The organism is Anaerotignum sp. (assembly GCF_040307045.1).
GTDB lineage: Bacteria > Bacillota > Clostridia > Lachnospirales > Anaerotignaceae > Chakrabartyella.
This window is the reverse complement of record NZ_JAWRKF010000017.1, coordinates 1-230,686: the sequence shown is the minus strand read 5'-3', so window position 1 is coordinate 230,686 and position 230,686 is coordinate 1. Positions and strand designations below refer to the sequence as shown.

The 230,686-nt window shown below is 37.8% G+C and carries 171 protein-coding genes, 1 rRNA gene, 1 pseudogene, 2 riboswitches and 2 other annotated features (1 of these 177 cut by a window edge); of the genes and pseudogenes, 100 read left to right on the top strand and 73 right to left on the bottom strand.

The features are described from left to right. Positions 1–638: the 3' portion of an FprA family A-type flavoprotein gene (locus tag ABVZ64_RS09805; protein ID WP_352400837.1), read on the top strand. Its footprint begins 67 nt before the window's first position; 638 of the gene's 705 nt are visible here — the last part of the coding sequence; its start codon lies off the left edge, out of view; the stop codon is at positions 636–638. A gap of 399 nt (positions 639–1,037) precedes the next feature. On the opposite strand, the gene ABVZ64_RS09800 is transcribed toward ABVZ64_RS09805, so the two are convergent. Then, positions 1,038–1,376 (bottom strand): Crp/Fnr family transcriptional regulator, encoded by a 339-nt coding sequence (locus ABVZ64_RS09800; RefSeq protein ID WP_352400836.1) that lies wholly within the window; start codon positions 1,374–1,376, stop codon positions 1,038–1,040. A 798-nt stretch (positions 1,377–2,174) separates the two neighbouring features. Here ABVZ64_RS09800 and rsmH point away from each other — a divergent pair. The 5 genes and pseudogenes from rsmH (at position 2,175) to bsh (ending at position 7,441) form a co-directional block, all read left to right on the top strand. After that, positions 2,175–3,224, top strand: coding sequence for a 16S rRNA (cytosine(1402)-N(4))-methyltransferase RsmH (rsmH, locus tag ABVZ64_RS09795; RefSeq protein WP_352400835.1), 1,050 nt, complete (start codon positions 2,175–2,177; stop codon positions 3,222–3,224). Between the two features lie 208 nt (positions 3,225–3,432). Then, positions 3,433–4,209 carry a MerR family transcriptional regulator gene (locus ABVZ64_RS09790; protein WP_352400834.1) on the top strand — a complete coding sequence of 259 codons (777 nt, stop codon included), beginning with the start codon at positions 3,433–3,435 and terminating at the stop codon, positions 4,207–4,209. A gap of 56 nt (positions 4,210–4,265) precedes the next feature. Further along, positions 4,266–5,000 (top strand): ABC transporter ATP-binding protein, encoded by a 735-nt coding sequence (locus ABVZ64_RS09785; RefSeq protein WP_352400833.1) that lies wholly within the window; start codon positions 4,266–4,268, stop codon positions 4,998–5,000. Beyond that, positions 4,987–5,730 carry an ABC transporter permease gene (locus ABVZ64_RS09780; RefSeq protein WP_352400832.1) on the top strand — a complete coding sequence of 248 codons (744 nt, stop codon included), beginning with the start codon at positions 4,987–4,989 and terminating at the stop codon, positions 5,728–5,730. The genes ABVZ64_RS09785 and ABVZ64_RS09780 overlap by 14 nt, the downstream gene beginning before the upstream one ends. A 721-nt stretch (positions 5,731–6,451) precedes the next feature. Then, positions 6,452–7,441 (top strand): annotated as a pseudogene (bsh, locus tag ABVZ64_RS09775) (choloylglycine hydrolase). 997 nt (positions 7,442–8,438) lie between these two features. On the opposite strand, the gene ABVZ64_RS09770 reads toward bsh, so the two are convergent. After that, positions 8,439–8,597, bottom strand: a complete 159-nt coding sequence (locus tag ABVZ64_RS09770; RefSeq protein WP_352400831.1) for a hypothetical protein — start codon at positions 8,595–8,597, stop codon at positions 8,439–8,441. A 117-nt stretch (positions 8,598–8,714) separates the two neighbouring features. Here ABVZ64_RS09770 and ABVZ64_RS09765 point away from each other — a divergent pair, with 117 nt between their 5' ends. Further along, positions 8,715–10,046 carry a diguanylate cyclase domain-containing protein gene (locus ABVZ64_RS09765; protein ID WP_352400830.1) on the top strand — a complete coding sequence of 444 codons (1,332 nt, stop codon included), beginning with the start codon at positions 8,715–8,717 and terminating at the stop codon, positions 10,044–10,046. A gap of 726 nt (positions 10,047–10,772) precedes the next feature. Here the strand turns inward: ABVZ64_RS09765 and ABVZ64_RS09760 are convergent. Beyond that, a complete protein-coding gene (locus ABVZ64_RS09760; protein ID WP_352400829.1) occupies positions 10,773–11,402 on the bottom strand; it encodes a TetR/AcrR family transcriptional regulator in 630 nt (209 codons plus the stop codon). Between the two features lie 224 nt (positions 11,403–11,626). Between ABVZ64_RS09760 and ABVZ64_RS09755 the strand changes: the two genes are divergently transcribed. Next, entirely contained in the window at positions 11,627–18,370 is a 6,744-nt protein-coding gene (locus tag ABVZ64_RS09755) for a GLUG motif-containing protein (protein WP_352400828.1), read from the top strand. Between the two features lie 808 nt (positions 18,371–19,178). On the opposite strand, the gene ABVZ64_RS09750 is transcribed toward ABVZ64_RS09755, so the two are convergent. Both ABVZ64_RS09750 and ABVZ64_RS09745 read right to left on the bottom strand, forming a co-directional pair. Continuing rightward, entirely contained in the window at positions 19,179–20,450 is a 1,272-nt protein-coding gene (locus ABVZ64_RS09750) for a sensor histidine kinase (protein ID WP_352400827.1), read from the bottom strand. 21 nt (positions 20,451–20,471) lie between these two features. Continuing rightward, positions 20,472–21,197, bottom strand: a complete 726-nt coding sequence (locus ABVZ64_RS09745; protein ID WP_352400826.1) for a LytR/AlgR family response regulator transcription factor — start codon at positions 21,195–21,197, stop codon at positions 20,472–20,474. A 598-nt stretch (positions 21,198–21,795) separates the two neighbouring features. Here ABVZ64_RS09745 and ABVZ64_RS09740 point away from each other — a divergent pair. From ABVZ64_RS09740 to ABVZ64_RS09710, 7 genes are all read left to right on the top strand, one after another. Next, entirely contained in the window at positions 21,796–23,664 is a 1,869-nt protein-coding gene (locus tag ABVZ64_RS09740) for an SH3 domain-containing protein (RefSeq protein WP_352400825.1), read from the top strand. Between the two features lie 344 nt (positions 23,665–24,008). Next, the gene (locus tag ABVZ64_RS09735) at positions 24,009–24,422 is read left to right on the top strand and encodes a hypothetical protein (RefSeq protein WP_352400824.1); all 414 of its coding nucleotides are present in this window, start codon (positions 24,009–24,011) and stop codon (positions 24,420–24,422) included. Between the two features lie 49 nt (positions 24,423–24,471). Further along, entirely contained in the window at positions 24,472–24,897 is a 426-nt protein-coding gene (locus ABVZ64_RS09730) for an LptM family lipoprotein (protein ID WP_352400823.1), read from the top strand. A 98-nt stretch (positions 24,898–24,995) separates the two neighbouring features. Next, the gene (locus ABVZ64_RS09725; RefSeq protein WP_352400822.1) at positions 24,996–25,556 is read left to right on the top strand and encodes a LemA family protein; all 561 of its coding nucleotides are present in this window, start codon (positions 24,996–24,998) and stop codon (positions 25,554–25,556) included. Positions 25,557–25,564: 8 nt separating this feature from the next. Continuing rightward, positions 25,565–27,250, top strand: a complete 1,686-nt coding sequence (locus ABVZ64_RS09720; protein ID WP_352400821.1) for a DUF2207 family protein — start codon at positions 25,565–25,567, stop codon at positions 27,248–27,250. 21 nt (positions 27,251–27,271) lie between these two features. After that, complete coding sequence (locus ABVZ64_RS09715) at positions 27,272–28,183, top strand: DUF4428 domain-containing protein (RefSeq protein ID WP_352400820.1); 912 nt, start codon at positions 27,272–27,274, stop codon at positions 28,181–28,183. 440 nt (positions 28,184–28,623) lie between these two features. Next, on the top strand, positions 28,624–28,800 hold the full coding sequence (locus ABVZ64_RS09710) for a hypothetical protein (protein ID WP_352400819.1): 177 nt from the start codon (positions 28,624–28,626) through the stop codon (positions 28,798–28,800). A 648-nt stretch (positions 28,801–29,448) separates the two neighbouring features. On the opposite strand, the gene ABVZ64_RS09705 is transcribed toward ABVZ64_RS09710, so the two are convergent. Continuing rightward, positions 29,449–30,201 (bottom strand): FadR/GntR family transcriptional regulator, encoded by a 753-nt coding sequence (locus ABVZ64_RS09705; protein WP_352400818.1) that lies wholly within the window; start codon positions 30,199–30,201, stop codon positions 29,449–29,451. Between the two features lie 697 nt (positions 30,202–30,898). Between ABVZ64_RS09705 and ABVZ64_RS09700 the strand changes: the two genes are divergently transcribed. The 3 genes from ABVZ64_RS09700 (at position 30,899) to ABVZ64_RS09690 (ending at position 34,648) form a co-directional block, all read left to right on the top strand. Continuing rightward, entirely contained in the window at positions 30,899–32,311 is a 1,413-nt protein-coding gene (locus ABVZ64_RS09700; RefSeq protein ID WP_352400817.1) for a sodium:solute symporter family protein, read from the top strand. A 33-nt stretch (positions 32,312–32,344) separates the two neighbouring features. Further along, positions 32,345–33,418, top strand: a complete 1,074-nt coding sequence (locus ABVZ64_RS09695; RefSeq protein WP_352400816.1) for an NAD/NADP octopine/nopaline dehydrogenase family protein — start codon at positions 32,345–32,347, stop codon at positions 33,416–33,418. 150 nt (positions 33,419–33,568) lie between these two features. Continuing rightward, complete coding sequence (locus ABVZ64_RS09690) at positions 33,569–34,648, top strand: NAD/NADP-dependent octopine/nopaline dehydrogenase family protein (RefSeq protein ID WP_352400815.1); 1,080 nt, start codon at positions 33,569–33,571, stop codon at positions 34,646–34,648. A 368-nt stretch (positions 34,649–35,016) separates the two neighbouring features. Here ABVZ64_RS09690 and ABVZ64_RS09685 read toward each other — a convergent pair whose 3' ends face one another. From ABVZ64_RS09685 to ABVZ64_RS09665, 5 genes are all read right to left on the bottom strand, one after another. After that, positions 35,017–36,318 carry a TRAP transporter large permease gene (locus ABVZ64_RS09685; protein WP_352400814.1) on the bottom strand — a complete coding sequence of 434 codons (1,302 nt, stop codon included), beginning with the start codon at positions 36,316–36,318 and terminating at the stop codon, positions 35,017–35,019. Continuing rightward, positions 36,315–36,869: a TRAP transporter small permease gene (locus ABVZ64_RS09680; RefSeq protein WP_352400813.1), complete on the bottom strand. Its 555-nt coding sequence runs from the start codon at positions 36,867–36,869 to the stop codon at positions 36,315–36,317. Before ABVZ64_RS09680 ends, ABVZ64_RS09685 begins: the two co-directional genes overlap by 4 nt. Before the next feature lie 44 nt (positions 36,870–36,913). Continuing rightward, positions 36,914–37,957, bottom strand: a complete 1,044-nt coding sequence (gene dctP, locus ABVZ64_RS09675; RefSeq protein WP_352400812.1) for a TRAP transporter substrate-binding protein DctP — start codon at positions 37,955–37,957, stop codon at positions 36,914–36,916. Between the two features lie 1,006 nt (positions 37,958–38,963). Next, on the bottom strand, positions 38,964–40,064 hold the full coding sequence (locus ABVZ64_RS09670) for a thioester domain-containing protein (protein WP_352400811.1): 1,101 nt from the start codon (positions 40,062–40,064) through the stop codon (positions 38,964–38,966). A 142-nt stretch (positions 40,065–40,206) separates the two neighbouring features. Beyond that, the gene (locus ABVZ64_RS09665) at positions 40,207–40,494 is read right to left on the bottom strand and encodes an alpha-helical endospore appendage domain-containing protein (RefSeq protein ID WP_352400810.1); all 288 of its coding nucleotides are present in this window, start codon (positions 40,492–40,494) and stop codon (positions 40,207–40,209) included. Between the two features lie 604 nt (positions 40,495–41,098). Between ABVZ64_RS09665 and ABVZ64_RS09660 the strand changes: the two genes are divergently transcribed. The 3 genes from ABVZ64_RS09660 to ABVZ64_RS09650 all read left to right on the top strand — a co-directional run bounded on the left by ABVZ64_RS09660 (position 41,099) and on the right by ABVZ64_RS09650 (position 44,447). Continuing rightward, positions 41,099–41,746 (top strand): peroxiredoxin, encoded by a 648-nt coding sequence (locus ABVZ64_RS09660; protein WP_352400809.1) that lies wholly within the window; start codon positions 41,099–41,101, stop codon positions 41,744–41,746. A gap of 419 nt (positions 41,747–42,165) precedes the next feature. Continuing rightward, positions 42,166–42,909 carry an MJ1433 family protein gene (locus tag ABVZ64_RS09655; RefSeq protein WP_352400808.1) on the top strand — a complete coding sequence of 248 codons (744 nt, stop codon included), beginning with the start codon at positions 42,166–42,168 and terminating at the stop codon, positions 42,907–42,909. A gap of 719 nt (positions 42,910–43,628) precedes the next feature. Next, positions 43,629–44,447 carry a transporter substrate-binding domain-containing protein gene (locus ABVZ64_RS09650; protein WP_352400807.1) on the top strand — a complete coding sequence of 273 codons (819 nt, stop codon included), beginning with the start codon at positions 43,629–43,631 and terminating at the stop codon, positions 44,445–44,447. Between the two features lie 545 nt (positions 44,448–44,992). Here the strand turns inward: ABVZ64_RS09650 and ABVZ64_RS09645 are convergent. Continuing rightward, positions 44,993–46,939, bottom strand: coding sequence for a thioredoxin domain-containing protein (locus ABVZ64_RS09645; protein WP_352400806.1), 1,947 nt, complete (start codon positions 46,937–46,939; stop codon positions 44,993–44,995). 362 nt (positions 46,940–47,301) lie between these two features. Between ABVZ64_RS09645 and ABVZ64_RS09640 the strand changes: the two genes are divergently transcribed. The 10 genes from ABVZ64_RS09640 to ABVZ64_RS09595 all read left to right on the top strand — a co-directional run bounded on the left by ABVZ64_RS09640 (position 47,302) and on the right by ABVZ64_RS09595 (position 61,704). Further along, positions 47,302–48,936 (top strand): SpoIID/LytB domain-containing protein, encoded by a 1,635-nt coding sequence (locus ABVZ64_RS09640; protein WP_352400805.1) that lies wholly within the window; start codon positions 47,302–47,304, stop codon positions 48,934–48,936. Between the two features lie 2 nt (positions 48,937–48,938). Then, complete coding sequence (locus ABVZ64_RS09635) at positions 48,939–49,211, top strand: hypothetical protein (protein WP_352400804.1); 273 nt, start codon at positions 48,939–48,941, stop codon at positions 49,209–49,211. Between the two features lie 149 nt (positions 49,212–49,360). After that, on the top strand, positions 49,361–50,392 hold the full coding sequence (gene queA / locus ABVZ64_RS09630) for a tRNA preQ1(34) S-adenosylmethionine ribosyltransferase-isomerase QueA (protein WP_352400803.1): 1,032 nt from the start codon (positions 49,361–49,363) through the stop codon (positions 50,390–50,392). Between the two features lie 15 nt (positions 50,393–50,407). Further along, positions 50,408–51,733, top strand: coding sequence for an AAA family ATPase (locus ABVZ64_RS09625; protein ID WP_352400802.1), 1,326 nt, complete (start codon positions 50,408–50,410; stop codon positions 51,731–51,733). Between the two features lie 124 nt (positions 51,734–51,857). Further along, positions 51,858–52,166 carry a PadR family transcriptional regulator gene (locus ABVZ64_RS09620; protein ID WP_352400801.1) on the top strand — a complete coding sequence of 103 codons (309 nt, stop codon included), beginning with the start codon at positions 51,858–51,860 and terminating at the stop codon, positions 52,164–52,166. After that, positions 52,166–53,365: a DUF2812 domain-containing protein gene (locus ABVZ64_RS09615; RefSeq protein ID WP_352400800.1), complete on the top strand. Its 1,200-nt coding sequence runs from the start codon at positions 52,166–52,168 to the stop codon at positions 53,363–53,365. Before ABVZ64_RS09620 ends, ABVZ64_RS09615 begins: the two co-directional genes overlap by 1 nt. Positions 53,366–53,572: 207 nt before the next feature. Further along, positions 53,573–53,790, top strand: a binding site (T-box leader). Between the two features lie 51 nt (positions 53,791–53,841). Beyond that, a complete protein-coding gene (gene pheS / locus ABVZ64_RS09610) occupies positions 53,842–54,861 on the top strand; it encodes a phenylalanine--tRNA ligase subunit alpha (RefSeq protein ID WP_352400799.1) in 1,020 nt (339 codons plus the stop codon). A 43-nt stretch (positions 54,862–54,904) separates the two neighbouring features. Further along, positions 54,905–57,304: a phenylalanine--tRNA ligase subunit beta gene (gene pheT, locus ABVZ64_RS09605; protein ID WP_352400798.1), complete on the top strand. Its 2,400-nt coding sequence runs from the start codon at positions 54,905–54,907 to the stop codon at positions 57,302–57,304. A gap of 318 nt (positions 57,305–57,622) precedes the next feature. Further along, complete coding sequence (locus ABVZ64_RS09600) at positions 57,623–58,630, top strand: FUSC family protein (protein WP_352400797.1); 1,008 nt, start codon at positions 57,623–57,625, stop codon at positions 58,628–58,630. A gap of 863 nt (positions 58,631–59,493) precedes the next feature. Then, on the top strand, positions 59,494–61,704 hold the full coding sequence (locus ABVZ64_RS09595) for a methyl-accepting chemotaxis protein (RefSeq protein ID WP_352400796.1): 2,211 nt from the start codon (positions 59,494–59,496) through the stop codon (positions 61,702–61,704). Positions 61,705–61,852: 148 nt separating this feature from the next. Here ABVZ64_RS09595 and ABVZ64_RS09590 read toward each other — a convergent pair whose 3' ends face one another. Further along, complete coding sequence (locus ABVZ64_RS09590; protein WP_352400795.1) at positions 61,853–62,878, bottom strand: YeiH family protein; 1,026 nt, start codon at positions 62,876–62,878, stop codon at positions 61,853–61,855. Positions 62,879–63,050: 172 nt separating this feature from the next. Between ABVZ64_RS09590 and ABVZ64_RS09585 the strand changes: the two genes are divergently transcribed. After that, the gene (locus ABVZ64_RS09585) at positions 63,051–63,926 is read left to right on the top strand and encodes a LysR family transcriptional regulator (protein WP_352400794.1); all 876 of its coding nucleotides are present in this window, start codon (positions 63,051–63,053) and stop codon (positions 63,924–63,926) included. A 63-nt stretch (positions 63,927–63,989) separates the two neighbouring features. On the opposite strand, the gene ABVZ64_RS09580 is transcribed toward ABVZ64_RS09585, so the two are convergent. Continuing rightward, complete coding sequence (locus ABVZ64_RS09580) at positions 63,990–64,655, bottom strand: YoaK family protein (RefSeq protein WP_352400793.1); 666 nt, start codon at positions 64,653–64,655, stop codon at positions 63,990–63,992. Between the two features lie 13 nt (positions 64,656–64,668). Further along, positions 64,669–66,201 carry a YifB family Mg chelatase-like AAA ATPase gene (locus tag ABVZ64_RS09575; RefSeq protein ID WP_352400792.1) on the bottom strand — a complete coding sequence of 511 codons (1,533 nt, stop codon included), beginning with the start codon at positions 66,199–66,201 and terminating at the stop codon, positions 64,669–64,671. Positions 66,202–66,398: 197 nt separating this feature from the next. Here ABVZ64_RS09575 and dprA point away from each other — a divergent pair, with 197 nt between their 5' ends. The 12 genes from dprA to ABVZ64_RS09515 all read left to right on the top strand — a co-directional run bounded on the left by dprA (position 66,399) and on the right by ABVZ64_RS09515 (position 82,808). Next, on the top strand, positions 66,399–67,493 hold the full coding sequence (gene dprA, locus ABVZ64_RS09570; RefSeq protein WP_352400791.1) for a DNA-processing protein DprA: 1,095 nt from the start codon (positions 66,399–66,401) through the stop codon (positions 67,491–67,493). 25 nt (positions 67,494–67,518) lie between these two features. Further along, entirely contained in the window at positions 67,519–69,654 is a 2,136-nt protein-coding gene (gene topA / locus ABVZ64_RS09565) for a type I DNA topoisomerase (protein WP_352400872.1), read from the top strand. Positions 69,655–69,842: 188 nt separating this feature from the next. Then, complete coding sequence (gene rpsB / locus ABVZ64_RS09560; protein WP_352400790.1) at positions 69,843–70,568, top strand: 30S ribosomal protein S2; 726 nt, start codon at positions 69,843–69,845, stop codon at positions 70,566–70,568. Between the two features lie 91 nt (positions 70,569–70,659). Further along, on the top strand, positions 70,660–71,592 hold the full coding sequence (gene tsf / locus ABVZ64_RS09555) for a translation elongation factor Ts (RefSeq protein WP_352400789.1): 933 nt from the start codon (positions 70,660–70,662) through the stop codon (positions 71,590–71,592). A 289-nt stretch (positions 71,593–71,881) separates the two neighbouring features. After that, positions 71,882–72,589 (top strand): UMP kinase, encoded by a 708-nt coding sequence (gene pyrH, locus ABVZ64_RS09550; RefSeq protein WP_352400788.1) that lies wholly within the window; start codon positions 71,882–71,884, stop codon positions 72,587–72,589. Positions 72,590–72,614: 25 nt separating this feature from the next. Next, positions 72,615–73,172: a ribosome recycling factor gene (gene frr / locus ABVZ64_RS09545; protein ID WP_352400787.1), complete on the top strand. Its 558-nt coding sequence runs from the start codon at positions 72,615–72,617 to the stop codon at positions 73,170–73,172. A gap of 57 nt (positions 73,173–73,229) precedes the next feature. Beyond that, positions 73,230–73,970 (top strand): undecaprenyl pyrophosphate synthase, encoded by a 741-nt coding sequence (uppS, locus tag ABVZ64_RS09540; RefSeq protein WP_352400786.1) that lies wholly within the window; start codon positions 73,230–73,232, stop codon positions 73,968–73,970. A 17-nt stretch (positions 73,971–73,987) separates the two neighbouring features. Next, on the top strand, positions 73,988–74,806 hold the full coding sequence (locus ABVZ64_RS09535) for a phosphatidate cytidylyltransferase (protein ID WP_352400785.1): 819 nt from the start codon (positions 73,988–73,990) through the stop codon (positions 74,804–74,806). A 13-nt stretch (positions 74,807–74,819) separates the two neighbouring features. Next, entirely contained in the window at positions 74,820–75,965 is a 1,146-nt protein-coding gene (locus ABVZ64_RS09530) for a 1-deoxy-D-xylulose-5-phosphate reductoisomerase (protein WP_352400784.1), read from the top strand. A 21-nt stretch (positions 75,966–75,986) separates the two neighbouring features. Next, positions 75,987–77,057 carry an RIP metalloprotease RseP gene (rseP, locus tag ABVZ64_RS09525; RefSeq protein ID WP_352400783.1) on the top strand — a complete coding sequence of 357 codons (1,071 nt, stop codon included), beginning with the start codon at positions 75,987–75,989 and terminating at the stop codon, positions 77,055–77,057. A gap of 342 nt (positions 77,058–77,399) precedes the next feature. Next, the gene (ispG, locus tag ABVZ64_RS09520; protein WP_352400782.1) at positions 77,400–78,449 is read left to right on the top strand and encodes a flavodoxin-dependent (E)-4-hydroxy-3-methylbut-2-enyl-diphosphate synthase; all 1,050 of its coding nucleotides are present in this window, start codon (positions 77,400–77,402) and stop codon (positions 78,447–78,449) included. 27 nt (positions 78,450–78,476) lie between these two features. Continuing rightward, positions 78,477–82,808 carry a PolC-type DNA polymerase III gene (locus ABVZ64_RS09515; protein WP_352400781.1) on the top strand — a complete coding sequence of 1,444 codons (4,332 nt, stop codon included), beginning with the start codon at positions 78,477–78,479 and terminating at the stop codon, positions 82,806–82,808. A 207-nt stretch (positions 82,809–83,015) separates the two neighbouring features. Here the strand turns inward: ABVZ64_RS09515 and ABVZ64_RS09510 are convergent, their stop codons facing one another. Beyond that, the gene (locus tag ABVZ64_RS09510; protein ID WP_352400780.1) at positions 83,016–85,337 is read right to left on the bottom strand and encodes a putative bifunctional diguanylate cyclase/phosphodiesterase; all 2,322 of its coding nucleotides are present in this window, start codon (positions 85,335–85,337) and stop codon (positions 83,016–83,018) included. Positions 85,338–85,636: 299 nt separating this feature from the next. Beyond that, positions 85,637–87,340, bottom strand: coding sequence for a methyl-accepting chemotaxis protein (locus tag ABVZ64_RS09505; RefSeq protein ID WP_352400779.1), 1,704 nt, complete (start codon positions 87,338–87,340; stop codon positions 85,637–85,639). 665 nt (positions 87,341–88,005) lie between these two features. Here ABVZ64_RS09505 and ABVZ64_RS09500 point away from each other — a divergent pair. From ABVZ64_RS09500 to hcp (ABVZ64_RS09485), 4 genes are all read left to right on the top strand, one after another. Next, positions 88,006–90,579, top strand: a complete 2,574-nt coding sequence (locus tag ABVZ64_RS09500; RefSeq protein WP_352400778.1) for an HD domain-containing phosphohydrolase — start codon at positions 88,006–88,008, stop codon at positions 90,577–90,579. Positions 90,580–91,073: 494 nt separating this feature from the next. Further along, positions 91,074–92,705, top strand: coding sequence for a hydroxylamine reductase (gene hcp / locus ABVZ64_RS09495; RefSeq protein ID WP_352400777.1), 1,632 nt, complete (start codon positions 91,074–91,076; stop codon positions 92,703–92,705). Between the two features lie 796 nt (positions 92,706–93,501). Next, positions 93,502–94,176, top strand: a complete 675-nt coding sequence (locus ABVZ64_RS09490) for a Crp/Fnr family transcriptional regulator (protein WP_352400776.1) — start codon at positions 93,502–93,504, stop codon at positions 94,174–94,176. A gap of 112 nt (positions 94,177–94,288) precedes the next feature. Beyond that, positions 94,289–95,929 (top strand): hydroxylamine reductase, encoded by a 1,641-nt coding sequence (gene hcp / locus ABVZ64_RS09485; RefSeq protein WP_352400775.1) that lies wholly within the window; start codon positions 94,289–94,291, stop codon positions 95,927–95,929. 317 nt (positions 95,930–96,246) lie between these two features. On the opposite strand, the gene ABVZ64_RS09480 is transcribed toward hcp (ABVZ64_RS09485), so the two are convergent. The 6 genes from ABVZ64_RS09480 to ABVZ64_RS09455 form a co-directional block, all read right to left on the bottom strand. After that, entirely contained in the window at positions 96,247–96,777 is a 531-nt protein-coding gene (locus ABVZ64_RS09480) for a hypothetical protein (protein WP_352400774.1), read from the bottom strand. Then, positions 96,774–97,628 (bottom strand): metal ABC transporter permease, encoded by an 855-nt coding sequence (locus ABVZ64_RS09475; RefSeq protein ID WP_352400773.1) that lies wholly within the window; start codon positions 97,626–97,628, stop codon positions 96,774–96,776. Before ABVZ64_RS09475 ends, ABVZ64_RS09480 begins: the two co-directional genes overlap by 4 nt. Further along, on the bottom strand, positions 97,625–98,335 hold the full coding sequence (locus ABVZ64_RS09470; RefSeq protein WP_352400772.1) for a metal ABC transporter ATP-binding protein: 711 nt from the start codon (positions 98,333–98,335) through the stop codon (positions 97,625–97,627). The genes ABVZ64_RS09475 and ABVZ64_RS09470 overlap by 4 nt, the downstream gene beginning before the upstream one ends. A gap of 12 nt (positions 98,336–98,347) precedes the next feature. Then, complete coding sequence (locus ABVZ64_RS09465) at positions 98,348–99,403, bottom strand: metal ABC transporter substrate-binding protein (RefSeq protein ID WP_352400771.1); 1,056 nt, start codon at positions 99,401–99,403, stop codon at positions 98,348–98,350. A 111-nt stretch (positions 99,404–99,514) separates the two neighbouring features. Continuing rightward, positions 99,515–99,808 carry a hypothetical protein gene (locus ABVZ64_RS09460; protein ID WP_352400770.1) on the bottom strand — a complete coding sequence of 98 codons (294 nt, stop codon included), beginning with the start codon at positions 99,806–99,808 and terminating at the stop codon, positions 99,515–99,517. Between the two features lie 30 nt (positions 99,809–99,838). Then, a complete protein-coding gene (locus ABVZ64_RS09455) occupies positions 99,839–100,228 on the bottom strand; it encodes a Fur family transcriptional regulator (RefSeq protein ID WP_352400769.1) in 390 nt (129 codons plus the stop codon). A gap of 663 nt (positions 100,229–100,891) precedes the next feature. Between ABVZ64_RS09455 and ABVZ64_RS09450 the strand changes: the two genes are divergently transcribed. Both ABVZ64_RS09450 and ABVZ64_RS09445 read left to right on the top strand, forming a co-directional pair. Further along, on the top strand, positions 100,892–102,532 hold the full coding sequence (locus ABVZ64_RS09450) for a methyl-accepting chemotaxis protein (protein WP_502892593.1): 1,641 nt from the start codon (positions 100,892–100,894) through the stop codon (positions 102,530–102,532). Between the two features lie 63 nt (positions 102,533–102,595). Beyond that, positions 102,596–104,329 (top strand): GGDEF domain-containing protein, encoded by a 1,734-nt coding sequence (locus tag ABVZ64_RS09445; RefSeq protein WP_352400768.1) that lies wholly within the window; start codon positions 102,596–102,598, stop codon positions 104,327–104,329. Between the two features lie 185 nt (positions 104,330–104,514). Here ABVZ64_RS09445 and ABVZ64_RS09440 read toward each other — a convergent pair whose 3' ends face one another. The 4 genes from ABVZ64_RS09440 to ABVZ64_RS09425 are packed head-to-tail and all read right to left on the bottom strand — an operon-like array spanning position 104,515 to position 109,548. Continuing rightward, on the bottom strand, positions 104,515–105,756 hold the full coding sequence (locus ABVZ64_RS09440) for a peptidoglycan-binding protein (RefSeq protein WP_352400767.1): 1,242 nt from the start codon (positions 105,754–105,756) through the stop codon (positions 104,515–104,517). Between the two features lie 23 nt (positions 105,757–105,779). Beyond that, complete coding sequence (locus ABVZ64_RS09435) at positions 105,780–107,510, bottom strand: S8 family peptidase (RefSeq protein WP_352400766.1); 1,731 nt, start codon at positions 107,508–107,510, stop codon at positions 105,780–105,782. Then, entirely contained in the window at positions 107,495–109,264 is a 1,770-nt protein-coding gene (locus ABVZ64_RS09430; protein ID WP_352400765.1) for a S8 family peptidase, read from the bottom strand. The genes ABVZ64_RS09435 and ABVZ64_RS09430 overlap by 16 nt, the downstream gene beginning before the upstream one ends. A 17-nt stretch (positions 109,265–109,281) precedes the next feature. Further along, a complete protein-coding gene (locus ABVZ64_RS09425) occupies positions 109,282–109,548 on the bottom strand; it encodes a hypothetical protein (protein WP_352400764.1) in 267 nt (88 codons plus the stop codon). A 455-nt stretch (positions 109,549–110,003) separates the two neighbouring features. Here ABVZ64_RS09425 and ABVZ64_RS09420 point away from each other — a divergent pair, with 455 nt between their 5' ends. The 9 genes from ABVZ64_RS09420 (at position 110,004) to ABVZ64_RS09380 (ending at position 117,835) form a co-directional block, all read left to right on the top strand. Then, positions 110,004–110,771, top strand: a complete 768-nt coding sequence (locus tag ABVZ64_RS09420) for a nucleotide-binding protein (RefSeq protein WP_352400763.1) — start codon at positions 110,004–110,006, stop codon at positions 110,769–110,771. Beyond that, positions 110,768–112,015 carry a nitrogenase component 1 gene (locus ABVZ64_RS09415; RefSeq protein ID WP_352400762.1) on the top strand — a complete coding sequence of 416 codons (1,248 nt, stop codon included), beginning with the start codon at positions 110,768–110,770 and terminating at the stop codon, positions 112,013–112,015. The genes ABVZ64_RS09420 and ABVZ64_RS09415 overlap by 4 nt, the downstream gene beginning before the upstream one ends. Then, positions 112,012–113,157 (top strand): nitrogenase component 1, encoded by a 1,146-nt coding sequence (locus ABVZ64_RS09410; protein ID WP_352400761.1) that lies wholly within the window; start codon positions 112,012–112,014, stop codon positions 113,155–113,157. Before ABVZ64_RS09415 ends, ABVZ64_RS09410 begins: the two co-directional genes overlap by 4 nt. Positions 113,158–113,166: 9 nt before the next feature. Then, positions 113,167–114,309 (top strand): ABC transporter substrate-binding protein, encoded by a 1,143-nt coding sequence (locus ABVZ64_RS09405; RefSeq protein ID WP_352400760.1) that lies wholly within the window; start codon positions 113,167–113,169, stop codon positions 114,307–114,309. A 12-nt stretch (positions 114,310–114,321) separates the two neighbouring features. Continuing rightward, the gene (locus ABVZ64_RS09400) at positions 114,322–115,452 is read left to right on the top strand and encodes an ABC transporter substrate-binding protein (RefSeq protein ID WP_352400759.1); all 1,131 of its coding nucleotides are present in this window, start codon (positions 114,322–114,324) and stop codon (positions 115,450–115,452) included. 1 nt (position 115,453) lies between these two features. Continuing rightward, a complete protein-coding gene (locus ABVZ64_RS09395; protein ID WP_352400758.1) occupies positions 115,454–116,467 on the top strand; it encodes a FecCD family ABC transporter permease in 1,014 nt (337 codons plus the stop codon). Further along, positions 116,464–117,249, top strand: coding sequence for an ABC transporter ATP-binding protein (locus ABVZ64_RS09390; RefSeq protein ID WP_352400757.1), 786 nt, complete (start codon positions 116,464–116,466; stop codon positions 117,247–117,249). The genes ABVZ64_RS09395 and ABVZ64_RS09390 overlap by 4 nt, the downstream gene beginning before the upstream one ends. A gap of 52 nt (positions 117,250–117,301) precedes the next feature. Continuing rightward, positions 117,302–117,493, top strand: a complete 192-nt coding sequence (locus tag ABVZ64_RS09385) for a hypothetical protein (RefSeq protein WP_352400756.1) — start codon at positions 117,302–117,304, stop codon at positions 117,491–117,493. A 126-nt stretch (positions 117,494–117,619) separates the two neighbouring features. Beyond that, positions 117,620–117,835 carry a hypothetical protein gene (locus ABVZ64_RS09380; RefSeq protein WP_352400755.1) on the top strand — a complete coding sequence of 72 codons (216 nt, stop codon included), beginning with the start codon at positions 117,620–117,622 and terminating at the stop codon, positions 117,833–117,835. Between the two features lie 44 nt (positions 117,836–117,879). On the opposite strand, the gene ABVZ64_RS09375 is transcribed toward ABVZ64_RS09380, so the two are convergent. Beyond that, the gene (locus ABVZ64_RS09375; RefSeq protein WP_352400754.1) at positions 117,880–118,242 is read right to left on the bottom strand and encodes a metal-dependent transcriptional regulator; all 363 of its coding nucleotides are present in this window, start codon (positions 118,240–118,242) and stop codon (positions 117,880–117,882) included. Between the two features lie 676 nt (positions 118,243–118,918). On the opposite strand from ABVZ64_RS09375, the gene ABVZ64_RS09370 reads away from it, so the two are divergent. Both ABVZ64_RS09370 and ABVZ64_RS09365 read left to right on the top strand, forming a co-directional pair. After that, positions 118,919–119,353, top strand: coding sequence for a hypothetical protein (locus ABVZ64_RS09370; RefSeq protein WP_352400753.1), 435 nt, complete (start codon positions 118,919–118,921; stop codon positions 119,351–119,353). Positions 119,354–119,537: 184 nt separating this feature from the next. Then, the gene (locus ABVZ64_RS09365) at positions 119,538–120,074 is read left to right on the top strand and encodes a glutathione peroxidase (protein ID WP_352400752.1); all 537 of its coding nucleotides are present in this window, start codon (positions 119,538–119,540) and stop codon (positions 120,072–120,074) included. Positions 120,075–120,765: 691 nt separating this feature from the next. On the opposite strand, the gene ABVZ64_RS09360 is transcribed toward ABVZ64_RS09365, so the two are convergent. From ABVZ64_RS09360 to ABVZ64_RS09325, 8 genes are all read right to left on the bottom strand, one after another. After that, positions 120,766–121,158 carry a rhodanese-like domain-containing protein gene (locus tag ABVZ64_RS09360; RefSeq protein ID WP_352400751.1) on the bottom strand — a complete coding sequence of 131 codons (393 nt, stop codon included), beginning with the start codon at positions 121,156–121,158 and terminating at the stop codon, positions 120,766–120,768. Between the two features lie 31 nt (positions 121,159–121,189). After that, the gene (locus ABVZ64_RS09355) at positions 121,190–122,977 is read right to left on the bottom strand and encodes an ABC transporter ATP-binding protein (RefSeq protein ID WP_352400750.1); all 1,788 of its coding nucleotides are present in this window, start codon (positions 122,975–122,977) and stop codon (positions 121,190–121,192) included. A gap of 4 nt (positions 122,978–122,981) precedes the next feature. After that, complete coding sequence (locus tag ABVZ64_RS09350) at positions 122,982–124,712, bottom strand: ABC transporter ATP-binding protein (protein ID WP_352400749.1); 1,731 nt, start codon at positions 124,710–124,712, stop codon at positions 122,982–122,984. Positions 124,713–125,358: 646 nt separating this feature from the next. Continuing rightward, complete coding sequence (locus ABVZ64_RS09345) at positions 125,359–125,937, bottom strand: hypothetical protein (RefSeq protein ID WP_352400748.1); 579 nt, start codon at positions 125,935–125,937, stop codon at positions 125,359–125,361. Positions 125,938–126,082: 145 nt separating this feature from the next. Next, entirely contained in the window at positions 126,083–127,426 is a 1,344-nt protein-coding gene (gene bioA / locus ABVZ64_RS09340) for an adenosylmethionine--8-amino-7-oxononanoate transaminase (RefSeq protein WP_352400747.1), read from the bottom strand. Beyond that, a complete protein-coding gene (gene bioD, locus ABVZ64_RS09335) occupies positions 127,426–128,106 on the bottom strand; it encodes a dethiobiotin synthase (RefSeq protein ID WP_352400746.1) in 681 nt (226 codons plus the stop codon). Before bioD ends, bioA begins: the two co-directional genes overlap by 1 nt. After that, positions 128,099–129,070, bottom strand: a complete 972-nt coding sequence (gene bioB, locus ABVZ64_RS09330; RefSeq protein ID WP_352400745.1) for a biotin synthase BioB — start codon at positions 129,068–129,070, stop codon at positions 128,099–128,101. Before bioB ends, bioD begins: the two co-directional genes overlap by 8 nt. Before the next feature lie 4 nt (positions 129,071–129,074). Next, entirely contained in the window at positions 129,075–129,623 is a 549-nt protein-coding gene (locus tag ABVZ64_RS09325) for a biotin transporter BioY (RefSeq protein WP_352400744.1), read from the bottom strand. 548 nt (positions 129,624–130,171) lie between these two features. On the opposite strand from ABVZ64_RS09325, the gene ABVZ64_RS09320 reads away from it, so the two are divergent. From ABVZ64_RS09320 to ABVZ64_RS09275, 10 genes are all read left to right on the top strand, one after another. Further along, positions 130,172–131,338 carry a flagellin N-terminal helical domain-containing protein gene (locus ABVZ64_RS09320; protein ID WP_352400743.1) on the top strand — a complete coding sequence of 389 codons (1,167 nt, stop codon included), beginning with the start codon at positions 130,172–130,174 and terminating at the stop codon, positions 131,336–131,338. A 568-nt stretch (positions 131,339–131,906) separates the two neighbouring features. Then, positions 131,907–134,909 (top strand): EAL domain-containing protein, encoded by a 3,003-nt coding sequence (locus tag ABVZ64_RS09315; protein WP_352400742.1) that lies wholly within the window; start codon positions 131,907–131,909, stop codon positions 134,907–134,909. A 321-nt stretch (positions 134,910–135,230) separates the two neighbouring features. Beyond that, positions 135,231–137,060, top strand: coding sequence for a translational GTPase TypA (gene typA, locus ABVZ64_RS09310; RefSeq protein WP_352400741.1), 1,830 nt, complete (start codon positions 135,231–135,233; stop codon positions 137,058–137,060). 30 nt (positions 137,061–137,090) lie between these two features. Then, entirely contained in the window at positions 137,091–138,719 is a 1,629-nt protein-coding gene (locus tag ABVZ64_RS09305) for a putative polysaccharide biosynthesis protein (protein ID WP_352400740.1), read from the top strand. Positions 138,720–139,314: 595 nt separating this feature from the next. Next, the gene (gene uvrC / locus ABVZ64_RS09300) at positions 139,315–141,177 is read left to right on the top strand and encodes an excinuclease ABC subunit UvrC (RefSeq protein ID WP_352400739.1); all 1,863 of its coding nucleotides are present in this window, start codon (positions 139,315–139,317) and stop codon (positions 141,175–141,177) included. Positions 141,178–141,231: 54 nt separating this feature from the next. Next, on the top strand, positions 141,232–142,164 hold the full coding sequence (hprK, locus tag ABVZ64_RS09295; protein WP_352400738.1) for an HPr(Ser) kinase/phosphatase: 933 nt from the start codon (positions 141,232–141,234) through the stop codon (positions 142,162–142,164). A gap of 12 nt (positions 142,165–142,176) precedes the next feature. Continuing rightward, a complete protein-coding gene (gene murB / locus ABVZ64_RS09290; RefSeq protein WP_352400737.1) occupies positions 142,177–143,085 on the top strand; it encodes a UDP-N-acetylmuramate dehydrogenase in 909 nt (302 codons plus the stop codon). Positions 143,086–143,111: 26 nt separating this feature from the next. Continuing rightward, positions 143,112–143,984, top strand: a complete 873-nt coding sequence (gene rapZ / locus ABVZ64_RS09285) for an RNase adapter RapZ (protein ID WP_352400736.1) — start codon at positions 143,112–143,114, stop codon at positions 143,982–143,984. Positions 143,985–144,029: 45 nt separating this feature from the next. Then, the gene (gene whiA, locus ABVZ64_RS09280) at positions 144,030–144,989 is read left to right on the top strand and encodes a DNA-binding protein WhiA (protein WP_352400735.1); all 960 of its coding nucleotides are present in this window, start codon (positions 144,030–144,032) and stop codon (positions 144,987–144,989) included. Then, the gene (locus ABVZ64_RS09275) at positions 144,986–145,228 is read left to right on the top strand and encodes an HPr family phosphocarrier protein (RefSeq protein WP_352400734.1); all 243 of its coding nucleotides are present in this window, start codon (positions 144,986–144,988) and stop codon (positions 145,226–145,228) included. Before whiA ends, ABVZ64_RS09275 begins: the two co-directional genes overlap by 4 nt. 192 nt (positions 145,229–145,420) lie before the next feature. Here the strand turns inward: ABVZ64_RS09275 and ABVZ64_RS09270 are convergent, their stop codons facing one another. Beyond that, positions 145,421–146,554 (bottom strand): THUMP domain-containing class I SAM-dependent RNA methyltransferase, encoded by a 1,134-nt coding sequence (locus ABVZ64_RS09270; RefSeq protein WP_502892592.1) that lies wholly within the window; start codon positions 146,552–146,554, stop codon positions 145,421–145,423. Between the two features lie 404 nt (positions 146,555–146,958). Between ABVZ64_RS09270 and tgt the strand changes: the two genes are divergently transcribed. The 8 genes from tgt to ABVZ64_RS09230 all read left to right on the top strand — a co-directional run bounded on the left by tgt (position 146,959) and on the right by ABVZ64_RS09230 (position 156,046). Beyond that, positions 146,959–148,095: a tRNA guanosine(34) transglycosylase Tgt gene (tgt, locus tag ABVZ64_RS09265; RefSeq protein WP_352400733.1), complete on the top strand. Its 1,137-nt coding sequence runs from the start codon at positions 146,959–146,961 to the stop codon at positions 148,093–148,095. Positions 148,096–148,209: 114 nt separating this feature from the next. Further along, a complete protein-coding gene (gene yajC, locus ABVZ64_RS09260; protein ID WP_352400732.1) occupies positions 148,210–148,656 on the top strand; it encodes a preprotein translocase subunit YajC in 447 nt (148 codons plus the stop codon). Between the two features lie 419 nt (positions 148,657–149,075). Further along, positions 149,076–150,209, top strand: coding sequence for a BMP family ABC transporter substrate-binding protein (locus ABVZ64_RS09255; RefSeq protein ID WP_352400731.1), 1,134 nt, complete (start codon positions 149,076–149,078; stop codon positions 150,207–150,209). Positions 150,210–150,489: 280 nt separating this feature from the next. Then, the gene (locus ABVZ64_RS09250; protein WP_352400730.1) at positions 150,490–152,058 is read left to right on the top strand and encodes an ABC transporter ATP-binding protein; all 1,569 of its coding nucleotides are present in this window, start codon (positions 150,490–150,492) and stop codon (positions 152,056–152,058) included. Beyond that, positions 152,048–153,160, top strand: a complete 1,113-nt coding sequence (locus ABVZ64_RS09245) for an ABC transporter permease (protein ID WP_352400729.1) — start codon at positions 152,048–152,050, stop codon at positions 153,158–153,160. Before ABVZ64_RS09250 ends, ABVZ64_RS09245 begins: the two co-directional genes overlap by 11 nt. Then, positions 153,160–154,104, top strand: coding sequence for an ABC transporter permease (locus ABVZ64_RS09240; protein WP_352400728.1), 945 nt, complete (start codon positions 153,160–153,162; stop codon positions 154,102–154,104). Before ABVZ64_RS09245 ends, ABVZ64_RS09240 begins: the two co-directional genes overlap by 1 nt. Positions 154,105–154,175: 71 nt before the next feature. Next, positions 154,176–155,117: a nucleoside hydrolase gene (locus ABVZ64_RS09235; RefSeq protein ID WP_352400727.1), complete on the top strand. Its 942-nt coding sequence runs from the start codon at positions 154,176–154,178 to the stop codon at positions 155,115–155,117. Continuing rightward, positions 155,114–156,046 carry a nucleoside hydrolase gene (locus ABVZ64_RS09230; RefSeq protein ID WP_352400726.1) on the top strand — a complete coding sequence of 311 codons (933 nt, stop codon included), beginning with the start codon at positions 155,114–155,116 and terminating at the stop codon, positions 156,044–156,046. Before ABVZ64_RS09235 ends, ABVZ64_RS09230 begins: the two co-directional genes overlap by 4 nt. Before the next feature lie 282 nt (positions 156,047–156,328). Here the strand turns inward: ABVZ64_RS09230 and ABVZ64_RS09225 are convergent, their stop codons facing one another. Then, on the bottom strand, positions 156,329–156,871 hold the full coding sequence (locus tag ABVZ64_RS09225; RefSeq protein ID WP_352400725.1) for an NADH peroxidase: 543 nt from the start codon (positions 156,869–156,871) through the stop codon (positions 156,329–156,331). Between the two features lie 232 nt (positions 156,872–157,103). Here ABVZ64_RS09225 and ABVZ64_RS09220 point away from each other — a divergent pair, with 232 nt between their 5' ends. Next, positions 157,104–160,013, top strand: a complete 2,910-nt coding sequence (locus ABVZ64_RS09220; protein ID WP_352400724.1) for an insulinase family protein — start codon at positions 157,104–157,106, stop codon at positions 160,011–160,013. Positions 160,014–160,159: 146 nt separating this feature from the next. On the opposite strand, the gene ABVZ64_RS09215 is transcribed toward ABVZ64_RS09220, so the two are convergent. The 8 genes from ABVZ64_RS09215 to trhA form a co-directional block, all read right to left on the bottom strand. Continuing rightward, complete coding sequence (locus ABVZ64_RS09215; RefSeq protein WP_352400723.1) at positions 160,160–160,645, bottom strand: GNAT family N-acetyltransferase; 486 nt, start codon at positions 160,643–160,645, stop codon at positions 160,160–160,162. A 147-nt stretch (positions 160,646–160,792) separates the two neighbouring features. Then, entirely contained in the window at positions 160,793–161,968 is a 1,176-nt protein-coding gene (locus ABVZ64_RS09210; protein ID WP_352400722.1) for a murein hydrolase activator EnvC family protein, read from the bottom strand. Between the two features lie 83 nt (positions 161,969–162,051). Next, positions 162,052–162,720, bottom strand: a complete 669-nt coding sequence (locus tag ABVZ64_RS09205; protein ID WP_352400721.1) for a 4'-phosphopantetheinyl transferase family protein — start codon at positions 162,718–162,720, stop codon at positions 162,052–162,054. 76 nt (positions 162,721–162,796) lie between these two features. After that, the gene (gene leuS, locus ABVZ64_RS09200; protein WP_352400720.1) at positions 162,797–165,208 is read right to left on the bottom strand and encodes a leucine--tRNA ligase; all 2,412 of its coding nucleotides are present in this window, start codon (positions 165,206–165,208) and stop codon (positions 162,797–162,799) included. Between the two features lie 214 nt (positions 165,209–165,422). Then, positions 165,423–165,638 (bottom strand) — a binding site (T-box leader). Positions 165,639–165,721: 83 nt separating this feature from the next. Next, positions 165,722–167,518 (bottom strand): ABC transporter ATP-binding protein, encoded by a 1,797-nt coding sequence (locus ABVZ64_RS09195; protein ID WP_352400719.1) that lies wholly within the window; start codon positions 167,516–167,518, stop codon positions 165,722–165,724. Continuing rightward, complete coding sequence (locus ABVZ64_RS09190; protein ID WP_352400718.1) at positions 167,511–169,247, bottom strand: ABC transporter ATP-binding protein; 1,737 nt, start codon at positions 169,245–169,247, stop codon at positions 167,511–167,513. Before ABVZ64_RS09190 ends, ABVZ64_RS09195 begins: the two co-directional genes overlap by 8 nt. A 2-nt stretch (positions 169,248–169,249) precedes the next feature. Next, entirely contained in the window at positions 169,250–169,735 is a 486-nt protein-coding gene (locus tag ABVZ64_RS09185; protein ID WP_352400717.1) for a MarR family winged helix-turn-helix transcriptional regulator, read from the bottom strand. A 378-nt stretch (positions 169,736–170,113) separates the two neighbouring features. Beyond that, positions 170,114–170,767 (bottom strand): PAQR family membrane homeostasis protein TrhA, encoded by a 654-nt coding sequence (gene trhA / locus ABVZ64_RS09180; protein WP_352400716.1) that lies wholly within the window; start codon positions 170,765–170,767, stop codon positions 170,114–170,116. Between the two features lie 174 nt (positions 170,768–170,941). Here trhA and ABVZ64_RS09175 point away from each other — a divergent pair, with 174 nt between their 5' ends. Beyond that, complete coding sequence (locus ABVZ64_RS09175) at positions 170,942–171,523, top strand: DUF1836 domain-containing protein (protein ID WP_352400715.1); 582 nt, start codon at positions 170,942–170,944, stop codon at positions 171,521–171,523. Between the two features lie 498 nt (positions 171,524–172,021). Here ABVZ64_RS09175 and ABVZ64_RS09170 read toward each other — a convergent pair whose 3' ends face one another. The 5 genes from ABVZ64_RS09170 to ABVZ64_RS09150 form a co-directional block, all read right to left on the bottom strand. Next, the gene (locus ABVZ64_RS09170) at positions 172,022–172,660 is read right to left on the bottom strand and encodes a bifunctional 4-hydroxy-2-oxoglutarate aldolase/2-dehydro-3-deoxy-phosphogluconate aldolase (RefSeq protein ID WP_352400714.1); all 639 of its coding nucleotides are present in this window, start codon (positions 172,658–172,660) and stop codon (positions 172,022–172,024) included. A 13-nt stretch (positions 172,661–172,673) separates the two neighbouring features. Next, entirely contained in the window at positions 172,674–173,771 is a 1,098-nt protein-coding gene (locus tag ABVZ64_RS09165; protein ID WP_352400869.1) for a sugar kinase, read from the bottom strand. Further along, entirely contained in the window at positions 173,768–175,240 is a 1,473-nt protein-coding gene (locus ABVZ64_RS09160; RefSeq protein ID WP_352400713.1) for a UxaA family hydrolase, read from the bottom strand. Before ABVZ64_RS09160 ends, ABVZ64_RS09165 begins: the two co-directional genes overlap by 4 nt. A 14-nt stretch (positions 175,241–175,254) precedes the next feature. After that, entirely contained in the window at positions 175,255–176,727 is a 1,473-nt protein-coding gene (locus tag ABVZ64_RS09155) for a tagaturonate reductase (RefSeq protein WP_352400712.1), read from the bottom strand. 340 nt (positions 176,728–177,067) lie between these two features. Continuing rightward, on the bottom strand, positions 177,068–177,736 hold the full coding sequence (locus ABVZ64_RS09150; protein WP_352400711.1) for a GntR family transcriptional regulator: 669 nt from the start codon (positions 177,734–177,736) through the stop codon (positions 177,068–177,070). Positions 177,737–178,307: 571 nt separating this feature from the next. Here ABVZ64_RS09150 and ABVZ64_RS09145 point away from each other — a divergent pair. The 5 genes from ABVZ64_RS09145 (at position 178,308) to ABVZ64_RS09125 (ending at position 183,284) form a co-directional block, all read left to right on the top strand. Continuing rightward, complete coding sequence (locus ABVZ64_RS09145; protein WP_352400710.1) at positions 178,308–179,336, top strand: zinc-binding alcohol dehydrogenase family protein; 1,029 nt, start codon at positions 178,308–178,310, stop codon at positions 179,334–179,336. Positions 179,337–179,389: 53 nt separating this feature from the next. Then, positions 179,390–180,439, top strand: a complete 1,050-nt coding sequence (locus ABVZ64_RS09140) for a C4-dicarboxylate TRAP transporter substrate-binding protein (protein WP_352400709.1) — start codon at positions 179,390–179,392, stop codon at positions 180,437–180,439. An 85-nt stretch (positions 180,440–180,524) separates the two neighbouring features. Further along, a complete protein-coding gene (locus ABVZ64_RS09135) occupies positions 180,525–181,028 on the top strand; it encodes a TRAP transporter small permease (RefSeq protein WP_352400708.1) in 504 nt (167 codons plus the stop codon). A 25-nt stretch (positions 181,029–181,053) separates the two neighbouring features. Then, complete coding sequence (locus ABVZ64_RS09130; RefSeq protein WP_352400868.1) at positions 181,054–182,307, top strand: TRAP transporter large permease; 1,254 nt, start codon at positions 181,054–181,056, stop codon at positions 182,305–182,307. 269 nt (positions 182,308–182,576) lie between these two features. After that, entirely contained in the window at positions 182,577–183,284 is a 708-nt protein-coding gene (locus tag ABVZ64_RS09125; protein ID WP_352400707.1) for an HDIG domain-containing metalloprotein, read from the top strand. A gap of 81 nt (positions 183,285–183,365) precedes the next feature. On the opposite strand, the gene ABVZ64_RS09120 is transcribed toward ABVZ64_RS09125, so the two are convergent. The 10 genes from ABVZ64_RS09120 to ABVZ64_RS09075 all read right to left on the bottom strand — a co-directional run bounded on the left by ABVZ64_RS09120 (position 183,366) and on the right by ABVZ64_RS09075 (position 201,101). Next, entirely contained in the window at positions 183,366–183,518 is a 153-nt protein-coding gene (locus tag ABVZ64_RS09120) for a hypothetical protein (RefSeq protein WP_352400706.1), read from the bottom strand. Between the two features lie 202 nt (positions 183,519–183,720). After that, on the bottom strand, positions 183,721–184,845 hold the full coding sequence (locus ABVZ64_RS09115) for an SLC13 family permease (RefSeq protein ID WP_352400705.1): 1,125 nt from the start codon (positions 184,843–184,845) through the stop codon (positions 183,721–183,723). A gap of 475 nt (positions 184,846–185,320) precedes the next feature. Beyond that, positions 185,321–191,464 (bottom strand): InlB B-repeat-containing protein, encoded by a 6,144-nt coding sequence (locus tag ABVZ64_RS09110; RefSeq protein WP_352400704.1) that lies wholly within the window; start codon positions 191,462–191,464, stop codon positions 185,321–185,323. Between the two features lie 38 nt (positions 191,465–191,502). Then, the gene (locus tag ABVZ64_RS09105; protein WP_352400703.1) at positions 191,503–192,168 is read right to left on the bottom strand and encodes a hypothetical protein; all 666 of its coding nucleotides are present in this window, start codon (positions 192,166–192,168) and stop codon (positions 191,503–191,505) included. Between the two features lie 713 nt (positions 192,169–192,881). Next, positions 192,882–194,234, bottom strand: a complete 1,353-nt coding sequence (locus tag ABVZ64_RS09100) for an MATE family efflux transporter (RefSeq protein ID WP_352400702.1) — start codon at positions 194,232–194,234, stop codon at positions 192,882–192,884. Further along, the gene (locus ABVZ64_RS09095; RefSeq protein ID WP_352400701.1) at positions 194,227–194,676 is read right to left on the bottom strand and encodes a MarR family winged helix-turn-helix transcriptional regulator; all 450 of its coding nucleotides are present in this window, start codon (positions 194,674–194,676) and stop codon (positions 194,227–194,229) included. Before ABVZ64_RS09095 ends, ABVZ64_RS09100 begins: the two co-directional genes overlap by 8 nt. 220 nt (positions 194,677–194,896) lie before the next feature. Beyond that, entirely contained in the window at positions 194,897–197,392 is a 2,496-nt protein-coding gene (locus ABVZ64_RS09090; protein WP_352400700.1) for an FAD-dependent oxidoreductase, read from the bottom strand. A 148-nt stretch (positions 197,393–197,540) separates the two neighbouring features. Next, entirely contained in the window at positions 197,541–197,903 is a 363-nt protein-coding gene (locus tag ABVZ64_RS09085) for a CoA-binding protein (RefSeq protein WP_352400699.1), read from the bottom strand. Positions 197,904–198,538: 635 nt separating this feature from the next. After that, on the bottom strand, positions 198,539–199,663 hold the full coding sequence (locus ABVZ64_RS09080; RefSeq protein WP_352400698.1) for a radical SAM protein: 1,125 nt from the start codon (positions 199,661–199,663) through the stop codon (positions 198,539–198,541). 268 nt (positions 199,664–199,931) lie between these two features. Then, positions 199,932–201,101, bottom strand: coding sequence for an iron-containing alcohol dehydrogenase (locus ABVZ64_RS09075; protein ID WP_352400697.1), 1,170 nt, complete (start codon positions 201,099–201,101; stop codon positions 199,932–199,934). A 460-nt stretch (positions 201,102–201,561) separates the two neighbouring features. Between ABVZ64_RS09075 and ABVZ64_RS09070 the strand changes: the two genes are divergently transcribed. Continuing rightward, the gene (locus ABVZ64_RS09070; protein WP_352400696.1) at positions 201,562–202,008 is read left to right on the top strand and encodes a MerR family transcriptional regulator; all 447 of its coding nucleotides are present in this window, start codon (positions 201,562–201,564) and stop codon (positions 202,006–202,008) included. Between the two features lie 102 nt (positions 202,009–202,110). Here ABVZ64_RS09070 and pflB read toward each other — a convergent pair whose 3' ends face one another. Together pflB and pflA are read right to left on the bottom strand one after the other, a co-directional pair. Further along, positions 202,111–204,342, bottom strand: a complete 2,232-nt coding sequence (gene pflB / locus ABVZ64_RS09065; RefSeq protein WP_352400695.1) for a formate C-acetyltransferase — start codon at positions 204,340–204,342, stop codon at positions 202,111–202,113. A gap of 4 nt (positions 204,343–204,346) precedes the next feature. Further along, on the bottom strand, positions 204,347–205,078 hold the full coding sequence (gene pflA, locus ABVZ64_RS09060; RefSeq protein ID WP_352400694.1) for a pyruvate formate-lyase-activating protein: 732 nt from the start codon (positions 205,076–205,078) through the stop codon (positions 204,347–204,349). A gap of 57 nt (positions 205,079–205,135) precedes the next feature. Next, positions 205,136–205,219, bottom strand: a riboswitch (ZMP/ZTP riboswitch). Positions 205,220–205,769: 550 nt separating this feature from the next. On the opposite strand from pflA, the gene ABVZ64_RS09055 reads away from it, so the two are divergent. After that, the gene (locus ABVZ64_RS09055; protein ID WP_352400693.1) at positions 205,770–207,830 is read left to right on the top strand and encodes a methyl-accepting chemotaxis protein; all 2,061 of its coding nucleotides are present in this window, start codon (positions 205,770–205,772) and stop codon (positions 207,828–207,830) included. Between the two features lie 338 nt (positions 207,831–208,168). On the opposite strand, the gene ABVZ64_RS09050 is transcribed toward ABVZ64_RS09055, so the two are convergent. The 8 genes from ABVZ64_RS09050 to ABVZ64_RS09015 all read right to left on the bottom strand — a co-directional run bounded on the left by ABVZ64_RS09050 (position 208,169) and on the right by ABVZ64_RS09015 (position 217,105). Continuing rightward, positions 208,169–209,059 (bottom strand): GGDEF domain-containing response regulator, encoded by an 891-nt coding sequence (locus ABVZ64_RS09050; protein WP_352400692.1) that lies wholly within the window; start codon positions 209,057–209,059, stop codon positions 208,169–208,171. Between the two features lie 310 nt (positions 209,060–209,369). After that, a complete protein-coding gene (locus ABVZ64_RS09045) occupies positions 209,370–210,656 on the bottom strand; it encodes a class II D-tagatose-bisphosphate aldolase non-catalytic subunit (RefSeq protein ID WP_352400691.1) in 1,287 nt (428 codons plus the stop codon). Between the two features lie 17 nt (positions 210,657–210,673). After that, positions 210,674–211,633, bottom strand: a complete 960-nt coding sequence (locus ABVZ64_RS09040; protein WP_352400690.1) for a 6-phosphofructokinase — start codon at positions 211,631–211,633, stop codon at positions 210,674–210,676. 15 nt (positions 211,634–211,648) lie between these two features. Further along, on the bottom strand, positions 211,649–212,524 hold the full coding sequence (locus ABVZ64_RS09035; RefSeq protein WP_352400689.1) for a class II fructose-bisphosphate aldolase: 876 nt from the start codon (positions 212,522–212,524) through the stop codon (positions 211,649–211,651). Between the two features lies 1 nt (position 212,525). Next, positions 212,526–213,512 (bottom strand): ROK family protein, encoded by a 987-nt coding sequence (locus ABVZ64_RS09030; protein WP_352400688.1) that lies wholly within the window; start codon positions 213,510–213,512, stop codon positions 212,526–212,528. A gap of 20 nt (positions 213,513–213,532) precedes the next feature. Then, positions 213,533–214,510, bottom strand: coding sequence for an ABC transporter permease (locus tag ABVZ64_RS09025; RefSeq protein WP_352400687.1), 978 nt, complete (start codon positions 214,508–214,510; stop codon positions 213,533–213,535). Between the two features lie 19 nt (positions 214,511–214,529). Further along, positions 214,530–216,041, bottom strand: a complete 1,512-nt coding sequence (locus ABVZ64_RS09020) for a sugar ABC transporter ATP-binding protein (protein ID WP_352400686.1) — start codon at positions 216,039–216,041, stop codon at positions 214,530–214,532. Positions 216,042–216,136: 95 nt separating this feature from the next. Further along, positions 216,137–217,105, bottom strand: a complete 969-nt coding sequence (locus ABVZ64_RS09015; RefSeq protein ID WP_352400685.1) for a substrate-binding domain-containing protein — start codon at positions 217,103–217,105, stop codon at positions 216,137–216,139. Positions 217,106–217,598: 493 nt separating this feature from the next. Between ABVZ64_RS09015 and ABVZ64_RS09010 the strand changes: the two genes are divergently transcribed. Further along, positions 217,599–218,579 carry a sugar kinase gene (locus ABVZ64_RS09010; RefSeq protein WP_352400684.1) on the top strand — a complete coding sequence of 327 codons (981 nt, stop codon included), beginning with the start codon at positions 217,599–217,601 and terminating at the stop codon, positions 218,577–218,579. A gap of 21 nt (positions 218,580–218,600) precedes the next feature. Next, a complete protein-coding gene (locus ABVZ64_RS09005) occupies positions 218,601–219,422 on the top strand; it encodes a MurR/RpiR family transcriptional regulator (protein WP_352400683.1) in 822 nt (273 codons plus the stop codon). Between the two features lie 368 nt (positions 219,423–219,790). On the opposite strand, the gene ABVZ64_RS09000 is transcribed toward ABVZ64_RS09005, so the two are convergent. Then, on the bottom strand, positions 219,791–220,375 hold the full coding sequence (locus ABVZ64_RS09000) for a class I SAM-dependent methyltransferase (protein WP_352400682.1): 585 nt from the start codon (positions 220,373–220,375) through the stop codon (positions 219,791–219,793). A 443-nt stretch (positions 220,376–220,818) separates the two neighbouring features. Continuing rightward, a riboswitch (TPP riboswitch) is annotated at positions 220,819–220,925 on the top strand. A 261-nt stretch (positions 220,926–221,186) separates the two neighbouring features. Here ABVZ64_RS09000 and thiW point away from each other — a divergent pair. From thiW to ABVZ64_RS08950, 10 genes are all read left to right on the top strand, one after another. Then, positions 221,187–221,729, top strand: coding sequence for an energy coupling factor transporter S component ThiW (gene thiW, locus ABVZ64_RS08995; RefSeq protein ID WP_352400681.1), 543 nt, complete (start codon positions 221,187–221,189; stop codon positions 221,727–221,729). After that, positions 221,726–222,505 (top strand): PhzF family phenazine biosynthesis protein, encoded by a 780-nt coding sequence (locus ABVZ64_RS08990; RefSeq protein ID WP_352400680.1) that lies wholly within the window; start codon positions 221,726–221,728, stop codon positions 222,503–222,505. Before thiW ends, ABVZ64_RS08990 begins: the two co-directional genes overlap by 4 nt. A gap of 422 nt (positions 222,506–222,927) precedes the next feature. Continuing rightward, positions 222,928–223,461: a nucleoside-triphosphatase gene (locus ABVZ64_RS08985; RefSeq protein WP_352400679.1), complete on the top strand. Its 534-nt coding sequence runs from the start codon at positions 222,928–222,930 to the stop codon at positions 223,459–223,461. Continuing rightward, on the top strand, positions 223,451–224,488 hold the full coding sequence (locus ABVZ64_RS08980) for an ABC transporter substrate-binding protein (RefSeq protein WP_352400678.1): 1,038 nt from the start codon (positions 223,451–223,453) through the stop codon (positions 224,486–224,488). Before ABVZ64_RS08985 ends, ABVZ64_RS08980 begins: the two co-directional genes overlap by 11 nt. A gap of 35 nt (positions 224,489–224,523) precedes the next feature. Beyond that, positions 224,524–225,507, top strand: a complete 984-nt coding sequence (locus tag ABVZ64_RS08975; protein ID WP_352400677.1) for a FecCD family ABC transporter permease — start codon at positions 224,524–224,526, stop codon at positions 225,505–225,507. Beyond that, positions 225,504–226,280, top strand: a complete 777-nt coding sequence (locus ABVZ64_RS08970; protein ID WP_352400676.1) for an ABC transporter ATP-binding protein — start codon at positions 225,504–225,506, stop codon at positions 226,278–226,280. The genes ABVZ64_RS08975 and ABVZ64_RS08970 overlap by 4 nt, the downstream gene beginning before the upstream one ends. A gap of 3 nt (positions 226,281–226,283) precedes the next feature. Continuing rightward, a complete protein-coding gene (locus tag ABVZ64_RS08965; RefSeq protein ID WP_352400675.1) occupies positions 226,284–227,087 on the top strand; it encodes an FAD binding domain-containing protein in 804 nt (267 codons plus the stop codon). Further along, positions 227,077–227,538 carry a (2Fe-2S)-binding protein gene (locus ABVZ64_RS08960; protein WP_352400674.1) on the top strand — a complete coding sequence of 154 codons (462 nt, stop codon included), beginning with the start codon at positions 227,077–227,079 and terminating at the stop codon, positions 227,536–227,538. Before ABVZ64_RS08965 ends, ABVZ64_RS08960 begins: the two co-directional genes overlap by 11 nt. Beyond that, positions 227,538–229,823 carry a xanthine dehydrogenase family protein molybdopterin-binding subunit gene (locus tag ABVZ64_RS08955; RefSeq protein ID WP_352400673.1) on the top strand — a complete coding sequence of 762 codons (2,286 nt, stop codon included), beginning with the start codon at positions 227,538–227,540 and terminating at the stop codon, positions 229,821–229,823. Before ABVZ64_RS08960 ends, ABVZ64_RS08955 begins: the two co-directional genes overlap by 1 nt. After that, positions 229,813–230,385 (top strand): nucleotidyltransferase family protein, encoded by a 573-nt coding sequence (locus ABVZ64_RS08950; protein ID WP_352400672.1) that lies wholly within the window; start codon positions 229,813–229,815, stop codon positions 230,383–230,385. The genes ABVZ64_RS08955 and ABVZ64_RS08950 overlap by 11 nt, the downstream gene beginning before the upstream one ends. A gap of 172 nt (positions 230,386–230,557) precedes the next feature. Here the strand turns inward: ABVZ64_RS08950 and rrf are convergent. After that, a 5S ribosomal RNA gene (rrf, locus tag ABVZ64_RS08945) occupies positions 230,558–230,675 on the bottom strand. Positions 230,676–230,686: the final 11 nt, after the last annotated feature.

The following is a 230,686-nucleotide window of genomic DNA, read 5'->3' as shown; positions in this document are numbered from 1 at the left end:
TTTCGTTTTTGGCGTATCTCTTGCAGGGAGAAAAAAATGTACTAATTGATACTGTTCCCGAAAAAGCTGGAGAGATGTTCATGGCTGAATTAAAGCAATTCGGTTCTCTTAGCCAGTTGGATGCCATCATCCTTAATCATTCCGAAGAAGATCATAGTGGAGCCCTTGGACTATTGCTGGCTGAAAGGACGGATATTCCAATTTACTGCACAGCAGCTTGTAAACATCGCTTGGTTTCCCGTTATCCAAATGCAAATTTTATAGGAGTAGCACATTTATCCACCTTAAAAATTGGAACATTTGAGTTCCGCTTTACCCATACACCAGGATTACACTGGGATGATAATATGGTCACTTATTTTGAAAATGAGCAAATTTTGTTTTCTAATGATTTGTTTGGGCAATACTTGGGATGCGAACCGCCCTTGGATAAAGACTATACCAAAGATAGTGTTTTGCAGGGAGCGAAAACATATTTCGACAAAGTGTTTGCACAGGCAACTCCCAATGAAAAACGCACTGTTTTGGGCATAGCAGACTTGAATTTGAAATGTATCGCACCAGGGCATGGCGTGATTTTGACAGGGAAATTGGATGAAGTTTTTGCTCTTTATAAATCAGAATGCGCTGCGTATTAATTGGTCATCAGAAAGCATAAAGGGTGAAACCGTTGCACAAGACCAGTAGATAAATTTGGGGATAATTACTGTTCTATTTTAAGAGATGGAATGTATTCTTTTCGTAGTCCAGCAAACCTTCGTAGTGCATTTGCGATAATTCACGGGTTAATGCGCTGCGATCTGCACATAGATAAGCTGCCATCTCAAGACGCCCAAATGAACATCAAAATATGAACATCCTTGCTGTTGGGACTGAATGGAAAGATAGGTCAAAATTTTTTCACGCAAAGTTTTTTTAGAAGTTACTTCTATTTTTTCTATTAGTTGGATATTCTTACTGCTAATAAGCCCTACCATATTTTCGATTAGCCGATGATGAAAGGTGCAGGACATGCTGCAAGAATGAAGGACTTTATTCTAAGAAAGAAATAAAATCAAACAGTCTGTGCTTGCAGTAAAAGTAACTTTAGAGTCGGAAAAGTTTCCACAGGCAAAAGTTTCTCCAAAAACTTCTCCTGTTTTCATAGAAACGATAAGGGTTTGGGTGCCCCAAATGTCCTCTTTAATCATATTAACAGATCCACTTATAATGACGCCAACAGATTTTATTGATTCACCTGCAAGAAAAATGAATTCTCCCTTTTTGTAGGAACGTAAGTAGCTTCCCAGACAAGTAAGCATAGAATCAATTTCAGTCTCTTTGATTCCCTCAAATAATGGCATTTTCTGAAGTTGTTTGAGATAAACGTCATACATCTATATCGCCTCCTTGAATGGAGTATAAATCAAATTTCTATATGTTGCACGCGCAACATATAGGCGTTTATTTAGTGAGATGAGATAATGTTTGTAAAGCAGCCGCAGGAAGTCTTAGCAGATAAGTGCAAACAGTGAAACAAAAGTAAATGTAAGTGATAAAATAAAAACAGCGGTAAAATCCACATTCAGTACCATATCCCAACAAGGACATTAATAAGCAAAACAGGCCAAGTCACTGTATTAGAGGGTGCTACTTCTCCCGTAATTTCCTGTGCTCGCAATAATTCATCAAATATGGTATCATTATGTGAATGGTTTCATGATTAAGAAAGTTATTGCAAAAAAACATATAAAGGTTTTTGCAGTTCATTAACGTGGGATGATAAACATAATACAGCTACGGTGTACATGAGAGGAAATTCAGATTAAGCATCTGTTGCATAAATATAAGTATCCATCAGAGTAAGCCCAAAATGCAATCGAGATTGTTATTAAACAGGCGGAACTTATAAGTGTAAATGTGGTGATATAAGGGGCATTAATGGTGTTGGGTTACAAATCCCATTTTGTTTATAAGCAGTAGTTATTAATTTGATACAAAACCCTAATTATGTTTATTAGGAACTATCGAATTTTGAAAATTAGTCATTGGATATGAAATAGGAAGAATTATTAGGAAGTGCATCTTGTTTCTGAAAGAAATCGACAATAATTTCTCCAAGAGACTACAGTTTTCTGTCCTACACACTAAGGAAAAATATAAAAAGGCGAGTCAAGATAAGGGAGAGATAATTCATGGGTAATCAAGAAAAGGAACACAAACGACGTACCAGATATAAAGGAACGCATCCACGAAGCTATAAAGAAAAATATAAGGAGCTTCAACCAGAAAAATATGTAGATACTATAGCAAAAGTCATTCAAAAGGGAAATACACCTGCTGGTATGCACATTTCAATATGTGTCAATGAAATAATGGAGTTCTTAAAAATTAAGCCAGGGCAAACTGGTTTGGATGCAACTTTGGGTTATGGTGGACATACGCTAGAAATGCTAAATCGATTAGAATCCAAGGGACATTTGTATGCACTCGACGTCGATCCTATTGAAATATCCAAAACGAAAGAACGACTAGAGCATTTAGGTTATGGACCAGACATACTAACTACCAAGCAACTAAACTTCGCCAATATTGATGAAGTTGTTGCTGAGTCAGGTTTGTTTGATTTTATTTTAGCAGATTTAGGCGTCTCTTCAATGCAAATAGATAATCCAGACAGAGGGTTTTCGTATAAAAGCGAGGGGCCTTTGGATTTACGACTGAATCCTGAGAAGGGTATCTCTGCGGCTGAACGACTAAGGACTATTACGCAAGAAGAATTAGAAGGTATGCTGCTTGAAAATTCAGACGAACCGTATTCCAAAATAATTTCTAAAGCTATTGTTTCCAGAATCGAAAATGGAGCTGATATTTATACGACTACTAAGCTCCAACAAATTATTGGAGATGCGCTTCAATTTATTCCAGTAGATGAACGAAAAGAAGCGATTAAGAAATCATGTCAAAGAACATTCCAAGCACTGCGGATTGATGTGAATAATGAATTTGAGGTCTTATTTGAATTTTTAGAAAAACTTCCTAATGCCCTTGCAAAAGGTGGACGTGTAGCGATACTAACTTTTCACTCAGGAGAAGATAGACTGGTTAAAAAATCTTTTAAAAGATTGGCGCTTGAAGGCGTTTACAGCGAAATCGCAACGGAGGTTATCCGGCCGACAGTAGAAGAATGTAATATGAATAGTCGTGCTCGTTCAGCAAAAATGAGATGGGCAATTAAAGCTTGATTGAACCGCCATCGAGGAAAGCCAACTAAATCAGGATATTTTTGCGTTGATAAAGCCTTTTATGATAAGGTTACAATTGCTCCAGAGTATCCGTGCAAGAGAATGGTGAACGGATTTTACTTCACGTTTGTTCTATCCTCTATTATCATTTTAAAAGGTTGAAGCAAGCTTTTTACTATGTTAAAATTATAAACCCTACATTTTCCTGTTGGAAGTTGGTGATATTATAGAAAACACATATACAACAAATCAAGTTGCAAAAATAATTGGTATACATCCTAATACCGTAAGAATGTACGAAGATATAGGGTTTATCTCGAAACCTATGCGTAAAGAAAATGGCTATCGTGTGTTTACAGATTTGCATCTTGAACAATTCAAACTAGCTCGTACAGCTTTTCAGATTGAGGTACTTCAAAATGGGTTACGTAAAAAAGCAGTTTCTATTGTTAAACTGTCAGCATTATGTGAATTTGATACAGCAATGAAACTAACAGAACAATATATCTATTCCGTTGGGATTGAAATTTGTAATGCCAATGAAGCGGTAAAAATAGTAAAAGAACTGCTTAGAGGAGCTAACCTAGAAAACCCATATGCCTTAAAGCGAAAAGAAGCATCTAATATACTTGGAATATCAATGGATACACTCCGAAATTGGGAAATGAATGGACTGTTTAAAGTAAAGCGAAAGAAAAACGGCTATCGTGTTTATACCGATGATGATATTAGGAAACTTAAAATTATCCGTTCACTCAAATGCGCCAACTATTCCCTTTCTGCAATTCTTCGTATGATGAATGCTCTTGATAAAAATTCTAAAGCGGATATTAGCGCAGTATTGAATACGCCAGATTATAACGAGGAGATTATATCTGCTTGCGATAGGCTAATTGTATCTTTGGGCAGTGCAAAAGAAAATGCAATTGCTATAAAATCAATACTTTACAAAATGAAAAGTAGATATTCAAACCCTCCATTTTAACACCAGACTTTTGTTTGGTGTTATTCTTTTTATATTACGAAAAGGAGGCTATGAAAATGCGTGATATTATCAAGGTAGAAAATCTATCAAAAGCATATGGACATCTTAATGCAGTAAACAACTTTAGCTTTGCTGTTAAAAAAGGTACCGTTTTTGGATTGCTTGGAGCGAATGGAGCAGGTAAAAGCACGGCAGTTGAATGTGTGCTTGGGACAAAACCTATAGACAGCGGAACAGTTTCAATTTTAGGATTAAATCCAAAAGTAGATCGCAAAGAATTGTTTCAAAAGGTGGGGGTTCAGTTTCAAGAGTCAAATTATCAAGAGAACATTCGTGTTGAAGAGCTTTGTGAGGTGATGTCGTCTCTTTATAAGAAAGTCACCGATTATCGTACACTACTTAATAAATTCGGTATTGCAGACAAGTCCAAAACCTTAGTAAAAGAATTATCCGGTGGCCAAAAGCAAAGGTTGTTTATCATACTTGCGCTTATTCCAAATCCTGAAGTGGTTTTTCTTGACGAGCTCACAACAGGACTTGATACAAGGGCAAGAAGAGATGTTTGGCAAATCATAAAAGAATTAAAGCAGCAAGGACTCACTATTCTTTTGACCTCTCATTTTATGGATGAGGTTGAGGAGCTTTGCGACGAAATATGTATCCTCAAGAAAGGCAATTCAGTGTTTTATGGTACGGTTGAAGATGCCATAACAAAAAGTCCTTATGATAAATTTCTGGATGCCTATCTTTGGTACACAGATAAGGAGGCAAGAGAAAATGAAAACATTTAGTACATTGCTTAAAACAGAAATCAAATTATCACTACGTGGAATGGATATGTTTATTTTTGCTATTTGCATGCCGATTATTGTCCTTGTGGTACTTGGAATTATTTACGGCGATAATGCAGCTTTTATTGATGCTGATTACACATTTTTAGAGCAGTCTTTTGGGGCGATAGCTACAATTGCTATCTGTGCTGGTGGAGTTATGGGACTTCCCTTAGTTATTTCTGACTATCGAAGCAAGCATATTTTAAAAAGATTTAAGGTAACACCCGTGAAGCCTACGATTATCTTACTTGTTCAGGTTACAATCTATGCCCTTTACTCATTAGTATCATTAATCACGCTGTTTGCTGTGGCAATTACATTTTTTAAGTTTCGTATGCAAGGCAGTATTTATGAGTTTATTCTTGGTTGGCTTTTCGTTATGATTTCAATGTTTTCTATCGGTATGATGGTGGGTGGCATTTCAAAGAATTCTAAAGTAGCGGGAATTATTGCAAGTTTACTGTATTTTCCCATGCTGATTTTTTCGGGTGCAACTTTACCGTACGAAGTAATGCCAACTGCAATGCAAAAAATCGTTGATATTTTACCCCTTACGCAAGGCATAAAGATATTAAAATCCGCTACACTTGGATTACCTGTTAGCAATGCCGTACTGCCCATAATCATAATGACTGTTATTACAATTATCTGTTCAATAATCGCAATTATTTTTTTTAAATGGGAGTGATGAGGAAGGGAAATCATTCGCTTTTTGTAATGCACTTAAATCAAGGCTTAAACTGATTTTAACCAATTTAAAAGAGGACGGCTTCTCAATGTTCTAATATGCTCCCTTCATAAGATTCAGTGATTTATTTCAATGTTTCTTATAAAGGAAGCATATCATTTTTTACCACTCGGTTGTCCTTTTTTAAAAAATTATAATACGAGTATAGTATCATTACCATGGTTCAACAACGTGGCCGGTATTTTTTTCAAACTCGGTATTTACATAACATTGGCTGGGTGAAATTTCTATTGGAGAGGGGTTATGATGTATAAATAACTGTAAGTATGCAGGAGTGCAATCAAAGAAACGGAACTATTCTGGATCTAAAAGCAAAGGTCATGGCAAAGGAGATAATAAAAAATCTATAATACCACTGGGGAAAGCTATTACTACAACCAGCGAAGAAAACGCAATGACATTATTGATCTGGTGGAAATTAACCTCGAAAATCAATAATCCTGTTCTTTCACAAAACATATGAGCATGAGGTTGACTATCAATTTGCAGTAAATGAGTTAGGAGGTTTACAATGAACCCTTGTAGACAGTACAATAATTTCATGTCCTAACATCGTCATTTGTTCACCTAGGTTATCTTAGAATATAATACGTTTATGCAGATTATTTAATCTTAGACGAAGCATACTAATTAAAAAAATATGAAAATGAGGTAAGTCAACATGTGTACAGGATTAAGCATTCAATCTCAAGATGGTAAGTGTTATTTTGGAAGAAATATGGACTTGGCATATAATTTCAATCAAGCAGTTACGATTATTCCAAGAAGATATCAATATCAAGATAGGGTAACAGGTAATGTAGTAACCAATAATCATGCTATGATTGGGATGGGAACAGTAATTGATAACCACCCTGTTTTAGCGGATGGTTTAAATGAAGTGGGCCTTGGCTGTGCAGGATTAAATTTTGAAGGGTATGCATACTTTGAAAAGGAGCCTATTAAAGGAAAAAATAATATTGCACCCTATGACTTTATATAATGGGTATTATCGAATCATGAAACAGTAGAAGATGTTAAACAAGGGATTCGGGATTTAGAACTCGTTAATTGCCCTATCAATGACAAAACGCCTGTTTCAATGCTTCACTGGATGATTGTAGATAAGACAGGAAAAGCTATTGTTGTAGAGAAGACAAAAGACTGCCTCGCTGTACATGATAACCCCATAGGAGTGATGACCAACAATCCTACCTTTGATTGGCATCAAACTAACTTAAAAGAGTATTTACATCTGACTCCAACTTCACCAAAAGAAACTAAGTGGGGTCAGCATACGTTGAAAGCCTTAGGCATTGGAGCTGGAACATTAGGTATGCCTGGTGACTTTGCTTCAGTTTCCAGATTTGTAAGGATTGCTTATCTTCGCTCACATATGCCTAAAATTGAAGGAGAAGTGCAAGCCATAGCACAATTTTTTCATATGCTGGATTATGTGAAAATGGTTAAAGGTGGTGTCCTTACAGACGAAGGGTTAGAAGATTTAACAATCTACTCTTCTTGTATGGATCAGGAAAAAGGTATATATTATTATAAAACTTATTCCAATAATCGTATAAATGCGGTAGATATGCATAAGGAGCAATTAGAGGGCACAAATCTTAAAATATTCGACTATCTCGTAAAACAAGATTTCAACTACCAAAATTAAAATAATTAAGGTTCGCTGGATTAGATTTGTGTCTTATATGCGTGCCTAATTGAAATGGAAATCCCCGTGTCTGTATTTATTGATTAATACTTGTTAAGACTGCAATTTACACCAAGGGAATGTTATTAGTTCACGACATCACATGACATCTTTACTGTCATATCAAGGCACGTTGAGGGTGTTTTATTGATGTTAAGGGTGGACAAGTAAGAGCTCAGGAAAGGCTTGAAGTAAGGAGTTACCAAGGTTTTAATTGAAATTTTTGCGTGGTATAAATCCTCGGAATTCCTTGTGAAATGGCCTGTTGGGAACTAGACAATCCTTAGGATTTCTTTAATAGTGACCAGATATGTATCCACGACGCGTTTTTTTCGCTCATATTTTTCGCCATTTAAATGCTCATCAGCTTCCCTGTAAGAAGGGCATTGAGAATTAGTGAACCTGCAGCTTCTTAGCATATTAAATTTTAAAAAGATCGAATCTTTTAATTGGCGAAAAATAATCACCATATCCATTATAATATTAATAGAGATTTGCTTCACGAGTTTGCGCAGTTTATTAAAAGTATAGCACCAATTGAATGAAAAACAAATCCAAATGACAACAATGCAAACCTTTCCTTTTACCACAATAAGCAAAACTGTAAAGGTGGTTGTCATAAAACAAAAGAAAATAAAGCGGATGGTATTGAGATTTGTCGATAGAGAGTGTGTAAAAAAAAGTAGTTGATTACCTCAGATGAACTTATGAATATAACAGTATTGCCGAATCTACACCGGTCCTCTATTTCCATTACTTCGTCATTGTGGCAAATGAGATGAACGAAACCATTTGTCTTCAAGTTGTTGTTTGCTTTATCATTATTCATGATTAGTTGCTTGAAAGCCTTGCTTTACTATAGCTTGCGGGTTTCTGCTTCAAAGGAACAAACGACATACTTTCTTGGCGGTAATTCCCAGTTCATAAAACTACGGGAGACGTCTTCACGCTGGACTTTCTACTCGCCATGGAAGTTTTGCCATAGGGCATCCAACGAGTCAACTCCTGATTTGATTCCCATTCCTTCTATAAACTGAACGGGCGCATCCTTTTTAACGTCGCTAATATAGACTGGCTCAGCAATTTCCTGGCTGTTTTGGAACAATCCCATCTGCAATCAGTGGTACAGCACCACGCATTGACTCTGGAAATTCCTTCTATGCTCGAAAGTTACTAATGTGATATAATCTTGACAACTCATAGTATATGACAATATGAGAAGGGAGTTCAAAGTATGCAGAAAAAAATTTTTAATATTTTCCTGGCTTTTTTAATTACTTTGATTTTTCTTTTACCGTATTTAGCATTGAAGCAAGCGGAAACTGAGAAAGAAATTCAAAGGAATAAATATATTGCATCTCAAAAAGTCAACGATATATCGCAGAAGTTAATAGAGGAGCTCAATAAGAGCCTTGAATATGTTGAGGTTCTGGATATTATTGTAAATAGCAATCCCAATAGTCTTGAAATAATAAAAACATACTCAGAAATGATTTTAAATAAGCACGACATTATACAAAATATTGCTATTGCACCCAATGGAATCGTTCAATACATTTATCCAACTGTACCTAATCAAATAGTGATTGGTCATGATTTAATGAATGATCCTCATCGATATCCCTTTATAAAAAAAGCGATAGATGAAAAGAACGCAATCATTCAAGGTCCTGTAGAAGCCATTCAAGGAGGGGTATTGATTTTTAATCGCAAGGCAATATTTATGCAAGAAAATGATAAAGAAAGCTTTTGGGGAGTTTCTGTTGTTTCAATCGACTTTGAAAAACTTGTTGCTTCTTGTGGTATAAACCAAGAAAATGAAGATTATTATTTAGCATTGAATGTTCCGAAGACTGATGGATTTAAGGATTTCATATGGGGTAATTCAGAATGTTTAACAAAAGAATCAATCATCAGAACAATCAGTTTAGGAGATCAAAAATGGGAGCTTTTCATTTATCCGAGACTTGGGTGGACAAATACAGGTAATAATTGGTTCGGTTTAGGAGCTGCGGATGGCCTTTACGTACTTTTGAGCCTTATTTTATTTACTTTTGTGTTATGGCATCTTAATCGTTATTCTCAACATGCCATAGCATCAAAAATAGATATCATGACAGGTGCTTTAAATAAAAGTACTTTCAGAAAATACGTAATAAAAAATTTGAAAAAGAAGAATAAGATCCAAGCGCTTATCGTAATTGATATTGATAAGTTTAAGACGATAAACGATACTTACGGCCATCTCGCAGGAGATCATGTAATTACTGAGTTGGCTAATCGGCTAATGAAAACATTAAAAAACCAAGATCTTCTTTCAAGATGGGGAGGAGATGAATTTATCGTTTACATAAATAATTTAAGTAGCAAATCTGATATCGACAACATAATAAAAAGGATACATCGTGAAGTACAGCCTCCTTTCAACGTGGATGGTAGATTGATAAATGTGGGAGTATCGTTGGGATATACTTTTTACCCAGATGATGGAGTAAATTATGAAGAGCTGTACAAAAAAGCAGATATTATGATGTATTGCAATAAGCCAGTAAAAAAAGAAAAATAGTATTAGTTTTTTGTTTGACTTAGAAATTGGAGTTTAATTATTTATTCAACATTTTCTTTTGTAATAATTTCTTCAATAGCATATTGAGTATCAAATTTTGAAGTAAACGAGTCAATATTATCAGCAAGAACACCATTGAACAATAGTTCTGTCGTTTCACTAAACATAGCAAACTTATAATATTCAAAAACAATAAACAAAACTAAAACGGATTTATATATCATTTCGCACTATATTATTTAATTTATGTTTTTTCAGAACTTTACACCTCATAAAGCCTTTTTTTAGATAACAACTTTAAGATTGTTGAAAACAGTATGATTGAATATACCGGTGAAACAATTGAAGACTTAAGCATAAAGTCGTATATCCTCAAGGCTGAGAAGGGTACTCAAAGAAGTACTGTAAATGGAGATGAGGTTTTCCATGCCTGTGTACCGGTGTTCAATAATCATGAATGGTTAGGTACATTATGTATTATTTGGACATCCGATATAATTGACTCGGAAACATGAGATATTAGCCTCTAGGATACCCATACATTTGTCGCCGACGATGAGCTTGACGCCGTCAAGGCTCCCAAATTTAAACACAGCATGGTCGGCGCAGATGCGGCGGCCATGCTGTGCTTACGCTTTTTAACAAATGGATATGATTTTACCTTGAAACAACCGTCAAAAAACTTTCTCTGACTTTGAAATCAGTTTAAAGTTAAAAAGGGTTCAATTATGAGCTATGGATTTGAATGCCTTCTATTAGCAAGCGGATATGCGCCATCGTGTGCTCTCTCAAATCAAAGTCAGGATAGCGGACGCACCATTCATAGCTGACACCCCGTATTGCCATTACAAAATGCCGGGAAAGCTCCTCCAACGGCAATGTAGATATAAGCTCCCCGCGCCGCATACCCTTTTCCAGCACACTGTAAAACAGCGTATAAAGTTCTCTGCTGTAACCTTTCACTGCTTCGGTATCCACGGTTCCGGATAGCAGCATTTGGTAAACCTTTTTCATATTTTCATAACCGATGGTATTCAAAAGCGTTTCTGCTATTTTTTGAGTTAGAGCAAGAAGCACCTCTGAAGCTGGCATATCATCCGGCAGCGTTTCCAAAAATGTTTTGTAATCCGAGTCTGCCCGTGCTGCGTAGTCAGCAATCAAAATGGCGATCAATGCATCCTTGGACTCGTAGTGTACATAAAAAGCACCTTTGGTGATACCGGCCTCGTCGGTAATGTCCTCTACGTTAACATCGGAGAAATTGCGCTCTGTAAATAGCCTTTCCGCAATTTCATATAGCTTCTTTTTGGTCTCTACTCCCTGCGCCTTCCGCTTGTCGAGCTTTTTCTCTCTCATATTTTACACTCCTCTATTGATTTTTTCAAAAAAATTAAGTATGATAAACTAAGTTACTAAACGAGTTTAGTGAACGTGGTTATTTTTTAAAAGTATACCACTTGTCAGCCGCAAATTCAAGCAGTCAAGCCAAATAGATGTCCTTCTTAGAATTCTTCCTGACAATGTATGCGGTTAATTGAAGATTAAGATGAGTTTTTAAAATATGAAGTGGAGGGAAAAGTATGAGAAAAAATAAAATAAGGCAAAAGTTAGCGGCTATAATGCTGTCTGTTATCATGGTTGTGGGTATGCTTCCTATCTCGGCGCAAGCTGAACCAGGCGAATTATCCATTGGCGCAAGGGATGAGATTATCGCTTTTGAGGCTTTGAGGTCGGACATTGCAGTGCGCAGCGTGCTAATTGGTACAACCAAAAGGGATTTGGAGTTGCCGGGCACCCTGACGGCAACGATACGGATCGCAGCTTTAGAAGAAGAACCAATGTTGGACTCCGCAGAAACTGATGTGGAGCTGGACAGCGCCGATACGGTAAGTGGGTCAACGCTTGGCATTGACGAAATAGATGATACCGAAGCTGGCGAGGAGACTGCACTTGCCTCTCCCTCCGATGAGCAAGAAGAAGTGGAGCACATGGAATCTGAGCTAATGAGGAAAACAGTGGACAGAACAGATGAAATTACCATCCCCTTGCCTGTCATATGGGCATCATCCCCGGAGTATGATGGCGAAACGGCGGGTACATATGTTTTCACACCTGAACTGCTGGAGGGATATTCCATTGCCAGTAGTGTGGAAGTCCCGATAATCACTGTGGAAGTGAGTGTCACTGTCCCTATAGAAACAGTTACGACTTTTGACGAGTTGCCTGAGGATTTTCGCTGGCAAAACACCACCACACCGGATTTCCCGGAAACGGTATGCGGTACGGTACATGGCGAAATGGCGGACATCCCCGTAATATGGGAGGCCGACCACGATTATGATTTGGAAAATCCCCAGCCGGGACTCTATGTGTTCACCACTGTTTTGGGTGAGGGCTACTGCGTTGCGGATGGTGTGGAGCTACCACGCATCACGCTGTATATTCCACGAACAGCCGGCCGAATGGCGCGCATGGCGGGCGGCGACACGGCAGACAGCCCGCTGGAAATTACGACGGCTGCGCAGTTTGCCGAGATTGGCACGCTGGTGAACGCGCGGGAAAACGGGCTGGAGCTGTTTTTATTCAACAATGCAGGGGCAAAGATCAGTCTGAAGATGATTAATGACCTCGACCTTTCGGCATACGCTGGAGGAGAGGGCTGGGTGCCCATCGGCAATAAGAGCAACCAATTTAAAGGCATCTTTGACGGCGGCGGGCACAAAATCAGCAATTTGACCATTGACCGCAGCGACGGAGATCATCAGGGCTTGTTTGGATATATCGGTGCCAATTCATTGGTGAAAAACCTCGGCGTTGAAAACGTAAATATTATAGCAAAAGGTTATATTGGCGGTGTGGTGGGAGAGGTTCGCGGCGGCACGGTACAAAACTGCTATACCACAGGTAGTATCTACAGCGGTACTTATTACGCTGGTGGCGTGGCGGGTTGTATTTTTGAGAACGGCACACTGCAAAACTGCTACACCACTGTCAGCATCGACGGCTCGTCTGGCACCTTTTCCTTTATGATAGGTGGTTTGGTGGGGGGAGTTTACGACAGCACGGTGATAAACTGCTATGCCACCGGCAGAGTCAACGGCCACTCCAGTTCAAGTTCAACCTATACTGGCGGCTTAACGGGGTATCTTGTTGGAGAAGAAAGCACGATGAAACACTGTGCCGCCCTTAATCCTGCTGTCAGCGGCAGAGACCGTGTTGGGCGCGTGGTTGGGAGTTGGCCAGCGGAGTTCCCGGTGGGCAACAGCCAGCTTTCAAGCAACTTCGCATTTGACGGCATGACGGTAACAAAGTATGGCTACATCATTCCTCCAGCAGAGGGCGAGGACCAGATGGACGGTGAATCCAAAACAGCAGCTGACATCAGTGCAGCAGGTTTTTTTGAAACGCTGTTTTGCCATGATACGGCATGGACATATGCGGAGGGCAAGCTACCTGGCTTTGGCGCAGCGATTGTCCTGCCCACCTATCTCACCGAACCTATCACAGGGCTTGTGGGGGCAGGAACGAGCACCGATCCTTATCGAATCTACACCGCCGCCGACCTGAAATACATGGCGGATATGTTTAAAGTTGACAGGGATTCTTCCGTTAAGAAATACTATCGTCTTGAAAACGACATCGACCTCTCAAGTTACGGCAAGGATTATGAGGGCGGGAAGGGATGGGTGCCTATTGAGGCATTTGTAAACGCTGTCTTTGATGGAAACGGCAAAACAATCAGCCAGCTGTACATCAACAGAAGCAATGAAACCAATATAGGTCTTTTCGGTCAGGTGATAGCCGGTACCATCCGGAATTTGTTTTTGGAGGGCATTTCCCTGCATGGTGACACAGATTACTCAGACGGTAAAATCGGTGGTCTGGCGGGCCAAGTCAGCGGAGGCAGCACCATATCCGGCTGTGCCGCCACGGGTTCCATTACAGGAGCGGGAAAACTGGGCAGCTATTGCTCGGGCGGGCTGGTTGGCTTGCTGCAACAGGGCAGCACCCTGAACAACTGCACTTTTTATGGGACGGTATCTGCCGAGGCCAAAGTGAACGCTAAACCGCCAACTAGCCCGCGCAATATCTTTGCGGGAGGGATCGTGGGTCGGCTCTACGAAAGTGCGGCCATCTCAAACTGTGTCAGCGTCGCTGATATTTTCTCCGCTGGAGAAAGCGCCTATGCGGGCGGCATAGCCGGTCAAGTTGACAGCGGGGCAAAAATCGCACAGAGCGCCGCGCTAGGCGCTGGGCTTTGTGGAAATACCGCCGCAGGTCGTATTGTGGGAGAAATTACTTCCACCGCGTCCGGCGACCCAAACAATAGGAATTATGCATGGTGCGGCATGGATATAAACGGCTCCACGGTATCTGGTACCTCAAACAACCTAAACGGCGAGGATATGGATGTCGCCGCCGTCCAAAATCTGTGGACATCCGGTACACTAAAGTGTTGGGATAAGGAGATATGGACGCTTGCACTGGGCAAGCTACCGGTGCTCACGGGACTTGCGGGACAAAATAACAAACTTCCTTCCCATATCAGCGGCAGCTACTTCGCAGGCGCGGGTACAAGCGAGGACGATCCCTACCTCATCAAAACCGCCGAAGACCTTGCCAAGCTGGCGGAACTGGTGAATGCGGGAACCTCACCTTATGCGGATTCGGGCATATACTACAAGCTTCAAAACAACCTTGAGCTTTCGGACTATGCCACTGGGGAGGGCTGGACTCCCATTGGAAGAGGCTCAACCAAACCATTTAAGGGAACATTTGACGGCAATGACCAAACTATCACCGGGCTGGCGATCAACCGTTCAGTTTCGGATAACATTGGCTTATTCGGTTATCTTTTCATAGGCAGCAAGGTGCATAACCTTCGTGTATCGGATGCAAGTGTTTGCGGAAAGGAGAATGTCGGTGGTGTTGTGGGATATACATGGGGGGCGACGGTAGAACATTGTGCCGTCTCCGGTGATATATCAGGAGCCATGATCGTCGGCGGCATCGTAGGATATGTATCCAGTAGCACGATACAAAATTGCTACAGTAATGGCAGCGTGACCAGCACCGGAGACTATGTGGGTGGTATAGCAGGGCGTCTTGAATATGCTACTACTACGATGCAGGGTTGCTACAGTGACAGTACCATCTCCGGCAAGTACTATATCGGAGGCGTTGTGGGAGAGGTTGACGGCAGCACCGTGCAAAATTGTTACAGCACCGGAAACGTCACAGGTGGATGCTATGTCGGCGGCTTTGCCGGAAGTATTGGAAGCGGCAGAGTACAAAATTGCTACAGCACTTGCAGCGTTTTGGGGACGGATCCAGAGGGGTATGTTGGCGGTGTAATGGGCGTTCTCGGAAGCGGCACTGTAAAAAATTGTGTGGCACTTAACCTTTCTATCAACGCAGGAGCATACAATTACGGGCGAGTGGTGGGCAAAAACACCACCGGCCTTCTCTTAAATAACTATGCGTTCAGCCGCATCCCCGGTACATGGGAAGATAAAGGGCTCAGCGCAAAGGACGGTGCGGATGTGACCTCACAGACCCTGTTTGGGGGCAACTTCTGGACGACATCGGACAATTGGGACACCGCCGCATGGGACAGCGCGGTCTGGACATTTGCAAGCGGCAAGCTGCCCATACTGACTGGGCTTGTGGGGCAACCCGCTGAGGGTGGGCTGTACCTGAGAGTGCGGGATATTCAGTATGCCGCAGTGAGCGCGATGGACACTCTCACTTATAACGGTAGGGAGCAAATCCCACCCTTAGAAATCGTCTTTGATGGCGAAACACTAATAAAGAATACGGATTATATCGTTTCTATCACCAGCACAGACTTTAACGGCACCAGCGCAGGCACAAACGCCGGAATGGTGACCTTGACTTTTACCGGTATTGGCAGCTTCAAAGGTACAAAAACGGCTACTTATACCATTGACAAAGCACCTCTAACGATTGTGAGTGCCTCGATCAATCCCAAATCCTACGACGGCACCACCACTGCTGAGGTTGGCAACGTGAGTTTTGACGGCTTGAAATTCACCGAAACGCTGGCACTCGGTGTGGATTACACCGTTACTGGCGCGCGGTATAACAGCGCCGATGCGGGCAATAACAAGACTGTAACCGCTACAGTTACGCTTACCAACAGCGCCACGGCGAAGAACTACTCCCTGTTGAGCGATGCGCTGTCCATTTCAGACATGATCATCGGAAAGGCCGATTTGTCATCGGTGGAGTCTATCAACAAGAGACTGAATTACAACACGGCCCACACCAATGTGAACGTAGTAATCACCGGTCTGCCCAAGGACCGTGGCACAACAAGCTTTAGCGGTGGGACGGTGGCGGGGGACACAGCCATTATCAGCGGCACGGTGCAGGGTACTGCCACTGGCATCAAATTCTCTGCGAACGTCGGTGAAATAGGGCAAACCGCCGTCATTCCGGTGACTGCAACCATGCAGAACTACGAAGATGTCGTTGTTAATGTGGTGGTGATACTGGTTAATAAAACGTCCGTGACCATCACCGGTGTGGCGGTGGCGAATAAGGTATATGATGGCACAGCAATCGCCTATGTTGGTACTCCTGCCAATGCTCAAGGGTATATTGGCTCATATCAATATGTTTGGTCGAGCGGTTCTGTGCCCAAGGATGCTGGGAACTATACTCTGACCGTTAAAATTCCAGACAGCAATGCGGATTTTATGGGCGAGATTGAAATTCCGTTCATCATCAGTCCTGCAACAGTTACCATAACTGCAAAAAATAAGAGCGCCTATGTGGGTGGTACAGTCCCTACATTTGGCGAATCGGATTACACCGTGACCGGGCTAGCAAGTGGTGAAACTCTAAATACTACGCCGATGCTTGCCTATACCACAACCCCGGATATGAGCAAGACCGGAACCTATACGATAATTGCCACCGGTGCGGTTGTGCCCGATAACGGTAACTACAATAGACCCATCACTTATATTACAGGCACATTGACAATTAGCAATAGGCCCTTTGGTGGTGGGGGCTCCTCTGATAGTAGCGCTGTCATCGTCACCACAGCATCGGATAAGCCGAATTCACCCACACAGGGGGAAATCGAGGTTTTTGGCACAGTTGACGGGAAGGGAAATGTCGCAGTGAGCATTACTAATAAAGCTGTGTCCGATGCCTTTGACAAGGCACTCTCTGAGGCCAAGAAAAACGGCACGGAGCAAAATGGAATCACGGTGGTTCTTTGTGTGAACACCGGAAATAAGTTCGGCTCCAATGTTACGGTCAATCTACCAAAGACTGTGCAGGACATCATCATTGCCAGAAAAATCGTGAGCATCATTATTGTGGTAGACGATCCCGCCATCAGAGTTGGAATAGATTTGGCGGCTGTGCAGGAAATAAACAAGCAAGCAAAGTCTGATGTGAATATCATCGTCACCCCAATAAATAGCGACAAGCTGACGGGGGATGCCAAAAAAGTCATTGGCAGCCGGCCGGTATTCGACCTCAAGGTAAACTATGACAACGGCAAGGCGGTCAGCAACTTTGGCACAGGTAGCGTATCGGTAACCATCCCATATACCCTCGGCGCAAATGAAAAGGCCGGAAATGTGCAGGCGGTCTATGTGGATGGCAATGGCAAAGTGCATTGGCTGGTAAACTCGGTCTATGACAGTGCGGAAAAGGTGCTGCGTTTCAATACTAACCATTTTTCCACCTACGGAATCGGTTATAAACAGGCCAATCCGGCATTTTCGGACATTGCAGGCCATTGGGCAGAGGAAGATATTGCATTTGTGGTAAGTCGCGGATTGTTCAGCGGCACTTCTGCCACTACCTTTGGACCGAACACTGCCATGACGAGAGGAATGTTTGTATCCGTGCTAGGGCGGTTGACAAACGTTGATGTGAGCGGCTACAAGCAGAGCAGCTTCAGCGATGTAAAGATCGACGCCTACTATATGGGCTACATCGAGTGGGCAATCAAAAACAGCATCGTAAGCGGCGTCGGAAATGGAGAATTTTCACCGGAGCAGTCCATCACCCGTGAGCAGATGGCGGTCATTATGAGCAATTATGCCAAGACCTTTGGCTATATCTTGCCAAAGGTCCATGTGGAAAATACTTTTGCCGATAATGACAAGATCAGAACCTACGCCAAAGAAGCCGTAAAACAGATACAGATGGCAGGGGTCATCAGCGGAAAAAACAGCAACTTCTTTGACCCTCAGGGTACGGCCACGAGAGCCGAGGTGTCTGCTTTGCTGTGCCGCTTTGTAGAGCTGGCAATTTCCAGCGATACCATGCAGAGTTAGATGATGAACGATTCCGCCAAATGGATGTACTAGGAAAACAGCAAGGCACCCACCGGGAAAAAGGAGATTGATGTCTCGACCTATACATCGGGATGCTATTTGCTGAAATTACTGATGCTTATAAAAATATTAACTATTATAATGGTACAAATGCCATCTTCCATGATTTGCTTCTTACAGATGAGAGAGATTATCCGAAAGATGCAGTTTGTGAATACTTGATAAGGATTGCAATAGTCAATTTGAGAAGGGTAGACTAACGAGATATCTACAAAAGTAAACACAATTCAATTGAATACTATAATGTCAAGATATGTTGAAAAGTGGGTTGATTATATGGTTGGTTGATTAAAATAATTACGAGGATGAAAAGGTTAACAATTGAAGGGGTTTTTACCTATCTGACATTGTATCGGTGGTGGAAATGAGAAGGGTAGCCATGAACAATAAAAAGTTCATTGTAATTACGCAGTTATCTAGTTTTGAAATTACTTTTAGAAAACAGGCCCCAAAATTAGAGATGCAGTATCTGATCCAACCAAATCTAATTATGTGAAGTTATTTCCTAGAAGAAGTCTTAAGTAAATTGTTAATGATTTCTTTAGTTCTTAGATTGGTTTACAAATGAAGATACGAAGGTTTATCGTGCCTAAAGACGTTATGATAGTCTAATCACAAAAACTGCAAGAGCCTGCTCTGAGAATAGGAGTAGGCTCTTGCTACATTTTACAAATATTTGTGGTTTAAAACAGAATTCCCCTTTGTAAGATGACAAAAAACTCGATGTAAGGATTTGATAAATTAACAACTATGCGGTGGCCTGAAATACAAACCAGCCATCTTTCAGTGTAAACTGAAACACGCCACCATGTTTTTCCACGATATGAGCCATGCTTTTTGTGCCAAAACCATGCCCCTGTTTTTTTGATATAGGAAGTCCTTGGTGAAATATGGGTTCTGTCTGGTATCGGTTACGAATGTCAATGCACAGCTTGTGATTCTTGGAATACATTCGTAGTAAAATATTGCGTTTATTTTCATCATTTATATTTTTTGTAGCTTGTATGGCATTTTCCAAAGCATTTGACAAGAGGGAGCAAAGTTCGGTATCGCTAAAGGGAAGGGAATCTGGCAGTTTCGCATCTATCGTCAGCATAATTTCCCATTGCTTGGCTTTTGTAGCAAAAGCAGACAAAATTAGATTGACGGTTTCGTTTTCACAAAAGCGTATGGGTGTGATGGCATCCATGTCGGCCTGGGCAGTTCGTAGGTATTCTTTGATCCCCTCCATGTGTTCCTTGGAGGCCAGTCCTTGTAAAAGGGCAAAATGGTGGCGCATATCATGGCGATAGGACGCGGCATTGTGCTGTAACTGCCGCAGAGAAGCAAACTCTGTTTGTGCCATTCTAAATTGTGCGTCCAACATATCCTTTTCTCTTTGCAGGACATTTTGTTTCTGCGTCTCGGCATAGTAGAAGATCACAAACACAAAATAGAAAATTGAGACTGTTGAGGGCATGAAATGCACAGCCCATTTCGTGCCACGGTAAAGCACATCTGTGTAGATGATGGTGGCATAGTCGAACATATAGTAAAAAAGGGGCACTCCGCCCAAAAACAAGCAAGATTTCGTTGACTTTTCCATCAACTGTCGGATAGATCCGGCCACATATCTTTTCAAGAAATAATAAGCCAAAGATACAGACGCTATATAAAAAATATGCTCTGCAAGTCTACTGCTCAAGGTAGATCCAGCAAGGGAACCGAACCAATGGGGTGCTTGACAGCAAAGATACCCGGAAAGCACACTGACGGCGGATATGGCCCAAGGCCGTTTAAAGTACAGCGAGAATATCACGATCAGCGGCAGGTGGATAATCAGCGGATACAGCTTTGATGTCAATTCCAAGCCCAAAAGCCACCAACTGGCAGTTTGAACGATAAGGAAAATGACCCATAGCACGCTGGTGACGAGCCTATTTTTCTTTGTGAGTTCTATTCCCGCAAAGAGAACGGACACCGTGATGCCAAAGACCAGAGAAAGTCCAAATCGTATAAGTCCTATGACTGTTACTGCCATTTTAAAACTCCCTCCATTCGTTTATTCTTCTTCCATTTGGTAATTCAGATATTGCTCCTTAATCTCCCGCGCCTTGCCCTGTGCAATAGGAACAGAGGAAAGTGTCTGCAGGGTTATTTGATGTTTTTCAATGGTATCCACATACTGCATATTTACAAGATAGGAGCGGTGGGGCTTCGTAAAACACCCGTATCTCATCAAGTTATTGCAGACAGAGGAAAAGGCTTCCGTACACTCGATGACTTTCCCGGAACGTAGATGATAGAGTACGTTTCTGCCGATGACTTCAACAAAAATCAAATTGGAAATTAATATCTTTTGAATACCCTCATTGCTCTTTATGATAACTGCATCCTCATCCTTTCCCAATTTAATCTGCTCCAGCAGTTCATCAAAGGTGAAAAATAGTTTTTCCTTTGAGATTGGTTTGAGTACATAGTTGATAGCCTTCACTGAATAGCTTTCCAAAGCAAACTCAGGCGATGAGGTAAAGAATAAAATCGGTGCGGTTTTGTCAAAGATACGAATTTCCTTTGCCGCCTCAATACCGCTAAAGCCCGGCATCATAATATCCATACAATATATATCAAACTGCTTTCCTTTTTCCAAGGCCGAGACCAATTCAAACCCGTTTGAAAATTCGGCGTGTTGGCAGTTTAGATGTCTTGATGTTCGGTACAGGTCGATGAGCTGTACCATATTGGCTAGCTCATCAATATTATCGTCGCAGACAGCAATATGTAGCATAAGCACTCCTCCATGTTCTAATAGACCTCTTAAAAAACTCTGGGAGGATATTCCTCCTACAAGCCGAGTAGACACCGATTTCCGGGTTCGGATTTTAATAACGGTATTTTATATAAAAAGATATTCTGTGATGTCGTCGAAGGCAGAAACCAAGGCACCGCAAATCCGAACCCAAATATGGACATATATGTTTCTACTTTTGATATTTTGGGCAGGGCGCCGCTGCTTATGCTCGCCGTCCTGCACGGCTGGCCATTTCTTATTCTTCTGTTGGTCTTCAGTTGAATTATTTGTTATCGTTGAGTCCCATTTCACGTCTTTTTTCTGAAAATTCAAAATTATTCATTCTAATAGGACACAGTATATCATCAAATTATGACAAATACAAAATAAATTCATGCAAATTCGTCGATTTTCTGTGTTATTGAGTTTCTGTACTTCTAAAACATAAAAGGCACTTGGGTGCCTTTATTCACAATCATATTTCATGTCGAAAAAATCATGTTTCATGCAGCAAACGGTTTTGTAAAGAGATTTTTGATAAATTGAACGTGGAGAAATAGTTGTTATTTCGTTCAATTTAAAAGGAGGAAAAATTATGAAGAGACCATTTATGAGAATGTTGCTCACCCTATCTATGGCAGTAGCCATGCTGAACATGTTTCTCATGACGGCTTTCGCCAGATGTCCCATGGATGTGCTAATTGGGACGAATGAGCCGTGGGGGATGACGAGAACCTTTGTCGTAGGCGATGCCTTTGACGGAATAGGGGAAATTTATGAACATAAAAAAGGCGGAATCATCTCTCATTCCAAAAACAGGGAATGGTGGGCCAATGGCGTTCAAATTAAGCAGGGCGATGTCTTCAAGCACGTAGGGATGTATGAAATGATCATGCGGTCGGGCGATATAGTAGCAACGCCATATAAGTTTGACGTTATCCCTCGCTTAGACCATGGCTGGCAAAACGTGAGTGAGATTTCCCTTATTACGCCGCCGAAAACCACCTATCGCCAAGGGGCAGATTCATTTGATCCAAGGGATATGGTCGTACGGGTTACTTTTCGGAACGGAAAGACACAGGATTTGGGTCACGAGGATTTAATGATTTTTGCTGGCTCGCGGGGTATGCGCAGTTACGAGGACGGCGTACGGGTTCAACAGGGCTTCCGTTTTTTTGAGACAGGCGAAAAAGATTTTATTGTAAGGGTGATAGGAAAGGAATTAACCATTCCCTTTACCGTTACCCCTTTTGTATCCGCTGTGGAATTGACAAAGGAACCTCTAAAAGGTGGCAACCGAACTGATACAACGGTGCGTACCACTGACTTTGAAGTCCGCGCTACCTTTACAGATGGCAGTTCACAGCTTATTAACGGTGACAGTCTGCGTATATTAGGAAATGGTAGTCGGCTTTTTGCTGGGGGAGAGTATGACTTCGGCACAAGCTCGGTAACGGTAAACATCACCATGGGGGATTTCTCCATCCGACGCATTCTGCACACCGTGGCGGGGCTTAATATACTGTCATTCCCCAAAAAAACTGCCTACAGCGTAGGCGATGGCTTTGATAGCGCAGGAATTCATGCAGTGATAAATAACGGAGGCAAAGACATAAATGTAAATGATAGAATCAGCTTCTATATGGATAACGTACAACTAGCCGAAGGTCGTGGATTCACAACTGCCAGAAAAAACAGAGTGGTGGAAGTACGCTACGCGGGCAGAAAGGTGGCGGAATATACCATCCATGTGTATGAAGGGGCTGTTCCGGTGCAGGCCACTCCTGTCCCAGCACCGGTAAAATCACCCGCCGCCACTGTAACGGTGCCGGAAGTAAAAGTTCTAAACAACAAGGAGCATGGCGGCGCACCTTACCGTGACAAACCAGGGGGTAATATTTTAGGTACGATCCCCCAAGGCACAAAGGTTTTATTATTGGAAAAAAGGAAAGACGGATACGCGTGGGTTCGCTGGAACGGCATGGAGTATTATGTTTGGGCTGACAGACTTGAAAATTCAGCTCCCGTGTCAACCGCCCCAACGTCAACATCGCCAAACACTAACGCTACTATCTTAGAATCCGGTGATTACTATATGAAGATCGGAGATAGATATATTTACCCTGGGGGAGGGTATCATTACTGGCTTGAACTTTCATCCGAAAAGCCCGATCAGCCATTTAGCGTTAAACTTGTAAACAACAGTGCTGAACGGGGACCAGAATACACAATTATGTATGACGGTCGTTATGTATATATGGATACAAGTTGTCCCACATCCATGCAATTGCACTCCAATAATGTAGCCCATACTTGGAGAATTAATACGTATTCTAAATTCAGCACTATAAGGGATTATAAAAATCAAGCGTTGCTTGTAAACACTTTCGGGAGTGGGGTGTTTGTTTCTTCCATTACTGGTTCCGCTCCTGAACTAGGCAAAATTGTTTTCACCAAAGCCTAATTCACCCACCCCTACGACGACACCTATGCTTTCAGCTACATAAGGGGCGATGAGGGGACTGACAACGTACATTTTGGAGCAAAACCATTTCAAGGTTTACAACACTCAGAAGTTGCTGGACTTGGACGTGAACGGACGAGATCCAAAGAATGGGTTGAGCCTAAAGAGTCCCCAACACCGAGGAATAGGGACAACGCCCCCCACTGTACAAACTAAAACCAAATTATGTTTCATGTTCAAAAATAATGGTTCATGTAACGGAGGGTTTTATGCATCAGAGTTTGGATAGAGAAAATGCATGAAACTTGCCCTAATCAACCCAATAGAAAACGGAGGATATAGAAATGAAGAAATTCCTGATATTTATAATGGCGCTTATAATGACGCTGAGTTTTGCGGCCTGTGGAGGTAGGGATTCTGCTCCCTCAGCAACTCCTTCCACTCCTTCCTCACCAGAACATGTTGAGGAAACGGAATTTACAGCAGAGCAGCAAGCTCTTGCAAAGGATTTTTTAAGTATGGCAGAAGAATTTGATGTAGTTGCTGATAAGGTAAATGCAAGCCCTGAGCTTATACAAAATGAAGAGCTTGTTGCAGCTCTGAATGAGCTTTCCGATGAAATTATTAAGGCGGACGAATACTTTGCCAGTCCTGACGGGCTCACCCCTGAGATTATGGGTGCCCTGACAGTAGCCATTGAGGTAGGTCGTACTTTCATTGCTGAAGCCAGTGCTGCTTTAGAAGAAATCGGCCATTGACCTTTCCTATATACCACAAAACTACTAAAAGAATATGGAGGAATTTAAAATGAAAAAATTAATGGTACTTATGATAACCCTTGTTATGACCCTGTCCCTGGCAGCCTGTGGAGGAGGCAATGCCGAAACCCCTGAATCTACCCCAGAATCCACCCCCGCCGCAACACAACGCAAGGACAACGTTACCCCAGAGCAGGCAACGGCAATTGTAGATATCATGGCAAAGATGGCCCCCCTGTACAACGAAGCGGCTGAGGCTGCCTCAAAAAACGGCTGGGAACAGGATGAAACGGCAGTGCAAGAGCTGAATACGATATATGCCATTATGGACTCTGCGAGAGTTGGACTTGAAGAACTTGATGGATTCGGAGATACCAGCACGGAGGAAATTGACACTATTGTGGAACAGTATCAAATAATGCTGGACGAAATGCCCAACTTAGTTGCTAAATTCAGCGAGCCCTATATCAACTAACATTTACTTCTTTTTTAAAATAGATAAACTGTAAAAAAGTAATCTTATGGCAAAGGCGGATGTGGATTACACGCATCCGCCTTAACAAAAAGGAGGAAATGAATATGCTGCCAACTTTCATCACAATCGCTGTAATTGCGGCGGTGCTTGTTCTATGGGTCATCTCCACCCAGCGCAGACTGGTGGTGCTGGATGAGAATATCAGCAATGCCATGAGCCAGATCGGGGTGCAGCTTTCCAGTCGCTTTGATGCGCTGACGGCTCTTTTGGATCTGACAAAGGGCTATGCTAAGCACGAAAGTGAAACGCTGATTGAGACAATCAAATCAAGAAGAAGCGTCATCACGGCAAGATCCACGCCCGATGATGTGATGCGTCAGGAAGGGGTTATTTCCGAAGCACTTGGCAGGATTGCCATGGTAACGGAACAGTACCCTGACCTGAAAGCCAACCAAAATTACATCAAAACAATGGACGCGGTGCAGACCTTTGAAAATATGGTACGCACTAGCCGTCTAATCTATAATGACAGTGTAACAAAGCTAAACCGCGAAATCCGAATGTTCCCGGTATCCATGGTTGCCGGAATATTGGGCTTTGGACAAAGAGAGTATCTTGTGGAGCAGGCGGATAAGGCGAATATGCCCAGCATGAAATGAGGTGCAATATGTGCAAAAAAGTAAGTGGCCTGATTTTATGCTTAGCCTTATTGTTTGCCCTTTCTTTAACGGTTAATGGGGCAAATCAAGTAAATACCATAGATATTCAGGCTGTCATTTACGAGGATGGTTCCATGTATGTGACACAGGTTTGGGAGGGGGATTTTAACGAGGGAACCGAAAGCTACATTCCCATGAACACAGCCGAAACACTGACCATTGGTAATCTTATGGTCTCTGACCAAGACGGGAGCTATGAGACCGTTCCAGATTGGAATACTGATTGGAGCTTTGAGGAAAAAACGAGAAAATGCGGCATCCATCCTACGGACAGTGGCTATGAAATTTGCTTCGGCATCAGCAGATATGGTTATAATCGCTATGCCATTGAATATAAGTTGGACAATGCAGTGGGCGGTTATAATGACAGGGATGGCATGAATTTTCGATTTGTAAACGATGGGATGAACACCACCCCAACCGATGTGAAGGTGGAAATCCGGTTGGCAGACGGAACGCCCATCACAGAGAAAAATGCTGCGGTATGGGGGTTTGGCTATGACGGCCAGGTGGGTTTTTCAGATGGTGCCATTCTTGCCTATACGGAAAGTGCCATCAATTTTTCAAACCATGTGACAGTGATGTTTTCAATGGATAAGGGAATCATTGCCCCAGCACGACAAGAACTGGGCAGCTTTGAGGAAGTAAAGGAAACTGCCATGATTGGCAGCGATTACGATAATACCGGTGAAGAAATTTCCACATTTGAAGCCATTGTTACCATGCTTTTGTCCATCGGGCTGCCCATCGGGCTGATGATTTGGTTTTTTAGGATAAAAAAGAAACGCAGGGAGAAAAAAAGGCAAAAATTTTTAGAGCGGTTCGGGTATTTCAGAGACATTCCCAATGACGGCAATCTGAGCGCCACCTATGCGCTGGGGTGTCTGTTTGATGTGTGTGAGGATAGCTCCATTCTTGCTACAGGAATGCTACGGCTGATTCAACTTGGCTGCCTGTGCCCTGAGGAAACACAGCAAGTCAGCTTGATTGGCAAAACCAAAGAAATGGTCAATCTGCGGTTGATGGGCGGGCAGCATGATAAAATGAACGAGTACGACGAGTACCTTTATACGGTGCTCGAAGGTGCAGCTGGTTCGGATTCCACCCTGCAAGCAAAGGAGTTGACACGTTTTGCAACTCAAAATGACAAGCTTCTGCGTGCTTACATAGAGAAGCATCACAGTGCAGGCAAAGCACATTTGAATCAAAAGCACTGCCTAAAACGGTGGAATAGGCCAGCCAAGCTTACCGACCTAACGCCTGGCGGAGAACAGGAGCTGGGCGAGCTGATGGGGCTTAAGCAGTATCTGATGGATTTTTCACTGGTTGCCGAGCGCAGCATCAAGGAAATCCCCATTTGGAGGGAACTGCTAACCTATGCCATGTTGTTTGGCATCGCCGATCAAGTGGCGGAGCAAATGAAAGAGCTGTACCCCCAAATTTCTGCCGAGGTGACCGATTACAGCGGGAGCATAGCGACCGCCTATTCCTACCACTATTTACTGTATAGAAATATGAAGCAAGCTGAAGATCGGCGTGATCAGGAAAAACGCAGTAGCGGAGGCGGCGGATTTGCATCCCTTGGCGGGGGTGGTGGTTCCATCGGTGGCGGCAGCGGCGGTGGGACAAGATAATGAGAACAAAGAGAGGAACTAATGATGGGACTATTTTCTAAAAAACCCCCTTGCCCCATATGCGGCGGCAAGATTCCACTGATTCTGCCATCAAAAATTGAGGGCGAATATATTTGCAACAACTGTTTTGGCAAGATTGATATGGGTGCCGATCAGGAAAGTTCTCTGACGATGCAGGGCTTTCGGGACTATTTGGCATTCTACGAGCAAAACCAAATACTGAAAGGTCAGTTCGTAATTTCGGAGCAGATTGACTTCGGTCTTTGGGATACCAAAATCACTTTTGATTACCAGAATAAGCTGTTTTGTATGAGCAAAAATTTGGATAAAACCGTTTTTGAAGGGAAGGCACTGAAAGCTTTTGTTATTAAAGAGGACAGTACCCCTTTATTTGAGGGTTCGGCGGCAGGCATACGTCGCTATGTCAGCACTGTGCCAGAGCGTGCCATAGCCATGGCACCGCAGATTGCACAGTTTGCCATGAGCCGACAGATGGCTCGAACCCTAGACAGGCTGGATGACGGCAAGGTGAACCACTCCACACCGATACAATATTTTCATATTCCTGAGCCGTTTCAGGCATTTAATGTGGAGCTGCATGTGGACCATCCCTACTGGTCAGTGATCAAATGCGATATGGACGGCCCACGGTTTGATCATACACACCCGGATGTGAACAACTACCTCCGTGATTATCAACATAATATAGAAGAAATTGAAAAGCTGGTGGCGGCAATCAAAACCATGGCATTGCCCGAAACATCGGTGCAATCTATTGGTCTTGGCACGTCGGAGGCACAGAGAGAACACATTTCCTCAGCACCTACCGTAGACGTAATCGAAGAAATTAAAAAATACAAGGCTCTCATGGAGGACGGTGCACTTTCTCAGCAGGAGTTTGATGCAAAGAAAAAACAGCTCCTTGGGATTTGAAGATAGCCGCCGTGTCTATGGGCAAAAGAGGGACGACATGACTTACGCCTAGGAGGACTGCGGCTTTTTTCTGCCGGGTCGGAGCAATAAAGGGATACCCTTCCTGGGAGAAACCCAACATTCGCTCCGCCACCCAGGAAGAAGTCAGTATTAATGTAACCTATTATGCCCATTGGACTTATATCGGCGGTGGTGGCTCTGGAGGCAGTGGGGGAGGTTCCTCAAACGCCAAAAGCAGCCCTGTCATCGTCACCCCACCCCCACAGGATCAATCAAACTCACCCCCACAGGGAGAAATTAAGGTTCCCAGTACTGTGATCAACAAGGGTAATGTTACAGTGAGCATTACTGACAAAACTGTGACTGACGCCTTTGACAAGACATTGGCTGAGGCTAAGAAAAACGGTTGGGAGTAAAACAGTATCACAGTTGTACTTCGTGTGAACACAGGCAACAAAAATGGCTCTAATGTTGCGATCAATCTGCCAAAGACCGTGCAGGATACCATCATTACCAAGAAAATCGTGAACATCCTTGTGGTGGTGAACAATACTCACATCACAGTGGGCATGGATTTGGCAACGGTGGAGGAAATCAACAAGGAGGCAAAAGGTTGATGCAAGTGAAGATAGGAAAGTGTCAAGCCCGTCCCTTGGAAGAAGAACATAGGTGGTATGAATCCTCGAACCCCTTGTAAAAACACCTATGGATAACTGCCCAATTCTTCTGGTTAAGAGGACAGATTTAGCATTAGGTAGGATGAGGAGATAAAATTTTTTATGGGTAGATAGGTTTACAATGATGTGTCAAATAGCCTAATTATCAAAGCCAAAAGTAGGCTGAATGATAATTAGGCTATTTGACTTTCATGCATAGTGACCCTTTAATGTCATATGCAATGCTTGCTTTTGATGTCATAGTAGATATGCGCATTCAATTATTTCCTATCGTGTTGTTTGCAGTAATAACTTTGAACCTTTTTTTTGATTCTAATGGTGTCACCGATGAATTCTTGGTACGAGTTTCCCTCTTTTCACTTGGAGTTCCCATTGAAATTTCAATAAAATTTCATAGGAAACAGCTGTCGAGAGATTTTAAGCACTAGGTATTTCATTACATAAAAATAACTAGCCATTAGCTGGCTAGGCAACGCTAAGTTTCTTTTTTTAATACTTACTTATCATATCTTTTCACGATTTCTTTATAAACTTTTTGTTTGACTGATAAAAGAAAATACCTGATGAGGCTATTTAATATAAAATTTATTAGTTTTCTTTCAATCGATCGTTTCTTATTTTTTCAGAGTAAATTAAATTGGTTCCATAGTCTGGATTGATAACCTTCATTCTGGCAAAAAGATGATGATACATAATTTCTTTTGCTAGTAGTGGGTCTCTTTTTTGTATGGCGCCGAAAACAGCCATATGATCATTAAAACTATCAATTTTCACAGAGTTGTCTACAAACTTATTAAAGTTACCATATGCATCGGCAGAAAGCTGCTCCAAAATCGTTGTTAAAAGATTCTCTAAAATATCATTTCTTGCATATTTGGCCACATGCAAATGAAAATGAAAATCATCGGTATGAAAAAAATTAGTAATCAGATGTTTTTTAGTGTCCTCTTCCAGTACAATTTTTAGTGTTTCAATTTCTTCATCTGTTGCCCGAAGTGTAGCATAATATGCCAATTCTGGTTCGATAATCAATCGTGTTTCCAATAGCTTTTCTATAGAAGTGTTGTTTTTAAGACTTTCAAAAAAACGCATATTACAAATATTACTTATGGCATTATCTGAGATATAAGTACCAATTCCTGTTTTAGAGTCAAGAATACCAAAGTTTTCTAGGATTTTCATTGATTCACGCATGATGTTTCTGCTAACACTAAAGGAATTGGCAAGTTCAATTTCATTTGGTAATTTTTCCCCAGCTTTCCAGGTGCCATTTTCAATTAAAGAAATCATTGTATCCATTAGTTGTGTTCCAAGGTTGATTTTTTTTATTTTTGGAATCATAAAGTCCTCCTAAGTGCCTAATTCACAATACTAATTTTCAGCAGCCAAATATTTATCTTTTGTTTCAAGATAAAGACAAATTAAAATGTGAACAATTTATTCAAATGTTTATTTCAATGGGCAATCATAACACTCGTTCATATTAAGAAAGTATTTGTTAATCTCAAGGGCATTAATGAGATTAAATAAAAACAAGCAATTATTTACATAAAGCAGTTTATAGATTATGAAGTTACATAGAAATGTTCCTATAAGTAAAGAATTAGCTACAATTAATTATATTTTAGCTTGTTTGATTTGAAAAATCAAGGTGGAAACTAATGTAGGCAGAAGAACCAGTCATGGTTTATGTAAAGGTTTATAAAGTTGAAAAGGTGTGCATTGTTTAAAATGAACAAAAGTTTTTTTATTTGATGGCGTAAAAGAAACATTTTTTAACAGTATTTGATAAAAAACAAAACTGTACATAAATAGCATTGTAATACATTTTTAGTTGTAGTACAATCGAACACATATACAAGTAGAACAGGCGCTGCGTTTTACAGTAATCGTTGAAGGGGGGGAAGGTTTAAATGGCAATACCTTTGCTTACAGATTATAATTGAACAAGTTCAATAACGAAACAGAATGAAAGCAAAGAGACACCAAATTCAATACTTGTCATGTAAGAGTAAAAATTTTTATGGAGGTATCAGCTATGACATCAACAATGGCAATCATTCTAGCAACGATTTTAGTTATTTCAGCCACATTGATTCCTACGTACCTGATTAGTAAGAAGCAGGGTACTTCGGAGGAGGACTGGGCAGTTGCCAGCAGAAGTTTACCAATTTATGTTGTTATCGGAACGCAGTTTGCCAGTGCAATGGGCGGTGGCATTTTAGTAGGTCATGTTGGAAACTCGTTTACCCATGGTATTTCAACATTGATTTACGGATTTTTATCCTGTATCGTTTTTTTCTTTATCATGATTCCAGCGAAATGGTTAAGAAGAAATAATTTTACTACGGTGCCAGAAATTTTACGCAGTTTTTCCAATCAAAGCAAATTTGTAACAATTGTGGCGGCTGTCATGACTATTGTAGTTCCTTTTGGTTGGGTAACATCACAAATTACTGCTTTTGGTAATATTTATACTTCACTAACTGGTTTTGATTATAAATTACTGTGTCTGATTTTCTGTGTAGTGAGTTTATTATTTGTAATGCCTTCTGGATTAAAAACGGTGGCATGGACTGACTTTATATTTGCTTGTTTTATGATTTTCATGTGCATTATTTCGGTTTTTTATGTAACAAATTTAAGTGGGGGACTAGATGTGGTTGCCCAGACCGTAGATCCTGCTATGCTTACTTTCAAAGGTTCCATTGAAAGTGTGGGTAAGGTGACGGTGTTCCTTTGGATTTTTTCTATTCTACCAGGGGGATTGACAAATCAGTTATATTTTCAAAGAGTATGTGCAGCTGATGATGAAAAAAGTGTAAATAAAAGTTTAGCAATTTCTGCTGTGCTTTTGATGTTGGCTTTTGCATGGTCAGTATATATGGGAATCAACATTAAGGCTGTTAACCCTGGTATCGAAGGTAGTGCAGCAACAGGATGGTTTATGGCTCAATTGCCCCTTCCTTTATTGGCTGGTTTTGCAGCTTTGATTTTTGCTACGTTAATGTCTACAGTAAGCAGTGGTGTTCAGTCTGTTGTTGTAAATATCACCAGGGATATCGTTCCCTTTATAAAGCCTGGAATGACTGAAGAGAAAACATTAAGGTTATCAAGAATTTTATCTTTGGTGACAATTATGGTGGCATTGATTTTGTGCTTGTATTTTAGCGATACTTTAGGTTGGTTAGTCACAACATATGCATTCTCAGCAGCCACATTGCTCTGTCCTATCTATGTTGGATATTTGGCAAGAAATAAGAATTTCTTAACGAAAGAAGGGATTGTGGCAAGCATGATTGCTGGTGCCGTTGGTTGTGTTGTGGGTATGGTATTAAAAACCCAAATTAACTATGCAGCAATTGGTATTGCTTTATCCTTTATCCCTTTATTAGTGGTTAGTGCCACGACAAGAAAAAAAGAAAGCAAAGAAAAAAATCTTTCAGCGTAAACGTAATCAAATTTATAAATTAAGGGTGATAAAATGAAAGAACCTATTGCAATTATTGGAGCAGGAAATGGGGGCCAGGCATTTGCTGGATACCTCTCTTTACACGGTCATGAAGTTAAAATTTTTGATGTTGTTCAAAAAACGGTGGATACACTCAATGAGAAAGGTGGTGTTCTCATTGAAGGCAACTGTGATGTTACAGGTTTTGGGAAGATTGCTTTGGCTAGTACAGATATTAGCCAGGTAATGGAGGGTGCAAAAATTATTTTAGTCGTACTACCCTCTCTGTATCATAAGGAGATTGCTAAAAAAATGACGCCATATTTAAAAGACGGTCAGTGCGTCGTATTAAACCCAAATGCATCTTTAGGGACTGTTGAATTTAAAAAACAATTAGATGACTTGGGGTGTACTGCAAATATTATGTTAGCATGTACGGCTACATTATTATTTGCCTGTCGTGCAGTAGAAGTCGGCCATGTTGTAATTGCGGGTCAAAAAACAAGTTTTACTGCATCTACATATCCTTCGATTAGAAACAATGAAGCAAAAGAATTATTTGCGAAAGTATTACCTCAATTTGAGTTTTGTGAGGATATTATCCGAGTTAGCTTAGACAATTTAAATGCATTTATGCATCCTGGTCCAACTATTTTAAATACAGGGCGGATTGAATCGCACACACCATTTGAATACTATTTGGATATGACTCCAAGTCAAGCAAAGTTTGTTGAGGCATTGGATGAGGAAAGAATGTCTATAGCAAAAGCCTTCAATGTGAGCTGTAGAACTCTTAAGGATGAATATCTGGATATTTATGAAACACATGGTGAGACTTTCCACGAAGTTATTACAAACTGTGAAGGTTATCATGGAATTAAAGGTCAAACATCGTTAAGAACTAGATATGTAATGGAAGACATTCCCTGTTCTTTGGTAGCAATTCAGACAATGGGGAAAATTGCAGGAGTACCTACTCCCTGTACAGACGCAATGATTGTTATTGCAAGGGCTATGGTTAATGACATTGAAGAAGGCAGAACATTAAGAAATTTAGGCCTTGAAAATGTAACAAAAGAGGAATTCATTTCAATGTGCAGAGGCTAATGAATAAATTTCAACAAACTCCTATTTTAATAATAAAAATGTTTAGATTTCTCCCTCAAGAAAGACAAACAAAGATTATAGGTTACCTTCGTTGGGGGGTAACCTTTTTCTGTCAGAAAGTTTTGTGAAAGTTGTGAAAGGATGGATAACATGAAAAAGAATATAGCAATCATCGGAGCAGGTAATGGTGGCCAGGCATTTGCAGGATATTTTGCATTACAGGGACATGATGTACGAATTTTTGATGTTGCAGAAGAAACAATCGAGAGGCTCAATGAATTAGGAGGTATCCAAATTGCTGGAAATGCTAGTGTGACAGGATTTGGTAAAATTATGTTAGCTAGCACAAAAATGAAGGAAGTCATTGAAGGAGCAGAGCTAATTTTCATAGTTTTACCCTCCATCTATCATAGCAAAATGGCCGAGCAAATGGCTCCTTATTTAGAGGATGGACAATACGTTGTATTAAATCCTATGGCGCCTTTAGGTGCAATCGAGTTTAGGAACACGTTAGATCTGTTTGAGTGTAAAGCGGACATTAGAATTGTTTGCACTGCAACGCTTTTGTTCGCTTGTAGGGCAGATAGAGTGGGGTATGTTAATATTGGAGGGCAAAAAGTTAGCTATACGGCTTGTACATATCCATCAAAATTTAATCAAGAAGCGGAAGAACTTTTCTGTGACGTATTACCAGAGCTTGTTTTTTGTGATGACATTATTCGAATTAGCTTGGATAATTTAAATGCTATCGTTCATCCAGGGCCAACCATACTAAATACAGGCAGGATTGAGAGCAATATTCCCTATCAATATTATTTAGATTTTACTCATGGCCAAGGGAAAATTGCAGAAGCTGTTGATAAAGAACGTATGAAAATAGGCCAGGCCTACGGGCTTAACATTCGAACTTTTGTGGATGAATTTAAAACCATGTATCAGGTTGAAGGAGATACAATTTACGATGTTTTGCGTAACAATAAAGGATATAAAGGTTTAATGGGTCAAAATACTTTAGATAGTAGGTATTTAAGGGAAGATGTACCATATTCTTTGGTTGCTTTTCAAACCTTAGCAAAAATTGCTGGCGTAGATACGCCCACCATAGATGCCATCGTTACCATAGCTAAAGATTTACTTATTGACTTGGATGAGGGAAGAACTCAAGGAACGTTGGGATTGAAGGGAATGAATAAACAAGAATTTATTCAAATATGCCAAGGAGACTTCTAAATAAAGTATATCGATAATAGCCAAGCTCCTATCAAAAAGGATGCATACTAAGATTTTGTCACCAGAGTTTTCTGACAAAAGTTTGGATGAAGATGGTGGGTAAAATTGTCATTGTAATCTTCTCCGTGGTTGCACCATGGCCATTTTGTTGATGTTCATGGAAATTATCTACTAGAGTTAAGTGGGGCAGTACACGTGCAGCAATGCCAAATAGTACCCGGAGGAATAAAGAGCAATGTACTTGTCACTCTGGGTTAAGGGCCATGATTTAGTAAGATGTAACTGCCATCTGTTAGAATTTTTTAAAAGTGTATGGAGCAAGATTTTTAAAACTCTTGCTCCATACTATTGTTATAACATACTTACTTTTAAATTAACCCCATAATTCTAGGCAGGAAAAGAGAAACTTCTGGCACATAGGTAGTGATTATAAGTGTAGGAATCCAAGCAAACAAGATAAACCATAAAGTGGGTTTTAACATCTCGTTGATTGGTGCACCACCAACTCTTGAACCAAGGTACAAGAAAGGTGCACATGGGGGAGTAACACAGCCTAAACCTAGGTTTACGCCCATAATGGCTGCGTACTGTACTGGATCAATACCGAGGGAAATAACTACGGGTAAAATAATAGGCGTAGTTAAAAGAATTGCACTGGTATCATCCATTATCATACCAATAATAATAAGGAAGAGATTTACCATCAAAATTAAAATTTTAGTATCTTCCGTAACAGCAGTCATAGCGTTCAAAATCATCATAGGTACATTTTCCATTACATATAGTCTGGACAAAATCATAACAGAAAATAACATAATCATGATAACTCCAGCTGTAGTACCTGCTGAGAGTAGGCTTTCTTTGATAGAGTCTTTGTTGAGACCTTTGTAAATGAACCAACCAACAGGAACTGAGTAGAAAACTGCAATAGCTGCTGCTTCCGTAGGTGTCATTTTACCACCGTATATTCCGCCTAAAATGATGATAGGTGCCACCAATGCTGGGATAGCGCTCTTTGTTCTTTTGCCCAAAGTTTTAACCCATTCACTTGGCGGCATATGATCTGTCAAAATGATGTTGTTATTTTTTCTTAATAAGAAAATGTTTACCAAACTCAAAAGACAAATCAGAATAATACCTGGTACTACCGTAGCCATAAAGCTTGCAAGAACGGACTGTCCGCCTATCCAGGCAAAGAGAATCATATTCAAGCTTGGCGGAATGAGTAAGCCAAGTAATGAGGCTGAGGAAATTAAGGCAGCACAATGACCTCTTGGATACCCTGCTGCATACATTCTAGGAAGCATGATAGAACCAATACATGATAATGTTGCCATACCACTACCAGAAATAGCACCAAATAACGCACAGGAAATAACCATAACGGCACCAAGGCCGCCTTTAATTCTGCCTACAAATATTTCAACTAGGTTAACAAGTCGTTCACCAATGCCGCCCTTTTCCATAAGGCTGCCAGCAAGTATGAACAGAGGGATGGCGGTAAGAATAATAGAACTTGCCTTGTTATATCCATAAGGAAGTAAAAAGGAATAATCATATCCACCAAAGTAAACGATAGACAAAGTTGAAGCGAAGAAGGCAAGGGGAATAGGCACACCTATAATAAGTACAATAAGCAAAACTGCTACCGCAATAAAAACAGCATTCATTTTTCACTCCCCCCTTCTTTGTCAACAAGAGCAGGGGATCCTTTTTTTCCTTCCCTCATTTCCCTGCAAAATAATTTAATTTCGTCAATGAAATATACAAGATTGTAGAACGAGCTAATTAGCAACCCTATAAAAATAGAAATCTGTCCAGTTGCAACAGGTATTCTAAATACTGGTGTACGTGTATCCATTTGGATTGTCCACATGGCAAGCATGAATCCCCAATAAGTAAAAACAATACACAGTAGAAACGTTAGAGCGTATCTAGCTAACTTTGTGATTTTTTTAAATAATGTTTCTGGTAACATTACTTCAAGAATGTCTGCCGTAATTTGACTTTTTTCAAAGGTACCATAGGAACACCCTGTCATATAAAGCCAAAAAACGACTATTATCAATATTTCTTCAAATCCGATAAAGTTAATGCCAAACGCCCTTAGTATACACGCACCACCAACAATGGCAGTTACACCCACTGCAGTGACTAATATAATTGCTCTTTGGGCGGCAAGTAGAGCTTTCCATAAAATATTATCCTCTCTATTTTTCATAGCCGTCTCCCTCTGCTAGTACTTTAGCCAAAATAATTTCAAGATTATAATTTTTCCACTTCAGATCTAAAACCTTCAATCAATTCGGGAGTTAAAACTTCTTCTAATCTAGTCCAGGTTACCTCACGTACGAATTCGGCATTCTTTGACAGTTCTTCCTCAGTAAGTTCAACTACCTCAACACCATAATCATCCCGTAATTTACCTTTATAAACATCTTCATTTGCTTTTGCATCTTTAAAGCTTTGTACACTGTGTTCTTCAAAAACCTCTATTAAAATTGCCTGATCTTCTTCGCTGAGTTTTGCAAGGCTCTTTTCACTCATAACGTAACAAGTAGCCTCAGCATGAAGATAATTTACGTACATTTTTTTGATAATTTCGCCAACCCATGCATAATTCATATTTGGTGTACCACCGATCCAACCATCAACAACTTTTGTTTGGATTGCAGTAGGAACCTCGGCATATGTAATTGTGATAGGGTTATAGCCAAGGTCTTCCTGAACATATCTAAATGTTGCAAGCCCAGGGCTTCTCAGTTTAATTCCTTTATTTGTTCCTGGTTCCATCACATCTGTTGGATCTTTTACAACACCCATTCCAATAAAGCCTTCAAGTACCCATCCTAAAAAACGTACATTGTTGGCTGCGGTTAGGTCTTTAAAAACTTGACTCATATAGGAGTCAGGGGCATAAAGGATCTCTGCTTCCTCAAAGCTTGTTGCATAATATGGAAGATATGCTGCACCCAAACGAGGGTCCAAAGCGTCGGGAACGGTTATCTGGGCAATATCAATACTGCCTCTCACGATTTCTTCATATACTGTTTCGTAACTGCCAAGTTGGCTTGCAGGGAAATATTGAATTTCCACTCTTCCGTTCGTTCTTTCCTTGACTTTTTCAGCTGCCCCATTATTTAGTCCGGTAGCGATATGCTCCAGGGGAGCGTCGGATGCCAATCTTAGCACAATTGGCTTTTGAACGTCCTCGGTCCCTTTACTGCTGTTGCTACCCCCACCGCAACCTGTTAGTACTAATGCCGTACACAAAACGATTGATAAAGCAGATGCAAATAAATTCCTCATAGTAATCTCCTCCTTAGATGATTGTATGGTTACTTTATAGTTTATTATCAATAAATAACTTAAATGGCAAACGTGCATAAAAATAAAATAAAAAAATAAGACAAATATAATTTTTTTACGCTAAATTAACACAAATTATTGTCCCCCAAAAAAAAATTGTGGTTTAAATATTTCAAAGGAATCTTCATCTTTTAATTGCAAAAGATTTTATCAAGTATAAAGTAGGTGCCGATTATTGCTTATTTTTTCTGGCTTTGGCAATTGAGGTTAATAGGAGTGAAGGGCCTAGTTAAAATAGATTGCTAAGTATTAAAGTCTAAGTTCATAGTTGCGTTTCTAGCTGTTTTACCATGTTTCTATGATAGGCTCTTTGACAAGTGATAATAGGGAATAGGCAAGTAAAGTTTAGAAAGAATTTCGCAATGATAAAAGCTATTTTTACTTTAGTTTTTTTGTTTTCATAGGAGGGAAAGGTGTTTTTTGCATAAAAGTCTACTTTAACATCATAAAAATACCTTTTAGTGCTTCAAGAGAATAGGCCTTTTTCCTTGTAGAATAAAGAATTCCTTTTTAGCCGCCAAGAGGTTTAGGAGTTAAAATTTCTGAACACATTACTGCTCAATTACAAGAAGATCTCTATTTTACAATTTCATAGCGGAATTCACCAAAAAAAGGGGATTCTGGTATGTTTATTATGCATTTACATGACATGCTTGTCCTTGACTATATAATTCAAACATAACCCGTATTGATACTACCGGATGATTTTTCGTTCTGTTTAGAATCAACAGGATAGTCAAAACTTGTAACCTTCGTGGCCAATATAAAAACAAACACTTTTTTATGTAACCCTTGCTCCAGGGAAAAGGGTTACTTTTATAAAGAAAAATAGCCTAATTTTCACTGCCCAAATAGGCTAAATGACAACTAGGCTTTGAAGTTTTAATGAGAGTTTACCAATCGGACTTTATATCTATAAAGGCTATTGGTTTTAATCTATCTAAAATCACGGATTTCTATCACAAAGACAGTCTTTGAATTTCGCCAGTTTCAGCTGCAAAACAACTTCCAGTGTAGAAACAGCATCAATCATTTCATTGACAGATTTTTCAATAAGAATTACCGAAGTGCCACAATTACCAATGCAAAGATAATTGCTCTGAGCTGACATATAGTTTGTTTGAAAAAATAGACCAGTAAGATCTTGACTATTAATATATGTGTATGCATCCATGGGTAGGTACTGTGTACCAACAACACCCAAGGTAAAGTTTGCATTAGAAGGTAAATTGGTGACCGTAACCGTGGTTATCCCATTAATGGTGCTTTCTTGGATGACAGCGCCATAAATTGCAACAATATCTTTATCGAAGGAGTAGGTTAATGGAATGGTAGTTCCGTCGTAGTTTGTACCTGTGGTGGAAAAGGTAAAAAGTGCACCACAGCCCGTCTCTGCAAATAAGGATTGTCCTGTCAATACAATGCTAGAGGGGTCAATTTGAATGGCTAGGGGTGGTAGTTCTAAATACCATGTTAAGAGAGCCATAACGTTTGCATTGCTGTGGATTAGTACAAAATTATCTTTTAATCGCCAAATGGCAAGTTGTGTTGCGGTGATACATTCGGCTTGCGTGAGCGTTCCAATTCCGGATGCTGCCCGGACTGCCGCAACAGAAATATAAGGGAAGGAGTGGAAAAGGATATTTCGAATACGGTTTGCATCTGTTTCAGAAATTCCATTGTTTCCTTGCAATAAAAATTGATCATAATGGTTTCCCGGTTGAATAAAATTATTTACTTCATAGCAGTACACAAGTGTAGTTGCACCGGAAATGGAGTCCACTAACTCAAAGACTGCAAAAGCATAGCCCTGTTCGCTGATTCCTCGGTAAACAACATTACCCTCATAAACAAAATCGTATTCCCGCAGATGATTTTCTATTGTGATATCAAAAGTTGCGCAATTTCCCAAGGTTTTTTGTAATTTTTCACCTTCGGCGTTTAAAATATGAGCGAGTGCTGCTTGCTCCAATGAGACAGATTCAACCAAGTCCGTGATAGATTGAACCCTTGAAATACCACTATTTTCGATTATAGGCATCCCCATAGGTATACATCCTCTCTTCTAATTGAAGTGGACGAAGACTTGTCCACTTTATTGTGACGGTGACATCAAAAGCTATTAAATAGCAGCAGCTATTTTTGGATGAAATTAGTTTTGATTATTGAAAAACCAAGATTATTGTGAATTATAGTTCTACATCGCATAAGCAATTCTCGAACAATTCCAGCTTTGTTTGTAGCAATACTTCTAGTCGTGTAATGGAATTGACCATATGCTTTACTGATTTATTTGTGGCTAACATAATTTCTATGTCATCAGGAATAGCGGAAAGGCCAACAATCTTTTGTATTTTTTCGCCTTCAGCATTTAAAATGTGTGAAAGTGCTGCTTGTTCCAATGCGATAGACTCAATGATATCTGTTATCGCTTGACGCCTTGTGATTCCGCTATCTCTAAATTCAGGCATACCCATACAAAATTTCCCCTTTCATAATAATAGTCTTATATATGTCTTCATAAAAAGCATTGCAATTCGTCTTTGTGAAATTATATTTTAAAAAGCTTTTTATGTTAGTATATAATTTGGTGGCTGTCCCTTTTATGTGAATTGGTGAAGTTTTATTTTGTTCTAAACTTAGTTACTTTTACACTAAAAAATAAAGCTTGAAAAAACGATGCATTTTCAGGAGACAGCTCTAAATTGCTTACGTTTTATGAAAGCGTGAGAAGTTCAACGCAAGATTTACTATTTTTGGGTGTGACAGACAACGATTTAAAATGGAGGTAGGGGGACATTGGTAGTTACTCTGGGGGATTGAGGCAGTAGTCATGTATTTGAAAAGGAAAATACGTCATGCTGAAAAAGACAATTCAAAGATTATACAAAAATAGGTTGGGCAAAGCTTTTTATATATGGGAATAAACTGTTTAAGTGCAAAATGTGGGAAAATATGCCTAATACATTGTAATGAAGCGGAGTAAAGAGTATAATAAATTGAATTCATGATCAGAAAATGAACATAAAATGAAATTACTATACTACTGGATGATTTGATTTATTAGTAAGGAGGATTTTTATGAAATTAGCACTTAGAGACAAATTTCCTGAAATAATAGCTGAGACAACGAAGGGGTGTATTCATTTGCCCAATGATTATAAAGGGAAATGGTTTGTGTTATTTAGCCACCCGGGAGATTTCACTCCTGTTTGTACCACAGAATTTGTTTCTTTTCAAAAGAAAAAGAAACAGTTTGACGACTTGGGCGTTGCATTAATTGGATTGAGTGTGGATAGTTTAGAATCTCATGAAAAATGGATTAAATGGATTAAAGACAATATTTATGTTGACATAGAATTTCCTATTATAGATGATGAAAAAAGAAAAATTTCTGAAACGCTTGGCTTAATCCATCCCAATGAGGATGAGACTGCTGCTGTTCGAGCGGTCATTATTGTGGATCATAATGGTAAAATAAGGACTATGTTAGAATATCCCAAAGAGATAGGAAGAAATATTGATGAAATATTAAGAACTGTGAAAGCCTTAAAACAGGCATCCATACATAAAGTATTTGCACCAGCAAATTGGCCTCACAATGAAATTATTGGAGATAAAGTATTGTTTCATAGAGGAGAAAACGATATTCAAACACTAGACAAGGAAAGAGGAGTCTATAGTTTATCAGACTGGTTTGTATATAAGAATTTAGATGAGAATGACTGATTTTTTGCCTTGGGTAAAGGCAGTTGGGGAAATACTTGGGTTATGTTAAGAAATTTTTTTCGGGTCATGAATGAGTGTGAAGCCATGGGAGAGAGCGTCGAAACAGACAAGTTGTAAGAGCTCCATGAAATAAATCTGGCAAAAGGAATCTAGACAAGTGTGTTAGGAAAAGAAAAACAAAATTGGCTTAGCACCTAGTTTTTTTGTTTCTTAACTTTATAAAACCGGGAAAGTTAAACTACCATTGCCCAGTGATGAGAAAATATATAAAACAGAGTATCATCAAATACTAGCCTGATTGTCAAGGCCCAAGTTAGACTCTTTGACAATCAGGCTATCATTGAGAAAAAATAGCTACTATTGCATTTTTAGCGCAATCCCTTATGGAAAATTAAGAAATATTAAAATAGAGGAAAAATATGAAGAAGAAAATTGCAGGCTCTCTTATCGTTTTAGTTTTAGGTTTGCTTTCGATGCTTATATATACAGTTCAAGTTATGGTTTATCATTCCCCTCGTGAAACAGGCTTTTATATTTTACAAGATATTGCTTTTCTACCTATTCAAATAGCCATTGGTACAGTTGTACTTGGTAGGTATCTTAAAAGGCGTGAAATAATTGAAAGACGCAAAAAAATAAATATTGTTATCAATACTTTTTTTAATGAGGCAGGGGTTGATATATTGAAGGGTATCAATATATTCAGCAAAAATTATGTTGAATTAAATGAAAGGTTGAATGTTCATGTGGACTGGAATGTTAAAATATTTTCAGATACTGTGAAATATCTCAAAAAGGCAGATATGCAAATTGAATGCAGTTATGATGGACTTATCCACTTAACAGAGCTGATGAAAAGCAAGAGAAGCGATTTGATACGGCTGCTTGAAAATCCAAATTTGTTGGAGCATGATACCTTTACGGATATGCTCCTTAGTATTTTTCATGTCATGGAGGAGCTAATTGCAAGAGATACATTTGAAGTAGACAATAAAGCAGACATGGAGCACCTTGGGAAAGATATTGAAAGAGCCTTAAAGGCACTACTTATTGAATGGCTTGAGTATATGAGACATCTACGAGTAGAGTATCCCTATCTTTATTCTTTTATGGCAAGAAAAAATCCGTTTTCTGAGGAAGGGAACATTGCTATAGGAAAGTAGTCTAAGCTTCCCATGTTGAAACATACCATTATTGAAGGTGGAAAAAGGGTAAGGGGATTGGAATGATACATTTATGAGAGTTGAATTTTGTTTTCAACTCTCTTTTTTTATTTTAGAGGTAAGATTCAACAGTGGCACACATAAAATTAGCAAGGGGTGATGTATTTCCTTGTGTATGACGCTAAAAGTCCCCAACGGGATAAAGAAATTTGCAGTTCCTTCTGCCATATGGGGTTTAATGCTTCCGCAACCAAACCAAAACAAAGTTTGCAAAATAAAGATATGATTTCATTAAGCCTTGGTTGTATATGACAAATTATTTTTTACCTGTGAAGTTGTAAGACATTCTAATGCTGAATATATTTAAACAGTGCGGATTAAGATGAGGTGGGACAAATTTAAGATTAGTTTTATCAATTTTCAAATATGATTTCAAATCAGATCACTCATCTAATTCAAATTTTGTAAAAGGAATCGGGTGAATTTTAGAATAGGTTAAATCTTATATGATTCCACGAATTTCTATAAATTTTATAAAATCTGAAAGAATCATGGACTCACGCGGAATATTGGCAATGGAATACACCAACGAATACGTGAAATAAAAACAAAGAGAAGATAAATATGGGAGCAAATTGTGCAAGGGTTACCCTTTACTAGATTTTAAAGTACAAATAAACAAAGGTCTAAAATAATTGGAGGGGAAGGGAGAGCTTTAGATGAATTTATTGAGAAAAATAGGCGTGCTAGTAATATCAACTACTGTGGCAATAAGTTTTACTGCTTGCGCAGACAAGGTGACCATTAGTGCAGAAAGCAATAAGAGCGGTGAAGAAAACCTAGAAAAAAAATATGTAATTGCAACAAATACATTAGTCGCACCATATACATTTACAAATTATTTAGGGGAGTATGTCGGAATAGATGTGGATTTATTAGAAGCCATTGCCGACAAACAAGGATTTACATACGAGCTGGTTCCTATGACATTTAATAATGTGTTACGTGCTTTAGATAATGGAGAAGTGGATGGGGCAATGGCAGGAATCACAATAACGGAAGAACGTAAGGAAAGGTACGATTTTTCTGCCCCATACTTGGATAGCGGCATAGTAATGGGTGTGTCTGCCGCAAGAGCAGATATTAAAAGCTATGAGGATTTAAAAAACAAAAGAGTTGCGGTTGTACGAGGTACTTTAGCTGAGGCGTTTGCGGAATCAATTCAAAATGAATATGGATTTACTATAGAGTCTTTTGTGGAATTTACTGATGCGTATAAGGATGTTTTAAATGGTGATAGCCAAGCATTTTTTGAAGATTATACCGTAATGGGTTATATCATTTCTCTTGGCCTGGAGTTTAGAGTGGTTTCTGATATTGAACGTAAAGGTTTAGTTGGTTTTGCGGTTCCTAAAGGGAAAAATCCAGAGCTTTTGGAGAAGTTTAACAAGGGTCTGAAAGAGGTTACAGAAAATGGTGAGTATCAGAAAATAATGGACGCATATCACATTGATTCACAAGTTGACTTTATAAGGTAAGAATAATTGTTTTATGAAAAAGTATAAAATTATTTTAAACCGTCCCCCAAAAAAGTTAGAACTAGTATCTAAAGATTGGAGGGCGGATTTATTATGCCAAAATACAGTTTTGGTTAAAAAGTGGGTTGTAGAAGCGAAACTACAAAGATAAAAGGGAAGCCTTTGCTGAAAAACTGTAAAAAATGAGGAGGAAGGAAAATTTGTTTAGGTCATAACTACTAGATCAGACACAAAGAGCTCTGATTAAAGAAATGTATTAACTCCAAAAATGGGTTCAATATAATCCAAAGAGTATTCGTGAGCCACAAGCAATTATGGTGATTGGGCTCTCGTGATTTCATTTTCCTAAACGTGGTTTTTGAGGGCAAAGGAGCAAAACTTTTTTCCCCTCCGACAATACGCAGTGTTTAGAAAATAATTATCACCTTATGATTTTGATACACACCCGTTCAACAAACCTTGTGAAACTTGTCTCTGCCTAGAACAGGTGTAACCATTTAAAATGGTTACACCGAAAACATTTAAATGCCATAGCTTTAAATTGTTTATCCAAAAGTGCCCTGAAAATCGTTGGTAGGTGGCAAACAGCTATGATTTTTACAAATATAGTACGTGGTTTTATCGTGAATCATGGGAAACTCAGGTGATGACTCTGGGCAAACTTTTATGAAACAATCATTTGAAACACATAGTGGTAGAATCCTTAGGTCATCATTTTTTTTAGGCACCACGGTTATGTTTTCTCCGGGCTCAAAATAATCGAAAAGGGAATATAAAAACATAGCATACCCAGAAGGATAATGCTGTGCTTCACCATACATAAAATCAATCTGTTTTTTGCATATTGAATCAAAACTTTCTTCTGTAGCTATTGGGGTCAATCTTATAAGATTATACGCCATGATGGAGTTGCCACTGGGTATTGCCCCGTCATACATTTCCTTGGGTTGCATAATTAGTTTCTCGTTGTCTTTGCCATAAAGGAAAAAACCACCGTTTTTATCATCAAAAAAATCCCCTATGGCTTTTTTCGTTTTTCGAATCGCTTGCATTAAATATTGGCTATTTAGCGTCGCATCATATAATGCTAACAAAGCAAAAATATTATTTGCATATTCATCAAGGAAGGCAATTTGGCTACGACTGCCCTGACGATAGCTGACATAAAGGCTATCCTCTCGGGAAAGATGCTCATCTATAAAAGACTGGGCTTTTTTTGCTACTTCTAGATAAGTGTTGTTTTTACTGGTACGATATAACCAGCACATTGCTACAATCATCAAAGAATTCCATGAGGTAAGGATTTTATCATCTAAATGAAGATGAGTTCTTTTTTTTCGGTATTCATAAATTTGTAATAGAAATGAATCAAATTGATTTGTGTAATCCTCCGTATTTAAAAGATTTGGTATGCTTTTACCCTCGAAATTACCTCTTTCAGTAATGGAAAAATGAGCATTCAATGCCTTTCCATTTTTTTCACCAAGTAAATCCATGAGTTCTTGAGGCTCAAAAACATAGTATTTTCCTTCTTCTCCATCGCTGTCAGCATCCTGAGCGCTATAAAATCCCCCTTCTGCCGATGTCATTTCTCTTAGAATATATGTGGCCGTTTTTTCTGCAACCTCCAGGTAAAGATGTTTTTTGGTAATCCAATATGCTTTGCAATAAGCCATGATTAATAAAGCATTATCATAAAGCATTTTTTCAAAGTGAGGTACCAAAAAGGAATTATCTGTTGAATAACGGCTAAAGCCATAGCCAATGTGGTCAAATATACCCCCTTTATACATTTGCTGCAGGGTATGCTCTACCATTTCCAACGATTGAGGATCACCACTTTTTTCATGATGTTTTAAAAGAAATAATAAGTTATGAGCAGCCGGGAACTTTGGTGCAGAGCCAAAGCCACCATTTTTCTTATCATAATTCCTTTTATATAAAGTAATTGCTGATTCAATCAATTTTACATCTGCTTGGGTAGGTGTTGTGTTTTTTTGATTTAGAGTAGCAACAACAGCATCCGCAGAGCCGATTAATTCTTTTTGGTTTGTAACCCATTTTTCATGGATTACCGTTAATAATTCTTTGAAACCCATCATTCCATATCGTGATTCTTTGGGAAAGTAAGTTCCTGCGAAAAATGGTTTTTGCTCAGGAGTCATAAAAATGCTGGTAGGCCAACCACCACTACCGGTAAATGCTTGGCAGACCGCCATATAAATACTATCCACGTCGGGTCGTTCTTCTTTATCGACTTTGATAGAGACGAAGTTTGCATTAAGGATTTTTGCAATAGAATCATCTTCAAAGCTCTCATGAGCCATAACGTGGCACCAATGACAGGTGCTATAGCCAATACTTAAAAAAATCGGCTTATTTTCTTTTTTTGCTTTTTCAAAAGCCTCTTTCCCCCAGGGATACCAATCCACAGGATTTTCTGAATGTTGTAAAAGATAAGGGCTTGACGTATCCCTTAAATGATTACTCATATAAATCCCTCCTTTTATTTCAATTTTATATAAAAATAATTACCTACGGTCTATTATTTCGTTGGTTAAAAATACTATTCATGGGAAAAGACTTTTGATAGAGGGTATTTATTCTTGGATTTTGTGACTGTGTATTTGTCGTACCGAAAACCTTATAGACTTAAATAGGTCAGAGAAAGAATAATTAGGCACCAAATCGAGAAAATATGAGGTTGCCATATCCTTTAAAGAAATAGATAAAATTTTATAGTTGCAATTGATTTTTTTTCGTTATTATGTATCTATCGAAAATGTTGATACTTTGATATACTTGAAAAGTATCTATAAGAGGATAAAACTGGATTGACATCAGGAGGGCAGATATGAATAGAAAAATAAAGAGTTTGGTAACGATGGCATTAACTTTGGGCTTGACAATGGTGGCGATGCCACAGTCGGCTTTTGCATATACAGTACCCAATGTAGTTCGTGTAGGCTTAGAGGGCGTCTGTAAAAATAAAACAACTGCCAATTTAGGTGGCAGTACTCTATTGGTAGGAACGGAAAAAGATGGAAATTTTAGAGAGGACAGGGAAATTTCCTCCTCATCTGGTTTTTCTGTTTCTCTGGTTAGTGGTGAATATATTGCAATTGATGAAAATATGGATCAAGCGGAAGCGTCTGACTTGGCAAACTCTTTGATTCGTATGGGCTTGTCCGCATATTTAACCTATTTAGGCAACGATAATTGGACTGTATACGTAGCCAACACTTCCTTGTCTGAGGTGGAATCTGCTAGCCGTTGCAATGCAACTAGGGTGAGAGATTTTGTTGGTATTCGCATGGATGGAAATAAGGAATCTGTCTTATTTCCCAAAGACCTAAAAGCAGTTTTTATGGGAACTGAAAAAGGGGATACCTTTGTCTTAAATGGAAACAATTATAGGGGAATGCTTTCTTTTGCCATTAATGGTGCAGTTATGACGGCAGTAAATATAGTTGGTTTGGAAGATTACTTATACGGTGTTGTTCCATCAGAAATGCCACAGTCTTATGAAATGGAAGCGTTAAAAGCGCAGACCATAGCGGCCAGAACTTATGCAATGACAAAGTTGAGCACCCACACCAGCTATGGATACCAGCTTTGCGACGGTATAAACTGCCAGGTTTATAAAGGTTATAGTGGTGAGGCCACCAGAACTTCTCAAGCGGTTGACGAGACAGAGGGAGAGGTGGCGTGTTATAATGGAAAACCAATCGAAGCTGTTTTTTCTGCTTCTACAGGGGGTTATACTGAAAATAGCGAGAATGTATGGTATAATGTGGTGCCTTATCTAAGGGCAGTTCCAGAGATTGCCGAGGACGGCAACAATGCATGGACGGTAACTTTAACCCTTGATGATTTGGATGTACTTCTTGATAAAAAAGGGGAAAATCTCGGCACAGCACAAGACATTGTAATAACCAAACTTTCCACGGGTGGAAGGGTACAGGAAATGCAGATCGTTGGATCCAGGGGAACAAAAACATTAACGAAGGAAGACATTCGAACCTATTTTTCCGCTACTTCTAGCGGAAGTTTGCCTGGAAAAATGTTCACCATAAATGGAAAAGGTGGCGAAATTGGCGTCTATAGGGTTGAATCTGGAAAAGGCCAAAGCAATAATCAAACCTCTCCAACCAAAGGAGGTAGCCTTGCTTCAGCGGCAGCCAAAAATGGAATTGTAGCAAAAACAGAAGGTGCCCTTTCATCCATTGATGGGAAAACAATAACTGTTGTAGGTGGAGGCAGTGGAAGTAGTAGTAACAACACAAATTCAAATCCTTCTGAGGACTATGAAGTGTATCCTGTAAATATTAGTACAGTTGACAATAGTGGGCGTTTTGTGTTTGAAGGTGTGGGCAGGGGCCATGGTGTTGGCCTTAGCCAAAAAGGTGCCCAGTCAATGGCAAAACTTGGCTATACATACGACGAAATTTTGAAACATTATTATACAGGCATCACAATCGAGGGATAAGAATGGATTTGAGAGAATTTTTATTGCAACAGCAGGGTTTTGCTGATGATCAGGGGAATAAGGTTTACTTTACGGATCGAGGGCTTTATCAGGAGCCCCAAGGGAAAGAATTTTGGGTTTTCCTGGATGAGGGGATGCGATGTGGTGGTACCTCAAGGAAAATCCCTTGTGATAAGGAGCATATCAAAGGTGTGTTGCTAGGTTGCGGTAAAAAGGAACTGTGGCAAAAGGTTTTGGAACATATGGATGTTTTTGAAAATCAAGACAATTCTTAAAGAAGTAACCTAAATTATTATTCCTTCAAGAAATGACTAATGAATAAACAGATGGATTCAGTAAAAATGAATTTATCTGTTAATTTCTCTAAAAGAGAAATTAGAACGTCTTATTAAGGTATAAATCCAATAGCATTAAGGAGTTTAGCATGAAAACAAGTGATTTTTATTTTGATTTACCAGAAGAGCTGATTGCCCAAGAACCATTGGAAGATAGAGCTTCTTCCAGACTACTGGTCGTTAAAAAGAATACTGAAGATTGGCAACATAAACACTTTAGAGATATCAAAGAGTATTTGCGCAGTGGCGATTGTTTGGTAATTAATGATACCCGTGTTTTACCTGCTCGCTTGTATGGCCAGCGTGTTGGTACAGGAGCAACAATGGAAATTCTTCTTTTGACCCGTAAAGATTTAGATACTTGGGAGGTTTTGGTTCGTCCTGGCAAAAAAGCAAAACCTGGAGATCAAATTTCTTTTGGTAATGGTAAACTCATTGCCGAAGTTTTAGAGGTGATTGAAGGGGGAAACCGCATCATACGTTTTTCTTACGACGGTGTGTTTGAAGCCATATTGGATGAATTAGGAGAAATGCCATTGCCCCCCTACATCACCCATCGGTTGGAAGATAAAGAACGCTATCAAACGGTTTATGCCAAGCATGAAGGCTCTGCGGCTGCGCCCACAGCTGGGCTTCATTTTACGCCAGAGCTTCTAGAAGAAATTGAGGATATGGGGGTAAAAATTGCGTATGTCACCCTCCATGTTGGTTTAGGAACCTTTCGTCCTGTAAAAGCCGAAGATATATTAGAGCATGAAATGCACTCCGAGTTTTTTGTGGTGGAGCAAGAACAGGCGGATATCATCAACGAAACAAAAAAAGGGGGAGGTCGTATTTTTTCTGTTGGGACAACCAGTACAAGAACTCTGGAATCTGTGGCTGATGAAAAGGGTATGGTGCAGGCAAGGAGTGGGTGGACCCAAATTTTTATTTATCCTGGTTATGAATTCAAAGTAGTTGATTGTTTGATTACAAATTTTCACTTGCCAGAATCTACACTAATCATGCTGGTATCTGCTCTGGTTGGTAAGGATTTGACCATGTCAGCCTATGCTGAGGCAGTCAAAGAAAAGTATCGCTTCTTTTCTTTTGGAGATGCATGTTTATTTTTGACGAAATAATAAGGCGGTGATGGAATGGATCTTTTTGAATATAACAGAAGCTTGCGTGGAAACGGAGATTCACCCCTGGCTGCCCGAATGCGACCAAAAACTTTGGAAGAATTCGTAGGGCAGGAGCATATTGTTGGGAAAGATAAGCTGCTATATCGGGCCATAAAAAGTGACCGTATTAGCTCTGTCATTTTTTATGGACCTCCTGGAACGGGCAAGACAACCCTTGCAAAAATCATTGCCAATACAACGAAAAGCGAATTTCACCAAATAAATGCAACCACCGCAGGGATAAAAGATATTAAGGATGTGGTTTCGGAGGCAAAAGATAAGCAAGGGATGTATGGCACAAAAACCATATTGTTTATTGATGAGATACATCGCTTCAATAAAACCCAACAGGATGCACTTCTACCCCATGTGGAAGATGGAACCGTTATATTAATTGGGGCAACCACAGAAAACCCTTACTTTGAAGTAAACAAGGCTCTGGTTTCTCGCTCTATTGTTTTTCAGTTAAAGCCTCTAGAGCAAAAAGACATTGAGAAGCTTTTAAGCTGGGCTATTTCGGATATAGAGAGAGGAATGGGGGCATATCAGGCTGACATTAGCGAGGATGCACTGGCATTTCTAGCGGATACAGCCAACGGCGATGCTAGGACAGCATTGAATGCTCTTGAACTTGCAGTGCTGACTACCGATAAAGAAAAGGATGGTAAAATTCATATCACTTTGCCTGTTGCCGAGGAGTGTATACAAAAAAGGGCGTTGAACTATGATAAAAATGGTGATAACCATTATGATACCATTTCTGCTTTTATCAAAAGTATGCGAGGTTCTGACCCTGATGCGGCTTTATATTACCTGGCAAAAATGATTTATGCCGGTGAGGATCCAAAATTTATTGCCCGCAGAGTAGTTATCTGTGCTTCAGAGGATGTGGGTAATGCGGACCCTCACGCCCTTCAAGTTGCAGTTGCCGCCATGCAAGCCGTGGATTTTATTGGTTTGCCTGAGGGGAGAATTCCCCTGGCCCAAGCAGTGACCTATGTTTCTTGTGCGCCCAAAAGCAACGCTGCCTATATGGGAATTAATCGTGCTTTGAATGACGTAAAAAATATTAGAATACGAACAGTTCCCCCTCACTTGAAAGATGCCCATTACAGTGGCTCTAAAGAAATGGGCAATGGAATTGGGTATCATTATGCCCATGACTATCCCAACCACTATGTAAAGCAACAATACCTACCTGATGAGCTGGAGGGGACAGTTTATTATGAGCTTTCTGACATCGGAGTAGAGCGAAGAATGAAAGAGCATATGGTGCGACTTAAGAAGGAACAAAAATAGGAAAAGCAATCATCTGTATGGTTGCTTTTTTTTGTGGGTGAAAAGCTGCTTGACAATATCGATAAACGATAATAAGATATTACTAAGCAATATCATATATCGATATAAAATAGAGGGTGATGATTTGGCAAAGAAAGCTTTTGAAGGGCTAACAGAAAGTATGTTTTATATCCTAATGGCATTTACGAAAAGTGAGATGTGCGGTATTGATATAACGCAATTTATTGCAAACAAAACAAAGGGGCGGGTGAAAATTGGTCCAGGAACCCTTTACACCATATTAGCACGATTTGAGGAAGAAAAAATGATAGCAGAAATAGCAGTTCAGGGTAGAAAAAGGATATATCAAATTACATCCAAGGGACTAAAATTGTATGAGGATGAACTTCTGCGGCTAAAATCCTGTATTTTAGATAGTGAGGAGGCAGATTGATGAAAACGATAAAAAGGTTTATGCCAATCAGCATTTACGATATTACCCAAGTGGAAGCGTATTTGATGCATATGGCGGCTAAGGGATATTTTATAAAGAAGATTGGCATTTTCGCAACTTTTGAAGATGGAATTCCTGAAAAGGCAATATATAGATTAGAACCTTTTGGAGATAAGCAAAAAGAGCCTCCTGAAGACATGCTTCTACACTTTGAAGAACAAGGATGGGAATATATTTGCACAGCTGGTTTTTTCCACATTTATAAAGCGACCAGAGACGATGTCACAGAAATACATACAGACCCTATTACCCAAGGGGAAACCTTCGCCTATTTGAATAAAAAGTTAAAGTTTCTTTTTTTGTTAATAACTGGTCTTTATATATTCTCAGGGGGTATGCTGTTTTTTGCATCCTTTTTTCATGACCAACCGATCTATTTTAACGTTCGTTATAGTGGGTTAACACTTAAAGTAACGTTGATTGCTTTGTATGTTATTACAATTTACAATTCTTTACAAGATTACAAAAAAATTAAAAAATTGAAAAATCAGTTAGAATTAGGTATAAGAATGTGTCACAGCAAAAAATATAAGCCTCGATATGGACAATATGTTTCATTTTTCCTGCCGCTACTTCTTCTTATCCCTATGTTTTGGGTACAGTATTACGATGGAAAAGCACATTGGGAAAAGAGTCTTTTAGAATATGAGGGAAAACTGCCAACCATTCCTCTTTCATCTTTAGAGACTAATCCCGAGTTTACTATTGTTTATGGTGATGAAGATAACAGAAGTTATAATAATATTATCACACATCATTGGACGGAACTGGCACCCAAGATATATATTGTGGAGGAAAGGGGCGAAATTGCTGGACAGATGTGGAGGGATGGCTCTGGAACATATTCCCCTTCGATGGATACCGAGTTTTATGAGTTGCGATTCAAACTCCTAACAAAACCCCTCTTTGAGGAACTAATTGAAGACAAAAACGAATTGTATCGCTATGAAAAAATGGAATATGAAGAACTCTTAGATACCGGCTTTGACCAAGCCACTTTAATTAGCCGAGAGGCCTGTCAAATGTTTTTTGGTAGAACGGGTAAAAAGGTTATTTTTATTCAATACTATGGACATAAAGATTTGGGGGCGATGGTGGAACAAATTTTCACTACAATTAATAATTTTGATGGTGACTAAATTGCAAGAACTGGTAATATAACAGAAAAGGCTGTCTACTTGACATCCTTTTTTTCATTTTACAATAAATAGTTAAGATAGTAGTCTGTCAACCTTGTTATCAAAAAATTGTCAAACGTCTATTTGTGGTTATTATTCCATTGAAAAAATTATTTTTGCCTTGACTTTATTTTTTGATGTGATAAAATAAAGTCTATATTGAAATATTGAATAGCTATGAAGGTGAAAAGTATACAAGCAAAAGGCACCAGAGAGAAAACGTCATTGGCTGAAAGCGTTTTTTGCACAGAAGTTTGTAGAAGTTCCCACCGGAGCTGGTTTTCTGAAACCATTTAGTAGGAAAATCCGTCCCATGCACGTTACGCATTTTGAGTGCCTGTGTTTGCAGGAATTTGGGTGGTACCACGGAAGTCTTCGTCCCTTTGTCGGATGAGGGCTATTTTTTATGTCTAAAAGCAAGTGAGAGGAGAAACGCTATGAAGGATAAGCTGAAATTAATCCATGATAAGGCAATTGCTGCCTTCCATGAAGCAACAGAAATGAAAGATATTGATGAAATGAAAGTAAAATATCTTGGAAAGAAGGGGGAGTTAACTGCCATTTTGAAAGAAATGGGGAAGCTTTCTGCTGAGGAACGCCCAATCATCGGTCAATTGGCTAATGAAGTGCGACAGGATATTGAAAATAAATTGGAAGAAGCAAAAAAACGCTTGGAAGCAGCGGAAATTGCCTACCGCTTGGAAAAAGAAAAAATTGATGTTACGATGCCAGGTAAGGCACAGCCTGGTGGACACAAACACCCTATGAGCATTGTGATTGATGAGATTTGCGATATTTTCATGGGTATGGGTTATGAAGTAATCGAAGGCCCCGAAGTAGAGCAGGAATATTATAATTTTGAGGCTTTGAATATCCCAGCAAACCATCCAGCTAGAGATGAACAGGATACATTTTATATTGGCAATGGCATCCTTTTAAGAACACAAACTTCACCTATTCAGGTGCGTACTATGGAAACAGGGAAAATGCCTATCCGCATGATTTCTCCAGGTACTGTTTATCGTTCTGACGAAGTGGATGCAACCCATTCACCTGTATTCCACCAATTGGAAGGCCTTGTAATTGATAAGGACATTACTATGGGGGACTTAAAGGGGGCATTGGCTGTCTTTGCAAAAGAACTGTTTGGAGAGAACACAAAAGTACGTTTCCGTCCTCACCACTTCCCTTTCACAGAGCCAAGCGCAGAAATGGACGTAACCTGCTTTGCTTGCGGTGGCGAAGGCTGTCGTGTGTGTAAAGGGGAAGGTTATATTGAACTTTTAGGCTGTGGCATGGTTCACCCTAAAGTTTTGAAAATGAGTGGCATCGACCCTGAAAAATACAGCGGTTTTGCTTTTGGTATGGGTCTTGAGCGTGTAGCTATGCAGCGTTATGGCATAACAGATATGCGCTTACTGTTTGAAAACGATGTTAAATTCTTAAAGCAGTTCTAAGAGACACCAAAAGAAGCTTTTATTTGAAAGGAGAGTTATTATCATGGATTTACCGATGTCCTGGTTAAAAGAATATGCTGATGTAAAAGTTGGCATTAAAGAATATGTTGAAGATATTACAATGAGCGGTTCTAAGGTGGAAGGGTATACTACTTTAGCAGGCGAAATTAAAAATGTTGTTACAGGCTATATCAAAGCAATTGAAAAGCATCCTGATGCGGACAAATTACAGATTTGTACCATTGATGCCGGACAGGGCAAAGATTTGATTATCGTAACAGGCGCGCAGAATGTTAATGTGGGAGATTACGTTCCCGTTGCTTTAGATAACTCTGTCATTGCTGGTGGAAAAGAAATCAAGGCTGGTAGTCTGCGCGGTGTTGTATCTGAGGGGATGCTTTGCTCCGTAGAAGAGTTGGGCTGTGACCGTCATGACTTCCCAGAGGCACCTGAACATGGCATCTATATTTTCCCTGAAGCTGTGGAATTGGGTAAAGATGTAGTAGATATTTTAGATATCAAAGATGTTGTTGTTGAGTTTGAAATCACTTCTAACCGCCCTGATTGCTTTAGCATTTTAGGCTTGGCCAGAGAAACAGCAGCCACATATAAGGAAGAATTCAAGTACCCCCAAATTACTGTAAAAGAAGAAGGGGAAGGAAAAATAGATGATATGATTTCTGTGGAAATCAAGAACCCCGAACTTTGTCCGCGATACATTGCAAGAGCTGTTAAAAATGTTAAAATTGGTCCTTCCCCCCGTTGGATGCGTAAAAGACTAAGAGCAGCAGGTGTTCGTCCAATTAACAATATTGTAGATATTACAAACTATGTTATGCTTGAACTGGGACAGCCTATGCATGCATTCAACATTGATTGTATTGCTGATAGAAAAATCATCGTTAGAAATGCAGAAGCAGGGGAAAAGATCGTAACTTTGGATGGCGTCGAAAGAACTTTAAATGATTCTATGCTCGTAATTGCAGATCCTCAAAAAGCAGTTGCAATCGCAGGGGTTATGGGTGGCGAAAACTCTATGATTAGCGAAGATGCAGAAGCTATTTTATTTGAATCTGCAAACTTCAATGGCCCTAATGTGCGTATTACTGCAAAGAATGTTGGTTTGCGTACTGATGCGTCCAGCAAATATGAAAAGGGATTGGATCCAAACCTTGCCTTAGATGCGGTTAACCGTGCCGTTCAACTTGTTGAAATGCTGGGAGTGGGCGATGTTGTTCCAGGTATGGTTGATTGCTATCCAAACAAAAGAGAGACTTGGGAACTTTCCTATTCCCCTGAATGGATAAATAAATTCCTTGGCACAAATATTTCTGAAGATGAAATGCAAGAGACATTTGAGCGTTTGGGTTTGATTGTTGACCGTGCAAACCAAAAGGTAACTGTACCCACATATCGTCCTGACCTAGAAGCACAGGCCGACTTGGCAGAAGAAGTTGCTCGTTTCTTTGGTTACGACAAAATCGAAGCTACCTTAGCAGCAGGCACACCAACTGTTGGTAAGAAAACGTACGAGCAAAATATCACCACTTTGGTGAAGGATACAATGATTTCCGATGGTCTTTGTGAAGGTATGACATATAGCTTTGAAAGCCCAAAGGTGTTCGACAAATTGCTTATCTCTGCAGACAGTGAATTAAGAAAGACCGTTACCATTTCCAATCCTTTGGGTGAAGATTACAGCATCATGCGTACTGTTTCTTTTAATGGTATTTTAACATCATTGTCAACAAACTATAATAGACGTAACGAACAGGCTGGCTTGTTTGAAATCGCTAGAGTGTATTTGCCTAAGGCATTGCCTTTGACAGAATTGCCTCATGAAATTCCTACGTTAACTGTGGGTATGTATGGCAACATGGATTTCTTTGATCTAAAGGGTATCGTTGAGCATTTGGTGGATGTTTTAGGTATGAGCGATATTGTAGAGTATTTGCCTGAAAAGGGCATCGTTTGGATGCATCCTGGCAGAACTGCAAGTCTGAAGGTGAATGGAGATACCATTGGCTATTTGGGTGAAGTTCATCCTGTGGTTGCCAAGAATTATGAAATTGGCACAAAGGTTTACATGGCAGTTTTGGATATGGAAAAAATGATTGCCTACACAAATAAAAATGTAACTTACAAAGCATTACCTAAATTCCCTGGCATGACAAGAGACATTGCTATGCTTGTAAAAGAGGAGGTCACCGTTAAAGAAATTAGTGATATTATCAAGAAAAACGGCGGAGAATTTTTGGAGAAGGTAGAATTGTTCGATGTTTATAAAGGTGCTCAGATTGAAGCAGGATATAAATCCGTTGCATATTCAATCTCCTTCCGTAGTGCGGAGAGAACATTGGCTGATGCAGACATTGCAGAAGCAATGCAAGCAATTTTAAATGCGCTGGCAACAGAGTTAGATGCCCAACTAAGGGATAAATAAGTTTTATAAAGAACCTCTTTACAAAATAGAGAGGTTCTTCTTTTATTTGAACAATTGTGCAGTTTATAGAATTTTAAGTAGAGAAAAAAACAGCACAGCAATCTTGAAATTTGTTACAATTATAAAAAAAGTGAAACATAGAAATATTAAACTTTTATAGTATTGGAAAAATTTAGCTTTTGCAATTTTGTTTTTTCTTGCGAAAGTACTAAAGGAATATAAAATCACCGAAAAATTTCAAATAAACACATCCTTGACTTTTTACGTCTGTTTGAGTACATTGTTCTACACTGCTTATTTTGGGAAAGGAAGTAATTTATGGAGATATACTTAAAAAAAATATGGCCTTTGGCAAATATTATGTTTAAAAATCTGATTATGCTATGTCTTATCATTTTGTTTATGAGTACTTATGTTTCTATTTTTGGACAAAAAAATAGCCTAACAGGGGTTGGAATTGTAACAGCCTTTATTTTTTTTCTTGGTGCAGACTTAGGTGTAAAGAGAAAAAGCGGAGCATTTCTGCTTTTTACTTTATTACTTTCTACTGTTTGTATTCCTTATTTAGCTGGAATAAACCCTTATCTTGGCTTTATCTTAAATTTTTTTGGAATTTTTCTGATTATGCTTTTTACTTCACAAAGGATGGAGTATAAAATCTATATTGTATTTATGTTAATGTATGTGTTTAATGAGGGAAATCCTGTTTATGGGAAAGCCTTTATGTTACGGCTCCTTAGTATGGTAACTTTTGGTATACTGATGATGCTAATTTATTGGTTCAAGCATAGGGAAGATTCAAAATATCAGCAGCTAAAAGACATACCGAAAACCATTAATGTAGATCAACTTTCTTTTTGCATTAAGCTGGCTTTTAGCCTAAGCATTGCTATGCTAGTTTCTCATATTTTTGAAATATATAAACATATGTGGTTTACTGTTACTATGTTTAGCTTATGTCAAATGCACGAAAAAGAAACATTTACAAGAATGAAACATAGAACAATATATACCCTTTTGGGCGGTTTGATTTACGTATTCGTTTTTGGTTTTTTTGTACCAGAGCATTTGCTTGTTTACTTTACATTGATCATTAATTATGTATATTCATTCATAAAGAGATACGATATTAAAATTCTATTCATAACGGTTAATACCCTCCTAGCAAATCAAATCTTCTTCAATAACAATTTGGAGTCAGCTCTTTCAAGAATCATTCTGGTTATACTGGGGGTATTATTCACTTACGGAATTACAAAAATTAATTTTAATGATATAGGTAAAAAAATTAAGCCGACTTTGAATTTGAGGCCAAATCATTCTTAATCTAAAAGTTTAAAATTTAAAGGTACCTTAGGTACCTTTTTTTTGTCCAAAATAAAATTTACCACTTAATGATAATTCACTATACAGAATTAAGTTTTATATATTGAAAAAAATCAGCTGTGATAGACCAAATAGAAAAACTTACTAAAACACTTGAAAGGTAAAGATAAATATAGTAAAATTCACCTTTGCTGAAAAACTTTTTATTGATCCGAATGAGTTTTATAGTTAATGCATAGTCAGATAATACTTAATTATTGAAAATATAGGTAATTTTTGTAAAGATGGAAGTTGAAAAAGGTTGTTTTTTCACTTATATTGTAAAAAAGAATTGGCTAACTCATTCTTATTCATTTCAATTTCTGAATAACTGAAGTCAAGGGAAGGGAGGTAATTCGTCTATTAGATACACCTAAGCCAAGGCTTTTTCAAGAGCTATTTAAGCAGTTGTAACAAATACATTATTGTACCGTTTTGAGTCTTATACAAATTCATTACGTAAGGAGGGATGTTACCATAGTTGCTAAAACACATAATTAAGAGTTTGTATAAAAATTTTTGCACTAAATACGGAATTATATTCTAAATAATAGAACTATATTGGCTGGTTAGTTTCTACTTTTATTAATTCCCTATAAACAGAGTTAATTTCTATATCAGGTAGGTATTTTTTCTCTTTTTGTATAAGAAGTGTAACAAAACGAAAGCTGCTTGCATCAAATCATGGGGAACCAACGAGAAAAAAGTTTTAATAAATTTTTTTTGTAAGTTATGCATATTTAAAAGATTCATTACTTTAAAATATGCCGAGGGTAGTGTAACATGAATAATTTGGTTATAAACCATTTCAGATGGAGGACAAAATGTTTAGAAAGATGAAACTAGCTACAAAAATAGCAATCATTCTAGGGGGAACGCTTACTGTAATACTAACCATTTTGGTTGCAATTTCTACAATTCAAGCAAGCAAAGCTGTAAGAGCTGGAGTGGATGGGGAGTTTGAAAAAATTGCCTCAGACAATGCTTTAATAGTGCAAAACCTTATGGATCAAGCGAAATTGACTGCATTGGATTTACAAAATTACTTGGAAAACAAGTTTGAAGCTGCTGATAAGCTTACCGTGGAAGAAAAGACTGTGACCAAAAGAAGCACCATTTTTAACGCGGATTTACAGGAGATGAAGTTTCTCGTAGAGGAGTATATGCTAAATACAGCATGGAATACTGTAAATAATAATCCGGATATCTCCGGCGTAGGTATTTACTTTGAACCTTATGCATTCGATCCGGCTGTAAAGGAATATGCCATTTACATTGGTGAGGATCAAGCAAAAAAGAAGAACGTCAAAATTGTAGGTGAATACGCAAATTATTCAAATCAGGATTATTATAGCATTGCAAAGGAGACGCAGCAGCCTTACATAACGGACCCGGCAGAATACAATGGAAAAAAGTTAAGTACAATTTCTTTTCCTATTCTTTTTGATAACAAAGTTCAAGGCGTTGTATCTGTGGATATTCTTGTTTCCAATTTCTCTAAAATTAATTCTACCAATGAAAAGTATCCATCTATGTTTGCAAATATTTTGACGCAGGATGGAACTTATGTATATGACAGTACTTCGGAAGAAGTAGTTGGCGTTAATATGAGGGAGTATAATACGCCTGAGGTTATGGAGGAACTTTTTGTAGGATTTGCTGCTAAAAAACCATTTCAAATGATTACTTCATCTACTCATGTAAGTGGTGCAACCACTGAGGTTACCAGATACTTTTATCCTATTGAGTGCGGTTCTCAAATTTGGTGGGCACAATCGTCGTTAGACACAGACGATTTGAATAAGGACGTAACCAGGTTAGCTCTTACAATGCTCATTCTTGCAATAATCGCACTAGCAGCAATCATTATCTTGACTTTGATTGTTCTCAAAGGAATGTTAAAACCCATTAATGATGTGGTAAAGGCAGCTGAACGCATCTCTCATGGGGACTTTGATATTGAGATGGATGTAAAGTCCCAAGATGAAATAGGGAAATTGGCAACAACATTTCATAAAACAGCTGTAAATTTAAAAACCCTAATTAATGATATTGGTTATGTGCTCGGTCGTATGGCAGATGGGGATTTTCAAGTTTCTTCCCAATGCGAAGATAGTTATACAGGGGAATATGAAGAAATATTAATGGCTATGAAAAATATCAAGAGGCAGTTAAGTGACGCCCTAACGCAAATAAATCAAGCATCAGAACAAGTTTCCGTAGGCTCTGAACAGGTTGCTTCTGGTGCCCAAGCACTATCTCAAGGAGCCACAGAGCAAGCATCCTCCATTGAAGAGTTATCAGCCACAATACTGGAGATTTCCGATCATATTAAGAGAAATGCAGACTATGCAGCTAATGCAAAAAAAGCAGTGGAAAATGCTGAAGATCAGGTGGAACATAGCAACAAACAAATTAAAGAAATGATGGAAGCAATGGAAGCCATCAGTTATAAGTCAAAAGAAATAAGTAAGATTATTAAAACCATTGAAGATATTGCGTTTCAGACGAATATACTTGCCTTGAATGCCGCTGTTGAAGCTGCTCGAGCAGGTGAAGCGGGGAAGGGCTTTTCTGTTGTTGCGGATGAAGTTCGTAATTTGGCAGGTAAATCGGCTGAGGCGGCAAAAAACACTGCTATCTTAATAGAAGAAACAGTAAATGCAGTGGAGAAGGGTGCAGATATGGCTGAAAGCACAGAAAAAGCAATGAACAAGATCGTAGACGGAACAATGTCGGTAACGCAACTTGTAGAAAAGATTGCAAATGCTTCCTTTGAACAGGCAAATTCTGTGGAGCAGGTTACCATTGCAGTGGAACAGATCTCGGGCGTTGTGCAAAATAATTCAGCCACTGCAGAAGAAAGTGCTGCTGCTTCCGAGGAGTTAAGCGGTCAGGCTGAAACCTTGAAACAATTGGTAAATAAGTTTAAGCTTACAGATGGGAATTCTTCAGAATACAATGAAGTTTTGGATGCTTCATCCCCTTGGGATGAAAATATGATTCAAACAAATCATCAGGATTTTAAGTATTAATCTAAAAAACAGCAGTTCCTATGTTTATATAAAATGGGAACTGCTGTTTTGTTGTTTGAGGCCATTAAAAATAAAAACCTGTTGCAAGAATTTCTCCATGCAACAGGCTAAAAAAGAACTATTAGAATAGTTAATTTAGTAATATGGTTTAAATGATACCCATGAAATATTCAACTGCAAAAGCAACTACTACCACTAAGAGAGAAATGATAAAGCCATGTACCATTGGTTGATATCCTGATTTTTTCATCTCTTTAAAATCTGTATTTAGCCCAATGGCAGCCAGGGCTCCCACCATAAGGAATTTGCTTAAATCTTTTAACGTTGCAGAGACAGCCTCAGGTATAAATCCTACGCTGTTTAAAATGGACATTCCTACGAAAAGCAAAATAAACCATGGGAAAATCTTTGTAAACTTTACTTGTGAGGTGATTCCAATTTCATTAGCAAAGGTAGCTTCTTTTCTTTTTAAACGCATATGGATCATTGCAAAAATAAGAACAGTAGGTATGATAGATAGTGTTCTTGTCAATTTTACCATAGTTGCAAAATCCCCAGCTGCCTCAGAGAAGGCATAGCCTGCCGCAACTACACTGGATGTATCATTTACAGCTGTTCCTGCCCATAAGCCATAAGCCATGTCGCTAAGACCCATTGCTTTACCCATAATAGGGAATAGCACAATCATAGCCATATCAAACAAAAAAGTTGCACTTATTGCATAAGCAATATCTTTATCCTCCGCCTCAATCACTGGGGCGATAGCCGCAATTGCAGAGCCACCGCAGATACCGGTGCCGGCAGAAATCAGGTTAGAAAGCTTCCAGTCCAACCCTAAGGCTTTCCCAACAAAATAGCCACCACCAAAACAGGTGAGTAGCGTAAAAACCATCACTGTTAAAGATAGACGACCTACCTGTAAAATGGTGCCAATGCTTAAAGATGCACCAAGCAACACAATGGCAAATTTTAACACCTTCTTAGATGTAAATACAATGCCTGGTTTTGTAATTGCATTTGGTTTGTAAATTTGATGGATAAACATACCAATGAATAGGGCAATTACCGAACTTCCAATTAAGTGAATGGGCAATAAACTTTCTAGTAGTTGGGCGATTGCCGCAATGATGAGTGCTAAGAGAAATCCTGGTAAAACTTGAATGATTTTGTTCATAACTTTTTTCCTCCGTTATCAATTCCTTATTCCCTCAGCAATAAATTACCATATTTATTAAATAAAATCAAATTATGATATTTTATAAACCATAAATTTATGTTATAGTATAATGACTCTTTAAATTGCGTTAAAGGAATAAAATCAATGTTATTAGAAAGGAGGTTACTCAATGCTTGATCAGAAGGTAACAACTTTTTTGGCGGTGATTGAAACAGGCAGCTACACGGCAGCAGCAAAACAATTACACATGACTCAGCCGGCAGTAACCCAGCATATTCAAAAATTAGAGGAATATTATGGCTGTCGCTTATTTACCCAAGAGGGGCGGGCGATGCGCCTCACCAAGGATGGTGAGTTTTTTTTGCACTACACCAAAATGCAACAATCTAACGAGAGGCAGTTAGTAGAAAAGCTTATTGGAAACCAGCGACCATTATATATTGGAAGTACACTTTCAATCGCCGATTATTATTTGCCTCCTATGTTGTTCTCTTTTTTAAGAAAAGATAACAGCGGCCTGAATATAACGGTTGCAAACACTAAAATTTTATTGGAAAGTTTGCTTCAAGGCAAACTGGATGCAGCATTTATAGAAGGTATTTTCGACCGGAAATTGTTTGAGGCTGAGGTATTTTGCATAGCAAAATTTATCCCAGTGGTTTCTAAGAAACATCCTCTTGCTGGGAAGAAGGTTGAATTAGCGGATTTGTATGAGTATCCTCTTATTCTTAGGGAACAAGGATCAGGCACTAGGGCAATATTTGAGAGCTATTTGGCGCAACAAAACGATTCCGTTAGTTCTTTTCGTGCTACATGGGAAGTAAGTAGCTTTGTTTTGATAAAACATCTATTAGAAAACACAAATGCCGTTTCCTTCATGTATGAAGCCGTGGCCGAAAAAGAAATCGCAACAAAAAAATTAGAGATGTTGGAACTTCATAATTATCAAGTTAGTCATCCGTTGCAATTTGTATACTTAAAAAATAATTTAGATGAAGATAAACTACTGCATTTTTATTATGAATGCGTTGGAAAAAATCAGTAAAACAAAAAGGAATGTTGCCTCATTATTCAACACTCCTCTTTAAACAGTCCATTTTCAACTTAGCTAGTTTCCTTCTCTAAACAGCATGAGAAGGGCAACAAAAAGTAAAACGCAACAAAACAATACAGATTTTGCTCCCACAAAAGGAGTTATGATGGCCCCAGCCCCTGCACCCAATATAAAAACAAATATGATGCCAAAATACAGGAGTGCTTTTTTACCAGAGTGTCTGTCTTTTTCAAAAACAAGAAGAACCAGCTGCTCTGCACCACTGCGAAGATTTCCGGTACACATTGTAGTAGCATAGGGCAATTTATGAAGGGCACGAAAACTTTGTACTTGCATTGCGCAGATAAAAGAAATTAAAACATTGGCTAAAAGATCGCCTTTGCCCAGGGGCAAAAAAGCCACCAAAATCAATATCGTTATTTCTATTGAAAGGATGACTTGCCTCCAATGTAAGGGCTTTTTGCTAGAAAAATTTCTCTTGATCCACTCATCCAAAAAAATTCCACAAATAAAGGCAAATATAGGAACTAAATAATATAAGGCATGGAAAAAATTCCTTTGTACTAGCTGTATTGCTAATAAAATCATATTGCCTGTTTGTGCATTGGCAAAAACACCGCCTCTGGCGATAAATGTATATGAGTCAAAAAAGCCACCTGCAAATGCTAAAAAAGCCCCGATACAAAAGCTTTCAGACACTTGTTCTTTCCGTTGATCCATTATAAACTCCTTACTAAAGCAGATACTTTCGGTCTAAAGATCGGTATTGCAAAACTTCCGCCAAATGTGGCATTGCAATATGATCGCTACCATCCAAATCTGCAACGGTTCGTGCTACTTTCAAAATTTTATGATATGCCCTGGCGCTTAAATCAAGTCGTTCAAAAGCATTTCGAAGCATTTCTTTTTCCTTGTCACCCAGAGTGCAAAATTTTTCAATTTGGGATGCGCTAAGCTGAGCATTGAAGTAAATTCCTTCATTTTGATACCGTTTTAGTTGTGTTTGATGTGCAACTAAAACTCGTTTTTTGATTTTAGCCGAAGATTCGCCCGATTCTATTCCATCTAAATCCTCATATGTTACAGCAGGCATTTCTACCACGATATCAATTCTATCCAAAAGAGGACCACTGATTTTCCGGTTATACTTTACAATTTCATTCATGGAGCAATGACATTTGTTACTATCCCCCAAATATCCACAAGGGCATGGGTTCATTGCTGCTACCAACATAAAATCAGAGGGGAAGGTAAGGGTGCCATTTACGCGGGAAATGGTAACTTGTCCATCCTCTAAAGGTTGACGCATAATTTCCAAGGCGGATCTTTGAAATTCAGGTAGTTCATCCAGAAAAAGAACGCCATGGTGGGACAAGGAAATTTCACCCGGTTTTGGTATTCGACCACCTCCCGTCAGTGCAGAGGCAGAAATGGTATGATGTGGTGACCGAAAAGGGCGGGTCCGAACCAAAGCGTTTTTGTTCCTCAATAGACCCGCAACGCTATAAATTTTTGTGATTTCAATACTTTCCTCAAAGGTTAAGTCGGGCATAATGGAGGGCAGACGTTTAGCAAGCATTGTCTTGCCTGAACCTGGAGGGCCAACCATCAAAAAATTATGACCACCAGCTGCTGCAATTTCCATAGCCCGCTTTGCATTTTCTTGTCCTTTTACATGAGCAAAATCTAATAAAGACATTGGCTGATTTTCATGAAATAAGGCGTTTAAATCCACAGAAAAAGGTGTGATTTTATTTTTCCCCAATAAGTGCTGAACTATTTCTTTGAGATTATGTACAGGAAAAACCTGAATTCCTTCTACTAAAGCGGCTTCATCCATATTCGCAACAGGAACTAGGCACTTTTTCATGCCATTTCTCTTTGCACCATAAACCATAGGCAATACCCCGTTTACTGGTCGAACAGAACCATCCAGTGAAAGCTCGCCGGTAACGAAATACTCATCTGCAATGCCAATTTGTAAAACACCTCCAGCACAAAGGATGCCAAGGGCGATGGGCAAATCAAAGGAAGCACCCTCTTTGCGTGTGTCCGCGGGGGCAAGGTTAACGGTTATATGCTTTACAGGGAATGTAAACCCAGAGTTTTTGATTGCCGTTCGTACTCTTTCACGGGATTCTTTTACTGCCGAGTCTGGCAAGCCTACAACATCAAAAGATGGAAGCCCGCTACTAAGATCTACTTCAACAGAAACAGGATAACTATCTATTCCTTGTAAAGCAGAACTTTGAATAATTGAAAGCATTGCAACGCCTCTTTTCTTTCTGAAGATAAAAACATCATATCAATTTTTACCAAATTATGCAATGATTCTAGTGAATTTCTACTAATATATATCCATAATTACTGAAATTTTTTCTCAGTTTGCAAATTCTTATTGAATTTTAAAAAAAAAGGTTATATAGTTAAGGTCGTAACTCGACTTAAGGAAGGAGTGCTGGCATGGAGGAATACTATTTGATGTGGCTTTCACGTGTTGAAGGCGTGGGGATCAAACGTATTCGTATGCTTTTGGATCATTTCCAGAGGGCAGAAGCCGTTTGGTATGCTACGAAAGAGCAGCTTCTTTCAATTAAGGGTATCCCCGAAAAGACCATTGACGCAATCATTTCTGCCAGGGATGAAAAACAGTTGGATTTTTGGATTGAAGAATTAGAAGAAAAAGAAATTCAATTTTATTCCTTCTTACATCCCACCTACCCAAGTTTATTAAAGGAAATTTATAGTCCGCCGGTTGGCATTTACGTCAAAGGGATGCTTCCTGATGATAATTTGGACAAGGTTTCGGTGATAGGTGCAAGGCGTTGCTCCCGTTATGGGGCTGGATTGGCCTATCGAACTGGAAAAGATCTAGGCAAAGCAAATTTGGTTGTAGTTAGTGGAATGGCAAAAGGGATTGATACAATGGCACACAAAGGAGCAATAGATGGCGGAGGACAAACCATAGCTGTTCTGGGGTGCGGAGTGGATATTTGCTATCCCTCAGAAAATAGAGAAATTATGGAAACTATTTCTAGCAATGGTTGCTTGATTTCTGAATATCCACCAGGCACAGAACCATCGCCTCACCATTTTCCAAACCGAAATCGAATTATTAGTGGTTTATCAAAAGTTTTAGTTGTTGTTGAGGCAGGCAAAAAAAGTGGAACATTGATTACCGTGGATTTGGCTTTGGAAAGCGGGCGGAGCGTTTTTGCTTTCCCCGGAAACGTAACCAGTGCCTTAAGTGAAGGAACAAATAGTTTAATAAAACAAGGTTGTTACCCAATTACAGAAAGTAATGATATTTTGTTTGAATTGGGCATTACTTATAATGAAACGGAAAGACAAAGTTTTTCAAACCAAATTGCATCGAAGCTTTCGTTGGAAGAAAAAGAAATTTATGAACAAATATTTGATAAAGAACCAGTTTTAGCAGAAACCATTTGCAGGAAGCTGCATAAAAATATACAGGAAGTGCAGTATATACTTTCCTTGTTAGAAATTGCAGGATATGTACGCAAAGTACCCCAGGCTGGATATATCAGGGAAGGTTAATTTGAGGTGAAGTATGACAAAGGAAATGACGGAAAAAAGTAATAAAACAACCAAAACTAGCACCAAAGGGGCAAAAACGGGAAAAAAATATCTTGTGATAGTAGAGTCCCCCGCCAAGGCGGCTACCATTGGGAAGTTTTTAGGTTCCAATTATAAAATCGAAGCATCCATGGGGCATATTAGAGATTTGCCCAAAAGCCAATTGGGCATTAACATAGAGAATGATTTTGAACCGAAATATATCACCATTCGTGGTAAAGGGGACTTGCTCAGCAAGCTTCGTAGAGATGCAAAAAGTGCGGACAAAGTATTTCTTGCAACTGACCCTGACCGTGAAGGAGAGGCAATTAGCTGGCACTTGCTTCATGCATTAAACCTTGGGGAAGAAAAGGATATCAGTAGAATCACCTTTAATGAAATTACAAAAACAGCTGTGAAGCGTTCCATCAACGAAGCAAGAGACATTGATATGGATTTGGTGGATGCTCAGCAAGCACGCCGTCTTTTAGATCGAATGGTAGGCTATACCATTAGCGATTTGCTATGGCAAAAGGTGAAGAAGGGGCTTTCTGGAGGACGTGTGCAATCTGTAGCTCTGCGTATCATTTGCGATAGAGAAGAAGAAATTCTGGCATTTATTCCAACTGAATATTGGTCTTTAACCGCAAGGCTTTCAGACAAAAACGGAAAAAATTTAGATGCAAGATTTTATGGAAAAAATGATGAAAAAATCGAACTTTCTAATGGCGAAGAGACTGATGAAGTTTTAAAGGGAATTCAGAATCATGAATTTTTGGTGACCGACGTAAAAACAGGTAGTCGCCAGAAAAAACCTGTGGCACCCTTTACAACCAGTACCTTGCAACAGGAAGCCAGCAAGCATCTGAACATGGCCACCCAAAAAACCATGATGATTGCCCAGCAGCTTTATGAAGGTATCAATATCAAGGGAGAAGGTACCGTTGGTTTGGTTTCCTATATTCGTACAGACTCGTTCCGTATCTCCGATGAAGCTTACGATGCAGTCGTTAGTTTTATAAAAGATGAGTACGGTGATAAGTACGTAAATCCTGAGAGGGTTGTGTATAAATCCAAGGGCAAAACACAGGATGCCCACGAGGCAATACGTCCCACCGAGGTCTTACGTACTCCAGATAGCATTAAGGATTCCTTGTCAAAGGATCAATTTCGTTTATATAAATTAATTTGGGAGCGCTTTGTTGCTAGTCAGATGAGTCCTGCCGTTTATGATACCCTTTCTGTGAAATTGCAGGCAGGCGAATACACCTTTAGAAGTTCTGGCTCAAGTCTTAAATTTAAGGGCTTTTTGGAGGCATATAATAAAGGAGAAGAAGAGGATGAAAAAATGATCCCTCTTTTGGAAAAAGGGGATGTGTTAAAGACTGTGGAGCTTTTGCCAGAGCAACATTTTACTCAGCCGCCGGCAAGATTTACCGACGCTTCTTTGATTAAAACCTTAGAGGAAATTGGTGTTGGTCGTCCAAGCACCTATGCACCTACTTTAACAACGATTCAGGCCCGCCATTATGTTATTAAAGAGGCCAAAAATCTTTATCCCACTGAACTGGGTGAAGTCGTAAACGATATCATGAAAAACTACTTCTCAGATATTGTCGATATAGATTTTACGGCAAACATGGAAAAACGTCTGGATGAGGTGGAAATTGGACACGAGGAGTGGAAACAAATCATTCGTGATTTCTATCCTGGCTTTAAAGCATGTGTTGACGATGCCAGAGAGAAGTTAGCGAAAGTAGAAATAAAAGATGAAGAAAGCGATGTTATCTGTGAAAAATGTGGCAGAAACATGGTGATAAAATACGGAAGGTATGGGAAATTTTTGGCTTGCCCTGGTTTTCCTGAATGCCAAAATGCAAAACCTTTCTTTGAAGAAGCAGGGGTAAACTGCCCTGAATGCGGAGGTAAGGTGCTAATTAAGAAAACAAAAAAAGGTCGTGCATATTACGGTTGTGAAAACAATCCAGAGTGTGGATTTATGTCTTGGAATAAGCCAACAGGAGAAAAATGCCCCCTTTGTGGTAGCTTTTTGGAAGAAAAGGGAAGGAAGAATCCTAAAGTTGTTTGTTCTAATGAAAAATGCGGTTATGTGAAAGAAAAAGTTTTAGAAGAAGTGAAATAACGATAAAACGACCATTTTTTCAAAAAAAAGTAGAAAAAACTTTGATTAAATGGTTGTTTTTTGTTTTCTTCTATGATATAATCCCATAGGTAACTTTAAAACACACGCATCGGTTGCCTAAGGAAAGGTGCCGACAAAGGTCGGTTTCTTTTAGGAAGATGCGGAGGACTAACCACAGGAGGTGCGCTATGGGCGTAATTTCAATGAAACAATTATTAGAAGCAGGTGTTCACTTTGGACACCAGACAAGAAGATGGAATCCTAAAATGGCTGAATACATCTTCGCAGAAAGAAACGGTATCTACATCATCGACCTACAGAAGACTGTAAAAAAAGTTGATGAAGCTTATGCAGAAATCTGCAAAACAATTGCAGATGGCGGCGAAATCTTATTCGTAGGTACAAAGAAACAGGCTCAGGAATGCATGAAAGAAGAAGCTGAAAGATGTGGAATGTACTATGTTAACCAGAGATGGTTGGGTGGTATGCTTACAAACTTCAGCACCATCAAAAAAAGAATTGCAAGACTGAAAGAATTAGAAAAAATGCAGGCTGACGGTATCTTCGAAGTATTGCCTAAAAAAGAAGTTGCAGCTTTGATGCACGAAATGGATAAGCTGGAAAAAAACTTGGGCGGTATCAAAAACATGAAAAAGGTACCCGATATGATGTTTGTTGTTGATACAAGAAAAGAAAGAATTGCTGTTCAGGAAGCTCACAACTTGGGTATCCCCATCGTTGCAATCGTAGATACTAATTGTGATCCTGATGAAATCGATTATGTTATCCCTGGTAACGACGATGCAATCCGTGCAGTAAAATTGATTGCTTCTAAGGTTGCTGACGCTGTTTTGGAATCTAAGCAGGGTGAACAAGAAACAGTAGCTGTTGAAGCAGAAGTAGCAGCTGAATAATTTATTCTACAAGGCATTTGCCCGAGCTTCAGCCAACTTACGGGCTGAAGCTCTTTTTATATTACTAGTGAAAATACGGAGGGAAAAAAACATGGCAATTACAGCAGCAATGGTGAAAGAATTACGAGAAATTACAGGCGTTGGTATGATGGACTGTAAAAAAGCGCTGACTGAAACAGACGGCGATATGGAAAAGGCAGTAGAACTCTTAAGAGAAAAGGGTCTTGCAGCTTCCGCAAAGAAAGCTGGTCGTATTGCTTCCGAAGGTATTGTTGATGTTTACGTAAGTGAAGACAACAAAGTTGGTACAATTATTGAAGTTAACTCTGAAACAGACTTCGTTGCGAAAAATCAGATTTTTAGAGATTATGTTGCTGCTGTTGCCAAGCAGGCTTCCAAGTCATCAGCAGCTGATATGGATGCTTTCTTTGAAGAAAAGTGGGATTTGGATCCTCAGTATACAGTAAGAGAAGCACTGAGCCAGCAGGTAGCGATCATAGGTGAAAACTTGAACATCAGACGTTTTGAAAACTTTGCTAAAGCACAGTCTGGCAAATTAGTTTCCTATATCCACGGCGGTGGTAGAATCGGTGTTATGATTGAATTGGCTTGTGCTAATGAAAGTGAAGAATTGGTTGAGCTGGGTAAAAACATTGCAATGCAGATTGCAGCTTTGAACCCTAAATTTATCACAGAGAATGATGTACCTTCTGATTTTATCGAAAAAGAAACAGAAATCTTGACAGTTCAAGCAAAAGGTGACCCTAAAAATGCAAGCAAACCTGACCAGATTATCGCTAAGATGATTGAAGGTAGATTGAAAAAAGAATTGAAAGAAATCTGCTTAGTTGAACAGCCTTACGTTAAGGATGGCGATTTGACAGTTCAAAAATATATTGATTCCGTTGCTAAAGTAGTAGGTGCTCCTATCGAAATCACACGTTTCGTTCGCTTTGAAACTGGTGAAGGCTTAGAAAAGAAAGATGAAAACTTTGCTGATGAAGTAGCAAAGGCAATGGCTTAATCAAAATTTATAAAAGTGAAAAGGAAACGCCAACTATCTGGCGTTTCTTTTTTACGGCAAATTCTGAAAATCCTATTTATTTTAAGGCACTAGAACAGCCATAAATATAAATAGAAATACTTATGTAATTATTTTTTCACTCTGAAAAGTATTTATCAAAACATTGTTGTTGTGAACACTGTTAACTATTTGTTAGACTGCGAAATGAAATGCAAATAGAATTGACTATAAATATGTGGAAATTTTATTGGGATTGTGATACATTAGAAGGGTAAGGAGGCTGTTATCAATGTATAAGAGAATTGTCCTGAAACTAAGTGGCGAAGCCTTGGCTGGAGATAAGGATGGTGTTACTTTTGACGATACAATCATTTGGGGCTTGGTTTCCCAAATCAAAGAAGTAATCAGCAAGGGTACACAAGTTTGTCTTGTGGTAGGCGGTGGTAACTTCTGGCGAGGTAGAAGTGCTACATCTGGTATGGATAGAACCAAAGCTGATCAGATTGGTATGCTGGCAACCGTTATGAATGCCATTTACCTAGCCGATGCTTTTAGACAAAATGGCGTTTCTGCAACTGTTCAGACACCCATTCCCATTGGAACAATGACAGAGCTTTTTTCCAAAGATGTTGCCTTGGCACGCTTAGAAAAAGGTGAAGTTCTAATTTTTGCCGCTGGCCTTGGACACCCATTTTTCTCGACAGATACAATTACAGCCTTAAGAGGGGCCGAACTCGATGTAGACGGGTTATTCTTTGCAAAGAATATTGATGGCGTTTATGATGATGATCCTGCTGTAAATCCGAATGCCAAAAAGATTGATATGATTAAATCGGAAGAAATTGTCAAGAATAATCTTAAGGTAATCGATATGGCAGCTGCAAATCTTTGTTTTGAAAGAAAAATCCCCGTTGTTATTTTTGGTTTAAATGAAGACAGAAGTATAATTCGCGCAGTAAGCGGAGAAAAAATTGGTACTATTGTTACAGTTTCTTAAATTATAATCATAGGAGGCAAACGCTATGGCATCTGAATTAATCAAACCTTATGAAGAAAAAATGGTGAAAACCGTTGCAGCTTTGGTAAACGACTATGCAACAATTCGTGCAGGCCGTGCAAACCCCCATGTGCTTGATAAAATCACTGTTGAATATTATGGCACACCCACCCCAATCAATCAGGTTGGCAGTATCTCTGTTCCAGAAGCACGTATTATCCAGATTCAGCCTTGGGACAACTCAGTTTTAAAGGCAATTGAAAAAGCCATCAATGCATCTGATTTGGGTCTTAATCCCAACAACGATGGTAAAGTTATCCGCCTTATTTTCCCTGAGTTAACAGAGGAAAGAAGAAAGGATTTAACAAAAGAAATGAAAAAGAAAGCAGAAAACTCTAAAGTAGCAATTCGTAATATCAGACGTGATGCTTTGGATGCTTTCAAAAAAATTGAGAAAAAGAAAGAAATTACTGAGGACGAATTAAAAGATCTGGAGGATGAAACACAGAAGCTTACAGATAAATACATCGCAGAAGTTGATAAAAAATGTGACGAAAAATGCAAAGACATCCTAGCAGTATAAGATGATTAACCTGCCCCTCTGGTATTAAGAGGGGCTTTGTTACACGGAGGAATTTTAATGTTTTTTAAGAAAAAAAACGATGCAATCATCGTAGATCCTTCACGCCTACCAAAACATATTGCAATTATCATGGATGGTAACGGCAGATGGGCGGCAAAAAGATCATTGCCAAGAAAAGCGGGACATAAGGCAGGAGCTGAGGCTCTCGAGCGTGTTGTTACCGAAGCAAAGAAAATGGGGATTCAGCATGTTACGGTATATGCGTTTTCTACGGAAAACTGGAAACGCTCAAATGACGAAGTGGCTGCAATTATGGATTTGTTGCGACATTATTTAAAAGATTCTTTTCAAAGATTTCTTAAAGATGACGTAAGGATGCAAGTAATCGGGGATGTTTCAGGCTTGGATGTAGACATTCAAGAGCAAATAAAAGTGATAGTAGAAGAGTCAAAAGAGAAGCAAGGGATGACAGTTCATATTGCATTAAACTATGGCGGAAGAGATGAACTACGTCGTGGTATTCAAAAAATTGCTGAAAAGGTTGAAAGTGGCGAACTTTCTTCAAAAGAAATTTCTGAAGAAACCATTGAGGCTTATTTAGATACAGCAGGCGTCCCAGACCCTGAGTTAGTCATTCGCACAAGCGGTGAGGAGCGTATCAGCAATTTTCTTTTGTGGCAAATTGCTTACTCTGAATTCTATTTTACAGATGTACTGTGGCCTGATTTTGGTAAAAAAGACTTGGAAAAAGCGATTTACTATTATCAGAATAGAGAACGCCGCTTCGGCGGAAGATAAAAATGAGGTGATTTTTATTGAAAACTAGAATCATTTCCGCATTGGTGCTTCTACCATTTCTGATATTTGTCGTAGTATCTGGCGGCTTTTGGTTGAAGGCTGCAACAATTGTTTTGGGCTTGATTGGAATGCACGAGTTTTATCAGGCATTTTCAAAAGATAATACAGGACTTCATGTAATAGGTTATATGTTTGCACTATTTTATGGCCTTTTCATGGAACAAATTATCAATGCAGACAACTATTTTAATATTTTTGTATCCCTTTTTCTTGTGGTGTTATTGGTTTATACTGTTGTTTGCCATAATAAAACCAATGCTTTAGAAGGAATGACAGGCTTTTTTGGATTTTTTTATGCTTTTTTCTTGTTATCTCATATTTATTTGATTCGAGAATTCGCTTATGGCAAGTATTTAGTTTGGCTAGCCTTTATTGCAGCTTTTGGCTGCGATACGGGGGCTTATTTTGTTGGCGTTAAATTTGGCAAGCACAAATTAATCCCTTCTCTTAGCCCCAAAAAAACCATTGAAGGATCTATTGGAGGAATACTAACAGCAACTTTACTTTCTCTGGCTTATGGCTATTGGATTGGTAATTTAGTTGTTTTTGAAGATGTTAATTTGTTGTTGTTATGTGGCTTAGCAGGTTTTTTTGGTTCATTCTTAGCCCAAATTGGCGATTTGGCTGCTTCGGCTATGAAAAGGTTAACTACAATTAAAGATTTTGGTAAACTTATTCCTGGGCATGGTGGGGTGTTAGATCGCTTTGACAGCGTAATTTTAACAGCTCCAGCCCTTTATTACATTATGTTTTTCTTAATTGAAGTGAAACCATAAAGAGGTAAGTGAGATGAGAGAGATTTCTATTTTAGGCTCCACGGGTTCCATCGGTACACAAACATTAGAAGTAATTGAGAACCTAAAGGATATTCGTGTGGCAGGTATAAGCGCAAATCATAACATTGATTTATTAGAAAAACAGGCCAGAAAGTTTAGGCCTCGTTTTGTTGCTGTTATGGATGATAGTAATGCAAAAAAATTAAAAGAACGTCTTTCCGATGTAGATATAAAAGTTTTAAAGGGTATGGAGGGCTTAATTGAAGTTGCTACAATTCAGTCTGTGGATACAGTCGTAACATCGGTAGTGGGAAATGTGGGATTAAAGCCAACCTTTGAAGCAATTACAGCAGGAAAAAATATTGCACTGGCAAATAAAGAGACTCTTGTTTCCGCGGGCCAACTTGTAATGGATTTGGCAAAGAAAAAAAATATTTCCATTTACCCTGTAGATAGCGAACATTCTGCAATCTTTCAATCATTACAAGGGAATGAGGGCAGCCCCATCCGTCGCATTTTATTAACTGCCTCGGGCGGGCCTTTTCGTGGAAAAAAGAAAGCAGAATTAGCACATACTACTGTTGCCGATGCCTTGAACCATCCTAATTGGTCCATGGGTAAAAAAATTACTATTGATTCTGCCACGCTGATGAATAAAGGGCTAGAAGTCATGGAAGCAAGGTGGCTTTTTGATGTTCCCACAGACAAAATCGAGGTTTTAATCCATCCACAAAGCATTCTCCATTCTGCAGTTGAGTATGAGGATGGGGCGATTATGGCGCAAATGGGCGAACCTGATATGAAGGTACCCATTCAATATGCGTTAACCTACCCAAAAAGGGTGAAAAGTCCATATCCGAAGGTTGACTTTCTGAAAAGAAATTCCTTGACTTTTCAAGAGCCTGATCTGGAAACATTTAGATGTTTGGCCTTGGCCTATCAAGCTCTAGAAACTGGGGGAACCCTGCCAGCAGTGTTAAATGGTGCAAATGAAATAGCGGTTGAAAGGTTTTTAAATGGAAAAATTTCTTTTTTGCAAATACCTGAATTGATAGAACAAACTATGAATGCATATACTGTGAAGTATGAATATACATTAGAAGATTTATTGGAAGCAGATAAATGGGCAAGAAGCTTTGCATCAAATTTGAACTTCTAATAAACGAGAGGGGGCAGGAGCTTGTTCTCCATTATTATTTCGCTAATTTTAATCGGTGTCCTTGTTATTGTTCATGAATTTGGACACTTTATTGCGGCAAAAAAAAGTGGGATTCTTGTAGAAGAATTTTCCATTGGTATGGGTGCGAAGATTTTTTCTCGCAAAAAGGGAGAAACAGAGTATAGTATTCGCCTTTTACCATTAGGTGGTTTTTGTCGAATGCAAGGAGAGGGAGAAGATGGTACCGTTGGGCCTCGCTCCTTCCTAAATAAGTCCATAGGTGTTCGCTTTATTGTAATGGCGGCGGGTTCCTTTATGAACTTTGTCTTGGCACTGGTACTAATTATAGGTTTGACCTCAACTTCTTATATGGCGGTCCCCATTATTCGAGAAGTTTTGCCAAACACACCAGCAGAAGAAATTGGCTTACAGCCCGGTGATCAAATTTATAGAATCAATGGCAAGCGAATCCATATTTATGATGAACTGGAATCTAAGCTTTATAAAAATGGCGGGAATGAATTAAGAGTTGATATTCTTCGTGATGGTCAAGAATACACTTATAAAATCACCCCCCAGTTTGATGCCCAGCGCCAAGGTTATCTCATTGGCTTTGCACCAGAAATTGAAGTCGGTTTATTTGCTCAGGATATGGATGGTTACAATCGTACCACCATACTCGATACCGTTAGGTATAGTTACTATTCAATGATAAACTATATCAAACTAACCGCTGAAGGTTTGGCCCGTGTTTTTACATTTACTGCGGAGCAGGATGAATTCGGTGGACCAATTACCATTGTAAAAATGGTTGGAGATAGTTATGAAGCTGGCTTAACGTATAGTGTAAAAGCGGCAATTCAAAATGTAGTTTATATCGGCGCAGTCTTGAGTGCTAATTTAGGTGTACTTAACCTCTTTCCAATTCCCGCATTAGATGGTGGAAAGATCTTGTTGCTTATGGTGGAAGCTGTGCGCAGAAAGCCTCTAAACCCTGAGTTGGAGAACCGCATACATTTTTTAGGCTTTGCATTTTTGATGGGGTTAATGGTATTTGTTTTATATGGTGATATCGTAAAATTATTTGCATAACAAAAAACAATGTTTGCTATATCAAAACAAGAAATAATTCTTTTGAGTTCATAGGGAAATATCCTATGAACTCATTGTTTTTCATTGGGATATTTTTTCCAGAGTATTTTTAGTATTTCGACAATACAGGTTTAGGAATCTAATTTTTATACACAAGGAGCCCTAGTTCTTTTATTGTGTAATCAATGAATACACAAGGTTAAAAAGCTTGTGGTTGAAGATCAATAGGATTCATTTGAATGGATTTGAATGAATTTGAAAAGATTATGCACAATTGAAAAAATTTGATATAATAAACCTAAATTGGAATAGAGCAGTAAAAATAAAAGGATGTGATTTGAAGTGCTTCGAAAAAAGACAAAGGAAGTACAGGTAGGAAGCGTCAAAATTGGCGGTGAAAACCCAATTGTGATTCAGTCTATGTGTAACACCGACACACGGGATGTGGCATCAACAGTAAAACAAATTTTAGAGCTTGAAGATGCAGGCTGTGAACTTGTTCGTGTTGCCATTTTGGATATGGAAGCAGCAGATGCCGTTGCAGAAATAAAAAAACAGATCCATATCCCTTTGGTTGCAGATATCCATTTTGATTATAAATTGGCACTTAGAGTTATGGACTTAGGGATAGACAAAGTTAGAATAAACCCTGGCAATATCGGCGAAGAAAGCCGTATTCGCCAAGTAGTTGAAAAAGCAAAGGAAAAGAAAATCCCCATTCGAATTGGCGTAAACAGTGGCTCCTTAGAAAAAGATCTGATTGAAAAATATGGCGGTGTTACGCCTCAAGGACTAGTAGAAAGTGCCCTACGTCACGTACAAATTTTAGAAAAATATGGATTTCACGATATTGTGGTATCCATCAAAGCATCCGATGTGGTATTCTCATTGGAGGCATATCAACTGCTATCCCAGTCTATAAATTATCCTATTCATGTAGGTATTACTGAGGCGGGAACAGTTTATAGTGGTACGATTAAATCAGCAGTTGGCATAGGGGCAATCCTTGCCATGGGTATTGGGGATACCATGCGTGTTTCTTTAACCGGAAACCCTGTTGATGAAGTGAAAGCGGCAAAGGAAATTTTAAAAAGCTTAGGACTTCGTAAATTTGGCATAGAATTCATTTCTTGCCCTACCTGCGGAAGAACCCAGATTGATTTAATTTCTATTGCAAATGAAGTGGAGAAACTGTGCCAAGGAATTGATAAGGATATAAAAGTTGCTGTTATGGGTTGTGTTGTAAATGGCCCCGGAGAGGCAAGGGAAGCCGACATAGGCATTGCAGGGGGCAAAGGGGAAGGGCTTCTTTTCAAAAAAGGAATCATTATTAAAAAACTAAAAGAAGATGAATTGGTTTCTTCTCTAATGGAGGAGATTATCAAGTTCTAATTTAAGTGTATAGAAAGGAGGGACAGCATGACAATACAAAGCTTTGAGAGCGTTTTTCAGAAAGTTTCATTATCCATGGGAATAAAAGAAACTTTTGGAAAAACAGATGTGAAAAATCTTAAAATTTACAAAAAAGAACGTATTGTTGCCGTTGATTTGGTTTCCCCAAGGCTGATCCCTTTTCAAGAAACGGAGCAGCTAAAAAAAGAACTGTTACAAACATTGCCTGGAATTAAAGAGGTACACTTGGCCTTAGAATATCATTTGGATGATTTGGATGAAATCAGTTTTTTAGCAAGTTATTGGGAAAATGTTAAGGCATTTGTATCTCAACAAAGTAAAATTTGCTCTGGTGTAATGTCTGATGCAAACTGGAAATACAAGGACGGTAAGCTCCTGATTTATGTGAAGAACAATATGGCTTATTATATGGCTCAAAAAAAGCTAGATGTTGAACTACAATATATGATAGAGCGAGAAACAGGGCGTACCATCATGACTCAATTTAAAAATGCTCTAACATCTCAACAGGAAACAGAGATTTTTGAAAAAGAGAAAGAAGCAAAAGCAAACGATTTCTTGCAAAAAATTGTTGCAGCACAGGCCGCTGTAGAGCAGGAGAAATCGGCAGCGGAGGCAGCCGGAGTATCCGACTCGGTGCAGAAGGGCATTTTGTTTGGCAAAGAATGTGTTGGAACCCGTGTGCCCATTGCTGAAAGCAAAACCATCGGCGAAGCCGTACTGATTGAGGGTAGCATTTTTAATGTGGAAAGCAGAGAAATTAAAGGTGAGAAATATATTATTTCCTTTGATATTACGGATAAAACAGACTCTACAACGGTTAAATTCTTCGTCAAAAAGAGCATTTATGACGGTGAGCTTAGTGAGCGTTTTAAAACCGGTGCTTGTATGCGGGTACAAGGAGATGTCCAGTTTGATAAGTATGCTCGAGAAATAAATATTATGGCTAAGAATATTAATAGTGCACAGCCGGCACCACCGCGCATGGACGTTGCCCAAGAAAAACGTGTGGAACTTCACTTACATACTCAAATGAGTAGCATGGATGGTGTTACATCAGTAAAAAACTATGTAAAGCGAGCCATCGATTGGGGGCATAAGGCAATTGCAATTACTGACCATGGTGTGGTACAGGCCTTCCCCGATGCCATGAATGCTGCAGGAAAATCTGATTTAAAGGTGATTTATGGGGTTGAGGCCTATTTGGTGGATGATTTAGGTAATGTTGTTTCTATGCCAAAAGGTCAGAACTTAGATGATACCTTTATCGTCTTTGATATTGAGACAACCGGACTTTCCAAAGAAGTGGAAATGGTTACAGAAATCGGTGCGGTAAAGCTAAAGGATGGTAAGATTATCGATCGATTTAGCACTTTTGTTAATCCTCAGAAACCTATTTCCACGGAAATCACGAAACTTACGGGTATTACGGATGAAATGGTGGCAGATGCCCCTAAAATTCAAGAGATACTTCCTGCGTTTTTAAATTTTGCGGGCGATGGTGTTTTGGTGGCACATAATGCAAGTTTTGATATGGGGTTTATTCGTGTGGCGGCCGAAAGATACTGCGGCCTAGAAGTTGGAAATACCGTTTTGGATACTTTAGAATTAGCAAGGACCTTACTACCCCAGCTAAATAAACACAAATTAAACATCATCTGCGAGCATCTAAACATCTCCCTGGTCGGCCATCATCGGGCGGTCAATGATGCCGAAGCAACTGCAGAAATGTTTATAAGGTTTATGGATATGCTCGTAGAGAAAAAGGTATTTACCCTAGACGAAATTAATATTTTTTCCAGCAGAACAGTTAATTACAAAAAACTAAGAGCAAACCACGCTATTATTCTAGTTGAGAATTACACTGGCCTTAGAAATTTATATGAATTGGTCTCTTTGTCTCACATTGACTATTACTTCAGAAGACCAAGAATCCCTAAAAGTCAGCTGATGCGATTGAGAGAGGGTCTGATTCTTGGCAGTGCTTGTGAAGCCGGAGAACTTTTCCGAGCTTTATTGGACAATGCCCCCAAAGAGGTTATAGAAAGCATTGTTCGTTTTTATGATTATTTAGAAATCCAACCTTTGGGAAATAATCAATTTATGATTAACTCTCCAAGGGTTGAAGCAATACGCTCTATGAGCGATTTGATGGAAATGAATAAAAAAATTGTTTCGTTGGGTGAAAAATATAATAAACCAGTGGTTGCTACTTGTGATGTTCATTTTATTGACCCGGACGACTCAGTATATAGAAAAATTATTATGGCTGCAGAGGGATTCTCTGATGCTGAAAATCAGCCACCTTTATTTTTTAGAACTACAGATGAAATGTTAGAAGAATTCAGCTATTTAGGTGGGGAGAAGGCTAGGGAAGTGGTTATTACCAATACCAATTTAATTGCTGATCGCATTGAAAAAATTAAGCCTATCCCCGATGAAACCTTTCCACCTAAAATTGAAGGTGCAGATGATGAACTGCGTCAAATATGTATGGACAAAGCACATTCCATTTATGGTGATCCATTACCTACCATCGTTCAAGATAGGTTGGAAACCGAGCTAAATTCAATCATTAACAATGGATATGCAGTGCTATATATTATTGCACAAAAATTGGTGTGGAAGTCCGTTGAAGATGGGTATTTGGTTGGCTCTCGAGGTTCTGTTGGTTCATCATTTGCTGCGAATATGGCTGGTATCACCGAAGTAAACTCTTTACCACCTCATTATGTTTGCCCAAATTGCAAATACTCTGATTTTGATTCGGAAACAGTGAAAGCTTATGCCATGGAAGAAGCCTGTGGTTGCGATATGCCGGATAAAAACTGTCCTAACTGCGGTGAAAAACTTCATAAGGATGGTCATGATATCCCCTTCCAGACGTTTCTAGGGTTTGAGGGTGATAAAGAGCCAGACATTGACTTGAATTTTTCTGGTGAGTATCAGCAGAGTGCCCATGCATACACTGAAGAATTATTTGGAGTTGGCCATGTATTTAAGGCAGGCACCATCGGTACCCTGGCTGATAAAACGGCATATGGCTTTGTGAAAAAATACTTTGATGAAAGGGAACAAACAGTACATAATGCTGAAATTAATCGCTTGGTAATGGGTTGCACTGGCATAAAAAGAACTACGGGGCAGCACCCTGGCGGTTTAATGGTTGTTCCTAATGATCATAATATATATGAATTTTGCCCCATTCAACGTCCTGCAAATGACGTAAATTCAAAGATTACCACAACCCACTTTGATTATCATTCCATTAGCGGGCGTTTGCTAAAGTTGGACCTTCTGGGCCACGATGATCCCACAGTTATTCGTATGTTATATGACTTAACAGGGGTCAATCCCCAGACAGTGCCTCTAGGTGATCCAGAAACTATGTCTTTATTTGAATCGCCAAAAGCATTAGGGGTTACAGAGGAAGACATAAATTGTAAAACGGGTACATTGGGCATCCCTGAGTTTGGTACAAAGTTTGTAAGAGGGATGCTTTTGGATACCAAGCCAAAAACCTTTGCCGATCTTCTGCGTATATCTGGGCTTTCCCATGGTACTGACGTATGGCTTGGCAATGCCCAAAGCCTAATTGAAAATGGCACAATTACCCTAAAGGAAACCATTTCTACCCGAGATAGTATTATGATTTACCTGATCAACAAAGGGGTAGACAAAAAGAAATCCTTTAAAATAATGGAGAAAGTGCGAAAAGGTAAGGGTCTAACCGATGAGGATATTGCAGATATGAAGGCTTCCAATGTACCTGATTGGTACATTGAATCTTGCCAGAAAATTAAATATATGTTCCCCAAGGCTCATGCTGCTGCTTATGTAATGATGGCATTTAGAATTGCCTATTTTAAAATAAACTATCCTCAGGCCTACTATGCTGCCTACTTTACCGTAAGAGCCTGTGATGATTTTGACTATGCCACAATGTGCAAAGGTATAGAAAAAGCGAAGGATGCAATAAAAGATATCCATGCAAAGGGTATGGACGCTACCACTAAAGATAAAAACAAACTTACTGTTTTAGAGATTATAGTTGAATTTTATGCCCGTGGCTTTAAATTTTTACCCATGGATCTTTATAAATCAGATAGCAAAAAGTTCATTGTTACTGATGACGGGTTAATTCCTCCCTTTAACTCTCTGCAAGGCTTAGGCTCCAATGCAGCGGAAAGCATTGTAGAGGGTAGAGCAGACGGGGAATTTAATACACTGGAAGAATTAAAAAACAGAACATCCCTTGGGCGCTCATTGATTGATCTTCTTAAAGAAAATGGTGTTTTAGATGGTATTCCCGAAACAAATCAGCTTAGTTTGTTTTAACAAATTATAATCCAACAGCACTATACAAGGTGTCTATGAAAGCCACCAAGAAATTTTATCCCTAGGGATTATAATTAAATAATGCAATAAAAGTTTAAGTTCCTAATCTTCTAAAAAGGAAACGTTAAATTTTCTTACAAAATTTAAAAGTGATCCCTGACTGTATATGCGGGGGTCACTTTTTCGAGAAAAAATTAGATGAAAACCTCAAGGAACAAAATATTTTTTTTCAAATTCATCTTCAGAAATTGGCTTTCCATATATATATCCTTGTATTTCATCACATTCTAAAGCAGTTAAGATACCTAACTGGTTATCGTCTTCCACTCCTTCAGAAATCGTTCTCAGTTGCATTCCCTTTGCCATCATAATAATTGCCTGAACAATTAGTAAAGCATTTTCATCGCAGTCGATATTATCAATGAGCTCTTTGGCTATCTTCAAGCGATCGATATTATACTTTCTAATATAACTAAGGGAGGAATACCCTGTACCGAAGTCGTCAATTGAGATGCTTACACCCAGCTCATTTAACGAATGAAAAATGTTTTCAATGGATGTATTGGAAATCATTGCCACAGTTTCGGTTATCTCCAAGTCAATCCATTCAGGCCTAATTTGTTCTTTAGCAACTCTGTCAATAAACCAATCCAAAAAGCCTGTGTTTTTTATTTGGACAGGTGAAATGTTAATGCTCATTCGCAAGTTTTGCTTAAAATTTAGATTCCAGTGTTTTATCTGCCGAAAAGCATTATCTATAACCCACTCACCAATAGTAATAATCATCCCATTCTCTTCAGCAATTGGGATAAATTCTGAAGGTGGAATAAATCCTTTCTGGGGATGAAACCAACGTATCAATGCTTCCATGCCAATTAGAGTGCGAGTCTTAGTGTTAAATTGGGGCTGAAAAAAAAGCATAAATTCTTTATCAAAGTCCGCGTTTTGCAAAAGAAACTCAACTTCTATTTTTTTATTAATTCGATTAATAAAGCTTTTATCAAAAAACATATAATTATTTTTTTGGTTGCTTGACTTGACTTCATACATGGCAATTTCAGCATAGCGCATTAAGACGTCCTTTTCAGTTGCGTCATTAGGATATAAGGCAATGCCTATGCTTGCACTTAACGTAAAGCAGTAAGGCGAAACAACAATTGGTTGCTGCACCATTTCTAATGTTTTTTGAGCAAGTGATACAATTTCTTGCTTGTCACTAAAGTTATCTACAATTAATGCGAATTCGTCCCCACCAATACGAAATGCTGTTCCATTAGAGCTGTAATTTTGCAAAAAACGGTTTCCTAAGGCTATAAGAACTTTGTCACCAATTTCATGACCATAGGAATCGTTAATTGGCTTAAATCTGTTTGCATCAATATATAGAAGAGCAAACGAATTCGTTTGCTTTGAAGAAATTAAAGAATCCAATTGTTTAATGAGATATCTTCGATTATATAAACCTGTTAATGCATCCTTATTTGAAATTTCTTTCAAGTGTTGATTAGCCAAGGATAATTCCTTAGTTCTTTGGTCAATAAGGCTTTCAAGCTGTTCATTCATTTCTTTTTCCGATTTTAGCATAAGTTTGTCTATCGTGTTTGCGCGTGTATTTGTAGTTAAAACCCAGTAGAAAACACTAATAATGACCGTACTTAACAATGTATAAAAATTAAAGATTTTCAAGGAAAATAGTATGTAATAAGTTGCAAGAAAAACAATGACAGAAAATTTTGGTTTTCTAAGATTCTCAGAAAGTGTTTTTGGGGAAGTTTTTTTTGCAATTGTAGGGTGCGTAGCTTCTTGAATAGCCCCCAGGGCAAAAAGAATAATGCAAATTATGTAAATTAGGTCAACAATGGTATTTGCTTTATAGGTGTTGAGTAAATCAAGATAAGCAAAATAAAAATCTGCAATGGCGAAAACAAAGATGCCTAACATAACCAGTATCAGGCTGGTGCTAAAATTTTTAAAACCTTTTGAGAAGCAAATAAGTCCAATTTCTACCATAACAAAGAAATCTAAGAAAATATAAAGTATCGTTAGAAAGAGGTTAAAGTCGTAATTAATTTGCAAGTTGGTGTTGGAAAAAATAAATGACCACATTAAAACCATTCCAAATGCTACAAAAGTAAAAATATCGATGAGCAACTGTTGGAGGTTCCAATTTTCTTGATTATTATAGATATATAGCGTAAGCAATATTGTAAAAAGAATATTAGGTATTGTATATAAAAAATTAAGAAAGATTGGGTCAATAGGGTCTATGAAAAGAACATTACTGAAAATAAGCCATAAAAGATCGGCCATTCCCCATACCAAACAGCACAAAAAGAGCAAAAAAACATATAACCTAGAAGTTTTAATTTTCTTCATAGTCAAAAAAATTGTTGCGGCCGACAAAAAAGCAATTACAGTGGAAAATATATTTCCCCAAAAATCATTTTCTAGCAAAATACAAACTGAAAATAAGAAGACCAAAAAAAGTAGGGGAAGCAGGTATAAAAGTTTCCTGGGTCTATTCAACATAAAATAATCCTCCTCAGCCAATTGAATACCTAACCAATTTCTATAACAGCGAAAAAAAGAAGATTATAAAAGAACAGCTGCAAATTCCTATTACAGGTTTGCAGCTGCCTGATTTAGAGTCTGTCGTTGTACTGCAAAAGCGTTAGGGTTACAGATATTTGCAAAGATTATCTAATTATCTCATGTTATCATATTTTTCGAAAGAGCTTTTGCTAAATTTTATTAAAAAATATGACTCATTCTTACGCAAAAATTTTTCGAAGTATTTTAGCCCTTGGTCTTTTACAACGACTATCCTCTCAGAAACTAAATTTTGAGATGAGCTCTTTTAGAATATTAGATTGTCCACATAATTCTTCACTTGCGGCTGCACTCTCTTCAGCTGTTGCAGCGTTTGTTTGCACAACTGCTGAAATTTGTTCTATACCCAAATTTATTTGATCAATGGCAGTTGCTTGCTCCTGTGAAGCTTTTGAAATTTCTTCTATCAGCTCTACAGCCTCCCTTGTTGCGTCAGCACTTACGTTCAATGAAGTTGCTGTTTTTTGTGCAATTTGAGACCCGTTTTTAACAGCGCTTACTGTTTCATCAATTAAAATGGTTGTATGTTTGGCTGCCTCTGCTGATTTTCCAGCAAGGTTCTTTACTTCATCTGCAACAACTGCGAATCCCTTTCCAGCTGTTCCAGCACGTGCCGCTTCAATGGCGGCATTTAAAGCAAGAATGTTGGTCTGAAATGCAATGTCATCAATTATTTTAATGATTTTAGATATTTCAGCGGACTTCATTGAAATTTCATCCATAGCAAGTATCATTTCTTTCATCTCACCATTGCTGATTTGCATTTCTTGTCCGGCAAACTCGGCTTTATCATGGAGAACGCTAGTGTTTTCAGCATTCTTTCGGATTTGATCCGTTACTTCAGCAATCGAAGCTGATAATTCCTCAATTGAGCTTGCTTGCTCCGTAGCACCTTGGGATAGGGCCTGAGAAGCGTTTGCAACTTGTTCTGCACCGCAATAAACCTGCTCAGACGATTGGTTAATTTGCAATAGTGTATCATTTAGATTTGCAATTAAATTTTGCATACTATCTTTCAGTTTTTTGAATTGTCCTAGATATTCTCGATGCAATTTAATATTCAAATTGCCAAGAGATAGTTTATATAACGCATCAGAAATTTCATCTATGTAACCCTGATAGTTAACGAGTTTTTCTATGGTTTCATTAAATGCAATCGCCAGTTGACCCACTTCATCCTTTGTATCAACAGAGAGCTCAACATCAAAATTACCATCTGCAATCTGTTGTGCAGCCAGTGTAGCTTTTCTAATGGGCTTGGTCATTTTACCGCTGATGAAAATAGTAACGCCTACTGCAAGCAAAAGCAGCATAGGAACCAGTACCAGTAGTGATTTTATTGTGGATTGTTCTCCTTGTGCTAGGATAGTATCCAATGATTCAATCGGAATACCCACAAAATAAAGGCCTATTATTTGATTGTTATTATCTAAAATCGGGACGTATTCAGTCATATAACGAGAACCAAGAATTTCGGCTTCTCCGTGATAGGCATTCCCCTTGGAAATCTCCTCATAAGCTTCGCTGGTAGGATCGAGGGTTGTGCCAACTACTCTTTGACCAGCCTCATCAACAATGGTAGTTAAAACTCTAGTATAGTTATCACCATCTTTGGAGAAAACAGTGGCTACAACATTCATCTCTTGGCATAAGCGGTCAATATATACGTTCTGTCCTTTTATGGAGGTGCCGTTATCATCGGTTAAATCACCATTGGGATTTAGGGTTAGAGTGCCAAACTGTTCTTCTAAATATATTTTCAACATATTGTTTGTACTGCCTAGTCTTTCTTGTATTAAGGTATGTATTATTTCATCGGTGACGCCGAAGCTACGGTATAATCCTAGGGATACTGTGAGTAAGGATGAAGTTGTAACTAGTATAAGAATAATCAATACTAGTTTGCTTTTAATACTTTTCATTATGTTAACCTCCTGATGTTTTCTGCAAATTGATTGTGACCTAACACTAAGAGTTGGTTATGTGCTCACCAAATCGTAGCTTTTTAATTGATTTCTAATACACATTATTCGTAACACATAAAAGAATAGAAGTCAATATTTTCTAAAAAATTATTTTTAAATGCAAAAATCGACAACTTTGATATGATATTGAAATTTTATGTAAATCTTAAATTGTTACTATTAATTTCAAAGGAGATATTAGATGCAAACCTGTAAAAAATAAATTTTTGAACGTATAAGAATTCACTACTGTTCATTCTTAATAGTTTTGTTTTGCAGGCTGATGTATCAAAAAAAATTATATACGATGCAGGTATATCTGCCCTATCATTTATATCGAATCTTGACTTGAATTGAATTATGAAAACAAAATATTTTAATAACATAGGCTAAACCAATATGAAACAATCCGTATTTATCAAATTGTTCTAGGATTATAGTTCATTAACAAAAAAATTCGACGTATTTTTTGATATGTTTGCAAAATAATACATAAATATTATAAATATTTACAATTTCCATTTAAATATCTTATTTTTTTGATATAATAAGTTAAAACACATGATTCAACTAAACTTCACGAACTATACACAAAAGGCCTTATTCTTTAAGGGGGCAATACAATGAATAAAATGAATAACAGCATAGTAAAAAAAATGGGTTTTGCTATTTTTATTTTTGCACTTTTACTATTTACTATCTATTATAATTTTTTGAATGTACAAATTAAAACCTATTTGGAAGATGTGGGCAAGGAACACCTGAGAAATGAATCAAGATACCTCAGCGCAGAAATAGAGATGTTTTTACAAAAATATACCATGATTGTGGATCAGGCTGGGAAAAACGCCAGTTTTATTAATATTGCGTCAAATATTAAAAATCGAAATACGAAAAGGAATAACCCATTATATGACAGTGTATTAAAAGAGCTTTCAGACTTATGTAGCCAAGATGAGAACATAGAACAGGTATACCTTGCACTGGATGGTGTTAATGACCTTATTACAAATGTAAACAACTATGATATTGGTCTAGATTATGATCTATCGACTAGAGATTGGTATACCAATACAATCAGTCAAGATAAGACAACCATCACCTTACCTTATATCGATTTAATTTCAAACAAACTTGCAATTACCATTGCCACTCCCCTAAAGAAAGATGGGGAGGTTGTTGGTGCATTTGGTTTGGACATTCTATTGGAAGATTTATACACAGTTATGCGTCAGTATGAAACGGCTATTGATAGTGATTTGTGCTTGATTTACGATAATGGGCTAATACTATATACTTCTAATGCCAACAATACATTGGGTTCAGAGTTTGTTTATTTGCAAGAATCCATAAACGAAAATATCGCTGCCAAAGTCCTTTCTGGTGAAAGCGGATTTACGCAATACAACCAGCAAGGAGAAGAAAAGTACATTGCTTATGTGCCTGTTAAAGATACAAACATTATTGTTTTTGCAAATATTTTAAGAGCAAAGATTCTAGAACCCATAAATAGATTTATCTGGATTAATTTATTCATATTACTTATTATCATTCTGATTATTATTTGCTTTTTATTTTTTATTGAAAGGTTAATATCAGCTCCGTTGATCAAAATTTGCAAGGAGATAGAGAATTATACAAAGGATATCTCTATAAACTTACCAACAGAATTTCTGAAACGTAAAGATGAAGTCGGTACTTTATCAAACGGGATTACTTTTATGCTTAACAAGATTTCCAACTATATTTTGAAGCTTGAAGAAAAAAATGAAGAGTTGTTTTATACAAAAGAGATGATAAATAGAGATCGGATTCTTTTTAAAACAACCCTACGCTCCCTGGGTGATGGCGTAATATCCACAGATATAAACGGTGACATTCAAATTATGAATGATGTTGCAGAGAAGCTTACAGGTTGGAAAAAACATGAAGCATTTGGACGTTCCTTTGAGGAAGTTTTTGTTATTATTAATGAGTTTAGCCGGGAAACAGTAACAAGCCCTGTGAAAAAAGTCTTTGAAAGCAAAGGCATACATGAAATTGATGAAAACACACTATTGGTTACAAAGCATGGAAAATTGATACCCATTGAAGATAGTGCGGCTCCAATCTTAGATAAGGATGGAAACATCACTGGCGTTGTAATTGTTTTTCGTGATTTTACCGACAAAAAACAAAAACAAGAAAAAATCACCTATTTAAGCTATCACGACCAATTAACTGGTCTATATAACCGTCATTTTTTTCAACAGATGCTGAAAGATCTTGATACTTTGGAGAATCTACCTTTATCTGTGGTAATGCTTGATGTGAACGGCTTAAAGCTAACAAATGATGCATTTGGGCATCAAATGGGGGACAGGCTACTACAAACAATCACAGATGCCATCAAAAAATTTTCCAGAGAACAAGATGTGGCTTCTCGTATTGGTGGGGATGAGTTTGTTTTGCTTCTACCTAGAACAACGAATAAAGAAACTGGGGATTTGATAAAACAAATAGAGCAAGAATTTACGAAGACAAGCCTTGAAAATATCGAAGTATCCGTTTCCATTGGTTGGGAAACAAAAACTTTAATGGATGAAAAAATCATGGGGATTTTGGCAAAAGCAGAAGAGAATATGTATCGGAAAAAGCTGTGTGAAAGCCAAAGTATGCGTTGTAAAACCATAAAAAATATTATCGAAAGTATAAATACAAAAAGTCCTCAAGAAAAAGCTCATGGTGAACATGTAAGTAGAATATGCGAAACAATGGCAGAAGCAATGCAAATTGACGAAGATATGATACAAGAAATCAAGATGGCAGCACTTTTGCATGACATTGGAAAGATTGCTATCAGCAATACTTTGCTTGAAAAGCCCGACAAACTTACAATTACCGAATTTGAAATGGTAAAAAGGCACGCAGAAATAGGCTATCATATCCTTAAGTCCGTGGACACATATTCAGTTTTGGCGGATTTTGTATTGGCACATCATGAGAACTGGGATGGAACAGGGTATCCTAGGGGATTAAAAGGCGAAGAAATCCCTCTCGTTTCAAGAATGATTTCAATTGCAGATAGCTATGATCAAATGATTACAGACAGGCCTTTTCGTAAAGCCCTTAGCATAGACGATGCAAAGGCAGAACTGGTTCGGTGTGCAGGAACCAAATTTGATCCAAGTCTGGTGAATGTTTTTTTAACTTTTTAAATAAGGGTTCCTTGTAAATGGATTTTAAAAATAATAACGGAATCATTTGAATTAGAAATAATTTATCATTGAAACTTTAAAACGCAAATATCTTAACGGCATAAAAGTTTTATGTCCCGGTTATTTTTTTCGGTGTTAAACTAATTTTGATGATAAGCCGTACTTTATAAAAACAAATTCACATCCTAACAATCTTTTCAAAAATGTTTATATACGGAAATATTGGGAACGTTAGTGATAAAGCCTTCTCTTCCCTTAGAGATAATTTGCTGTTGTTTCAAGCATCTCTATTTAAAGGGATGAGTACTTATTTCATTCGGTTAGCAGATTGAATGCTAATAAGGCTCAGCTTAAAACAAATGTTGTTTGAATTTTTTTCTTATGTGTCTGGAATAATTTTCATAGCGAAAACCATGAAGTTTTTTGGTTTTTAGGAATAAAGAAAGCTTATTGTATCTGGTGTGGAAGGTTGGATTCAATGAAAGGGTGATAGGATGAGTATGTTTTGTTATCAGTGTCAAGAAACTGCAAAAGGGACAGGCTGTGAAATTAGAGGTGTATGCGGCAAGAATGAAGAGGTTGCAAAACTACAAGATTTGCTTGTTTATGTTACGAAAGGGATTTCCGAAATTGTGGTAAAAGGCGAGGTGAAAGTAGCAGACATAAGTGAAGTAAATCACCAGGTTCTAAAAAGCCTTTTTATAACCATTACCAACGCAAATTTTGATGACAATGGCATTGAAAACCAAATCAAATTAATGATAAGTTTTCGGGATGAATTGAAAAATAACGTACAAAATAAAGACCTAAGCGATGCTGCAAATTTTCAAGTCACTGATAGAGGCTCCATGTTGGAAAAAGCCTCTAAGGTTGGTGTTCTTTCCACGGAAAATGAGGACATCCGCTCACTACGTGAAATGATTATTTACGGAATAAAAGGAATGGCGGCGTATACCCACCATGCTTTAAACATTGGAAAAGAAAACTTAGAAATTTATCAGTTTATTTATGAAGGTTTAGCTGCAACCCTTGATGATTCCCTTACAGATGATGACTTGGTTACATTGACCTTAAAAACAGGGGAATTTGGAGTTAAAGCAATGGCATTGCTAGATGAGGCCAACACCTCAAGATATGGCAATCCTGAAATCTCAGAAGTAAATATCGGCGTAAGAAATAGGCCGGGGATTTTGATTTCGGGGCATGATCTTAGGGACCTGGAGCAACTGCTTGAGCAGACCAAAGATACAGGCGTCGACGTTTATACCCATAGCGAAATGCTACCGGGCAATTTCTATCCCGCTTTCAAAAAGTATGATAATTTTGTGGGTAACTATGGTGGTTCCTGGTGGGCACAAGTTACAGAATTTGAAACCTTTCGTGGTCCCATATTATTCACAACCAATTGCATTGTTCCACCCAGAAGTGAAGAAATTCGTAAGCGAATATTTACAAGTGGGGCAGCAGGCTACCCAGGGTGTATGCATATTGAGGCAGATGATACAGGGTATAAGGACTTTTCCCCAATCATAGAAATGGCCAAAAAATGCAAGCCCCCTGTTGAAATTGAAAGTGGAACCATCATAGGTGGGTTCGCACATAATCAAGTGTTTGCCTTGGCAGATAAGGTTGTGGATGCAGTGAAAAGTGGTGCAATAAAGAAATTTTTTGTTATGGCTGGGTGTGACGGCAGAATGAATTCTCGAGAGTACTATACAAATTTTGCCAAAAGCCTTCCAAAAGACACTGTAATCCTAACTGCTGGCTGTGCCAAATATAGATATAATAAGTTGGATCTGGGGGATATTGGTGGTATTCCTAGAATTTTGGATGCAGGGCAGTGCAATGACTCCTATTCCCTAGCCGTCATTGCACTAAAACTACAAGAAATCTTTGGACTTGAGGACGTGAATGATCTCCCCATTGCCTTCAACATTGCATGGTATGAACAAAAGGCAGTGATTGTGCTTCTTGCCTTACTTTATTTAGGGTTTAAGAATATTCATGTGGGGCCTACGTTACCTGGCTTTTTATCTCCAAACGTAGCAAAGGTTCTGGTTGACAAATTCGGCATTTCAGGTGTTGGACAAGTTGATGATGACATAAAATTGTTTATGGCAGAATAATTTCGATAAAAGAGGCGTGGTCTATGATTCTTCAAATCAAAAGGCCTTGCCTTTTTTCGTTAGGCGTATCATAAAATCTGTACCAAGTCTTTGTCATAAACTTGTCTGAAACTTAATGAGAATACATAATAGGATTGTAAATCATTAGAAGTATTACTTAAAAAAGATCCCCTTTGCGCTGCCTAGCTCTAAAAGGAAAATAGTACCTAGTGAAATACCTTTGGTCATTTGAATTGATTGCGTTATTTATCATCTTTCTTTTGAAAATAGGCACTGTTATTCATTAGAATACAGAATGTTAATGTATTTATTGAATACTTATGAATTGCTATAAATTTAGAAAGGAATTGATACCTTTAGAATAATCAGAAAATATCTGTGATTTAGCTACAAATCCATAGTGGCTAATAAATAGGTGTCATTGCTTTTCCATATACTATAAGTATGATAGAATTTTATTGTGATTTTAGTGGACATCAGTTATACAAAATGATAATTCATAAATATTAGATTTCATAAAATAGCTATAACGGCACATTGAAAAAGGTGCAAAAGAACCTTTGGGTGCAAAATATTTTTTATTATTGCAAAACATCTTGCAAATTAACATGGACTGTGAAAAAATGAAGCGAATACAGTGTTACATTATTTAGAAATTTTCTAAACTTACTGTTTGCTACTAAACTACCAGTAGTCAGTTGCTATTAAAGGCGAGTAAAAAGGTAATTAGTGAAAAGGTTTGTGTAAAATTTATGAATCACACCAAATTTCATGAGGAGATAGAGAGGGGGAGCGTATGACTGAAAAATTAACTTCCAGCCCTTTGTTTAAAGGGATGAGCCTATGTGATATTGAGAGCTGTCTTAGATGCAGCGGTTCTGATATTGTTGCCTATGAGAAAGATGAGCATATCTTTATGCTTCAAGATGAGCCAAATAAACTATATATATTAGTTGAGGGAGCAATTAATATCTGCCGTGATTCCATGGAGGGCAAACGAAATATCATTACTACAATATATAAAGCTGGTGATTTATTTGGAGAAGTATTTTTGTTCATAGAAAAAAAATCGTATGAAAATTATGCAGTAGCGGCAACCAAAGCAGCTGTATTGAAAATGCCTAAGGAATATTTATATAACAATTGCCAAAGAAATTGCGGGTTTCACACGCTACTCATTTCAAATATGCTTTCTATTCTGGCCAACAAAGCTTATTATTTAAATCAAAAGTTAAATATCGTCTCAAGCCAAACCTTACGGGAAAAAATTTGTAAATTGTTAATTAGCAATTGTTCCAGAGAAGGTGAAGTTATAATCAAAATGACCAGAGAGGAGTTGGCAGATTTTTTGAATGTTGCAAGGCCATCTCTTTCAAGAGAACTCATGAAAATGCAGGATGAGGGTCTTATAGAAATTGTGAAGAAGAAAATTTTTATCAAGGATATTAAAAAAATACAAAATATTTTGTAATTCCGTAACAATTGTTACGGAATTTCTTTTTTTTTCCTGTTATGATAAGTCCATAAAGAAAAGCAAACAATTTCAAACAGATATAACTATGAAGACGAACGGAGGATGTAAAATGGAAAACAATATGTTTTGTTATCAATGTCAGGAAACAGCAGGTTGCAAAGGTTGCACGAGAATGGGTGTATGCGGTAAAAACCCACAAGTTGCAGGAATGCAAGATTTGCTTGTTTATGTAACAAAGGGAATCTCAGATGTCACCACAAGGCTTCGTAAACAAGGCAAGTTTGTCTCAAAGGAAATCAACCATCTTGTTTCTTTAAACCTTTTCATCACCATTACAAATGCTAACTTCGATGAAGAAATGATTGTTGCACGAATTAAAGATACTTTAGAAAAGAAAAACGAATTGTTAACGCTATTGGACGATAAGAAAGATTTGCCGGATGCCGCAGTATGGTGTTCCTTTGATGAGAGAGAGTATGCCCATAAGGCTGGGAAAGTTGGGGTACTATCAACAAAAGACGAGGATATTAGAAGCCTTAGAGAATTAATCACTTACGGCTTAAAAGGTCTTTCTGCTTACAGCAAACACGCAAATGCTCTTATGGAAGATGACGAAGAAGTGGATACATTTATGCAAATGGCTTTGGCTAAAACATTGGACGATAGCCTTAGTATAGAGGAATTAATTGGGTTAACCCTCGAGGTTGGTAAGTACGGTGTTCAGGGCATGGCTCTTTTAGATAGGGCAAATACATCCACATATGGTAACCCTGAAATTACAAAGGTTAACATTGGGGTAGGCACCAAACCCGGTATCCTGGTTTCCGGCCATGACCTGAGAGATATGGAAATGCTCTTGAAGCAGACAGAGGGTACAGGGGTAGATGTTTATACGCACTCCGAAATGTTGCCGGCACATTACTATCCTGCTTTCAAAAAATATAGTCACTTCGTGGGCAATTATGGAAATGCATGGTGGAAGCAGAAAGAAGAATTCGAAAGCTTCAACGGACCTATCCTCATGACAACTAACTGTATTGTACCTCCTAAGGATAGCTATAAAGATAGAATGTATACAACAGGTGCTGCTGGTTTCCCTGGTTGCAAGCATATCGCCGGTGAAATTGGTGAGGAGAAAGATTTCTCAGCATTGATTGAGCATGCAAAGAAATGTGCACCTCCTGTTGAAATTGAAACAGGTGAAATTATTGGTGGATTTGCCCATAATCAGGTGCTAGCCCTTGCAGATAAAGTCGTAGACGCAGTAAAAAGCGGTGCTATTAAAAAATTCATTGTTATGGCCGGCTGTGATGGTAGAGCCACCTCAAGAAACTACTACACAGATTTTGCAAAAGCATTACCCATGGATACCGTTATTTTAACAGCAGGCTGTGCAAAGTATAAATATAATAAGTTGAACTTAGGAGATATCGGTGGTATTCCTCGCGTTTTGGATGCAGGTCAGTGCAACGACTCTTACTCACTTGCGGTTATCGCGTTAAAATTAAAAGAAGTGTTTGGGCTTGCAGATATTAACGAACTTCCAATTGTTTACAACATTGCTTGGTATGAGCAAAAAGCGGTTATTGTCCTCTTGGCTCTGCTTTACCTTGGTGTCAAGGATATTCACTTAGGACCAACACTTCCTGCCTTTCTTTCACCTAACGTTGCAAACGTTTTGGTTGAAAACTTTGGTATTACTGGAATTGGTACAGTTGAAGATGATTTAAAATTATTCTTTGGCGAATAATTCATTGTGTGCATTTTTCCAATGGATGCCATTTCGATACGAAATAAAAGAGTAACTATTATTTGTACCTATACGAGAATTCTTCACTTATACTGTGTAGAAAATCTAACGGATTTCCGCAATGAGTCATAAAGAAACATTGTATCAACGAAGCTAAAATCACTTCGGTTACGCTGTTTACTTGGATGATTTACTTTCAGAATTATTTTATAGCCAAAAGAATGAAAATAGAAAAGGTCGTTGCTAATTTAGCAACGGCCTTTTCATATAACTGTTAAATTAAACCCTGAAAAAAGGTTCTACAAAATAGAAATTTCTTAATTTAAGATGACAAGGTCATCGGCAACCACATAAAAATACTCGTACCCATCCTCTTCATAGGTGTCTAAGCGGCCAGTAATTTCAATCTCACTATCCTCTGATGGATAATCTTCAGGGTAGGTATGTTCACCATCCCATATAAACTCAAAGCCTTGTTCACAGCAAGCTGTTGCATCGGGGATTACCACCGCAAAATAGGTTGTGTCCGATTCTAATGAGGCATAAGTTCTAAAAAGGCCTTTCATTTTTAAGGTTTTTCCAATATAGTCATTAGGGGACATAACAATATTATAGACTTCTGAATAGAGCATGGTGCTGCTTAATGCAGTTAGGTCTAGATCCACATTATTATCACCATCGTCATTGACGCTTTTTTTTTGTTGTTTCTCTCTGTTTTCGTTAGGCTTCTCCACAGCTCCCTGAGTTTGTTCTTCATCAGTTTTTTTCGTATTTTCATCTTTTGAGCATCCAATGAGTGCCAAAGCCATCACCAAACTGAATAGGGAAAACCAAATTCTAATTTTCATTTCCTCACACCTCCCGAAATCTTATCAAACAGAAAACAAATTGCAAAAGCAAAAATATCAACTGCCACAATGGTAGAGCCTACTGGGGTACCAGCAAGGATGGATACAATAATTCCCGTCGCTGCACAAAATACCGATAAGGTGGCGGAAAAGAGGATAACCCCTTTAAAGTTTTTGAATACTCTCATTGCAGATAACGCAGGAAATATAACCAAAGCAGAAATCAATAAAGAGCCTACTAAGTTCATAGCTAAAACAATAATAATAGCGATGATAATAGCAATTAGCAAGTTATACCTTCGGGCATTAATACCTGTGGCATTTGCAAAGTTTTCATCAAAAGTCACTGCGAATATCTTGTGGTATAAAAGTAAAAATACAAGAATTACCACCACCGAAAGTGCTGCCGAGAACCATACTTCCATCTTTGTAAGTGTCAGAATTGAAGTTGAACCAAATAGAGTGCTGCAAACATCACCAGATAAATTAGAAGAAGCAGAAAAAATATTCATTAGCAAATAACCAATGGCTAATGCCCCAACGGAAATCATAGCCATTGCCGCATCCCCATTGATTTTTGTGTTTTGCCCCGTACGCAAAAGCAGTATTGCACAAAAAATAGTGATAGGCAGTACAAGAAACATATGATTGCTTAGGTTTAGAACAGAAGCGATGGCAATGGCTCCAAAAGCAACATGAGAAAGGCCATCTCCTATAAAAGAGAATCTCTTTAACACCAAAGTTACACCCAACAAGGAAGAACAAAGAGCAATCAAAACACCGACAATCAGTGCGTACCTCACAAAAGGATATTCGAAATAAAATACCAGTTTATCAAAAATAGCACTCATTCTTTTTCACCACCATTTAAAGTTGAAAAAGACCTATTGATATAGTTTTCCGAATAATCCTCTCTCGTGCCAAAGAAAATGGGGTTCCCAATATGAAGAATATGGGAAGCATATTGTAAGGCGGCACTCAAGTCATGGGAAATCATGATAATTGTAATACCATCTTGATTAAGCTTCTTAATTAAATCATACATTTCTTTTGTTACTTTAGAATCCAGACCAGAAACGGGCTCATCCAGAAGTAGCATTTTTCCTGTGGCACAAAGGGCTCTAGCCAGCAACACACGTTGTTGTTGTCCACCTGATAACTCTCTAAAACAACGCTTTGATAAATGAGAGATGCCCATTTTTTCCAGATTTTTACGCGCTAGCTGTTTTTCTGTTCGGTTAAAATAAGGGCGAAAACCACAGCGATTTAGACAACCAGATAAAACGATTTCCCATACGGAGGCAGGAAAATCTTTTTGTATCATTGTTTGCTGTGGTAAATAGCCAATCTCAGAAGGCTGAAGCCCATCGCCCGTCACAACACAGCCTTCGAAAGGTGCGTGAAGTTTCAAAATGGTTTTCATCAGCGTGCTTTTTCCTGAACCATTTTCCCCAACGATAAAAAGGTAGTCTCCGCTTTGAACGGAAAAATCTAAGCCATTTATAATTATTTTTCCGTCATAACCAAGGGTAAGATTATGACAAGTCAATTGAGCCATATGATTTCCTCCTTAGTTCAACGCTGCTTTTAACACGTCCAGATTATTCTCCATAATGGAAAGATAGGTTATCCCACTTTCCATATCTTTGGAAGTGATAGACTGCATGGAGTTAAGGGTAAGGATACTTTGGTTTTTTTGCTGTGTATTTTGAATTATTGTTTCTGCAATTTTATGTTGAACGCCATCAATGGTTAATACAGAGTGTAGTCCCAATTCATCCATTTTGCCTGAAAGAAATGCAATTGTTTCAAAGCTTGCTTCTGTCTCCGCAGAGCAACCAATAAAAGCGGCATAGTAAGAAAGATCATAATCATCTACCAGATAACGGAAAGGGAATCTATCTCCAAACAGAAGGGTTTTTTGACTTGCATGACTTACAGCAACTTCATATTTTCCATCCAGCAGATCCAGCTTTTCCACATAGGTCTTTGCGTTATGTGCATAATCACTGGCATTTTTACTATCGATTTCCCCCAGCTTCTCACCGATATAACTACTTAGCACTTTTGCATTTTTCAAAGATAGCCATATGTGTTCATCATAGGCAGGGGCACCTTCATGCTCATGATCATCAACATCTTCGTGTTCAACTGCTTCTTGGCTTTCATGATCTTGGGCTTCTTCATGGGTATGGTCATGTTCTTCCATTTCCATTCCTTCAATCAATTCTTCTGTTTTCAGGGTTTCGCCCAAAACATCCATCAGGTTTATAATGACCATATCCTTATTTGCAGCTTCTTTCAGGGCATCTTTCACCCAGCTGTCGGACTCTCCACCGACATAAACAAACATATCACAAGTCGAAATTTTGATGATATCGTCTGTAGTAGGTTGATAGCTATGTAGGTCTACACCATTATCTAAAAGCATTGTTACATCAGCATTTTGAATGTGCTCTCCCAGTACTTCCCGAATCCAATCATATTCGGGAAAAATTGTGCAGACGATACTAATTTTATCATCACTAACGGAATTTGTTTCAATTGGAACATCTGTCTTTGCACATGCACAAAGAGTAGCTATTGTAAGAATTGATGTCATTATGATTGTAAATATTTTTTTCATACTTAAACCTCCAAAATGAAATATTTCTAGAATTACGGACACAAAAATAAGGAGTACCCTTTCATTGGTATCTTTGGTATGAATGAAAAGGTCTCTAGCGGAGGTTCTATTTTAATTTGTCAGTTTTACCTTAAGAGATACTAATGTATGATTTACAAATAGGAAGAACATGGGTGCAGTGATATGCACAATAATAAAGATACTTCCCACAAAGACTGGTGCTGCGACAATTGCCAAGATAAGGGAACGAATTGTTTGAACACAGGATTGGATGTCATGGCAGATGGGGCAGCTTTTCCCTGTGCATTCATGATTTGTTTTTGAAGCAACAAAAAATATGGAATAGAAAAGGGTAAAGACAATAAAAATTGCTAATAATGCGGCACATAGTCTTTTGTTTTTCATTTCCCATCCTCCTTTTCAAATACAACATAATTAGGTACAGCTTTTGCAAATACCATATAGTATTGTTTTCGTATTATTTACGATAAATCCTTCACTTTTTTCTATACTTTCAAGCATACGCTTCATTTCTTCAGGGTGCATATGGAATGTTTTGTTACACTTTGTGCAAACCAAATGAATACTATTTCGACAAATATCGGAGTTAATATATTGATAGAATGATTCCCGGCTACCTTCCTTTGTAAAACGGCTAATAATGCCATCGGCCTCTAAAGAGGATAGGTTTCGGTAAACAGCACTCAAACTGATTGAAGTATTTGATAGAATGTTAAAGATCTCTTTTGCCGAAAACTGAACATCTGGGTTTGATTGCAAAAACTCAGTTAAAACTTTTCTCTGCATTGTTTGATAATTTGTCATACTATTCACCTGCAATTTGCGATTTATTTGCAAATTATAATATCACTTCAAATTTAAAAAGTCAACCAAAAATGCGAAACAGTGGCAATTTCAATTGTTATATTTAATGTTAAACAACTGTAAACATTTTTCTAAAATGATTTTTTAGAGGTTGGTGAGAGTTTCTTTAACCTTAAGGGAATTTTTACAATCTTTACTTAAAGAAAACGACAAAAATTTATTACATAAAACTATTTTTACTTTAATTTCTGATGGACTACAATTTTTTATAAAACAATACAATTTAACATAAATTACACAATAAATTTACAACAGCTAGGTAGTTGCCAAAAAATGTGATTGGTATAATGTGTATGAAAATTCAATCGGGTTATATCACACGTTTAATGGAGAACAATCATGAATAATATGACAAAAAAGAAACCTTCCACATCTTTCAAATTTTCTGAAGTAAAGTTTAAATTTAAATCTATTTTTCAAATATAAAAGGCAAACTTCCACTTTAAATGCTTATCTAAACTTAAGTCATCTTTCATTTCTAAAGCATTATTTATTGCGAATAGGAGTTCTAAGGAAAAACACAAAAGAAAGCAGGTTTCTAAGAATAAAAGGAAACTTAGAATCACAGAAAAGCTTCATTTGGTTTGCGGAATTGCCATTGGAATGAATATTATAATGCTTATCATTGTATTTTTGGCATTGCAAGGTGCAGAGAATAAAATGCAGTCCTTCTATGATGTTGAATATAAGAACAGCATCCAACAAATGCAAATAAGAAATGATGTGGCAGCACTGGACTATGAAATCCTTTCCGCGGTTTATAATGATAACTATGCAGAAAGCAATGCAGCTGTTGAACAGGCTGTACAAAAAACTGTTGCAGATATGAATACGTTAAAAAAACAATTTTATGAAGATGAATTAATGAAAGAACTAAACTCCACCCTAAACGAATTTTTAGCGCAAGAAATGAAGATGATGTCCTACATTTTTGCAGGCCAAACAGAAAAAGCATTGAATTTTTTGGATGGCGATTATGCCAAATGCGTTGAAAACCTCTATTTTGTTTTGGACACAGTGTCTGCAAAGGCAGAAAATGCGGCAACTTTTGCCTTACAGCAAACCATAGAACAACGACATAAAATGACAATTGTTTTGTTTTCAGTGGTGCTTTTTATAGGAATAATACTGCTCTATGCTTCTGGTATGCTTGCCAAAACAATACAGATGGCTACCCAAAAAGTCTTACATATTGCAGACTGTATTGAAAATGGAAACTTAAATATTTCAGAAGGATGCCAAAGTGGAGGGGATGAGTTGGATGAGCTAATTTACTCCTGTGAGAAAATGGCTCTAACCCTGCAAATCCTAATTCAAGATGTGGGTTGTATGTTAGATGAGATGGCAAAGGGCAACATGATTTATGAGACACAATCTCGTCTTTATTATGTCGGGGATTATCATAGCCTGCTGGAAGCGGCGGAAAATATGCAACGATATATAAATTATGCACTTAATAATGTGGATTCTGCAACCCGTAAGGTTGAAACTCATGTAAAGCAGGTTTCTCAGGGGGCACACAAGCTTTCCGTTCATGCAGAAAGACAGGATGAATCTATTACTCAGTTGTCCAATAGTTTGAGTATAATTTCGGAAAACGCACAACACAGTACCGCCCAAATTCAAAAAATAAATAGCGCTACCTTAGATATGAAGGAGCAAGTAGAGACTACAAAAAGGAGAATGGAGGAAACCACTTCTGCAATTTTGGATGTTACAAGCCACACAGATAAAATCAAAAAAATCATACGAACCATCGATGAAATTGCGTTTCAGACAGATTTACTCGCATTGAACGCTTCAATTGAGGCGGCTCGTGCAGGTATCGCAGGGCGAGGGTTTGCAGTAGTAGCAGGGGAAGTAAGAGCTTTGGCGCAAAAAGTTGCTCAGGCGGCAAAAGAAACCACTGTTTTCATTGATGATTCTATGAAAGCAACCGAAAAATGCGTAGGTACCGTTTCACATACCGCCCACTCTTTGGACTTAGTTGTACAACGTACAAACGATATAACCGAAATGATTACGCAGATTGCAGCAATTGTAAAGGAAGAACAAGAGGATATTCAAAGCATTTCAAACGAAGCAGATAACATAAGAGGGATTGTAAAGTTAAATACGAAGACGGCACAACAATTTGTGTTTGGCAGTGAGGATGGATATCAGCAAGTAAAGATCTTAAAAAGTCAGATGAACCAATTTGTAAGGCAAGAGAAGTTTTCTGTTGTTGAAACCGAGAGTTGTTAAACCAAAGGGGGCATATCAACTTAAAACTTGCTATACTTCATAAAAGTGGAAAGGGAGAGGACCGTGGAAGCAAAAGCATTAACCCATTTTTACACCATCCTTGCATCAGGAGCTATTCGCGCGGTTTACCAACCCATAGTCTCGTTGGAAAATGGCAGTATCCTCGCTTATGAAGCTCTAAGCAGAATTACCATTCTCCAGTGTGTACTCAATATTGAAGATTTATTTCATATAGCTGCACATCAGCATAAACTTTGGGAAGTGGAACAATTATGTAGGTCTAAAGCCTTAAAGAATGCAAGGAAAAACCCCAGCAGCACGAAATTATTTATTAATGTGGATCCGAATATTATACATGACCCTCATAATTTTGCAGGTTTTACTTGTGAAAAGCTTTTACAATATAGGTTGTGTCCCGATGATATTATTTTTGAAATAACTGAGCGAAGTGCAATAAAGGATATGGGTACATTTACAGCTGCCATTACCCACTACCAAAGGCAGAATTTTAAGATTGCCATAGATGATTTCGGCTCCGGTTATTCGGGGATGAACCGAGTCTGCACCTTCTCCCCAAATTATATAAAAATTGATATGCAATTAATACGAAATGTTAATACTGACGCTGTGAAAAAATCTGCGGTAGCAGCCATTGTGAAGTTTTGCAAAGAATCTGGTATAACCACAATTGCTGAGGGTATTGAAACACAAGCCGAGTTAAAAACACTGATTGAGCTAAATGTTGATTTTGGACAAGGTTATTATTTAGGAAAGCCAAATACAAATTTCCAAGAATTATCTGAAGAAGTACGCATGTTTATTGAAAGTACAAGCTACGCCAAAAATACCATAGGAATTTTGGGAGAAATCGGTGTGCTTGCCAAACAAAAGCTTTGCGTATGTGAGAATGATAATATATTTGAGATATATGAAACTATGAAAAAAAATCACAAAATAACAGAGGTCTGTATTCTTGATTCTAAACAGGGCGTAAGGGGAATGCTTACACGTAGTTTTATATTTGAGCAATTTAGTGGTCAATATGGTTATAATCTTAGCAAAAGAATTAAAGCCAAAAGCTTAATCAATAACGATTTTTTGGCAGTTGATAGCAATATGTCCATTGAGAAAGTAGCTGAATTGGCTATGGCAAGAGAACTTTCAAAGGTATACGATGCAATAGTAGTGACTGATGAAAATCAGTATTTAGGGTTAGTGACAATTAAGGATTTATTAAAAACAACAATAAACATTCAAGTAAACAGGGCAAAGTGTTCCAATCCTCTTACAGGGTTGCCAGGCAACACGGAAATTCAAAGGCTAATATCAACAAAACTTAAAAGCCCACAGCCCTTTTCATTAATTTATATCGATATTGATAATTTTAAACCCTATAATGATGCTTATGGCTTCACAATGGGTGATCAGATGATAAAAACACTTGGCAATATTCTAAAGGGATGCATTGATCAGGGTGAGTTCGTGGGTCACATCGGTGGGGACGATTTTGTTATAATATCCAACCGCTATCGGTCAGATGGGTTTTGCAAAGAAATCATTCATGCTTTCACTGTACAGACTAAGGCTCTGTATACAGCAGAGGACATTGAAAACCAATATATTATTTCAAAAAATCGCAATGGTTTTACAGATACATTCTCCCTTGCTACAATTTCAATTGCAGTCGTAACCAATCAGAATATGCCATACTCAAATTTAAGCGAATTATCAAAGGTGATTGCCCATACAAAAACCTTGGCTAAAATGGAACGTGGAAATTCCATTGTCGTTCATTAATATTATTTCTTATATTATTTGCATTGGCTTTTTGTTTTAAGACAAAAAAGGCTTTCCTAGTGGAATTGCTATAATGAGCAATTAAATAAGCCCTCAAAATAAAATAAGCAACATATTTTTTTGAATATGCTGCCTACGCTTTCATAAAACAAAGTTTGACTGAATTAGCGTTATGTGTTTCATCCCTAAGATAACATTTTCACTGCCACATAAACATCGGAAATCTTATACCAGGTGGGGAAATTTACGGACCCTGTTTGAGGCAAATTGAATATTTGTTGAAAAACCTTTACAGCATCCGCTGTGTTCTCTCCAAATTTACCATCCTCAATCATCTTAGGTATCAGTGGATAGTTATTTGCAATTGCATTTAGTTGTTCTTGTATTGTTTTAACATTTTCTCCCTCAGAACCCACAGTCAAAGGAATTCCGGGGAAAGACATAGGGATGCCATCTACTTTTTTGGCCTCTTTAATAATGATATTACCACCATAATAGTTCTTCAAAATCTGAAGGGCAGTTAAGCCCTGGTCTCCCAAATATTTAGATCCCCATTGACTAAGCCATCCCTCACGATTCACTTTTTTGCCATCACAATACTGTGTAAATAAAGGCTGACTAATATCCGCTTTAGAAATATATGTTGTAAAAATCTCATCTACAACATCAGAAATTTCTTGAAAAATATTTCGTCCGAAGGTAAAAGCTTGGTCAAAAGCTGTAGAATTTGTAATGGTAAAGTTATATCCTTTGCCTCGATACCATTCGGTATATACCCGGTTTAGGGTAAAAGATAAAATTGCCTGTATGTTAGCCTTCAAGGTCTCTCTGGGCCATGTAGTATAGATTTCACTGCTAGCAACATTTTTAATATAGTCCTTAAACCCAACTGTATAGTTTTGGGCCGATGTATCATCGGGCCGACCGTTGTGAACAACAATAATGCTTGGGATAACGGGCTCAGGCAAAACAACTTGATTACTTGGAAAGGGGAGCTTCTTAATTTCTGATTCGGGTATCTTTGGAGGATAATCTCCGTAAATCACAGGATAGGGGATATCTACATTTTCGTAAATTGGCATTAATTCAATCTTTTGTAGTGCTGTGGAATCAGGGTAAACTTGAACATTATTGATATTTACCTCGTTGTAATCAGGAAATGTTACTTTTACATTATATTCATTGAAGGGTCGGGGCATTTCAGAATCCATTGAGTATTCAATGGGGGGTGCGCTCAAAGAAACTGGGGTGATTTCACCCAATTCATTTGTCTTTGTTTCTTGAATGACAGTGTTTTCATAGGGATCAATTATGCTAACTGTTGCCCCCTCAACGGGGGTACCGATATTTCTAAAATAGGTGTTTACCTTTAGTAAGCCCGATCCACCTAGATAATTAGACCGCAGGAAGACTTTTCCGTTTGACATATGTTGCCTCCTCTGATAGAACACTATGTTAAAAAATAGTTGACGATGGATTCTCTGATGACTGCAAAACTCCCAAGCACATTTAGTTTTCCGTAACCCCATTTTGTATTTGGATACATCATGTTATCTTCGCGGATACAGCCGCTTATTAGAAAGGTTCTTACCAAATCCCCATCCATTGAAGGAATATTACCCCGTACTATACCCCATTCAAGTAAAAGTGCCGCAGCCCCAGCGGTAATAGCCGTAGCAACACTCGTTCCGGTTTTTGTACCATACCCCGTGGGATAAATCCCCTTGACGTTTACACCGGGCGCAACCAAATCGGGTGCCAAACGGGGCAACCTTGTTGGCCCCCAAGATGACGAAACAAAAAGACTCTCGTCATTGCTGTTATATGCTCCACAAGTGATACAGCGCAAGGCAGTTGCAGGATAAACCACAGTATATTCGGGGGTGGGTTTTAATAGTTCTACCATCTCGCTTACTTGCCCAGTAATGGGAAGCCAAACAAAATAATCACCACTAATCACAACATCACCAAAAAGGGTGACATCCCATACCCCCTGGGTTGCTCTTAGAAAGCTCAAATTAATAATATTGTTAACGCCTTTGTAGTATTCAACTGTGACTTGTGTTTCATCGAAAACCAAATTTTGGTTAAATTTTAAACCAACCTTGAAAGGTAAGCGGGCAATGACCTCGCCCGTTGGGGAAGTGATACTGGCAGAAATTTTGTCGTAGGCAGGCCCATAGATAGCAACAGAAAAGGAGGTACCTTGTTCGCCTACGTTGATACTAAAAGTATCTATATCCCCAGTTCTTAAAATTTTACCCTGGGTGTGATGGCGTTTATTGCTTTCATTTCCAGCAGCAACAACAAACGTATAGCCAGCTCTCTGAGCTAAGAAAGAGATATAATCTTCAAACAGAGTATTACCATCATGCCCACTTGCATTGGACCCCATAGTAATACAAGCTACTGCTGGCACATTCATTTCTTCTGTTCGGTCAAGCATAAACTTAACGCCTAAAAGATAATCTGTTGATTGATAAAGGTTTGGATTGTCTTTAGGCAAGAGAAATTTATCTATATAATACTCATTAGCACGCCGCAACTTAACAGCCATAATGTATGCTTTGGGAGCCGCTCCAATATATTCGCCTTTTTCGTTGCTAGCAGCAACGGAAGCCATGAATGTTCCATGTCCGTCCTCATCAATGGAGGGTACAATAGAATAAGGGTCTTCTGATTTCAACGCATTGTTTATATCCTCTTGTGTATATAAAGAACCATAATAAAGATAGTCTGGCCTTTTACCTTCTACGGTTTGATCCCAAAGGTAAAGAATTTTTGTGGTACCGTCTTCAAATTTAAAAGCATCTTTTGTATAGTCAATGCCTGTATCTGCAAAGCAAATAACTACACCTCTACCAGAAAGATTTAAATAAGGCTGATTTAATAGTTGGGTAATACCACTATCCTCATTACTTATGCTATCTAGAGGAGACATGATTTTGGGATAAAATTCATTAAAATCATCGCCTAATTCCTCGAATAAACGGGGAATATTCTCTTGATTAGTATAAACAACTACAAGCTCATTTGCCAATTGTGTTCCCAATTTTAGGTATGGTCTATCTTTTGCAAATGCTTTAAAGCGTTCTGTATTAATTACGTTAAAATCAACTGTGGTGGGCAATTTTACAAATTCGTCTAGTGATAAGTCATTTTCATTTATATCTGAAGCCAAAAATAATCTCCTCCTAATCTATAATCTCTTAGATAATTCATGGAATTTTCCAGACAAAGTGTTCCATAGCCAAAAGAGGCATTAGGGTATATAATATCCCTTCTTCTTGCGGCACCTAATCGTATGAATGCCTTTAAACGTTCACCATATAAAAAGGGATCATTGTTATTAACAATGCCCCATTGCATCATCAACGCTGCGGAACCTGTGACAAAAGGTGCTGCAACACTAGTGCCTGTAAAGGTATCATAGCCACCCCCCGTCTTAGTTGTCAAAATGTCCACTGCAGGAGCAGCTATATCCGGCAAAAAAGAATTATTATTTGGGTTTCCCCTTCCTGAAAAAACTGCAATATTTCCAACACGATCATTGTACCCAGCAACCCGTATCACTTTTTCTGACGTAGAGGGAATCGTGAGAGTATTATAGATAGACGGATTGGAAAAAAATGTTTGTGCAGACACTTCTTCTAAAGTTGGCAGCCATATTTCAAAGTTGCCGTCGACTATCGTTTGTGCTATAAGTCGTAGTTTACTGATCCCAGCTTGTATTGGTGCATTTGTGGAAGTCATAGTAAAAAAAACTTCTTGTGCCGCAGAATAATGTGTTGGTTGGCCATAAAAAACATTTAAAACGAAGTTTGGTTTTCTTACTGTTTTTGTTTGGCTTTCAATGCCGATCACACCGGAGCTACTGCCATCAGAGAAGATGATTTCTACACTAAAACTGTCAACAAAGTTTTTCCATAGGGACAAATATAAGCTTTCTAACCCTGGTGCAGTAAAAAATTCAATCTCTTGAATCTGGTTTGTATCAATTTTACCGCTATAATGATGGCCTGCCGAACCTTCATTTCCTGTAGGAATGATGATTGAAGTCTTCCAATCTGTAGAAATTTCTGTGAGAAACGTTTCAAAAAGAGAATCCCCTCGGTGGGAGCCATTATTCATTCCAAAGCTCATATTGATGCAAATCGGTTTGTTAAATCTCTTTGCCTTTTCAATAACATATTTCACTGCACGCATCAACTCGGTAGATCTGGCAAAGGAGGCATATCCCCTATAGCCAACTTTAACGCAAATAATATCTGCCTCAGGAGCTACCCCAATATTAACACCGGCACTTGATCTACCGTTACCTGCGGCAATCCCTGCAACTGCAGTACCATGCCCGTTTGTATCCATGGACGGAACAATAAGATAAGGGTCGGGGCTTTGTATCGCATTATTAATTTGTTGGTTATTATATTCTCCTCCGCTGAAAAACCCGATTGGCGCAGTGCCAACGACTGTCTGATCCCAGATAAAAAGTATCCTGCTTGTTCCGTCATTATTGCGAAAGTCGGGATGCATATAGTCAATACCCGAGTCAATTATGGCAACAATTACTCCCTTTCCGCTTAAGTTATAGCCATTTTGTCTTTGCACCGCATTGATGCAAGAGGCACTGATGTTATTGGGCCCTTCAAAATAAAGATTCTTTGGTAACTCGATATGTTCAACTTCTGTGTATGAATTAAGCTCATTCAGTTTGGTTTTATCAATGGTAATAATCGCATAGTTTTGATATATTATTTCCGCCTCAGCATCTAAGTCACGTGCAATCCTTTCTATATCACCATTAAACTTAACAATTACCTCAATTTCGTTGGTAGGGGAGTCTAATAAGCCGTTAAATGGAAATTCATTGGACATTTCTCTTGTGAATATTTCATACAAATGAGAGTAGGGAGGCGTTACTTTTTTCTTATGCATAGATTCAACTCCTCACTTTAACAAAATGTATGAATATTTCCTAATTCTATGATGCGATAAACCCAGCTCTCATCCTGTTTTTCCAACCCTTTTATTTGTGTTTCGTTATACTCCTTCAAAAAAAACCAAAATCCTTCTTCATTACTTAGCGTCAAATAAACAATTGTATTTACCTGACTTTTTAGCAATTCAATTTGATTTTTCATTAAAAGATGGTTATGCTTTGGAGAATATCTAAGCACAGTTTTTTGCGCTCCGTTCATTCGACATGAATTATAAGCCATAGTCATCACCCTCCCAATTGTATCCCTACATTATATTGACAAAAACTTGTGAAAATGTCTTTGTAGAACTAAAGTCCGCTCTTATCATGTTATTCTCCTGGGATTGTTAAAATGTTTTTATCCTGCACTTCATATCGAAAAAATTAGAATTTGCAATGGTATGCAATACTTAAGATTAGAAAAATTTTGTTTTTACCATTGCATTTATAGATAAAACAAGCTACATAACAAGCATTCCCTATCTTTTGACTGATAAAAAATGCAGGAATAATTTACAAATAAATACTTGACAATAGAATAAAAATAAAATATATTTATTAAGTAAGTTTAAGCTAACTCTTGTTAGATCTAAATTCAATACTAGCATAGGCTGCTAATAATAGTTATAATAGAAAACTGTTATTTTTTTGATGTTAAGTTAGCCTAAACTAACATAATAAAGGAAGGACGATAACATGATTAAAATTGCAATTTATGGTAAGGGTGGAATCGGAAAGTCCACCACAACATCCAACATATCTGCGGCATTAGCCACCCTTGGCTACAAGGTAATGCAAATTGGTTGTGACCCAAAATCGGATTCTGTTAAAAATCTTATGAATGGAAAAAAAATACCTACCGTCTTGGATAAATTGAGAGAAGGAAATGGTGACGTAACATTAGATGATATTATTTTTAAAGGATATGGAGATGTCTTATGTGTAGAAGCAGGAGGGCCTACCCCGGGAATTGGCTGTGCTGGACGAGGGATTATAACAGCTTTTGAAAAACTGGAGGAGCTAAATGCCTATGAAATTTATAAGCCGGATGTGGTCTTATATGATGTACTTGGGGATGTTGTTTGTGGTGGATTTGCAATGCCCATTCGTCAGGGTTACGCAGACAATGTATTTATCGTCACTTCCGGAGAAATGATGGCCCTATTTGCTGCATCTAATATTGCCCAGGCAATTAAAAACTTTGGAAATAGGGGATATGCTAAATATTCTGGTGTAATCCTTAACTCCAGAAATGTGGAGAATGAATTGCAGGTTGTTGAGAAGGCTTTAGAAGAAATTGGTGGTTCCATTGTGGATGTTGTGCCCAGAGATGGCATTGTACAACAGGCCGAAAATCAGGGTAAAACCGTAGTTGAGGCTTTTCCTGATAGTGATATGGCCCTGTGCTATTCTTCTCTTGCCAGACATTTAATGGATATTTGTACAGGAGGTAAAAAAGTATGAGTTGCAGCTGCCAAGGCTTTGGAAAAACTTTGCACTATGTTTCTCCGGCTCACGGGGGGTGGGGGGTAATTAGAATTGCCGCTTTGGTTCCGGAGAGTTATCAATTGTTTATTTCTCCCTTTGCATGTGGTCGGCATGGTGCATTAGGCGGCGTGGTGAACGGCATTAAAGATAGAATCTCGTATTTGTATATTGACGAAAGTGACATTGTTTCAGGTAATTATGAAGATTTAATTCCTGAGGCTGTAGAAGAATTATTTGAAAACTTAGACCAAAGACCAAAGGTTCTTTTACTTTTTGTCTCTTGTCTAGACGACTTGCTAGGTACAGATCATGTTCAACTAAACAAAAGGCTTGCACAACAATACCCTGATGTAGAGTTTAGATCCTGCCATATGAATCCAATCAGTCTGGATACGCCTTTTCCGCCGGGAATCACCCTACAAAACAGTATTTATAGCCTTTTGAAAAAGAAAACAGAAAGAGAGGAGGGGATAAACTTAATTGGTAATAACGTGCCTATAAATAAAGAGTGTGAGCTGTTTAGCCTTATGGAGAGTGTAAACTACAAAGTACATCATATCACGGATTTTGATTCTTTTGATGAATTCCAAACAATGGCAATGAGCAGACTAAACGTTGTGTTATCTCCGGTAGCAGAGTATGCGTCAAGAACAATGGTAGATACGTTAGAGATCAATCGACTTCTTGCTTACCATACATATGATTTGAAGGAAATTTGCGGTTTTTACGAAGAATTAGCTTTTATGTTAGAAGTACCATTAGATGTTTCCCGATTTGCACAAGAAGCAAAGGTTGCCATAGAAGTCGCCCGTGAAAAGATAGGAAATCGATCAATTGCTATCGACTATCAAGGGGTTCGAAAACCATTCACCTTGGCCAGAGCATTGATTGAATATGGTTTTTCAGTAAAACTTGTGATGACCGATGATATAAAACCATTTGATAAAGAAGCCTATGAATATCTTCTTAAAAACCATAAAGAAGTAGAAATTCTAAATGCCCTGCACCACGATATGGCAAAAACTGAAGATAGAAATAGTGATTTTTTATGTATTGGATTTAATTGCGCCTATGCCACAGGCGCCAAAAATGTTGTCAATATTATTGAAGATGAGTCGTTATTTGGCTTTTATGGAGTAAAAAAATTAATGGAAATGCTAATCGAAGCAAATGAAGTTGATTTAAAAGAAGTTATAGAGGGGGCGGGATTGGTTATATGAGCAAGTTATGTATTTCTTTACCACCCTTTGCACCGGACTATTCAGGGGCAGCCTCAGCCCTATTTGAGATGGGCGGGTTAATCGTTCTTCACGATGCCTCCGGCTGTACCGGTAACTATACGGGTTTCGATGAGCCACGCTGGTTTGGTTCCAATTCTTTGGTGTTTTGCTCCGGTCTAAGACATATGGATGCAGTTTTAGGTAATGATGACAAGTTTATACATAAAATACAAGAAGCCTGCAAAAGTCTGAACCCCAAATTTATTGCCGTCCTTGGTAGCCCTGTTCCTATGGTAATTGGTACAGATTTCAAAGGAATCGGCCAAGAATTAGAAGTAATCACGGGAATACCTACAATTGGTATACCCACCACTGGCCTTCGTTATTATGGTAAAGGCATCTATGATGCAACAATAGAAATGATTAAAAAATTCGTAAAAACAAAAGGGCACACAACCCCAAACTCCATTAATATCATTGGGATGACCCCTTTGGATTTTTATATCAACCATAACCATGAAGATTTCGTTCAACTTTTTGAAGACAATGGAATCTCTGTAAAAAGTTGCTTCTATATGGACTTTAGCATTGAAGACCTAAAAAAATCTGTGGGTGCAAGTTTAAATGTAGTGGTCTCCCAAGCAGGAATTGACGTAGCAAAATTTATGCAGACAAAGTTTGGTATACCTTATACAGTTGTTACTCCCATAGGTGACGGGAGCTTGGCCTTAAAGCAGGTAGCAGATGCATTGGCAGGAAGGGAAACACCTTATATTCAGAAAGAAAGAGAGGCACAAATCCTAATTGTTGGTGAACAAGTTATTTCAAATTCTATGCGGCAATATTTAGAAGAGAAATGTTGTTTGGGCGGAATTGATGTTGCAACTCTTTTTGATGCAACAAAACAATATCAACAAGAGGGTGATATTACTATTAAAAATGAACTCCATTTAAGAAAAATTTTAAATAATGGCAAATACAAAACAATTATAGCCGATCCACTGATTAAGCAATTGTTGAAAGATGAATCTATTCGATTTTATTCCTTTCCTCATGTTGCCCTTTCCAGTAAAGTGCATTGGCATGACTGCAAAAGATTGATGAGCCATGAAACAAAGGAATGGCTACGTTTATTAAAATAGGAGGCGAATATGAAATTCGATAAAATTTTGTCTATGGTTTTAGCCTTAGTGCTAACAGGAGGTGTGCTCACTGGATGTGGCGGCAGTGCCGCTGCCCAAAAGCAACAGGATGTTCAAGAGGCTGTAGAGGATGGCGGAACGAGAACCATTACAGACCAGGTAGGAAACCAGGTTGTTTTGCCTGAAAAAGTAGAACGGGTTGTCATTGCTTCTGTTTGGCCATTGGCATCTGTCTATATTTTATCCATGGGTACAGACAAACTTGTGGGTCTAGATCCTGCTATTATAAGCGCAGCTGAAAACTCTATGTTAATTCAAATTGCACCCCAAATTTCCAAAATTGAAAGCAGTTTTAACCAAAATGGATATATGAACGCAGAAGAACTTTTAAAGCTAGATCCTGATGTGGTTTTGTATGCCTCGGGTGTACCCGAAGATTATGAGGTGGCTATGCAGGCAGGTATCCCCGCAGTTGGCTTTAGCCTTGATATTAAAGACTATAATGCAGTTGATACAATTAACAGCTGGATCGAACTTTTGGAAGAAGTAATGAACGAAGACTTAAGTAGCAGTGAATATGTGGCCTATGGACAAAAAATGCAGGAGCTCATTCAACAAAGACTAAAAGATGTAAAAGAGGAGGACAAACCAACCTCTATGGTAATACATAAATACAGCGAAAACACTGTAAGTGTACCTGGTTCGGACACCTGGGCGGATTACTGGATTACAGCATCTGGTGGTATCAATGTGGCAAGTTCGATTTCTGGCACCAAGGAAACAAGTATTGAGCAGGTTTATGAATGGAATCCTGAAAAGATTTTTATCACCAACTTTAATGATGGTTTACCCGCAGATATTTATAACAACACATTATGCTCCAGTGATTGGTCTAAAGTAGCTGCTTCTAAAAATGAAGAAGTTAAAAAAATTCCCCTTGGTATGTACCGTTGGTATGTAACCAGTTCAGATTCTCCATTGATGTTGCTTTGGATGGCAAAACAAAACCATCCTAATCTCTTTGAAGACATAGATTTCAACCAGACCATGAAAGATTTCTATAAGCAGTTCTATGATTTTGATTTGTCGAATGAAGATATTACACAAATTTTGAATCCTGTTAGGGAAGCCGCCGGTGGAATTAAAAAATAAGGAGGAGATGAAATGAAGTTGAAGAAGTTAGCAACTCTTATTTTAGGACTATGTATGCTTGTTGGAGCAACAACAGGTTGTGGCAAAGCCTCTGGTAATGATGCTGATGGTGGTGAAAACACTGCCCAAGCAGAAACAAGAATCGTGGTGGATCATACTGGTGCGGAAGTTGAAATTCCTACAAAGCTGAATAAAATTGTTATTTCATCTTTAATGCCATTACCGTCTGTTTATTGCTTTTATAGAGGTTCTACAGAGGGGTTAGTTGGAATCCACCCAAGCTCTATGGCAGCCGCAAAAAATTCTTATTTAACTACGGTATTTCCAGATATTGTTGATTTGAATACTTCTTTTGTAGAAAATGGGGAAATCAATATTGAGCAATTAATGGAATTAGAACCTGATGTTGTTTTCTATTCAGCCGTAAATACTGCTGAACGTGAAATGTATGATAATGCAGGCATCAAAGCCATTGGTTTCTCCACAACCATGTCCGATTACAATACCATTGAAACCTATGCAAATTGGGTGGAGCTATTGGGACAAATTTTTGGGGAAGCAGAAAAGGCACAAGAGATCATTGAATATGGACGCAGTGTTGAAGGGGATATCTTAGAAAAAACCGCTTCTTTAGCAGAGGAAGTAAAGCCTAAGGTTTTGATATTGTTTAACTATGGCAACGGAAAAATTGTTACATCTGGCAGTGATTTCTTTGGTCAATATTGGATTGAAACCGCTGGTGGTATTAACGTAGCTGAGGGCTTAACAGGCCAGGCGGAAATCAACATGGAGCAGATTTATCAGTGGAATCCGGATCTGATCTTTATTACCAACTTCAGCTCTGTTTTGCCCCAAGATATTTTATTAAACTCTATGGAAGGTAATGATTGGAGTCAGGTTAAGGCTGTGCAAGACGGTAAGGTTTATAAGTTCCCTCTGGGGATGTATCGCTGGTTCCCACCTTCCTCGGATACTCCTTTGAGCCTAATGTGGTTTGCAAAACAGATTCAACCTGAACTTTTTAGCTTTATCGACATGGATCAAGAAATAAAGGATTATTATAAAAAATATTATAATGTCACTCTAAGTGATGAAGACATCCAAACAATTTATAATCCTGCAAGGGAGGCGGCAGGACAGTAAAATGATAAAAAGTAAAGAAATCAATTTTAAGGTAAGTGCATTATTCATACTAATACCAATTTTCGTTGCCTTAGTGTGCCTGGGTTTTGGCCGTTATTCCATCTCAGTGCCAGAAACTGTTGATGTGCTTTTGAAAGGTTTTAAAGGAGAGGGTACAGGAGAAATGGCATACTCTGTAATATTTAATGTAAGACTGCCCAGAATTATTTTGGCAATGCTTGTTGGTGCTGGCCTGGCTTGCGCCGGAGCGGCATTTCAAGGTCTTTTTACGAACCCACTGGCGACACCTGACACCCTGGGTGTTGCCAGTGGTGCCTCCTTCGGTGCTGTGTTTGCCATGATGTTCGATGCCAATCTTGTGGTCATTCAGCTGTTGGCACTTGTGTTTGGGTTAATCTCCTGTTTGATTACCTATAACATTAGTAAAATCAAAGGGAAAAGCTCCATTGTTATGATTGTCTTAGCTGGTATGGTGGTTTCAGCCATGTTTCAGGCTTTTGTTTCGTTGCTCAAGTATGTGGCAGATCCCCAGGATAAACTACCATCCATCACTTATTGGCTTATGGGTAGTATGTCGGCAGCCACTTACAAAACCTTAATATTGGGGAGTCCTTTTATTATAATAGGTATTATTTTAATTTTTGCACTTCGTTGGAGACTAAATATTTTATCCCTAAATGAAGATGAAGCTAAATCAATGGGTATGAACATAAAAATCTTGCGCTTGCTGATCATCCTTTCCGCATCTCTGATTACAGCTTCTTGTGTGTCTATGTGCGGCCAAGTTGGCTGGGTTGGCTTATTGATTCCCCATTTAGCGCGGATGATGATGGGTAGCAACAATAAAACTGTAATACCAATTTCCATTAGTCTAGGTGCCGTTTTTATGATGGTGATTGACACCTTTGCAAGAAGTGCAACGGCGGCTGAAATACCCTTATCCATTTTAACGGCTATTATTGGTGCACCATTTTTTATCGCATTGTTAAGAAGGACAGGAGGTGCTTGGTCATGACCTTTGAGGTGAAAGGTGGAAGTTTTGGTTATAATAGCAAACAAATTCTAAATAATATTAGCTTTTCCATAGAAAACGGGGAAGTAATGTCCGTTCTTGGTTCAAATGGTGTAGGAAAAACAACCTTATTAAAATGCATGATGGGCTTTTTAAAATGGAACCAGGGGGAGACCGTCGTTGACGGCACAAATATTCAAAACATACCTGCTAAAGAGCTTTGGAAAAAAATTGCGTATGTGCCTCAGGCAAAAGGCTCTGCTTTTGCATTTTCTGCCTTAGACATGGTAGTTCTGGGGAGAAGCGCCCATATTGGCACATTTAAGCAACCACAAAAAGAGGATATTAATATTGCTCTTAGGGCTATGGATGATGTTGGCATACTATACCTAAAAGATAAGTTGTGTACTCAGATGAGTGGTGGGGAGTTTCAAATGGTGTTGATTGCAAGGGCACTAACAGTATCACCTAATATGCTTGTTTTGGATGAACCAGAAAGCAATCTAGATTTTAAGAATCAATTGATAATTCTTGATACAATCAAAAGATTATCCAATGAAAAGAACATATCGGCCATTGTAAATACCCATTACCCAGCCCATGCTTTGCAGATTTCTGATAAATCTCTAATGCTGAATCGGGATGGAAGTAGTTTTTATGGCATTTCCAATGAAATTATTAATGAAGTAAACATGAAAAAAGCTTTTCAGGTAAATGTACATGTGAATGAGTTTATGCTGGCAGATAGATCTTATAAGAGTGTGATTCCATTGAGCTTAGCTTAATGATATGCTCGGTAAATAAATTTACCGAGCATTATATTTCTGGAGGTTCATAATGAAGTTGATTACCCTGGCAGGACAACCATCTTGGGCAAAGACATCAGTTATATTAAAAAACCACGGAATAGATGCTGGCGTTTGCAAATTTGATTGCTTGAAAAGCAGAGGTAAGGAGACTTACGAAGCGCAAATATTCCTTGTAGAGTGGAACTTGCAGGCAGCATCTGTCCGGATCACTATTTTATGACAAAGGTTTGTGAAGTGGTTAATTGGCAAAAGAGAAGTTTCTTTAGGTGATGATAATCGAGAGCGCAGCTTTATTCAATAGATGTTCGCCTCATATAAAAGAAATAACTGCTGTTTGCGTGTTGGATTGGATAAAAGGGAAAAAAAAGAGGCTGAGAAATTTACGTTTACCCAAGGTGGAATCATTTGCAATGTGGGCGCAACGGGTGCTGGCAAAAGCCAATTTCTTGAGGATATAGAATACTTATCCCAAGGCGTTTGTTGTAAGCGGCAAATGAACTGGAGCAAAAAAGAAATTTATAGAATTTGGAAAGAAAAATCTGAAATAGAAAGCTATGCCTAATGAAAAAAGACTTTCATTGAATTATTTCATTGAAAGTCTTTTTTTTATTTTCTTATATGATTTTTAATTGCCTCAAAGCTTTCTTGGCTAATGACATGTTCAATGCGACAAGCATCCTCAGTGGCAACTTTCTGATCCACACCAAGGCGTATCAGATAAGAAGATAGAAGCTCATGTCTTTCAAAAATCATGTCCGCAATTGATTTGCCAGATTCTGTTAGGTAGATAAAGCCCTCTTTGGTTACATAAATGTATTCCTTTTCCCGTAGGTTTTTCATTGCAACACTAACGCTAGATTTTTTAAAACCTAGTTCTTCAGCAATATCCACAGCTCGAACAACAGGCCTTTGCTTGCTTAACATTAAAATCGTTTCTAAATAATTTTCAGCAGATTCATTGACATTCATAAAAATACCTACCTTCAAACAATACAGAAATAGTGGTTTTCAATATTATACCAAATACAAAGTAATATAGCAAATGATTACTATTTTAAATTTATTCATTCGTGGACAATAAATAAAGATATAAAATTAATTGTTTAACATTATCCATTTTATGTTCTTTTACGCAAACTAACTTATGACTGAAACGCCATTACTATTTTTTATGCATTTTCTAGAGTACATAAGACGTAATACTTCATCCTCTATGGTGCCAAGCTAATCATATCATCTAAAAAACTTAAGGATGTGGTACTTAATTACCATGCACGGGTGCATGTAAAGGGTACCCAAAGTATTAAATGAAGTAAAAATACTTTTTGGGGCAAAAAAATTTTAACTTTGATTTTTATCCATGCTATACTGCTTTAAGAGTTATGATAAAGCATATGCCTTTGAATATTGTTGTGAAGAAATAAAAAAATCTTAGAATAATATATAATGGTAACATTAAAGCTTTGGTATTAAATTTATACCAGGTTGTGTTGTGCCTCTACAAGTCAATATAGCTACAAGAAGATTCCGCATATCTTATTTGCCTTTGATCAGACAATTCAGTTTTCTTAGGCCAGGGAACGAAAAAAGTATAAGTCCCTAAAAAAAATAAATAATAAAAGAAAAGAAAAAGTGAGGTAATTTTATGCAAACCAATGACTCTATTAACCTTTTAAAAGAATGTGACGCAGGAACAAAAATGGCGGTTTCATCAATAGATGAAGTAATGAACGAAGTTAAAAATCCAAAATTTAAAAATATTCTTGTTGAATGTAGGGGCAAACATATAGAAATCGGAAATAAACTCCATGAAATCTTACTTCAGCATGATCAAAAAGATAAAGAACCAAACCCAATAGCCAAAGGGATGTCGTGGATGAAAACAAACTTAAAAATGACAATGAATGACAATGATACGACAGTAGCTGACTTGATTACCGATGGTTGCAACATGGGTGTAAAATCTTTAAACAGATATTTAAACCAATACTCAAAGGCGAATGAAACAGCCGCCAACCTATGTAAAGAGTTGATTCACCTAGAGGAGAAGCTGGCAGCTGACATTAGAAGCTTCTTATAAGAAACCTCTTCATAAAAAACAAGGATTGATTACTTTGAATTAACTAGACAGCTCTAAAATCAAAAATTCATGGTTTTGGTAAACACGTGGTAGTTCTATAAAATAGTTCAATGCCATAGCATCATACATTGTCTAAAGTAAGGAACAAACTCTTGTATACACATTAAAAGGAGGAATTTCTAAAATGATTTATGATTTTGAAGTAAAGGATGCTAGCCAAAAAGTTGTATCATTGGATCAGTACATGGGAAAAGTATTGCTTATTGTAAATACTGCAACCCAGTGCGGATTAACTCCACAATATGAAGAACTACAGAAATTATATGATAAATATAAATCTCAAGGATTTGAAATCTTGGATTTCCCCTGCAACCAATTTTTAAATCAAGCCCCAGGAAGTGACAAAGAAATCAGTGAGTTTTGTACCCTTAACTATAAAACAACATTTCCACGTTTTGCAAAAATTGATGTAAATGGTAAGGATGCAGATCCCTTGTTTCAATATTTGAAAAAAGAAGCATCCCACGAAGATGAGGATGAGGAAGCCAAAAGTTTTGTGGACAAGCTAAAGTCTTTAGGACAGAAAGTTTTAACACCAGAAATCAAATGGAATTTTACGAAGTTTTTGATCAACAAAGAGGGGAAAGTTGTAAAGAGGTATGCACCAACAACCAAACCTAAGGATATTGAAAAGGATATTGAACAGGAACTCAAAAAATAGTTGTAGCTCCTGGGTAAATGAAATTTCATCTAACAGTTTTGTATAAAGCATTTTAAAAGAAAAACTGTTTTATATGATTTTAGTCAGCTTTTTAAGAGTAACACAATATAATTTAAATGCTATTAAATGTGTCAGTACAGTTGTTTTGTATTGGCACATTCTTTTTTTGTGAGCACGACGATAACACAAAGATGATTTGAAGTTTTTTCAATTAATATTTAAAATATATCATTTGGTTATTGAGGAATTTATATATATTACCAAAGTTAAAATTCTTTTCAAAATATGCTATGAATTTCTATTTATAACAGCAAATGATATTGTAAATTATTGAGCTTAAGTAGATGCAAATCTGTTTAACCAGAAACCTAAACAAGTGATAATAGATAGGGCAATAGAGAAATTAGAAGGAGGCAACACAATTCTTAATACTAGGAAGCTGTGGCGTTGGAAAATTGCTAAATCAAAGGAGTGAAAAACATAACATTCAGTAAGCCAAGTAGGGGAATTATGAAATTCCAAAGGGTTCGTCTAATTATTGTCATAGTAGAATGGTCAGAAAAATTTAAAGCTGTTTTGTCCCTACGAAACCGGGAATGGGAAAGAGTACATTCACTGATTATAGCTGTTTGGAAAGGAGAAAAGCCACCCCAAAGAAATCATTTTTCTAATGGGATGGCTTTATTCTTTTTTATGCTACTACATTATAGTTCCAATCAATGATGCCGCCAAAATCATAAATTTTTTTATAGCCTAATGCAGCCAATTCTTTTGCTGCCAAGGCACTCCTTCGCCCGCTGCGGCAGTACACAAGAATGGTTGCTTCTTTATCTGTGAGAATGGATTCTGCTTTTTCCCTGATTTCATTATCTGGTATTAGCAAAGCATTTGGGATATGGCCTTCATCAAATTCCTTCTGGGTTCTTACGTCTAAGATAATGGCTTCTTCTTTTTCTTGCATCATGTCATAGGCTTCATTTGCCGTTATGGTTTGATAATCAGAGGTTGTTGACTCGTCTGTGGCTCCACAGCCACATAGTAAGATAAGCAAGATAAAAGAAATTGCAAGTAACCTTTTTCTCATCCAAGCAACCACTCCTTTCAAGTCAGCTTAATTAGCCATTTTCATTTACAAACTGGCTATTATATAGTTTTGCATAAAGTCCGTCTGTTTTCAAGAGTTTTTCATGAGTACCCGTTTCTTTTATATCTCCGTTTTCCATATAAATGATCATGTCAGCGTCTTTAATGGTAGAAAGACGATGGGCAATTACAAAGCTTGTACGACCCTTCATCAAATTTTTCATGGCTTCTTGAATCAAAACTTCGGTACGTGTATCAACAGAGCTGGTTGCCTCATCTAAAATCATGATAGGACTTTCGGACAAAATTGCCCTTGCAATGGTCAATAACTGGCGTTCACCTTGGGCTAAATTGGTTGCTCCTTCTTGCAGCTTAAAATGGTATCCACCAGGCAAAGTCTTTATAAATGAATCTGCCCTTGCAGCTTTAGCCGCTACAACTACTTCATCATCTGTGGCATCCAATCTGCCATATCGTAGATTTTCCATAATACTACCTGTGAATAACCACGTATCTTGCAAAACCATACCAAAGATCTTTCTTAGCTCTATTCTTTTCATGTCCCTCACATCCACACCATTGATTAATATTCGGCCGCTATTGATATCATAAAACCTTAAAAGGAGATTAATAAGGGTAGTCTTACCTGCCCCAGTTGGCCCCACAATGGCCACCTTACTACCTGGAACCACTTGCAAGCTCACGTCATGCATTAGCGTGTGATAGGGTACATAACCAAACTTTACATGTTGGAATTCAACAGAACCGTCTATTTTTTCAGGTGCTTTTGATTTTTCTGAATCCGGTACTTCTTCTGTTTCATCCAAAAACTCAAAAACACGAGATGCAGCTGCCGCAGTAGACTGCAACACGTTTGCAATTTGAACGGTTTGGTTGATTGGTTGGGAAAATTGTCTTAAATATTGAATGAAAGACTGGATCATACCAATGGTCATTCGGCCATTGATTACCAAAGCACCACTAACTACCACCACAGCAACATAACCTATGTTTGTCATCCCTTGTGTTATGGGCATTAGAGTGCTTGACATAAACTGAGATTTCCAACCACTATCATAGAGCTCTTTATTTGTTTCTTCAAACTCTGCTATGGTTTCATCTTCTGTTCCATAAGCACTTACAATGTTATGCCCTGTATAGACTTCCTCAACATAACCATTGATTTCTCCTAAGGTTTCTTGCTGTGCCTTAAAGTGCTTTTGGGAGGCCCCGGCGATTTTCATGGATAGTATAAGAGCCAGAGGAACAGTAATAACTCCAATTAAAGTTAAAATGGGGCTAATAAAAAGCATCATAGCAAAAATACAAACTACAGATGTAACAGCAGTTACAAGTTGATCCAAACTTTGCTGCAAGCTGTTTGATATGGTGTCCACATCATTTGTAATTCGGCTTAAAACATCACCATAGGTATTTGTATCGAAATAGTTTAAAGGGAGTTTTTTGAATTTTTTGTCCACCTTATTTCGAAGATCATATATGGTTTTTTGGGAAACCCTCACTAGGATACAGGTGCTTAAATATTTAAATACTGCATACAAAATATAGGTGGAAGCCAATATAATTAAGATTGTAATAAATTTTTTAATGCCCGATGGAACAAGGGCACCATCCACCACTAAACCAAGCAAAGAGTCTGTAGCTTTACCTAAAATAAATGGGCCAAAGCTATTAAACAGCGATGCAAACACAATTAAAATAATTGCTATGATTAAGCCTTTTCGATATGGGCTCATAAATCGAAATAATCTACCAAAAACATCTTTAAAATTTACAGTTTTCTTTGATTTATCCTGCATAAAACTACACCTCCTCTTTACTTAATTGTGAATAAACAATTTCTTTATAAACATCGCAGCTTTTTAGCAGCTCATCGTGTTTACCAAGGCCGACACATTGACCATCCTCAAGCACTAAAATGCGATCAGCGTTTTTAATGGTACTAATTCTTTGGGCTACCAAAATAACCGTAGCATTTTTAGCTTCGTGCAAAAGAGCCTTTCTGAGGGCCGCATCTGTTTTGAAATCAAGAGCTGAGAAACTATCGTCAAAAATATAAATCTCCGGTTTTCTCATAATGGCTCTGGCAATTGCAAGCCTTTGCCGCTGACCACCTGAAACATTGGTACCACCTTGTGAAATTGGTGCCTCAAATTCCCCCTCTTTTGCCATAACAAAATCGTAGGATTGCGCAGTTTTTATTGCATGCTCAATTGCATCTTCATCCTTGTTTGGCTCACCATAGCCAACGTTCTGGGCAATTGTTCCTTTAAATAAGAAGGACTTTTGAGGGACAAGGCCGATTTTCTTTCTGAGAGTTTCAACATCCATATCCTTTACGTTTATACCATCCACCAATACCTCTCCTTTTTCCACATCGTAGAAGCGAGGAATCAAGTTAATTAAGGTAGATTTACCACAGCCCGTAGAACCGATAATAGCTGTTACTTCGCCAGGGCCAGAATCAAATGAAATATTCTCTAGGGCAGGGGAGGTTGCATTTGGAAAAGTAAATGTTACATTTTTAAATGAAACATAGCCTTTCTTTTCCGTATCTTTTACTGCCTTTTCATTATTCTTAATGGCAGAGGTTGTTTTTAACACCTCATTAATTCTTTTTGCAGATACGGCCGCTCTTGGATACATAATAAAAATCATGGATAACATCATAACTGCCATCATAATCTGCATTACATACTGAATAACTGCAATTACATCACCGATGGGAACAGTAGCGTTGTTATTGATAATCTGGTATCCACCAAAACCAATTAATGCGACCATAGTTGCATACAAAATGAGACTAAGACCAGGCATCATAATGCCCATAGCCGTATTCATTTTAATTGCGTTTTTCATAAATGCATGATTTACTTTTTCAAAGCGTTCTTCTTCAAACTCCTCTGTTCCAAAGGCTCTGGCAACACGAATACCTGTTAGTTTTTCCCTTGTTACAAGGTTAATTTCATCAAGCTTTGTTTGCATTTTTGTTGAAAGGGGGGTTGCAATCTTTGCAATGAGTAACACAAAAATAAACATAACCGGAATAGAAATCAATAAAATCATAGACATGGAGACACTTTTTTGAAGTGCCAAAATGATGCCACCAATACACATAATCGGTGCCATAAGACTGATTCTCAACAACATATTCATGAACGTTTGCACCTGTACAACGTCATTATTGGTTCTTGTTATCAAAGAAGATGTTGAAAAGGTATCAAACTCTGCCTGAGAGAAATACTGAACTTTCTTAAAAACCTTACCTCGCAAATTTTTACCTAAGCCAACGGAAGCAATGGATGCAAAAAAACCAGTACCAATGCTACAAATTATACCCAGCACCACAAAGAGAAGCATTGTCCCACCGATGGCAACAATTTCACCTATATCGCCATTGGGAATAGAAGTGTTGATGATATTGGAAAGGTACATAGGTAGGGCTAAATTTGCTACCACTGAACCAATCACAGTTAAGAAAATCAACAAAACAGCCCACTTAAAACGTAGTAACTCCTTAAACATTAATCTCATTTGTATTCCTCCATAAATAATTGTGAAAACATAAAATGTCTATTTCATAAATTTACGAACAATTGGCAACCTATTATCGCTTATACAATCTCTTTTGTTGTGGTGGAGTAAAAGTATGTTTTTCTATTATGTTGAAATTGCAAATAGTTACATTTATGGTTTCCCTTGTGCAAATTATAATTCATATATTTCTTTGTTAAACCCTGTAACATGAGTGTACTTTAAAATATCCGTAAAAATTAATAGTGGTAATTGAAAATTCTAATAATCAATGATTATAAAAAGTTAAATATATATATAATTTGATGCATCTTTGTTCATTATGTTTTTGTCTTCAAAACTATTTTATTGAAATACATACATCTACCCCCTTATTTCAATTGTTATAAAGTATTAGTATATAGGTGAAAGCTTAAAGCTTTCTTTGATAGGAATAAGAATAATATCTCTATTTCTTTGAAAATCATTATACTTCTCTAACTAATTATTTTAGTTTTGAAATTTAAAGCTGTTTTTGCAATTAAACATCATTCCTCTTTTATTTCTAACCAAAACAAAAAAAGCTAACCTACTTATCTTGACAATTAGTCTTGACAAATGTGTTAGCTATGCGATGATACTGCAAAGTATTTAGGAAGAATTTTTCTTATGTGAATCGAATGTCAGCGGTTGCAAGCTGTGCCGCATTAAATTTTTGTATTTCCTTTGCTTTTCTATCAAGTAGATATAAATCAACCATTTCCCAAAGGGAAAAAGTTCCCGCAATATTGATAAAGTCCGTAAAAAGCTGACCTTTATTGTTGCTTGATAGGTAATAGGAAAAAGCAAGGAGAGTAGCACCAACAATGAGTAAACCGATAATGGTAATTAGATTTATCTTTAAATCCTGCTTTTTATCCTCAAGAACTAATCCGTAATGATTTTTGATTGCCTGAACCAAAATCTCTTTCTCCTCACTGTTTACCTGTTCTATTTGAACATCCAATATGACAGAATACTTAAGTGGGATATGATAAATTACATTATCTAGATAATCGGTAAAACTTCCATCCAGTTCTTCATGGTCTTTTATACAAAAGGGGGAAAAGGCACTCTCAACATTTTTAAGATGGATACGAACCAATGCATTATCATTTTCATCAAGAAAAAAATTAGCAATATATTGCTGTTTGTCAAACTGGGCCTTTTTATATTTTTTTAACTTGGCATTTAAAAATCTGGTCATTTTTATTCACCTTTCAAGGTTTTTTGGCACAATAAATGTATCAGATTTTATTATGGAAATCAAGGTTATTTCAATTTTTAATGATTGTTAAAAGAATAGAAATCTTATTTGTTTTCGTGGGGAAATCTTTCAAAAAACCTAACAGTTAGCTTTTAAAATAAAAATCTATAGCTTCTTTTGTAATTTCAATGGCTTTATCTAACTCCAGGGGAGTGATATTAAGAGGAGGGTTGAAATAAAGCACATCGCCTAAAGGGCGTAGGATTAACCCCCGCTTTAACCCTTCCTTATATATCTGATAACCAACCCTTAAATCAGGATTGAAGGGCTTTTTAGTATCCTTATTTTCAACAAGTTCCAAGGCATGAATGAGGCCAATGGATCTAATTTCTCCAATGTGCTTATGATTTTCTAAAGTGGTATGCATTTGTTTGCTTAAGTACAAGGCGTTCTTTTGTGCAGTCTCTAATATTTTTTCTTCTTTAAGCACCTTTAGCACACGCAGCGCAGCGGCACACCCAAGAGGATTTCCGCTATAAGTGTGGCTATGCATAAAAGCCTTACCCTCATGATAGTCTCCATAAAAAGCATGATAGACTTTTTCTGTGGTCACCGTTAGAGACATAGGCATATATCCTCCCGTTAGCCCTTTAGACAGACACATCAGATCCGGTGTGATTGCAACGTGGTTACAAGCAAACATTTTACCTGTACGACCAAACCCAGTGGCTATTTCATCTGCAATGAGCAATACATTGTGCTTATCACACAGGTTTCGCAGTTTCACTAAATAGAGGGGGGGATACATTCGCATCCCTGCACTGCCTTGTAAAAGAGGCTCTATGATGATTGCCGCTGTTTGTTGTCCATATTTTTGAAAGGATTTCTCTGCTTTTTCAAAACACTCACAATCACAGTTATCTCTGTTTTTATAATAGGGGCAACGAAAGCAGTCTGGGGCGTCAATCTGAATGGTATCCATCAACATGGGTTTATATATTTTAGCATATAAATCCATGGCCCCTACGGATAAAGCCCCAATGGTTTCTCCGTGATATCCGTGGGATAGGCACATGAACCTAGTTTTTTTAGAGTTACCCATCTGATACTGATATTGAAAAGCCATTTTTAATGCACACTCAACGGCAGCGGAACCATTATCAGAAAAATGAAACCTTGTAAGGCCAGAAGGTAGAACTTTTGATAACTCCTCACACAACATTATGGCGCCTTCATGAGTAAAATTTGCAAATATAACATGTTCTAAGGTGTCAAGCTGATTTTTGATTCCTTCTGTAATGATAGGGTTACAATGTCCCAAAAGGTTACACCACCATGAACTAACAATATCAATATACTCTTTTCCATATACATCATAAAGATATACTCCTTTTCCTCGTGAAATGGGAATTGGGGCTAACTCTTCATAATCTTTCATCTGGGAGCATGGATGCCAAATATGTTTTAAATCCCGTTCTTCCAATCCCATCAAAATACCTCCCTTTTAAAAATGTCTTTTAGCTTATTCAAAGAAATATTAAGATTTACATCTCCCTCTTTAACACAGGCAAGGACAGGCACTCCTGTAAGGATTTCAATCATTTTGATATTATTCCGCTCCATTTCATTGCCAGTGTAATGATTCAAAATGATTCCAGAAATATGAATTTGCCTTTGCTTCAAGTATTCAGTTGTTAATACAGTAGCGTTTATTGTGCCAAGTCCTGCATCTGCCACAACCAGACAGGAGAGAGAAAGGGCTTTCACAATGTCTTCAAGTAAAATTTGCGCTTCCTCATCCCACCGAAGAGGGCATACAATACCTCCACTCCCTTCTGTTACGACATAGTCAAAACTACAACAAACTTTCTTATAATCCGCCTTGATTTTCCTTAAGCTTACGGGATTTCCCTCTAGCTTTGCAGCTAGATGAGGGGATACTGGTGTCTTATATAAATAAGAAAGTAAACTTTCTTTCTCTTGATCTATTTGTGCAAATTCATTCACAAAGCCTGCATCACTTTCATGGATACTTCTTGCACCACTTAGAACAGCTTTATAATAACCACAATGTAATCCATGTTGTCTCATGGCCTTAACCAATAGGGCTGATATGTATGTTTTACCAATATCAGTTCCTGTTGCAGTTACAAACACTCCTTCAACCATGGTTTTTTTTCACCTCAAATCCTAATTCAGCTATCATTTTTAAATCTGCCTCAATTGAAAAACCTGATGTGGTTAGCATATCGCCAGAAATAGCCGCATTTGCACCACTCAAGAAACAAGAGCGGCCCTTATCATGTAAAAGATTTCGTCCTCCTGCCAGGCGAATAAAAGCACAGGGCAGTATAAAACGATAGACAGCAACAATCCGCCTTATTTCATCTTCTGAAAGGGGTTGTAAGTTTTCGTAAGGAGTCCCTTTGATTGGATTAAGTACATTGATTGGAACACTTTTTACATTCAGTGCTTTTAGAGAAAAGGCTAAGTCGATACGGTCTTCCAGGCTTTCTCCAATACCAAAGATACCACCACTGCATATGTACATTCCAACTTCTTTGGCAAAACCAATGGCAGTAACCTTATCTTCAAAGGTATGGGTGGTACACATATTGGGAAAGTTATTTTTTGAAGTTTCCAAGTTGTTGTGAATTCGGGTAAGGCCAACTTGGTATAAACGTGTGTATTGCTCTTTGGTCAAAAGTCCAAAGGAACCGCAAATCTCAATAGGGACTGAAGTTTTCATTTGTTCAACAACAGAACAAATTTGCTCCAGTTCTTGTTCAACAAGGGTTTTGCCAGATGTCACCAAAGAATATCGTTGAACTCCTCTATCTGCATTGTATTTTGCATGAGAAATGATTTCATCTGCTGAAAGTAGGGGATAATCTTGGCAATCTGCATCATGATGAATAGATTGGGCACAGTATTTACAATTTTCTGAGCATCGTCCACTTTTTGCATTGATGATTGTACAAATATCAAAAGTATTTTGGCAGTAATGCTTTCGTATTTCATTTGCGTTTTGGCAAAGCTCCTCTAAAGGTTGGGAGAACAGCATGAGTGCCTCATTCTTTGTAATGGTGGAACCATATAATATTTTTTCCTTTATTAAAGTAACAAAATGCATGTTTTTACCCCTTTCTTATCACCGGAATGATTCTTTTTGCAATGATCGCAGCAATAACACATAAGACTATATCCCCCGGCACTGCTAAAATGAAACAATATAAAAAAAGCGGCCATAGTCTAATTGGTGTGTTTAAATAAAAGTTAGAAATGGCATAGTAATATACCATCCCAAAAAGATAAACAATACCTAAACCAAGAAAATTTGCAGTATATAGCTTTCTATAAGAGGGGTTTGATACCTTGTTTGCAATATTCCCTGTTACATAAGCACCAACAAAAAATCCGATGATATATCCAAAGGTTGGAGTAAAAATATACCCTAGCCCACCGCCTTGGGTAAAAACAGGAAGTGCCATCAACCCCAATAATATATATATACCAACACTCATCGCTCCAAGTTTTCCGCCTAAAAGCAATCCAGCTAGCATTGTAAATAAGTATTGCAATGTAAAGGGAACAACGGGTACTGGTATGCGGATAAATGCACCAATGGTAATTAGTGCTGCAAACAACCCAACTAAAGTAATTTCCTTGATTCGTAATATTTTCATATTCTGCCTCCGTCATATTTTGGTAAAGCTTTGCATTTTGTGCGGCCATGTTTCCGTTAGAAGTAAGATTAACAGTGGTTCACCTTATTGTCAACTTAATTTTTTATAAAAGTTTACAATCAAAAGAAGGAAGTTGCTTCTTTTAGATTTTTTTGTAAGGTTCATGATTTTATTTTTGAACTTCAAGAAAGGGATTTAATGTGTATTAGAATATAAAAGCAGCGGGTTTTCAATAAAAAAATGATATATTCGAAAATATAACTGATTTTACGCCAAAAAAATTATTTTTGCCCTAAATTTTTGTTCCAAAAAGATTTTCAGTTGAAAAAGTTGTTGATTTAAAATTTTTTTTTGTAAAACTATTAAGAAGTGTAAAATTCATCCGATTAATAAGTTGTACAACAAAAAAAGGAAATTGATGTTGTATAAATATTGGTAACTTATATAATTACCAATTTAAAGCAAAGTCAGTGCACGGATTTTGCTTGTATATTTCAAGTTGGAATGTAAGGACACATTCCCTATAACAAACAAGGAGGTTTTTTATTATGAGAATTCAACACAATATCGCAGCTTTAAACTCCCACAGACAGTTGGGTGCTAACAACAACTCCGTAGGCAAGAACCTTGAAAAGTTATCCTCTGGTTACAGAATCAACAGAGCTGGTGACGATGCCGCTGGTTTGGCTATCTCTGAAAAAATGAGAGCACAGATCAAAGGTTTGGAAACAGCTACAAAGAACGCTAACGATGGTATCTCTTTGGTTCAGACAGCGGAAGGTGCTTTGACAGAAGTTCACTCTATGTTAAATCGTATGGTTGAATTGGCTACACAGTCCGCTAACGGTACATATGATAACTCCGTTGACCGTGCAAACCTTCAGAAGGAAGTAACATCCTTGAAGTCTGAAATTGATAGAATTTCTCAGAGCACAAACTACAATGGTATCAAATTGTTGGATGGTAGCAAGAATGGTGCTCATACATTAGGTACAGTTGGTGCTAGTATCAATGCAGCAGCTGGTATTGCAAACATTGATCTTACAAATTTGGCATCTACAGCTGGAATTGATGGAACAACCAATACATTAACATTGGCATATGATAAAGATACAAATATCTTTACAGCTACAATGGTCACAGGTGGCAACACTCTGACTGATACTGTTAAAATTGACCCTACTGCGATTGCCGCTGGTCAGGAACAAACAGTTTCTTTCTCTAACACAGGATTGAAGATTTCCTTAAATAGTGCGTTTGCAAAAGGAACTTCTATTACTGCTACCAACACTATCACAACAACTTATGATGCAACAAAGGGCATGAACCTTCAGGTTGGTGACACCAATGATGCATTCAACAAAGTTGGTGTAAAAATTGGTAACATGAACTCTACCTCTCTTGGTATTGGTGCCATTGATATTAGCACAGAAGCTGGCGCAGGTTCCGCAATTAACTTGTTAAAAACAGCAATCAACACAGTATCTTCCACTCGTGGTGACTTAGGTGCTATCCAGAACCGTTTGGAACACACAATCAGCAACTTGGGTGTAACAACTGAAAACTTAACTGCTGCTGAAAGCCGTATTCGTGACGTTGACATGGCAGAAGAAATGATGGAATTCACAAAGAATAACATCCTTACACAGGCTTCTCAGGCTATGCTTGCTCAGGCTAACCAGTTACCTCAGGGTGTATTGCAGTTATTACAGTAATTTTAAAAATTTTATTGCTTTACCGCAATAATCAAAGCCCATACCTTTGGTATGGGCTTTCTTAATCTTTCATTTTAGATTTTAACCATGGTTTTAAAGTAGGATTCGTTTTGCTATTCACTCATTTTTGAATGGTATAGTTTGCTTGCAAAAGCTACTATTATAAATCACTTGTTCATTTCATGAAAAAATAATTTTTAAGCTTTCGCTACATTACGCATGAATTTCCTTTGATTTGTACAATTTATTTTATGTAAACTTTTAAACTATGTTTATACAGATTATAACCTTAAGTTTCATATGGATCAAATGATTCAATTTTTTTATTGAAATACATAACACAGTAACGTGGTAGCGTATTGACTTTTTAAATAGGAAATGCTAGAATTAGTTTCTATTCATTACATAAATTATGGAATTTCATTCCATCTATAACTAAAAATAAATCTTTTAGTTCACGAAATATTAAGTCCAAAAAAATATTTATCACCGCAGTAAAAACATAATTCAGAAAATCCATACAAATAACGAATGATTTATAGAAAATCTTGCAAGGAGGATTTTTGCTATGCCTCTAACAAAAAACATCCTAATTGTTGACGATAATAAAATGAATAGGCAAGTTTTGTCCAAAATTTTAAGTGACAATTATAATGTATTGGAAGCAGAAAATGGAAGAGAAGCACTTGATATATTACAAAGATTGTACAAAAGCATTTCTGTAATTCTGCTTGATATAGTTATGCCTATCATGAATGGGTATGAAATGCTGGCAGAAATTCACGGGGATGCTTTTTGGTCTAAAATCCCTGTTATTGTCACTTCGGGGAATGAGGAGATTGACGCAGAAGTAAAGGCCTTGTCCCTTGGCGCCCAAGATTTTATCCAGAAACCCTATATACCAGATGTAATAAAGCATAGGGTAGCGAATACCATTTATTTGCGAGAAACTGCTGCTATCGTAAATTCTGTTCAAAGGGATGCATTAACAGGTTTGTATTCTAAGGAGTATTTTTATTGCTTAGTTGAAGAAATTTTACTTAATCATCCCAACAAAAAGTATGATATTATCTGCGCGGACATTGAGCGATTTAAACTAGTCAATGAATTATGTGGTATCAAGGAAGGGGACTCCCTCCTAAAATACGTTGCACAAATGATTCAAAATAAAGTCAATGATTTAGGGGTATGCGGAAGAATAGGCGGCGACATTTTTGCAATTATTATGGAACACCAGGAGAAATACCGCGAGGAGGATTTTCTGGAAACGGTAGAATATATTAATCAATTCAATACCAATTTGCACTGTGTTATAAAATATGGAATCTATGTTATTGAAGATAGAACGTTACCAGCTGATATCATGTGTGACCGTGCACGTTTGGCTTTAGAGTCTATTAAAGGAAAGTATAAAACCCATTTTTCATACTACGATGATACAATCCGACAGGAGCTTTTGGATGAGCAGTTCATATTATCAAATATGAAAGCTGCTTTAACAAACCGAGAGTTTGTTGTTTATTTTCAACCAAAATTTGAATTGATGACTGAGCAAATCTGCAGTGCAGAGGCCTTGGTTAGGTGGGTTCATCCAATAAAAGGCATGATTCCGCCAAACCGTTTTATCAAAACGTTTGAGAAAAACGGATTTATAACGGAACTGGATTTTTATGTATGGGAAGAAACCTGCAAATGGATTCGCTCTTGGATAGACAGAGGGAATACACCAATACCTATATCAATTAATATGTCAAGGGCTGATATCTATAATCCTAAAATTGATATCATTTTACTCTCACTGCTTAGCAAATACAATTTAAATCCCAGTCATATATTTCTGGAAATTACGGAAACGGCTTACACCGAAAATTCAGAACAAATGATAGAGGTCGTTGACCGCCTAAAGAAATTAGGTTTTATTATTGAAATGGACGACTTTGGAAGTGGCTATTCGTCCTTGAATATGCTTTCGGAGCTTCCAATTGATGTCATTAAATTGGATATGCGTTTTGTTCAAAACGAAGATAGTTCAAGAAACAAGCGTAGCATCATGAGTTTTGTCATTAGCCTTGCAAAGTGGATGGGACTAATGGTTATTGCTGAGGGAGTCGAAACAGAAGAACAGGTTAATCTTTTAAAAGTCCTTGGGTGTCAACGGGTACAAGGCTATTATTTTTCAAAGCCATTACCTATGGATTCATTTGAAGAATTAATTCACAGGGTGAACTTGCAAAATTTTGAAGTAACTAATATTATCTCTCCCATTTCTATGGGTAAAGGAAGAGATAATATACTAAGCCTAGATGTAGAAAAAAAAGCGATGTTGATTTTTGATATGGACGCTGTTGAATTTTTATCTTTCCATGGAGTATTTCAACATAAATTTACAATTTTAACGGCAACTGCCATTGATGAAGCAAGGCATACGATTTGTAATTACAAAACAAACATTGCAATCATGATTTTTTCTATCACAAATAATATTTCGTTAGACGAAATTTCTGCCATGATACTGCTTTGTAAAAGCTACGATATCCCTGTAATCACCATTCATAATAATATAGAATTTATTAGCCCAATTGTTTCCTTTGGAGCTCTTGACTGTATAATGAAGCCATATGTGATTGAAACTTTAGAAAACAAGGTGGAAAATACATTGTGCCGCATGAGGGTTTCCCAGTTCCAAAAAGAGGTTAAAATTAATGATGCTATCACAGAAATGAAAAGGCGAGCCGAAGTTGATTTCTTGTCAGGTTTGTTAAATAGATCTGAGCTGAAAAGTAGGATTCAAGAATTTTACGAAAAGAAAAAAGGTTCCCAAGGTATTTTTATTCTCATAGACATTGATCATTTTAAATCTATCAATTTAGCACTGGGATACGGCGTAGGGGACAAGGTGCTTTGCGCTGTTGGGGAAATGTTAGTTTCAATTTTTGAAGAAACCGATATTGTTAGTCGAATCGATAGTGATTTATTTGCAGTATTTATACCAAAAGAAATCCAAATATATGAACTAGAACGGAAGTTAGATAAGGTATGTCATTCTATTGCTTATGATAAATCAAATTTAAACCTAACATTGACCTGTTCCGTAGGCGTTTGTCTCACACCACAGCATGCAATGAACTTTGATGATCTTTATAATTACGCTGAAATTGCCCTGGTAAATGCAAAAAAAGATCATCCAAAACACTTTGTATTTTTTGAGGAGGGGATGAAAATCCCACTAAATGAAAAGGTTGAGGAACAGGCCCTTGCTCTTTTGGATGATGTGTCGGATGCTATGTTTGTTTGTGACGCACTGACAAGTGAAATCATATATATTAACGACACTGCTTGCAAAATTATCAACAAGGATAGAAACAGTTGTATGGGAGCCAGGTGTTATCAGCTTTTCTGGGATAGTTGTAAAAACTGTGATTTTTGTTACCATGTCAATAGTCATAATATTGCTTTTTATGAAGAAGATACATACTTAAAAGATGGAAAGACAAAAATTCATTTAAAAGCGAAAGTTGGGCAATGGGATGGAAATAAAGTCAAAATACATTACCTCCAAAAGAAGAATTAGTCTCTGCATCGAAGGAAGTAAATAAATTTTAAAAAGAAGCGCCGTAGCAATTTTTGTTGATTGTATCATACAAAAAAATTGCTACGGCGTTTTATAAAAGCTAAGCCTAAGTAGAAAAGGCAATTTTACAATAAAATAGCTCAATAATGACTAATGAAAATGCAAAATTATTGAATATTATTTTATAAATCAAGGTTTTTTTGAATGTCAAAACAAAATTTTAGAAAAAAAACAACATTTTTCACGAAGAATAATTGCATAGGGAAGAAGGCTGTGCTAAAATATAACGATGCTTAAATAAAGAAATGATTGGAGTTTGTTATGAAACAAAAGATTGAAAATATCAGGAACGTGGCAATCATCGCCCACGTTGATCATGGTAAAACAACGCTGGTAGACCAGTTATTACGTCAGAGCGGCATTTTCCGTTCTAACCAAGTAGTACAGGAACGTGTTATGGATAGCGGTGATATTGAACGTGAAAGAGGCATTACCATTCTTTCTAAAAATACTGCGGTAAACTTCAATGATACTAAAATTAACATCATTGATACCCCCGGCCATGCGGATTTTGGTGGCGAGGTTGAGCGTGTATTAAAAATGGTAGATGGTGTTGTTTTGGTTGTAGACGCTTTTGAAGGCCCTATGCCTCAAACAAAATTTGTTTTACGCAAAGCATTGGAGTTAAATCATCCTGTTGTTGTTTGTGTAAACAAGGTTGACCGTCCTGAAGCTCGTCCTGACGACGTGGTAGACGAAGTTTTGGAACTTTTTATGGAACTGGATGCAAACGACCAGCAGTTGGATTCTCCTTTTGTTTTTGCTTCTGCAAGAGGTGGCTATGCTTCCACTGACTCTTCTGCCAGAGAAGGGGATATGATGCCTTTATTTGAGGCAATTATAAATCACATTCCTGGCCCAAGTGGTGATTTGGACGAACCTTTGCAGGGATTAATCTCTACCATCGATTATAGTGAATATGTTGGTCGAATTGGTATTGGTAAGATTGAAAACGGCACCATTCATGTGAATGATGAAGTTGTTGTTTTGAATATGCATAATGAAGATATGCAAAAGAAGCTGCGTATTACAAAGCTTTACCTATTTGAAGGACTTCAGAGGGTAGAGGTAAAAGAAGCAAGCGTTGGTAATATTGTTGCCATTAGTGGTATCGAAAACATTATGATTGGTGATACCATTTGTTCACCTGAAAAGCCTGAAGCTTTGCCTTTTGTGAAAATTTCGGAGCCCACATTGTCCATGAATTTCGCTGTAAATGATAGTCCATTTGCTGGACAAGATGGTAAGTATGTTACTTCCCGTCAGCTTAGAGATAGATTATTCAAAGAACTAAATACGGATGTAAGCCTTAGAGTTGAGGATACAGAGTCTATGGATTGTATGCGTGTTTCTGGCAGAGGTGAATTACACCTCTCCATTTTGATTGAAACATTACGTCGTGAAGGGTATGAGTTCCAGGTTTCTAAACCAGAAGTTTTGTTAAAGGAAATCGATGGAAAACAATGTGAACCAATGGAATTGGTAACCATCGACGTGCCAGAAGAATTCGTTGGAAATGTAATTGAAAAGCTTGGTTCTAGAAAGGGCGAGATGACTAATATGTCCCCTGCAAAAGGAGGATACACTCGTTTGGAATTTAGCATTCCTGCTAGAGGCTTGATTGGTTATCGTAACGAATTTATGACAGATACAAAAGGGAATGGTATTTTAAATTCTCTTTTTGACGGATATGAACCTTATAAAGGTGAAATTCCTACTCGTTCCCAGGGCTCTTTGGTGGCTTTTGAAAGCGGAGAAGCGATCACTTATGGTTTGTACAACGCTCAGGAAAGAGGTAGCTTGTTTATTGGTGCCGGGGTTAAAGTATACGAAGGTATGATTGTTGGCAGAAATGCTCGTGTTGATGATATGGATATTAACGTCTGCAAGAAAAAGCAGCTTACAAATACACGTTCTTCCGGTTCGGATGATTCCTTGCGTCTAACACCTCATATTCAAATGTCACTGGAACAATGCATGGAATTTATTAGCGAGGATGAATTATTAGAGGTAACACCGCTGAATTTGCGTATGCGTAAGAAAATTTTAGACAACAACTTACGTAGAAAACAAAGAGCACGTAGTAACTAATATTTAGAACAGTAATGCATGAGGTGCGATATGGCAGAAAGAACAAAAAGAAAAGGTTCCTTTGTCAAACAGGCCGCCATTTTAGCGACGGCTGGTATCCTTGTACGCTTTTTAGGCTTTATATACCGTGTTCCTCTCACCAATATGATTGGAGATCAGGGAAACGGTATTTACAGCGCCGGTTATTATATCTATACCTTTTTGCTGATTCTTTCATCGGCAGGATTACCTGCTGCAATCTCAAAAATGGTATCAGAACGAATTGCGGTAAAACAATATCGTAACGCACATAGAGTCTTTCAGGGAGCTTTGATTGTTTCGGGCTCCCTAGGCTTGTTGTTTGCAGTTTTACTGGGTGTATTTGGGCAACAGGTTGCAAACTGGGCTAATGCCCCAGAAAGCTATTATTGTATATTGACCCTATCCCCTACCATATTTATTGTTGCCGTTATGTCGGCTTATAGAGGATATTTTCAAGGCATGAATACCATGGTTCCCACGGCAATTTCTCAAATTGTGGAACAAGTTTTTAATGCCTTTTTCAGTGTCTACCTAGCCTATGTGTTCCTTAGTTTTGGCGTCAAAGCAGGTCAAAAGAATATTCCAATGGGGGCTGCAGGCGGTACAGCAGGGACTGGTATTGGCGCGTTTGCTGGCCTGTTGGTTGTGATGTTTAGCTATTTTTTAATCAGACCTACCATTGTAAAAAAAGTTAGACGTTGTCAGCAGCCTTTTGAGGAGAGCTATACCGATACAGCAAAGCAATTATTAAAAACAGCATGGCCAATTATTGCCGGCACCGCAGTGTTTAGTATCACCAATCTAATCGATATGAACATGGTTACTCGAATCTTAGAATCAACTGGCTTTTCTCATAGTGAGGCCATGGATTTATACGGTCAGCTTTCCGGTAAGTATGTTACCTTAACAACATTACCCGTTTCAATTTCCACTGCGTTAGCAACAGCGGCCCTACCCAGTATTGCTGCTTCAGCGAAGCTAAAAGAATTTAAGCAAGTACGACGAAAGATGAATTTAACCTTCCGTATTTCTATGATTATTTCTGTGCCTGCTGCTGTGGGAATCGGCGTACTAGGTGGTCCAATTATTCATATGTTGTTTCCAATGGCATCAGATGGCGGTGCACTACTGACAGTCGGTTCAATTTCCATATTATTTCTTGCATTATGCCAAACTGCAACAGGGATTTTACAGGGTATCGGACACATAAAGGTGCCTGTTGTGGGAGCTATTTTAGGTGCTATTACCAAGGTGCTATTAAACTATTTGTTGATTGGTATTCCAGAGTTAAATGTATTAGGAGCAGTTTTATCAACCACAGGGTGCTACTTCGTTGCGGCTGTGTTTGATGTGATTATGTTGACAAGGATAACAAAGGTTAAATTTGATATGATGGGTACATTACTTAAACCGGTTGCTGGTTCAATTGTTATGGGCATTGCAGCCTTAGCCTCATATCATGTAATCAATATGATTTATCCAAGCAATACAATTGCAACACTGCTATCCATCGTTTTTGCTATGGGGATTTATGGAATGGTAATGCTTTTGATTGGTGGTATTACTGAAGAAGATTTAAATAGCCTACCAATGGGTAGGAAAGTAATCCATATTTTAAGACGATTCCGAATGCTATAATGAAAAGCCTGAAATTACTGAACAACAGTATTTCCAGGCTTTTTTTGCTTCTAATACCAGAACGAAAAGAATTGAATCTTTTTGGGTCTGTGTTTATGAACTTCCTTTTTATAATTACATGGGATGATTCAAGCAAATAGGCTCAATCACTGTAAAGTCAACTTAATATTAGCTCCAACTTTACCTTGTTTTTTTAGAAAGGTCTTTTTTGTTTCTATAAGGTATACTTATATTCTTTTAAAATTAACATTCGTTTTTTTCGTTATTTCAATGGAAGAATTGCACATATTAACCATATGTTATGGCAATTAAAAGGGAAACTCTATATGAAAAAAACCCTTTTAAAACGTACAAGAATACTCTATAATAGTAACAAGTAGGCAAAGAGAAGAAAAGGTAAGGCGAAACCATATAAAGCCTTTGATACTTCTCTTTTTTTCATTTAAAGGCTAGCCTATTATGATTTCTAGATTTTCTTAAACCAATCATGTGAGATCTTATTTTGGTGTTCCTAACAAAATTATCAAATCTATTTTTCATTAGGTTACAATAAAATGCTTGAAATATTATCTGAATTTAGAAAGAAGGTGACATGATGTTTGATATCAGTGAAGAGTTAAAAAAACTTCCCCAAAAACCCGGGGTTTATTTAATGAAAAATGAAAAAGGTGAAATTATTTACGTCGGTAAAGCAATCAATCTGAAAAATAGGGTTCGCCAATATTTCCAAAGCAGTAAAAGCCAAACTGTCAAAACTCGGGCAATGGTACCTCAGATTAAAGAATTTGAATACATCGTTACAGATTCAGAATTGGAAGCTTTGATTCTAGAGTGCAACTTAATTAAACAACATGAACCATATTACAACATCATGCTAAAGGATGACAAATCCTATCCTTATATAAAAGTAACTGTACAAGAGGATTTTCCTCGGATTTTTGTAACACGGCGCATGGAAAAGGATAAAGCCAAGTATTATGGTCCCTATACAGATGCCTTAGCGGTAAAAGAAACTGTGGAGACACTGCATAAGCTTTTTCCCATTAGAAAATGCAAAAAAAACCTTCCAAAAGAAATTGGAAAAGAAAGGCCCTGCTTGAATCATCATATTGGCCAGTGCCTTGCGCCATGCAGTGGCGCAATTTCCTCCCAGGATTATAAAGAGTTTATTAAAGACGCAATGGATTTTCTTGAAGGAAAGCACGATGGTATTGGCAAAAAGATGGAAAGAGAGATGGCCATTGCCGCAGAAAACATGGAGTATGAAAAAGCAGCAGCACTAAGGGATAAAATTAGAGCAGTGCAAAGCATTGGGCAAAAACAGAAAATGGCTAATATGTCCTTAGGTGATGCTGATGTCATTGCAATGGTACGAGCTTACCATGAATGTTTGGTTCAAGTGTTTTTTGTTCGTGATGGCAAAATGACAGGACGTGAAAATTTCACCATGACCGCCTCGGAAGAACAAAGTCGAAGTGAAATTCTAACAGCATTTGTGCAGCAGTTTTATACTGGTACCGCCTATATTCCCAAGGAAATAATCCTGCAAGAAGACTTAGTTTTGGAAGAAAAGGAACTCCTAATTCAATATCTTAGCGTAAAAAGAGGAGGAAAGATTACCTTTACTGTTCCAATAAAAGGCGAGAAAGAAAAATTGGTAGAACTTGCCCATAAAAATGCTTTACTTATTTTTGAACAATTTGGAGAAAGGTTGCGCAGGGAAGAACAGCGTACCAAAGGTGCAATGGAAGAATTACGGCAAGCTTTGTCCATTCCCGAAACAATAAGACGAGTAGAAGCCTATGATATCTCTAATACACAAGGGTTTGAGTCCGTTGGTTCTATGGTAGTATTTGAGGATGGCAAGTCTAAGAATAGCGATTATCGAAAGTTCCGCATCAAAACCGTTGTTGGAGCAAATGACTATGCTTCTATGAAAGAAGTTATGACCCGCAGACTGAATCATGCGTTAAAGGAAAAAGCAGAAGGTGTAACCAGTAGCTTTACCCGTCTGCCCGATTTGATTTTTATGGATGGCGGTAAGGTGCAAGTCCGTGCGGCAGAAGAAGTTTTGATGTCATTTGGAATGAACATACCCGTTTGCGGCATGATAAAAGATGAAAAACATCGCACACGAGGGCTTTTATATGGCGGGAAAGAAATCAAGATTCCTTTTACCTCGGAGGGGTTTAAACTCCTAACCAGAATTCAAGATGAAGTCCATCGCTTTGCTATTACTTATCATAGGAAACTTCGTCAGGAAAAAGGATTGCATTCTGTTCTGGATGACATTAAAAGCATTGGTGAAATTCGCAGAAAAGCTTTGATGCGCCATTTTGGGTCCATCGAAGATATTGCGAAGGCAGAGGTGACTGACCTATTGGAGGTAAAAGAGATGAATATACCTTCGGCAGAACAGGTTTATGCCTTTTTCCACAGGGATGAATTGCAAAATTAATCGATATCAGTTATGATAGCATTAAGTATACGCTTAGAGAGTAAGGAGGTTTTCATGTATAGCGCACAATTAACAAAAATTGTAGAAGAATTTCAATTAGAAACCATTTTACCGGAGATTGATATTTCTGGCAGAGTAATCACTCGCAAAGAGATTAACCGCCCTGCGTTGCAGTTGACAGGTTTTTATCATCGGTTTGATAACGATAGATTACAAATTATCGGTCGGGTTGAGCATAGCTATTTACAAACTTTGGATGCCCATGCCAGAGATGAAGCAATCTGCCATTTATTTGAGTGCCACATTCCTTGTTTAATCATCTGTAAAAACCAAGAAGTATTTCCAGAAATGATTCATTATGGAAGAAAGTATGATATACCCATTTTTAGAACTTGTAAAACCACCACAGATTTTGCCGCAGAGATGATTATGTGGTTAAGGGGTGAATTGGCGGATCGTGTTATGATGCACGGTGTTCTGGTAGATATTTATGGGGAAGGTGTTTTAATCACAGGTGCCAGTGGTATTGGCAAAAGTGAAACCGCCTTAGAGCTAATTAAAAGAGGTCATCGTTTAATTGCGGATGATGCCGTTGAAATTAAAAAAATTGCAGATCAAACCCTCGTTGGCACTTGCCCTGAACTGATACGCTATTTGATTGAACTCCGTGGTATTGGTATTATTAACGTAAAAGAACTATTTGGTATTGGTGCTGTTAAGCAAATAAAATCCATTGACCTAGTGATTAAGCTTGAAATTTGGGATGGAAACCAATGCTCCTACGACCGACTAGGTTTAAGTGAGGAATATATAGAAATTTTAGAGAATAAAGTACTTTGTAATACAATTCCCATACGTCCGGGCAGAAATGTTGCCGTAATTTGCGAATCTGCGGCTATCAGCAATCGACAGAAGAAAATGGGGAACAATACTGCAAAAGAATTTGAAAAAAGGATATTGCAAAACAACCATACTGAGGCAAAGTAGGAAGGTGACTATATGGATTCAGTAGTAGAAGCTTTACGCAAAAAAATAGGTCAAGATGCTGTTTTGATTGAGGAACCAATGAGTGGACATACCACGTTTCGTACAGGGGGTGCGGCGGATATCTTTATCATGCCTAGCTCTGCAGAAGATGTAAAAACCAGCATTCAGGTGTTAAAAGACTTTGATGTGCCATTTTTCATAATTGGCAACGGCAGCAATCTTTTGGTTAGTGATAAGGGCATCCGTGGGGCAGTGATCCAAATTGGTGGGAAAATGTCCGGTGTTGAAATTGATGGAGGGACTGTGTATGCTGAAGGTGGCGTTCTTTTAGCAGCCCTATCAGCCAAGGTAGCTGAACAATCATTAAGTGGCCTAGAGTTTGCCTCAGGTATACCTGGAACCATTGGTGGAGCCGTAACTATGAACGCAGGCGCTTATGGTGGTGAAATGAGAGATGTATTAGTCTCTGTGGAAGTGCTGACCAAAGAATTAGAACTTAAAACTATTCCGGCAAAAGACTTAGAATTGTCTTACCGACATAGTATTTTGCCCACAGAGGGTTATATCCTTTTAAAGGCAACCCTGAAACTATTAAATGGCAACCCTGAAGCAATTCGAGCAAGATTGTTAGAGCTTTCGGAACAAAGACGGGAAAAGCAACCCTTGCAATATCCTAGTGCAGGCAGTACCTTCAAACGTCCAGAAGGTTATTTTGCAGGAAAATTGATACAGGATGCTGGTCTAAAAGGAAAATCCATTGGAGGAGCACAGGTTTCTGAAAAACACGCAGGGTTTGTGATCAATACAGGAAAAGCAACCACACAAGACATTTTAGATTTAATTGCTTTTTGTCAAAAGACTGTACAAGAAAAATTTGGTGTTTGGCTGGAAACTGAAGTCAAAATTGTTGGGGAGTTCTAACAGCACTACAAAGGAGAAGATTTCGTATGAGATTTGTTATTGTTACAGGTATGTCGGGAGCAGGAAAGTCATCTGTTCTAAAATTTTTGGAAGATATCAATTTTTACTGCGTAGATAACTTACCACCCACATTAATACCTAAGTTTGCCGAACTTTGTTATGATCAAGAGGGCGAAATTGAGCGGGTTGCCATGGGTGTAGATATCCGTGGAGGAAAGCTGTTTAACGACCTTTTTCATGTTTTATTTGCCTTAGAGGAAAAAGGATACCAATACGAAATAATTTTTCTGGATGCGTCAGATAACACTTTAATTAAACGCTATAAAGAGACTCGCCGTAGCCACCCCCTTTCAAAAAAAGGTTCCATTGAAGATGGCATTCATCAAGAAAGAGAAATGCTGAAAGAAGTGAAAAGCCGTGCAACTTATATTTTAGATACCACAAACGTTCTCACAAGAGAATTAAAGGCTCAAATCAATCGTATTTTTGTGGAAAATCAGCATTTTGAAAGCCTTGTTGTCACGGTTTGTTCTTTTGGTTTCAAATACGGCATTCCCGTTGATAGTGACTTGGTGTTTGACGTGAGGTTCTTGCCAAATCCTTTTTATATTCAAGAATTAAAGGAATTGACAGGTAATGATGCACCGGTAAGAGAATATGTGATGGCATTTCAGGAAAGCAAGGATTTTTTAAATAAATTAGTTGAAATGGTGGAATTTTTGTTACCTCTATATGTCAAAGAGGGGAAAAACAGTTTGGTGATTAGCATAGGCTGCACTGGGGGAAAACACCGTTCAGTAACTTTAGCTAACGCTTTATACAACGCTTTGGATAAAGACAAGCATACTCTTTTGTTAAAACATAATGATATTGAAAAGGATGCAAGACATAAAAAATGAGCCTAAATTTCATAAGGTACAAAAAACATGGAAGGAGGCGTAAATTTGTCATTTTCATCTAAGGTAAAGCAAGAGTTGTTCCAACATTTTGGGAATGGGAGACACTGCAAAATTGCTGAACTTTCAGCTATTGTAAATATTTGCGGACAGATTGCATTTTTTAATGATCATTTTTGTATAAAAATTCAAACCGAAAATTACCTCGTTGCGAAAAAATGCTTTACATTATTGCAAAATACTTTTAATATTAACAGTGAAATATTTATCAAATCCGGCGGTAAAAAACGCAGGTCCAAGGTCTATGTTCTTTTACTAAAAGATGCTGACCAAGTTGAAAGGTTGCTTAGGGCAACTGGTATCTGGTTAACCGAGTATGGTGCTCCAACCATTCGAAATAAGTTGTATCCCCCAGTAGTCAGTAGCATATGTTGCAGACGTGCTTATATTCGCGGGGCATTTATTTCCGTTGGCTCGGTAAACAATCCGGAAAAAAATTATCACCTAGAGTTTGTATTGCCTACTATGGAGTTGGCCTCTTCTCTTCGAGACCTAGTAAATACCTTTGGTCTTGACGCAAAGGTGGTAGAACGCAAAGACCATTTTGTTGTGTACCTAAAAGAAGGCGAGCAAATTGTAGATTTGCTTAATATCATGGGTGCCCATATCGCATTGATGGATCTGGAAAATGTTCGTATTGTAAAAGAAATGCGAAACGATATTAACAGAAAAGTGAATTGCGAAACGGCGAATCTCAATAAAGTAGTATTTGCCGCGGTTAAGCAGTTAGAGGATATTACTTATATCCAACAATCAATAGGGCTTGAAAAACTTCCCAAGCAATTACAAGAAGTGGCAATGCTCCGGTTGGAATATCCAGATATCAGCCTAAAAGAATTGGGAACTTATTTAGCAGAACCGGTGGGAAAATCCGGTGTGAATCACAGACTGCGAAAAATCAGCAACTTAGCAGAAACGCTCAGAGAGGGTAAGGGTGAAGAAAAATGACACAGAGAACAGTGACAATTAAAACAGCTTTAGATGCAAGACAGGCAGCTTATTTTGTACAAACAGCAAGTAAGTTTAACTCAGAAATTCAAGTAAGTGTGGAAGAAAGAAAAATTAATGCAAAAAGCATCATGGGTACCATTGCGTTGAACATGAGAGAAGGCCAAACTGCAACTATCATTGCAGATGGAGTAGATGAGGCACTAGCTGTTGAAGAATTGGCAGCAGTTTTATGCTAAGCAATTATTTTAATTTATAATTTTACCGCCCTTCGTAAACCCGAAGGGCTTTTTCTTCATTGAAGCAAAAAATTTTATTTAATCAACACGAAAGATAAATCTAGGAAAAGAAGGATTCAAATCTCATTTTACAAAATGATGATAATAAAAAAGCTGCACTGCCATATTTTCTGTTGGCCAGTGCAGCTTTTTTTAGGCACGAGGTGGTCTTGGACCCTCAAATTGATAATAGTCAGTTTTAATTCGACCATTGAATAATTTTCTTTTCTTGTCTGCTTTTCGACCAAATAAGGTTTCAAAATATTCCATAGAAGTGATTAAATAGGTAGACCAGGTATAATCGGTTTTCATTGTCCCACCCAAAGCACGATACATTTCCTCAACTTCTTTTAGTTCACCAATACGTTCACCGTAAGGTGGATTTGTTATTACAACCCCATATTTTCCTGGCAATGTAATTTCTTGCGAGGGCTTAACTTCAAAGGTAATACAGTCATCTACACCTGCTTTTTCTGCATTTTCTTTTGCCAATGCAATGGCATTAGGGTCAATATCGCTACCATAGATTTGAGGCGTAACTTCATAATCAATGGCTTGATATGCTTCAGCACGCACCTTTTTCCAAAGGTCTTTTCCAATTCGATCCCACTCTTCACAAGCGAACTTTCTCTGTAAGCCCGGTGCTATATTTCTTGCTATCATAGCCGCTTCAATAGGAATAGTACCGGAACCACAAAAAGGATCTAGGAGAATTCGGTCTTTTCTCCAAAAGCTTAATTGTACCATGGCAGATGCAATAGACTCTTTCAAAGGTGCATCCATAGCTTTTGCTCGATAGCCTCTCATATGCAGGCCAGAGCCACTGGTGTCAATGGCTAAGGTTACCACATCCTTTAGAATGCCAACTTGAATGGTATATGAAGCACCGGTTTCATCAAACCAGTCGGTTTTATATTTTTCCTTCAATTTTTCAACAACGGCTTTTTTAACAATAGCCTGACAATCTGGAACACTAAATAGGGTGGACTTTACGGATTTACCAACAACAGTAAATTTTCCATCCTCGGGAATCCAATCCCCCCAAGGCAAGGCCTTTGTTTGGTCAAACAACTCAGTAAAAGTCACAGCAGTAAAATTTGCCATTTTGATCCATACTCTACCGGCACAGCGAAGCCAAAGGTTTGCCCTCACAATATCTTCTTCATTTCCTGTGAATTCCACTCTACCATCTGAAGTTTGAATATTTTGAAATCCTAAGGCTTGACACTCACGCTTGACAACAGATTCTAGCCCAAAGGTTGTACTTGCAATTAAATTTATACTCATAATTTTAACTCCGTTCATATTTTTCGATATTATACCATAAAAAGGGGAAAACTAGGCATAGAACAAAATAAAGTATAGGCATCTCGTCATTTTATTTTGTTGTGTCCCCCAAGCATATTTTTGACCATTTAAGAATGTTCGTATTCCATAAAAATGCTATTGAAATTTTATATTACACTGATCTACTTACTGCCTTATTCTATTGGAAATGGTTCGTCTAACAGGGGTCATCTGAATTAGCAAAGCCTGTTTTCTTTTTTCAGTTTTCACATTATATCATGAATTTAGACAAATCTAAAGGAATTCCTTAGATATTTGTTAGAAAAGATTAAAATCTCTTGATTAAAAATTGGAAAAACGGTATTATATTGTTTACGTAAGAAAATTAAGAAACGAGGAGAATTATGTATAAACTATTAAAAACTTGCGGAAGGGCGAAACGAGGGGAGTTCCATACACCTCATGGCGTGATTCAGACCCCAGTTTTTATGAATGTTGGCACACTGGCTGCAATCAAAGGTGCCCTTTCAACTGAGGATTTGGAACAGTTGAAATGCCAAGTTGAGCTTTCCAATACCTATCACTTACATTTGCGACCCGGCGATAAGGTAATAAAACAGCTGGGTGGGCTCCATAAGTTTATGGTTTGGGACATGCCTATTTTGACGGACTCTGGTGGCTTTCAGGTGTTTTCGCTAACATCCCTAAGAAAAATCACCGAAGAGGGAGTTTATTTTAGCTCACACATCGATGGTAGAAAAATCTTCATGGGTCCGGAAGAAAGTATGCAAATTCAGTCAAATCTTGCCTCTACCATTGCAATGGCCTTTGATGAGTGCATTGGTATCCCCGCAGAGCGTCCTTATGTGGAGGCTTCTGTTGCCCGTACTACGCGTTGGTTAGAGCGTTGCAAAAAAGAAATGTCAAGATTAAATAGCCTGGATGATACCATTAACAAAAAACAACTTCTTTTTGGTATTAATCAAGGTGCAATTTATCCAGACATCCGCATCGAGCATGCGAAACGTATTTCTGAGTTGGATTTAGATGGTTATGCAGTGGGTGGCCTTGCAGTTGGAGAAACACATGCTGAAATGTACCACATATTAGAAGAGGTTGTTCCTTTCTTACCTCAAAACAAACCCACTTATTTAATGGGCGTTGGTACACCTGAAAACATCCTAGAATCAGTAGAAAGAGGCATTGACTTTTTTGACTGTGTTTTACCTGCCAGAAACGGCCGCCATGCCCATGTGTATACAAACAGCGGCAAATTGAACCTAATGAATGCCAAGTTTGAACTGGATGATACCCCCATTGATGAAACTTGTGATTGCCCGGTATGCCGCAGATACACCAAAGCGTATATCCGCCATCTATTCAAGGCAAAAGAAATGCTTGCCATGCGTTTATGCGTCATGCATAATCTATACTACTTTAACACAATGATGGAAGAAATCAGACTTGCTTTGGATGAAGATAGATTCCCTGAGTATAAAAAGGCTAAATTGGCAGGATTTGAAATAGGGAAAGGGAAATAATTCCTTGACGTAAAATTGAAATTTATATATAATTATCACGTTACCTTGTTAAAGGCTTGAAGCAAAATGCTATTGTTCAAGCTGAATGAAGAAAATATGTTAGGAGAGATACTAATGTCATTCGTACCTTTTTTATTAGAAACAAGCACAACCATTTTACCCAGTAGTGGTGGTGGTGCTAGCACTACAGCTGCTGCCACAAGTTCCGGCATATTTGGTAACCCCATTATGCTAATTGTTGCTTACTGCGTACTTCTTGTAGTCGTAATGTATTTCCTTTCTGTAAGACCAAACCAGAAAAGAGAAAAAAAGATGGCGGAATTGAGAAATTCCATTGCTGTTGGCGATTCAATTGTTACAAACAGCGGTCTGTTTGGTAAAGTTGTAGATGTAACTTATGAATGCTTCATTATTGAATTTGGTATGAACAAAGGCGTTCGTGTTCCCGTCATCAAAAGCGAAGTTTTTGCTAAGAGAGAACCAAACTTGTCAAACGAAGCTCCCGTACAAATTGAAGAACCAAAAAAGAAAAAAGGTCTTTTCCGTCGTGGCGAAGAATAATTGATTCAAAGACTCTATGAATTGCATAGAGTCTTTTTTGTTGAAAGTATACAAATACGGGACAAAAGTGTACCCACTTAGAATATTGAGATTTCCCAAGTAAATGTTCTACAAACCCTAGTATATTAAGGTTTAAAGAATTCCGTTTAATTTTATAACTATATTGTTTTGGTAAAAAATGACACCATCTTTCACAAAGAGTCAATCTAATTATCAGTTTCATATATAAGAATCGTATAAAATATCTGTGTTTGTCGTAAAATAACAAACAAATCTTACAACTTAATATCCAAAGGATGGTAATTTATTGACAAAATTGAGCATTCGGGGTAAAATATTCATGTGCAAAGGCACGTATTTCCTACGGGCATTTGTAAATTCAAGTCAAAAAATTATGCAAAAAGAAAGGGAGAAAGACTATGAAAAAATTGCTTTCCATGCTTCTTGCTTCTGCACTGACAGTTTCTATGCTGGCTGGTTGCGGTGGCAGCAACGACGCAACTACTGGCACTGATGGTGCTGACGCCGCTGAGGGCGACAAAAAGGTTTACAAAGTTTGTAACTTGGTAAATGGTAACTTGGGTGACAAATCCTTCTTTGACTCCGCTGAAGCAGGCTTAGCTAAGCTGGCTGCTGATGGCAGAATCGAGTATACAACCATAGAAATGGGTGGTACAACAGAGGATGAAGCAAAATGGCAAGGATACTTGGAAGAAGTTTCCGCATCTGCTGAATATGATCTGATCGTATGTGGTACATACCAGATGCCAGATTATTTGAAAAATGTAGCAGAACAGTATCCTGATCAGAAATACCTTATCTATGATGATACAACTCATGTATTGCCTAACGTTGCTAACTTAAGCTATGCACAGAACGATTTGGGCTACTTGGTAGGTGTTTACGCAGGTGCCATGACAACAGAAACAAGTCTTGAAGGTATTAATGAAAATGCAGTTGTTGGTTTTGTTGGCGGTGTTGATAGCCCTGTTATCAATGACTTCTTGTATGGCTTTATTTTGGGTGCACAGGAATCCAACCCTGACATCAAAGTTGATACAAGATATGTAAATAGCTATGTTGACCCTGCAAAGGCAAAAGAATTAGCTGAATCCATGATCAATGATAAAAAATGTGACATTATCTGGGGTGTTGCTGGCAACTCCGGTAACGGTGCAGCAGAGGCTGCTTTGGAAACAGGTAAAGCATATTTCATCGGGGTTGACTCTGATCAGGAATTGACATTCTCCCCTGAAATGGCAGGAATCACGTTAACATCCGGTCTGAAGAATATCGGTAACTCCATTATTTGGTTCTTTGATGAATGGGATGCAGGTAACGCACATTTTGGCGAACATACTTTATTGGGTATGAAAGAAGGCGGAATTGGCATCGTTACAGATAAAAACTTTGATAGCAAAACACCTGACGCTGTGAAAGAAAAAGTTGCAGCAGCAATTGAAGCTGTTTCCAACGGCGACGTTGTAGTTCCTACTGCAATTGGTAATGAAACAAATGAAGTTCAGGATTTAAGAGAAGCAGTAAAACCTTAATGAATTTCATTAAAGTGTTTTAGAGCTGATTAAGGTGAGGGGAGCTTTGATGCTCCCCTTTTAGCCTTTAAAAGTTGATACTCCATTTAAATAAACACTTCTCTTTGGCATGAAAATTGTTTCATTTCGCTGACAAGCCAACTATTGTAGCTTGAAAAAAGTTCTTTGTAATAAATTAACTTTTTTTCAAAGGATTTTTTTGAAGGTGCATGGAAAACTATACAAAGTAATGGACTTTCTGCCTAAATAAAATTAATGCAAAAGAGGAGGGGAACCGAAAATGTCTGACAACGATTATGTTGTTCAAATGAGGGGAATCACCAAGGTTTATACAAACGGCATTGCCGCAAATCAAGGTGTTGACTTCAATGTAAAGCGTGGCGAAATTCACGCTCTAATGGGTGAAAACGGTGCCGGCAAATCTACATTAATGAAGATGCTTTTTGGATTGGAACAACCAACAGAAGGCGAAATTCTAATTAATGGAGAAAAAGTTTCACTTTCGTCACCAACAGTGGCGATTTCTAAAGGAATCGGAATGGTACACCAGCATTTTATGTTAGTACCTAGCTTAACTGTTGCCGAAAACATGGTTTTGGGTATGGAACCTAAACAGGGAAACAAGTTATTTATTAACTATAAGAAAGCTGTGGAAATCACAGAAGAATTCTCAAAAAAATATAACCTTTATGTGGATCCTAACGCAAAGGTAAGAGATATCCCTGTTGGCATGAAACAGAAGGTTGAAATTTTAAAAGCCTTAGTTCGTGGAGCAAAAATTTTGATTTTGGATGAACCCACTGCAGTACTGACAACCCAGGAAACAGAAGAATTGTTCAAAGAGCTAATTCATTTAAAAGAACAGGGGTATACCCTAATCTTTATTTCTCATAAGCTAAATGAAATCAAAGAAATTACCGATAGACTTACAATTATGCGCAGTGGTAAATCTATGGGTGTACATGAAACTGCTGATATTTCTAAAGAGGAGATTTCTCGCTTAATGGTAGGACGTGATGTTGTACTTACTGTTGAAAAGGAACAAGCAGTACCCACAGATGTAGTTTTGCATGTACGTAATTTAGAGTATACTAACGAATGGAACAAAAAAATGTTGGATAAAATTTCTTTTGATGTTCGTAAGGGCGAAATCCTGGGCATTGCTGGTGTCGAGGGCAACGGGCAAAGAGAATTGGTAGAAATGCTTTTTAACTTAAATGTTCCAGATAACGGTGTAGCAACAGTAAATGGCAAAAATATTTTAGGTCGTCCGCAAAGAGAAATACGTGATATGGGCGTATCATTAATACCTGAAGATAGAATGACATTCGGTATTGCTGGCACTGGTACAATTGAGGAAAACTTAATGAGCGACCGAGCAGCAGACAAAAGATACAATAATGGGCCTATGTTCAACCTAAAACAAATGCATGAAGATAGTGACCAGTTGATAAAAGACTACAAAGTCCTTTGCAGATCACGTAGACAACAGGTTGGTATGCTTTCCGGTGGTAATATTCAAAAAGTTGTTGTCGCCAGAGAGTTCTCTAGCGAACCTGTGTTGATTATTGCTGACCAACCTACTCGTGGTATCGACGTTGGTGCCACAGAATTTATTCGTAAAAAATTGGTTGAGCTTAGTCGTGAAGGGGCTGCGGTTCTTTTGGTTTCTGCAGATTTAAACGAAGTTATGGAGCTTTCCGACAGCTTGATTATAATGAATAATGGTAAGATTGCCGCTTATTTTGAAGATACAACTGTTTTAAATGACACCATAATGGGTGAATATATGTTGGGTTTGAAACAGCAAAGTGACGAAGAGATAGGGGGAGTTTTACATGGAGAATAAACGTCAAAATATGTTTGAAATTTTCCGTGGATTCATCGCCATAGCAATTGCAATTCTTGTTGCTTTTATCCTTATCTTAATATGTGCCGATGATCCTGGAAAAGCATTAGAGTGTTTGCTGATTAGACCTATTATTAGCAACGGGGCCCTAAATGTAAAATCTATTTTTACAATTTTGGCTCGTATGACACCAATTATATTTACAGGTTTAGCTGTTTGTGTTATGTTTTCTGCAAACCAGTTTAACTTAGGAGGCGAGGGTGCTGTAATGTTGGGCGGTTTTATTGCTGCCTTAATCGGTATCTATGTTCCTATGGCCACTGGGCTTCACGTTGTTGTTGCAATCATCGCCGGTACCATTGTTGGCGGTCTGGTTATGATTATTCCTGCTGTCATCAAAGTAAAGCTAAAAGCCAGTGAAATGGTTTGCTCATTAATGATGAACTACGTTATAATGTTTACCATACTTCACTTTCTAAACAATGTATTTGCAGATAGAAGCAAGGGTGCAACACAGTCCTATCCATTTTTGTCAACAGCTTTAATTCCTAAAATGGTTCCAAGTACAGAATTATCATGGGGATTTGTCGCAGCAATTATCGCAACCGTATTAGTTGCAATATTTATGTATCGTACCCGCTGGGGCTACTCCATTCGCATGATTGGTATTAATGAGTCTTTCTCTAAATATTCAGGAATGAAGGTAGGAGGCATCATCGTACTTTCCCAGATTATTGGTGGTATGCTCTCTGGTATGGGCGGTGCAATTGAAATGATGGGTAGATATAACACCTTCCTTTGGAAAGACTTGCCTGGGTACGGTTGGACGGGTATCACCGTAGCCATTTTAGCAAAAAATAACCCCATCATGATTCCTCTAGCCGCTTTGTTTATATCTTATTTAAACAGAGGTTGTGAATTAATGTCCATTTATGCTGGTGTTCCTGCAGAAATGATTGATATAATTCAGGCAGTAATTTTCTTGTTCTTTGCAGCTGAACATTTCTTATCAGGCACACGCCAAAAAATTGTTGTCAAAGATGCAAAAGAAGAGTTGCAGAAAAAAGAACTTGCAACTGCTGGGGAAGGGGGTAATGCATAATGTTTGAACAGTTATTAAACATGGTGTTTTCAGCCAGCTTTGGCTATTCTATCATTCGTATCACATCCCCAATCCTTTTTGCTGCGTTAGCAGCTGTTGTGGCAGAAAAAGCGGGCGTTGTTAATATCGGTTTGGAAGGCATTATGATGATTTCTGCGTTGTTCGGTGTTCTTTTTGCATACTGGACAAACAGTTGGGTTGTGGGCGTGCTTGGTGCTATGGTAGTTGGTATTATTGTAGCAATGGTTATAGCAGTATTTTCACTAAAATTAAAAACAGATATCATCCTAGCTGGTATTGCTGTCAACCTTTTAGGCGGCGGTGGTACAGTTTTCCTTCTGTACCTTTTTACAGGCCTTAAAGGAAATACTGCAAGTTTGACAACACCAAGTATGTTAACCCCTAAAATTAATATTCCAATCATCAAGGATATTCCCATCATTGGACAGATTTTTTCTGGCCACTCTGCATTGACTTACATTGCATTTCTGTTGGTTATTCTTGTATGGATTATGCTATATAAAACAGCTATGGGCCTTAGAATTCGTGCTGTTGGCGAAAATTCTCATGCAGCTGATAGCGTTGGTGTAAGTGTTTTAAGAACACAGTATATTGCGTTAGCCATTTCTGGTGCATTGGCTGGTTTGGGCGGTGCATATATGTCTATGTACTACTCTCAAAGCTGGAATATCGGTATTGTTGCCGGTCGTGGTTTTATCGCTTTGGCTGCACAGGCAATGGGACAAGGTGAGCCTGTAGGTGCTATGCTATCGTCTCTATTATTTGGTTTTGCCAGTGCTTTGGGCAACAAAATGGAAGGCATGCCTGGTTTCTCATCTTACTTGGTAGCATCTATTCCATATGCTGTAACCATTATCGGTCTAGTGATTTATGCAATGAGTACCCTTAAGAAAGTAAAGCGTTTTAAAGATAATAATAAATAAAACAAACAACGAAAAGTTGGAAGGTCTTTTGGCCTGCCAACTTTTCTTCAAAGGAATAAAGGAGGTTAACTATGAAAAGGATTCCAATCATTTTAGACGGTGATCCCGGGCATGATGATGCCATTGCTTGGGTATTGGCAAATGCAAGTCCCGTTCTTGATATTCGCGCAGTTACATCTTGCTGTGGCAATCAAACTATTGAAAAAACAACATACAACACTTTACGTATTTGTACTTTAATTGACCTGCACGTTCCCACTGCTATGGGTAGAGTGCGTCCTTTGATTGCAGATGCAATAATCGCACCAACTGTACATGGTGAGTCCGGTTTGGATGGCCCTGAATTGCCAGAACCAGACTTTGACGTTGTAGATATGGATGCAGTTACACTGATGGCAAAGGTGATTCGTGAAAGCGATGAGCCAATCACATTGGTACCGACCGGCCCACTCACAAATATTGCCGCATTATTGTTGGCTCATCCTGAATTAAAGAAAAATATCAATCAGATTTCTTTAATGGGTGGTGGTGTTGAATTTGGCAACTGGACACCCGCAGCCGAATTCAATATTTTGGTTGATCCTGAAGCTGCTGATGTTGTATTTAAGTCAGGTATTCCTATCATTATGGCAGGCTTAGACGTAACCGAAAAAGCAATGATTTTCCCCGAAGATTTTGAAAGAATTCGTGCATTGGGTAACCATGTTGCCATAATTGTTGCCGATTGGTTAGAGTTTTTCTACCAGTTCCATAGAAGCCTGGGCTACGAAGGTGCCCCTGTTCATGATGCAGTGGCTGTTGCAGCCTTAATCAAACCTGAAATCATGGAGTCTAGAGATTTATTTGTTCAAGTTGAAACCACAGGTGACTTCTGCAAGGGAGCAACTGTTGCAGATTTTAATAATGTATTAGGAAAAGCGCCTAATGCGAAGGTTTTGATGGGCATTGATAGAAAGGCTTTTGTTGATTTATTAGTTGAAGCCATTAGTGTTTATGGGGAGGTGGCGAAATGAATCGTTTTCCAGTAATTATCGACTGCGATCCCGGTGTTGACGATACTGCGGCACTATTATTAGCAAGCCGTATGGAGGAATTAGATATTCGTGCGATTACAACTGTTGCTGGCAATGTTGGTGTTGATAAAACAACAGATAATGCTATAAAAGTAAGACATGCAATGGGGCAGGATATTCCTATCTACAAAGGTGCTGATCGCCCAATGTTCCGTGATGCTGTTACTGCGGAAGAGTTTCATGGTAAAGACGGTTTTGGTGGGGTTGAATATCCTCAGGAAATCACAAACACAGTTATCGGCGAAGAAAGTGCTTGGGATGCCATCTATCGTATTGCAAAAGAATGTAACGGTGAGTTAGTTATTATTGCAGTTGGGCCAATGACAAACATTGGCATCGCTTTATCAAAATATAAGGATTTGCCCAAATACATTAAGCGTATTGTTATTATGGGTGGTGCCGCAGTGGGCGGCAACGTTACACCTTCAGCTGAATTCAACATTTATGTAGACCCAGAGTCAGCAGATATGATGTTCTGCTGTGGCGTTCCAGTTTATATGTGTGGTTTGGACGTAACCCTTAAAGCATACATGACACCAGAAGAACTGGATGAAATTGCCGCTTTAGGCACATACCAAGCAAAGCTTTTCCGCGATGTTATGCAGAATGGCCTAAAGAAATATTTAGGTTGGGGCTTCAAGGGTGTCGCCCTTCATGACCCAGCAGCTGTTTTATATGCAGTCGATGACAGTATTTTTGAAACACATCACGTTGGTATCCGTGTAGAAACAAAAGGTTTATTAACAGCAGGCAAAACTGTTACTGATTTATATAGTGACAAACAAATGGAGCATAATGCCTATATTGTTACGAATGTAGACAGAGATGCATTTGTAGAAAAAGTAAAATCCTTAATGGCAAAATTTTAATATAGACCCTCTACCAAAAAAGGTAGAGGGCCTTTTTTATCTTTTGCCTTTTATGAATAAGGCCTCAACGACAAATTAAGACTCTTACTAAGTATACAATTAGAGAGGTCTTGCCATCAAACAAAACATTAGCCTTTAGCACAAGAATAAAATGATTACTACTTTATTTAAAAAATTCATATAAAAAAGGCGGCTCATTCCAAGAATGAACCGCTTCTCTGTTTGAAATTATCTTAAAATCGTAACAATTTTTTATCCTCTTTTTTAATAGAAGAGGGAAGATTAGCCAAAGTATCTGTTCAGCAGACCTTCAAATGCTTTACCGTGACGAGCTTCATCACGAGCCATCTCGTGTACTGTGTCATGGATTGCATCCAGGTTTGCAGCTTTTGCACGCTTAGCAAGATCTGTTTTACCAGCTGTTGCACCATTTTCAGCGTCAACACGCAATTCCAAGTTTTTCTTTGTAGAGTCTGTTACCACTTCACCCAACAATTCTGCAAATTTTGCAGCATGTTCTGCTTCTTCCCAAGCAGCTTTTTCGTAGTACATACCAACTTCAGGATAGCCCTCTCTATGAGCTACTCTAGCCATAGCTAAGTACATACCAACTTCACAACATTCGCCTTCAAAGTTTGCTCTCAAATCTTTCATAATGTCTTCGCTTGCACCCTGAGCAACGCCAATAACGTGCTCTGCTGCCCAAGATCTTTCGCCAGCCTGTTCAATAAACTTATCAGCGCCAACCTTACAAACTGGACAAACTTCTGGTGCAGAATCACCAACATGAACATAACCACATACTGAACATACAAATTTTTTCATAACTTACTTCCTCCTTAGATTATATATAAAATATTAAATAGTTGTTGTTAACTGATAATAATTATAATTTAGAATTTAGCATTTGTCAATATCTTTTTCAAAAAAACAAAATAAATAGTTTTTAACCATAACTTATGATAAACTATAAAACAAACCATTATTTTTATTCTGTATTAAAAGAATTTAAGTTTATAATAAGAGTACACAAAAATAACAAAAGGAGGTTGCTTTAATGGATTTAACCCTTAATACAATTTTTCATGGTTTCTTATTGAAACAAAAAGAGACCATAGCAGATATTCATGGTGAGGCTTACTTATTTGAACACTTGAAGAGTGGGGCAAGATTGTTTTACGTTAAAACAACAGATGAGAATAAGGTATTTTCCATATCATTTAAAACACCGCCAGAGGATGATTGTGGTACCCCTCATATCTTAGAGCATTCTGTTTTATGTGGATCAAAAAAATATGCGTCGAAGGATCCCTTTAATGAACTGGCCAAGGGTTCTTTAAATACCTTTTTGAATGCATTAACCTATGCAGACAAAACAATGTACCCCATTGCCAGCTGTAATGAAGAAGATTTTCACAACCTTATGGATGTATATCTAGACGCTGTTTTTTATCCTAATATTTATGATAAAAAAGAAATCTTCATGCAAGAGGGCTGGCGTTACCTCCTTAATGAAGAAACAGGTGAATTGGATGTAACCGGTGTTGTTTATAACGAAATGAAAGGCGCGTTGTCTGATCCAGAAAGCTTACTGCAAGGGGCACTTGCCAGAAATTTATTTGGTAACACCACTTATGGTTTTGAATCTGGAGGTGACCCAGCAGCAATTCCCCATTTGACCTATGAAAAATTCTTAAATTTTCATAAAAAATATTATCATCCATCAAATTCCTATATTTATTTATATGGCGATATGGATCTAGAACGATGCTTAACCCATATTGGTGAAGAATACCTCAACCATTTTATTAGAACTGCTGATTTACCACAAATATATGAAACCCAAAGAATACCAAAGGCTGAAGTGCAATTTGAAACCTATCCCACAGACAGCGAAGATGAGTCTGGATATTTGGCATACTCCGTAAACATAGGCTTATGTACTGATGAAGAGCTAACAATGGCAATTCAGGTTTTATCCTATGTATTATTGGAAACCAGCGCCTCCACGCTGAAAACAGCCTTGATGGAAGCAAACATATGCGATGAGGCTGAAGGTTGGTTTGATTCATCTAGCTATGAAATGGTTTTTAGTATTATTGCAAAAAATGCAGATACATCTAAGGTAAATGAATTCAAAGTAATTATTAATCAAACATTACGAACTGTTTTAGAAGATGGGCTGGATCCAGATCTTTTATCTAGCAGCTTAAGAAGACTTTCTTTCTTATTAAAAGAAGAGGACTATGGCTCCACTCCAAAAGGTTTGATTTATGGTATGAAGCTTATGAAAAGTTGGCTTCATGAACAAAGCCCATTTCAGAGTCTGCGCCAGTTTGAAACCTTAGAAAAAATTAAAAATCCAAATTATGATTGGAAAGGTTTAATTGAAAACTGTATATTGAATAATCCCAAAAAGAATATTTTGGTTTTTTCTCCTGATAAAGAAAAAGTGGCAGCCATTCAAAAGGATTTTTTGAAAAGAATGCACGAAACGAAAGCTACTTTTACACAGGAGGATATGGCTCGTATTCAAGGGGATGCAAAAAAGTTAGAACTTTTTCAGAAACAACAAGATTCAGCTGAAGTTCTTTCGCAAATTCCAATTTTGCAACTGTCTCAAATTGATACCAATCCACCCATTCCTGTATACACAAGAAGCAGGGTGGAGAAGGGTACGCAGTTATTTGTCCCTTTGCAAAGCAATGGTATTATATATGTCAAGTTACACTTTGATATTGATTGTCTAGATCAGAATCTTTTGCCTTATGCTGGTTTATTAACAGACCTACTGGGCAAGCTGGATACCGATAAATATTCTTATCAAGAATTACCCCTGATAACAAATAGGATTTTTGGCGGGTTGTCGTTCCACAATGACGTTTATAGCAAAAATACACAAGAATATCACGCGTTCCTTACGTTAAAAAGTAAATTCTTAAAGGAAGATTTAGAGAGCGCAGGTCAATTCATAAATGAAATCTTACAAAATACCAATTATGATTCAATTGAGAATATCAAAAAAATAATAAAAGCCGCAAAAATCAAGGGGGAAAACTACCTATTAAATTACTCACACCTTGAGGGAATTTATTACAGCGTTGGCCGTTTGTCCAGAGGAGGCAGAATTAACGAAATTACCAGTGGCATTGAGTACTTTCATTTTCTGTGTAAAATTGATCAGCAACTTTCAGAGGAACCTGAAAATGTAGTTGCCAAATTAAAGGAAGTTGCCAAAATCTTATTCACTCAATTGAACTTCAATTTTTCTTTCGGATGCGAGGAGAGTGACTACGAGAAAGTAATTTCTTTCCGAGATTCTATCTTTAAAAGCTTACCAATTGGATCTTCTGCATCTAAAAAACCTTTTGAATTTGATTTTGTTGATGAATCTGTTGGATTTACCGTAAATAGTGCCGTGCAGTATAATATTTTTGCAGCTGATTACAAAAAACATGGATTTGATTATCATGGTAGCATGCAGGTTCTAAAAACCATCTTAAATTTGGAGTACCTTTGGAATGAGGTGCGTGTACAAGGCGGTGCCTATGGAAGTGGCTGCAATTTTCAGCAAAATGGGGTTTGCTATTTCTATTCCTATCGAGACCCGAATTTGCAAGAAACCTATAAAATTTATGACAACTTATGGAAAAAAATCGAAACATTTGATACATCTGACAGAGACATGACGAAGTATATTTTAGGAACCATAAATCGGTTGGATCAGCCAAAAACAAATGTTGACCGATTAAATGATGCTATTAATAAAGAATACCGTGAATTAGATGAAGATTTTGAGATTGTTGAACGCCAACAGATTCTAGGTACAACTAAAATTGATATTGCCAAGTTCCATGAAATTTTGCAAAGGATCACCAAAACAAAGAATTACTGTACCATTGGTAACGAGGGCAAAATTAATGGAAATAAAAATTTCTTTCATTCAATTCAAAAGTTAATTCCATAAAATAAAATTACCCGTAGATTTTCTACGGGTTTTTGTTATAGCAAAATAGCATATTTTCGTTAATATATCAAATCTACAGCAAGTTGATTAGACAGGGGCCAATTTCTATTTATTCGCAAAACACAACTTTTGCGAATAAATATATGCTATAGAATAGTTTCACTAAAATTCCTGCTATACAGACGCTGAATTTCTTTTCCCTCAATAAATGTATTAAATTCTTCTTCAAATTGCCAACCAAACCGTTCATACATTCCATTATGTGTTGTATACAAATAAATTTGCTTAATGCCCAACTTTCTACAATTCTCTTTTACAGATAACATCAGTTTTTCAAAATATCCTTTGCCTCTATGAGGATAATCGATATAAACATTAATCAACCAAGGATAAATATCAGGCCTAACATCAATATCGTTTAAAGATAATTGGTAAACTCCAATGATTTCGCCATTCAGTAATAATGCGTGTGTTTGTGGTAATCTTTCTTGGCATAAGGAATTAGACACATAGGCATTTAATTTTTCCATTGTAAACCCTTCTTCCTTTCCCCACCAATGATAAAACCACTTACAGATGGTTGGAAAATACTGTATATCACTTTTGGTCAATTGGATGATTTCTACGTCCATATAAAACAGCCTCCCTAATTATAATAGAGTTTACATAATTATATTATGGTAATCCTTTATTTTTATGAAATAAAAACACCCTCTTAAAAACTAATTCTATTATAGTTCTTTTGGAGGGTGTTTAGAAAGTCTTAATACTATTTATGTTTAATATGATACGTTTTTCACGCCCAGGTATGATTGAGGATTAACGTATTTACCATTTACCAATACAGAAAAGTGACAATGGTTACCTGTAGAAAGACCAGTACTACCGCATTTTGCCACGGTCTGTCCCCTTGTTACCATTTGGCCTTTGGAGACACTAAGGGACGAGTTATGTCCATAAAGCGTAGAAAGTCCGCCGCCATGATCAATAATAATGGTATATCCATATCCATTCATCCAACCAGAATATGTAACTTTACCTGCTTCTGCAGCAACGATAGCTGAACCATAGGGCGCAGGTATATCATACCCACTATGGGATTCGCTTCTACCAGTGACAGGATTTTTTCTGTTTACAAAGCCACTACTTAAGCTGGAAGAAGCTGCTTTTTTCGCAGGAACGGGCCATCCTAAGGAGCCATTCCCCGTATAATAAGGGGTTGAACTTCCTGACTGTTGGGCAATCAAATTCAAAATTTGCTGATCCGCCTTTGCATTGGCAGCAATTAACTGCTCTTGCTTTTTCGCATCATTTACATAAGATGCCATCATAGCCTCTTTTTCTGCAATAACACTTTGCATACTTTTCACTTTTTCTTTTTGCAGTGCTACTACTTCTGTTTGTGCAGCATGGTTTTCAGCAATTTCATCGGTTTTTGCTTTAATAGTATCCTGTATTTGCTGGAGCTCGTCCAATATATCTTTATCATAGAGCATAATATCATTTACATATTGCATTCTTAAAAACAAGTCGCCGAAGCTTTCCGATTCTAACAGGATCTCAAGGTACCCGGTAGAGCCTTTTTGCTGAAGAAAACGCAACCTACTTCCTAAAAGCTCAAATTGCAACTCCCTTTGAGCCGATGCCTCCTCTAGCTCCTTTTCGGCAGCTGCCAATGATGCAGTAAGAACATCCAAATCTGTCTCTGCTGCGTCTAATTCGGCCTGCAAGCTATTCATAACCTTATCCATTGCATCAATTTCTTCCTCAACAGAAAGCTGTTTAGATTTTAAGTTTTCAATCTCTTTTCTTGCGTTGGCCGTTTGTTGTGCAAGATTCTTTCGTTTTGCCTCAAGTTCAGCAACGGTGGCAGCCCCTGTTTTATGGGTAGGAAAAGCACCGATGGCTAAAAAAGCCGTTAATACCAGGCATGTAGCCTTTTTAATTATTTTCATTGTAAAAAACCTCATCATTTTCACATATTGTCTCTTTATATTATACGGATTTTCCGACATTTTTCAACGTAAATTATTTCATTTTAATTTTTCATTAATATTTCGGAAGTTAACCTCTTTATTTCCCGGGGAAATTCATCCCTTTCGGAGCACAAAGAAAGAGCGTAGTTTTCAAAAAAATAAGATTTCAGATACAGGTTTATTTCCTCCATAGGAATGGACATTTTCACCTTTTTCCCGTCCATTACAGAAAAAAAATGAAAGGGATGGAGGATCCCCTTGCCCATCCACTTAGTTACACTTTCTTTGCAAGTCCAAAGTTGATAAAAGAACATTCCTTTTTCAACATCCAATAAAGAATGATAGGTTGCTTCTTCATCTGCTGTAAAAATTTTTTTTGTAAAACGGGGTAGATATTCACGAATTTTTTCGATATCACAGCCCACTGGGCTATCAGAAAAACAACAAATTGCATACTGTCCAGAGTGGGATAAACTAAAATAATACTCTTGATTGGGCAAAAAAGGCTTTCCGCTAGGTGAAACCTGAATTTGATCATATAGCTTAGGATTACGAACCATGAAAAATGCGTATCTCAATAGAAGCCCCGCCGCCAAAGATAGATTCTTACTATCGTTTTTTCTCAATTTCTCAACGTGGCTGCGTCTAGCCTCTCCAACCAAATCCCTAGCTCTTTCAAATAATACTGGATCTTTTAGTTCGTCTGCCTCCATCAAAAGCAATTCAATCATGTTTAAGCACCTCTTAGCACAAAAAGCAGAGCTGTTTGAGGATATCCCATACAACTCTGCTTACATTTTTATTAACTTACTTCACAATCAGATTCACAATTCTACCAGGAACATAAATTTCTTTCACAACTTCTTTGCCATCCAAACGGTTACCCAAAACTTCTTTTGCCTGAGCCAAAACTTCTTCTTTGGTTGCGCTTGTGGAAATTTCCATTGTACCCCTTAACTTACCACCAATTTGAATTGCAATTTCAATGGAATCCTGCACCAGTTTGCTCTCATCAACTTTTGGCCATCCTGCTGCAAAAACAGATCCTTGGTGTCCCAACTCTTTATAAAGTTCCTCGGAAATGTGAGGTGCGAATGGCGCCAACAAGGTAACAACAGTTTCCAGCGTTTCTTTAGCGAGACCACCTTGTTTTTTTGCAATATCGTTCAACTTATTGGAATACTCCATGAAGCCACTTACGATTGTATTCATAGACAAAGCTTCCAAACGGCTGGTAATATCGGATATCAATTTGTTACAAGTATATTCTTCCTCTTTGCTAGGCTGAACCGGAGCATCTTTATAGGAATAAACCATTTTCCACACTCTATTTAAGAAACGGAAAACACCATCGATACCGCTATCGTCCCAGTCACAATCCATTTCAGGTGGGCCAACAAATAATTCATACATTCTCAAAGAGTCACATCCATATTTTTCCACCAATTCATCAGGGGAAACTACGTTACCTAGAGATTTACTCATCTTTCCGCCGTCCTTTGTAATCATACCCTGATTAAACAACTTCTGGAATGGTTCTTCAAAAGGAACAGCTCCAATATCATATAAAAATTTAGTGTAGAAACGAGCGTACAACAAGTGCAATACTGCGTGTTCAATACCACCAACATATAAATCAACAGGTGCCCATTTTTTCAAAGCATCTATGCTTGCCAGTTCGTTATTGTTGTGATTATCAACATAACGCAAGAAATACCAGCTTGAACCAGCCCACTGCGGCATTGTGTTTGTTTCTCTCTTTGCAGGCTTACCACAAACAGGACAAGTTGTATTTACCCATTCATCAATCTGAGCCAATGGAGATTCGCCAGTATCCGTAGGCTTGTAGGATTCTACTTCCGGAAGCAATACAGGCAACTGATCCTCAGGTACAGGAACTGCTCCACAGTGATCACAATGGATAATAGGGATAGGTTCGCCCCAATATCTCTGTCTGGAGAATACCCAGTCACGCAATTTATAGTTTACAGTTTTCTTACCAATACCCTGTTCTTCCATCAAATGAGGCACTTTTTTCTTTGCTTCGAATGCCTTCATTCCATTCCAATCCCCAGAATTAATGATAATACCATCACCAACATAAGCTTCTGTCAAAGGCTTTTCTTCTTCGCCTTCAGGTAAAATAACTTGAACAATAGGTAGTTCAAATTTTGTTGCAAACTCAAAGTCACGTTCATCATGGGCAGGTACACACATTACTGCGCCAGTACCATAGTCGGCCAATACATAATCTGCAACCCAAACAGGTATTTCCTTGCCGCTTACAGGGTTTACACAGTAGGTGCCTGTAAATACCCCTGTCTTTTCTTTATCTGTCAAACGGTCAACGGAAGACTTTGTAGAAGCATCGAAGCAATATTTTTGAACGGCCTCTTTACATTCAGGGGCCACAAATTCTTCAAGGCCTTTATACTCGGGAGCCAAAACCATGAAAGTACATCCGTAAAGTGTATCCGGTCTTGTTGTATAAACAGTAATATTCTTATCGCTACCGCTTACTTTAAAGTCAACCTCTGCGCCATAGCTCTTACCAATCCAATCGGACTGCATCTTCTTCACTTTATCAGACCAATCCAATTTCTGCAAATCTTCCAACAATCTATCTGCATAGGCTGTAATCTTTAACATCCACTGACGCAAATTTCTCTTTGTTACAGTTGCACCACAACGCTCGCAAGTTCCCCCCGCCGCTTCTTCGTTTGCCAATACACATTTACAGCTAGGGCACCAGTTTAATGGCATTTCTTTTTCATACGCCAAGCCTTTTTTGAACATCTGAACGAAAATCCACTGTGTCCACTTATAATAGGTAGGATCGGTTGTATCAACTTCCTTGTCCCAGTCATAAATTGCACTGATTTCATGAAGCTGTCTTTTTACATTGGCAATGTTATCCGCTGTTGAAATACGAGGATGAACATTATTCTTAATTGCAAAGTTTTCCGCAGGCAAGCCAAAAGCATCCCAACCCATAGGATGCAACACCTGATAGCCCTGCAATACTTTATATCTGCTGACAACATCACTTAACACATAACCTCTCCAGTGACCAACATGAAGGCCGGTACCTGATGGATAAGGGAACATATCTAGGCAGTAAAATCTGGGCTTAACATCGTCTTCAACGTTGATGGGGTTCTTTTCCCACTCTCCACGCCATTTCTTTTCAATTTCACTAAACTCATAGCGACTATTCATTGCAAACTCCTCCTTAACAAAACTATCTCCAAAAACTTCGCTTTTGTACCAACATGGATAATAGACCATTTTTTTAAAAAATAATATTTATACTATGCTCAATCTTAGTTGATCCGGGTTATTCCTTTGAAAACCCCTTGCCCAAGCTGCGCAAAATATCTTTTTGGGGTAGAACTTAAGTTTAAAATTGATAAATAAAAAAACCTCCGTCTCAGTTAGAGACGAAGGGACACTCCGTGATACCACTCTAGTTTGCCAAAGGCACACTCGAAACCTATAACGGGGGCTACCGTTGCCGCTTACTAATCAAGCTGATGTTGGGGGCAAAACTCCAAGGCCAGTTCCAAAACGTGTCTTTACCAACTCACACCAACCGTTGGCTCTCTGCAAAAAACATACGTAATGTACTCTTCCTCTTCAAAGTTTATTTACGAAACTATTTATAACATATTTACCAATAAAAATCAAGTGTTTTTAGCTATTTTTCAAAAGAATACAGTCTACACAGTACCGTCAAACTGCTACATCCGATTCAAATTGATTGCTATATAGGTTAAAGTAGAACCCTTTTTTCGCCATCAATTCATCATGATTTCCTCTTTCAATGATTTCACCATGGTTTACGACTGCAATCAAATCAGCATCCTTAATGGTACTTAGTCGATGGGCAATAACAAAGTTTGTACGCCCTTTCATGAGATTATGCATTGCCTCTTGAATTTTCACTTCCGTTCGTGTATCGACGCTGCTAGTTGCTTCATCCAAAATCAAGACAGAAGGATTGGCCAATATTGCCCTAGCTATAGCAAGCATCTGTCTCTGACCTTGACTTAGATTGCCACCACCGTCGGCTAACACCGTGTCATACCCATCGGGTAAACGCTTGATAAATTCATGGGCATTTGCAAGCTTTGCCGCTTCCTTTATTTCTCCATCGGTTGCATTTAATCTACCATAGCGGATATTCTCTTTTATAGTATCCGTGAATAGATAGGTATCTTGCAACACGATGCCCAAGCTTGAACGTAGGTTATTGCGTTTAATTTGTTTAATGTCGTGGCCATCAATGGTAATAGAACCTGCGTCAATATCATAGAAACGAGTAAGCAAGTTGATAATTGTAGTCTTTCCTGCTCCTGTAGGTCCAACGAAGGCAATGGTTTGACCAGGTTTTGCGTATAGGTTTACTTCCTTTAAAATAGGATGCCCTTCCTCATAGGAAAAGTTTACGTTTGAAAGTACAACTTCCCCTTCTACTTCTTTAAAATCAATAGAGTCTGTTGTATCTTTAGGTTCTTCCGTCTCGTCTAAAACTTCAAACACACGTTCTGCACCTGCGAAAGCAGCCATCATGGAGTTCACTTGGTTGGCCAGTTCATTCAATGGCCTAGCAAACTGCTTGGAATAGATGATAAAGTTTGAAATGGTTCCCAGCGTCATTGGCCATCCTAACACCATCATAAGGCCACCTGTGGCAACGACGATTGCATAGGTCATGTTGTTAAGTGCCATCATTATGGGACCAATCATACCTGAAAATATTTCTGCCCGCACACCCACTTCTAGTAGGTCTGTATTACGCTTGGAAAAGGTCTCAGTCATTTCCTCTTCTTGGCAAAATACCTTGACAACTTTTTGTCCTGAGATAATTTCTTCAATATGTCCGTTTAACTTTCCCAGACGCTGTTGTTTCTCTTTATAGTATTTCCGGGAACGCGACGTAACTGCTTTTGTAGCCACAAACATAATTGGTATGGTTACAATTGCAGAGATGGTTAAAGGGATACTTAAATAAATCATCATAGCAAGGGTACCCACAATAGTTAATACACTTTGAAATACCTGGGAGATACTTGAATTTAGTGCCATAGAGATATTATCCACGTCGTTAGTTACACGGCTCATTAACTCTCCATGTGTGGTGCTATCGAAGTATTTTAGTGGCAATCTTTGTATCTTTTCAAAAATCTCTTTTCGGATTGTTGCAACAACATTTTGACCAACCAAAAGTAGTAAATAATTCTGAAGCCACGTGCATAAAGATGTGCCAAGGTAAATTGCTAATAGGGTTGCACAAACCTTTACTAAACCTTTTAAATCAGCAGTTGCAATATGCCTATCAATGGCAACACCGATTAACCGCGTTGCATAAACAGTGCCTAGCGTTATAAAGGCAATTGAAATAACAGAAATAAATATATAGAACCAATATTTATTCAAATATTTTAAAAGTCTACTCAAGGTTTTCATTGTATCTTTCGGTTTTTTTGGCGCTACTGGAGGTTGCCCTCCCATTGGAGGTTTAGACATCCAGAACCACCCCTTTCTTCATTTGAGATTGATAAATCTCTTGATAATCCAAACTGGTTTCCATAAGTTTTTTATGGTTCCCCTCTGCAACCACTTTTCCATCCTGCAATACAAAAATTTTATCTGCATCTTTAATGGAGCTGATTCTCTGGGCAATAATAAATTTGGTGCAGGCACTATGGGATTCTTTCATGGACTGCCGAATTCTTTTTTCTGTCAGAGAGTCAACTGCGCTGGTACTATCATCAAATATTATGATGCTGGGATTCTGAATTAATGCCCTAGCGATGGAGATACGTTGTTTTTGACCACCAGAAACATTTACCCCTCTCTGCCCTAATTCTGTATCATAGCCGTTTGGCATTTCCATAATGAAATCATGAGCTTGGGCAGCCTTAGCCGCTGCAATAACCTCTTGCTCTGTTGCATTTTTATTTCCCCATTTAATATTATCTCGAATTGTTCCTGTGAATAAAATGGTTTCTTGCAAAACCACAGAAACTCTGCTTCTAAGCTCATGGATGGCATAGTCACGCACATCAACACCATCAATATAAATTACACCCTCTGAAACATCATATAGTCGAGGCATTAAGTTTACCAATGTGGATTTACCAGAACCCGTTTCACCCAATATACCAATGGTTTCGCCTGGATTCACACAAAAACTAATATGTTCTAAAACTGGTTCGCCGCTACCGCCTTTATAACGAAAAGTGACGTCCTTAAATTCAACTCTCCCTTCCTTGCGTTGTGGCATTATGGGGTTGGTTGGATCTGAAATATCAATCTTTTCATTTAACACCTCATTTAAACGACTTAATGAGATTTGTGCTCTAGAAATATGCATAAAAACCATAGCAATCATCATTAACGCCATAAGCATTTGCATCAAATAAGTAATAAAAGCCATGATTTCTTCTATTTTCATGGTACCCTCATAAACTTGGATACCACCAAACCATAAAATTGCAATAATGGATACATTCAGTATCAGCATCATGGCAGGCATCGTTAGCAACACTGTTTTAAAAGCCTTTATCCCTGTTTCTTTATAATCATCGTTTGCTGCGTTAAACTTTTCCATTTCATAGTCATGACGCACAAAAGCCTTCACAACACGCATCCCTGATAAACACTCTCGCATAACGGTATTCACACCATCTAACTTTTCTTGCACTAATTTAAACTTAGGCATACCCTTTCGCATAATCACCATAATAATTACTGACAAAACAACAATAGACGCTACAAATATCATTGAAAGCTTTGGATTAATGGAGAAAGCCATAATCAAACTACCAAAACAAAGCAAAGGCGCTCGAATTAACATTCGTAATGACATCAAGATAACCATCTGAATCTGGGTTATATCATTGGTTAATCGGGTGATTAATGATGGCGTTTGAAATGTATCAATGTTATGGAATGAAAAATCCTGAATTTTAACAAATATACTCTTTCTCAAATCAGTCCCTGCGCGCTGGCTCACAATACTTGCTGCAATCAAACAGCCGATACCTCCGACAATGCCTAATATGGAAATAAACACCATAAGCATTCCTAGTTTAACAATATAATTGCTGTTTTGCGTTGCAACACCATTGTTAATCAAAAGCGTCATCAATTTGGGCATAATTAATTCTGCTGATGCCTCTATCAACATAAAAATAGGAGCCAATATGGCTAACTTTTTATAAGGCTTTATAAATTGAAAAACAACCTTCAAGTCTATCCCCTCTTTTCTTGTAAATCATTATGCACATTTTCAAGGATTCGTACTAATAAACTAAGACATACTTCCTTTTCTTCTGCACTAAAACCTCGAAATCCCACCTCATCAATTGTGGAACTTTTTTCTATAAATTCGTGAAATTTTTCCATACCTTCTTCAGTAATACTCACACGAATGCTACGCATATCAGCTTCGTCCCTTAAACGCTTAATTAAACCATCCCTTTCCATACGTTTTAAAACGTCGGTCATAGAAGCAGGCTTTATCCTGATTAAATCGCAAAGCTCTTTTTGCGTTTGCAAATTTTTAGCCGCAAGGGACATGAGAATTGGTGGCTGCCCAGCAGAAAGACCAATTTCTTGAGCACTACGCATCATATGAATATGATACAATCGAAGCAACCCGTTTAATGCAAAGGAAAAATCCGTAGTATGCTCTCCCAAAACCGCCCTTTTTTTCGATAGATTTTCACAAAAAAACAATATTACACCTCCCAGAACCATCAACCAAAAAAATTACTTCTCATTGCCATGTTATCCCCTGTGCAAACTCCTATGAATTGAGAATACCATGATCAATTTACTGAAACTAGAAAAGCCCCAATAACATTATTTCCAAAATAAAAAGTTAATTGAATTTTCCCACTTTTCCCACATAGCCTAATGATGCCGTAGTTATTGATCCGCAAACCTATAGTCTATGTAAAATATAATAAATTAGCCTTTACCAATAACGAAAAGGCCCTTTTGTAGACCACAATTTTATTGTAAAACACTTATACAAAAAATAGTTAGGTATCTAATTAATTAATTAGATACCTAACTATTTTATCACTTTGTTTCTATTTGTCAATCATAATTTTATAAAACGTATTGGAACATAAAAGCGATATGAAGGCTGCTTCCCACCATTACAAAAACATGAAAAATTTCATGAAAGCCGAAATGTTTGAATGTAATGTTCGGCTTCTTTAAGCCATAGATTACTGCACCAACGGTATAGGCAATACCTCCAGCTAGCAACAAGCCAACGCCCTGCCAGCTAACTGCTTTCTCCAATGGAACAAATACAATTACAGCCAACCAGCCCATAACTACATAAATCATTGTAGACAGCCATCTAGGCGCATTCATCCAAAAAATTTTTAGTAAAATACCGCCTAAGGCAAAAGCCCAAATAAGCACTAGCATCGTCCATCCCCATTTGCCGTGTAAAGATACTAGACAAATTGGTGTATATGTTCCTGCAATTAAAATAAAAATCATCATATGATCGATGCGACGCAAAATATTGGTTTTACTTTGCGGTAATTGTAATGTATGATAAATTGTACTAGCCCCATATAATAGTAATAAGGAAGTGCCAAAAACGGCAAATCCCCATAAATGCCAAACACTTGCTTCTAATTTTGCCTCCTGCATTAATAGCATAAAACAAGGAATCACGGCAATAAAGCCGATAAAATGTGTTAATGCACTCATTGGATCTTTAATTGTAAATTTTTTGTCTTTCATGTTATCCCCTCCAGATGTAGTTATTAATACTACATATCATTATATCCGTATTTTAACATATTATTTATTTTAACGCAAGAAGATTTTGTAAGAAAAACTTGATACATAGTATGAAATACTATATAATAGGTTTACAAGTGAAAAGATTCATTTATCAAAAATTGAGGTGAACAAATGACTACATTAGATAAGATTATTGAGACCTTTACGCACCAAATCAAATCCTCAGGCATTATTGAAATTGAAGATATACCAAATATTGATTTATATATGGATCAAGTAACTACTTTTATGGACAAAGCATTGGAAAGATATAAAAGATACGATGAAGATAAAATCTTGACCAAAACCATGATTAACAATTACACCAAAGCTAAGATTTTTCCCGCTCCAATTAAGAAAAAATATGGCCGAACCCATTTGATGCTTTTGATAATGATTTATCATTTAAAATCAGTACTGTCTATAAGAGACATTGGTATTTTATTTCAACCGGTACTTTCTGTAAAGTCCTTAGATGAGCAGGATTGCCTTATTCGAAATATTTACGAAGGCTTTTTAAAGTTACAATTAACAACCCAGCAATTTATGCAGTCATCAGCAGAAGGAATTAGAGATAATACAACACCTGCTAAAGACATTCTGGAGGAGTATCAGGATGAAAAAATCAAGAGAATATTATTGGTACTCTTGCTTGCCATCAGGGCAAATGCTGAAAAACAGTTGGCAGAAAGAGTTCTTGATACGTATTTTTAAGTAAAAAAGGCTACGCATTTACTGCGTGGCCTTTTTTTACTTAACACTGGTATTTATAAAACTCTTTCTACGTTGTATTAAGGTATAGTCCCTTTCGTCACCTACCAAATAACACAATAAAAACAATTTAAATAAGATTCCTATTGCTCTTTCAAAATCTAATCTTCTATATCATTGTTTAGCAGGTCATATAAACACGAATGAAAAAAGCGGTAGCAAAAGAATCATACGTTGCTACCGCCATTAAAAACAATCAACTTATGTGTTAAAGTAAGAACAAACAGGAAAGTTAATACTCACGCTGGTCAAATTCGGCAAAACTATGACCAAATCAATTTGCCTTTCCAACTACTGCTATACAATTGGACGCTTTGACTGCGAGTTATATTTACATCTACTTCTTTTTTTAATGAGAATTTTTCTGATTGATGTGGCTATGCATTTACATTTGAAATTATTTTTAACGAGAAAGATATATATTCCAATATAAAGCTTGGCTTAGTTTCTTACTTCAGCCACAATATCCGCAGCTTTACGGCAAATTGTTGTAATTTCTTCCCATTCTTTACCATTGATCAATTTATCTGTTACCATAAATGAACCGCCTACGGCACAAATATTTTTAAAAGAAAGGTATTCTTTCAAGTTATCTAAGGTGATTCCACCTGTTGGCATAAATTTGAACTGATGATAAGGACCAGAAAGTGCTTTGATTGTAGCCAGGCCACCATACTGCTGTGTAGGGAAAAATTTGAATGTAGTCAATCCTAAATCGTGTGCCGCCTCAATTTCCGTAGGTGTCACACAGCCAGGGAAAATAGGAACATTCTTTTCAATGCAGTAAGCAACGATTTTAGGATTGAAACCAGGGGAAACAATAAACTGTGCCCCTGCAGCCAAAGCTCTATCTACCTGCTCTTTATACAAAACTGTACCAGCACCAACAATCATATCAGGGTAGTTATCTCGCATTAACTTGATTGCTTTGTCTGCACCCTCTGCACGGAATGTAATTTCCGCAACAGGCAAGCCGCCTTCGGAGAGTGCCTTTGCCAATGGCAATGCATCTTCTTCGGGACGCTCCAACTTGATAACAGGAACTACACCAATTTTAGAAATTCTTTCTGCAATTATCATGATTTTCTCCTCCTTAGCGCTGAACTCTGGCTCCTGCACCACCCATTAAAGATTCAACTTCCTTACGGCTAGCCATACTTGTATCCCCTGGTGTTGTCATTGCTAATGCACCATGAGCCGCACCATAGTTTACAGCCACCTGTGGGTCGCCAGTTTCCATCAAACCAAAAATTAAACCAGAAGCAAAGCTATCTCCACCGCCAACTCTATCCATAATTTCTAAGCCGTCGTATTTATTGGATAAGTGGATTTCTCCGTTTGCCCAACACATCGCAGCCCAGTCGTTTACTGTTGCTGTTTTTACACTTCTAAGCGTAGTGGCCATAACCTTGAAGTTGGGGTAAGTTTCAGCTGCTTTTGCCATCATCTTCTTGTAGCCATCCAGGTTCAATTCTACTAAGTTTTCGTCATTACCTTCAATTTCAAAACCAAGGCAAGCTGTGAAATCCTCTTCGTTACCAATCATTACATCGATGTATTTTGCGATTTCCTTGTTGACTGCCTGTGCTTTTTCTTGACCACCGATAGATTTCCACATAGAAGGGCGATAGTTTAGGTCATAAGATACGATTGTGCCATATTTTTTAGCTGTTTTTACAGCTTCGATTGTAACAGCCGCACTATCTTCAGACAAAGCCGCAAATATACCGCCTGTATGCAACCAACGAACACCCAAAGTACCAAACAGATAATCAAAATCAAATTCACCAGGTTTAATCTGGGAAATAGCTGTGTTACCTCTATCAGAAACGCCAACTGCGCCACGTACACCATGTCCTCTTTCTGTAAAGTTCAAACCATTACGTACAGTTCTTCCAATTCCGTCATAGGGCAACCACTTAATGAAAGACGTATCAACACCGCCCTGCAAAATAAAGTCTTCTACCAAACGACCAATTTCATTGTCAGCCAAAGCAGTTACAATTGCTGTTTTGTAACCAAAGCAACGACGAAGGCCACGAGCAACGTTGTATTCGCCGCCACCTTCCCAGGCACGGAACTGTCTAGCAGTTTTAATTCTTCCTTCACCTGGATCTAATCTAAGCATTACTTCGCCCAATGATACCTGATCAAACATACATTCTTCTTTTGGTCTTAATTGAATCATTATAATGTCACCCCGTCCTTAAAAATCGCAATTTCTCTGTAATCATTTTCTTCATTTTTGGAAAGTTTACCATTTGCTGTATCTTTTAATAAATTCATCAGCTTTTTCGTTGCTTCCTCAAAGCTTGTTCCCTCTAAAATCATACCTGCATTAAAATCAATCCAATTTGCTTTGTGCTCCGCTAACGTGGAGTTTGTAGATATCTTTAATGTTGGAACGATCGTGCCAAAGGGAGTCCCCCTACCTGTGGTAAAGAGGATAATATGTGCCCCAGATGCAGCAAGGTTGGTGCAAGATACCATATCATTACCCGGACCAGTTAGCAAGGAAAGGCCCTCCTTTTTCACTGGCTCAGCATAAGCTAAGATATCTGTTACGGTTGCTTCCCCGCCCTTTTGAATACATCCAAGGGATTTTTCCTCCAGTGTCGTTATGCCTCCGGCCTTATTGCCTGGCGAAGGGTTTTCATATACAACCTGGTTATGGCTAACATAATAGTTTTTAAATTCATTGATCATTGCCGTTGCTTGCTCAAAAACTTCTTTGCTTTCGCAACGAGCAAACAAACTATCCTCAGCCCCAAACATTTCAGGAACTTCCGTTAGAATTGCTCGACCACCTGCAGCAGCGTGTAAATCTGTCAAACGGCCACAGAGGGGATTTGCGGTGATGCCAGAAAAAGCATCAGACCCACCGCATTTAAAGCCAATGATCAGCTCCCGTAAAGGGATTCTTTCTCTTTTGTCCTTTTCACTAAGATCAGAAAGGGTTTTTAGTAGGGCTAATCCCGTTTCGATCTCATCTTCTTCCTCTTGTGTAATCAAAAAGCGAATTCTCTCGCTGTCATACTCACCTAAAAAAGGTTTAAATACATTCAGGTTGTTATTTTCACAACCTAAGGAAAGAACCAAAACACCGCCAGCATTTGGATGTTGAATCAAAGCAGCCAATGACTTTTGTGTCATTGTCTGATCCTCGCCCATCTGAGAGCATCCATAGGGATGGGTCATTGGCAAAACATTCATGCCTAATTTGGCAGCCTGTTTTGCCAAGCGTTCCGCCGTTTTATTTACACAGCCTACGGTGGGGACAATCCAAATCTCATTTCGGATGCCTACACGGCCATCTTTTCTGCGGTAGCCCATAAAATAGTCATCTTGCTCGTTCCAGTTGTATTCTTGGGTACCATGAAAAACATAGTCCCCACTTTCAGCCAAATTGGTTTTCACATTATGCACATGAACATGCTCACCTTTTTCGATGTTTTTGGAAGCATGACCAATTGGACTGGCATATTTCACCACATTCTCTCCTTCTTTTATGTCAAAAAGAGCTATTTTGTGGCCGAAAGCAATATCATCCTTTGCCGTAAGGGTAATGTTGCCACATTGGCAATTTTCACCTTTTTGAATATCACAAAGGGCTACGGCAACACTATCCTTTGGATTTACAATAATAATATTATCCTTCATGGAAATTACACTCCTTACGCCAGAAGAGAAGCAAGAACTTCTTTCACTTCTTTTTCTTCCAGCTCTTTTAAATAGGAAGCAACGAATGCTGTCAATCCTTCAATAGCGTTCAACTCTGTGCCATCCCAGAACGCTGTGTTGGATAAAACTGCTTCTGCGATACCATCCACATCCTTTTCGGCCCAGATTTTTGCAAAGAACTCTAATACTTCTGCATCATCCTTAATGGTATAAGTAGTGCCATCCTTGCGTGTACCAACGTAGCATCCATTTTCCATTTCGCCTTTATAAAAGCGAATGAAGGCTGCAAGAGAGAATGCTAAAGCTTTAGGTACCTCTCCCTTTTCTTTTACATAGCCAATTAAGCTAGGCATACATCTTGCACACCACTTGGAACAAGAGTTCAAAGAAATATCAAGCAATTTATGTTTGATATAAGGATTACGGAAACGATCTTTTACATCAGAAGCAAACTGTTCTAAGTCAGACTTTGGTAAATCTAAAGTAGGAATGATTTCACCGTAAAGAAGCTGATCTAAATATTTTTCGAATAAAGGATCATTCATCATATCCAAAACGATGTTATGTCCTGCCATATAGGCAGCCAAAACAGATGCAGTGTGTCCACCATTCAAAATTCTAACCTTACGCTTTTTATATGGGGTTACATCTTCTGTCCAAATTACGTTTGCATCTGTTTTATGGATAGGCATAATATCAGCCCATTCCTGCTTACCTTCAATAACCCAAAGGTTAAATACTTCGCTTGTTACAAGGCATTTATCTTCATAACCCATTTCATTATAGAAATAATCGAGTTCATCACCTGGATATCCAGTTACAATTCGATCGACCAAAGTTGAACAGAAATGGTTGCTATCTTTCACCCATGATTTAAAGTTTGCATCCAAGCCCCATTCATCTGCATACTGCAAAACGATGCGCAATAAGTTTGCACCGTTATTATCAATCAATTCAACGGGCAAAAACAATAATCCCCGATCAGTTGCACCATTAAAAGCCTGATATCTTTCATATAAGAAAGCACAAACCTTTGCTGGGAAGGACTGAGCTGGTTTGTCAGTCAGTTTGTCACCTACTTTGTAGGCGATACCAGCTTCGGTTGTGTTGGAAATAACAACTTTCAAATCCTCAGAACGAGCCAATGTCATCAGTGCTTCATAATCTTCGTAGGGATTGATGCAACGCGAAACAGATGTATTTGGTTCAATTTTCTCAACCGCCTGGCCATCTTCGATACCACGCATGATTAATGTATACATGCCGTCCTGAGAATTGATAATTTCACCCATACCCTGGGCAATTGGCTGACATAATACAATAGAACCGTCAAATAAGCCCTGCATATTGGCCTTATGAATCATCCAATCAGTAAAGGCACGAAGGAAGTTTCCTTCTCCAAACTGCAATACTCTTTCCTTCAAAGCCGGAGCCTGAGGAGTTAATACTTCATTTATCTTTTTCATAAACCTTATACCTCCAAGTTTTAAACTGGTCTAAGAGAATAACAACTGTAGTATACAACAAAAAACATCCTGTTGTATACAACAAAACATAAATTCTTTCATTTTTGGTTAATCAACCAATACATACCGATTTTTTTTGTGCAATTTTAGGGATGCAGTAAATATGTTGTTTCATTTTGATGTATACAAAGTGGTTCATGCTGTTTTTTTTGTTAAGAGTATTAAAAAAATGCCTCTTTTACAAGAGACATTTTATACTGTATCCACCTTTATGGTTTTTCAATCAAAATTATGGTTCTTGCTCTATGACTTTTAAAACAAGAATGTTGAAAAGCAGGAATTACTTACTCCTAGGTATTTCAGCTATCTTATTATTTAGAATTAAATCAAATGTTGCATTTTTGGAAGCCAATAGGTGAGCCTCCATTTCTTTAGCCGCTCGTTCCCAGTCATGCTTAAGGCAGGCAGTTAAAATTTTCATATGTTCTTGAGTGGTTCTCTCTAATCGGTAGTCCACATATTGTCCAGTCATAACTCGAAAACGCAAGTTTTGATTATGAATCCAATCATAGGTTCTTAAAAGATAGGGGTTCTGAATCGCATCAACGATGGTATCATGAAAAGCATCATCTAAGCGAAAATACTCATCCTTGCTATATGCGTGAGCTGGGGCAGAGAAAATATCAAAGTACTTATAAATGACCTCATCTTTGATCTGCGAACCATAATTTAAAAGTGCATATGGTTCATATAAAAGACGAACTTCAAAAATGAAGTTGATATCATTTATGGATAGACCAGACACTTCTATGCCTTTTTTAGATAAAATGGAGATCAAGCCTTCTTGCTCCAAACGACTTAGGGCATCTCGAATTGGTGTACGACTAACATGAAGCTCTTCTCGTAAGGCTTCTTCATTGAGCATTGCGCCGGGTGCATACTCGCACGAAATAATCTTTTCTTTGATTGCATAGTAGGCTTTTTGTTTTAAACTTTCTTTCGCAGACATTTTGATGTCCTCCCCCCAAATTTGGATAAAGTATACTACATTTTTTTTCTTTTGCAAAGAGTTAAATAAAAAGTTTAAAAAAAGATCTAAATATAATTTTTTATAAAAAAGCAGTAAAAAAAGTATTTAGTTATAATTATCCTTAATCTTTCCTTATAAATATGAATGACTTTTAGCAAATCATTACCTAACCCATGTTTTTTATTTTTTTATTACTATAGAGGATTTTTTTATTAAAATGGAAATACTACTTACATCTTTTCTAAAATATATGAAATTAAACAAAAAAAATTTAGTTGGATACATCATTAGACAGAAACATTACATTATCAACTTTTAATTTTAATACTTTCACTTTTATCAGTTAAACTTTTTCCAGTTAGATCCATATTCATTGTGTATATTGCTTAGTTTTAGTAGTGCAAAATTGTTTATACTATTGAAAATTAGGAATAATGGTATTTTTCAGTTGACACATGACAAGGATTGCAATTATACTCCTTTTATAGAGTGATGTATACATCAAACAAAACAGCGTTTTTTAGCTGTTAAAAAGGAAGGTATTCTTATTATGAAAGCTTTAGTTATTAATACACCTGGAAATGTGGCAATTACCGAAATGGAAAAGCCCGTTCCCAAAGAAGGTGAAGCCCTATTAAAACTTCTTTACGGCGGCATTTGTGGTAGTGACTTAGGTTCATACCGTGGTGCAAATGCTTATGTATCCTACCCTCGTATTCCTGGGCACGAGTTTTCCGCCGAAATTGTTGAAGTTGGCGAAAATGCTTATGGTTTAAAGCCAGGCATGATCGTAACTTGTAATCCTTACTTCAACTGTGGCGAATGCTATTCCTGCCAAAAGGGAAAAGTAAATGTATGTCAGGATAACCAAACCATGGGCGTACAGCGTGAGGGTGCATTTTGCGAATATATTACTATGCCCGTGGAAAGAATTTATGATGGAAAAGGTTTAGATGCGGAGACGCTAGCACTAATCGAACCTTTTTGCATTAGCTACCACGGTGTATCTCGTGCTGAAGTAAAACCTGGCGATAAGGTTTTAATCATGGGAGCTGGTACAATTGGTGTTTTGGCTGCCATTGCTGCTAAGGCAAAAGGTGCAGAAGTAACAATTTGTGATGTTGCCGAGGAAAAGTTAAACTATGCTTATGAAACATTTGAAATTGACCATAAGCTTTTAAACAGCTCTGCTGAATCTTTTGAAAAAGGCGTAGCTGAATTAACCAATAACAATGGTTTTGACGTTACAATCGAAGCAGTTGGCCTACCCGTTACTTTCCAAAACTGTATCGACGCTGCTTGTTTTGGCGGTAAGGTTGTTTTAATCGGTGTTTCCAAAAGAAATATCGATGATTTCTTCTTTACAATTATTCAGAAAAAGGAATTGAATATTTATGGTTCCCGTAATGCGATGAAAAATGATTTTGAAGAATTAATCGACTTAGTATTGCACAATGATGTAAAATTAAACAAAGTTGTTACAAATCGATACAAATTGACAGATGGTCCTCAAGCACTTGAAGATTTCTCTGCAAATGCTGATAAAATGTTAAAGGTTGTATTGGATTTCACCAAATAACAGTGGTGTGTTCATATAAGCAAAAAAACCAAGAATTGAAAGGGGAAAAAGAAATGAAATTTAAAAAATTAGTAGCATCTATGTGTATCGCGGCTGTGTCCATCGCTTCTTTGGCAGGTTGCTCCAGTGAACCTAAGGACTCCAATAGCCAAGGAGATGCTGGTGCAAACCAGGAAAAAGTAACATTGCAGATTGGTTTTGAAAACTCTATGTCCGAACCTATTGGCCAGGCATTACAGCACTGGGCAGACCTGTTGGATGAAAAATCTGGTGGCACAATGGAAATCGTGCTTTACCCTGACTCACAGCTAGGCAATAAAACAGACTTGATTGACTCCATGCTTTTGGGCGAAAACGTAGCAACATTGGCTGACGGTGCTTTCTATGCTGACTACGGTGTACCCGATTTCGGTATCGTTTTCGGACCTTTCTTATTCGACAATTGGGAACAATGCTGGACATTGATCGAATCCGATTGGTACAAAGAACAGGAATCTAAATTACAGGAAAAAGGCTTAAAAATTCTTACATCTAACTGGGCATATGGTGCACGCCATACCTTAACAGTAAAACCTGTTAACACAGTTGCCGATTTAGCTGGTATGAAAATCCGCGTTCCTAGCAATCAGATTCAGTCCTTAGGCTTTGACGTTTTAGGCGCTGCTTCCACAGGTATGAGCCTTGGTGATGTATATCAGGCATTACAGACAAAGACAATTGACGGTGCAGAAAACCCTCTTGCAACATTGTATGGTCGTAAGTTGCATGAAGTTGCTCAGAACTTAATTTTAGATGGTCATGTTTTGAACTTCACAACATGGGTATGCTCTAACGATTGGTTCAACTCTTTAACAGAAGAACAGAAGAACCTTTTGATCGAAACAGGTAACGAAGCTGGTTTGTATAACAACGGTATCCAGGCTGAAGCTGAAGCTGACTACTTACAGAAGATGATTGACGAAGGCGTAACTGTTGTAGAACCTACAGAAGAAGTTATTGCTGGTTTCCGTGAAAAAGCACAGGCATTCTATGATATGGGCGACAAGTTCGGTTGGTCCGAAGGTCTTTATGACACAGTTCGCACTGCTATGGGTGCACAGTAAGAAACACAAATCATACTAAACTGTTTACTACGGCGGCGGGGAATCCTTCCGCCGTAATTTTCAGAAATGATTAGAGGGAGCGAATATGAAGAAAGAAAATAAAATTTTATCTATACTCGCTAATATTGACGTAGTGGTTGCCGGCCTTGTTTTAGCATTACTGGTTTTCCTTACGTTTTTAGGCGTTGTTTGGCGCCGTGCCTTTGGTGCACCCTTCACATGGTTAGAAGAAGTGCAGCTTGCGTGCATGGTTTGGATTGTTTTTGCATCAGCTGGTGCAGCTTTCCGTTTTGGTAACCACGTTGCAATTGAAATGATTGTCGACTTGATGCCACAAAAGATTCAAAAAGTGTTTTCCATTTTTATTTCAGTAGTTGTAGTAGCAGTAATTTCTTATTTGTTTATACAGAGCATTGGGTTCATTCAACTCTTTATCAAGAGCGGTCGTTCGACTCCTATGTTAGAAATTCCTTACACATTGATTTATGGGATTGCACCCGTGTCTTTTATTTTGATGATTATTAATTATTTCTATGCCCTTTTTAAGGGTGTTAAATCAGAAGCAAAGGAGGCGGTAGAGAGTGAATGAAGTACTTGGTCTTTCCGCTATTATAATGCTGGTTCTCTTATTTTTAAAGGTTCCAGTTTATTTATCCGTTTTAGGCGGTTCCGCAATTTATTTTGTATTAAATCCATCCATAAACACAGTTATGTTTGCACAAAGAGCAATCACTGGTGTTGAAAGTATATCTCTGCTTGCTATCCCCTTCTTCGTTTGTGCCGGTATTTTGATGAACTACACCGGCGTTACAAAGCGAATTATGGACTTTTGTTCTGTACTTACAGGTCGTATGTCTGGTGGTTTGGCACAGGTTAACGTTTTGCTTTCCACATTAATGGGCGGTTTGTCCGGTTCCAACTTAGCAGATGCTGCAATGCAGGCTAAAATGTTGGTACCAGAAATGGAAGCGAAAGGTTTTTCCAAAGAGTTTTCAACCGTTGTAACTGCAACATCCTCCATGATTACACCTTTGATCCCCCCTGGTATTGCTATGATTTTATACGGTTGTATCGCAAACGTATCTATCGGCAAGCTGTTCATGTCAGGCTTAGGTATCGGTGCCCTTTTGTGCATCACCATGATGATTTTAGTTCGTTTTATTTCCGTTAAACGTGGGTATCAGCCTCTTTATAAAGAAAGAGTATCCACAAAAGAATTTGCAAAGGCGACTAAACCAGCAATCCTACCCTTGTGCTTACCAATTATTATCATTGGTGGTATCCGTTTTGGTGTCTTTACAGCAACTGAGGCAGGTGCAATTGCAATCCTTTATGCAATACTCCTTGGTGTGTTCTACAAAGAATTAAATTTAAAAAATATGTCTCAAGGTTTAAAAGAAACCGTTTGTACCACCTCATCTATCATGTTGATCGTTGCTGCGGCCAGCGTTTTCTCCTGGATTTTAACAAAGGAACGTATCCCCCAGCAGCTAACAGAGTGGATTGTAGGTGCAATTGATAACAAGTATGTATTCTTATTAGTTATTAATATTTTCTTGTTAATCGTTGGTATGTTTATTGAAGGTAATGCATCTATGATTATCTTGGTGCCCCTCCTTGCTCCTATTGCGGCAAGCTACGGCATCGACGAAATTCAGTTTGCTATGATTTATATCTTCAACAATGCTATCGGTGCTCTGTCCCCTCCTATGGGAACATTGATGTTCGTGACATGTGGTATAACGAAGTGTAAAACGGCCGCCTTTATTAAAGAGGCTGTGCCCTTCTATATCTTGTTAGTTATAAACTTATTACTGATCACCTATGTGCCAGTATTCTCAACATTCTTTGTAAATCTGTTGTACTAATATAAGATAAAATCCCTTTATAATTCTGATTACAAATATTAAAGGCTATGTAAAAATCCATCACGGATTATTTACATAGCCTTTATCCTTGCTTCAAAATAAGTATTATATCATTGAGATAATTGATTTCTATATTTAAATATATTCTTTTTAACTCTCGTTTCAACTCCCCAATCGTTTTTTTCCATGAATACTTAGGCTATTCCCAAACACTTAATTATCGGAATAGTACACTAAATATGGAGAAAACTAATATGGAGGTGAACCTAATGGATGAAATAAATGTTGATTACAAAAATTCTGAAACCAATACTAAGAAGGAAAAAAATAAGATTCAGGGAAGTTTGAGCAATCCTAACCAGAGACTTTTTATAGATATCAACCAGCACCTGAGTGAAGATTTCAAGCCATCTCATTATATCACTCAGTTAATGGGGCAACCTGTATTTGAAGAGTACCCCCTTTCCCTCCTGAAAAAGCTTCAAGTCACTCCACAATCTCCTATCCATCATCCAGAGGGATGCGTTTGGAATCATGTTTGCCTTGTGGTTGACCAAGCTGCACAGGTACGCAACCTTAGCCACAATGCACCTGTATTTATGTGGGCTGCTCTTTTGCACGACATTGGCAAGGCCGAAACCACACGAAATCGCAAAGGTCGAATCGTTTCTTATGACCATGACACAGTAGGTATGGATTTATGCATAAAATTCTTATCCCGTTTGTTAGCTGATCTAGATTTTATAGAGAAAGTAGGAAACCTAGTTAAATATCATATGCATCCTTTATATGTAAATAAAAATCTGCCCTTTGGTGATGTAAAAGGTATGCTGGCTGAAACAGATATGCACGAAATTGCATTACTGGGTTATTGCGATCGGATGGGCCGACTAGGTAGTAAGTCAGAAGATGAAAAAGCCAATATAGAAGAATTTTTGAAAAAATGTGGCGTTGGAGATTTAGTGCTATCCTTTTAAAAAGGGAAAAGGAAATGGGCAATGGATATTTACTTCTATCCATTGCCCAAAATTGCGTTACCTTAAAACAATTTTAATAACTTACTTTCTTTCGGCTCCTGGCTTGTGAAGATTGCCTGATTGTTTCTTACTGTTTCGTCCTTCTCCGTCAAGGGCACTTTCTGCCATTGTAGGACCGCCGTTAGCCTTTTTCTTTCGAATTGGCTTTGGGTCGAGCTGACTGTCTTTTGCCATAGTTGATCACCTCAAGAAAAGTATTTGCAAAAATTTATGAGGATATACATTTCCATCACACACATTTACCTTCTATACAGAGAAGAAATATTTGTTCCAAGATACAACAAGTCATCTATTCCCCTGCCCAAACTTAAACTTATGATTACAACCTTAAAAATATACTATAGGTTGCGGAAAATTCCTCTTAACGGATTTTAAATTATATTGTCATTTGTAATGCAGCAAAGCTCCATAATATTGCCAAAAACAGAAAATTCACAGCCGTAAAAAATAATAAATACTTCCAGGTTTGTGCTTTTTCTGTGGAAGCATAAAGCTTGTATGAAATGACACTTGCCATAGAGGCAATTAGTGTTCCTAATCCACCAAGGTTTACACCGACCAACAATGCAGAATGATTTTCAGTAAATCTTGAAAGCAACATTGCCGCTGGCACATTGCTGATTACCTGACTTAGTAAAATCCCCACCGCCAGTTCCTGTCCCTTCACTAGCTCTGACAGTATATTGCTAATTTCAGGAATATTTCTAATGTTTCCGATGAAAATGAATAAAAAAATAAAGGTCAACAACAATGCATAATCCGCACGAAAAAGTATCTTCTTGTCAAAAAATATTACACATACAAACACCGTGATAAATGCCAATTGATAGGGAATGACACGCAGTACAGCAAGAATACAAATAATAAAAAGTATACACCAAGGCATAACCTTCTTCCTCCTGATCAACACAGCCTGTTTTTCAGAGAACGGTGTAATTTTTTCCGATTTTATGAAGAATACAGAAGCTAATAGAATAAGGAAGGAAAGTGCAGATGGCAGTATCATTACCTTCAAAAATTCGCCAATATTCATCCCTGAGATGGAATACAGATATAAATTTTGGGGGTTCCCCAGAGGTGTTAACATACTTCCAAGGTTGGCCGCAATGGTTTGCAGAACGATAATTGGGATGAATAGGCTTTCTTTATGTGTTCGTATCAGCATCATGATGCCCAAAGGTACAAATGTAATGAGGGCTACATCATTCGTGATTAGCATACTGGCAAAAAAACAAACAATTATTAGAACCAAAGCTAGCATTCGGGTAGTGTGAACCAAATTCAGCAAGGTGGCAATGATAAAATCAAATAGTCCAACCTTTTGCATCCCTGCAACGACTAGCATCATCATCAACAGTAAACTTAATACGTGTATATCTATGTATGTGAAATACTCCAATGAAGGGGGAACAAACACCGCAGAAATGCAAGCTACAATAAACGTAATAAATAAAACTGGATCATAACATATTAAGAATTTTATTGTCTTCAAGATTTTCATAATAACTACTCCATATTCATATTTGCTTTAGCCATTCTAGGCTAAAAAATAAAGAAAGTCAACACTAAAAATTAAAATTCTTTAAGCGCATCTGGTTTTATTTGATTCGTCAAAGGATTCATTTATGTATGCAATATTAGAAAGGACTTTTTTTGAAAATTGAACGGCAACCAATCAAAAAGTATGTGTTATAAACCCATACTTTTGATTATATCACTTTTGCTATGCTCTATTTGATAGTTAAAAAACATACTTTTGATTTAAATTACTTACTCTTGATATTTTTTAAGTACAAGCTGTTAGAAGGCATACCTTTCTCTCCCTAGTTAATATATAGGTTGATCTAAGAAGCCATTTTTCTTATACTGAATTATAATGCACTGTAAATGTTAGATATCAAAAGAGCCCTTACCTTCAGAATCTAGTCTGATGTAAGGGCTCTTTCTTATCAGTTACGAAACATTTTCACTTAGGGTTAATCCCAAGTCCTATCTGGCTTCATTGCAGTCCATGTTTCTACACCGTCAGCTGTTTCTCTTGTGTAGTCATGAGAGTTTGTTGCCTCCATAACTGCTTCATAGTACCAAGCATCTTCCTGATTATCTGTCCAATATTTCGCATCTTCAAGCATGCCTTCTTTACTTACTCTTCTGTTTAATACAGAGTTGATTAAAGTCATTGCTTCCGCTCTGGTTATATACTCATCAGGGTGGAAAGCGCCATCGGGATATCCATTAATCCAACCTTTTAAAGCGGCAGAATTAATGAAGTCTTTTGCCCAATGATTTTCAATGTCTTTAAACATATTCTTCTCAGATTTGCTTAAGCTGTCGAACTTAGACACAATAACAGCAAATTCTGCTCTGGTAATGGCATTGCCAGGTTTAAACTGTCCATTTGGATAACCTGCAAGAATTTCACCATTTGTTAGGGTTGCAATGCTAGTGTTAGACCATCTCTGACCCAAAACATCAGGGAAGTTATGTTTTGTAGTCTTAAAACTTTCTCGAACAGCATCGTTTAACAAACGATAGAAAATCGCTGCAACTTCTTCACGGCTGATTCTATTCATTGGTCGAACGGTATCATCTTCATAACCGAAGATGTATGCAAAATGATCCACCATGTTTAATCCATCTGCCAATGGTACTTCTTCTTCAAGGATTGTTACTTCCTCACCAAAGTCACTACCACCGCCATTGTTACCGCCGGGAGTCGTTGGTTCATCAGTATCGGTGCTTCGTCTTCCATACACAAAAACAACCTGGTACTTGTTATCATCGGTAAAGTCGACTACTATACTGCGTGATGCACTCACGTTATTACCATTGACTGTAACACTTCTTAGCCTTGTATATCTACCAGAGTTGACCGCGTTTACCGTCACTTTTCCATCCTCAACATCAGCCTTGGACTGGTTGGTATCATATACAGTTGTATCTCCATACACATGTTTTACAATTAAGTCATTTGTTTCATAGATAACGCCAATTACACTATCATCATCCATAATACTTACAGGTAAGTTTGTCGTATCACCATTAACTTGGTATTCTTTAAACTTATATCCCTGTGGAGCATTTAATACGATGGAGTTGATATTAGGTTCTCTTTTTAAAACAGAACCTGTTGTGGTTGAAAATGGCTTATCTGCACCTTCCAAATAGTGGACAACCGTGTAATTCCATACTTCTTCATTTGGAGTCCACATCGCTTTCAGAGTTACATCACTATTAGGCATAATAAACTTGCCCTCGTTAATTGTAACAACTTCCTGAATTACTTCCCAGCCTCCAAAATTATATCCATCTCTCTTAGGTTCAACCGTGGATAAAGTGATTTCGTCGCCTTCATACCTATCGGTAATATTCTCAGGCATACCTGTTACCACTCCATCAGACACATACGCAACAGTGTGTTTAGCCATTTCCTCATACCCGTATTTGATCCAGATACAATCTTCAGGCATTGCACCACTAAGTGTGCCATCTTCGGTGAGAGTAAGGTTATAAAGCTCTTTCAGCTTTTGCATTAGCTCTGCAGTTGTTGCAACCTCTTGCTTTTCTTCACCCACATATACAGTAATATTAGTTAATTCATATCCTCTTGGGGTTATTTTGGCTTGGCTACTAATTTCATTCCCAGCTTCTTTTTTATAGGGCTTAGGATGTTCGCCATCTAGAAACTCTGGCTTTTTACCGTTTAGTTCTGCGTGTTCTACAACGAAAGTATAGATGTCATCAAACTCTGCTGTGTAGCTTAAGTTCTGTGTTATTGTATCTGGGAAAGATTCAACACCCCAGCCAACAAATTTGTAGTCATGACTATAAACATTCTCACGCAACTTTCCTAATACTGATGGAACCTCAATTGCTGCCCATTTCGTATTTCTGGATATATCTTTTTTCTCATAAATACTTTGAGTACCTTCAGCAGCTTTGCTGGTATTCACATGGAAGGTAACCTTGAGCAACTGAGCAAACTTAGCAAGATATTTCAAGTTACTATCCACAACTGTTTCGGCTGAAGGTGTTTCTTTTATCTCAGTCATTCCTTCTTCCGTTTCAGTTACTTTATACCAAGCATCAAATTCAAAGCCTGCATTGGCTTTGGCAGTAGGAATGGATCTACCGATTTTGTTTCCCAGTAAAATAGGATCAGTCACTATCGTTTCCACATCATCTGCACCATCATTCAGCTTACCATTTGAATCAGCTTTAAATGTTACTCTTGCCCAAGCCTCTTCGTTCACAATCACTTTACCATATAAAGTTTTGGCTTCAGTAACCACATTGCTAAAATCAAAAGGAATTGTGCATTCCATGTCAGTAAACCATCCTACAAAACTATACCCTTTTTGGATATTTGCAGTTGTGGTATCTGTTGGATCAACAGCAGATTTACCCTTTTGAATCGACTGCGTTTCTGGTTTCACTGCGCCAAAGAGCTCCTCTGTGCCATTTGTCGTAATGCCTTTTAATACGAAAGTAACATCAGCCTTATCTTCGACCCACAATGCTGTGAAAGTTATGCCTTCATCGGGGATAGTGCCGGTGTCTGCGGGAACTGCTTGATCCCAAATTTGGGTATCACTAGCTAATTTCCAACCAATGTCACTGGGAACTGGTTTCTCAGGGATTAAGCTTGCATAGTCGGACCATTTAGCTCCTTTGACTGCATCAATAGAGATTACTTCTGTTGTTCCATCATCCCATTTACCATGACTGCCCACATTAAACTTGATTGATGTCCAGGCATCTTGATTTTTCACAAGGTAACAATCCACATGAACAGTATTGCCTTCTTGCACCAATCTAAATGGAACTACGTCATAGCCAGGCGCCTTTTTATATTCTGCATTCAGAGCCCCAGTGCCTTTATAATCTCTAATTAGATCAGCAAATTTTGCATCATCCGTTTCTGTTCTATCCTTTGTATCAGGAGTAACGCTTATGGCAAACTTCGCTAGGTCTACACTAGAAATCTTAGACTTTCCTTCAAACAGCGCATTGCTATATTGTGCTGAATTGTGGGAAATGTGCTTTGCAACAGCAGCTAACGCTTCCTGAGTGGTGTTAAACTTTGCTGTTATTGTTGTATCAGTTGAATCTTTCTTTTCAAACACAAAATATTTTACGTTGTAGACTGGTAATTCATAGCTGAATGTTAATCTAGTTTCACAGTCACCATGAATTTTTATTCCTGCTAGACCATTAAATGCCTCCACTACAGTTCCGTCTGAACTTAAAGTGGCTGTAATTGGAGTCTGCCATGTTGCTTTTCCATCCTCGCCTACTTTTTGATAATCAAAATACACAGATTTAAGCTTTGCACCAGGATATTTTTCTTTTGTTGCTTTTAAGCTATCCCCTAAAATCTTATTAATCTCTGCAATCGTCAAATCAGTTTCAGATGCGCCATATTTTAAGTCTGAGCCATGTGCTAAAGTAGACTCATGCTGTTTTAAATATTGGCCATAATTTTGGTTTGCATCATTTGTCAAGAAATATTCCCATACTTTAAATGTTCCTGTTTTTCCAGGATAAACCACTTTAATGGTATCTCCATCTTTTACTGTTTGTGTTCCCAACTTATCTCCATTGATATAAACAATAGCGCTCTCGTTGGAAATTTTATAGTAAAATTTGTCTACATTTAAATTTGTTGCTGTAGATCCCTTCTCTTTTAATGCGTCGGTGATGTACTCTGTAAAAGAGGCACCAATTGTTGCATTTGAAACTTTTTGTTGTTCAGAAAAGGTTAATTTTCTTCCATCAACGGAACCCAGATAATACTCAATGGTCACATCCGTTTTAATCTTTTCCCATTTGGCGTATACATTCATGTTTTCATTTACAATTGTGGACTGGCTAAATGGGTCGCCCCAGTTGCCATTTGTTCCATCCATAGTGTACCAGCCTTTGAATGCATATCCACTTCTATCTGGATTCATAGGCCATGCATTCGCGGAAATGTTGCTTCCAACTAAGATTTCGTCAATGACCTTATGCTGAACCGATGTTCCATCATTCTTTAAGAATGTAACTGTTTTCCAGTCAGCATCATTCTTTACATATTTCATAATATAAGTTTTAGCACCTGTTACTGTTTGGGGGAAGTTTATAATGGTATCCTCATTCCCCTCTTCGTACCAGCCAACTGGTTGCCAACCCAATTGTGCAGTAACACCTGGTACATCGTTAAAGTTTGTGTCATACTGAGCGATTCTCTTTACACTTACTTTATCCTTATCAGCAGGTGCACTAAACTTACCATACTCCCCTATGTGGAAAGTCAGATCTACTGTTCCTGAAGTATAGTAAGCTTGGATAACAGTATCTCCATTTTTGTTAATTGCAATTTTATCTGTATCTTTTGTGTATTTTGTTTGACCTACCTTTACTTCATCAAAGGTATAATTTGCATAATTTTGTTCTTTCAATGCTGTTGCTGAAGCAACGGTAACTACTGGATCGCCTGCCCACACACTACCAGATAAAGTTTCAGCTTTTATTTCATTTTTATAAAATTCTACGGTATATGCGTATTTTGCATTAGCATCCTCATCAACCCTTGCAAATAAATTTATTGCATGATTTTGGGAAATGGGGTTGTTAAAATTGAAGGCAGTGCCTGTGCAATCACCAGTTGTAAACCAGTCAGTAATTTTATAACCATCAACAACAGTAACACTAGGTTTTAGTACATTACCACCAATGGGAACTAATTGAATTGCCTGTGATGGATCATTAAAACTTACTTTGTTTTTATTGTCTCCAACAAAATGAAATTCCACCTTAACATTTTTCGCTTTTGCATTCAACGTTGGCACGGGTGAACTTGCACCTGTTTCACTTACGTCTAAGTCAACTTTGTTTCCATCAGTACCTACATATTCACCATACGCAGAGTTAATCTTGTTCGTTGGATAATCTCCATTTTTGTTGAGGTATTCAGCTTTTATCTGAATATAGATTTCTAAGGTTTCACCTGATTGTGAAAAGTTATCCATATTCCAAACAAATTGGGAATTATTACTGCATTGAACTGTGCCATCGCTTACAAAATAAGACTTATTTGTTCCCGGCTTATTGGTTAGAGTAAAATAATTGGTGTCGATGGTATCCCAGACTGATACGCCGGATGCAATTGTATTCCCGATTTCTGTAAACAACCCAGCTAATTCATTACCATCTGTGATGTTGTAAGAGCGGGAGGAGTCTGATGCGTAACCATCTAACAAGTCAATTGCATCTGAGTCTGTCAAACCAAATCCCACTGTGTAAATGGTAACATCGCTTTCATCAGATGTACTTTTTAACAGGCTAATTTCATTAGAACCATCCCAATTTGAATTACCGATTCTGTTATACTCTCTCCCCGAAATGGTGTACCCACCTGGAGCCCCGTCTGAAAGGAAAACCAAATACACTGGGCGGTTTTTATCCGTTCTGGAATCAATCATATCATAGGCTTTTTGCAGTGCCCCTGTATAATCAGTTCCACCACTAGGACTGAAACTGCACGCATCCATAACATCATCTTTGTCCTTAGTAAAACTTTGGGATTTTTTGATAGCTTTATTATGGTTACCAAAATTATTGTTACTTGCACTAGACTTTCCGTCTGCACTAAACAATATAACCCCCATTCGGTTATCCGTTTGCGCATCTGGAATAACCTGATCCACTAACTCTTCAGCAGCATCCTGTGCAATTTCCCATCGACTCTCACCCATAGAAACTTTTTGTGTACATTTTAAATTAGTTGGTGCAGCATAATAATCATAGGTGGTTTGACATTCGGAGCACTTGTAATAGCGATGAAGCCACCCTTTTAATTCCAAATCACCCCTACAAGTGGTCTCAGGATGGGTTTTCATACTCCCTGATGCATCTAAAACCAGTAGAACATCTGCACCGTTTTTTGCGATTACTTCTACGGGTGTTCCTTTTGCTGTCATGGTAATTTTTGCCAATCCAGTTTCCTGATCAACCCACTCAGCAGTTTTAGTCAAAGTAGGTGATGACGAACTTTCTGCAGCAAAAACATTTGCAGGCATTAATGTTAACGTCATAATCATTGCCATAAAGAATGACAGCATCTTTTTAAATCTCATTTACCCTCGCCTCCTTTTCATAAATATTGTTCTGTTTTTTAGCAATCACCTTCCTCTAGTGCATCTCCATCAATATTTGCAGCATTATAAATCAATTCATATTGGATTTCTGCGGAATTCTCACCAGCTACCAATACAACACTGCCAATTTCACCACTTAAAACCACTTCATCATTTGTACAAGCATAGTCTGCTAAGTTAATTGTTTCGCCTGCTTTCAAACCAACAACAATCTGTTCCTGAACAGCCTCACCAATATCGAACTGTAATTTGTGTACAATCGTTAAAGTTGCATCTTCCTGAACCACTTCAAGGATAGGCATTTCCTCAGCCAAAGGTACTTCTTCTTCAGGGATTACAACTATTTCACCTTCAACTACTTCTCCTTCAACTACTTCTCCTTCTGGTACTTCTTGGGTAGTATCTTCTGTCACATCTCCGGTAGTATCTTCTGCCACTTCTTCCGTTGCTCCTTCAGTTGCTTCTTCCGTTGTGCCTTCAGTTGCTTCTTCCGTTGCTCCTTCCGTTGCTTCTTCCGTTGTGCCTTCTGGCACTTCGTCTGCTTCCCCAACACCAGCATCCCTAACAGCAGTAGTATCTGGCAGTTTTTTCAATTGAACATTTCCTTCATCTGCATAAACAGCAACATTTGCCGCTCCTAATGCAACACATAATGACATTGTTAACCCTAATTTAAATTTCATTTTGAATCCCTCCAAATTTTCAAACTATTTTTAGCCAACATTTGTAAATTTCATTCATTTCCTTCATTTCCTTCTCTAAATTAGCTGTTGATTATTACATACCATCTCTGCTCCTAAGAAAAAATATTTAAGATTTTCTATTTATTGTATTTTCTTCACAAAAATACTCATTTGTATGAGATCATTCACTCAAATCAGATAATTGTGTAAAATACTTGCAAATTAAGTTAACGTTTATCCTTCTAGTAAGCACCCCGATTTAGCGAATTAAATCATTTTGTATTTAATAAGGTAGAAAAAGATTGAAATAAAAGTATATTCCAATGCTATTTTTACCTTTTCATTCATTTTAGTTCCTTAAGGTAACATTATAGTTACAAAACAAGGTTTCAATATTTATTTTCAAATAATTTTGTATTTTTTTTACATTTACTCAGTAATTCAAAAAGCCATATAATTTTCTTATCTTCTATATACGAGAATATATCAGTGATTATGGGTTTACCATATTTAGAAAAAAGGAATATAATCTAATTGCACATCATTAAAATTTCAGCATAAAAAAACAACCTCTCTTATAAAAAGGTTGTTTCTTATCTTTAGATATGCTCAACTTAAGTGTGACTTAATAGAAGCTTTTTTGGTAGATACAATGAACACAGGGAGCCCATGGAGAAGGAACGCTGAAACACAGTATATTGCTTCTCTCCATACTAACTATTGGAACCAATTAATTTACGCAAACCAAAATAGAACCAAACTCCTGTCAACACTGCCGAAATCCCATCTGCAAAGGGGGCAGCAATCAAGATACCGTTTAACCCCCAAAGATTTGAAAAAATTAGGATAGCAGGAATCAGAAGGATAACCTGCCGAGTGAGTGTTAGAAACATGGCTGATCTAGGGCGTCCAATTGCTTGAAAAAAATTAGCACCTAAAATTTGAAATCCAATGACTGGTAAGCACCAAAACCATGTTACCAGAGCAAGGCTACCAAACTCAACCAGTTCTTTTTCCCGATTGAATAGGGAAACAATTTGAGATGGAAATAGTCTTGTTAGTATCCAACCGATTAAAACAATGATTGTTGCTGCTAACATAGCAAGCTTCTCCGCAGATTTTATACGGTCAAATTTTTTTGCTCCAAAGTTAAAACTAATAATTGGTTGAACACCTTGGTTCAGCCCAATAATTGGCATCAACAAGATGGTTTGAACACTATTGATAATGCCCATTCCAGAAACTGCAATATCCCCACCAAACAGCAATAAACTCTTATTTAAAACAATGTTCAAAATACTATTGCTGAATTGTGTTAAAAATCCTGGCAAACCAAGAGATGTAATATGTAATGCCGTATTCCATTTAGGTATCATATTTTTAAAGCGTATTCTATGCTTACTTCGATCTGTTAGAAAATAAGATAAAATCCATGACATTGAAATTAATTGGGATAAAATAGTAGCGAAGGCCGCCCCCGCCATACCCATGTTAAATACATAAATAAATATAGGATCTAAAAAAATATTGGTACCAGCCCCTACAAACATGGTAATCATAGCCAGCCTTGGCTGTCCGTCCGCACGTAAAAAGTTATTCATTCCCATACTAACAACTTGAAAGATTGCGCCAAAAAAAATAACCCTCATATACGCAGTAGAATAGGGTAAAACTGTGTTACTAGCCCCAAATAATTTCAAAAGAGGAGTTAGAAAAATCTGCCCCAAAATTAAAAATAGTGCACCACATATCAACAAAAGTGTAAATGCACACCCAATGACTTCATCCGCCTCTTCCATTTTTCCCTCGCCAAGTTTTATAGAAAAAAGCGTGGCACCACCAACTCCAAACAAAATGCCAATGGAAAGCAAGATAATCATGATGGGGAATCCAATTGTGATACCGGCCAGACCATTTGATCCCAATTTCGGTGCGTTACCGATAAAGATGCGATCAACAATATTATATAACGCATTAACTACCATACCTATGATTGCAGGAACTGAAAATTTTAATAATAAACTGGATACCTTTTCCGTTCCTAATGGATTCACTTGCTCAGTCATATTTATTCCCCATTTCTCGAAAATCTATGGTTTCTACTTTTTTAATCATTTCTTCTAGAATAGTAAACATTACATTTACCGACTGTTCATCAAGACCCTCTGTTAAAAAATTTGTCCACCGTTGCAGTATAAGAAGAATAGCGTCTTGCTGATCTAGGGCTTTTTCGGTAACGAATATTTTGTTCGCCCTACGATCCATCAGATCTTTTTCTTTTCGGATAAACTCTTTTTCCATAAGAGAATGTACTCCCCTTGCTGTGGATGCTTTATCTATAAGCAAAAAAGAAGACAATTCTTCCTGGGAAACACCATCATGATGATATAAGTAAAGTAAGATTGGCAATTCCGAGGCTGTTATATGGTAAGTTTTCAGCGCTGCATTAAGATAAACTTGATTTTTGCGGTATAAAATGGACACCAAACGCCCCACACTTTTGTGCATAAGATCCCTCCTGATATTCGTTGTTTTAACAACTATAATAATGACATATAGTTGTTTTGTCAACTATTTTTGTTTGATTACACCCCTATTTTCTCACAACCCCTAGAAAGAATTTCTTTAAAACCAAAAATAGAAAGAATATTCCCATGTTTTTTAGAAATAAAAAAGACCATCCACCTCAGTTTCAAAGGGATAGCCTTTACAATTTTGAAATACTTATTTAAATGAATAGGTTCACATTGGATTCCTCGGCGTCGCCAAGGTAAGATGCAACACCTGCATATTCAACACCATCAAGTAATTCTTCTTTTTTGATTCCCATTATATCCATAGACATAGTACAAGCTACTAGGCGAATGCCTTTGTCCATAGCATGTTTCATTAATGTTTCAAGAGAATCAACATTTTTATCGTTCATAACTTTTTTCATCATGGCAGTTCCCATACCACCCATGTGCATCTTTGACAGCTTTAATTTTTTACTTCCCTTGGGCATCATACTGCCGAACATTTTATCCATAAAAGGTTTTTTCATGGAAGGTCCATCAGACTTTCTTAGGGCATTTAACCCCCAGAACGTAAAGAACATGGTAACAGGTCTACCCATAGAAGCCGCTCCATTTGCAATAATAAATGATGCAAGAACCTTATCCAAATCACCACTAAAAACAATGATGGTTTTTCCCTGGGGTGTTTCAATTACTTTATTTTCCCTTTCGATACAACAAGCATCTCCACCCTTTTTAATGAAAACGATGTTTTCCTTATTCTGACGCTCTGTTTTCACCAATGTGTTTCCTGTTCTGCGGCACCATGAGGATATGTCAGCCGCAAAGCCCATATCTGTTGCTGAAACCTTGAGTATTTCGTTTTCTTTCATATCGCTAATTGCTTCATGCACTTTCATGATTGGACCCGGGCATTGCAAACCACAGCAATCCAAAACTCTAACCTCTTTATTTGTTACTTTCACTGTGTTGCCCTCCTCTTTATCTGGATTCTCTTTCTTAGGGGTAGGCTCCATCTGAATGTCTCTTTTGTCATAATGCATAGATTTATAGAAAGAAGTTCCACCTGCTAAAACAACCACCTTTTTGAAACCATTTTGACTCAAAATTTTTGCTCCATTGTAGGAACGAACACCAATGGTGCAATATACAATAATCTGTTTGTTTTTATCCAGCTCTTTATATCTCTTATGAAGCTGTCCCAAAGGAATATGAACAGAACCAGGAATAGCAAAGACCATTCTTTCCATTTCCTCTGTCACATCTAAAATGATATAATCATTTTTTTTGCTTTGGTCTTCCAACAATGCGTCGACCTCATTCCAGTCCATAAAACTTACCATGCCACGCAAAATATTTTCTGCCACAAAGCCTAGCATATTAACAGGATCTTTTGCAGATGAGAATGGAGGTGCATATGCAAGCTCCAGTTCTTCCAAGTCATAGATAGTACCATTTAAACGCATCGTGGTAGCAAGGGTATCAATTCTTTTATCAACCCCATCCTGCCCAACAATCTGACCACCAAAAATTTTTCCCTTCTTGTCAAACATCATTTTTAGAGTTAGTGGTGTTGCACCTGGGTAATATCCAGCGTGGGATTTTTGATTAATCAAAGCTACAAAATAGTCTTTGTTTTTCACTTTTCCCATAGCTATCAATTGTTTTTCATTTAAGCCAACACTGGCTACATCAAGGTCAAAAACCTTTGCCACGGCTGTTCCTAATGTACCATAATATTTCTTCTTATCTCCAACCAGATTGTCTGCCAAAATACGAGCCTGTTTATTTGCTGGTCCTGCTAGGGGCACCATGGTTCTATCCTTTGTTACAAAATGGTCAACCTCAATGACATCACCCACGGCATATATGTCAGGGATAGAAGTCTGGAGATATTCATCAACCACGACACCGCCTTTCTTATTTAGTGCTAATCCAGCCTGCTTCGCCAGCTCATTATTGGGGCGAACACCAATAGATAAAATCACCATATCCGCTTCTACAACAGCTCCACTTGTTAGCTGGATTTTTGTGCTACCATGATTATGATGAAATTCTTTTACGCCATCGCCCAAAATCAAATTGACCTGATTCATACTCATATTTTCATGAACCAAGTTTGCCATTTCTAAATCAACAGGAGCCATAACCTGATTCTGCATTTCAATTAAAGAAACCTGAAGACCTTCTTTGTGTAAGTTTTCTGCCATCTCCAAACCGATAAAACCACCGCCAATTACAGCTGCGCTCTTAGGTTTTTTCTCCATCAAGTAGGACTTAATTTGATCAGTATCGGGAATTGTCCATAGGGTGAAAATATTAGGTGCATCAATACCCGGAATGGGTGGTTTTAATGGAGATGAGCCAGTGGCCAAAACTAGGTTATCATAGGTTTCCAGATACACCTCTCCCGTTTTATTATTTTTTACTTCAATTTTCTTATCCTGGGGAAATATCTTAGTTACTTCACTTGACACCCGCACGTCAATGTCATATTTATTCATCATTGCCTGTGGTGTCTGTAACAACAGAGCATCTCTACTTTTGATTACATCACCTATATAATAGGGTAGGCCACAGTTTGCATAGGAGATATAATCTCCTCTTTCGAACATGATGATCTGCCTAGATTCATCTCTTCTGCGAAGTCTTGTTGCTGTGGTCGCGCCGCCTGCAACTCCGCCTATAATAACCGTTTTCTTTGTCATAACGATTTCTCCTCCCTAACACACTTTGCTATTTGTTAAACACTTTTCTGTTGACATCATTATAGCAGTTTCTTTTTTCCCCTGTCTGTAACCATGTCACAAAAAAAGAGAATCATATCTTAAATATGATTCCCCGATTTAAACTTCATTATTTTCTTTTAGAATATAAACGCAAACCCACTAAAGCGCACCCTTCCATAAAAGGTGAGTGGGTTTTTTCAAGATATTGCAGTAGCTCATCACTCTCTGCCCCTGGTTGAATCAAGATGTACTTAAAATCTTTCTCACATTCTTTCATCAAAGCCAAGCCTTTCGTTGGGTTGATACATAGGTCAATTACATCAATTTCTTCAGGCACATCATTGATTGATGGCAGCTCCTTACCAACTGCATACACTTTATAACCATGTTCTATCAGCTCATTTTTTATTTTATATGCATATTTTTGTTCATTTAAGGTATCACCGACAACTGCAAAAATTTTTCCTTGCATAATCTCTTTTAGGTCCATATAATCGTCCTCCCAGGATTCAAAATTTTGAGGTAAAGAAAGCACATCACTCATGAGAAACTATTAGTAATTTCATATTATTTGGGTAACACAATCAACATTGTATTTTCTTTTACAAGTTTTTAAAATTGTATGTACTACGTCTTTATCATTTCCTTTCTAACTTAGTTACGGACGTAACATATTTGGCATATATAGATTTTTCGGTATTTTAACTTTACACTCTTACATTTTCTGAAGACTCATCTTTCTACATATCTTCATTATCCTCAAAACTATAGAAATTACAATACCTCAAATAAAATTTCTTTTACTATTATCCTAAATTCGTATCATAGGTTGTAAAAGAGTAAAACCACCGCAACGAAATGAAGGCTCTATTTTTATGATCCAACTTAAATTGTTTTTTCAATGGAAGCCAACACCCCTTTTTCATCTACCTTCACTATGATTTCAAATAGAAATTTATTTGAAAGTAAACTCATACAAACCTTCTACAAACGAAGTTACTTACCCGTTAAAGCAGATCAAATGGAACAGAAACACAAAAACCCTGCACCTTTTTGGTACCAGGGTTTTATTGCATCAATAACAATGATAGTACAGCTTTCTCTCATTGTTAAGAAAAAACATTCTTAAAAAAACATTTCCCCTGGTTTGTAACCCTCAGGCAAATCCTCTTCACTCAAAAATTGGAAACTATCATCACGCAAAATTGGCAAGAATGCCGCATAAGGAATTCGGGTGAATTCACAGCCATAGTTGCTTGCACCAAACCATCCACCCTCTTTGCTACTTAAGTTTAATGATCTGGCAAATTTTGTTCGGTTTGAACAATCATGGACAGCCAAATCCCACCCTTCATGTTCTGCAATTTTCATAAATTTTAGGTTTAGCTCGCGGCTCCAAATAGGAGAAATATAACCATGTCTACAAATGTACATATTCTCCCCAGCGTAGTTGTCTATGTTATTTGCGTTAAGATGGAGCTCAGCACAGTTAATAAAATCAACCTTAGTATCTAAGATAGCTTCTTTCTTCTGAAAAAACGTATCAAAAAACTCAGGTGTCATAGGTGTTTCTATTCCAACATTTTTAATGTACTTCTTGGCAATACCTATGTTCTCAATCACCTTATCTGAGCAGTTAGATGCCCCCAGGTTAAATCGGATTTCATCCAAGCCAGCTTCCCCTAATGCCTTCAATGTATCTTCTGTAGCTAAAATACCATTTGTATATAAGTGTTGGTGAATATTAGCTGATTTAAACTTCTTTACCATAGAATAGTATTTTTCGATTTCCATGAAAGGCTCTAAATATACATAAGAAATTCCTGTGGGTTTCTCCTGAATGGAAAGAAGCAACTCCAAATCCTTCTCATAAAACTTGGTACCACCAATTTCCCATAACCCTTCTCCTACGGGAGCAATATCATCCAGTTCTCCATAGTTATAACAGAACTTGCACTGAATGTTGCATTTATTGGTTTTGCGAATGGCAGTTAAGCCCGTTCCAAGCAAACATGAACGGCAACCCTTTGCAAACTTGCTATCATCCCCAACATAAAAAGTTCTGTTTTGCAAAGTCTTTAAGTCCTTAATTTCGGACATTAGTTTTTCAATCCTATAGTCAACAGCTTCCTCAATTTGGGCAAAGGTAGCATAAATGATTTCTTGTTGTTTTGTCATGATCTCTTCATCCTCAGGTAAAGCCGAGAAAAATTCAAACCACATCAAAGCATCTTTTTTTGATATTTTCATAACCTGTCTCCTTTATCGTCATCTAATTAAGCATTATAACATACAAATCAAGGTGACGAATAGCCATGTGATGAAATTTTAAGCTATTTTCAATTTTTATACATTAAACAGTAAGAAATCAATTCAATTTGTTACATTGCATAATGAGGAATAATGGAATTTCAAAACAAATTTCCCTCACTGGAAATTACATTTTTCTGAACCAGTGATAAAGCTCTTAATAGAACCGATAGGTTTTCTAACTTTTTAGAACCAATGACATTTTCCCTTAACCCATACTGTTTTTCAAAATAGTAACTACTTCGTCGTATGTTAATTCTTTATATCCACCAGAAAGTATAAATGTACCTTTAGCGATACCCTCAATCATATCTTCGGTAACGCCCAATTCCTTCAGGTTCATGACAAGGCCCATTTCCTTCATATACCCTTCCATTCTTTCAAGACCTTCATGGGCAACTTGGATGTCAGACTTACCTTCTGGATTCACATCCCAAACGTTTGTTGCAAAACGCTTAAACTTGGCCAAGCCGTAAGGTAAGATGATTTTATAATAGGCCATAGAGACCGCAGCAAGGGTCATGCCATGGGTAGCATTGGTGTAAGCTCCTACGGATTGCCCAAGCATATGAACCATCCAGTCAGTAGTCTTCCCCTTTGCTACGAGGGTATTTAAAGCCCAGGTGGCTGTCCACATAATATTACTTCTTGCCTCATAATCTGTTGGTTTTTCTACAGCAATTTTTGAACTATGAATCAGCGATATCATTAACCCTTCCATGATATAATCGGAGGTGTTGTCGTCCTCGCCAGAAAAATACTGCTCTAAAATATGGCTCATTATGTCATAAAATCCAGCAACCATTTGGTATTTGGGCAAAGTGAAGGTGTAAGTTGGATCTAGTATTGAAAATTTGGGGAAGACATTCTCACGAAATACATGGCCAATTTTCAGCTTGCTTTCATAGTTGGTAATAACAGAACCACCATTCATTTCAGAACCCGTACCAACCATTGTTAACACACAACCAACGGGGATAATTTCATTGTCCACATCTTCCATACGCAGATAGTATTTTTCCCATGGGTCTTCTTGGCAATGAACAGAAACGGAAACAGCCTTTGCGTAATCACAAACAGATCCACCGCCTACCGCCAAAATAAAGTCAACTTTACCCTCTTTTGCACGCTTACAACCTTCATAAAGCTTTTCAACAGTTGGGTTTGGCATGACTCCTGGGTCTTCCACAATTTCTTTGCCGCTTTCTTTTAACAATTCAATGACCTTATCGTAGATTCCGTTTTTCTTGATGGAGCCACCACCATAAACCAATAGCACATTTTTTCCATATTGGGGTAATTCTTTACGCAGAGAAGTGATTGCATTTTCTCCAAAATATAATTTTGTTGGGTTCGAATAGCTAAATTTTCCTAACATACCTAATTCTCCTTTTTTTATTTTATGTAGCCCTTTATTTGAGCCGATACTGAGCACTGATTTGTTTCAACTACTTTTGCTACTTCTAATGCTCTGTGCCAAAAATATGAGTCTTTTCAGCACCATGGCAATACCATACATTTGCAGACCTGTTGCCGCATCTGCTAGAAACTCTCACCTTCTAGCCTGGCCTCAACTATGCTGTGAGTATCCCCTATAACAAAAAAATGAAAGCTTGCCCAAGAAAAGTTGGTTTAGTTATTTTCTTAAAACTTAGTGTGCTTCTTGAGTGATTTGCCTAGGGGAATAAGCACAAGTCTCTTGCCATGTTTTAAAACATCACCTTGCATCAACTTTTAAAATCTCGTAAAATAGACTCAATAGTATTGTAGAAGTTAAAGTTAACTTTAAGTCAAGAACTTTTTTTGTTGAATGAAGTATTTTTATAGGAGGCTTTAAAATGCACTATTCCATTGGAGAAATGGCAAAACAATTAGGGGTGGCGTCCTCTACGCTTAGATATTATGATAAAGAAGGACTCTTACCTTTTATGGAGCGTTCTCATGGGGGCATGAGAGTATTTAAAGAAGAAGATTACGAATTTCTGAAAATCATCGAATGTCTAAAGACTACTGGAATGCAGATAAAAGACATACGTGAATTTATCTATATGGTTATCCAAGGAGACGATACCATAGATGATCGGTTGCAACTCTTTAGAAAAAGAAAACAGGAAGTAGAAAAGCAAATGGCGGAACTACAAGAAACTCTTGATGTGATAAATTTTAAATGTTGGTTCTATGAAACAGCCCAGGAAACTGGCAGTACTACTGTTCCAGAAAATATGAAAAACGAAGATTTACCCGTTGAGTTTTGTGCCACCAGAGCAAAGCTTCGTCGAGAGTAATTTGTATCCGAAATAAGAGGCACGAACTTACGATAAAACGATGATACTAAGCATAAAAAAACAACCGCTCATGGACCTAGAGCGGTTGTTTTTGCATTTGTGTTAGATTGTTTCGTGGAATGTTCTTTTGATGACTTCCATTTGCTGATCTCTGGTAAGACGATTGAAGTTTACGGCATATCCAGAAACTCTTATTGTTAAGGTAGGATATTTTTCAGGGTTTTCCATTGCATCTATTAAAATATCCCGATTCATTACATTGACATTTAAATGATGGGCTCCTTGCATGAAATATCCATCTAAGATATGAATAAGATTTTCAATCTGCTGCTCACCCTCTTTACCTAGTGCATCAGGCACAATGGAAAAAGTGTTGGAAACCCCATCTTGGCAAACATTTCTATAGGGGATTTTGGCCACAGAATTTAGAGAAGCTAAAGCCCCATTTTCGTCACGTCCATGCATAGGGTTCGCTCCCGGTGCTAAAGGTTCACCATGCTTTCTGCCGTCAGGAGTGGTGCCTGTTTTCTTTCCATACATAACATTACTAGTTATAGTAAGGGCTGACAAAGTGTGTTTTGCATTACGGTAAATAGGGTGTTTCTTTAATGCATCAGAAAAATACGTTGCTACCTCAACCGCAAGATCATCCACCCTATCATCATCATTGCCGTATTTGGGGTAATCCCCTTCAACCTTAAAATCCACGGTCACTCCATCCTCATCACGCACAGGTCTAACTTTTGCATATTTGATGGCAGAAAGGGAGTCAGCCACCACGGAGATGCCTGCAATGCCAAAGGCAGTCAAACGTTCTACATCTCTATCATGTAGGGCCATCTGACTTGCTTCATAGGCATATTTATCGTGCATATAGTGAATGATGTTGATGCTATCAACATATAATTCTGCTACATATTCCAATACTTTTTTATATCGGTCAAACACAGCGTCAAATTCTAAAACATCATTTGCAATTGGCGCAATTCCTGGTACCACCATAACCTTTTGTAATTCGTCTATGCCACCGTTCAGTGCCAATAACAAAGATTTTGCAATATTGGCTCTGGCCCCAAAAAATTGCATTTGTTTTCCTACGCGCATGGCAGATACACAGCAGGAAATAGCATAATCATCACCATATAAGGGACGCATTACATCATCATTCTCATACTGAATGGAATCGGTTTCAATACTCATCTTAGCACAGTATTTTTTAAAGGCATAGGGTAAATCACGACTCCATAAAACTGTCATGTTAGGTTCTGGGGCAGTCCCTAGATTAGAAAGCGTATGTAGGTAGCGGAAGGAATTCTTTGTCACAAGGGGTGTTCCATTGACACTAATACCACCAATAGCCTCTGTAATCCATGTTGGGTCGCCACCGAAAAGTTCGTTATATTCTGGGGTTCTCAGGTGACGCACTAATCTTAACTTAATGATAAACTGATCGATCAATTCTTGGGCTTCTTTTTCAGTTAGGGTACCATTTTGCAAGTCCCTTTCAATATAAATATCTAAAAAGGTGGAAGTGCGACCCAAAGAGATTGCGGCACCGTTATTTTCTTTCACTCCTGCAAGATAAGCCATATACAAAAATTGTACTGCCTCTTTGGCATTTGTAGCGGGATTACTGATATCCACTCCATAATTTGAGGCCATGGATTTCATTTCTTCTAAAGCCTTCATTTGCATACTTAATTCTTCTCTGGTACGGATACGTTCATCTGTCATTGCCCCATCAAAGGTTGCTAATTCTTTTTCTTTTTCCTGCATTAAAAAGTCAACACCATACAGGGAAACTCTTCTGTAATCGCCAATCACACGACCACGTCCGTAAGCATCTGGCAAACCTGTTAATAAACCTACATGTCTGGCTACTTTGGTTCTTTCCGGGTATGCATCAAAAACGCCTTCATTATGTGATTTTCTGTAACAATGAAAGTCATTTTCAACCTGTGGGTTAAGTTTGTAGCCATACTGTTCCAGGGCACTAGTTGCCATTTTCAATCCACCATATAAGTTTACAATTCTTTTTAATGGGGCATCTGTTTGCAAGCCAAGAATGACTTCATTTTCTTTATCAATATAACCTGGTGCAAAATTGTCTATACCAGAAATAAGATTTGTTTCCACATCTAAAATACCGTTTTTCATTTCTTCGATAATTAATGCGTGGCATTTGTCCCAAAGCTTTTTCGTCTTATCTGTTACACCTTCTAAAAAGGAATCATCACCTTCGTAGAGCGCAAAATTCTTTTGAATAAAGTTTCGAACATCAATTTCTTTGGTCCATTTTCCAGTCTGAAAACCCTGCCATGCTGTTGTATTCATAATATCAATCCTTTCTGGTTTCTAACGCTACAATATCTGAAATCATCGTCTGAAGTTGTCTTGTTTTTTCTTTACACATTGGCAACGTATCTTCTAGGGGATATTTGAAACCCATTACTTTATGTTTGTCCACCCCTAAGTTATGATATGGCAATAACTCTACCTTCTGTACATTTGGAATTGTCTTTATATACTCTCCAAGGCCGCGGATATGCTCCTTGGAATCTGTTAAATTTGGCACTACTACGTGGCGAATCCAGAGGGGTGTCCCCTTCTTTTTCAATGCAGCTAAGAACTTTAAAGGAATGGTATCATCTCCACCTGTTATTGCGTTAAAATCCTCTGCTAAGTAGTGTTTGATATCCAATATTACCAAATCAGTGTAAGCCAGTAATTCATCAAAATTCCCATTTCCATACCCCGCTGTATCAAGGCAGGTTGAAATCTTTTCATTTTTGCATGCACGGAATAATTCTGTCAGAAATTCAATCTGTAGAAGGGGCTCACCGCCAGAACAAGTAATTCCACCTTTCTCTCCATAATAAGGCTGATATCGTTTCAACATTTTTATGATTTGGCTTACTTCCATTTCTTTACCACCTTGGATATTCCAAGTATCTGGGTTATGACAGTACTTACACCGCAGCTTACAACCTTGAAAAAAGAGAACCGTTCTTATCCCTGGTCCATCTACCAGGCCCATCGACTCAATAGAGTGAATTTTTCCTTTTTGCACATAATCACCTCTTTCTAAATCAATTTTTTTGAAATAGAAAAAGCCGACAATCCGGGCTTTTTCTGCCCAGACGGTCGGCTTGTTTTAGCGATTATACTTCACGTGGTTAACCCCACTGTTCCGTCAGTCATATAATCTATGGATTGATTTTAACATGCCGAAATTTTGTTGTCAATTTATATTTTTGATTTTTACAATATGACCTTCAAAAAAAACAAAATGCGAATAATTGTAGCCTTTAAGAAAGTTAAATCTAAGTAATTCGTAGCAAGTTTAAGGGTCCCAATCCTAATATCACAGGAAACCCTTTTCATTTCTAATAATTGTAGAATTATGTTTTTACCCCGAACAATAAAAATTTTACAACTTAACTTATTTTTTATATATAAGTTATTATTTATATTTTTATTATGTCGATTATTAAATTAAAACCTGAATTTTGTTAGATTTTAAAAAAAGGGGGATTTCATTTATGCATGAGTAACAATTAAAGATGGATTTTTTCTGTAAAAACAACTTTAATGATACAACTTTAATAAAAATTTATTTTATAAGTTTTGTCTGTCTTGAGATAGACAACAACTTCAACAAGAGACAAAAGAATATACTTGATTCCCATCTTTTTTAGCATTCTACAAACAAAATTTAACAAAATTAATTCAAATCATCAAAAAAAGAGAGGTAGTGTACAATGAAATCCATTCGAAATAATTTAGCTTTTTCTATTCTTTTCCCAATCCTAGTGGTATTTATAGTTTTAGGAATTTCCTTTATTACATATTTAAGCAATACAACAACGGATAGCGGGAATGATGAAATGATGGCTTCCGCGATTCAAACTGCAAATTCCATTGACTCGGTTCTTTCAAATATTGAAACAAAGGTAAAAATGCTTGAAACAATGGTTACAGAGCTTTCTGACGATGATGAGATTCTTGCAAAAGATATGGAATATTTTAGCTCTTTTGAAAATGACATGAACCATTTGGTGGTAGAAGCAACAAAGGATATTGATGGGTTGGTGGCTTCCTACATTCGCTATGACCCCGCATTAACCTATGGTACCTCAGGCACCTTCTATACGGATTCAGATAATAACGGAAGCCTTGAAGCTATTACGCCCACAGATTTGCTTCAATACGAAGCTAGTGATACTGAGCATGTAGGATGGTTCTATACCCCCTTGCGTAACAAACAACCAATTTGGATGGAACCTTACTACAACGCAAACATTGATAAAACCATTGTTTCCTTTGTTATTCCATTTTACTTAGAGGGTGGCCAAAACTTTGGTATTATTGGTGTGGATTTTGACTTTGATTATCTCAATAATTTATTGGTGCAGAATCAGAAGTATCATAATGGTGATTCCTATTTAATAAATGCAGATGGGAAGATTTTATACCATCCAAACTACACCAATGGAGAAAACTTTGGAGAAATCGAAAACAGCCTATATTCAACTGTTATAAGCAATTTAAGCATCAATAAAAGTGGTTTTATTAATGAAAAAATTAACAGTAATTATCTTTTATTAGGGTATTCATCCCTATCTACAAACGGGTGGAATATCTGTGTTACACCCACTTATGATGAAATTTACGGTAAGCTTGACACAATAAAACTAATTTTAGCATTGTTTATGTTAGGAGCAACCCTAGTCATGTTATTAATTTCTTTCTTCCTTGGTAATCGCATTGCCAAACCCATTGTGTCTCTTACCAGGGTAGTAGAGCGCATGGCCAATGGTGCCTTGGATGAAACAATTAACATTCAGAGTAAAAATGAAATTGGAGCTCTCGCAATCTATTTGAAAAAGTTAGTAGAACAACTCAAAAATTACCAAATTTATATATCAGAGATAACCTCGGTTTTAAATGAACTACAAAGTGGTAATTTAGATATCCATTTAATGAATGATTATTCAGGGGAATTTTCAAAAATTAAAGATGCTCTGAATCAACTTTCAGAAAAACTTACTTATCTCATTGGCGGCATCAAACTGTCATCCGAGCAAGTTTCCATTGGCTCAAACCAAGTTTCTATAGGTGCACAAACTCTGGCTCAAGGAGCAACGGAACAAGCTAGTAGCGTCGAAGAACTCTCCGCCACCATAGCTGAAATTTCACATCAGATTAAACGAAATGCTGAAAATACACAATTGGCTCATACCCAGTCCATCTCTGCTGGGAATGAAGTGAAGGATAGCAATAACCAAATGCAAGATATGATTGTTGCCATGAGCAATATCAATGAAAAGTCAAATGAAATTGGCAAAATCGTAAAGACCATCGAAGATATTGCGTTTCAAACAAATATCTTAGCTCTTAATGCTGCCATCGAAGCAGCCCGAGCAGGTTCAGCAGGCAAAGGCTTTGCTGTTGTTGCTGATGAGGTGAGAAACTTGGCCCAAAAATCAGCGGAGGCAGCCAAAAATACAACTATGTTGATAGAAGAAACTGTACAAGCTGTAAACTTAGGCACTAGCATTGCCCAAAGCACTGCCTTGTCCATGCAAAATGTAGTAACCAATTCTAATAAAGTGATTGACTTAATCCAAGAAATTGCAATGGCTTCAAATGAACAAGCAGCGGCAGTCTTACAAGTTACCACTGGAATCGATCAAATCTCTTGTGTTGTTCAAACAAATAGTGCAACTGCTGAAGAAAGTGCCGCAGCAAGCGAAGAACTTAGTGGGCAAGCACAAATGTTGCAAGAACATATTGGTCAGTTTAAGTTAAAGAATCGCTAATAAATTCCTTGTTTATACTCCATTATATGTATTTGTTATTTTATTTTGAAAACAAATATGTAAACTAAAAAAGAGTCTTTCCTCAAATTATGAGGAAATGACTCTTTTCCTTTTGATATAATATTTTTATGAGACATATTTATATGCATCAAAGAACTGGTCAATTGACTATTTTGTCCCATTTCTTTTATTGCTTAATGCAAACATGTTTGGATTTCAATAAACATTTGCAACATAAATGACCTCTATTTTCCGAAAGAGTTTCAGAACTATCAATAAAAAATTGTATTTTTAATTAAAATGAAATGGTACTTAAAATAAATGAGCGCCCCTACTTACTACATCCAGACAACCTGATTTCTCCCATTATTCTTGGCTTTATATAGCATTTTATCAGCTAGCACAATAAACGATTTAAGGGAATCTCTACTTGAGGGAATGACTGTTCCCCCACCAATACTTATGGTTACATTTATGTAATTTTTTTTGTCGTCTTGAAGTATATTTCTATGCCCCACTGCACTACAAACGGTTGTCATAATTTCAGCGGCTTTTGCACTTTTTTCTCCATGTAAAAGGATGAAAAACTCCTCTCCGCCCATTCTGGCTATATAATTATTTTCTTTCGGCATAGTTGCCTTCATTATTTCTGCAACAATCCCTAGCACCCTGTCACCTTCCTGATGACCATATGTATCATTGACCCGTTTAAAATAATCTATATCCACAACACCCAATGAAAATGGATTTTTTTCTTGGATGCAACTTTGCCATAGCTTGTCCATATATCCGATACAATGCACCCTTGTATATAACCCTGTTATAACGTCTATATACATTTGGGTTTCTAACATTCTTCTATATCTATACATATTTACATGGGTACGAACCCTAGCTCGCACCACGTTGCCGTAGTATGGTTTTCTGATATAATCAACTGCACCACAAAAAAATGCCTTTTCCTCTGAAATTGTATCATTTACACCCGTCAGAAATACCACTGGAATTTGTTGTGTTTCATTATCTTCTTGTAGCTTTTCCATAATCTGAAAGCCATTTTGTCCAGGCATTTCTATATCAAGGAGTATGAGGGAGGGCTGTTGCACCTTGGCAATCTCAAAGCCGTCGCTACCATTTGTTGCATAAATTATTTTATATTCTTTATCCAATAAATCCTTTAACATCTTTACGTTAAAAATACTGTCATCAATTATTAAAACTTTTTCCACTTTTAACCTCTTCAAATAATTATTTAAAATTTATTATATCAAAATCCTTACAGAATACAACACAAAAAATTCATTTTTTATGTATATAGCGTCAAATAAATTAGAAAAAGGAAATACTACAAAAAGTTTCGAAGATAATTGCATCTATTTAATTATAATCTCATTTTGGGGATCATCTCCTGATGCAAAAAACAATATTTAGCTTCTCTATACACCTTGAAAAATACTACGTCAAAAGCCCATAACAAACTAAAGAACGTTTGTTATGGGCTTTTTGTCGACATTTCAATTCGGCTTACTGATGAGCTTATTATCCTTTCACAGCATATTCATAATCAGACACAACTTCCAAAATTGCATCATAAACTAGTTCCTTTGCACAGTTTAATAACTCTCCCCTTATCACCTTGTCATACTGACTTGGCATATATTGATGCAGCAAATTGAGGGGAATACTAATACTATCCAAGTTTTCAAAAAGAGTATGTATTGTTTCTTGTAAACGAGGATTAGATAAATAATATCTACAACGGTCAGAATAACTGTATTTTCTTGCTAAAGCTATTTCTTCTTGCGTTCCATGATAGTGATCAATCCAATTCTTCGGATCTTCCACCATGACTTCATCCAAGGTTTCAATAAATTTTGCTTGTTTTTGTTCTGGTACCAATTCCTTTTCAATCATACTAAGGGAAAAAAGTGCTTCTCTTAGGCGAAAGGTAAGAGCAGGCCCAACTTTTAAGATCAAAATCCCATCTTCCACCATTTCTTTCAGCTTTTCTTTTGTTTGATAATCAGTGGAGTGCCCTTCAAACACCAAAGTGGGATAGTCTTTTAGGCTATTACAAAGGCTAGTTGCCTCCTCACGATTATATAAAAACACCTGAGAATCTCCAAACTCTACACCAGGCTGCACCACCACGGCAATAATGTTTTCCCATCCATCAGCTAAACCATGTTCCTGAAAAACAGACTTATATGTTTCAACTGTATCAATGAAATCAGCTGCCTTAGTGACAGAAATACCCTCTTCCACCTCTGTTGCACCACCAGGGATGGGTACTTCACTGCCAATAATGAACACAGGCCTTTGTGTATGTTTCTCCTCCATCTCGCCGAAGGCTTCCATACAGGCTTGATATAACTGGGCACCTCTTTTTGCAATGGTGATAGTAGGTAATTCTTTGTCCTTATTGTCACTTGCTAATTTCATACTCGTATCCAAATGAATCTTCGTGAAACCTGCTTTTACATATGCTCTTACCAATACTTTTGCTTTTTCCATGGCTTCATCTTCTGAGAGATCTTTAAAAGTAAGGGGACCTAGATGGTCCCCTCCTAAAATGATAAGATTTCTGCTACAACCCATTTGGTCTCCAATTCGGTAAACAAAATCAGTAAAATCCTGGGGAGTCATTCCTGTGTATCCACCATATTGATTGACCTGATTGGCCGTAGCTTCAATCAAAACAGGGGTCTGGTTTTTTTTCGCATATAATAGCAGTGCCTCAATTACCAATGCATTCGCAGTGCAATAAGACGCTATGCCACAGTCATTGTTGTTGCCTTTCATCATTTGTTTTAATATGTTTTCCATGATACACCAAACCTTTGTTAGTTTATTTCGAATTCGTCAAAAACTTTTCTTTGGAATGCATGCTCAATATCCAAATATTGATATTTCCCATCTGCATATACTACATAAACATTCTGAATTTTTTTGGTTACAGCATCCACAGCATATTTTGCAAACCCTGCTGCCCTTAAACGGTCTGTTGCCGTAGGCACACCGCCTCGCTGTTGAAAACCTACAAGGTTGCATTTTACATTTAAACCCAGGTTTTCTTTTACGTAATTGGCAGCATCCACCATTCTAGTGATTGTATTCTCGCTATCACCCTCGGCAAACATTACCACAATATAGTCTTTATCTCCACTGTTGCGAATACGCATAACCTCTTGGGCGATTTCTTCGTTGGTCATAGGTTTTTCCACCAAAACACTGAAATCCGCCATCCCCATTAACACTGAGCTATGGGTCAAATATCCATCCCAAGCACCAAGGGTTTCTACAAAAAAAACTCTACCTGGCAATGCCATTCCTGTGTCACTAATACCATCTAGATAATCTACTTGTTTATTTAAGGCTGTATCATAGCCTAGGGTATAGTCACTACCGAATATGTTATTATCAATTGTACAAGGTATTCCTATTATATTCATGTTTGGGTTTAGACCACTTAAAGCCCTTGCACCTTTGAAACTACCGTCACCACCCAAAACAATCAATGCATCAATATTGTTTTTTGCCAACTGAGCAATTAAATGTACTTGGTTTTCTTCTTTTTTTAGTTCTGGAAATCTGCCTGTACGAAGCTCGGTCCCCCCTTTTTTGTGCCAATCTTGCACATCGCAGGGACGAAGTATGGTATAGTCGTTATCCCGAATCCCCAAAAAACCACGTTTGTACCCATAGATGACGTGACCTTGTTGCGTTGCATATTTTACAATCTGAGCAAGACAAGGATTCATTCCCGAAGAATCCCCGCCGCTGGTAATCACAGCAATATTCATCGGCATTCCCTCTTATCAACCTTTGTTGGCACTGCCGAATACATCAACTTTGCCTTTGACAACCTCTGCGCAAGCGTCCTTTACAGGTCCCATATATTTTCTGGGATCAACCTCTTTTTCAGGTAGGTCGTTGCACATTTTTCTTACTGTGTCAGTATAGGTCTTTTTCAATTCTGTACCAACGTTTATTTTACTAATGCCATATTTAACGCATTTTTTGAAGTCTTCCACGGGAATCCCGGTGCCGCCATGCAATACCAAGGGGCAATCGGTAATTTTTGCGATTTCTTCCAATCTTTCAAAGTCCAGCTTTGGCTCGCTTTTATAGAAACCGTGAACAGAGCCAAAAGCAATGGCCAAAGCGTCAATTCCTGTTTCTTCCACAAAGCGAGGTACATCAGCAGGCTGTGTAAATGTTGCTTTTTCATCTGAAACAACGATGTTCTCTTCCTTACCGCCTACTTTACCAAGCTCGGATTCAACGGAACAATGATAATCCTTCGCAAAGTCAACAATTTCTTTGGTATCTCTAATGTTTGTTTCAAAGTCTTGTGCAGAAGCATCAATCATAACAGATGAGAAGCCCGCCTTAATCGCTTCTTTGATAAAATCCTTATCTGTTGCATGGTCTAAATGTAAGCAAACAGGAATATCGACAGACGCTGCCATTCCTTTTATCATTCCTACTGTTTGATGCAAACCAATATACTTGCAAGCACCCATAGATGCCATCAAAATCACAGGTGAATTTTTTTCTGCTGCACCATTGATAATACCTTGTGCATCTTCGTAGCTGTTAAAGTTAAAGCCACCAACTGCATACCCTTCTTTTCTTGTATTCTCTAAAATTTCTTTTAAAGTCACTAAACCTCTCATTTTCACATCTCCCATTTTAAACACTCCTATCTCTATAATTTTTATCTGTATATTCTTTAATCATGCAATATGCACCGTAAAGCACTACCCTATCATTCATTATTGAATACCTTACAGAACTATCGTCGATTGGTTGAATACAACGTTCTTTTAATGTCTCCATCAAAGTTTCATGAAAAAACTGCTTTGCTTTCGTAACGCCACCGCCTAGGACGATGGTATCGGGATTAAAGAAGTTAAACTGGTTAGCAATCCCAACCCCCAAATAATACCCTTCTTTGCGATAAACATCAAGAGCATAAGCATCACCAAGGGTTGCCGCTTCATTTAGCAGCTTTCCATTCAATTTCTTTGGATTATGGCTTGCCATATCGAAAACTTTACTTTGAATACCTTTTTGCAAATCATCACGTATACGATTATTAATGGCCGTTCCTGATGCATAAAGTTCAAAGCAACCCACGCTGCCACAAGGGCATTTCAACCCCTCCGGCATAATGGACATATGCCCAACTTCACCGGCCCCGCAGGAACTGCCTCGATATACTTCACCATTTACAACAATGCCACCGCCGCAACCCGTGCTCACAGTCATATAAAGCACATTTTGCAAACCTTTGGCCACACCCATTCGCACCTCGGCAAGTGCACCTAGGTTACCATCGTTATCCAGCATAACTTTTGTGCCAAAATCTGCTTCCAAGCGCTGTACAATGGGAAAATCGTGCCACCCCATCAAAGGGGCATGGATGATAATCCCTTTTTCTGCATCTAAAGGGCCAGGGCTACCAACACCTATTCCCATAATGTCCTCTTTTTTTACAGAAAAATGATCTATAATATGCAACAGCACATCTTTAGTATTTTCATATACTGCTTCTTCTCCCAAAAAGGTTTTAGAGGGTGCGACGTGCACATAATCATCGACGATTTTGCCATCTTGTGTAAATAAAGCTCCAGAAGTTTTTGTTCCGCCTATGTCTAAAATCAAATAAAATTTCATGATACACCCTTTTCTAAGCATTAAACCTTTTTCTTTTGCGCCATATCAAAGATAACAGCCAATAAAATTATACTTCCGATTACTACTTTCTGCCAGTAAGAAGAAATAGATAATAAGTTCATACCATTATTGATAACAGCAATAATTGCAACACCAAACATGGCACGACCAACTGAGCCGCTACCGCCAGAAAGACTAGTTCCGCCCAAAACAGTAGATGCAATGGCGTACATTTCATATCCCTCACAAGCACCTGGCTGTCCATTTTGCAACTTAGAAGCAACCAAAACACCACCCAGGGCTGCCATAATAGAACATAAAATATGGGATTTTAGAATTACCCTGTTGGTATTTATACCACTTAGGTGAGCAACCTGCAAATTAGAACCTGTTGCATATACATGTCTACCAAAAACAGTTTTGGACAACAATATGTGCATCAACGCTACAATAATAACTGTAAAAATCGTTATTATAGGTATGACTCCATTGGGATGTGATTCTGTTGTCAGCAGTCGACCTGCTCCTAACCATGAAAACTGGGAAGGTAAGCCAAACACAGCCGTTCCCCCTGTAACGATATATGTAACGCCCCTTGCGATGGTCATGGTTGCCAGTGTGGTAATCATTGGAACCACTTTAAACTTTGTTATCATAATACCATTGAAAAAACCACAAATACCACCTACAATAAGAGCTGAAACAACAAGAATAACAATCGACAGAAATACTGACATTTCAGGGAACTTAAGCCCAACCATTGCAGAAAAAACGCCTGCAAGCGCAGCTACTGAACCAACAGAAATATCAATACCACCTAAAATAATTACATATGTAAGTCCGGTAGCCAAAAGTGCATTAATAGCCATTTGTGAGGTCAAGTTCATAACATTTTTTGTTGTGAAAAATGTGTCTGTTGTCACGCCAAACCCAATACACAAACAGATTAAAAACACAATAACCATATTTTTCTTTAGCCATGCTTTCAATTTTTCCATATCATATACCTCTCAATAACTATTCTTCAGTATTTTTACTATGTAAACTAGCAAGCTCAATTACATTCTGCTCTGTTGCGTCTTTATAGTGTAATTCACCTGCAATTTCGCCTTCTCTCATAACTATAATACGGTCACTGTTTCCTAAAATTTCTGGCAGTTCAGAAGAAACCATGATAATGCATCCACCATTTGCAACGAAAGCATTCATCAGGGCATAAAACTCCGATTTAGCATTTACGTCAATGCCTCTTGTTGGTTCGTCCAAAATTAAGATTTTGGAATTTGCCAGCAACCACTTAGCTAAAATTACTTTTTGCTGATTTCCTCCCGAAAGGTTAGCAATTTCTGTTGTGATTCCAGGAGTTCTCACTTTAAGTTTTTCAACGTAATCTTCGCTAACTTCTTTTTCCCACAAAAGGTCTAAAAACCCAAACTTTTTGCAGTGATTATTAAGACTCGGTAACACAATGTTATTTTTTATCATTGCATTTAGCATTAAGCCTGTACGTCTTCTATCCTCGGTAACAAACCCAATGTGCGCGTTGATGGCTTCAATGGGACTTTTAAAAGCAACTTCCTTACCAGAAATAAAAATTTTCCCTTGGGAATATGCCCTTGCTCCAAAGATAGCCTCCATTACTTCTGTACGTCCAGCACCAACTAACCCAGCAAATCCCAGGATTTCTCCTGCGTGAGCAGTAAAAGAAATATTCTTAAATTCACCGTTTTTACCGGTAAGGCCTTCTACTCTAAGTAATTCTTCTTTTGCTATATGTTCCTGTCTATTGTAATAGTCTTTTATTTCTCGCCCTACCATGCTGGCAACCAATTCTTTTTCAGTTACATCAGCAATTTGAAACGTATCTACTTTACAGCCATCTCGTAAAACCGTAACTTTTTCGCCCATTACAAACATTTCTTTTAGCCTGTGTGTAATGTAAATAATAGCAACATTTTGTTCCTTTAGAATTCTAATCTGTTCAAACAACGCGTTAATTTCAAGCTCTGACAATGAGGATGTAGGTTCATCCATAATTACGACTTTGGATTTTTTAGTCATAACTTTTGCAATTTCTACCATTTGCTGTTGCGCTGCTGTCAATTCCCTTGCAATTTGTGTGGCCTTAATATCTACTTTCATGAAGTCCAATATATCTTGGGCTTCCTTATTCATTCGTTTTCTATCCAAAAGCATTTTAAAATCTTGCCTTTGTTCCGCTCCTAAGAAGATATTTTCCGCTACTGTCAAATCGTTTGCGATACTAAGCTCCTGATGGATCACAGAAATGCCTGCATCCAATGCTTGGCGTGGGTTTTGAAAGTTTACAGTTTGGTCGTTGTAAACGATTTCACCTTCGCTAGCACTATATACACCTGAAATGATTTTTATCAAAGTAGATTTACCCGCACCATTTTCTCCCAAAAGACAGTGCATCTCTCCAGGGTAAAAATTAATAGACACGTCTGTAAGGGCTTTGACACCTTGAAATCTTTTTGAAATATTTTTCACTTGCAAACACGGATTCATTGTATCTTCCTTCCCTACTAAAAAATTCCTTATAATAAACTTTAAGATGAGTTGAGACAACTCATCTTAAAGCTATTACTTAACTATTACAAATATTATTCAGCTGCGTTTTCAGCTGTAATGATGTAAGGTGCAATCATAATTTTTGCTTCAGCAACGGAACCATTTTTCAAATAATCCATCATGTTCTGAGAAATTTGTTTGCCAATTTCCTGTGGATTCTGAGAAATTTCTGATACCCAATATTTACCGTTTTCAGCATCCAAGATTGCTGCTTTTGCTTCAGGGTTACCATCAAAGCCAATTACTTTTGTGCTTGCACCAGCAGCTTTGATTGCAGCCAATGCGCCTGTTGCAGCGGGATCGCCAACAGCAAAAACTACAGAAATGTCATTATTGTTTTTGGACAATGCATCAGACATCAACTGTTCTGCCTTTGCAGCATCCCCTTCATAGTTACCGATGTCGATAATGTTGAACTGTTTGTCAGAAGCTTTCACAACTTCTTCCCATCCAGTACGACGGTCAATGCAAGATTGAGGTTCATCGAAGTTAATGATACCTACAGTTTGACCAGCTTCTGCAAGCCTTACTGTTTCCTGTCCACCAAGTCTACCGCCTTCAACGTTGTCTGTACCAACAAAGCACTTTACCACATCTGTTACTTCACTTGTACAGTCGAATGTAAAGACAGGGATACCTTCCTTATCAGCAGCTTCCATTGCAGGAGTTGTGCCACCAGGATCGTTACAAGAGAGCGCAATTGCATCTACACCCTGTGCAACCAAGTTGTTGATATGGTCAGATGTAACGTTACTGTCTAATTCGCCGTCTAAAACAATGGCTTTAAAGCCCAATTCTTTAGACGCATTCATGATGCCTTCTTCGATTAAATTGTAGAAAACGTGTTCTCTAGAACCTACAATAAAACCTAAGGTCAATTCTTCCTCGGCAGCAGCGCCTTCACCTTCTTCGGCGGGTGCACTAGCAGGTTTGGAACTGCCACAAGCAGCCAAGCTAAGTACCAATGTTGCACTAAGTAATACACTTAAAAACTTCTTCATAAACCTCTCTCCTTCATTCTCTGAATATTTATCCGCTTTTTATGCACTACAATCCCTTTAAAATATACAGTACGGATATAAGGGAATAATAGCAATTTGAGGGACAAAAGTCAATCTATTTACAGCACATTGAACAATTTTGTATAATCCTACAATTTCCATAATTCTTTTTAAGTAAATTAGCACAATACTTTAGATTTTGAAATTTTTTTCACTATGCAGGAAAAAAAATTTTAAATTATTTTGTTATTTACAATTTTAGACACTTTTTTAAGAAAAAATAGAAAATTTTTTTCAAGTTTTCATTTTATCATTTTCACTGCAAGAAATAACCCTTTTGTAATTTGCCTGGAAAAATAAAATGAATTTAATATATTGACCTGTTAATTTTTATATATTATACTATATCTAAGCGTAGCTTGTTTTATGCATTTATATACATTTTTATACATTTTAATTGCATATTCTTATACTATATTTTGGAGGCATGTGTATGTACGATATTATTACTATTGGTGAAATTTTGGCAGAAATCCTCGCAGAAAAAAAGGATCAAGATTTTTTTGAACCAGGTGGTACCCTTCTCGGCCCTTTTCCCAGTGGTGCTCCTGCCATTGCAATCGATCAAGCCGCCAAAATGGGGGCAAAAACCACAATCATTGCAAAAATTGGGAAAGATGACTTCGGCCTTCTTAACAAAAATAGACTTAAATCCTCTGGGGTAGATATCTCAAATATTATTGAAACAGAGGAAAATACAACGGGGAATGCATTTGTCACATATCTAAGTGATGGTAGTCGCAAATTTATTTTCCACTTTAAGCATGCAGCTTGCGGCGAACTTTGTCCCGACGATATTAATGAATCAATCATAAAGAATTCTAAAATACTTCATATTATGGGTTGCTCAGTAACTGGAAGCCCCTCTATGTGTAGTGCGATTATGAAAAGCATTAAGCTTGCCAAAAAGCATAATATAAAAATTAGCTTTGATCCCAACATACGCCCTGAACTTTTAACTGGTCAAACTTTGGAAAGCTTCAACGAAATTTTAAGTTCCTGCGATTTCCTCTTGACAGGAAAAAGTGAACTTGTAAAATTATTTGGTGAGTACCATGAAAATCTATTGAACTTATTTAGGATGAAAGATCGGGTAATTGTAATCAAGGATGGTTCCAGGGGGACAGAAATTTTTACAAAATCTCAAGCTTATAAGGTAGATACCTTCCCCACCATCGAGGTGGATCCCACTGGTGCTGGTGATTGTTTTGACGGAACATTTTTAGCCTTGCTTTGTGAAGGGAAAGATATTAAAATAGCTAGTATATACGGAAATGCTGCTGGTGCTTTGGCAGTTTCAAAAAAAGGCCCTATGGAGGGTAATTGCAAAAGAGAAGAAATTGAGGCTTTGATTGCTGAAAACCCTTCTATAGAAGTGGTGGAAATCGAAAATCCTTTTTCTGGACAAATTTAATTAAGGCAGGAGGAAGATGCAATGAATTTGGTAGACTCCGCATATGAAAATATCAAACTAAATATGGACAGTCTTTCTTCCTCAGAAAAAAAAGTTGCTACTTTTCTACTGGAAAATATTGATAGAATACACTCTTTAAACGTTGTTTTAATTGCAAAAGAAAGTCACACTAGCGAAGCCACAGTGGTACGTATGAGTAAAAAACTGGGTTATAAAGGCTTTTATCAGCTAAAGGTTATGCTGATTCACAGTATGGATAAAGCTCTTCAACCACCAACTGATGCACAACTAAGTAACATAGGGGATTTTTTTCAAGCAACAGCACAAAATATGCTGCATATCGGCAACGTACTGGATGAAAAATCGTTTTGGTCATGCGTAGATTTAATCGCATCTGCCAATACCGTACACATCATTGCTTCAGGAAATACCATTCCCTCTGTTCTGGAATTTTGTTTCCGCCTTGGACGGATTGGGGTTGCAACCACCAACTCTATCTCGGATGAATTGGAGCTGGCCAATATCAATTTGGCACGATATGGTGATATCGTTATTGGTGTATCCCACAGTGGCGGTTCTAAGAATGTTGTTAGAGCTTTTGAGCTAGCTCGAAAAAAAGGGGTCTCTACCATTGCCGTAACAGACATAAGCACAAGCCCACTGAAAAAGCATGCGGATTTTGCACTGGCTAGTACCATCGAGTCCTCATCCACGTCAGTCTTTGGTGCTGAGTCTCACATTTATACCAGTGTCATTTTGGATGCACTAGTATTTTTTGTAGCACGGAAAAAACGCACACCACAAGGTGTTAAAATGTTTTTGGCCGAAACCCAAGTGCCATAATTCGTCAAAAAAAGGAGTCTCAATGGAAAATACAAACGAAACAATAGAAAATATTACTGCACAATACAACAAATTCAAATTTCATCGAACACTTCTAATTCTTTGTGTATTGTATTTTGCATATACTTATGCCGTTGACTTTCAAACGGGGTCAACCATATATCGTTTATTAATGGGCGTTATTCTAATGATGATGGTTTTTCTGATGTTTTTTGCCCACAAAAAAATGGCTCATTTACAGAAACAGATACAAAACAAAAATCTAAAAAACACTAACTAAAAAAGGCTAAACCAAGGGCTATAAAACCATAGGTTTGGCCTTTTTTCATACAAAATTGTTAGATCACACATGGTCAAATAAAAAAGTTTCATGTCCCAGGATGATCTATTTCAGATTTGAAAAGAATACCATAAAAATTATCCCCCAAGAACAAACGATTCCAAACCTGAAACCCACTTTCGATACATAGCCGTTCCACTTTATCCTCCCCTATTCTATGGCTAATGGGAGGTCCCATGGGTGTTTGTTTTTCATGGAATTCAATGATCAAAAGCTTTCCATTGTCCTTTAAAATTCTTTTGACTTCACTAAGCATCTCCGACCGTGCTTCTAACTCATGTAAAACAGTTACCAATAGTGCCATATCACAACAGTTGCTTTTTAAAGGTAATCCCTTGTCTTTCACTTTTTCAACTTTAACATTTTGCAACCCATACGTCTCTTTTCTAGCCTCTAATAGAGTGATAAGTTTTTGAGAAACTTCCAAGGCGTATATGTCATTGCCACTGATTTTTGCCGCTTCAAATGCAAAAACACCAGTTCCTGATCCAATATCACAAAGTATCATGTTCTTCTGAAAGCCCACTTTTAACAGTGTTTCCTTAGGTGCAAGCTCTAAAAGCCTGCTTGTATTCTCCAATTTCGTGATCTGGGTGAAACAGATCTTTATCATCCTCTCTCATTTTATATTAACAACACTTTACTATTTGTGAACATAATCTTCCGTAACTAAGTTACCATATACAACTGACAATGAGGACTAAATACCCTACTTTTGTGGGGACAGCCTTTCAAAAAAATCCTTGAACCAATCATTAATAATTAGCTTATAAAGTAATCAACTTATAAAAAACGCCTTCTTGTATTTATTTTTATTCCACTGCTTCTTTGCAAATATACTGAAAAACCTTCCCTAGAACACTCAATCAATTTTACAGGTCAAAATTGCATTTTTATTCCTTGCTCAGCAAACCTTGTGCAGATCTCCTCTATTCTCCTATAAAAAAGAGGGCATCTTAATGAATTTCTTTCTTTTTGAATCTTGACAATTTTTTTCCAAGATGATATATTAGATTTAAATTTGGATTGCGTGTATATCGCAATGCATATTATGAATGAAGAACATAGGGGAGCTTGTGAACAGGCTGAGAAAAAACATTAATGTTTTGACCCTGATACCTGATTTGGGTAATGCCAACGTAGGAAATAATACGGGATTTTTCTGTGGCATACCTAGAGGTATGTCTTTTTTTGACTTATCTTTATTCAGGAAGGTAGAGGAGGAGCGTCCTAGACCTTTTTTTCACAAACAACCAAATAGCGAGGGAGCCGGTGTTTCCGGTTGAGAGGGAACTTTTGAGTTTCGACCGCCTTTTTTAAGGTTTTCCCATGGGAACGCTATTTTTAATATGGAATAATTTCACCCATGAGAAAACCTATGTTTCTCATGGTTTTTTATTTGCTTTGTTTGAAAGGAGTCTAAAATGAACACACGTAGTCACACATTAAAAATTGTATTTCTCTCTATGATGGTTGCCACCGGCGTGGTCATCTCCCCTCTTTTAAGAATTGAGGGTATGTGTCCAACAGCACACCTAATTAATATCGTTTGTGCTGTTTTTATGGGGCCTTGGTACGCCCTTCTCAACGCAACACTGATTGGAATCATTCGTATGCTCTTTATGGGGATACCACCACTGGCATTAACAGGGGCTATTTTTGGTGCAACATTATCCGGGATTTTATACCGTGCCTCCAAAGGCAACCTTCTGTTTGCTGTTATCGGCGAAATTATTGGAACAGGCATTATCGGGTCTATCGTTTCCTACCCTGTTATGAAATTTTTAGTTGGCAAAGGTTCTTTATCCCTATTCTTCTATACCCCCATGTTCTTAAGTGCAACTATCATGGGCGGCACTGTTGCATATCTATTCTTAGTAGTATTAAAGAAAAACGGTATGCTACTTAGAATACAGCAAACTTTAGGCACAAAAACATTGGATTCAAAGGGAAGTGTTTCTTCATGAACTACTACATAGTTGATACGTTTACAACCTCGATGTTTAGCGGAAATCCAACGGGAGTGTGTATTTTAACTGAGCCTTTGGCACAAGATGTGATGCAAAAAATTGCGGAGGAAAATAGATACTCAGAAACTGCTTTTGTCCGAAAATTGAATAACCTCTATCTTCTGCAGTTTTTCACCCCTGAAAAAGAAGTACCTTTTTGTTTGCATGCTACTTTAGGTGCTGCTTATGTGATCCATCACTTCTTAGAGGATGACATGAAAATGCTTTCTTTTGAGACAAAAGGTGGAACTGTAGAGGTGCAATGTAAAGGCAATACCTATCAAATCCAAACTGCAGCTTTTGATCACTGTCCTTTTAGCCCCTCAGAAAAAATACTCCAGGCTTTGGGGATCCAACCTAAGGAAAGCTATCTTTCCCGTGATTTAGTTTTTCTTTTAGATTCCCAGGAAGATCTTTTGCAATTAAAGCCTAATTTTGAGAAAATGAAGCAACTTTCTGACGGCTTAGGTGTGGTTGTAAGCGCAAAAGGAAACGATTGTGATTTTGTTTCTCGCTGTTTTTTTCCCAAATTGGGGGTAAATGAAGACATGGCTACAGGTTCTTCCCATTGTATTCTTGCTCCCCTTTGGGCCTCCAAATTAGGAAAGAATAAATTAATTGCCAATCAACTCTCTCCAAGGGGTGGTAGTTTGGTCTGTAATGTTATAGGGGATCGTGTCATCATCCAAGGTCAGGCAGTATTATATTTAAGGGGAGAAATACAACTTCCCTAACTATCTTTAAAAGCCACCATTATTAGGTGGCTTTTTTTGCTGAACCACACTTCTTCTACTAATCTTTGTAAAGTAAGTTTTTGTGATCAAACACCGACAGCCCCACCCAGCCAGAATTTGAGCCACGAAAATACAGAATTGCAATGTTGATAAGAAAACAACCTATTCTATCATGCCCCAGAAAATTCAAGTGGCGGAATGAAGCCTTCTATTGGACGCAAAAATAATAAAAGTGCCTTGAAGAAGAATTACATCTACTGATAAACGAAAATTGCTACGAAATCTCCTTTTATGCTATAATATTTAGATTTTTTCTGCAAACAATATTGACGGAATAACAATTTATAGGTATATTTAAAAATTGGTGCACTCAATAAAACACCTAGATTTAGTTATAATTTATTAGAAAGAGTGATAGTCAAATGATAACGAATTTTCTAATCACCGGTAAAAAAGGAGTTGGCAAAAGCTTTCTTGCAAAAAAAGTTCTTGATAATCTAAAGGAAAGCTATGTTGGTTACCAAACCCTACCTTATTATATCAATAATAAAATAAGAGGTCATTATTTTCATAGCCTCATTGATTTGGCGGAAATTGAAAATGATTTACCTTTTACCATACGGCATAAAAAGGACAGCTGCATCTACAACAAAGAAGTCTTTCAGATCATAGGAATTCCTTGTTTGACAAAAAGTTTACTTTCATCTGAAAAAATAGTATTATTAGATGAGTTGGGCGTTGCCGAATTAGAAAACTTGGATTATCTCAATCAGGTGGAGAAACTTTTTAATAGCAACAAAATTGTTATTGCCATATTAAAAAAAGTAGACTCCTATTTTATAATAAACCTTAAAAAACGAGAAGATATCGTTCTGATTGATTTAGATGACACCACCCAAGAAGTTGCACTTAAAGAACTATTAGAAAAAATCGGAGGGAAATTAAATGAAAAGTAAAAGGATTCTAAGCTTTTTTGTTGTTTTTGTTTTAATAATTTCAGTTTTTAGCGGTTGTACATCAAAAAAACAACAAAGCCCTGCCCCCGCCTCAAGCTCAACGGAAATTACCATTACGGACCAAATTGGACGTACTGTTACCTTGGAAAAACCTGCAGAAAAAATAGTTTCTTGCTATTATATATCAACTGCTGCTTTGATTGCGTTGGGTATGGAAAACAACCTGGTAGGCATTGAAGCAAAAGCAGATACAAGGGAGCTTTATCGTCTGGCAGCCCCTAACCTATTGGATTTACCCGCAATCGGAAGCGGTAAAGGTGTTAATATTGAAGAAATTGCCTCATTGAATCCGGATGTTGTCATTATACCGCAAAAATTGCAAGATTCTGTTACCTCTTTTGAGAGCTTAGGAATACCCGTCGTTGTTGTGGATCCAGAAACCATGGATAATTTCAAAGAATGTGTATCCATTTTAGGAACCATTACTGGCACAACGGAAAAAAGCACCGCTTTATTATGCTATTACGATGAAAAAATGGCAGAAACCAGGGAAAAAACCGCTTCTATAAGCACTCGACCCAATGTTTATTTATCTGGCGGCAGTGAGTTTTTATCCACCTGTACCTCCAAAATGTATCAGAATGAATTGATTCAAATGGCTGGTGGTACAAATGTATCCTCAGGATTAACAAATGGATATTGGCAACAAATATCTGCGGAACAATTAAACGTTTGGGCACCTGAGTATATCTTTGCAGTTAGTTATAAGGATTATTCCCTGGATGATATCAAAAATAATTCAACATTATCAGAAATTCCAGCAATAAAAAATGGAAATGTTTATTCTTTTCCATCAAATATTGAGCCTTGGGATTATCCAACTCCATCTTCCGTTTTAGGTGTTTTATATTTAACCCATATGTTACACCCAGAAATCTATTCACAAGAAGATTATTTGAAAGAAGCAACAGACTTCTATAAAGAATTTTTCGATATTACTGTAACGAACACCGATTTAGGACTATAAACGTCAGATGAAAAAGCTTGTAAAGGAGGAAAACCATGAAAAAAACTAGGCTTTTGATGATTCTGCTTTTTTTCACTTTCCTTCTTTCCTGTTGTTTTGGGAGATATTCTTTATCCATCACAGATATTTTACATATCCTCACAAACAGTGGAAATCCGACTGCAATGGATGTAAACATATTTTTAAGCATACGTCTGCCTAGGGCAATATTGGTGACTTTAAGCGGTGGGGCTTTGGCATTAAGCGGTTTTGTCTATCAAAGCCTTTTTAAAAACCCCCTGGTATCCCCTGACGTTTTAGGTGTTTCCGGCGGCGCATCAGTAGGTGCAATCATTGCTATCCTTTTTTTCTCCTCAAATCACGTGCTCATTCAAGTTTCATCCTTTATGTGTAGCTTGTTTGTGGTTTTTTGCAGTATGCTCTTATCAAAGTGCATAGGGGGAAAACGGCTTTATACCATGGTGCTTTCAGGTATCATTATGGGTTCCCTTGCCAATGCAATCATTATGGCACTAAAGTATATGGCAGACCCAGTCAAACACCTAGCCTCCATAGAATATTGGCTAATGGGCAGCTTTAACTCCACATCATGGAATGATGTGTTTGTCGTGTTCTTCATTTGTCTTTTTGCCATTATCCTTTTGACTTTAATAAAGCGCCGTCTTTGGATACTGGCTCTAGGGGATCACGATGCACAGGCATTGGGAATCCATGTAAAAATGATTTCAGCCCTTGCTATTATTTGTGGGACAATATTGGTTAGTGCTGTAGTGAGTGTTTCTGGCATTATTTCATGGATTGGGTTAATTGTTCCCCATATTGTTCGTATTTTTGCTGGTGATAACTACTTGCAAAATTTCACCCAGAGTTTCTTTGTTGGAGGCATATTGTTGCTAATAGCAGATACCCTTTCAAGAACATTATCTGCCTCAGAAATCCCAATTAGTATTTTAACATCCTTTATGGGAGCAATTTTTTTGGTTGTATTTTTATATATCAGAAACAGGAGTAATCTATGAAAATAGCAGTAGATCACCTAACGCTAAAACTGAATAATCGACCAATTCTTAAAAATATTTCTCTGGAGTTAAATCCCAATAAACTAATCATGCTTCTAGGTGAAAATGGCGCTGGCAAAACCCAGTTTATAAAAACTGTTTTGGGGTTTCAACATCCAGACAGGGGAAACATTTTTTATGGTGATAAAAATATTAAACAATTGAGTTTAAATGAACGGGCAAAACAGATTGCCTATGTGTCTCAAGAAGCTGATCCCGGCGTCCGATACCGTGTCTGGGAACTAATATCCATGGGCCACACCCCACATATCAACTTCTTTGGAAAACCTTCCGAAAAAATGAAGCGAAAAGAAAAAATACTTATGAAAGAAATAGGTATTTGGGATTTTAGAAATTGTTTTATTGATGAAATAAGTGGCGGTGAGTGCCGCCTTGCCTATTTGTGTAAAGCCTTGGTGCAGGATACCCCTTGGCTAGTTCTTGATGAACCTACTGCTTTTTTAGATTTCAAAAAGCAACATAGTTTTTTGAAAATTTTAAAAGACCTCTCCATAAACCAAGGAAAAGGCATTTTTATGAGCATTCATAACCCATCTATCGCCACTGAATATGGAGATGTGTTGGTTTTATTTAAAAATGGAGAACTTATTGATATAATAGACAAAGAAAAACATGGATACGAAAAACTATCAAAAGCTCTCAGTAACCTTTATGAGCACGAAATAGTTTTTGAAGATACCTCAAAAGGAAAAGTGTTGATTTGGAAGGAGTAAAAAATGATTTCTATTGAAGAATATAAAATCGTAGAAAGTATTGAAGAAGCTTATGAACTCAATCAATCAAGAAACAACCAAATAATTGCTGGAATGTGTTGGGTGAAAATGCAAGATAAACGTATATACACTGGGATTGATATCAGTAATTTAGGAATTGATACCATCGAAGAATGGGATGACTGCTTTAGGATTGGGGCAATGACACCTTTGCGTACATTAGAAACAGATCAAAGAATATTGCAGCACTTTGGCAATGGCATTTCCGAAAGCCTTTGTCATATTGTAGGCGTCCAGTTTAGAAATTGTGCAACCGTTGGTGCCAGTGTTTTTATGAAATTCCCTTTTTCCGATGTAGTTACTGCCCTTTTGGCCCTTGATGCAGAGGTTGAGCTATATAAAAAAGGAATAGTTCCACTAAGGGAGTTCGTTAAAATGCCTCTTGATCGAGATATCTTAATTCGTATTATTTTGAAAAAGCAAAACACTGTAATGAAATATTTATCCCTAAGAAATTCCTATACTGATTTCCCCGTACTGGCCGTTGCTGTGGCACAAACAGAGCATGGCATACAAGCTTGTGTTGGAGCTAGACCCCAACGAGCAGAACTTGTTCAGGATGATGAGAGTATATTTATAAATGGTATTACAAAAGAAAACGCAAAGGTGTTTGCGAATTTTGTTGCAAATAAATTGACATTTGGAACGAATACACGAGGAAGTGCAGAGTATCGAAAGCACTTATGTAAAGTTTTGGTTGCTAGAGGCGTTTTGGCATTGATTGGAGATGAATCAAATGAAAATTGAAATGATATTAAACGGAAAACCATTGGTAGCAGAAGCATTAACCGATATGGTGCTCTTAGATTTTCTAAGAGAACATGAATGTTATAGTGTTAAACGAGGGTGCGAAACTTCAAACTGTGGGCTTTGCACTGTCTTAGTAGAAGGCAAACCTATCCTCTCATGTTCCTATCCTTTGGCAAGGGCAAACGGAAAATCTGTGACAACCCTAGAAGGCTTGCAAGATGAGGCAAAAGAATTTGGTGGTTTTATGGCAGATGAAGGTGCCGAACAATGCGGCTTCTGCTCTCCTGGGTTTATCATGAACGTTTTGGCTATGGTTTCTGAATTTGAAAACCCAACAGACTCTGAAATTCTCACTTTCTTAAGTGGAAATATGTGTCGTTGCACAGGCTATGAAGGCCAGTTGCGTGCCATTAAAAAATACCTTGCATATAAGGGGGCTGAGAAGTAATGCGTGTTGTAAACACTTCCGTACGAAAAAAAGACTCCATGGCATTGGTTACGGGACAACCCGTTTATACCGACGACATAGCTCCGAAAAACTGCCTAATCGTTAAGGTGTTAAGAAGCCCTCATGCCCATGCAAAAATTAAAGGAATTGAAACTTCAAATGCCAAAAACCTATATGGTGTTGAATGCGTACTTACCTATAAAGATATCCCTCAAAAGCGCTTTACTATGGCAGGCCAGACCTATCCTGAGTTGAGCCCTTATGACCGTTATATTTTAGAAGACCGAGTAAGATTTGTTGGTGATGCCGTTGCCGTTGTAGCAGCAAAGGATGAAAGAACAGCAGAAGAAGCCCTTAAACTAATTAAGGTAGACTATGAAATATTAGAACCTGTTTTAGATTTTAGAACTGCAAAAGATAATAATATTGTCATCCATCCTGAAGATGACTGGAAAGCCCTTGTTGAAGTGGGTGGCAATAATAAACGTAATCTTTGTGCTAGTGGAGTTGAGTCTAACGGAGATGTTGATTCAATAATCTCAAAGTGTGACGTTGTTGTATCAGAAACATATCATACCAAAGCAGTTCAGCAAACAATGATGGAAACCTTCCGCACATTTACTTATTTTGACACCTACGGCAGATTAAACATTGTAAGCTCGACTCAGGTACCTTTCCATGTGAGAAGAATTCTCTCAACTGCACTTGACATTCCTAAAAGTCAAATTAGGGTTGTGAAGCCCAGAGTTGGCGGTGGCTTTGGCGCAAAGCAAACCATTGTGGCTGAAGTGTACCCTGCTATTGTAACAATGATTACCAAAAAGCCTGCCAAAGTTGTATATACCAGAGAGGAAAGTCTAATTGCCTCCTCTCCGCGTCATGAGATGGAAGTTAAGGTACGCATTGGTTCCGATCATTCAGGAAAAATTAAGGCAATCGAAATCAATACCCTATCCAATACAGGTGCTTTTGGGGAACATGGACCAACAACAGTCGGCCTCAGCGGACATAAAAGTATCCCCCTTTATACCGCAAATTGCGAAGCATTTCGTTTTTCCTATGATGTTGTCTATACCAACAACATGAGCGCCGGAGCATATCGTGGTTATGGCGCTACGCAGGGACAATTTGCCCTAGAAAGTGCAGTAAATCAGTTGGCAGCGAAATTAAATATTGATCCCGTAAAATTAAGAGAATTGAACATGGTACGTCAAGGAATGGTGATGCCTGCCTACTACAACGAACAGACCAATAGCTGTGCTTTGGACAAGTGCTTGCAAAGGGCAAAGAAAAATATAGGTTGGGATGAAAAATATCCCTACCGTGAAATGAGCCATAGCAAAGTGAGAAGCGTTGGCATCGCAATGAGTATGCAGGGTTCTGGAATTTCTAATGTCGACAAAGGGTCTGTTACCATTAAGCTGAATGATGATGGCTTTTACTCAATAAATATTGGTGCTACTGACATGGGTACGGGCTGTGATACTATCCTAGCACAGATTGTGGCAGAAGTCATGGAGTGTGAAATGGATAACGTAGTAGTCTATGGTGTAGATACTGATACTTCCCCTTATGACTCTGGGTCCTATGCTTCTTCCACAACATATATAACTGGCTCAGCTGCTGTAAAAGCAGCCACAGATTTAAAACAGAGAATATTAGGTGTGGCCGCTGACAAATTAAATATTACAAAAGATGAACTGGTATTTGACGGTATCGTTATTAGAAGTACCGATAATACAAAAGAACTTGCATTAAAAGATCTTGCAAATGAAGATATGTGCGGAAATAATGTTGTATTAGAAGTAACATCAAGCAACTTCTCCCCTGTATCTCCCCCACCCTTTATGGTTGGTGCAGTTGAGATTGAGTTGGACAAAGAAACTGGCCATGTAGAGCTGATTCATTATGAAGCTGTTGTCGATTGTGGAACTCCCATTAATCCAAATCTTGCTCGTGTTCAAACAGAAGGTGGTATCGTTCAGGGCATAGGTATGGCACTATACGAAGATATTATCTATGATAACAAAGGAAATTTGTTCGGTACTTCTTTGATGCAATATAAAATCCCTTCCCGGTTAGACATGGGGAAAATTAATGTTTCCTTTGAAAGTAGCTATGAACCAACAGGCCCTTTTGGAGCCAAATCTATCGGAGAAGTCGTTATAAACACACCAGCTCCGGCTATTGCCCATGCAATCTTTAATGCCACAGGAGTTTGGCATAGGGAGCTTCCTATTACACCAGAAAAAATTGTTAGAGGAATGATAGACCTTGAAAATTAGACCGATCATATTAGCATCAGGCTTTAGCCATCGTTTTGGAGAAAATAAACTTTTATATACAATAAATAATGAGCCTATGATATTCCATATTATGAATGAACTCTCCATTCTAGCTAAAGAAAACATTGTTCAAACACCCTATGTGGTTACGCAATATGAAGAAATATGTAACTTAGCAAAAGAAATGAAATTTCATTCCTTGTGGAATGAATCTGCGAAACAAGGTATTTCTGAATCAATAAAAATAGGCGTCTCAAGAGATACTACTTCTGATGCCTATATGTTTTTCACTGGTGATCAACCCTATATTAAGGCTGAGGTAATTTGCTCTTTCATTGCAGGATACCGAATGAGTAAAAAAGAATTGGGCTGTGTGGTTTATAACCTAACTTGGCATAGTCCAACTATCTTTTCTAAAAAATACCGTGATGCATTGCTTTCATTACAAGGTGATACTGGTGGAAAGGGAATTTTAAAAAGCTCTACAGATGATTTATTTACTTTTCGTGTAGACTTTCAATCAGTAAAAGATATTGATACGAAAATGGATTTATCATTCTAACATTTTCCTGATTAACATTATTAATTCATCTAACAATACAAAAGGCATTCTATGATAAACATAATCATAGAATGCCTTTTTGATATTAGCTAATAGCAGTCATTTCCCTTTAATGTTCTTTGGTTTAATTCAAAAAAAAGAACTGCAATAAACAGTTCTTTTTTTGAATGGATTCTGGCAACCATCTACTTTCCCAGGCAGCTACCCACCAAGTATCATCGACCGCTCAGGTCTTAACCGACGTGTTCGGAATGGGAACGGGTGTGTCCCCTGAGCGCATCATCACCAGAAATTTTTAGGC

Bases quoted from the DNA above. Each gene is read 5' to 3' on its own strand.
- yajC (WP_352400732.1), top strand. From the start codon at position 148,210: ATGTCATTCGTACCTTTTTTATTAGAAACAAGCACAACCATTTTACCC.
- ABVZ64_RS09370 (WP_352400753.1), top strand. From the start codon at position 118,919: ATGCAAACCAATGACTCTATTAACCTTTTAAAAGAATGTGACGCAGGA.
- ABVZ64_RS09760 (WP_352400829.1), bottom strand. From the start codon at position 11,402: ATGAGAGAGAAAAAGCTCGACAAGCGGAAGGCGCAGGGAGTAGAGACC.
- hcp (WP_352400777.1), top strand. From the start codon at position 91,074: ATGAGTATGTTTTGTTATCAGTGTCAAGAAACTGCAAAAGGGACAGGC.
- ABVZ64_RS09465 (WP_352400771.1), bottom strand. From the start codon at position 99,403: ATGAAAAAAATATTTACAATCATAATGACATCAATTCTTACAATAGCT.
- ABVZ64_RS09405 (WP_352400760.1), top strand. From the start codon at position 113,167: ATGAAATTCGATAAAATTTTGTCTATGGTTTTAGCCTTAGTGCTAACA.
- ABVZ64_RS09105 (WP_352400703.1), bottom strand. From the start codon at position 192,168: ATGAAATTTAAATTAGGGTTAACAATGTCATTATGTGTTGCATTAGGA.
- ABVZ64_RS09450 (WP_502892593.1), top strand. From the start codon at position 100,892: ATGAATATTATAATGCTTATCATTGTATTTTTGGCATTGCAAGGTGCA.
- ABVZ64_RS09690 (WP_352400815.1), top strand. From the start codon at position 33,569: ATGAAAAAGAATATAGCAATCATCGGAGCAGGTAATGGTGGCCAGGCA.
- ABVZ64_RS09580 (WP_352400793.1), bottom strand. From the start codon at position 64,655: ATGGATCAACGGAAAGAACAAGTGTCTGAAAGCTTTTGTATCGGGGCT.
- ABVZ64_RS09095 (WP_352400701.1), bottom strand. From the start codon at position 194,676: ATGCACAAAAGTGTGGGGCGTTTGGTGTCCATTTTATACCGCAAAAAT.
- rsmH (WP_352400835.1), top strand. From the start codon at position 2,175: ATGGGTAATCAAGAAAAGGAACACAAACGACGTACCAGATATAAAGGA.
- ABVZ64_RS09255 (WP_352400731.1), top strand. From the start codon at position 149,076: ATGAAAAAATTGCTTTCCATGCTTCTTGCTTCTGCACTGACAGTTTCT.
- ABVZ64_RS09220 (WP_352400724.1), top strand. From the start codon at position 157,104: ATGGATTTAACCCTTAATACAATTTTTCATGGTTTCTTATTGAAACAA.
- bioD (WP_352400746.1), bottom strand. From the start codon at position 128,106: ATGGTTGAAGGAGTGTTTGTAACTGCAACAGGAACTGATATTGGTAAA.
- ABVZ64_RS09345 (WP_352400748.1), bottom strand. From the start codon at position 125,937: ATGACCAGATTTTTAAATGCCAAGTTAAAAAAATATAAAAAGGCCCAG.
- ABVZ64_RS09575 (WP_352400792.1), bottom strand. From the start codon at position 66,201: ATGCTTTCAATTATTCAAAGTTCTGCTTTACAAGGAATAGATAGTTAT.
- ABVZ64_RS09205 (WP_352400721.1), bottom strand. From the start codon at position 162,720: ATGATTGAATTGCTTTTGATGGAGGCAGACGAACTAAAAGATCCAGTA.
- ABVZ64_RS09250 (WP_352400730.1), top strand. From the start codon at position 150,490: ATGTCTGACAACGATTATGTTGTTCAAATGAGGGGAATCACCAAGGTT.
- ABVZ64_RS09155 (WP_352400712.1), bottom strand. From the start codon at position 176,727: ATGAAAAAGATAAATGAAGTATTAACTCCTCAGGCTCCGGCTTTGAAG.
- ABVZ64_RS09715 (WP_352400820.1), top strand. From the start codon at position 27,272: ATGATGGGACTATTTTCTAAAAAACCCCCTTGCCCCATATGCGGCGGC.
- ABVZ64_RS09455 (WP_352400769.1), bottom strand. From the start codon at position 100,228: ATGACAAATTATCAAACAATGCAGAGAAAAGTTTTAACTGAGTTTTTG.
- ABVZ64_RS09490 (WP_352400776.1), top strand. From the start codon at position 93,502: ATGACTGAAAAATTAACTTCCAGCCCTTTGTTTAAAGGGATGAGCCTA.
- ABVZ64_RS09755 (WP_352400828.1), top strand. From the start codon at position 11,627: ATGAGAAAAAATAAAATAAGGCAAAAGTTAGCGGCTATAATGCTGTCT.
- ABVZ64_RS08980 (WP_352400678.1), top strand. From the start codon at position 223,451: ATGAAAAGTAAAAGGATTCTAAGCTTTTTTGTTGTTTTTGTTTTAATA.
- pheS (WP_352400799.1), top strand. From the start codon at position 53,842: ATGAAGGATAAGCTGAAATTAATCCATGATAAGGCAATTGCTGCCTTC.
- ABVZ64_RS09765 (WP_352400830.1), top strand. From the start codon at position 8,715: ATGCAGAAAAAAATTTTTAATATTTTCCTGGCTTTTTTAATTACTTTG.
- ABVZ64_RS09100 (WP_352400702.1), bottom strand. From the start codon at position 194,234: ATGACTGAGCAAGTGAATCCATTAGGAACGGAAAAGGTATCCAGTTTA.
- ABVZ64_RS09725 (WP_352400822.1), top strand. From the start codon at position 24,996: ATGAATATGCTGCCAACTTTCATCACAATCGCTGTAATTGCGGCGGTG.
- ABVZ64_RS09505 (WP_352400779.1), bottom strand. From the start codon at position 87,340: ATGAAAAGTATTAAAAGCAAACTAGTATTGATTATTCTTATACTAGTT.
- ABVZ64_RS09780 (WP_352400832.1), top strand. From the start codon at position 4,987: ATGAAAACATTTAGTACATTGCTTAAAACAGAAATCAAATTATCACTA.
- ABVZ64_RS09645 (WP_352400806.1), bottom strand. From the start codon at position 46,939: ATGAGTAATCATTTAAGGGATACGTCAAGCCCTTATCTTTTACAACAT.
- ABVZ64_RS09170 (WP_352400714.1), bottom strand. From the start codon at position 172,660: ATGATAATTGCAGAAAGAATTTCTAAAATTGGTGTAGTTCCTGTTATC.
- ABVZ64_RS09075 (WP_352400697.1), bottom strand. From the start codon at position 201,101: ATGTTAGGAAAATTTAGCTATTCGAACCCAACAAAATTATATTTTGGA.
- ABVZ64_RS08960 (WP_352400674.1), top strand. From the start codon at position 227,077: ATGAAAATTGAAATGATATTAAACGGAAAACCATTGGTAGCAGAAGCA.
- rapZ (WP_352400736.1), top strand. From the start codon at position 143,112: ATGAGATTTGTTATTGTTACAGGTATGTCGGGAGCAGGAAAGTCATCT.
- trhA (WP_352400716.1), bottom strand. From the start codon at position 170,767: ATGAAAGACAAAAAATTTACAATTAAAGATCCAATGAGTGCATTAACA.
- ABVZ64_RS09035 (WP_352400689.1), bottom strand. From the start codon at position 212,524: ATGGGAGATGTGAAAATGAGAGGTTTAGTGACTTTAAAAGAAATTTTA.
- ABVZ64_RS09460 (WP_352400770.1), bottom strand. From the start codon at position 99,808: ATGAAAAACAAAAGACTATGTGCCGCATTATTAGCAATTTTTATTGTC.
- ABVZ64_RS09470 (WP_352400772.1), bottom strand. From the start codon at position 98,335: ATGGCTCAATTGACTTGTCATAATCTTACCCTTGGTTATGACGGAAAA.
- ABVZ64_RS09235 (WP_352400727.1), top strand. From the start codon at position 154,176: ATGAAAAGGATTCCAATCATTTTAGACGGTGATCCCGGGCATGATGAT.
- queA (WP_352400803.1), top strand. From the start codon at position 49,361: ATGAAAACAAGTGATTTTTATTTTGATTTACCAGAAGAGCTGATTGCC.
- ABVZ64_RS09365 (WP_352400752.1), top strand. From the start codon at position 119,538: ATGATTTATGATTTTGAAGTAAAGGATGCTAGCCAAAAAGTTGTATCA.
- ABVZ64_RS09120 (WP_352400706.1), bottom strand. From the start codon at position 183,518: ATGGCAAAAGACAGTCAGCTCGACCCAAAGCCAATTCGAAAGAAAAAG.
- ABVZ64_RS09175 (WP_352400715.1), top strand. From the start codon at position 170,942: ATGACTACATTAGATAAGATTATTGAGACCTTTACGCACCAAATCAAA.
- ABVZ64_RS09420 (WP_352400763.1), top strand. From the start codon at position 110,004: ATGATTAAAATTGCAATTTATGGTAAGGGTGGAATCGGAAAGTCCACC.
- rpsB (WP_352400790.1), top strand. From the start codon at position 69,843: ATGGGCGTAATTTCAATGAAACAATTATTAGAAGCAGGTGTTCACTTT.
- ABVZ64_RS09375 (WP_352400754.1), bottom strand. From the start codon at position 118,242: ATGAATGTCAATGAATCTGCTGAAAATTATTTAGAAACGATTTTAATG.
- ABVZ64_RS09585 (WP_352400794.1), top strand. From the start codon at position 63,051: ATGCTTGATCAGAAGGTAACAACTTTTTTGGCGGTGATTGAAACAGGC.
- ABVZ64_RS09150 (WP_352400711.1), bottom strand. From the start codon at position 177,736: ATGTCTGCGAAAGAAAGTTTAAAACAAAAAGCCTACTATGCAATCAAA.
- ABVZ64_RS09315 (WP_352400742.1), top strand. From the start codon at position 131,907: ATGCCTCTAACAAAAAACATCCTAATTGTTGACGATAATAAAATGAAT.
- ABVZ64_RS09500 (WP_352400778.1), top strand. From the start codon at position 88,006: ATGAATAAAATGAATAACAGCATAGTAAAAAAAATGGGTTTTGCTATT.
- ABVZ64_RS09655 (WP_352400808.1), top strand. From the start codon at position 42,166: ATGAAGAAGAAAATTGCAGGCTCTCTTATCGTTTTAGTTTTAGGTTTG.
- ABVZ64_RS09140 (WP_352400709.1), top strand. From the start codon at position 179,390: ATGAAATTTAAAAAATTAGTAGCATCTATGTGTATCGCGGCTGTGTCC.
- ABVZ64_RS09590 (WP_352400795.1), bottom strand. From the start codon at position 62,878: ATGAACAAAATCATTCAAGTTTTACCAGGATTTCTCTTAGCACTCATC.
- ABVZ64_RS09055 (WP_352400693.1), top strand. From the start codon at position 205,770: ATGAAATCCATTCGAAATAATTTAGCTTTTTCTATTCTTTTCCCAATC.
- murB (WP_352400737.1), top strand. From the start codon at position 142,177: ATGGATTCAGTAGTAGAAGCTTTACGCAAAAAAATAGGTCAAGATGCT.
- ABVZ64_RS09415 (WP_352400762.1), top strand. From the start codon at position 110,768: ATGAGTTGCAGCTGCCAAGGCTTTGGAAAAACTTTGCACTATGTTTCT.
- ABVZ64_RS08970 (WP_352400676.1), top strand. From the start codon at position 225,504: ATGAAAATAGCAGTAGATCACCTAACGCTAAAACTGAATAATCGACCA.
- ABVZ64_RS09480 (WP_352400774.1), bottom strand. From the start codon at position 96,777: ATGAAAATTAGAATTTGGTTTTCCCTATTCAGTTTGGTGATGGCTTTG.
- ABVZ64_RS09695 (WP_352400816.1), top strand. From the start codon at position 32,345: ATGAAAGAACCTATTGCAATTATTGGAGCAGGAAATGGGGGCCAGGCA.
- ABVZ64_RS09685 (WP_352400814.1), bottom strand. From the start codon at position 36,318: ATGAATGCTGTTTTTATTGCGGTAGCAGTTTTGCTTATTGTACTTATT.
- pheT (WP_352400798.1), top strand. From the start codon at position 54,905: ATGGATTTACCGATGTCCTGGTTAAAAGAATATGCTGATGTAAAAGTT.
- ABVZ64_RS09230 (WP_352400726.1), top strand. From the start codon at position 155,114: ATGAATCGTTTTCCAGTAATTATCGACTGCGATCCCGGTGTTGACGAT.
- ABVZ64_RS09070 (WP_352400696.1), top strand. From the start codon at position 201,562: ATGCACTATTCCATTGGAGAAATGGCAAAACAATTAGGGGTGGCGTCC.
- dprA (WP_352400791.1), top strand. From the start codon at position 66,399: ATGGAGGAATACTATTTGATGTGGCTTTCACGTGTTGAAGGCGTGGGG.
- uppS (WP_352400786.1), top strand. From the start codon at position 73,230: ATGTTTTTTAAGAAAAAAAACGATGCAATCATCGTAGATCCTTCACGC.
- ABVZ64_RS09030 (WP_352400688.1), bottom strand. From the start codon at position 213,512: ATGAAATTTTATTTGATTTTAGACATAGGCGGAACAAAAACTTCTGGA.
- ABVZ64_RS09430 (WP_352400765.1), bottom strand. From the start codon at position 109,264: ATGCATAAGAAAAAAGTAACGCCTCCCTACTCTCATTTGTATGAAATA.
- hprK (WP_352400738.1), top strand. From the start codon at position 141,232: ATGTATAGCGCACAATTAACAAAAATTGTAGAAGAATTTCAATTAGAA.
- pflB (WP_352400695.1), bottom strand. From the start codon at position 204,342: ATGAATACAACAGCATGGCAGGGTTTTCAGACTGGAAAATGGACCAAA.
- ABVZ64_RS09745 (WP_352400826.1), bottom strand. From the start codon at position 21,197: ATGCTACATATTGCTGTCTGCGACGATAATATTGATGAGCTAGCCAAT.
- tsf (WP_352400789.1), top strand. From the start codon at position 70,660: ATGGCAATTACAGCAGCAATGGTGAAAGAATTACGAGAAATTACAGGC.
- bioA (WP_352400747.1), bottom strand. From the start codon at position 127,426: ATGGGATTGGAAGAACGGGATTTAAAACATATTTGGCATCCATGCTCC.
- ABVZ64_RS09085 (WP_352400699.1), bottom strand. From the start codon at position 197,903: ATGGACCTAAAAGAGATTATGCAAGGAAAAATTTTTGCAGTTGTCGGT.
- ABVZ64_RS08975 (WP_352400677.1), top strand. From the start codon at position 224,524: ATGAAAAAAACTAGGCTTTTGATGATTCTGCTTTTTTTCACTTTCCTT.
- ABVZ64_RS09385 (WP_352400756.1), top strand. From the start codon at position 117,302: ATGAAGTTGATTACCCTGGCAGGACAACCATCTTGGGCAAAGACATCA.
- ABVZ64_RS09125 (WP_352400707.1), top strand. From the start codon at position 182,577: ATGGATGAAATAAATGTTGATTACAAAAATTCTGAAACCAATACTAAG.
- ABVZ64_RS09040 (WP_352400690.1), bottom strand. From the start codon at position 211,633: ATGAATATTGCTGTGATTACCAGCGGCGGGGATTCTTCGGGAATGAAT.
- ABVZ64_RS09400 (WP_352400759.1), top strand. From the start codon at position 114,322: ATGAAGTTGAAGAAGTTAGCAACTCTTATTTTAGGACTATGTATGCTT.
- ABVZ64_RS09090 (WP_352400700.1), bottom strand. From the start codon at position 197,392: ATGACAAAGAAAACGGTTATTATAGGCGGAGTTGCAGGCGGCGCGACC.
- ABVZ64_RS09130 (WP_352400868.1), top strand. From the start codon at position 181,054: ATGCTGGTTCTCTTATTTTTAAAGGTTCCAGTTTATTTATCCGTTTTA.
- leuS (WP_352400720.1), bottom strand. From the start codon at position 165,208: ATGAATAGTCGCTATGAGTTTAGTGAAATTGAAAAGAAATGGCGTGGA.
- ABVZ64_RS09045 (WP_352400691.1), bottom strand. From the start codon at position 210,656: ATGGAAAACATATTAAAACAAATGATGAAAGGCAACAACAATGACTGT.
- ABVZ64_RS09800 (WP_352400836.1), bottom strand. From the start codon at position 1,376: ATGTATGACGTTTATCTCAAACAACTTCAGAAAATGCCATTATTTGAG.
- ABVZ64_RS09425 (WP_352400764.1), bottom strand. From the start codon at position 109,548: ATGGCTTATAATTCATGTCGAATGAACGGAGCGCAAAAAACTGTGCTT.
- ABVZ64_RS09660 (WP_352400809.1), top strand. From the start codon at position 41,099: ATGAAATTAGCACTTAGAGACAAATTTCCTGAAATAATAGCTGAGACA.
- ABVZ64_RS09320 (WP_352400743.1), top strand. From the start codon at position 130,172: ATGAGAATTCAACACAATATCGCAGCTTTAAACTCCCACAGACAGTTG.
- ABVZ64_RS09390 (WP_352400757.1), top strand. From the start codon at position 116,464: ATGACCTTTGAGGTGAAAGGTGGAAGTTTTGGTTATAATAGCAAACAA.
- ABVZ64_RS09515 (WP_352400781.1), top strand. From the start codon at position 78,477: ATGACAATACAAAGCTTTGAGAGCGTTTTTCAGAAAGTTTCATTATCC.
- ABVZ64_RS09665 (WP_352400810.1), bottom strand. From the start codon at position 40,494: ATGGGTATGCCTGAATTTAGAGATAGCGGAATCACAAGGCGTCAAGCG.
- ABVZ64_RS09740 (WP_352400825.1), top strand. From the start codon at position 21,796: ATGAAGAGACCATTTATGAGAATGTTGCTCACCCTATCTATGGCAGTA.
- ABVZ64_RS09615 (WP_352400800.1), top strand. From the start codon at position 52,166: ATGAAAACGATAAAAAGGTTTATGCCAATCAGCATTTACGATATTACC.
- ABVZ64_RS09635 (WP_352400804.1), top strand. From the start codon at position 48,939: ATGGATTTGAGAGAATTTTTATTGCAACAGCAGGGTTTTGCTGATGAT.
- pyrH (WP_352400788.1), top strand. From the start codon at position 71,882: ATGTATAAGAGAATTGTCCTGAAACTAAGTGGCGAAGCCTTGGCTGGA.
- ABVZ64_RS09355 (WP_352400750.1), bottom strand. From the start codon at position 122,977: ATGCAGGATAAATCAAAGAAAACTGTAAATTTTAAAGATGTTTTTGGT.
- ABVZ64_RS09015 (WP_352400685.1), bottom strand. From the start codon at position 217,105: ATGAAGAAGTTTTTAAGTGTATTACTTAGTGCAACATTGGTACTTAGC.
- ABVZ64_RS09000 (WP_352400682.1), bottom strand. From the start codon at position 220,375: ATGATAAAGATCTGTTTCACCCAGATCACGAAATTGGAGAATACAAGC.
- ABVZ64_RS09670 (WP_352400811.1), bottom strand. From the start codon at position 40,064: ATGGGGATGCCTATAATCGAAAATAGTGGTATTTCAAGGGTTCAATCT.
- uvrC (WP_352400739.1), top strand. From the start codon at position 139,315: ATGTTTGATATCAGTGAAGAGTTAAAAAAACTTCCCCAAAAACCCGGG.
- ABVZ64_RS09080 (WP_352400698.1), bottom strand. From the start codon at position 199,663: ATGAAAATATCAAAAAAAGATGCTTTGATGTGGTTTGAATTTTTCTCG.
- ABVZ64_RS09135 (WP_352400708.1), top strand. From the start codon at position 180,525: ATGAAGAAAGAAAATAAAATTTTATCTATACTCGCTAATATTGACGTA.
- ABVZ64_RS09110 (WP_352400704.1), bottom strand. From the start codon at position 191,464: ATGAGATTTAAAAAGATGCTGTCATTCTTTATGGCAATGATTATGACG.
- ABVZ64_RS09020 (WP_352400686.1), bottom strand. From the start codon at position 216,041: ATGAATCCGTGTTTGCAAGTGAAAAATATTTCAAAAAGATTTCAAGGT.
- ABVZ64_RS09650 (WP_352400807.1), top strand. From the start codon at position 43,629: ATGAATTTATTGAGAAAAATAGGCGTGCTAGTAATATCAACTACTGTG.
- tgt (WP_352400733.1), top strand. From the start codon at position 146,959: ATGTATAAACTATTAAAAACTTGCGGAAGGGCGAAACGAGGGGAGTTC.
- ABVZ64_RS09595 (WP_352400796.1), top strand. From the start codon at position 59,494: ATGTTTAGAAAGATGAAACTAGCTACAAAAATAGCAATCATTCTAGGG.
- ABVZ64_RS09705 (WP_352400818.1), bottom strand. From the start codon at position 30,201: ATGATTCCAAAAATAAAAAAAATCAACCTTGGAACACAACTAATGGAT.
- ABVZ64_RS09160 (WP_352400713.1), bottom strand. From the start codon at position 175,240: ATGAAGGATAATATTATTATTGTAAATCCAAAGGATAGTGTTGCCGTA.
- topA (WP_352400872.1), top strand. From the start codon at position 67,519: ATGACGGAAAAAAGTAATAAAACAACCAAAACTAGCACCAAAGGGGCA.
- ABVZ64_RS09025 (WP_352400687.1), bottom strand. From the start codon at position 214,510: ATGGAAAAATTGAAAGCATGGCTAAAGAAAAATATGGTTATTGTGTTT.
- ABVZ64_RS09475 (WP_352400773.1), bottom strand. From the start codon at position 97,628: ATGAGTGCTATTTTTGATAAACTGGTATTTTATTTCGAATATCCTTTT.
- ABVZ64_RS09305 (WP_352400740.1), top strand. From the start codon at position 137,091: ATGGCAGAAAGAACAAAAAGAAAAGGTTCCTTTGTCAAACAGGCCGCC.
- ABVZ64_RS09350 (WP_352400749.1), bottom strand. From the start codon at position 124,712: ATGAGATTAATGTTTAAGGAGTTACTACGTTTTAAGTGGGCTGTTTTG.
- bioB (WP_352400745.1), bottom strand. From the start codon at position 129,070: ATGCATTTTGTTACTTTAATAAAGGAAAAAATATTATATGGTTCCACC.
- ABVZ64_RS09600 (WP_352400797.1), top strand. From the start codon at position 57,623: ATGGAGATATACTTAAAAAAAATATGGCCTTTGGCAAATATTATGTTT.
- ABVZ64_RS08965 (WP_352400675.1), top strand. From the start codon at position 226,284: ATGATTTCTATTGAAGAATATAAAATCGTAGAAAGTATTGAAGAAGCT.
- ABVZ64_RS09225 (WP_352400725.1), bottom strand. From the start codon at position 156,871: ATGAAAAAATTTGTATGTTCAGTATGTGGTTATGTTCATGTTGGTGAT.
- ABVZ64_RS09640 (WP_352400805.1), top strand. From the start codon at position 47,302: ATGAATAGAAAAATAAAGAGTTTGGTAACGATGGCATTAACTTTGGGC.
- ABVZ64_RS09510 (WP_352400780.1), bottom strand. From the start codon at position 85,337: ATGTTGAATAGACCCAGGAAACTTTTATACCTGCTTCCCCTACTTTTT.
- ABVZ64_RS09195 (WP_352400719.1), bottom strand. From the start codon at position 167,518: ATGTCTAAACCTCCAATGGGAGGGCAACCTCCAGTAGCGCCAAAAAAA.
- ABVZ64_RS09245 (WP_352400729.1), top strand. From the start codon at position 152,048: ATGGAGAATAAACGTCAAAATATGTTTGAAATTTTCCGTGGATTCATC.
- ABVZ64_RS09730 (WP_352400823.1), top strand. From the start codon at position 24,472: ATGAAAAAATTAATGGTACTTATGATAACCCTTGTTATGACCCTGTCC.
- ABVZ64_RS09270 (WP_502892592.1), bottom strand. From the start codon at position 146,554: ATGAGTATAAATTTAATTGCAAGTACAACCTTTGGGCTAGAATCTGTT.
- ABVZ64_RS09395 (WP_352400758.1), top strand. From the start codon at position 115,454: ATGATAAAAAGTAAAGAAATCAATTTTAAGGTAAGTGCATTATTCATA.
- ABVZ64_RS08985 (WP_352400679.1), top strand. From the start codon at position 222,928: ATGATAACGAATTTTCTAATCACCGGTAAAAAAGGAGTTGGCAAAAGC.
- ABVZ64_RS08955 (WP_352400673.1), top strand. From the start codon at position 227,538: ATGCGTGTTGTAAACACTTCCGTACGAAAAAAAGACTCCATGGCATTG.
- ABVZ64_RS09360 (WP_352400751.1), bottom strand. From the start codon at position 121,158: ATGAGAAAAAGGTTACTTGCAATTTCTTTTATCTTGCTTATCTTACTA.
- ABVZ64_RS09440 (WP_352400767.1), bottom strand. From the start codon at position 105,756: ATGTCAAACGGAAAAGTCTTCCTGCGGTCTAATTATCTAGGTGGATCG.
- ABVZ64_RS09735 (WP_352400824.1), top strand. From the start codon at position 24,009: ATGAAGAAATTCCTGATATTTATAATGGCGCTTATAATGACGCTGAGT.
- ABVZ64_RS09700 (WP_352400817.1), top strand. From the start codon at position 30,899: ATGACATCAACAATGGCAATCATTCTAGCAACGATTTTAGTTATTTCA.
- ABVZ64_RS09210 (WP_352400722.1), bottom strand. From the start codon at position 161,968: ATGAAAATAATTAAAAAGGCTACATGCCTGGTATTAACGGCTTTTTTA.
- dctP (WP_352400812.1), bottom strand. From the start codon at position 37,957: ATGAGGAATTTATTTGCATCTGCTTTATCAATCGTTTTGTGTACGGCA.
- ABVZ64_RS09115 (WP_352400705.1), bottom strand. From the start codon at position 184,845: ATGAAAATCTTGAAGACAATAAAATTCTTAATATGTTATGATCCAGTT.
- ABVZ64_RS09145 (WP_352400710.1), top strand. From the start codon at position 178,308: ATGAAAGCTTTAGTTATTAATACACCTGGAAATGTGGCAATTACCGAA.
- ABVZ64_RS09010 (WP_352400684.1), top strand. From the start codon at position 217,599: ATGTACGATATTATTACTATTGGTGAAATTTTGGCAGAAATCCTCGCA.
- ABVZ64_RS09325 (WP_352400744.1), bottom strand. From the start codon at position 129,623: ATGAAAATATTACGAATCAAGGAAATTACTTTAGTTGGGTTGTTTGCA.
- hcp (WP_352400775.1), top strand. From the start codon at position 94,289: ATGGAAAACAATATGTTTTGTTATCAATGTCAGGAAACAGCAGGTTGC.
- thiW (WP_352400681.1), top strand. From the start codon at position 221,187: ATGAACACACGTAGTCACACATTAAAAATTGTATTTCTCTCTATGATG.
- ABVZ64_RS09275 (WP_352400734.1), top strand. From the start codon at position 144,986: ATGACACAGAGAACAGTGACAATTAAAACAGCTTTAGATGCAAGACAG.
- ABVZ64_RS09720 (WP_352400821.1), top strand. From the start codon at position 25,565: ATGTGCAAAAAAGTAAGTGGCCTGATTTTATGCTTAGCCTTATTGTTT.
- ABVZ64_RS09625 (WP_352400802.1), top strand. From the start codon at position 50,408: ATGGATCTTTTTGAATATAACAGAAGCTTGCGTGGAAACGGAGATTCA.
- ABVZ64_RS09215 (WP_352400723.1), bottom strand. From the start codon at position 160,645: ATGGACGTAGAAATCATCCAATTGACCAAAAGTGATATACAGTATTTT.
- ABVZ64_RS09410 (WP_352400761.1), top strand. From the start codon at position 112,012: ATGAGCAAGTTATGTATTTCTTTACCACCCTTTGCACCGGACTATTCA.
- ABVZ64_RS09680 (WP_352400813.1), bottom strand. From the start codon at position 36,869: ATGAAAAATAGAGAGGATAATATTTTATGGAAAGCTCTACTTGCCGCC.
- typA (WP_352400741.1), top strand. From the start codon at position 135,231: ATGAAACAAAAGATTGAAAATATCAGGAACGTGGCAATCATCGCCCAC.
- ABVZ64_RS09785 (WP_352400833.1), top strand. From the start codon at position 4,266: ATGCGTGATATTATCAAGGTAGAAAATCTATCAAAAGCATATGGACAT.
- ABVZ64_RS09530 (WP_352400784.1), top strand. From the start codon at position 74,820: ATGAGAGAGATTTCTATTTTAGGCTCCACGGGTTCCATCGGTACACAA.
- ABVZ64_RS09005 (WP_352400683.1), top strand. From the start codon at position 218,601: ATGAATTTGGTAGACTCCGCATATGAAAATATCAAACTAAATATGGAC.
- ABVZ64_RS09240 (WP_352400728.1), top strand. From the start codon at position 153,160: ATGTTTGAACAGTTATTAAACATGGTGTTTTCAGCCAGCTTTGGCTAT.
- ABVZ64_RS09750 (WP_352400827.1), bottom strand. From the start codon at position 20,450: ATGGCAGTAACAGTCATAGGACTTATACGATTTGGACTTTCTCTGGTC.
- frr (WP_352400787.1), top strand. From the start codon at position 72,615: ATGGCATCTGAATTAATCAAACCTTATGAAGAAAAAATGGTGAAAACC.
- ABVZ64_RS08990 (WP_352400680.1), top strand. From the start codon at position 221,726: ATGAACTACTACATAGTTGATACGTTTACAACCTCGATGTTTAGCGGA.